This window comes from Janibacter sp. GXQ6167, from assembly GCF_041365945.1.
Classification (GTDB): Bacteria; Actinomycetota; Actinomycetes; order Actinomycetales; family Dermatophilaceae; genus JBGFSK01.
In genome coordinates, this window is sequence record NZ_JBGFSK010000001.1 from 1 (window position 1) to 227,458 (window position 227,458).

At 68.4% G+C, this 227,458-nt stretch carries 208 protein-coding genes, 2 pseudogenes and 1 riboswitch (1 of these 211 cut by a window edge); of the genes and pseudogenes, 120 read left to right on the plus strand and 90 right to left on the minus strand.

The window, feature by feature from the left end; genetic code table 11:
- Positions 1–116 precede the first annotated feature (116 nt).
- The 6 genes from AB8K43_RS00005 to AB8K43_RS00030 form a co-directional block, all read right to left on the minus strand.
- Complete coding sequence (locus tag AB8K43_RS00005) at positions 117–887, minus strand: suppressor of fused domain protein (protein WP_370890115.1); 771 nt, start codon at positions 885–887, stop codon at positions 117–119.
- A gap of 433 nt (positions 888–1,320) precedes the next feature.
- Complete coding sequence (locus AB8K43_RS00010; RefSeq protein ID WP_370890117.1) at positions 1,321–3,153, minus strand: PTS transporter subunit EIIC; 1,833 nt, start codon at positions 3,151–3,153, stop codon at positions 1,321–1,323.
- A gap of 27 nt (positions 3,154–3,180) precedes the next feature.
- Positions 3,181–5,748: a phosphoenolpyruvate--protein phosphotransferase gene (ptsP, locus tag AB8K43_RS00015; RefSeq protein ID WP_370890119.1), complete on the minus strand. Its 2,568-nt coding sequence runs from the start codon at positions 5,746–5,748 to the stop codon at positions 3,181–3,183.
- A 137-nt stretch (positions 5,749–5,885) separates the two neighbouring features.
- Positions 5,886–6,770 carry a polyphosphate kinase 2 gene (gene ppk2, locus AB8K43_RS00020; protein ID WP_370890121.1) on the minus strand — a complete coding sequence of 295 codons (885 nt, stop codon included), beginning with the start codon at positions 6,768–6,770 and terminating at the stop codon, positions 5,886–5,888.
- Positions 6,771–6,898: 128 nt separating this feature from the next.
- On the minus strand, positions 6,899–10,315 hold the full coding sequence (locus tag AB8K43_RS00025; RefSeq protein ID WP_370890123.1) for a hypothetical protein: 3,417 nt from the start codon (positions 10,313–10,315) through the stop codon (positions 6,899–6,901).
- Between the two features lie 88 nt (positions 10,316–10,403).
- Positions 10,404–11,531, minus strand: a complete 1,128-nt coding sequence (locus AB8K43_RS00030) for an NYN domain-containing protein (protein WP_370890125.1) — start codon at positions 11,529–11,531, stop codon at positions 10,404–10,406.
- Positions 11,532–11,656: 125 nt separating this feature from the next.
- Here AB8K43_RS00030 and AB8K43_RS00035 point away from each other — a divergent pair, with 125 nt between their 5' ends.
- The 7 genes from AB8K43_RS00035 to AB8K43_RS00065 all read left to right on the plus strand — a co-directional run bounded on the left by AB8K43_RS00035 (position 11,657) and on the right by AB8K43_RS00065 (position 20,639).
- The gene (locus AB8K43_RS00035; protein WP_370890127.1) at positions 11,657–12,280 is read left to right on the plus strand and encodes a hypothetical protein; all 624 of its coding nucleotides are present in this window, start codon (positions 11,657–11,659) and stop codon (positions 12,278–12,280) included.
- Positions 12,281–12,521: 241 nt separating this feature from the next.
- Positions 12,522–14,888, plus strand: coding sequence for an ATP-binding cassette domain-containing protein (locus AB8K43_RS00040; RefSeq protein ID WP_370890129.1), 2,367 nt, complete (start codon positions 12,522–12,524; stop codon positions 14,886–14,888).
- A gap of 4 nt (positions 14,889–14,892) precedes the next feature.
- Positions 14,893–15,816: an HNH endonuclease gene (locus AB8K43_RS00045; RefSeq protein WP_370890131.1), complete on the plus strand. Its 924-nt coding sequence runs from the start codon at positions 14,893–14,895 to the stop codon at positions 15,814–15,816.
- 175 nt (positions 15,817–15,991) lie between these two features.
- Complete coding sequence (locus tag AB8K43_RS00050) at positions 15,992–16,759, plus strand: Crp/Fnr family transcriptional regulator (protein WP_370890133.1); 768 nt, start codon at positions 15,992–15,994, stop codon at positions 16,757–16,759.
- Positions 16,760–16,898: 139 nt separating this feature from the next.
- Positions 16,899–18,563, plus strand: coding sequence for a hydroxylamine reductase (gene hcp, locus AB8K43_RS00055; RefSeq protein ID WP_370890135.1), 1,665 nt, complete (start codon positions 16,899–16,901; stop codon positions 18,561–18,563).
- Positions 18,563–19,624, plus strand: coding sequence for a 2Fe-2S iron-sulfur cluster binding domain-containing protein (locus tag AB8K43_RS00060; RefSeq protein WP_370890137.1), 1,062 nt, complete (start codon positions 18,563–18,565; stop codon positions 19,622–19,624). Before hcp ends, AB8K43_RS00060 begins: the two co-directional genes overlap by 1 nt.
- A gap of 97 nt (positions 19,625–19,721) precedes the next feature.
- Positions 19,722–20,639: an exodeoxyribonuclease III gene (locus AB8K43_RS00065; protein WP_370890139.1), complete on the plus strand. Its 918-nt coding sequence runs from the start codon at positions 19,722–19,724 to the stop codon at positions 20,637–20,639.
- A gap of 37 nt (positions 20,640–20,676) precedes the next feature.
- Here AB8K43_RS00065 and AB8K43_RS00070 read toward each other — a convergent pair whose 3' ends face one another.
- Positions 20,677–21,384: a M50 family metallopeptidase gene (locus AB8K43_RS00070; RefSeq protein ID WP_370890140.1), complete on the minus strand. Its 708-nt coding sequence runs from the start codon at positions 21,382–21,384 to the stop codon at positions 20,677–20,679.
- 160 nt (positions 21,385–21,544) lie between these two features.
- On the opposite strand from AB8K43_RS00070, the gene AB8K43_RS00075 reads away from it, so the two are divergent.
- A complete protein-coding gene (locus AB8K43_RS00075) occupies positions 21,545–23,488 on the plus strand; it encodes an alpha/beta fold hydrolase (protein ID WP_370890142.1) in 1,944 nt (647 codons plus the stop codon).
- 101 nt (positions 23,489–23,589) lie between these two features.
- Here AB8K43_RS00075 and AB8K43_RS00080 read toward each other — a convergent pair whose 3' ends face one another.
- On the minus strand, positions 23,590–24,567 hold the full coding sequence (locus tag AB8K43_RS00080) for a LuxR C-terminal-related transcriptional regulator (RefSeq protein WP_370890144.1): 978 nt from the start codon (positions 24,565–24,567) through the stop codon (positions 23,590–23,592).
- 75 nt (positions 24,568–24,642) lie between these two features.
- Here AB8K43_RS00080 and AB8K43_RS00085 point away from each other — a divergent pair, with 75 nt between their 5' ends.
- From AB8K43_RS00085 to AB8K43_RS00105, 5 genes are all read left to right on the plus strand, one after another.
- Positions 24,643–25,068: a MarR family winged helix-turn-helix transcriptional regulator gene (locus AB8K43_RS00085; protein WP_370890146.1), complete on the plus strand. Its 426-nt coding sequence runs from the start codon at positions 24,643–24,645 to the stop codon at positions 25,066–25,068.
- A 66-nt stretch (positions 25,069–25,134) separates the two neighbouring features.
- Positions 25,135–25,557, plus strand: a complete 423-nt coding sequence (locus AB8K43_RS00090) for an organic hydroperoxide resistance protein (RefSeq protein WP_370890147.1) — start codon at positions 25,135–25,137, stop codon at positions 25,555–25,557.
- Positions 25,557–26,564, plus strand: a complete 1,008-nt coding sequence (locus AB8K43_RS00095; RefSeq protein WP_370890149.1) for an NADP-dependent oxidoreductase — start codon at positions 25,557–25,559, stop codon at positions 26,562–26,564. Before AB8K43_RS00090 ends, AB8K43_RS00095 begins: the two co-directional genes overlap by 1 nt.
- A 72-nt stretch (positions 26,565–26,636) precedes the next feature.
- The gene (locus AB8K43_RS00100; protein WP_370890151.1) at positions 26,637–27,479 is read left to right on the plus strand and encodes a hypothetical protein; all 843 of its coding nucleotides are present in this window, start codon (positions 26,637–26,639) and stop codon (positions 27,477–27,479) included.
- 158 nt (positions 27,480–27,637) lie between these two features.
- Complete coding sequence (locus tag AB8K43_RS00105) at positions 27,638–29,167, plus strand: DEAD/DEAH box helicase (RefSeq protein WP_370890153.1); 1,530 nt, start codon at positions 27,638–27,640, stop codon at positions 29,165–29,167.
- Here AB8K43_RS00105 and AB8K43_RS00110 read toward each other — a convergent pair.
- Positions 29,132–30,343, minus strand: coding sequence for a cation:proton antiporter (locus AB8K43_RS00110; RefSeq protein WP_370890154.1), 1,212 nt, complete (start codon positions 30,341–30,343; stop codon positions 29,132–29,134). The genes AB8K43_RS00105 and AB8K43_RS00110 overlap by 36 nt on opposite strands.
- 47 nt (positions 30,344–30,390) lie before the next feature.
- Here AB8K43_RS00110 and arsC point away from each other — a divergent pair, with 47 nt between their 5' ends.
- A complete protein-coding gene (arsC, locus tag AB8K43_RS00115; protein ID WP_370890156.1) occupies positions 30,391–30,753 on the plus strand; it encodes an arsenate reductase (glutaredoxin) in 363 nt (120 codons plus the stop codon).
- A gap of 13 nt (positions 30,754–30,766) precedes the next feature.
- A complete protein-coding gene (mgrA, locus tag AB8K43_RS00120; RefSeq protein ID WP_370890158.1) occupies positions 30,767–31,813 on the plus strand; it encodes an L-glyceraldehyde 3-phosphate reductase in 1,047 nt (348 codons plus the stop codon).
- A gap of 34 nt (positions 31,814–31,847) precedes the next feature.
- On the opposite strand, the gene AB8K43_RS00125 is transcribed toward mgrA, so the two are convergent.
- The 3 genes from AB8K43_RS00125 to AB8K43_RS00135 form a co-directional block, all read right to left on the minus strand.
- Complete coding sequence (locus AB8K43_RS00125; RefSeq protein ID WP_370890160.1) at positions 31,848–33,356, minus strand: PQQ-binding-like beta-propeller repeat protein; 1,509 nt, start codon at positions 33,354–33,356, stop codon at positions 31,848–31,850.
- 355 nt (positions 33,357–33,711) lie between these two features.
- The gene (gene ppk2, locus AB8K43_RS00130; protein ID WP_370890162.1) at positions 33,712–34,773 is read right to left on the minus strand and encodes a polyphosphate kinase 2; all 1,062 of its coding nucleotides are present in this window, start codon (positions 34,771–34,773) and stop codon (positions 33,712–33,714) included.
- Between the two features lie 75 nt (positions 34,774–34,848).
- Entirely contained in the window at positions 34,849–36,042 is a 1,194-nt protein-coding gene (locus AB8K43_RS00135; protein WP_370890163.1) for a hypothetical protein, read from the minus strand.
- Between the two features lie 60 nt (positions 36,043–36,102).
- On the opposite strand from AB8K43_RS00135, the gene AB8K43_RS00140 reads away from it, so the two are divergent.
- Positions 36,103–37,179 carry an App1 family protein gene (locus AB8K43_RS00140; RefSeq protein ID WP_370890165.1) on the plus strand — a complete coding sequence of 359 codons (1,077 nt, stop codon included), beginning with the start codon at positions 36,103–36,105 and terminating at the stop codon, positions 37,177–37,179.
- A gap of 20 nt (positions 37,180–37,199) precedes the next feature.
- Here AB8K43_RS00140 and AB8K43_RS00145 read toward each other — a convergent pair whose 3' ends face one another.
- Entirely contained in the window at positions 37,200–37,436 is a 237-nt protein-coding gene (locus AB8K43_RS00145; protein WP_370890167.1) for a hypothetical protein, read from the minus strand.
- Between the two features lie 148 nt (positions 37,437–37,584).
- Here AB8K43_RS00145 and AB8K43_RS00150 point away from each other — a divergent pair, with 148 nt between their 5' ends.
- Entirely contained in the window at positions 37,585–38,445 is an 861-nt protein-coding gene (locus AB8K43_RS00150) for an Fpg/Nei family DNA glycosylase (RefSeq protein WP_370890169.1), read from the plus strand.
- 85 nt (positions 38,446–38,530) lie between these two features.
- On the opposite strand, the gene AB8K43_RS00155 is transcribed toward AB8K43_RS00150, so the two are convergent.
- The 4 genes from AB8K43_RS00155 to AB8K43_RS00170 form a co-directional block, all read right to left on the minus strand.
- Positions 38,531–39,238 (minus strand): DUF4097 family beta strand repeat-containing protein, encoded by a 708-nt coding sequence (locus tag AB8K43_RS00155; RefSeq protein WP_370890171.1) that lies wholly within the window; start codon positions 39,236–39,238, stop codon positions 38,531–38,533.
- The gene (locus tag AB8K43_RS00160) at positions 39,235–39,912 is read right to left on the minus strand and encodes a response regulator (RefSeq protein ID WP_370890173.1); all 678 of its coding nucleotides are present in this window, start codon (positions 39,910–39,912) and stop codon (positions 39,235–39,237) included. The genes AB8K43_RS00155 and AB8K43_RS00160 overlap by 4 nt, the downstream gene beginning before the upstream one ends.
- Complete coding sequence (locus tag AB8K43_RS00165; RefSeq protein ID WP_370890174.1) at positions 39,909–41,204, minus strand: sensor histidine kinase; 1,296 nt, start codon at positions 41,202–41,204, stop codon at positions 39,909–39,911. The genes AB8K43_RS00160 and AB8K43_RS00165 overlap by 4 nt, the downstream gene beginning before the upstream one ends.
- Positions 41,205–41,286: 82 nt before the next feature.
- Positions 41,287–42,105, minus strand: a complete 819-nt coding sequence (locus AB8K43_RS00170; RefSeq protein ID WP_370890175.1) for a fructosamine kinase family protein — start codon at positions 42,103–42,105, stop codon at positions 41,287–41,289.
- A 238-nt stretch (positions 42,106–42,343) separates the two neighbouring features.
- Between AB8K43_RS00170 and AB8K43_RS00175 the strand changes: the two genes are divergently transcribed.
- Positions 42,344–43,564: an ATP-binding protein gene (locus AB8K43_RS00175; protein WP_370890177.1), complete on the plus strand. Its 1,221-nt coding sequence runs from the start codon at positions 42,344–42,346 to the stop codon at positions 43,562–43,564.
- Between the two features lie 121 nt (positions 43,565–43,685).
- On the opposite strand, the gene AB8K43_RS00180 is transcribed toward AB8K43_RS00175, so the two are convergent.
- A complete protein-coding gene (locus AB8K43_RS00180; protein WP_370890179.1) occupies positions 43,686–43,910 on the minus strand; it encodes a hypothetical protein in 225 nt (74 codons plus the stop codon).
- An 87-nt stretch (positions 43,911–43,997) separates the two neighbouring features.
- Between AB8K43_RS00180 and AB8K43_RS00185 the strand changes: the two genes are divergently transcribed.
- The 15 genes and pseudogenes from AB8K43_RS00185 to AB8K43_RS00255 all read left to right on the plus strand — a co-directional run bounded on the left by AB8K43_RS00185 (position 43,998) and on the right by AB8K43_RS00255 (position 63,827).
- Positions 43,998–44,405, plus strand: a complete 408-nt coding sequence (locus AB8K43_RS00185; RefSeq protein ID WP_370890181.1) for a hypothetical protein — start codon at positions 43,998–44,000, stop codon at positions 44,403–44,405.
- Positions 44,406–44,541: 136 nt separating this feature from the next.
- The gene (locus AB8K43_RS00190; RefSeq protein WP_370890183.1) at positions 44,542–46,284 is read left to right on the plus strand and encodes a hypothetical protein; all 1,743 of its coding nucleotides are present in this window, start codon (positions 44,542–44,544) and stop codon (positions 46,282–46,284) included.
- A gap of 48 nt (positions 46,285–46,332) precedes the next feature.
- Positions 46,333–49,095 (plus strand): DEAD/DEAH box helicase family protein, encoded by a 2,763-nt coding sequence (locus AB8K43_RS00195; RefSeq protein ID WP_370890185.1) that lies wholly within the window; start codon positions 46,333–46,335, stop codon positions 49,093–49,095.
- A gap of 155 nt (positions 49,096–49,250) precedes the next feature.
- Positions 49,251–50,360 (plus strand): restriction endonuclease subunit S, encoded by a 1,110-nt coding sequence (locus AB8K43_RS00200; RefSeq protein ID WP_370890186.1) that lies wholly within the window; start codon positions 49,251–49,253, stop codon positions 50,358–50,360.
- Positions 50,357–51,394, plus strand: a complete 1,038-nt coding sequence (locus AB8K43_RS00205; RefSeq protein WP_370890188.1) for a restriction endonuclease — start codon at positions 50,357–50,359, stop codon at positions 51,392–51,394. Before AB8K43_RS00200 ends, AB8K43_RS00205 begins: the two co-directional genes overlap by 4 nt.
- 25 nt (positions 51,395–51,419) lie before the next feature.
- The gene (locus AB8K43_RS00210; protein ID WP_370890190.1) at positions 51,420–52,904 is read left to right on the plus strand and encodes an N-6 DNA methylase; all 1,485 of its coding nucleotides are present in this window, start codon (positions 51,420–51,422) and stop codon (positions 52,902–52,904) included.
- A 162-nt stretch (positions 52,905–53,066) separates the two neighbouring features.
- Positions 53,067–53,276 (plus strand): hypothetical protein, encoded by a 210-nt coding sequence (locus AB8K43_RS00215; RefSeq protein WP_370890192.1) that lies wholly within the window; start codon positions 53,067–53,069, stop codon positions 53,274–53,276.
- A gap of 199 nt (positions 53,277–53,475) precedes the next feature.
- The gene (locus tag AB8K43_RS00220; RefSeq protein WP_370890194.1) at positions 53,476–54,369 is read left to right on the plus strand and encodes a TnsA endonuclease N-terminal domain-containing protein; all 894 of its coding nucleotides are present in this window, start codon (positions 53,476–53,478) and stop codon (positions 54,367–54,369) included.
- Entirely contained in the window at positions 54,351–56,534 is a 2,184-nt protein-coding gene (locus AB8K43_RS00225; protein ID WP_370890196.1) for a hypothetical protein, read from the plus strand. The genes AB8K43_RS00220 and AB8K43_RS00225 overlap by 19 nt, the downstream gene beginning before the upstream one ends.
- A complete protein-coding gene (locus AB8K43_RS00230) occupies positions 56,531–57,541 on the plus strand; it encodes a TniB family NTP-binding protein (protein ID WP_370890197.1) in 1,011 nt (336 codons plus the stop codon). The genes AB8K43_RS00225 and AB8K43_RS00230 overlap by 4 nt, the downstream gene beginning before the upstream one ends.
- Positions 57,538–58,875: a TniQ family protein gene (locus AB8K43_RS00235; RefSeq protein WP_370890199.1), complete on the plus strand. Its 1,338-nt coding sequence runs from the start codon at positions 57,538–57,540 to the stop codon at positions 58,873–58,875. Before AB8K43_RS00230 ends, AB8K43_RS00235 begins: the two co-directional genes overlap by 4 nt.
- Positions 58,872–59,255, plus strand: a pseudogene (locus AB8K43_RS00240) (TniQ family protein); the annotation flags it as partial. The gene AB8K43_RS00235 and the pseudogene AB8K43_RS00240, both read left to right, overlap by 4 nt.
- 258 nt (positions 59,256–59,513) lie before the next feature.
- Entirely contained in the window at positions 59,514–60,353 is an 840-nt protein-coding gene (locus tag AB8K43_RS00245) for a hypothetical protein (protein ID WP_370891228.1), read from the plus strand.
- A 104-nt stretch (positions 60,354–60,457) separates the two neighbouring features.
- Positions 60,458–62,347, plus strand: coding sequence for an ATP-dependent endonuclease (locus tag AB8K43_RS00250; protein WP_370890201.1), 1,890 nt, complete (start codon positions 60,458–60,460; stop codon positions 62,345–62,347).
- Positions 62,340–63,827, plus strand: a complete 1,488-nt coding sequence (locus AB8K43_RS00255; RefSeq protein ID WP_370890203.1) for a UvrD-helicase domain-containing protein — start codon at positions 62,340–62,342, stop codon at positions 63,825–63,827. Before AB8K43_RS00250 ends, AB8K43_RS00255 begins: the two co-directional genes overlap by 8 nt.
- Positions 63,828–64,102: 275 nt before the next feature.
- Here the strand turns inward: AB8K43_RS00255 and AB8K43_RS00260 are convergent, their stop codons facing one another.
- The gene (locus AB8K43_RS00260) at positions 64,103–64,489 is read right to left on the minus strand and encodes a hypothetical protein (protein WP_370890204.1); all 387 of its coding nucleotides are present in this window, start codon (positions 64,487–64,489) and stop codon (positions 64,103–64,105) included.
- Between the two features lie 63 nt (positions 64,490–64,552).
- On the opposite strand from AB8K43_RS00260, the gene AB8K43_RS00265 reads away from it, so the two are divergent.
- The 4 genes from AB8K43_RS00265 to AB8K43_RS00280 all read left to right on the plus strand — a co-directional run bounded on the left by AB8K43_RS00265 (position 64,553) and on the right by AB8K43_RS00280 (position 66,769).
- Positions 64,553–65,155, plus strand: coding sequence for a GNAT family N-acetyltransferase (locus AB8K43_RS00265; protein ID WP_370890206.1), 603 nt, complete (start codon positions 64,553–64,555; stop codon positions 65,153–65,155).
- Positions 65,156–65,218: 63 nt separating this feature from the next.
- On the plus strand, positions 65,219–65,488 hold the full coding sequence (locus tag AB8K43_RS00270) for a hypothetical protein (RefSeq protein WP_370890207.1): 270 nt from the start codon (positions 65,219–65,221) through the stop codon (positions 65,486–65,488).
- 198 nt (positions 65,489–65,686) lie between these two features.
- The gene (locus AB8K43_RS00275) at positions 65,687–66,181 is read left to right on the plus strand and encodes a helix-turn-helix domain-containing protein (protein WP_370890209.1); all 495 of its coding nucleotides are present in this window, start codon (positions 65,687–65,689) and stop codon (positions 66,179–66,181) included.
- A 3-nt stretch (positions 66,182–66,184) separates the two neighbouring features.
- Positions 66,185–66,769: a PIN domain-containing protein gene (locus tag AB8K43_RS00280; protein ID WP_370890211.1), complete on the plus strand. Its 585-nt coding sequence runs from the start codon at positions 66,185–66,187 to the stop codon at positions 66,767–66,769.
- A gap of 85 nt (positions 66,770–66,854) precedes the next feature.
- On the opposite strand, the gene AB8K43_RS00285 is transcribed toward AB8K43_RS00280, so the two are convergent.
- Positions 66,855–67,433 carry a nucleotidyltransferase family protein gene (locus AB8K43_RS00285; protein WP_370890213.1) on the minus strand — a complete coding sequence of 193 codons (579 nt, stop codon included), beginning with the start codon at positions 67,431–67,433 and terminating at the stop codon, positions 66,855–66,857.
- 42 nt (positions 67,434–67,475) lie between these two features.
- Between AB8K43_RS00285 and AB8K43_RS00290 the strand changes: the two genes are divergently transcribed.
- Positions 67,476–67,856, plus strand: coding sequence for a hypothetical protein (locus tag AB8K43_RS00290; protein WP_370890215.1), 381 nt, complete (start codon positions 67,476–67,478; stop codon positions 67,854–67,856).
- A 31-nt stretch (positions 67,857–67,887) separates the two neighbouring features.
- A pseudogene (locus tag AB8K43_RS00295) lies at positions 67,888–68,149 on the plus strand (ATP-binding protein); the annotation flags it as partial.
- Between the two features lie 169 nt (positions 68,150–68,318).
- Here AB8K43_RS00295 and AB8K43_RS00300 read toward each other — a convergent pair.
- Positions 68,319–68,834, minus strand: coding sequence for a MarR family winged helix-turn-helix transcriptional regulator (locus tag AB8K43_RS00300; RefSeq protein WP_370890216.1), 516 nt, complete (start codon positions 68,832–68,834; stop codon positions 68,319–68,321).
- A gap of 41 nt (positions 68,835–68,875) precedes the next feature.
- Between AB8K43_RS00300 and AB8K43_RS00305 the strand changes: the two genes are divergently transcribed.
- The 8 genes from AB8K43_RS00305 to AB8K43_RS00340 all read left to right on the plus strand — a co-directional run bounded on the left by AB8K43_RS00305 (position 68,876) and on the right by AB8K43_RS00340 (position 76,706).
- Positions 68,876–69,745 carry an EamA family transporter gene (locus tag AB8K43_RS00305; protein ID WP_370890217.1) on the plus strand — a complete coding sequence of 290 codons (870 nt, stop codon included), beginning with the start codon at positions 68,876–68,878 and terminating at the stop codon, positions 69,743–69,745.
- A 150-nt stretch (positions 69,746–69,895) separates the two neighbouring features.
- Positions 69,896–70,840: an aldo/keto reductase gene (locus AB8K43_RS00310; RefSeq protein ID WP_370890218.1), complete on the plus strand. Its 945-nt coding sequence runs from the start codon at positions 69,896–69,898 to the stop codon at positions 70,838–70,840.
- A gap of 73 nt (positions 70,841–70,913) precedes the next feature.
- Entirely contained in the window at positions 70,914–72,101 is a 1,188-nt protein-coding gene (locus AB8K43_RS00315) for a hypothetical protein (protein WP_370890219.1), read from the plus strand.
- 80 nt (positions 72,102–72,181) lie between these two features.
- Positions 72,182–73,351: an SIMPL domain-containing protein gene (locus AB8K43_RS00320; protein WP_370890220.1), complete on the plus strand. Its 1,170-nt coding sequence runs from the start codon at positions 72,182–72,184 to the stop codon at positions 73,349–73,351.
- A gap of 33 nt (positions 73,352–73,384) precedes the next feature.
- A complete protein-coding gene (locus AB8K43_RS00325) occupies positions 73,385–73,867 on the plus strand; it encodes an aminoacyl-tRNA deacylase (RefSeq protein WP_370890221.1) in 483 nt (160 codons plus the stop codon).
- 238 nt (positions 73,868–74,105) lie between these two features.
- Positions 74,106–74,948, plus strand: coding sequence for a hypothetical protein (locus AB8K43_RS00330; protein WP_370890223.1), 843 nt, complete (start codon positions 74,106–74,108; stop codon positions 74,946–74,948).
- A gap of 117 nt (positions 74,949–75,065) precedes the next feature.
- A complete protein-coding gene (locus tag AB8K43_RS00335) occupies positions 75,066–75,695 on the plus strand; it encodes a GNAT family N-acetyltransferase (protein WP_370890225.1) in 630 nt (209 codons plus the stop codon).
- Positions 75,696–75,857: 162 nt separating this feature from the next.
- Positions 75,858–76,706 (plus strand): SDR family oxidoreductase, encoded by an 849-nt coding sequence (locus AB8K43_RS00340; protein ID WP_370890227.1) that lies wholly within the window; start codon positions 75,858–75,860, stop codon positions 76,704–76,706.
- Between the two features lie 79 nt (positions 76,707–76,785).
- Here the strand turns inward: AB8K43_RS00340 and AB8K43_RS00345 are convergent, their stop codons facing one another.
- Positions 76,786–77,943, minus strand: coding sequence for an acyl-CoA dehydrogenase family protein (locus tag AB8K43_RS00345; RefSeq protein ID WP_370890229.1), 1,158 nt, complete (start codon positions 77,941–77,943; stop codon positions 76,786–76,788).
- Positions 77,944–78,113: 170 nt separating this feature from the next.
- Here AB8K43_RS00345 and AB8K43_RS00350 point away from each other — a divergent pair, with 170 nt between their 5' ends.
- Positions 78,114–79,214, plus strand: a complete 1,101-nt coding sequence (locus tag AB8K43_RS00350) for an AI-2E family transporter (protein WP_370890231.1) — start codon at positions 78,114–78,116, stop codon at positions 79,212–79,214.
- A gap of 18 nt (positions 79,215–79,232) precedes the next feature.
- Here AB8K43_RS00350 and AB8K43_RS00355 read toward each other — a convergent pair whose 3' ends face one another.
- Both AB8K43_RS00355 and AB8K43_RS00360 read right to left on the minus strand, forming a co-directional pair.
- Positions 79,233–80,645, minus strand: a complete 1,413-nt coding sequence (locus tag AB8K43_RS00355; protein WP_370890233.1) for an aspartate aminotransferase family protein — start codon at positions 80,643–80,645, stop codon at positions 79,233–79,235.
- 172 nt (positions 80,646–80,817) lie between these two features.
- Positions 80,818–81,657: a GyrI-like domain-containing protein gene (locus AB8K43_RS00360; RefSeq protein WP_370890235.1), complete on the minus strand. Its 840-nt coding sequence runs from the start codon at positions 81,655–81,657 to the stop codon at positions 80,818–80,820.
- Positions 81,658–82,084: 427 nt separating this feature from the next.
- Between AB8K43_RS00360 and AB8K43_RS00365 the strand changes: the two genes are divergently transcribed.
- The gene (locus tag AB8K43_RS00365; RefSeq protein WP_370890237.1) at positions 82,085–82,459 is read left to right on the plus strand and encodes a hypothetical protein; all 375 of its coding nucleotides are present in this window, start codon (positions 82,085–82,087) and stop codon (positions 82,457–82,459) included.
- A gap of 787 nt (positions 82,460–83,246) precedes the next feature.
- Here AB8K43_RS00365 and AB8K43_RS00370 read toward each other — a convergent pair.
- Together AB8K43_RS00370 and AB8K43_RS00375 are read right to left on the minus strand one after the other, a co-directional pair.
- Positions 83,247–83,897 carry a hypothetical protein gene (locus AB8K43_RS00370; protein WP_370890239.1) on the minus strand — a complete coding sequence of 217 codons (651 nt, stop codon included), beginning with the start codon at positions 83,895–83,897 and terminating at the stop codon, positions 83,247–83,249.
- A 100-nt stretch (positions 83,898–83,997) separates the two neighbouring features.
- Entirely contained in the window at positions 83,998–84,993 is a 996-nt protein-coding gene (locus AB8K43_RS00375; RefSeq protein ID WP_370890241.1) for a DUF5692 family protein, read from the minus strand.
- A 179-nt stretch (positions 84,994–85,172) separates the two neighbouring features.
- On the opposite strand from AB8K43_RS00375, the gene AB8K43_RS00380 reads away from it, so the two are divergent.
- Positions 85,173–85,730, plus strand: a complete 558-nt coding sequence (locus AB8K43_RS00380; protein WP_370890243.1) for a TetR/AcrR family transcriptional regulator — start codon at positions 85,173–85,175, stop codon at positions 85,728–85,730.
- A 28-nt stretch (positions 85,731–85,758) separates the two neighbouring features.
- Here the strand turns inward: AB8K43_RS00380 and AB8K43_RS00385 are convergent, their stop codons facing one another.
- A complete protein-coding gene (locus AB8K43_RS00385) occupies positions 85,759–86,718 on the minus strand; it encodes an LLM class flavin-dependent oxidoreductase (RefSeq protein WP_370890245.1) in 960 nt (319 codons plus the stop codon).
- A gap of 56 nt (positions 86,719–86,774) precedes the next feature.
- On the opposite strand from AB8K43_RS00385, the gene AB8K43_RS00390 reads away from it, so the two are divergent.
- Positions 86,775–87,680, plus strand: a complete 906-nt coding sequence (locus AB8K43_RS00390; protein ID WP_370890247.1) for a hypothetical protein — start codon at positions 86,775–86,777, stop codon at positions 87,678–87,680.
- A 71-nt stretch (positions 87,681–87,751) separates the two neighbouring features.
- On the plus strand, positions 87,752–88,414 hold the full coding sequence (locus tag AB8K43_RS00395; RefSeq protein WP_370890249.1) for a peptidylprolyl isomerase: 663 nt from the start codon (positions 87,752–87,754) through the stop codon (positions 88,412–88,414).
- Here AB8K43_RS00395 and AB8K43_RS00400 read toward each other — a convergent pair whose 3' ends face one another.
- Both AB8K43_RS00400 and AB8K43_RS00405 read right to left on the minus strand, forming a co-directional pair.
- Positions 88,415–88,738 (minus strand): enoyl-CoA hydratase-related protein, encoded by a 324-nt coding sequence (locus AB8K43_RS00400; protein WP_370891155.1) that lies wholly within the window; start codon positions 88,736–88,738, stop codon positions 88,415–88,417.
- A complete protein-coding gene (locus AB8K43_RS00405; RefSeq protein ID WP_370890250.1) occupies positions 88,698–89,192 on the minus strand; it encodes an enoyl-CoA hydratase-related protein in 495 nt (164 codons plus the stop codon). Before AB8K43_RS00405 ends, AB8K43_RS00400 begins: the two co-directional genes overlap by 41 nt.
- Before the next feature lie 44 nt (positions 89,193–89,236).
- Here AB8K43_RS00405 and AB8K43_RS00410 point away from each other — a divergent pair, with 44 nt between their 5' ends.
- A complete protein-coding gene (locus tag AB8K43_RS00410) occupies positions 89,237–89,599 on the plus strand; it encodes an iron chaperone (protein WP_370890252.1) in 363 nt (120 codons plus the stop codon).
- A gap of 56 nt (positions 89,600–89,655) precedes the next feature.
- Positions 89,656–91,536 carry an alpha-amylase family protein gene (locus tag AB8K43_RS00415; RefSeq protein WP_370890254.1) on the plus strand — a complete coding sequence of 627 codons (1,881 nt, stop codon included), beginning with the start codon at positions 89,656–89,658 and terminating at the stop codon, positions 91,534–91,536.
- A gap of 79 nt (positions 91,537–91,615) precedes the next feature.
- On the opposite strand, the gene AB8K43_RS00420 is transcribed toward AB8K43_RS00415, so the two are convergent.
- The 4 genes from AB8K43_RS00420 to AB8K43_RS00435 all read right to left on the minus strand — a co-directional run bounded on the left by AB8K43_RS00420 (position 91,616) and on the right by AB8K43_RS00435 (position 95,315).
- Positions 91,616–92,245, minus strand: coding sequence for a heme oxygenase (biliverdin-producing) (locus tag AB8K43_RS00420; protein WP_370890256.1), 630 nt, complete (start codon positions 92,243–92,245; stop codon positions 91,616–91,618).
- Positions 92,246–92,314: 69 nt separating this feature from the next.
- A complete protein-coding gene (gene fgd, locus AB8K43_RS00425) occupies positions 92,315–93,367 on the minus strand; it encodes a glucose-6-phosphate dehydrogenase (coenzyme-F420) (RefSeq protein WP_370890258.1) in 1,053 nt (350 codons plus the stop codon).
- Complete coding sequence (locus AB8K43_RS00430) at positions 93,367–94,779, minus strand: NupC/NupG family nucleoside CNT transporter (RefSeq protein ID WP_370890260.1); 1,413 nt, start codon at positions 94,777–94,779, stop codon at positions 93,367–93,369. The genes fgd and AB8K43_RS00430 overlap by 1 nt, the downstream gene beginning before the upstream one ends.
- A gap of 107 nt (positions 94,780–94,886) precedes the next feature.
- The gene (locus tag AB8K43_RS00435; protein WP_370890262.1) at positions 94,887–95,315 is read right to left on the minus strand and encodes a MarR family winged helix-turn-helix transcriptional regulator; all 429 of its coding nucleotides are present in this window, start codon (positions 95,313–95,315) and stop codon (positions 94,887–94,889) included.
- Between the two features lie 174 nt (positions 95,316–95,489).
- On the opposite strand from AB8K43_RS00435, the gene AB8K43_RS00440 reads away from it, so the two are divergent.
- The 3 genes from AB8K43_RS00440 to AB8K43_RS00450 all read left to right on the plus strand — a co-directional run bounded on the left by AB8K43_RS00440 (position 95,490) and on the right by AB8K43_RS00450 (position 98,726).
- Positions 95,490–96,680: an LLM class flavin-dependent oxidoreductase gene (locus AB8K43_RS00440; RefSeq protein ID WP_370890264.1), complete on the plus strand. Its 1,191-nt coding sequence runs from the start codon at positions 95,490–95,492 to the stop codon at positions 96,678–96,680.
- On the plus strand, positions 96,677–97,342 hold the full coding sequence (locus tag AB8K43_RS00445; protein ID WP_370890266.1) for an FMN reductase: 666 nt from the start codon (positions 96,677–96,679) through the stop codon (positions 97,340–97,342). The genes AB8K43_RS00440 and AB8K43_RS00445 overlap by 4 nt, the downstream gene beginning before the upstream one ends.
- Positions 97,343–97,427: 85 nt before the next feature.
- Positions 97,428–98,726: an MFS transporter gene (locus AB8K43_RS00450; RefSeq protein WP_370890268.1), complete on the plus strand. Its 1,299-nt coding sequence runs from the start codon at positions 97,428–97,430 to the stop codon at positions 98,724–98,726.
- 89 nt (positions 98,727–98,815) lie between these two features.
- Here AB8K43_RS00450 and AB8K43_RS00455 read toward each other — a convergent pair whose 3' ends face one another.
- On the minus strand, positions 98,816–99,943 hold the full coding sequence (locus AB8K43_RS00455; RefSeq protein WP_370890270.1) for a C4-dicarboxylate ABC transporter: 1,128 nt from the start codon (positions 99,941–99,943) through the stop codon (positions 98,816–98,818).
- 106 nt (positions 99,944–100,049) lie between these two features.
- Between AB8K43_RS00455 and AB8K43_RS00460 the strand changes: the two genes are divergently transcribed.
- Positions 100,050–100,958, plus strand: a complete 909-nt coding sequence (locus tag AB8K43_RS00460) for a LysR family transcriptional regulator (RefSeq protein ID WP_370890272.1) — start codon at positions 100,050–100,052, stop codon at positions 100,956–100,958.
- Between the two features lie 111 nt (positions 100,959–101,069).
- Here AB8K43_RS00460 and AB8K43_RS00465 read toward each other — a convergent pair whose 3' ends face one another.
- The 3 genes from AB8K43_RS00465 to AB8K43_RS00475 form a co-directional block, all read right to left on the minus strand.
- A complete protein-coding gene (locus AB8K43_RS00465; protein ID WP_370890274.1) occupies positions 101,070–104,021 on the minus strand; it encodes a S8 family serine peptidase in 2,952 nt (983 codons plus the stop codon).
- Between the two features lie 270 nt (positions 104,022–104,291).
- Positions 104,292–104,963: a response regulator gene (locus AB8K43_RS00470; RefSeq protein ID WP_370890276.1), complete on the minus strand. Its 672-nt coding sequence runs from the start codon at positions 104,961–104,963 to the stop codon at positions 104,292–104,294.
- On the minus strand, positions 104,960–106,219 hold the full coding sequence (locus tag AB8K43_RS00475; protein ID WP_370890278.1) for a sensor histidine kinase: 1,260 nt from the start codon (positions 106,217–106,219) through the stop codon (positions 104,960–104,962). Before AB8K43_RS00475 ends, AB8K43_RS00470 begins: the two co-directional genes overlap by 4 nt.
- 139 nt (positions 106,220–106,358) lie before the next feature.
- On the opposite strand from AB8K43_RS00475, the gene AB8K43_RS00480 reads away from it, so the two are divergent.
- Both AB8K43_RS00480 and AB8K43_RS00485 read left to right on the plus strand, forming a co-directional pair.
- The gene (locus tag AB8K43_RS00480; protein ID WP_370890280.1) at positions 106,359–107,036 is read left to right on the plus strand and encodes a DUF4352 domain-containing protein; all 678 of its coding nucleotides are present in this window, start codon (positions 106,359–106,361) and stop codon (positions 107,034–107,036) included.
- Between the two features lie 224 nt (positions 107,037–107,260).
- Positions 107,261–108,019, plus strand: a complete 759-nt coding sequence (locus AB8K43_RS00485) for a DUF4352 domain-containing protein (RefSeq protein ID WP_370890282.1) — start codon at positions 107,261–107,263, stop codon at positions 108,017–108,019.
- A 298-nt stretch (positions 108,020–108,317) separates the two neighbouring features.
- Here the strand turns inward: AB8K43_RS00485 and AB8K43_RS00490 are convergent, their stop codons facing one another.
- Positions 108,318–108,908, minus strand: a complete 591-nt coding sequence (locus tag AB8K43_RS00490) for a LysE/ArgO family amino acid transporter (RefSeq protein ID WP_370890284.1) — start codon at positions 108,906–108,908, stop codon at positions 108,318–108,320.
- A gap of 71 nt (positions 108,909–108,979) precedes the next feature.
- Here AB8K43_RS00490 and AB8K43_RS00495 point away from each other — a divergent pair, with 71 nt between their 5' ends.
- On the plus strand, positions 108,980–109,852 hold the full coding sequence (locus AB8K43_RS00495; RefSeq protein ID WP_370890286.1) for a LysR family transcriptional regulator ArgP: 873 nt from the start codon (positions 108,980–108,982) through the stop codon (positions 109,850–109,852).
- A gap of 111 nt (positions 109,853–109,963) precedes the next feature.
- On the opposite strand, the gene AB8K43_RS00500 is transcribed toward AB8K43_RS00495, so the two are convergent.
- The gene (locus AB8K43_RS00500; protein ID WP_370890288.1) at positions 109,964–111,460 is read right to left on the minus strand and encodes a hypothetical protein; all 1,497 of its coding nucleotides are present in this window, start codon (positions 111,458–111,460) and stop codon (positions 109,964–109,966) included.
- Positions 111,461–111,516: 56 nt separating this feature from the next.
- Between AB8K43_RS00500 and AB8K43_RS00505 the strand changes: the two genes are divergently transcribed.
- The 5 genes from AB8K43_RS00505 to AB8K43_RS00525 are packed head-to-tail and all read left to right on the plus strand — an operon-like array spanning position 111,517 to position 116,724.
- The gene (locus AB8K43_RS00505; RefSeq protein ID WP_370890290.1) at positions 111,517–112,977 is read left to right on the plus strand and encodes a wax ester/triacylglycerol synthase family O-acyltransferase; all 1,461 of its coding nucleotides are present in this window, start codon (positions 111,517–111,519) and stop codon (positions 112,975–112,977) included.
- Positions 112,978–113,013: 36 nt separating this feature from the next.
- Positions 113,014–113,778 carry an esterase/lipase family protein gene (locus tag AB8K43_RS00510; RefSeq protein WP_370890292.1) on the plus strand — a complete coding sequence of 255 codons (765 nt, stop codon included), beginning with the start codon at positions 113,014–113,016 and terminating at the stop codon, positions 113,776–113,778.
- Entirely contained in the window at positions 113,775–114,518 is a 744-nt protein-coding gene (locus AB8K43_RS00515; protein ID WP_370890293.1) for a (Fe-S)-binding protein, read from the plus strand. The genes AB8K43_RS00510 and AB8K43_RS00515 overlap by 4 nt, the downstream gene beginning before the upstream one ends.
- The gene (locus tag AB8K43_RS00520) at positions 114,518–116,092 is read left to right on the plus strand and encodes a lactate utilization protein B (RefSeq protein WP_370890295.1); all 1,575 of its coding nucleotides are present in this window, start codon (positions 114,518–114,520) and stop codon (positions 116,090–116,092) included. Before AB8K43_RS00515 ends, AB8K43_RS00520 begins: the two co-directional genes overlap by 1 nt.
- Positions 116,089–116,724, plus strand: a complete 636-nt coding sequence (locus AB8K43_RS00525) for a lactate utilization protein C (protein ID WP_370890297.1) — start codon at positions 116,089–116,091, stop codon at positions 116,722–116,724. The genes AB8K43_RS00520 and AB8K43_RS00525 overlap by 4 nt, the downstream gene beginning before the upstream one ends.
- A gap of 90 nt (positions 116,725–116,814) precedes the next feature.
- Here the strand turns inward: AB8K43_RS00525 and AB8K43_RS00530 are convergent, their stop codons facing one another.
- Together AB8K43_RS00530 and AB8K43_RS00535 are read right to left on the minus strand one after the other, a co-directional pair.
- The gene (locus AB8K43_RS00530) at positions 116,815–117,246 is read right to left on the minus strand and encodes a hypothetical protein (RefSeq protein WP_370890299.1); all 432 of its coding nucleotides are present in this window, start codon (positions 117,244–117,246) and stop codon (positions 116,815–116,817) included.
- 58 nt (positions 117,247–117,304) lie between these two features.
- The gene (locus AB8K43_RS00535) at positions 117,305–118,432 is read right to left on the minus strand and encodes a metallophosphoesterase (RefSeq protein ID WP_370890301.1); all 1,128 of its coding nucleotides are present in this window, start codon (positions 118,430–118,432) and stop codon (positions 117,305–117,307) included.
- Positions 118,433–118,727: 295 nt separating this feature from the next.
- On the opposite strand from AB8K43_RS00535, the gene ahpC reads away from it, so the two are divergent.
- The 4 genes from ahpC to AB8K43_RS00555 all read left to right on the plus strand — a co-directional run bounded on the left by ahpC (position 118,728) and on the right by AB8K43_RS00555 (position 123,571).
- Positions 118,728–119,291, plus strand: coding sequence for an alkyl hydroperoxide reductase subunit C (ahpC, locus tag AB8K43_RS00540; protein WP_370890303.1), 564 nt, complete (start codon positions 118,728–118,730; stop codon positions 119,289–119,291).
- A gap of 151 nt (positions 119,292–119,442) precedes the next feature.
- Entirely contained in the window at positions 119,443–121,056 is a 1,614-nt protein-coding gene (gene ahpF / locus AB8K43_RS00545) for an alkyl hydroperoxide reductase subunit F (protein WP_370890304.1), read from the plus strand.
- 100 nt (positions 121,057–121,156) lie between these two features.
- Complete coding sequence (locus AB8K43_RS00550) at positions 121,157–121,954, plus strand: alpha/beta fold hydrolase (RefSeq protein WP_370890305.1); 798 nt, start codon at positions 121,157–121,159, stop codon at positions 121,952–121,954.
- A gap of 69 nt (positions 121,955–122,023) precedes the next feature.
- Positions 122,024–123,571: a flavin-containing monooxygenase gene (locus AB8K43_RS00555; RefSeq protein WP_370890306.1), complete on the plus strand. Its 1,548-nt coding sequence runs from the start codon at positions 122,024–122,026 to the stop codon at positions 123,569–123,571.
- Between the two features lie 124 nt (positions 123,572–123,695).
- Here the strand turns inward: AB8K43_RS00555 and AB8K43_RS00560 are convergent, their stop codons facing one another.
- Both AB8K43_RS00560 and AB8K43_RS00565 read right to left on the minus strand, forming a co-directional pair.
- On the minus strand, positions 123,696–124,721 hold the full coding sequence (locus AB8K43_RS00560; protein ID WP_370890307.1) for a 1-aminocyclopropane-1-carboxylate deaminase: 1,026 nt from the start codon (positions 124,719–124,721) through the stop codon (positions 123,696–123,698).
- Positions 124,718–125,398 (minus strand): GntR family transcriptional regulator, encoded by a 681-nt coding sequence (locus tag AB8K43_RS00565; protein WP_370890308.1) that lies wholly within the window; start codon positions 125,396–125,398, stop codon positions 124,718–124,720. Before AB8K43_RS00565 ends, AB8K43_RS00560 begins: the two co-directional genes overlap by 4 nt.
- A 154-nt stretch (positions 125,399–125,552) precedes the next feature.
- Between AB8K43_RS00565 and AB8K43_RS00570 the strand changes: the two genes are divergently transcribed.
- From AB8K43_RS00570 to AB8K43_RS00585, 4 genes are all read left to right on the plus strand, one after another.
- Complete coding sequence (locus AB8K43_RS00570; RefSeq protein ID WP_370890309.1) at positions 125,553–126,401, plus strand: SDR family NAD(P)-dependent oxidoreductase; 849 nt, start codon at positions 125,553–125,555, stop codon at positions 126,399–126,401.
- A 118-nt stretch (positions 126,402–126,519) separates the two neighbouring features.
- On the plus strand, positions 126,520–127,353 hold the full coding sequence (locus tag AB8K43_RS00575) for an aldo/keto reductase (RefSeq protein WP_370890310.1): 834 nt from the start codon (positions 126,520–126,522) through the stop codon (positions 127,351–127,353).
- A 43-nt stretch (positions 127,354–127,396) separates the two neighbouring features.
- Positions 127,397–128,755 carry an aspartate aminotransferase family protein gene (locus tag AB8K43_RS00580; RefSeq protein WP_370890311.1) on the plus strand — a complete coding sequence of 453 codons (1,359 nt, stop codon included), beginning with the start codon at positions 127,397–127,399 and terminating at the stop codon, positions 128,753–128,755.
- A gap of 159 nt (positions 128,756–128,914) precedes the next feature.
- Positions 128,915–129,616 carry a lysoplasmalogenase gene (locus tag AB8K43_RS00585; protein ID WP_370890312.1) on the plus strand — a complete coding sequence of 234 codons (702 nt, stop codon included), beginning with the start codon at positions 128,915–128,917 and terminating at the stop codon, positions 129,614–129,616.
- A gap of 124 nt (positions 129,617–129,740) precedes the next feature.
- Here the strand turns inward: AB8K43_RS00585 and AB8K43_RS00590 are convergent, their stop codons facing one another.
- Positions 129,741–130,130, minus strand: a complete 390-nt coding sequence (locus AB8K43_RS00590; RefSeq protein WP_370890313.1) for a hypothetical protein — start codon at positions 130,128–130,130, stop codon at positions 129,741–129,743.
- 36 nt (positions 130,131–130,166) lie between these two features.
- Between AB8K43_RS00590 and AB8K43_RS00595 the strand changes: the two genes are divergently transcribed.
- Positions 130,167–131,720, plus strand: a complete 1,554-nt coding sequence (locus AB8K43_RS00595) for an acyl-CoA synthetase (protein WP_370891158.1) — start codon at positions 130,167–130,169, stop codon at positions 131,718–131,720.
- A gap of 21 nt (positions 131,721–131,741) precedes the next feature.
- Here AB8K43_RS00595 and AB8K43_RS00600 read toward each other — a convergent pair whose 3' ends face one another.
- Positions 131,742–132,896, minus strand: coding sequence for a hypothetical protein (locus AB8K43_RS00600; protein WP_370890315.1), 1,155 nt, complete (start codon positions 132,894–132,896; stop codon positions 131,742–131,744).
- Positions 132,893–133,597, minus strand: coding sequence for a hypothetical protein (locus AB8K43_RS00605; protein WP_370890317.1), 705 nt, complete (start codon positions 133,595–133,597; stop codon positions 132,893–132,895). The genes AB8K43_RS00600 and AB8K43_RS00605 overlap by 4 nt, the downstream gene beginning before the upstream one ends.
- Positions 133,598–133,788: 191 nt before the next feature.
- Between AB8K43_RS00605 and AB8K43_RS00610 the strand changes: the two genes are divergently transcribed.
- The 5 genes from AB8K43_RS00610 (at position 133,789) to AB8K43_RS00630 (ending at position 137,034) form a co-directional block, all read left to right on the plus strand.
- Positions 133,789–134,073 carry an HGxxPAAW family protein gene (locus AB8K43_RS00610; protein WP_370890319.1) on the plus strand — a complete coding sequence of 95 codons (285 nt, stop codon included), beginning with the start codon at positions 133,789–133,791 and terminating at the stop codon, positions 134,071–134,073.
- Positions 134,067–134,229, plus strand: a riboswitch (cobalamin riboswitch). Its footprint overlaps the gene before it by 7 nt.
- Positions 134,230–134,260: 31 nt before the next feature.
- Complete coding sequence (locus AB8K43_RS00615; protein WP_370890321.1) at positions 134,261–134,956, plus strand: energy-coupling factor ABC transporter permease; 696 nt, start codon at positions 134,261–134,263, stop codon at positions 134,954–134,956.
- Positions 134,949–135,383 (plus strand): energy-coupling factor ABC transporter substrate-binding protein, encoded by a 435-nt coding sequence (locus AB8K43_RS00620; protein WP_370890323.1) that lies wholly within the window; start codon positions 134,949–134,951, stop codon positions 135,381–135,383. The genes AB8K43_RS00615 and AB8K43_RS00620 overlap by 8 nt, the downstream gene beginning before the upstream one ends.
- Complete coding sequence (gene cbiQ / locus AB8K43_RS00625) at positions 135,383–136,186, plus strand: cobalt ECF transporter T component CbiQ (RefSeq protein ID WP_370890325.1); 804 nt, start codon at positions 135,383–135,385, stop codon at positions 136,184–136,186. Before AB8K43_RS00620 ends, cbiQ begins: the two co-directional genes overlap by 1 nt.
- A complete protein-coding gene (locus AB8K43_RS00630; RefSeq protein WP_370890327.1) occupies positions 136,183–137,034 on the plus strand; it encodes an energy-coupling factor ABC transporter ATP-binding protein in 852 nt (283 codons plus the stop codon). Before cbiQ ends, AB8K43_RS00630 begins: the two co-directional genes overlap by 4 nt.
- 9 nt (positions 137,035–137,043) lie before the next feature.
- Here AB8K43_RS00630 and AB8K43_RS00635 read toward each other — a convergent pair whose 3' ends face one another.
- From AB8K43_RS00635 to AB8K43_RS00650, 4 genes are all read right to left on the minus strand, one after another.
- Positions 137,044–137,916, minus strand: a complete 873-nt coding sequence (locus AB8K43_RS00635; protein ID WP_370890329.1) for a polysaccharide deacetylase family protein — start codon at positions 137,914–137,916, stop codon at positions 137,044–137,046.
- Between the two features lie 82 nt (positions 137,917–137,998).
- Entirely contained in the window at positions 137,999–138,793 is a 795-nt protein-coding gene (locus tag AB8K43_RS00640; RefSeq protein WP_370890331.1) for a polysaccharide deacetylase family protein, read from the minus strand.
- 490 nt (positions 138,794–139,283) lie between these two features.
- Positions 139,284–141,410, minus strand: coding sequence for an NAD(+) synthase (locus AB8K43_RS00645; RefSeq protein WP_370890333.1), 2,127 nt, complete (start codon positions 141,408–141,410; stop codon positions 139,284–139,286).
- 25 nt (positions 141,411–141,435) lie between these two features.
- Entirely contained in the window at positions 141,436–142,371 is a 936-nt protein-coding gene (locus AB8K43_RS00650; protein WP_370890335.1) for a LysR family transcriptional regulator, read from the minus strand.
- Positions 142,372–142,456: 85 nt separating this feature from the next.
- Here AB8K43_RS00650 and AB8K43_RS00655 point away from each other — a divergent pair, with 85 nt between their 5' ends.
- The 8 genes from AB8K43_RS00655 (at position 142,457) to AB8K43_RS00690 (ending at position 149,158) form a co-directional block, all read left to right on the plus strand.
- Positions 142,457–142,717, plus strand: coding sequence for a hypothetical protein (locus AB8K43_RS00655; RefSeq protein ID WP_370890337.1), 261 nt, complete (start codon positions 142,457–142,459; stop codon positions 142,715–142,717).
- A gap of 201 nt (positions 142,718–142,918) precedes the next feature.
- On the plus strand, positions 142,919–143,554 hold the full coding sequence (locus AB8K43_RS00660) for a B12-binding domain-containing protein (protein WP_370890339.1): 636 nt from the start codon (positions 142,919–142,921) through the stop codon (positions 143,552–143,554).
- Between the two features lie 8 nt (positions 143,555–143,562).
- Positions 143,563–144,300, plus strand: coding sequence for a CPBP family intramembrane glutamic endopeptidase (locus tag AB8K43_RS00665; protein WP_370890341.1), 738 nt, complete (start codon positions 143,563–143,565; stop codon positions 144,298–144,300).
- A gap of 15 nt (positions 144,301–144,315) precedes the next feature.
- A complete protein-coding gene (locus AB8K43_RS00670) occupies positions 144,316–145,386 on the plus strand; it encodes an NAD(P)H-binding protein (RefSeq protein WP_370890343.1) in 1,071 nt (356 codons plus the stop codon).
- Positions 145,386–145,796: a DUF2177 family protein gene (locus tag AB8K43_RS00675; RefSeq protein ID WP_370890345.1), complete on the plus strand. Its 411-nt coding sequence runs from the start codon at positions 145,386–145,388 to the stop codon at positions 145,794–145,796. Before AB8K43_RS00670 ends, AB8K43_RS00675 begins: the two co-directional genes overlap by 1 nt.
- 28 nt (positions 145,797–145,824) lie before the next feature.
- Positions 145,825–147,126 carry an NAD(P)/FAD-dependent oxidoreductase gene (locus tag AB8K43_RS00680; RefSeq protein ID WP_370890347.1) on the plus strand — a complete coding sequence of 434 codons (1,302 nt, stop codon included), beginning with the start codon at positions 145,825–145,827 and terminating at the stop codon, positions 147,124–147,126.
- Positions 147,123–147,926 (plus strand): DUF1365 domain-containing protein, encoded by an 804-nt coding sequence (locus AB8K43_RS00685; protein WP_370890349.1) that lies wholly within the window; start codon positions 147,123–147,125, stop codon positions 147,924–147,926. The genes AB8K43_RS00680 and AB8K43_RS00685 overlap by 4 nt, the downstream gene beginning before the upstream one ends.
- The gene (locus AB8K43_RS00690; protein ID WP_370890350.1) at positions 147,923–149,158 is read left to right on the plus strand and encodes a class I SAM-dependent methyltransferase; all 1,236 of its coding nucleotides are present in this window, start codon (positions 147,923–147,925) and stop codon (positions 149,156–149,158) included. The genes AB8K43_RS00685 and AB8K43_RS00690 overlap by 4 nt, the downstream gene beginning before the upstream one ends.
- Before the next feature lie 132 nt (positions 149,159–149,290).
- Here the strand turns inward: AB8K43_RS00690 and ppdK are convergent, their stop codons facing one another.
- The 6 genes from ppdK to AB8K43_RS00720 all read right to left on the minus strand — a co-directional run bounded on the left by ppdK (position 149,291) and on the right by AB8K43_RS00720 (position 157,803).
- Entirely contained in the window at positions 149,291–152,020 is a 2,730-nt protein-coding gene (gene ppdK / locus AB8K43_RS00695) for a pyruvate, phosphate dikinase (protein WP_370890352.1), read from the minus strand.
- Positions 152,021–152,177: 157 nt separating this feature from the next.
- Complete coding sequence (locus AB8K43_RS00700; RefSeq protein WP_370890354.1) at positions 152,178–152,690, minus strand: N-acetyltransferase family protein; 513 nt, start codon at positions 152,688–152,690, stop codon at positions 152,178–152,180.
- Between the two features lie 45 nt (positions 152,691–152,735).
- On the minus strand, positions 152,736–155,213 hold the full coding sequence (locus AB8K43_RS00705) for a CHAT domain-containing protein (protein ID WP_370890356.1): 2,478 nt from the start codon (positions 155,211–155,213) through the stop codon (positions 152,736–152,738).
- Between the two features lie 9 nt (positions 155,214–155,222).
- Entirely contained in the window at positions 155,223–155,696 is a 474-nt protein-coding gene (locus AB8K43_RS00710; protein WP_370890358.1) for a hypothetical protein, read from the minus strand.
- Positions 155,693–156,280 (minus strand): RNA polymerase sigma factor, encoded by a 588-nt coding sequence (locus AB8K43_RS00715; RefSeq protein WP_370890360.1) that lies wholly within the window; start codon positions 156,278–156,280, stop codon positions 155,693–155,695. The genes AB8K43_RS00710 and AB8K43_RS00715 overlap by 4 nt, the downstream gene beginning before the upstream one ends.
- Positions 156,277–157,803, minus strand: a complete 1,527-nt coding sequence (locus tag AB8K43_RS00720; protein ID WP_370890362.1) for a S8 family serine peptidase — start codon at positions 157,801–157,803, stop codon at positions 156,277–156,279. Before AB8K43_RS00720 ends, AB8K43_RS00715 begins: the two co-directional genes overlap by 4 nt.
- A gap of 453 nt (positions 157,804–158,256) precedes the next feature.
- Here AB8K43_RS00720 and AB8K43_RS00725 point away from each other — a divergent pair, with 453 nt between their 5' ends.
- The 5 genes from AB8K43_RS00725 to AB8K43_RS00745 all read left to right on the plus strand — a co-directional run bounded on the left by AB8K43_RS00725 (position 158,257) and on the right by AB8K43_RS00745 (position 163,330).
- On the plus strand, positions 158,257–159,912 hold the full coding sequence (locus AB8K43_RS00725) for an AMP-binding protein (RefSeq protein ID WP_370891162.1): 1,656 nt from the start codon (positions 158,257–158,259) through the stop codon (positions 159,910–159,912).
- A 124-nt stretch (positions 159,913–160,036) separates the two neighbouring features.
- Positions 160,037–160,903 carry a diacylglycerol kinase family protein gene (locus tag AB8K43_RS00730; protein ID WP_370890364.1) on the plus strand — a complete coding sequence of 289 codons (867 nt, stop codon included), beginning with the start codon at positions 160,037–160,039 and terminating at the stop codon, positions 160,901–160,903.
- 22 nt (positions 160,904–160,925) lie between these two features.
- Positions 160,926–161,393: an SRPBCC family protein gene (locus tag AB8K43_RS00735; protein ID WP_370890366.1), complete on the plus strand. Its 468-nt coding sequence runs from the start codon at positions 160,926–160,928 to the stop codon at positions 161,391–161,393.
- Between the two features lie 302 nt (positions 161,394–161,695).
- Positions 161,696–162,751 carry a hypothetical protein gene (locus tag AB8K43_RS00740; protein WP_370890368.1) on the plus strand — a complete coding sequence of 352 codons (1,056 nt, stop codon included), beginning with the start codon at positions 161,696–161,698 and terminating at the stop codon, positions 162,749–162,751.
- 54 nt (positions 162,752–162,805) lie between these two features.
- The gene (locus AB8K43_RS00745; protein WP_370890370.1) at positions 162,806–163,330 is read left to right on the plus strand and encodes an ASCH domain-containing protein; all 525 of its coding nucleotides are present in this window, start codon (positions 162,806–162,808) and stop codon (positions 163,328–163,330) included.
- A gap of 42 nt (positions 163,331–163,372) precedes the next feature.
- Here AB8K43_RS00745 and AB8K43_RS00750 read toward each other — a convergent pair whose 3' ends face one another.
- Together AB8K43_RS00750 and AB8K43_RS00755 are read right to left on the minus strand one after the other, a co-directional pair.
- Complete coding sequence (locus tag AB8K43_RS00750) at positions 163,373–163,897, minus strand: ferritin (protein ID WP_370890372.1); 525 nt, start codon at positions 163,895–163,897, stop codon at positions 163,373–163,375.
- Positions 163,898–163,922: 25 nt separating this feature from the next.
- Positions 163,923–164,120, minus strand: a complete 198-nt coding sequence (locus AB8K43_RS00755; RefSeq protein ID WP_370890374.1) for a hypothetical protein — start codon at positions 164,118–164,120, stop codon at positions 163,923–163,925.
- A 142-nt stretch (positions 164,121–164,262) separates the two neighbouring features.
- Between AB8K43_RS00755 and AB8K43_RS00760 the strand changes: the two genes are divergently transcribed.
- On the plus strand, positions 164,263–165,441 hold the full coding sequence (locus AB8K43_RS00760) for a PLP-dependent aspartate aminotransferase family protein (protein WP_370890375.1): 1,179 nt from the start codon (positions 164,263–164,265) through the stop codon (positions 165,439–165,441).
- A 148-nt stretch (positions 165,442–165,589) separates the two neighbouring features.
- The gene (locus AB8K43_RS00765; protein WP_370890377.1) at positions 165,590–166,276 is read left to right on the plus strand and encodes an HAD family hydrolase; all 687 of its coding nucleotides are present in this window, start codon (positions 165,590–165,592) and stop codon (positions 166,274–166,276) included.
- Here AB8K43_RS00765 and AB8K43_RS00770 read toward each other — a convergent pair.
- Positions 166,257–167,480: a sterol desaturase family protein gene (locus AB8K43_RS00770; RefSeq protein ID WP_370890378.1), complete on the minus strand. Its 1,224-nt coding sequence runs from the start codon at positions 167,478–167,480 to the stop codon at positions 166,257–166,259. The genes AB8K43_RS00765 and AB8K43_RS00770 overlap by 20 nt on opposite strands.
- Positions 167,481–167,628: 148 nt before the next feature.
- Between AB8K43_RS00770 and AB8K43_RS00775 the strand changes: the two genes are divergently transcribed.
- The 3 genes from AB8K43_RS00775 to AB8K43_RS00785 all read left to right on the plus strand — a co-directional run bounded on the left by AB8K43_RS00775 (position 167,629) and on the right by AB8K43_RS00785 (position 169,856).
- Positions 167,629–167,886, plus strand: a complete 258-nt coding sequence (locus AB8K43_RS00775; protein ID WP_370890379.1) for a hypothetical protein — start codon at positions 167,629–167,631, stop codon at positions 167,884–167,886.
- Complete coding sequence (locus AB8K43_RS00780) at positions 167,883–169,172, plus strand: hypothetical protein (protein WP_370890380.1); 1,290 nt, start codon at positions 167,883–167,885, stop codon at positions 169,170–169,172. The genes AB8K43_RS00775 and AB8K43_RS00780 overlap by 4 nt, the downstream gene beginning before the upstream one ends.
- 93 nt (positions 169,173–169,265) lie before the next feature.
- Entirely contained in the window at positions 169,266–169,856 is a 591-nt protein-coding gene (locus AB8K43_RS00785; RefSeq protein WP_370890382.1) for a TIGR00730 family Rossman fold protein, read from the plus strand.
- A 130-nt stretch (positions 169,857–169,986) separates the two neighbouring features.
- On the opposite strand, the gene AB8K43_RS00790 is transcribed toward AB8K43_RS00785, so the two are convergent.
- Positions 169,987–170,775, minus strand: coding sequence for an HAD-IIA family hydrolase (locus AB8K43_RS00790; RefSeq protein WP_370890384.1), 789 nt, complete (start codon positions 170,773–170,775; stop codon positions 169,987–169,989).
- A 208-nt stretch (positions 170,776–170,983) separates the two neighbouring features.
- Here AB8K43_RS00790 and AB8K43_RS00795 point away from each other — a divergent pair, with 208 nt between their 5' ends.
- Complete coding sequence (locus tag AB8K43_RS00795; protein WP_370890386.1) at positions 170,984–172,492, plus strand: amino acid permease; 1,509 nt, start codon at positions 170,984–170,986, stop codon at positions 172,490–172,492.
- Between the two features lie 51 nt (positions 172,493–172,543).
- Positions 172,544–173,941, plus strand: coding sequence for a class II fumarate hydratase (gene fumC / locus AB8K43_RS00800; protein ID WP_370890388.1), 1,398 nt, complete (start codon positions 172,544–172,546; stop codon positions 173,939–173,941).
- 67 nt (positions 173,942–174,008) lie between these two features.
- On the opposite strand, the gene AB8K43_RS00805 is transcribed toward fumC, so the two are convergent.
- From AB8K43_RS00805 to AB8K43_RS00815, 3 genes are all read right to left on the minus strand, one after another.
- Positions 174,009–174,449 (minus strand): tetratricopeptide repeat protein, encoded by a 441-nt coding sequence (locus AB8K43_RS00805; RefSeq protein WP_370890390.1) that lies wholly within the window; start codon positions 174,447–174,449, stop codon positions 174,009–174,011.
- Between the two features lie 44 nt (positions 174,450–174,493).
- Positions 174,494–175,057 (minus strand): nucleosidase, encoded by a 564-nt coding sequence (locus AB8K43_RS00810; protein WP_370890392.1) that lies wholly within the window; start codon positions 175,055–175,057, stop codon positions 174,494–174,496.
- Positions 175,058–175,122: 65 nt separating this feature from the next.
- Entirely contained in the window at positions 175,123–176,268 is a 1,146-nt protein-coding gene (locus AB8K43_RS00815; RefSeq protein ID WP_370890394.1) for a CapA family protein, read from the minus strand.
- 111 nt (positions 176,269–176,379) lie between these two features.
- Here AB8K43_RS00815 and AB8K43_RS00820 point away from each other — a divergent pair, with 111 nt between their 5' ends.
- Positions 176,380–177,909 (plus strand): amidohydrolase, encoded by a 1,530-nt coding sequence (locus AB8K43_RS00820; RefSeq protein WP_370890395.1) that lies wholly within the window; start codon positions 176,380–176,382, stop codon positions 177,907–177,909.
- A 296-nt stretch (positions 177,910–178,205) separates the two neighbouring features.
- Here AB8K43_RS00820 and AB8K43_RS00825 read toward each other — a convergent pair whose 3' ends face one another.
- Positions 178,206–179,381: a S1 family peptidase gene (locus AB8K43_RS00825; protein ID WP_370890397.1), complete on the minus strand. Its 1,176-nt coding sequence runs from the start codon at positions 179,379–179,381 to the stop codon at positions 178,206–178,208.
- A 278-nt stretch (positions 179,382–179,659) separates the two neighbouring features.
- On the opposite strand from AB8K43_RS00825, the gene AB8K43_RS00830 reads away from it, so the two are divergent.
- The 4 genes from AB8K43_RS00830 to thpR all read left to right on the plus strand — a co-directional run bounded on the left by AB8K43_RS00830 (position 179,660) and on the right by thpR (position 184,131).
- A complete protein-coding gene (locus tag AB8K43_RS00830; RefSeq protein WP_370890399.1) occupies positions 179,660–181,570 on the plus strand; it encodes a DUF294 nucleotidyltransferase-like domain-containing protein in 1,911 nt (636 codons plus the stop codon).
- The gene (locus tag AB8K43_RS00835; protein WP_370890401.1) at positions 181,567–182,271 is read left to right on the plus strand and encodes an exonuclease domain-containing protein; all 705 of its coding nucleotides are present in this window, start codon (positions 181,567–181,569) and stop codon (positions 182,269–182,271) included. The genes AB8K43_RS00830 and AB8K43_RS00835 overlap by 4 nt, the downstream gene beginning before the upstream one ends.
- A gap of 97 nt (positions 182,272–182,368) precedes the next feature.
- Positions 182,369–183,538, plus strand: a complete 1,170-nt coding sequence (locus AB8K43_RS00840; protein ID WP_370890403.1) for an acyl-CoA dehydrogenase family protein — start codon at positions 182,369–182,371, stop codon at positions 183,536–183,538.
- Positions 183,538–184,131, plus strand: a complete 594-nt coding sequence (thpR, locus tag AB8K43_RS00845) for an RNA 2',3'-cyclic phosphodiesterase (RefSeq protein WP_370890405.1) — start codon at positions 183,538–183,540, stop codon at positions 184,129–184,131. Before AB8K43_RS00840 ends, thpR begins: the two co-directional genes overlap by 1 nt.
- A gap of 28 nt (positions 184,132–184,159) precedes the next feature.
- Here thpR and AB8K43_RS00850 read toward each other — a convergent pair whose 3' ends face one another.
- On the minus strand, positions 184,160–184,744 hold the full coding sequence (locus tag AB8K43_RS00850) for a TetR/AcrR family transcriptional regulator (RefSeq protein ID WP_370890407.1): 585 nt from the start codon (positions 184,742–184,744) through the stop codon (positions 184,160–184,162).
- 40 nt (positions 184,745–184,784) lie between these two features.
- Between AB8K43_RS00850 and AB8K43_RS00855 the strand changes: the two genes are divergently transcribed.
- Positions 184,785–185,561, plus strand: a complete 777-nt coding sequence (locus tag AB8K43_RS00855) for an SDR family oxidoreductase (protein ID WP_370890409.1) — start codon at positions 184,785–184,787, stop codon at positions 185,559–185,561.
- Positions 185,562–185,583: 22 nt separating this feature from the next.
- On the opposite strand, the gene AB8K43_RS00860 is transcribed toward AB8K43_RS00855, so the two are convergent.
- Positions 185,584–186,543, minus strand: coding sequence for a helix-turn-helix transcriptional regulator (locus tag AB8K43_RS00860; protein ID WP_370890411.1), 960 nt, complete (start codon positions 186,541–186,543; stop codon positions 185,584–185,586).
- A gap of 129 nt (positions 186,544–186,672) precedes the next feature.
- Between AB8K43_RS00860 and AB8K43_RS00865 the strand changes: the two genes are divergently transcribed.
- Positions 186,673–187,245: a DinB family protein gene (locus tag AB8K43_RS00865; protein WP_370890413.1), complete on the plus strand. Its 573-nt coding sequence runs from the start codon at positions 186,673–186,675 to the stop codon at positions 187,243–187,245.
- A gap of 725 nt (positions 187,246–187,970) precedes the next feature.
- On the opposite strand, the gene AB8K43_RS00870 is transcribed toward AB8K43_RS00865, so the two are convergent.
- From AB8K43_RS00870 to AB8K43_RS00895, 6 genes are all read right to left on the minus strand, one after another.
- Positions 187,971–189,350: a DUF4232 domain-containing protein gene (locus AB8K43_RS00870; RefSeq protein ID WP_370890415.1), complete on the minus strand. Its 1,380-nt coding sequence runs from the start codon at positions 189,348–189,350 to the stop codon at positions 187,971–187,973.
- A 73-nt stretch (positions 189,351–189,423) separates the two neighbouring features.
- Positions 189,424–191,904 (minus strand): ABC transporter permease, encoded by a 2,481-nt coding sequence (locus tag AB8K43_RS00875; protein WP_370890417.1) that lies wholly within the window; start codon positions 191,902–191,904, stop codon positions 189,424–189,426.
- 6 nt (positions 191,905–191,910) lie between these two features.
- Positions 191,911–192,705, minus strand: coding sequence for an ABC transporter ATP-binding protein (locus AB8K43_RS00880; protein ID WP_370890419.1), 795 nt, complete (start codon positions 192,703–192,705; stop codon positions 191,911–191,913).
- Positions 192,706–192,906: 201 nt separating this feature from the next.
- Positions 192,907–193,626: a response regulator gene (locus tag AB8K43_RS00885; RefSeq protein ID WP_370890421.1), complete on the minus strand. Its 720-nt coding sequence runs from the start codon at positions 193,624–193,626 to the stop codon at positions 192,907–192,909.
- The gene (locus tag AB8K43_RS00890; protein WP_370890423.1) at positions 193,623–194,873 is read right to left on the minus strand and encodes a sensor histidine kinase; all 1,251 of its coding nucleotides are present in this window, start codon (positions 194,871–194,873) and stop codon (positions 193,623–193,625) included. Before AB8K43_RS00890 ends, AB8K43_RS00885 begins: the two co-directional genes overlap by 4 nt.
- Before the next feature lie 11 nt (positions 194,874–194,884).
- Positions 194,885–197,278, minus strand: a complete 2,394-nt coding sequence (locus tag AB8K43_RS00895) for an HAD-IC family P-type ATPase (protein WP_370890424.1) — start codon at positions 197,276–197,278, stop codon at positions 194,885–194,887.
- A gap of 95 nt (positions 197,279–197,373) precedes the next feature.
- Here AB8K43_RS00895 and AB8K43_RS00900 point away from each other — a divergent pair, with 95 nt between their 5' ends.
- Positions 197,374–199,017 (plus strand): FAD-dependent oxidoreductase, encoded by a 1,644-nt coding sequence (locus AB8K43_RS00900; protein WP_370890425.1) that lies wholly within the window; start codon positions 197,374–197,376, stop codon positions 199,015–199,017.
- Positions 199,018–199,064: 47 nt separating this feature from the next.
- On the opposite strand, the gene AB8K43_RS00905 is transcribed toward AB8K43_RS00900, so the two are convergent.
- The 5 genes from AB8K43_RS00905 to AB8K43_RS00925 are packed head-to-tail and all read right to left on the minus strand — an operon-like array spanning position 199,065 to position 202,339.
- A complete protein-coding gene (locus tag AB8K43_RS00905; RefSeq protein WP_370890427.1) occupies positions 199,065–199,277 on the minus strand; it encodes a ferredoxin in 213 nt (70 codons plus the stop codon).
- Positions 199,277–200,422 (minus strand): NADH-ubiquinone oxidoreductase-F iron-sulfur binding region domain-containing protein, encoded by a 1,146-nt coding sequence (locus tag AB8K43_RS00910; RefSeq protein ID WP_370890429.1) that lies wholly within the window; start codon positions 200,420–200,422, stop codon positions 199,277–199,279. The genes AB8K43_RS00905 and AB8K43_RS00910 overlap by 1 nt, the downstream gene beginning before the upstream one ends.
- Positions 200,419–200,982: a ferric reductase-like transmembrane domain-containing protein gene (locus tag AB8K43_RS00915; protein ID WP_370890431.1), complete on the minus strand. Its 564-nt coding sequence runs from the start codon at positions 200,980–200,982 to the stop codon at positions 200,419–200,421. Before AB8K43_RS00915 ends, AB8K43_RS00910 begins: the two co-directional genes overlap by 4 nt.
- Positions 200,979–202,031: an FAD:protein FMN transferase gene (locus AB8K43_RS00920; protein ID WP_370890433.1), complete on the minus strand. Its 1,053-nt coding sequence runs from the start codon at positions 202,029–202,031 to the stop codon at positions 200,979–200,981. Before AB8K43_RS00920 ends, AB8K43_RS00915 begins: the two co-directional genes overlap by 4 nt.
- Entirely contained in the window at positions 202,028–202,339 is a 312-nt protein-coding gene (locus tag AB8K43_RS00925) for a hypothetical protein (protein ID WP_370890435.1), read from the minus strand. The genes AB8K43_RS00920 and AB8K43_RS00925 overlap by 4 nt, the downstream gene beginning before the upstream one ends.
- Positions 202,340–202,645: 306 nt before the next feature.
- On the opposite strand from AB8K43_RS00925, the gene AB8K43_RS00930 reads away from it, so the two are divergent.
- The 5 genes from AB8K43_RS00930 to AB8K43_RS00950 all read left to right on the plus strand — a co-directional run bounded on the left by AB8K43_RS00930 (position 202,646) and on the right by AB8K43_RS00950 (position 207,459).
- Positions 202,646–203,140 carry an ATP-binding protein gene (locus AB8K43_RS00930; RefSeq protein ID WP_370890437.1) on the plus strand — a complete coding sequence of 165 codons (495 nt, stop codon included), beginning with the start codon at positions 202,646–202,648 and terminating at the stop codon, positions 203,138–203,140.
- Positions 203,141–203,237: 97 nt separating this feature from the next.
- The gene (locus tag AB8K43_RS00935) at positions 203,238–204,302 is read left to right on the plus strand and encodes an MBL fold metallo-hydrolase (protein ID WP_370890439.1); all 1,065 of its coding nucleotides are present in this window, start codon (positions 203,238–203,240) and stop codon (positions 204,300–204,302) included.
- A gap of 74 nt (positions 204,303–204,376) precedes the next feature.
- Complete coding sequence (locus tag AB8K43_RS00940; protein WP_370890441.1) at positions 204,377–205,255, plus strand: DUF5926 family protein; 879 nt, start codon at positions 204,377–204,379, stop codon at positions 205,253–205,255.
- Between the two features lie 15 nt (positions 205,256–205,270).
- A complete protein-coding gene (locus AB8K43_RS00945) occupies positions 205,271–205,990 on the plus strand; it encodes a glycosyltransferase family 2 protein (protein WP_370890443.1) in 720 nt (239 codons plus the stop codon).
- Positions 205,987–207,459 (plus strand): glycosyltransferase 87 family protein, encoded by a 1,473-nt coding sequence (locus tag AB8K43_RS00950; RefSeq protein WP_370890444.1) that lies wholly within the window; start codon positions 205,987–205,989, stop codon positions 207,457–207,459. Before AB8K43_RS00945 ends, AB8K43_RS00950 begins: the two co-directional genes overlap by 4 nt.
- Here AB8K43_RS00950 and AB8K43_RS00955 read toward each other — a convergent pair.
- Entirely contained in the window at positions 207,438–209,501 is a 2,064-nt protein-coding gene (locus tag AB8K43_RS00955) for a hypothetical protein (protein WP_370890446.1), read from the minus strand. The two genes, AB8K43_RS00950 and AB8K43_RS00955, sit on opposite strands and share 22 nt — an antisense overlap.
- Before the next feature lie 39 nt (positions 209,502–209,540).
- Here AB8K43_RS00955 and AB8K43_RS00960 point away from each other — a divergent pair, with 39 nt between their 5' ends.
- Positions 209,541–210,809, plus strand: coding sequence for a glycosyltransferase 87 family protein (locus AB8K43_RS00960; RefSeq protein WP_370890448.1), 1,269 nt, complete (start codon positions 209,541–209,543; stop codon positions 210,807–210,809).
- Positions 210,806–211,732, plus strand: a complete 927-nt coding sequence (gene pheA / locus AB8K43_RS00965) for a prephenate dehydratase (protein ID WP_370890450.1) — start codon at positions 210,806–210,808, stop codon at positions 211,730–211,732. Before AB8K43_RS00960 ends, pheA begins: the two co-directional genes overlap by 4 nt.
- 3 nt (positions 211,733–211,735) lie before the next feature.
- On the opposite strand, the gene AB8K43_RS00970 is transcribed toward pheA, so the two are convergent.
- A complete protein-coding gene (locus AB8K43_RS00970; RefSeq protein WP_370890452.1) occupies positions 211,736–212,725 on the minus strand; it encodes an alpha/beta hydrolase in 990 nt (329 codons plus the stop codon).
- A 90-nt stretch (positions 212,726–212,815) separates the two neighbouring features.
- Entirely contained in the window at positions 212,816–213,823 is a 1,008-nt protein-coding gene (locus AB8K43_RS00975) for a 1-acyl-sn-glycerol-3-phosphate acyltransferase (RefSeq protein ID WP_370890454.1), read from the minus strand.
- A gap of 201 nt (positions 213,824–214,024) precedes the next feature.
- Here AB8K43_RS00975 and AB8K43_RS00980 point away from each other — a divergent pair, with 201 nt between their 5' ends.
- On the plus strand, positions 214,025–214,750 hold the full coding sequence (locus AB8K43_RS00980; RefSeq protein WP_370890456.1) for a hypothetical protein: 726 nt from the start codon (positions 214,025–214,027) through the stop codon (positions 214,748–214,750).
- Positions 214,747–215,313 (plus strand): TetR/AcrR family transcriptional regulator, encoded by a 567-nt coding sequence (locus AB8K43_RS00985; RefSeq protein ID WP_370890458.1) that lies wholly within the window; start codon positions 214,747–214,749, stop codon positions 215,311–215,313. Before AB8K43_RS00980 ends, AB8K43_RS00985 begins: the two co-directional genes overlap by 4 nt.
- Positions 215,314–215,366: 53 nt before the next feature.
- Here the strand turns inward: AB8K43_RS00985 and AB8K43_RS00990 are convergent, their stop codons facing one another.
- A complete protein-coding gene (locus AB8K43_RS00990) occupies positions 215,367–216,182 on the minus strand; it encodes a patatin-like phospholipase family protein (protein WP_370890460.1) in 816 nt (271 codons plus the stop codon).
- 93 nt (positions 216,183–216,275) lie between these two features.
- Here AB8K43_RS00990 and AB8K43_RS00995 point away from each other — a divergent pair, with 93 nt between their 5' ends.
- Positions 216,276–216,797: a histidine phosphatase family protein gene (locus AB8K43_RS00995; protein WP_370890462.1), complete on the plus strand. Its 522-nt coding sequence runs from the start codon at positions 216,276–216,278 to the stop codon at positions 216,795–216,797.
- 56 nt (positions 216,798–216,853) lie between these two features.
- On the opposite strand, the gene AB8K43_RS01000 is transcribed toward AB8K43_RS00995, so the two are convergent.
- Positions 216,854–217,795, minus strand: a complete 942-nt coding sequence (locus AB8K43_RS01000; RefSeq protein ID WP_370890464.1) for a transglutaminase N-terminal domain-containing protein — start codon at positions 217,793–217,795, stop codon at positions 216,854–216,856.
- Positions 217,795–220,419, minus strand: a complete 2,625-nt coding sequence (locus AB8K43_RS01005; protein WP_370890466.1) for a circularly permuted type 2 ATP-grasp protein — start codon at positions 220,417–220,419, stop codon at positions 217,795–217,797. Before AB8K43_RS01005 ends, AB8K43_RS01000 begins: the two co-directional genes overlap by 1 nt.
- Positions 220,420–220,610: 191 nt before the next feature.
- Here AB8K43_RS01005 and AB8K43_RS01010 point away from each other — a divergent pair, with 191 nt between their 5' ends.
- Positions 220,611–221,930 (plus strand): esterase/lipase family protein, encoded by a 1,320-nt coding sequence (locus AB8K43_RS01010; protein WP_370890468.1) that lies wholly within the window; start codon positions 220,611–220,613, stop codon positions 221,928–221,930.
- On the opposite strand, the gene AB8K43_RS01015 is transcribed toward AB8K43_RS01010, so the two are convergent.
- From AB8K43_RS01015 to AB8K43_RS01040, 6 genes are read right to left on the minus strand one after another with little or no spacing between them, the layout of a single operon-like run.
- Positions 221,927–222,628, minus strand: coding sequence for a hypothetical protein (locus AB8K43_RS01015; RefSeq protein ID WP_370890470.1), 702 nt, complete (start codon positions 222,626–222,628; stop codon positions 221,927–221,929). The genes AB8K43_RS01010 and AB8K43_RS01015 overlap by 4 nt on opposite strands.
- On the minus strand, positions 222,625–223,317 hold the full coding sequence (locus AB8K43_RS01020) for a hypothetical protein (RefSeq protein ID WP_370890472.1): 693 nt from the start codon (positions 223,315–223,317) through the stop codon (positions 222,625–222,627). The genes AB8K43_RS01015 and AB8K43_RS01020 overlap by 4 nt, the downstream gene beginning before the upstream one ends.
- Entirely contained in the window at positions 223,314–224,036 is a 723-nt protein-coding gene (locus tag AB8K43_RS01025) for a hypothetical protein (protein WP_370890474.1), read from the minus strand. The genes AB8K43_RS01020 and AB8K43_RS01025 overlap by 4 nt, the downstream gene beginning before the upstream one ends.
- Positions 224,033–224,920 (minus strand): phosphatase PAP2 family protein, encoded by an 888-nt coding sequence (locus tag AB8K43_RS01030; RefSeq protein WP_370890476.1) that lies wholly within the window; start codon positions 224,918–224,920, stop codon positions 224,033–224,035. The genes AB8K43_RS01025 and AB8K43_RS01030 overlap by 4 nt, the downstream gene beginning before the upstream one ends.
- 9 nt (positions 224,921–224,929) lie before the next feature.
- Entirely contained in the window at positions 224,930–225,556 is a 627-nt protein-coding gene (locus AB8K43_RS01035; protein ID WP_370890478.1) for a hypothetical protein, read from the minus strand.
- 28 nt (positions 225,557–225,584) lie between these two features.
- Positions 225,585–226,349, minus strand: a complete 765-nt coding sequence (locus AB8K43_RS01040) for a VOC family protein (protein WP_370890480.1) — start codon at positions 226,347–226,349, stop codon at positions 225,585–225,587.
- Positions 226,350–226,399: 50 nt separating this feature from the next.
- Between AB8K43_RS01040 and AB8K43_RS01045 the strand changes: the two genes are divergently transcribed.
- Entirely contained in the window at positions 226,400–226,915 is a 516-nt protein-coding gene (locus tag AB8K43_RS01045; protein ID WP_370890482.1) for a hypothetical protein, read from the plus strand.
- Positions 226,916–226,924: 9 nt separating this feature from the next.
- On the opposite strand, the gene AB8K43_RS01050 is transcribed toward AB8K43_RS01045, so the two are convergent.
- Positions 226,925–227,458, minus strand: partial view of a VOC family protein gene (locus AB8K43_RS01050; protein WP_370890484.1) — the 3' portion only. 120 nt of this gene lie beyond the right edge of the window; only the last 534 of its 654 coding nucleotides appear in the window; its start codon lies beyond the right edge, outside the window — the gene reads right to left on this strand; its stop codon occupies positions 226,925–226,927.

Genomic DNA, 227,458 nt, shown 5'->3' on the forward strand with positions numbered 1-227,458 from the left:
AGAACCTCCGGGTTGGAGTGGGCCTTCGACAAGCCACATCCCATTCGGAGGTTCTCGTTCGTTCAAGCAGGCGCGCTGCTACCAACCTGATGGCCGGGTACAGCTAGTCGGCTCGCTCAGGCGAGTTCGGGCCGGTCGGGATCGACGACCATCGTTAGGTCCTCGTCGATCATCCGGTCGATGAGGAGTGAACCGCCCTCGGGGGTGGAGATCTTGAGCTCCATCTCGGCGTCGGTGAGCGGCAGCACGGCGTAATAGAAGATCGGACCGTCGGGCGTTTGTAGTTCGAAGATGTCCGGGTCCAGCCCGAGCGGTGGCCCGATGAGTGCGCCGGTAAACGGCACCCCGGGGGCGTATGGTTCGGCCGGGTCGCCGTTCGGGATCGAGTGCCCCCAGCTGAGGAAGGTCTCGTAGTCGTGCGGTAGCCGAGCCAGGCCTTTCAGCAGCCGGATCGGCCAGTAGTTGCGCTCGTCGCTGAGCGGTCCCCGATCTGCAGTGTCGGCGGAGTCATCGAGTTCTAGTCCGGCCCAATACGGCGGGAGGGCCAGCATGAGTTCGGCGAACCTGCCGTCTTCGGCCCCCGGCGGCATCGCCATTGGCCGATCGGACATCCCGGAGGTGACGAGGAGATAGACATCCCGGTCTCCCATCGGCGGGAAGACGTACACATCGAGGTGGATCCCGACGCTCGCGATCTCGTGCAGGACCGTCCAGTCGTCGCCGACGAACCGTGCCAGGTGGGCATCGCGCAACTGCACCCGGTCAGCGTCGATGGCGGCGACCTCGTCGTAGGCCCGGATGTCGTCGTGGACGTAGAGCGGATCGCCCCCGGGCGTGGTGGCGCGGTCGTCGTCTGCGTGCTTCTTCCACCGGTCGAAGATCCCCACGGACATCCCCCTTCATCAGCACCGGTCGGGTCGATGCATCGACGGTACCGACCGGGGCAGGTGAAGGGAGGCGAACTGCGGCCGGCTCGTACCTCTCGTCCGGGGCACGTGTCGGCGAGGCGCGTGACCTTGCGCTAACCGACGGTTCGCGGGGCGGGAGGTGTCGGGAAGGGGCGCGACTTTGCACAAACCGACGCTTCGCTGGGCCGGAGATGTCGGGAAGGCGCGTGACCTTGCGCTAACCGACGGTTCGCGGGGCGGGAGATGTCGGGAAGGGGCGCGACCTTGCACTGACGGACACTTCGCCGGGCGAAGGGGGCGTCAGCCGAAGCAGCGCACCCCCCTTCGATGTATCCCGCCGCCTCCAATGACGACGGGATACATCGAACCGGCGGGAAGGGGAAGGGGGCGAGCCTGCCGAAACCCCTTCCGCCTAGAGACGGGCGGCGCTGCCGAGGCGACGCTTCATCGCCTCGGCGTACTGCGGGGCATCGAGGCCAGCGACGAGGTGCCACACACCGGGCGCGACCTCGACCGCCCCCGGCAGCCCCGCGCGCGACAATGCATCGCGGTCGACCTGCTCGCTGTCGCGCACGACGACCTTGACCCGGGTCTCGGCGATGGGCTCGACGGACTCGACATTGTCGTGCCCGCCGATCGCGGCGAACCATTGCTTGGCCTGGTTGTCCTCGGCGTCCCCCACGACCACGACGACGGGCTCGTCCTCGCGGGAGGCCGCCTCGAGCTCTGCCTTGGCCGCCGCCTTCTCCTCGGGGGTGCGGTAGTCGGAGATGATCACGAGGATCATCGCGACGAAGAACGCCCCGGTGATGCCGAGGATGTAGCGGAAGGCCGGGTCGAAGACCGGGATCGTGAGCAGCGAGGTGAAGGCAAATGCCTCGGTCGTGACGCCACCGAGCAGGCCGATGATGAGACCGCCCACGAGACAGCCGACGAGCATGCGCGGGTAGATCCGCTTGAAGCGCAAGTGGATTCCATAGAGCGATGGCTCGGAGATGCCACCGAAGAGCCCCGCGGCGAGCGCGCCGGTCGAGGTCTGGCGCATCGCGACGTCCTTGTCCCGGATCGAAAGCACCAGGACACCGGCGGTCGCGCCGAAGCACGCGAAGTTCCACGCACCCATGGGCCCCTGGATGAAGTCGTACCCGAGCGTTTGGATATTGGCGAGCATCAGCGCGTTGAGCGGCCAGTGCAGACCGAGTGGGACGAGGAAGGGGTAGAGCAGCGGGATGATGATCGCGAAGACGATCGGGTAGCCGTTGTTGAGCCACGACAGGATCGATCCGAGGCCGGTCCCGAGCCAGACACCGAGCGGGCCGATCAGGAAGGCGGTCACCGGGATCATGGTGATCATCGAGAAGAACGGCACGAAGACCATCTGCACGTTCTCGGGGAAGATCCGCAGCAGGCCCTTGTAGACGAGGGCCAGGATCGCGACCATGATCAGCGGCACGAAGACCTGCCCGCCATAGCCGTTGAACTGCATGGGTAACCCGAAGATATGGGCGACGCAGTTCTCGGTCCCGGGCAGTTGAGGGTTCGCCGTACAGACGGTGTCCGAGAACTGCTGGACCTGCCGGTACACCCCGCTGCCGTCCTGGGTCTCGACGTAGGCCTTGGCCCCGAGGCTCATGAACTCCGGCGTCATCACCGCCCCCATCACGGTGGCCCCGACCCAGGGGTCGATATTGAGGGCCTTCGCAGCGTTGTAAGCGACCATGATGGGCAGGAAGTAGAAGACCGCGCGCCACATGGTGTCGATGAAGACCCACCCGGCGGGCTTGTCGGGCGCGCGGAAGTCCTGCACGCCAAGGGCATCCATCACGGCAGCGAAGGCGATGATGAGCGAGGCGCCGAGCAGCACCCCGAGAAGGGGGCGGAAGCTGTTACCGAGGTACTCAAAGAAGGCGTCAAGCCAGGCGACCTTGCCGCGCGCCTTCGCCCGGGCGGCCGCCTTCACATCAGCGTCGGAGCTACCGCCACCGCCGGAGCCCATCGAGGCCATCTCCGGCAGGTTCATGATGTCCTTGTAGACGGTGCCGACCGCGCCGCCGATGATCACCTGGTAGCGATCGCCGGACTGCGGGACGGCACCCATTACCCCCTTCGTTGACTCGATCCGCCCGCTGTCGACGACCGAGGCGTCATTGAGTTCGAAGCGCAGTCGCGTCGCGCAGTGGGTGAGCGAGGAGATGTTCTCCGCTCCACCAACGCCGGCGACGATCTCGGATGCAGTGTCAGACATGAGTCGTCCTCTCGTACTCGCCGGCCGCTAGTCCTCGTCCACCGGGACGAGCGCGCGCACTTCGGTGGGGGTGGCGCACGCGAGTGCTTGCGCCGCAAGGTCTTTGCACTGCTGAAGGGAGTAGCTGCGCACCCGTGCCTTGATCGATGGGATCGCCGGGATCGAGCAGCTGAGCTCATCGACGCCCAGTCCGACGAGGATCGGGACGGCCTGCGGATCGGTCGCTGCACCCCCGCAGACCCCGATCCACTTCCCGCGTTCGTGCAAGACGGTCGCGGCCTGACCGATCAGGGCGAGCACCGCCGGGTTGCACGGGTCGACCTGGGAGGCGAGCTTCGGGTGGCCGCGATCCATCGCGAGGGTGTACGAGGTCAGGTCGTTCGTGCCGACGCTGAAGAAATCGCAGCCCTCTTCGTCGGCGAACTGACGGGCCATGATCGCGACCGACGGGACCTCCATCATGATCCCGAGGGAGACCTCGGCAGTGGAGCCCAGACGGTCGCGCTCCTCGTCCCAGATCGCCTTGGCGCGGCGCCAGTCCTCGATGGTCGCGATCATCGGGAACATCACGTGCATCTTCACGCTGCTCGCCTCGGCGGCCCGCATGATCGCGCGGCACTGAGCGCGCAGGATTTCGCTGCGCTGCAGGCCAACTCGGATCCCGCGGATGCCGAGGAAGGGGTTCTCCTCCGGCGGGAGCGGCAGGTAGGTGAGCGGCTTGTCGCCACCGACATCGAGGGTGCGGATCACGAGCGGTTCGCCGGGGCGGAGCGCGTAGGCGCACTCGGTGTAGACCCGGGCCTGCTCATCCTCGGTGGGTTCGGACAGGCGCTGCAAGAAGACGAACTCACTGCGGAGCAGCCCGACGCCCTCGGCCCCCTTTGTCACCGCCTCGGCGGCGTCATCGACGCCCCCGATGTTGGCGACGACCTGGACCCGATGGCCGTCGGTGGTGATCGCTGGCTCGTCCTTCAGTTCCTCTTCGGCGGCTCGCCGCTCGGCCATGCGCTGCTGGCGAGCGAGGATGTCGTCGATTTCGTCATCGCTGAGGTTGAGCTGCAGCGCCCCCTTCGCCCCGTCGAGGACGACTCGCGTGCCGTCGGGGATCGACAGCGCCCGGCCATCGATCCCGGCGACCGCGGGAAGGTCGAGCGAGCGGGCGATGATCGCGACGTGCGAAGAGGCGCCGCCCGCGCTGGTCGCAAACCCGAGCACCTTCGTCGGGTCGAGTTGCGCTGTGTCCGAGGGGGTGAGGTCCTCGGCGATCAGGATCGTGCCCTCGGGCATCTGCGGCTTCTCGCTGCGCTGGCCGGTGAGTTCCTCGAGCACTCGCTGGCCGACATCTCGCACATCGGTCGCGCGACCGGCGAGCACCTCATCCGGCAGGGCAGCGAGCCGGTCGGCGTAGGTGTTGTAGGCCGCGCGCCAGGCGAAGGGGGCGCTCTTGCCCTTGTCGATCGCGCTCACCGCGAGGTCGAGCAGGTCGGGGTCGCCGACGATCGCCTCGTGCGCGGCGAAGATTTCGGCGCGGGCCGGGTTGTCCTCTTTGGCGAGCCGCTCCTGCAGCGCCGAGAGGTCGAGGACCGCCCGGTCGATCGCGGCGTTGAGCTTGCGTCGCTCGGTGTGGTGGTCCTCGCCGGTCTCGGCGACCTCGATGTCGTCGTGGCGCAGCTGGAGGACGGTCCCGATCGCGAGACCGGGGGACGCCGCGACGCCGAGGAGCAGGTTGGGGTGGCCGCGTCCGGCGTCGTGGATCGCCTCGCGCTCGGCCGCATCCTGATCGCCGGCGGCCCGCAGCGCGGGGGTTTTGGCGTGGTCCTCGCCGCCCGGGGGGACGGGCGGGACATCCTCGCCGAGCCCGTTGTTGACCGCCTGAGCGAGTGCCGCGATCGCCTCTTGGGCGTCGGGGCCGTGCGCGCTGAAGACGATCTTGTCGCCGCGCTGCACCGCGAGGCCCATGATCGACATGATGCTTTTCGCGTTCGCCGAGTCGTCTCCGCGACGCAGGCGGATGTCGGAGGTGAAGGACTTGGCGAGCGCGACCAGGTTGGCCGACGGGCGGGCGTGCAGGCCGGTCGGGTTGGGTACCAGAATCGCGTCAGAGGTGAGGGTACGACCACCGGCAGCGGGGACCCCTTCGTCCTCATCGCGCTCCGCGAGGGTCAACTCGGCGGCGACATCTTCGCCGGCGGTCACCATCCCGGTGTGGGCGGTGAGGCTCGCGAGGACTTCGGAGTTAGTGACCACGACCTGGGTGAGCAGGCTCTTGGCGGCGGCCGCGATCCGATCGAGGTCGAAGCGTACGAGCGGTTGGCCGACCGTGACCTGCTGACCCTCGCGCACGAGCGGCTCGAAGCCCTCGCCCTGCATCTTCACGGTGTCCAGCCCGATATGCATGAGGATCTCGAGGCCCTCGGGGGAGCGGACGGTGACCGCGTGGCCGGACGGCTGGACGTCGACCACTTCGCCATCGACGGGGGAGACGAGGGTGTCGGCCAGCGGGTCGATCGAGATGCCGTCGCCGACGATCTTCTGCGCGAAGACCGGGTCCGGGACGTGTTCGATGGGGACGAGCACTCCCGTCACGGGCGCCACGAGTGAGACGGTAGACGTCGTTGTCTGAGCCACGGGGAGCCTCATCCCTTGAAGTCGACAGGTCGTTAAAGCAACCCTGACCCTAGACCCATGTCGTGGCGCCGGTCACCCCCGCTCCGGCGGCGGCGATCGAGCGGTTAGTCGCCCTCGGTGTAGCGGGCGCGCGTCACGATCTTGGGGTCCGGTGCGTAGACGACCTCGGGGTCCTTGCCCTCGTAATCGAACTGGTTTAAAAAGGCCCGGATCGCGTTGACTCGACCGCGCTTCTTATCGTTGCTCTTGACCACGATCCACGGCGCCCAGCGCTTGTCGGTGAGGGCGAAGGTGGCCTCCTTGGCCTGCGTGTACGCCTCCCAGCGGTCGAGGCTTTCGAGGTCCATCGGCGAGAGCTTCCACTGGCGGACCGGGTCGATCTGGCGCAGCGCGAAGCGGGTCCGCTGCTCGTCCTGGGTCACCGAGAACCAGAGCTTGGTGACCGTCGTGCCGCTCTCGACGAGCATGCGCTCGAAGCGCGGGGCCTGAAGCATGAAGGTGTCGTACTCGGCATCGGTGGCAAAGCCCATGACCCGCTCGACGCCAGCCCGGTTGTACCAACTGCGGTCAAACAGCACGATCTCGCCGGCCGTCGGCAGGTGCTGGACGTAGCGCTGGAAGTACCACTGCCCCTGCTCGGTCGAGCTCGGCTTGTTGAGGGCGACGACGCGGGCGGCACGGGGATTGAGGTGCTCCATGAAGCGCTTGATCGTCCCCCCCTTCCCGGCGGCATCGCGCCCTTCGAAGACGAGGACATGCTTGGCGCCGACATCCTGGGTCCAGTACTGGAACTTCAGCAGCTCGACCTGCAGCTGGTACTTCTCGAGCTCGTAGGTGTCGCGGTCCATCAGCTCGTCGTAGGGGTAACCCTGGCGCCAGGTCTCGACGGCGCTGCCATCGGGGGCGATCAGCACCGGGTCCTCATCCGCCGCCCCCTGGACGGTGTATCCCTCCACGCGAAGACGATCGATGTACTCGCGAAGATTCATGTGCTGGACCATGGGCCTATCTCACCGCACTCGGGTCGGGTATCCAACCCCCACCTCCCGGGACCTCCCTCACTTTGCTTAAGCAGCGCCTCGTTGCTCAGCCTCCAGGGTGAGCAACGAGGACGTGCTTAAGCAAAGTCGGGAAGGGAGGGGGGTGGGGTGAAGGTGGGTTGGCGGCCGAGGGCGCCGATGAGGCGCTCGCGGGTCGCCGGGGACGCGGCCTCATCACGGGCCGCGCGGACCGCATCGAGACGAGCGCGAAGGGCGAGCCGCTCACCCACTCCGCCGTCGCTGTCCTGCTCTAAGAAGTCCTCGAGCCGGGCGATCCCGGTCTCGGCCTGCGCTACCGCCTGAGCCTGCGCGGCGTCGAGCCGCTCGCGGTACCAGTCGCTTGCGAGGACCGACTCGCGGGTGAAGAGGGCGCGGAAGGCCGGGTCGTCGAGGGTCCAGCCCTCGGCCGAAACCCCGTCGGCCATGATCTCGATGAGGGCGCGCACCGGCGGGCAGGCTGAGGCAATCGTCCCGTCCTTGAGGTACGACCGCGCGACCCGCTCGTGGGTTTCGACCATGACGTCGATCGAGTCGATGAAGACCTGCCGGTCCTGGGTCTCGGGCCGCAGGATCGCCTCGGTGAAGATCGCGTTGGGGTGCATGAAGATCCGGCCGAGGAAGATCCGGGTGAAGGACTCGGTGATCCGGTAGCCAAGCCGGCTCGCGGGGACGGTCCGACCGTCGACCTCGAGATCGGTGACGGGCTCGAGGTGCCCCGCCGCGATCAGTCGCTCGGCGGAGCGCTCCTCGTCGCTCATCCGCGCGAAGATCTCGGGGATCAGCAGGCTGACGTCGTGATCGACGCGGACCTGGGGCCCCACATACCCGGCGCCGGAGATCCATCCGTCATAGCCGCTGAGGGCATAGGAGAGGAAGGCCGCGTTGAGGTCGTAGGTCGTCGGAAGGGCGTTGAAGGGGGCCTTGGTCAGGGCTCCTTCGCTGCCCGCGCCCGTCGTCGAGGGCGACTTACCCGTCATCGAGGAGATGAACTCCATCAGCAACTCGGGCAACTCGAGATAGTGCAGTGGGCTGAAGGCGCACAGGGCCGGGACGCCGGGCTCGGGTGGGTTGTTGCGACGTCCGGCCGCGACGATGTCGACGCCCATCGGGACCGCCGCGTCGCCCGCCAGGCCGCGGTGCAGCCGGACGGCGACGAGCGCCTCCGCCGTGCCCTCGGGGTCGGCGAGGTCGGGGCGAACCTGCAGGTAGCGGGGGTTCTTCGACGGTTTGCCATCGACGAGTCGTGGCCGCGCGGAGCAGGCGACGTAGTCGGCGTCGCCAAGCGAGGGATCGCGGGACGCGAAGCGGGTCAGCAGATCCCGCATCGGCGCAGTGAACTGGCTGAGCGCGATCGCGTCATCCGTCATCGCTTGGGCCGCGGCGCGATCGAGCGGTTCGAAGTTCGACAGGAAGGTCCCGGGCTGGGCGATGTCGGCCTCGGCGATCGTGTCGTAGCCGGGCGTGATCGCATCATCGGGGCGCTGGAAGAGCAGGCTCTCGCAGTTCTGGACGTACTTGCGCGATCCGTCCTCGCCATCGGGCACGGTGACCGACGCGGTGATGTCGTCCTCGGTCTGCAGTTTCGCCGCGGGCGCGAAGTCCGGGCGGAGACTAAAGAGGCGGTACGACCCGTCCTCTTCGAAGCCCACCCGCAGCATGTCGACCAGCACGGGTTGTCCGTCCATCCGAAGTCGCGTCCCGTGCCGGCCGTTAACCCGGCTGACCGAGAAGTGGCTGCGCCAGTCCTCGCCCCACTCCGGCTGATACGCCTCCTTGATCACGAAGACGAGTTCCATGACGTGCGGGGGGATCGAGCGGATGAAGGCGTTGTGCTCGTCGCTGAACTCCGACGACGGCGTGAGCAGTTTGATGATGCTGCCCATGCTGCGGTTCGGGCCGAGAAGGGGGCGGTGGTCCTGCCCGTTCCACGACGGCTCGGCGTAGCGCTGCGAGTAGTCGCGAGCGAAGATCGCTTCGACCGCATCAAGGTCGGCGTCGAGGTCGGCAACATGGGCTGTGCCGATCGTGATCGCATCGGCGATCGACTTCGAGATCTCCGACTTCCCGCCCCCGGAGACCGTGGAAGGCTTGTGGCACACCGTGGTTCGCGCAGAGGTCCCGATGATCGTCCACTGCGCAGGATCGTGGCGAACCTGGAGCATCCGGATGCGGAAACCGCTCGTATTGACGTAGGTGGTGTCGCCGCGGAAGGGGGTGGTGCGCGTCTCCCCCTTCGCGTCGGTCCAGGTGATCGAGCGTGAGCCGAGGCTGTAGCGAGCGCGCCCCGGCATCAGGACCAGGTGGGTGAGCGTGGCATGCCGCGTCAGCCCGTCGATCCCGACGATCCACTCATGGGGGTTCGCAGCGACGACCTCTTCGACACTCGGCCCGTCGTCGCCGTACTTGTCGAGGAACTCCTGGCCCTGGTCCCAACTCGGGAAGACCATCGCGCCGCCGGAGTGCTCCTCTTCAGCGCCGCCAAAGAGGTTGGCGGACATGGAGATCTGGGTCTTGACCTCCTTCTTGCAGTACCCGAAGTAGTTGTCTGCGATCACCGTGACGATCACGCCGCGCTCGTCACGGGCGCACACCTTGAAGGCCTGGCCGTCGTTGTACCGCTCGGCCTCATCGCTCCAGCACATCCCATCGCGGACCTGTCGGTCGGTCGCGTCGTCGATGTGGGGGAGGCCGAGATCCTTCTTGGTGAGCCCGGTGAGGTGCGGCGCGAGGATGACGAGTCCGGTGTGCCCGGTCCAGCCGAGCGGGTCGAGCGCGGCGTCGTTTTCGGGGAGGTACGGGTCGCCAGCGTTGCCGAAGATCCCTTCGACGAAGTCGAGGTTCGCGACCATGCTGCCGGGGACGATGAAGCGGGTCTCCATGCGCCGCTCTCGCGTGTGGCCGGGGGCCGGGACGACGACCAGCGGACGGAGCAGCAGGGAGACGAAGCACGACGCGCGCTCGGGTTGCGTTGAGGTGATGGGCAGTTCGAGGGTTTCGGGTGGCGGCGCCAGCGCCTCGGCGAGCAGCCGGGCGAAGACCTCGCGGGGCACCGCCTTCTTATCGTCCGGGATCGGCAGACCCCCTTCGGCGATGTGGAAGACCCCAGCCGTCGTACGCCGATCGTTGCGCGGGTTGTGCAGCACGCCGTTGGCGAGGCGGTAACTCGTGATGAGGTCCGAGGAGTACTCGTCGCTCGTCACGGGAAGGGAGAGGGTGCGGGCGAGCCCGGGGACGTCGAGGGTGAAGGTGCGCCGCGGCAGGCGCGGGGTCACCTCGACGCCGTCAAGGTAGTCCGCGAGGAAGTCCTCGATCCGCTCGTCGACCGGAGGCAGCCGATCGGAGAGGCGCCGGCTGAGTTCGCGCTGCCGGTCGAGAAGGGGGGACACCAGCTCCGCGTCAGCGTGGTCACCACCGGCCACGCGGGGCAGGCCAAGGAGCGCCAGGCGCAGGTTGACGGCGGTGATGAGGGTGTCCGACGAAGTGGTGGCAGTCACCTCTCCGAGTGTGCCCCTCGCGTCTGGAAGGTTGGTTAACAGAAGGTAAGACTTTAGGGATCGGCGCGTTGCGCCGGGCGGCGTTTTGTTACAGCGCGCGGACCCGATCGACGTGGAACCAGAAGCGCTCGCGCACGTCGTGCCGGGCGGCCTCGTCGATGTTGGCGTCACCGCTGCGATTGGCGAGGTCGACGAGCAGCGCGCGATCGAGGTCGCCCGGGACGGCGGGCCGCCGGGCGCGGAGCTCGGCGAGCGCCTCGGGATCGGAGGTCGCACACCAGGACGCGACGACCTGCTTGGCGACCGCGTCGACGAGTTCGGCCGTCACCCCTTCGCCGTGGGGGATCAGGATGTCGATCCCCGTCGACGGGAGGGTTAGCGCCGTCGCGCGCTTACGGGCGAAGGCAGCCGGCGTCGGAAGGGAGGGAACTGCTGGCTTGGGCGCATCCTGCGGGATGGACGGGGCCGGTCGCGGGCCGGGTCGGGCCGTCGCCGGAGTGGGAGCTGCGGGGGTGTTGTCCGCTGACGTGTCGCCGTCGGTATCGCCTCGGGAGGCGTCCGCTGCGGCGGGCGCCGGCGAGGCATCCTCGCTCTCGGTGACCTCGGGACCCCCTTCGACCGCTTCCGCTCCGTCGGCGTCCGCGGGGATGAGGACGTCGGGGATCGCCATCGAGCGCACCGTCTCGTCGATGATCGCCGGGTCGACGAGGAGCAGGCCGTCAGACTCACGCAGGAGGTGCTTCGAGACGCCATGCGGGCGATCGTCGGGACCCGGTACGGCGAGCACGAAGACCTGGACGCCGTGCGCCTGCGCCTCTTCGACCGCCTCGGTGAGGTCGTCGTCCCCGGAGACGAGGTAGACGACATCGGCGACCTGGTGGCGTCCTTGAATGGCGAGGTCGAGACCGATCCGGACGTCGACCCCCTTCTGATCGCCGGAGAAGGAGAGTCGTCCGAGGCGCAACTTCACCCGGTGGAGCAGGCCGATCGACTCCTGTTGGTAGTCCGGCTGCCCCGACGGGCGCGCGCCGGAGTCGTACCAGTTGACGCGCAGCAGCGGCATCCCGCTCGCCTGCTCCACCTGGTCGATCAGGCGCGTAATGAGGTCGGGATAGTCGACTTGGACCCCGCGCCGCAACGAACTCCCGGTGATCCGGGTCGCCGCGGAGGCGAGCAGATAGCCGGCGTCGACATAAACGGCGCAGTAGGACCTCATGGGGTCCACTCTGCCAGCGGTCGAGGGTGCCCATCGGATGTCCGGGTGCGGTCTGGGCGCCGCGTAGGCTCGTGAGCGCCCGCGAAATGCGGGGATCTAGCCAGTCGACCAAGGAGCGAACGAAGATGTCCGAGGACCCAACCCGATCGGGCGGCACGCCCCACGACTCGGGGGTTGAGCCGAAGGGGTCGGCGGTTGAGCCGAAGGGCTCGCCGGGTCAGGTGGAGCCGCGGGAGCCGAGCTTCGGTGCGCGCGCGGCCGAGAGTGGCCGCCGCGCCGTGACGGCCGTCGCCATCGCCGCGGGTCTGATCGCGGCGGTGCTGCTCGGCTGGTTCCTCTTCGGCGAGTGGTGGATCTCCGTCGTGCGGCAGCGGGTCGATGGCAGCGCCTTCTCCGGCTTCGCGTTCGGGCTGACGGTCGGCTTCATCGCCACGGTGCTCGCCGCGATCCTCGTGCGCTTCATCCTCGTACGACGGATGCCGGGTTTCCTGCGGGTCGTCCTCGGCGTCCTGCTCGCCGTCCCGCTCGCGCCGCTCGTCTTCTCCCTTCGGATCGCGATGAACAAAAGCTCCGGCAAGCCCGGTTCGCTCGAGTACCAGATGCTCGTCGATGGCCGGGGCTACCAGAGCGGCGTCTTCTTCGGCACGCTCGTCGCCCTCCTGATCGTGGTGGCCGTTGTGTGGTGGGGCATCAGCCGCCGCAAGGCACGCGCCGAGGACCGCGCCCACGTGAGCGACACCCAGCACTGACCCCCTTCCCGACGGCTGGCCACCGACGAAGTGTCGGTAAGTGCAAGGTCGGGTGCCTGGCGGACGCTTCCGGGTTGGGGAAGTGTCGGTGGGTGCAAGGTCGGGTGCCTGGCGGACAGTTCCGGGTTGGGGAAGTGTCGGTAAGTGCAAGGTCGGAGCGCTCATCGCCGTTTGGGGATCGCCGAGGCGCCGCGCGAGCCATGATGAGGGGGCGCGGCCCCCGATCCGAGGAGTGTGACCCATGCATGTTGCCGATAGCCATGGCGTGATCCGGGTGCGGGGCGCCCGCGTCAATAACCTCAAGGACGTCGATGCCGACATCCCGAAGCGGCGGCTGACGGTCTTCACGGGCGTGTCCGGATCGGGGAAGTCGAGCCTGGTCTTCGGGGCCATCGCGAGCGAGTCGCAGCGACTGATCAACGAGACGTATTCGACCTTCGTGCAGGGGTTCATGCCGAGCCTCGCGCGCCCCGAAGTGGACAGCCTCGAGAACCTCTCGGCGGCGATTGTCGTCGACCAGGAGCGGATGACGGCCAACGCGCGCTCGACCGTCGGCACGGTGACCGATGCGTTCGCGCTGCTCCGGCTGCTCTACTCGCGCCTCTCCACGCCGCACGTCGGGTCGTCGCAGGCCTTCTCCTTCAACATCGCCTCGGCGAGCGGCGCGGGAGCCGTGACCGTGCAGAAGGGGGCCACGCAGAAGGCGGAGCGCCGCACCTTCGAGGTGATCGGCGGGATGTGTCCCGAGTGCGAGGGCAAGGGCAAGGTCTCGACGATCGATATCGACGCGATCGTCGACCGCAGCAAGTCCCTCAACGACGGCGCGATCATGGTGCCCGGCATGCCGACGGGTAGCTGGCAATGGCGCTCGTATGCGGAGTCGGACCGGCTCGACCCCGACAAGGCGCTCGCGGACTACACGCCCGAAGAGTGGGACTGGTTGATGAACCAGGACGCGACGAAGGTGAAGTTCGCCGGGATCAACTACACCTACATCGGGCTCCTCGGCCGAGTGCGGCGCTCCTTCATCGACCGCGAGACCGAGTCCAAGCAGGCGCACGTCAAGGCCTTCGCCGATCGGGTCGCCACCTTCGCTCCGTGCCCGGAGTGCGGGGGAACCCGGCTCAATGAGGCGGCGCGCACGGCGACGGTGGCGGGGACCACCCTGCCGGAATGCTCGGCCATGCAGATCACCGACCTCCTCACGTGGCTAGATCGGGTCGACGACGAGAGCGTGGTCCCCCTTCTGGCGAACCTCCGCGGGATCCTCGCCGCCTTCGTCGAGATCGGCCTGGGTTACCTCTCCCTCGATCGGGAATCGGGGACGCTGTCCGGCGGTGAGGCGCAGCGCGTGAAGATGATCCGCCACCTCGGCTCCGCCCTGACCGACATCACCTACGTCTTCGATGAGCCCACCGTCGGGTTGCATCCGCACGACATCACCCGGATGAACAACCTGCTGCTGCAACTGCGGGACAAGGGCAACACGGTTCTCGTCGTCGAGCACAAGCCCGAGGTGATGGCGATCGCCGACCACCTCGTCGACCTCGGCCCCGACGCGGGGAGCGGTGGCGGCGAGATCACGTACGCCGGTGACCTCGCGGGACTGCGCGCCAGCCACACCACGACGGGCCGCTACCTTGATGCGCGAATTGGCTTGCGGGAGCGGGTGCGTCAGCCGAAGGGGGCGCTCGAGATCCGCGGCGCATCGATCCACAACCTGCGCGACGTCGACGTCGATATCCCGACCGGAGTGCTCACGGTCGTGACGGGCGTCGCCGGGTCGGGGAAGTCCTCCCTGATCCATGGTTCGCTCGGGACGCGCGAGGACGTGCTGATCATCGATCAGGGCGCTATCAAGGGCTCACGCCGCTCGAACCCGGCCACCTACACCGGGCTGCTTGACCCGATTCGCACGGCCTTTGCGAAGGCAAACGGGGTCAAACCGGCGCTCTTTAGTTTCAACTCCGAGGGTGCCTGTCCGGCCTGCGGGGGCCAAGGCGTGATCTATACCGACCTCGCGATGATGGCCGGGGTGAGCACGCCGTGTGAGGAGTGCGGCGGGCGTCGCTTTCGACCGGAGGTGCTCGAGTATCGGTTGCATGGCCGTTCGATCGACGAGGTGTTGGCACTCTCGGTCGCCGATGCTGCGGAGGTCTTCACGAGCGGCAAGCCGAAGCAGATCCTCGCTCGCTTGCTCGACGTCGGACTCGGCTACCTCACGCTCGGGCAGCCCCTCACGACCCTGTCCGGCGGCGAGCGCCAGCGCCTGAAGCTAGCGGCTCAGATGGGTCGCGACGCGGCGACGATCGTGCTCGATGAGCCGACCTCAGGGCTTCACCTCGCCGACACCGAGCGGTTGCTCGCGATGCTGCACGGCCTTGTGGAGCAAGGACATTCGGTCGTCGTCATCGAGCACCATCTCGCCGTGATGGCTCACGCCGACTGGATCATCGACCTCGGACCGGGTGCCGGGCTCGACGGCGGACGCGTCGTCTTCGAGGGCACTCCGCAGGAGATGGTGGAGCACTCAGACACCCTGACCGCCCAGCACCTGCGCGCTTGGACCGCAGAACCTCCCACCGCGGGGGAGGATGTGGAAGCCTAAGCGGGTGACGAAGCTCTGGCGGCTCGATGACGATGCGGAGCTACGCCGAGCCGCCATGGATTGGCTCGCGGCCCGTACGAGCGATGGCCAGGAGACCATCGACCGTCAGACGCTCAGTGATTTCGAGTTCCGAGGTCAACGCATACCGCTCGTGGACCCGCAACGCGGGATCCGCAAACCCGCCCACCTTGAGTCCGCTCTCTCCATTGTCACCACCTATCGACCCGATGGCGCGGCCCGTCCGTACGAGGACGGGCTCCGACCCGATGGGTGTATTACGTACAAGTGGCGTGGTACTGACCCATTCCATCCGGAGAACCGCGCACTGCGACGAGCGATGGAGCTCCATCAACCCTTGATCTGGTTCATGGGTGTCGGTCCGGGGCTCTTCATTCCCGTGTTCCCGGTCTACCTGATGGAGGAGAACGAGAAAGATCACGAGTTCGTCGTGACGGTCGCGGAGACCGGCGAGCTTTCCGTCCCGATCGTCACCGACTCCCCGTACGAGCGAAAGTACCGCCTACAACTCGTGAAGCAACGGGTACATCAACCCGTCTTCGCGGCCACCGTGATGCGGGCTTACGAGACCCGCTGCGCCGTCTGCTCCCTTCGCCACCGCGAGCTGCTCGACGCCGCTCACATCATCGACGACGCGGACCCGGGCGGGGTGGCTTCGGTGCGTAATGGACTAGCGCTGTGCAAGATTCACCACGCTGCCTTCGATCGGCAGATCCTCGGAATCCGACCCGACTACGCGGTTGAGATTCGCTTCGACCTGCTCCACGAGATCGACGGGCCGATGTTGCGCCACGGGCTGCAAGAGCACCACGGGCAACCCCTCATGATGGTGCCCCGCATCAAGCGAGAGCGGCCAGACCCGGAGTTCTTGGATCAGAAGTACCAGAGCTTCCTCGCGGCCACCGCATAACGAAGCCGGCTGAACCCCACGGCCGACTCTGCCATCGCCCGCTGCTGTCGATAGAGGTCAGTGCGGACGGTGAAAAGAACGCCGGACGGAGATGTTTCTGCGACATCCGGACATTTCCCCGACCGGTTGGGGCGAGCACAGGCTGCAGCCCGTGTGGATGGCAGGCTGTGCGGACGTGAGTGATGTCGAACTGATCGCCGAGAGCGATCCGCAGGTCCAAGCGACCGCGCGGGAGTTGGCTCGGTGGGCCCTGTTCTCCTCGGTGCCGCGGCACCTGCTCCGCGAACTCGCGGCGAACGCCGACGTGCTGCGGATCGAGCGCGGCGAAGTGCTCTTCACGCGCGGGACGCCGGCGACCGCGTTCTATGGGCTCGTCCGGGGGCTGATCCAACTCGGGGTCTCCAACGCCGACGGCAACGTCCGGGTTTTGGAGATCATCGGCCCAGGCCAGACCTTCGGCGAGGCCGTGATGTTCCAGCAGGGCGGGTACCCGGTCAACGCGGTCGCGCTCGCGCCGAGCGAACTCGTGCGGATCCCGGCCGCTGCCGTCGACGCGCTCTTGACGAGTGATCCGAGGTTCGCCCGCGCGATGCTCGCCTCGATGTCGATGCGACTGCACGGCCTGGTCCGCGACATCGAGCTCTTCACCCTCACCTCCACCACCCAGCGCGTCGTCGGCTATCTCCTCGGCGAACTCACCGTGGGAGCCGCCCCCACCCCCACGTCCAGCCCGAGCACGACGCCGAAGGGGGCGAAGGGCGCCGCCAGGGTCGACCTCTCGCCCTCGAAGCAGGTCGTCGCCTCGCGGCTCGGGATGACTCCGGAATCCTTCTCACGGGTCATCCGAGACCTAAGCGAGCGCGACCTAATCGCCGTGCGCGGCCGGGTCGTGACGATCCCTGATGAGGCGGCCTTGCTGGCGCACGCGACCCGGCGCACCTAGCGACAAGCCAGGGGTGATTCAGGCCACATTGCCCCCTTCTTGATCGCGGTCAAGGAAGGGCGTCGAGGCCGCGTCTTAGCGTCTGCTCGACCTGGCGATACGCCCTGCCGATTCCCCTGATTGAGGTGCACCACCCACGATGTTTTGTTACCAGTGCGAGCAGACCGACCGCAGCGACAACCTCTTGATCGGGTGCCACACCCTGAAGGGCAACTGCGGCAAGGACGCAAACACCTCCGACCTCCAAGACGTCCTTGTCTACCTCTGCTACGGCATCGGCCAGTACGCGCAGGCGCTGCGCGAGGCCGGCGCCCCCGACACCCGCTTCGTCGATTACGCGGCGGGCGCCCTCTTCACCACCTTGACCAACGTCAACTTCAACCCGACCCGCTTCGTCCAGCTGATCGCCGAGGCCAAGGGCGTGCGGGACGAAGCTCAGGCGGCCTACGAGAGCGCCGTGCGGGCGAAGGGGGAGGAGCCGCAGGTCCTCACCGGCGCGGCTACCTTCGTCCCCGAGACCGGCATGACCGCGCTCGTCGAGCAGGCGAAGGGGGTGCGCGTCGACCACGACATCGAGACCGTCGGCGCCGACATCACCGGGGTGCGCAACTTGAACCTCTATGGCCTGAAGGGCATTTGCGCCTACACCCACCACGCCAATGTCCTGGACTACCGCGATGAAGAGGTCGATGCGGGGATCGAGTCCGCGCTCGCCTTCCTCGGCGACCCGCCGAATGACCTGGACGCCCTCCTCGCTCACGCCCTGCAGCTCGGGCACCTGAACCTCAAGGTGATGGAGTTGCTGGACGCCGCAAACACCGGCACCTTCGGCAGCCCGGTCCCCACTCCGGTTCGGGTGACGCCGGTCGCCGGCAAGTGTGTCCTGGTAAGTGGGCACGACCTCGGCGACCTGCACGCCGTCCTCGAAGCCACCAAGGACACCGGTGTCAAGGTCTACACGCACGGCGAGCTCCTCCCCGCCCACGGCTACCCGGGTCTGCACCAGTACCCGCACCTCGCCGGCAACTACGGTGGCGCCTGGCAGGACCAGCACGCCGACTTCGCGGGTTTCCCCGGTCCGATCGTGATGACGAGCAACTGCCTGATCGAGCCGCAGCCGAGCTACCGGGGGCGGATCTTCACCATGGGGCCGGTCGGCTGGCCCGGGGTGCGGCACTTGCGTCACGACGACCTCGCGATCGTCGTCAAGGCCGCTCAGGCGCTGCCGGGCTTCACCGAGGACGGACCGGACGAGACCATCACGACGGGGTTCGCCCGTGACGCCGTGCTCTCCGTCGCTGGCGAGGTCATCGACGCCGTCAAGGCCGGGGAGATCAACCACTTCCTGCTGATCGGCGGCTGCGACGGCGCCGTCCCGGGCCGCAACTACTACACCGAGATTGCCGACCGCTCCGGCGACGACACGGTGTTGCTCACCCTGGGCTGCAACAAGTACCGCTTCAACGGCAACGACTACGGGACGGTTGCGGGCCTGCCGCGACTGCTCGATGTGGGTCAGTGCAATGACGCCTATAGCGCACTGCGCATCGCGATGGCCCTCGCCGATGCCTTCGAGTGCGGGGTCAACGACCTGCCGCTCTCCCTCTTCGTGTCCTGGTTCGAGCAGAAGGCGGCGGCCGTGCTCCTCACCCTGCTCGCCCTGGACATCAAGGGGATTCGCCTCGGCCCGACGCTGCCCGCCTTCCTTACTCCGGCCGCCGTCCACGTCCTCTCGGACACCTTCGACCTCAAGGGCAACGGCGACCCCGCCCAAGACCTCGCCGACGCGATGGCGGGCCGTTGATGGCGGACGCATCGACGCTCACCCTCACCACCACCGACGGGGTCGTAACGACCGTCAGTTGCCCGCCTGGCCAGACGGTGATCGATGCCGCTGCGGCCGAATCGGTGATCCTGCCGTCCCTGTGCGGTCAGGGCGCGTGCGGGGCCTGTCTCGCGACGGTGACGGAAGGGAGTTACACCTCCCTCCCATCGAGCCCCGACGCGATGGGGCCCATGGCCGGAGAGGGCGCGGCGCTGCTCTGCTGCACCGTCCCGACCGAGGACCTTCGGATCGACCTGCCGTACGACCAGAGCCGGATCGTAAGCAGCGCCCCAGCGAAGCGGACGGCGACCATCACCGCGCTCGAGAGCGTCGGTCACGATGTCGTCTGCCTGGTCCTCGCCCTCGATGCCGACGACACCCACGGCTCGGCAGCGGAGTTCGATCCCGGCCAGTTCGTCCAGTTGCAGGTGCCCGGGCGTGAGGACCTGCGGGCCTACTCGCTCGCCAATGTCGGGAATTGGGACGGGGAGCTGGAGTTCTATATCCACGTCCTGCCGAAGGGGGTCTTCTCCGACTACCTCCGCGACCGGGCGAGCGTCGGAGACACCCTCACGGTGATCGGACCGCAGGGTGCCTTCGGGTTGCGGGAGAACGGACTTCGGCCGCGCTGGTTCATCGGAGGCGGCACCGGTCTCGCGCCGCTGCTGTCGATGATGCGCCGGATGGCCGAGTGGGGAGACCCCCAACCGGTCCGCGCCTACTTCGGGGTGACCACCGAGGACGACCTCTTCGGCATCGATCAGATCGCCGAGGTGTGCGCGATGCTCGCCGAATCGTCGGTGACGATCGCGATCTGGCGCCCCAAGAGCGACCTCGCCAACCTCGCGGTGCCCGACGGAGTGCAGGTGGTGAGCGGCTCGGTCGCCGATGCGATGGCCGAGGAGCTCGCGGGCCTCGGGCAACGCCCGGACATCTACGTGTGCGGCCCGCCCGGGATGGTCCAGGCCCTGGAGTACGTCCTCGCCGAACACGGGGTCGACCCGCAGTTCGTCGTCACCGAACGCTTCACCGAGAACTAACCGCTCGCCCCCTTCGTCATGAACCCGCGAAGGGGGCGAGTTCCCTCCGCGCCGCCGAACTGAAGGCTCGTCGGTCGCGGCGGTTAGCATCGGGGCCGTGCTGCGAGTGGCGACCTTTAATATCAACGGGATTCGAGCGGCGCAGCGCAGAGGCTTCGAGCCCTGGCTCGCTGCGCGCAGGTGCGATGTCGTCGCTCTCCAAGAGGTGCGCTGTCCGATCTCCCAGTTGCCTGCGGGGGTCTTCGGCGACTACCACCTCACCTATGACCCCGGCACTCTTGCCGGGCGCAATGGGGTCGCGGTCCTGACCCGGGAGCGGCCGAGCGCGGTGCGCACCTGGGGCGCCGATGTCCTTCGTCGAGCGCCGGGCGAACGCCACCTCGACCTCGAACCCGCGACGCCGAGCATCCTTGCTCGTGGGCTGCGCGAGTTCGGCGCCGAAGGGCGATACGTGGAAGTCGACCTCGCCGACCAGCCGCTCACCGTGGCCTCGCTGTATCTGCCGAAGGGGGGACTGCCGGCCCACCTGCAGGACCCACGGCGCATGCGGGAGGCGCCCGACGGTGGCCTGAAGTACGAGCGCAAGATGCGCTTCCTCGACGCCTTCGCCCGCCACCTGTCGCGAGCGCGGCGCACGGCCGCAAGCGCCGGCCGGGAGTTCCTGCTGATGGGTGACCTCAACATCGCCCACTCCGAGCAGGACCTGCGCAACTGGCGCGGCAACCGCCAATCCGAAGGGTTCCTCCCCGAGGAGCGGGAGTGGATCGGTGCGCAACTCTCCCCGCGCACGCTGGTCGACGTGGTGCGCGCTCAGCACCCACACGCTGACGGCCCGTACTCGTGGTGGTCCTGGATGGGCCAGGCCTTCGCCAAGGACACGGGCTGGCGGATCGACTATCACTTCGCGACGCCGCGGCTCGCGCGGCGGGCGATCACCGCTGGGACGGACCGTGAGGCCAGCGCGAGCGAGCGGATCAGCGACCACGCGCCGGTCGTCGTCGATTACGACCTCTAGCGGGTGGTGGTCCTTCCCGGCTCTAGAGGAAGGGAGACTAGGCCAGCATCGCGACGAGATCGTCCCCGACGACCCACGTCGCCCAGGCGCAGATCGCTACGAAGCTCAGCACCCACAGCACGCGCGGTAGGGGGGTCAGTTGAGCAAGCACGCCCGGGTCGCTTGTGCGGTCGGGAGAGCCCGCGACCGCTCCGAGATGTCGCCAGGCGCCGATCACGAGGACGACGGCGACACCGACGAGGACACTCGCCTGCAGTTCGGGGCTGCCGCCCCACCACAGGGCCCCGGTCGCGACGATCGCGGCCAGGGTCACGACGATGGTGAGCGCTGAGCGAGCGAAGAAGAGCGCGAGGACCAGGCCGATCAGTAGGGCCGTAAGCACGGGCGCGGCCCAACCGCGTAGTGCCAGCCAGGAGATGACCGCGCCGAGGATGGCCGGCGCGGGGTAACCGGCCCAGGTCGAGGCGATCCGTCCGGGACCGGTCGGTCGGCCCCAGGTGACGGCGTGGCCGGACATGTCTCCGCGCAGGACGAAGCCGGTGAACTTACGCCCCACCGCCACGCCGACGAGCGCGTGTCCGAGTTCGTGCACGAGGGTGATCGCGAGGCGCACGATCGCCCATACCGGCGGCAGCAGGCACGCCGCGAGAGCGCCGCCGACCGCGAGCCACAACCACCATCCAGGTACCGCGACGGTGTCCGGTGCGGGACCCACCCGACTCGCGATCTCGTCCAACCAGTTCACGGTCGCGAAGAGTAAGCCGCCGACCTGTGCGGGTCCTGGCAGGAATCGGACAACGCGAGTTCCCGCCAGGCATTTGGTCTGGCCGCTTGCCCGTCATCAATGGTTGTGTGACGGGCACCACCTCCCCTGCCGACGCCACCCGACAAGGAGCGCATTACCAATGAATCGCCACCCCCGTCGACGGTTACTGACCGTCGTCGCCGCCGCACCGATCGCGGCTCTCGCCCTCGGCACCATCCCCGCCATGGCAGGCCCAGCGGCGCCGGCCGCCACTCCAGCCGCCACTCCAGCCGCCGCTCCTGCGGCCCAGGCGGCCAAGAACAAGACGCCCAATATCCGCCAGCTCGCCGGCGCTCTCGCCCGGCAGAAGTTGACCTGGGAGAAGTGCGACTACAAGGACGCCGGTCTCAACCAGCGCTTCGCCAACATCCCGAATATCAAGTGTGCGACGGTCAAGGTCCCGCGTGACTGGCACGACGCCAAGAACGGCAAGACCTGGGACGTCAAGATCTCCCACGCGACGAACCAGTCGGTGACGAGCGGCCGGTACAAGGGCACGATCTTCGTCAACCCCGGTGGCCCCGGCGGCTCGGGTCTGCCCTGGGCAGCGGCGATGCAGCAGCGCACCCCAGACCTGCGTCCCTACTACAACTACGTCGGCTTCGACCCGCGCGGCGTGGGTCAGAGCAGCGCCCCGAAGTGCACCTTCACGTACGACGCCAACAGCAAGGACCCGTACGCCCGCGACAAGGCGATCGGTAAGACCTGCGCCTCCGACCCGGACGTGCGCACGATCAACACCGAGCAGACGGTCTACGACATGGACCTGATCCGCCACCTGCTGAAGGCCCCGAAGCTCGACTACATCGGGTACTCCTACGGCACCTGGCTCGGCGCCTGGTACGAAAACGTCTTCTCCGCCAACGCGGGCCGCTTCTTGCTCGACTCGGCGACCGATGTCACCAAGCCGACCCTCCAGCGCACCTGGGAACTCCAGCCGAAGGCGCGGGACCGCCAGTTCCAGATGCACCTGATGAACTGGATCGCCCGCAACAACGACACCTACGGCCTCGGCACCGACGCGCAGAAGATCTACGACCGGTACTTCGCGGCGACCAAGGAGATGAGCTCCTTCGTCGTCCTGCTGACGTGGTACTTCAGCGGCGGCCTGCCGGCCTTCCCGGACAACTCGCAGTACCCGGCCGCTGGCTCGGTCGTGAAGTCGCTGATCGAAAGCGGCGAGCGGAGCGGCGCGGCGAAGAAGTCCACTGCGGACAGCACCGCCGACCCGGCCGTCGAGGTCAAGACCGCCCTGAAGAAGGTCAAGAAGGGTCCGAAGCTCTCCAAGGACACGCTCACGTCGATCAACGAGGGCATCTCGCAGATGGACGCGCTGACCTCGATCGAAGAGGAGGACGCGCCGACCGGTAAGGCCGCGGCAATGCGCACCGAGACCTTCGACTCCACCTTCGAGATGATTCGCTGCGGTGATGGTCAGTGGACCCAGCGCACCGGCTTCTGGGAGAACTGGGTCAAGAAGATCGAGCGCACCGCTCCCTTCACCACCCAGCTTGGTGGCGCCACCGTCCCGGTCTGTGCCTTCTGGCAGACCAACAACATGATGCCGGCGGCCGACCAGTCCTTCCCGGACACAATCGTGCTCCAGGGTGAGTTGGACTCGCAGACCGCCTGGGAGACCGGCTTCACCTCGGCGACCAAGCTGCCGAACACGAGCGCGCTCTTCATCGACAACGAGGGCAGCCACGGGCACTTCCCCTACGGCACCGAGTGCGTCGACGCGCCGATCTACAAGTACTTCCTGAACGGCAAGATGCCGAAGAACATCAAGGTCTGCCAGGGCCTGCCGCTTCCGTGGGAGACCACCACCTACGAGACCTGGGGCAAGCTCAACGCCGCCGGTCGCCACGTGCCGGCGAACCCCAGCCCGTGGACCCCGGCTGGCAGCGCCGGTAAGCGTCTCGGCCAGAAGATGGACCTGGCTCCGGCTGACACCGAGACCCAGGAAATGGTCCGCTCGGTGGTCCAGGAGACCTATGGCACCGACGGGGTCAAGCTCCTTGAGCGCGAAGGCGCCCTGGACTGATCCACTGGTCCGACCCGCGAAGGGGGTGTCCCCCGCCCGACCTGCTCCCGGCAGGAAGGGCGAGGGGCACCCCCTTCGTCAGGTCCCCGAGCGAGGGCTCGTCAGGCCAGACCTTCGTGCGCGGCGCGCACCCCGAGGACGAATCGAGACGGCGCATCGAGGCGTTCTTGCATCGCGGCGACCCGGCGGGCGACCGTGCGTTCGCTGACGCCGAGCGCGGCGGCGATCCGGGCGTCGGTCATGCCGGAGGAAAGCATGGCGAGGACCCGGCGATCGACCTCGGAGGTCTTCGGTGTGCTCGCGAGCCCGTCGATCGGCAGCGACTGCGCCCACGTCGTCTCGAAGAGTCGGATCAGCGCATCGAGCAGCGCCGAGCGATAGATGACGACCGCCTCGATCTGATCCACCTCGTCGGGCGTGGTGGCGGGCTGCGGCAGGATCAGCATGGCCCGGTCGTCGTCGGCGATGATCATCCGCATCGGCAGATCGTGGGCGACGCGGGCCTCTTCGCCGAGCTCGATCGATTGGGCGACGATCTGGCGGGTCTGCTCGTCGTGGACATTGGCCGCGAGGTAGATGGTGCGGTACTGCACCCCGCGATCGGCGGTATCGGGTTGCTCGGTCGCGAGGGTTGGGCCGCCCACGGTGAGATAGGGCGGCCGATCGAAGGCGCGGATCAGCGCGCGGCTCGAACCCTGCAGGGCGGCGAAGGTCGAGACCACCTTGGAGAGGCCACTGACGAGTTCGAGGAAGGGGGCGTCTCCGCGGCGATCGGTCACGTCACCGGCGACCTCGGCGGCGTCGAGGATCACCGCGGTTTCGGCGGCGCGCTGGGCCGACCAGGTCGCGACGGCGACTCGAAGGGGGAGGAGGTGACCGGTGCGCGGCGCGAGGAACCCGGTCTCGACGAGTTCGTCGAAGAGCACGGGGTCGATCCGCACGCTCGGGTCATGACGCCGGGCGAGGTAGGCCTCCCGGGCCGCCTCGCTCACGCCCACAGCGGCCAAGACCTGCTGGCAGGCCGCGTCCTTTGCCGTCCCGTCTGCGCCGTCGAAGTCCACCTCGTCATGATGAGGCACCTCACACCCTGGATGGTTCTTTGGCTAGCAGGCAATCTAGTTGCGCACAATCCAATGGCGTGCCATGGTTAAGCCATGGAGTCCCGTCAGCGCCTCGATCAGCAGCTCTGCTTCGCGCTGTACACCGCTGCCCGCACCGCGGCGGCGGCGTACCGCGACGACCTGGCCGAGTTGGGGCTGACGTACACCCAGTACGTCACCCTGCTCGCCCTCTGGGAGCGGGATGGGCAGACGGTCTCCGAACTCGGCGAGGCGCTCCGCCTCGACAGCGGGACCCTCTCGCCCCTGCTCCGGCGTCTCGAAGCCGCTGGCTTCGTGGAGCGGCTGCGCGACCAAGACGACGAGCGACGGGTCAACATCCACCTCACGGATGCTGCTCAAGCGCTCGAGACGCAGGCCTGCGCCCTTCAGGACAAACTCGCCCAACGGGTGCACCTGACCCCGGCCGAAGCCGAGACCTTGCGCAGCCTCGCGCAGCGGTTCAGCGCGACCACCGACTAGGTGTGAAGGGGGATCACCCCCTTCACGCTTGCCCGAAATCCACTGCACAGCAAAGGAAGTCACATCGTGAAGACTCTGTACACCGCCGAAGCCCTCGCCACCGGCGCGGGACGCAATGGCCACGCTCGCACGAGCGACGGACGCCTGGATCTCGACCTCGCGATCCCGACCGCGATGGGCGGTTCGGGCGAGGGCACCAACCCCGAGCAGCTCTTCGCCGCGGGCTACGCCGCGTGCTTCCACTCGGCGCTGCAACTCGTCGCCCGGCAGGCCGGGGCCGACATCTCCGACTCCTCGGTCGGCTCTCGCGTGCACATCGGCCCGAACGACGCCGGCGGCTTCCAGCTCGCCGTCGAGCTCGAGGTGACGATCCCGCACCTCGACGCCGAGCAGGCGCAGGCGCTCGCCGACAAGGCCCACGAGGTCTGCCCCTACTCCAACGCGACGCGCGGCAACATCGACGTCGCCGTCACGGTGTCGGACGACTGATGGCCGCCCCCACCCAGACCCGTCAGATCGCGCTCGCGTCCCGTCCGCAGGGCTGGCCGACCGACGAGAATTTCCGGCTCGAGACCGTCGACCTGCCCGAGCTCGGCGACGGGGAGATCCTCGTGCACAACACCGTCATGTCGGTCGACCCGTACATGCGCGGCCGGATGAATGACGTGAAGTCCTACATCCCTCCCTTCCAGATCGACGCGCCCCTCGACGGTGGCGCCGTCGGTGAAGTGATCGCCTCGAAGTCTTCGGAGATCGCGGTCGGCCAGCGGGTCGTGCACGGTCTCGGCTGGCGGGAGTACGCCGTCTTGCCCGCAGAGCGTGCGAGCGTCATCGACGCCGAGGCCGCCCCCGAGTCCAGCTACCTGAGCGTCCTCGGGATGCCGGGCCTTACCGCCTATGTCGGCCTGACCCGGATCGCGGAGATGAAGGAGGGCGACGTCGTCTTCGTCTCGGGTGCTGCCGGGGCCGTCGGATCGCTCGTCGGCCAGATCGCCAAGGCGCTCGGCGCCTCGCGCGTCATCGGGTCAGCGGGTTCGCAGGAGAAGGTCGACCGGCTCCTCGAGCTGGGCTTCGACGCCGCCTTCAACTACAAGGACGGCCCGGTCCGCGACAGCCTCAAGGCTGCTGCGCCCGACGGGATCGATGTCTACTTCGACAATGTCGGAGGTGACCACCTCGAGGCCGCGATCTCGCGCCTGAACACCTTCGGCCGGGTCGCGATGTGCGGGGCGATCGCCCAGTACAACGCCACCGAGGCCACCCCGGCGCCGCGCAACCTCGCGCTCGCGATCGGGAAGTGCCTCACCCTGCGCGGCTTCGTGGTCGGGCAGTACGCGGATGTCTCGCCCGAGTACCGCGAGCGCGCCGCCGGGTGGCTTGCCGACGGCACGATTCGCTTCGACGAGACCGTCCGCGACGGCCTCGAGAACGCTCCCCAGGCCTTCATCGACCTGCTCGCGGGGGCCAACACGGGCAAGATGCTCGTCCGCTTGTAAGAGCAACCGATCGGGGCCGGCGGGCAGGTACTGCCCGTCGGCCCTGTCGTCCGGAGTCGCTAGCGTTGGCAGGTGACGATTTCCCCCTTCGCCCGGACCCGCGTGGTCGACCGCTTCACCGGACGCATCCTCGGCGTCGGGTCGCGCAGTGGGGTGCGGATCGTCGTCGGGCGGTGGGATGAGTCGCCCCTCGGCGCCTTCGCCGATGTCATGCTGGCCGACGCGTCCGGGACGCGATGGCTGCTCGCGCCCAGTGAAGAGGTCGCCGATTACGTCGCCCAGACCTACCACTTCGACCGGGTGGTGATCGCCCCGATGACCGTGCAGGAAGGGGGCCGCGGCGCATCCTGGCGGGTCCGAGCCGGGGCCCTCGATACCGGTCCCGGCGATGACGGCGCCCTGCTCGGCCAAGCGCTCGCGAGCGGACTGGACGTCCAATTGACGCTCGGGCAGCGCAGCGGTCTCGGTCTCCTTTTGCGCTGCGTCCCAAGGCGTTTGGCCACCTCGCGGCTCATGGCCACGCTCGCCGACCCGATCGCCAGACTGACCCAGCCCGGTGTGCGGACGCGGGGGACGGCCGGCAATGGGCGACGTGAGTACTACGGCGCCACCGACCAACACCTGGTCACCGGGGTCGACGGGACGTGGCAGGGCGCCGACCTCGGCGGGATCGCCCCGGTCGACCCCGCGCCGGATTTCGGCTTCTCAAGCACGCCCCGAGTGCCGAGCTGCGTGTCGGTGACCACGACGGTCACCCGACCGATACGCCCAACGGGCGATGGACGCCGCGACGACAGCCCCGTCTCCCCACCCGCCGCGGCAACGGTGCGACTCGCCCTGGTCGGCGTCGCCACGCTCGGAATCCTCCTCGTGGCACGCCGATTCGTGATGCGGCGCCGGCGACGGGTAGGCTGACCGACGTCGATCCGGGCCGTTCTGCACCGGATCCCCCTGACTTCCCAAGCCGATGCCATCGCGCCGCGACCTGCGAGTCCACCACTCGCCGCTAAGGTCCGCCGAGCAGAACCGACCGCATCGCACCTCTACCGTCTGGAGTTGGCCGCAAGGCCCCCATGTCTGAAACTTTCAGCACGCTCGGCGTGCCCGCGAACTTGACCGATGTCCTTGTCCAGCAAGGCATCTCCATCCCGACACCGATCCAGGCAGCGACCCTGCCCGACTCCCTCGCCGGACGCGATGTCCTTGGCCGAGGCCGGACCGGGTCGGGTAAGACCTACGCCTTCGTCCTACCGGTCGTCGCTCGGCTGGCGGCTAGCGCGAAGGGAGCCAAGCGGCAGTCCCGTCGTCCGCGCGCCCTGATCCTCGCGCCGACCCGCGAGCTCGCGACGCAGATCGACGACAGCCTCGCCCCCTTCGCCAGGGCGGCGGGCCTGACCTCCCGCACGATCTTCGGCGGGGTCGGCCAGAACCCCCAGGTCACCGCCCTGCGCCAGGGCGTCGACATTATCGTCGCCTGCCCCGGCCGGCTTGAGGACCTGATCAACCAGGGCCACGCATACCTCGACCACATCGAGATCACCGTCCTCGACGAGGCCGACCACATGGCCGACCTCGGCTTCCTGCCGGTCGTCAAGCGCCTCCTCGACAAGACCCCGAAGGACGGCCAGCGCCTCCTCTTCTCGGCGACCCTCGACGGGGCGATCAACCAACTCGTCCGCCGCTACCTCACGGACCCGGCCACCCACGAGGCGGACTCGGCCCAGTCGCCGGTCGCCACCATGAGCCACCATGTGCTGCACGTCGGCGACAGCGATCACCTTCCGGTTCTCACCGATCTGGCCGCGGCCCCCGGGCGCACCGTCGTCTTCGCGCGGACCAAGTACCGGGCCAAGAAGTTCGCCCGTCAGCTGAACGCGGCGGGCGTGCCCGCAGTCGAACTGCACGGCAACCTCAGCCAAAACGCGCGGACCCGCACGATGGAGGCCTTCCACAGCGGCGCCGCGCAGACCCTCGTCGCGACCGATATCGCCGCCCGTGGCATCCACGTCGACGACGTCGGCCTCGTCATCCACGCCGACCCGCCCGTCGAGCACAAGGCGTACCTGCACCGCTCGGGTCGCACCGCGCGGGCGGGCAGCTCCGGCACCGTCATCACGCTGATGACCGACCAGCAGGTCGGCGACGTCCGCTCGCTGACCCGCAAGGCCGGGATTCGGCCCACGACCACGCGGGTCCACGCCGAGCACCCCTTGCTCCAGGAGTTGGCGCCGGGTGAGCGCGTCAAGACCGAAGGGCGCGCCGAGCCGCTGGCGAAGGGGGAGTCCGCTTCCTCCTCGTCGGGCGGCGGCCGCGGCGGATCGGGTGGCCGCAATGGCCGTCGCCGCAGTGGTCAGGGCGGTTCGGGACAACGCGGCGGCGGTCGCGGCGCGCAGGCCACTGGCGGGCAGTCTCGCCGTGGGGAGCAGGGCCGTGGTGGTCAGGGCGCTGCTCGTCCGGCGCGCGGTCAGTCGACTTCGACCAGCGACCGCTCCGGTCAGTCGCCCCGAAGCGAAACGGCCGGTCGTCAGCGCACGCGCCGTCGGGCAAGTAGCCCGGCTGGGCGCCCGTTAGCGGGCGCGGGCGGGCAGAAGACGGACCGTTAAGGGGAAGAGGAGCACCGTCACCGCTCCGGCGGCGACCAAGAGCGAGGCGATGTCCTCGGGCATCAGGTCCCGAGCGACCGCCACCTCGGTCACCGCGACGATGATCGGTAAGCCCGTCGCGGCGTAGAGCCCAAGGCGCACCTGATCACCCTTCGTGGTGAGGCCCGACCCGGTGTCGGTGAAGCGTTCTCGCAACCACACCGGGACCCCTCGGGCGAGCAGGATCATCACCACAAAACTCACGAGCAGGAGTGGTTCGGCTCCGACCGCCGCGACATCGATGCCCATCCCTGAGGTCACGAAGAAGACGGGGATAAAGAAGGAGAAGGCGACCGACTCCAGGCGCTCTTCGATGGCGTGGTCCTCGGCCGGGGTCAAGCGGCGCAGGATGATGCCCGCGGCGAAGGCTCCGAGCACGACGTCGAGGTCGAAGACGCTGGCGAGCGCCATCAGGGTAAGCAGCAGTAAGAACACGACACGGAGCGCGGTCTGCGTGGTGCCGCTCGCCCCGTCGTAGAGGACCTGTCGGACCCCCGGGATCCGGCCGATCGTGCGCCGGGGGAGCACGGCGACGACAACCGCGAGGACGGCAAAGATGGCTAGGACACCTGCCGACAGCCAGGCCGTCCGGGTCGAGAGCAGCAGCGCCATCGCGATGACGGGACCGAGTTCGCCGACGGCGCCGTGGGTGAGCACAGCGCTCCCGAGAGGCGTGTCGACCTGCCCGGTGGACTTCAGGATCGGGAGCAGGGTGCCTAGCGCCGTTGAGGTGAGGCAGAGGGCGAGCACCAGCATCACCATCCAGTCGTGCCCAGGGACGAGCACCCAGGCCATCGCCATCGCGACGGCCACGCAGAGGAACCAGGTGAGCCAGGCGTGCTTGCCGGAGCGGCCGCGCAGGGCCTCGGTGTCGATCTCGTAGCCGGCGAGCAGGAAGAGCATGCCGAGCCCGATCTCTCGTACCAGCGAGACGCCGCCCTCCGTCGAGGCCCAGCCGAGGACATGCGGACCGATGAGGCAACCGAGGACGAGCAGGAGCACCACGTCGGGGACGAAGCGCCGAGTCGCGGCCGCGAGAAGGGGGGCCGCCACCGCGGCGAGAGCGATCCAGAAGAGGGAGACGATCGGGTCGCCCCCTTCGCTACCGGAGAGCATGATCGCGGTGGTCGTCGCCATGAGCTAACGCTACGGCGGTGTCGGGGCCGGCCGATACGCTGCCCGCTATGAGCGAGACGATCACCCTGCTGCACAACCCGCGCTGCTCGACCTCCCGGGCCGCCGCCGAGACGCTGTCCGACGAAGGGGTCGAGGCGCGAGTGATGGAGTACCTCAAGACGCCACTCGACGAGGCCGCGCTGCGCGACCTGATCGGCAAGCTCGAGGACGCGCCGACGGACCTGGTGCGCCGGGATGGGTTCTTTAAAGAGCTCGGGCTCACGGATGCCGACGTGGAGACGATCGATCAGGTCGTCGCGGTGCTGGTCGAGCACCCGCGCCTGATGCAGCGCCCGGTCATCGTGCGCGGCGATCGCGCGATCATTGGTCGCCCCAAGGACCGCGTCGCCCCCTTCGTGCGCGGCGAGTGAAGGGAGTCCTGCCATGACCTACCGCGCCGACGAATACCACGCTGCCGCAGACCGATACGACACCTCGATGCAGTACCGCCGGTGTGGTCGCTCCGGCCTCGACCTCCCCGCGATCTCGCTCGGGCTGTGGCACAACTTCGGCGACGACGTGCCCCTCGAGCGGCAGCAGGCGACCCTGCGCCGCGCCTTCGACAGAGGCGTCACCCACTTTGATCTGGCCAACAACTACGGCCCGCCCTATGGCTCGGCGGAGCGTAACTTCGGCACCCTCTTCGCGCGGGACTTCCGTCCCTATCGCGATGAGTTGATCATCTCCAGCAAGGCGGGCTACGACATGTGGCCCGGGCCCTACGGTCAGGGCGGGGGATCGCGGAAGTACCTCATGGCGAGCCTCGACCAGTCGCTCACGCGGATGGGCCTGGACTACGTCGACATCTTCTACAGCCACCGTTTCGACCCCACGACTCCGCTCGAAGAGACCATGGGCGCGCTCGATGCGATCGTGCGCAGCGGCAAGGCGCTCTATGTCGGGATTTCGTCGTACTCGGGTGAGCGCACCCGGGAGGCCGTCGCGATCCTGCGCGAGCTCGGGACGCCCCTGCTCATTCATCAGCCGAGCTACTCGATGCTGAATCGGTGGATCGAGCAGGATCTGCTGTCCGTGCTCGAGGACGAAGGGGTGGGCTGCATCGCCTTCTCCCCGCTCGCGCAGGGGATGCTCACCAGCAAGTACCTCGATGGGATCCCGGCGGATTCGCGTGCCGCGCAAGACAAGTCGCTCGATCCGTCGCTGCTCACCGATGACGCCCTCGCGCACGTGCGCTCGCTCAACGAGATCGCTCAGGGTCGGGGCCAGACGCTCGCGCAGATGGCTCTCGCGTGGGCCCTGCGCGATCAGCGGGTCACCTCGGTCCTTGTCGGCGCGTCGTCGGTCGCGCAACTCGACGACAGCCTGGGTGCGCTCGACCGGCTCGACTTCAGCGACGACGAGCTCGCCGCGATCGATGCGGACGCCGTCGAGGCCGGGATCAACCTCTGGGCGACGTCCTCGCAGGCCTGACCTGCGCACGTCCCTGCACCATCACCGAGTCCGGCTAATCGGCCGGGGCCAAGTGAACGAGGCGCTCGCCGTCCCCCGCGACGAGCCCGGTGCCCCGCTCGGTGCGGGCCGGCGCCGCCCAATCCACGGCGCCCTTCCTGGTCGTGACCCGCGTCCGCCAGGCGAAGCGCCCGCTCGTGAGGTCGGTCGCCGCCACGAGACCGCTCGTGATGGTGATGAGTCGGGAACGATCGCACCAGGCGCCGCCGGAGGGTCGCTCGGTGGTGGTCGCCGCTCGCCACTTCTCCTTGCCGGTCGTCGGGTCGAGCCCGATGAGTCGATAGGTGCCAGCGCCGGGAAGGTCGCCCGGCCCGGGCTCTGTGGTGCTTTCGTTTTGGTTCACGATGACCACGCCCCCGCAGTACGCCGTGAGCTCGGCGCGGTCGCGGGTCCATCGAGGACTGTCGGGGTGCTCGCGGTCGTAAGCGACCACCTTCTGGTCGGTGTTGGGCTCTCCCCAGGGCTTGGAGGTCAGCAGAGGTAGGCCCGCAGAAGTGTCTCGTGGAGTGACGTCCCGCGGGACGCCGGGGAGGAGCCGCCCTTGGTAGAGGATCTGCGTTTCCTCCTCGGAGCGAAGGCCGTAGGTCGGCTGGCCCGCGTACTGCGCGAGGTAGTACCCGGGAGCCGCATCGCGGACCACCTGTCCGTCCTCGACTCTGAAGACGATCGCGTGTCCCCCCTTCGAGGTCGTGCGACTGACGAAGACGTTCTCGCCCAGCCGATCCGCCGACAGCGTCACCAGACCGCTTTCGCTCGGGATGGTGTCGGCGTCGACCTCGGTGCGCCACACCTCTTCGCCGTCCAGATCCACTCGGATGGCGACGAGCCGGCTGGGGATGGTCTTCGCATCCCGCGCGCCCCGGTTGAGTCGCTCCAGGATGATCGCGCCATCGGCAAGCGGGAGCGCGGCCTGATCGGCCGTCCAGTCCTTGGCGTGCTTGCCGCTCGGGAAGGGCCACCTCGGTCTCGTCCAGGAGATGGTCTGGTGGGCGCCATCGGCGACGCTCACGTGGGTGAGGGTGGACGCGTCGTTGGAGTTCGCGAGGCAGACGGTGCGCCCATCGACGATCGGTCCGCAGGCGACCGGAGGCTTGCGCGAAGGGAGTTCCAGGCTCCACTGGAGCGACCCATCGCCGCGGCTCACTCGGGCGAGGCGGGTGCTGGAGGTCCCCATGGACTGGACGAGGAGTTCGTCACCGTTTTGGTTCCACAGGGGGACGAGGGTGCAGTCCTCGTCGGCGCATTCGCTCGCCTCGATGGAGGTCGGGTCGACCGTCCAATCTGGGCGCGGTGCGTCGGGGAGGTCTTCGATGATGCCCACACCGTCGAGCGGCCGGGCAGCCTCCGGGGCCGGGTCTTCGGACGAACCTCGGAGCACCGCCCAGGCGCCGAGGCCGGTCCCGATGACGAGGACCGCGATCACCCCGATCGCGAGGGCCGCGCGACGCTTTGGTCGAGCGGGTCTAGTGCTGGCCGGGGGCGGAAGGGTCAGCGGCTCGCCCACCGGAGAGGGTGTCGGCGGCGGTGGGGGCGGAGGCACTCGTGGTGGTGGCGGGGTCGAGGAGGGGTGGTGAGCGGCATACTCGGCGAGGTTCATCCCGCAGCGCGGACAGTAGGGCCCGACCGGCGAGGGCAGACGCAGCCCGCAATTGGGGCAGGTGGTCATCGCCTCATCCCGCCTGATTCGAGGTAGGCGTCAGCGGCGCTCATGCCCTACTCCTTGTCGTCCCCCAACCAACGGCGACCGGCGCCGTGATCCCCCTTCTCAGGTCACCGTGCGATCGCCCTCCCCACCGTACAAGGAGGCGGTGGGGAGGGCGAGAAGATTGGGGGAGAACGGGTTTGGGGAGCAGTCCCCGTCAGCGGTTCGGGATCTCCCCGTCGTCGAAGATCTCGGCGCCCCGGCCGACGATCTTGTGGTCGACGGTGTCGACTACTTCGGTGTTCTTGCCGGGGTAGTCGAGGACCGAGAGGACGTGGCGCATCGCCTCGAGGCGGGCGCGCTTCTTGTCATTGCTCTTGATGACCGTCCAGGGCGCGTCGGCGGTGTCGGTGTAGAAGAACATCGCCTCCTTCGCCCGGGTGTAGGCGTCCCACTTGTCCAGGCTCGCGAGGTCGGTCGGGCTGAGCTTCCACTGACGCACCGGGTCCTTCGAGCGACGGTGGAAGCGATGCATCTGCTCGTCCCGGCCGACGGAGAACCAGAGCTTGATCAGGATCGTCCCGGAGTTGACAAGCATCCGCTCGAATTCGGGGCAAGAGCGCATGAACTCGAGGTACTGCGGCCCAGTGCAAAAGCCCATGACTCGCTCGACACCCGCGCGGTTGTACCACGAGCGGTCCATGAAGACGATCTCGCCGCCCGCTGGCAGGTGCTCGACGTAGCGCTGGAAGTACCACTGCGACTTCTCGCGCTCGGTCGGCGTCGCGAGCGCCACCGTGCGGGCACCACGGGGGTTGAGGTGCTCGGTGAAGCGCTTGATCGAGCCGCCCTTGCCGGCGGCGTCGCGCCCTTCGAAGATGATGACAACCTTCTGGCCGGTCTCCTTGACCCAGGCCTGCATCTTCAGCAGTTCGACCTGCAGGCGCCGCTTCTCGCGCTCGTACTCCTTGCGCGACATCTTCTTGTCGTAGGGGTAGCCGTGCGTCCACGCCTGGTCATCGCCGAAGTGGGCGGGCAGGCCCATCTCCGCAGCGAGTTCGGGGTCCTCGGCGGCCTCGTCTTCGTAGTCGTCCAACAATTCGCTGATCGTGTCGAAGTCGTTGTGTCCGGTCTCGTGGCCGTCGGCGGGGCTCCCTTCGCCTACCGCCTCCTCGATGGCGGTATCGACCTGCTCCACCGGCTCGACCTGATCGACCTCAGCAGTCGCCTGGGCCGGGGCCTGACCGTCCGCGGTATCGGTGTGCGAGTTGTCGGTCATGTGGTCCTCCCGGATCGGCGGTGATGTGGGCTAAGGCCCAGTATTCCGCGCGGCACGTCCGGCCGGGTAGCCGGGCTATCCGCACTGGTGAAGGAGGCCGGCCTTGGTGAGTTCGGCGAGCGCTTCACCGACGAGTTCGGCGGCGCGCGGGTGCTCGCCGAGGTCGGCGATCGTGGCGGCGACGAGGTCGTCTCGGGTGGCTGCGGTAGCGCACGCGCGCCAGAGGCTCGCGCCGACGCCTCGGACATGGACGGGCACCGGTCCCTGCAAGATCAGGAAGTCACCTTCGTACTCGATGGCGTCCGTCCACGGAGCCCGCTCGTAGCGAGCGGATGGCCCTGCTGGAGAAGGGGTTTCGCCTGCCTCATCGGTCGGCTCACTCCCTTCGCCATCTCCTGAGCGCCAGGTCTGACCGGGTCCGGGCGGATGGTGCGACCACGGGGGAGGAGCCGGCGAGTCGTCGAGATGGCGGCGGACGAGGTCGGCGCAATCGGCGATCTCGGCGTAGACGAGACGGGCCGGGCCGCCGCCGAGGGAGACGACCTCGGCGAGCCGGGCGAGACCGCCGGGCAGGGCCGCGATCGAGGACGTCTCGGGCAGGATCGTGAGGAGATGATCGATGAGGTCGACCGGCTCGATCCACGGCGTGCTCGCCGCCTCGTCCCGGGTCAGGGTGAGCAGACCGTGGACGACCGGGGCTGGTGGGGTCGGACCAAGGCCGTGGTCGTCGGGCGAGACCTCTTCCTTATGGGTGGGGTTCTGGGGATCGACGATCAGTGACGGCGGCTTGGGATAGGGCGCGATCCGCCGGTCCTGCATGATCACGACCGACTCGTCGGTGACATACCCAAGGTCCCGGCCGAGGGCGGCCGAGGCGGTGGACTTGCCGGTGCCGGACGGGGCGACGAGGACGATCGCTCGGTCGCGGTCGTCGGTGAGCGCGGCGGCGTGCAGTTTGAGCGCCTTGCCGGTCAGGCGGCTGATGCTGCGCAGGGTGATCGCCCGCGAGAGGTCGTAGGGCAGGCCGGTGAGGGTTTGGGTCACCACATCGGCCTCGGTCGAGTCCTCGCCCCCGCCGGAGGTCCTCGGCCGGATGCTGACCTCGGTCCCATCGATGACTGGACTGGTCGGCTCGTCGGCGAGGGCGATGGCGCGCGACCACCGCCGGGTCATCGCTGCACGCTCCTTCGGGTCGAGGGCGCTGAGATCGAGGATCCAACGGCAACCCATGGCGAGCAGGGCGACGCGTGCGTCACCGTCCTCACTCATGGGGCAAGCGTAGGTCCTGCCAGCATGCTCGCTCACGGGTACCTCGATTAGGGTGGCGTCATGTCGCGCCCTCACGTCGCCGCCGTTGCTGAGGACGCCTGGAACCGCCAGCGCGCCGCCATGATGCGGCGCCGGGGGTGGGGCACCCGAGTCCTCGCGTACACGGGCTACGGATCGACCGACACGCTGCGGATCCTCGGGCGGGTGCTGATGACCCGCCGTCCCTATCAACCCGCGTCGGCCGGCGCCCATGCGAGTTGGACCGAACTTCGCAACGCCGACCTCGAGCGCCGCGGCTGGCGCTCCTTCTTCACTACTCCCGCGATCAACGAGCCCTTCACCGTCGTGATTGGCGAGCGGGAGATCTCGGCCCGCTCGGACCGGTCGGGGATCATCGATCTCACGATCGCCGACCACGGCCTGGAACCCGGCTGGCACGAGCTCCCGGTCCGCTCGCCGCGTGCCGCCGATGCCACCGCGACGGTCTTCGTCGTCGACCCGGAGCAGACCTTCGGCATCGTGAGCGACATCGACGACACCGTGATCACGACGACCATGCCCCGGCCGATGATCGCCGCGTACAACACCTTCTTCCGCCACGAGGGGACCCGGCACGCGGTGCCCGGGATGGCGACGCTCTACCGGGATCTGATGGAGGAGCACCCCGGTGCCCCGATCGTCTACGTCTCGACGGGTGCGTGGAATGCCGTCCCGCAGCTCACCCGTTTCCTGCGGCGCTCCGGCTATCCGCTCGGCCCCCTTCTGATGACCGATTGGGGTCCGACCAATACGGGGTGGTTCCGCTCTGGGCAGGACCACAAGCGCGCCTGCCTCCACCGCCTGGTGCGCGACCTACCCCAGATCCGGTGGGTGCTGATCGGTGATGACGGGCAGCACGATCCGACGATCTACGGCGAGTTCGCCGAGCAACGGCCCGATCGTGTCCGGGCGATCGGGATCCGGATGCTCTCGGCCGCCGAGCAGATGCTCTCGCACTTCACACCGATCGCCGTCGATGACTTCGAGCAGCACATCGGCGATGAGATGCCGGTCGTCCGGGCCAACGATGGCTACGCGATGCGGCCTCTGTTGAAGGACGCGCTCGCCTCGCGGGACACCGAGCGCCTTCGCCCCTAGGCGGTCTCGTCGGTCCGCTTTTAGCGCGGGTGCGAAGAGGGCGCTGCCTTCGGCTTGAGGAGGCGAAGGAGCAGGCTCACCACGATGACCAAGACACCGATCACGATGACCGCCTGGCCAGCGAGGATGAGGATCCCGGCACCGATGTTGGCACCAACGACATTGGGATCGGAGAGCGCGACCTCTCCGACAATCCAGGCGATCGCGCCGAGGATGAGCAGCACGATGCCAGCAATGAGCCCTCTGCGAGAGGCCATGGGATTCCTTTCGTTCGCTCGAGCTCTGCTCTTACGACGGTAGCGCCGGAGGCGGGCGGCGGTGGGGTCTTTCGGACTCTTCGGTGCTGCGGATAGCGTCAGCCCATGGCCCGAGACCTGCGACCCTCACCTGCCCGGGCGGTCAGGGATGCCTGAGCTCCCTGAGGTCCAAGCGCTCGTGGACTTCCTCGGCGAGCGCGCCGTCGGCCAGGTCATCGCGGATATCGAGCTCGCCTCCATCACCGTGCTGAAGACCTTCGACCCACCACCGGAGGCCCTCGTGGGGGCACCGGTGGACCGGGCGGCACGTTTCGGCAAGTTCCTCGGGCTCGACTGCGACGGCACGTGGTTGATCTGGCACCTCGCCCGGGCGGGCTGGGTGCGGTGGTACGACGAGGTGCCGGAGCGCCCCCTTCGGCCGGGGAAATCACCGATCGCCCTTCGGGTACGCCTCTCCGACGGGGCCGGCTTCGACCTCACCGAGGCGGGCACGAAGAAGAGCCTCGCCGCCTATATCGTCCGGTCCCCGCAGGAGGTGCCGGGGATCGCCGCGCTGGGACCCGATCCGCTCTCGGAGGACTTCGACCGCTCGGCGTTCGGCGAGCTGTTGGCATCGCGGCGGGCCCAGGTGAAGGGGGTGCTGCGCGACCAGTCGGTGATCGCCGGGATCGGTAACGCCTACTCCGACGAGATCCTCCACGTCGCCAAGCTCTCCCCCTTCGCCCTCGCCGCGAATCTCAGCGATGACGAGGTGGACCGGCTCTATGCGGCGATGCGTACGACGCTGGCCTCGGCGGTCGAGGCCGCATCGGGACGCCCCGCGGCGCAGTTGAAGGACGCCAAGCGTGCCGGGATGCGGGTGCATGGTCGCACGGGTGAGGCATGCCCGGTCTGCGGCGACATCGTGCGGGAGGTCTCCTTCGCCGACTCGTCCTTGCAGTACTGCGCGACCTGCCAGACCGGAGGCAAACCACTCGCGGATCGGCGCACGAGCAAGTTCTTGAAGTAGGTCGCGGATCGGGACATCGGACGCGGTTACAACCCAGCCCGTTGGCGTTTAGCCCGTCCCGGCCGGAAGGGGGGATCGCCTTCGGCTAGCGATAGCGGACCTTCGCATCGCCGAGATCGGCGTTCACCCTGATGAGGTGCGCGGACTGGAGGTCGGTCGCGACATTCGGCTGGCTGGCGCTGTCGGTCGCCGAGAGTTCGACCCGGTAGGTCGGGCCCCGGGGCACGGTCACGTCCACCGATCCCACACCGGCCCGCGCGATGATCGCGTCGGGGGGTTCGGCAGCATCGATCGCCACCTCGCCGACATCGGTCGAGGCATCGATCCGGGTGCTCGTCACGTCGGTCAATCGGACCGAACCGACATCGGTGCGCGCCGTGACTGGGTTATCCACCCCGTCGATGCTCACCTCGCCGACATCATTGGCGAGGCTGAGCTGCGCTCCGGGCGGGGCGATGACGGTCCACTTGGTGCGGCAGCGATCGATGATGCTGTTGCTGGTGCGGCAGCCCGAGGTGGCACGCAAGACGCCGTCCTCGGTCTTGACGGCATGCTTGGGGCCGCCGATGCTCCACAACGAGGTCGAGTGCAGGCCATAGGTTTCGCCGTCTCGGGGCGCGCGGACGGTGATGGTCCCGACGGAGTTGTCGAGGACGATCTTGGTGACCGCGCGGTCGATCGGGAAGGTCTGCTCCGTCGTGCGCTCAAACATCCCCCCGGCGAGTCCGAGGGCGGCGAAGAGGACGAGGCCAAGGGTGAGGGCGCCGGAGGCCAGCTTGATCGCGAGCTTCACGACACGCCCCCTTCGTGCTCCAACCATTGCAGGACGGCGAGCACCCGACGGTGGTCGACCTCGGTCGGGGGGAGACCCAGCTTGGCGAAGATCGAGGAGATGTGCTTTTCGACGGCGCCGGCGCTGATGTACAGCTCGGCGCTGATGGCGGCGTTGGTGCGGCCCTGCGCCATGAGCCCGAGGACCTCACGTTCGCGGGGGGTGAGGGCGGCTAGTGGGTCGGCGTGGCTGGCGCGGCTCAGCAAGTGACTCACCACCTCCGGATCGAGCACGGTCCCGCCGGAGAGGACCTGGTGCAGCGCAGCGACGAAGTCCGAGGGGTCGGCGACGCGGTCCTTCAGGAGGTAGCCGAGGCCGCTCGGCCGGGAGGCGACGAGCTCGGTCGCGTAGTGCTCCTCGACGTATTGGCTAAGGACCATCACCGCGGTGTCCGGGTGCTCTTGGCGCACGACGAGGGCGGCCTTGATCCCTTCCGAGGTGAAGGTCGGCGGCATTCGCACATCGACGACGACCAGGTCGGGCTGGTGCGACGCCACGTCGCGCAGGAAGGATTCCGCGTCGCCGCAGGCCGCAGCCACCTCGAACCCGGAGGCCTCGAGGAGCCGGATCAAGCCGTCGCGCAGGAGGACTGAGTCCTCGGCAAGGACGACGGAAGGGGCAGCGCTGGTGGTCATGGGGTGCTCCGTGGGGTGTGCTCGGGCAGCAAGATGGTGACGGTGGTCGGGCCGCCGGGTGGCGAGGTGATCGTGAGGGAGCCGTCGATGGCGGCGACCCGTTGGCGCAGGCCGGTCAGCCCGGTCCCTCGCGAGGGATCGGCGCCGCCAATCCCGTTGTCCTGCACGGTGATCTGTAAGTGGTTGGAGGCGTGGGCACCTCGCTCGACGGCGACCCGGGTGATTGCGACGTGGGCGGCCGTGGCGCGGGAGTGCTTGGCGACATTAGTGAGGGACTCGGAGATGCAGAAGTAGGCGATCGCCTCGATCGTCGAATCCAGTCGGCCGATCGGCGCGATGGCTCGTGTGACGGGGATAGGGCAGCGATCAGCGAGGGCGGCGACGGCCGCATCGAGCCCACGATCGGTCAGGACCGGCGGGATGATGCCGCGCGCGACCTGGCGCATCTCGGTGATCGCCTCCTTCGACGAGGCGTGGGCTTCGTCGATCAGGTCGCGGGCGGTGGCCGTGTCCTTGCGTTCGAGGGCCGAGCGCGCCATCCCGAGGCTCATCGCGATCGCGACGAGGCGCTGCTGCGGACCATCGTGGAGATCCCGCTCGATCCGGCGCCGCTCGGCCTCGACGGAGTCGACCGCCTCCTGGCGCGTGGTGGTGAGCGTGTCCACGCGTTGGCTCAGGCGTGCCATCTCCGCGCGCTCGTCGCGCCCGAGGAGCCAGCGGGCCGCGGCGAGATCGACCGAGGTGATGAGGCGAGCGGTGAAGGGGAGAGTGATCAGCAGGACCACGGCGAGGACCGAGGCGACGGTGACCGCCCACGGGGATCCGATGGGAATCCACCCGAAGAGCTTCCACGGAGTCACATCGGCGACCGCAGGGATGACCGGCCGGACAGTGACGAGGACGGCCTGGGCGATCAGGGTGATGGTGACCCAGCCGATGAAGGTGCCCCACAGGGCGTGCAGCCCGAAGTACGCGGTGGCCCGCCAGCGATAGGCGTCGAGGAAGAGGGTCCGCCACAGCGGCTGCTGGGGGTCACGGACCGGAGCCTCGATCTCGGTGTCGGTGAGCGCGGCGATGCGGGTGCGTTCGGCGTGCCCGAGGCCGCCCGCGATCCACAGGGCCGGGATCAGCAAGACGATCCCGATCCCCATGCCGGGGATCAACATCACGGCGATGAGGACACCCGTCGCGATGAGGATTGCGAGCAGCCCCGTGACCGCGTTGGTCCCGAGCAGCGCGACCTGGCTCCAACCGTGAAGCCAGCGGGCGCCAATCGTGCGGGATCTGCTCATGTCCTCCACGCTATTGATCGTGCGGGCCGGGCGCTGCCGTGCTGCCCCGCGCTTTGCGAAGGGGGATAACCCCCCTTCGCGCCTAGGAGTAGTGCTTGGCGAGTTCCGCGGCCTGCTCGATGTACCCGCCGCCAAAGAGGACCGCGTGGAGCATCACCGGGTGGAGCTGGTGAAGGGGGATGCGCTCCTGCCAGCCGTCGACGAGCGGGGCGGCTTCGTCGTAAGCGGCGATGATGCGGGCGACGTGCGGGCCGCGGAAGAGGATCAGCATCGCTAGGTCGGTTTCGGCGTGGCCACCGTGCGCCGCGGGGTCGATCAGGACGCCACCGTCGCGGGTCCACAGGACGTTGCCGGTCCACAGGTCCCCGTGGATGCGCGCTGGCGGACGGTCGTCGTCGAACTCGCCGCTCGTGAGGCGCTTGGCGACGGCCTCGAAGGGGGCAGCGTCGCTCGCTTCCCACGTGCCTGCCTGCAGGCCGAGGCCGAAGGTGTGCATGATCCGCTGCTCGGCGTAGAACTCGCCCCAGCTCGCGGTCGGGTTGAGCGGCAGGGGAAGTGGGGCGATCGCCGGACCGAGGAAGCCGTGGCTCGTCCACCGCGCGGGCGGCGCTCCGAAGGCATCGGCACCGGCGGCGTGGGTCTGCGCGAGCGCCGCGCCGAACGCGTCGGCCTGGAAGTTGGTCGGCGGCACCGCCGTGAGCTTTTCGAGGTCGAGGTGGGTGGTCTCGACGTCGCGGACGCGTACGACCCGCGCGCCGCCGCCTTTCTCCGGTTCGGTCAGCCAGAGCAGGCCAGCGGCCTCCCAGGTGGTGTAGCCGAAGGGAGCGCCGCCCGCCTCTTTGCGGAAGATGTCGTCAGGGACGTCGGTGCTGTCGCTGGAAGCGGTCGGCTCGTTGCTCACCGGGCCAGGGTTTCACAGCGAGCAGCGGGCCCTGTTGATCCCCTGGCTTCCTACCCTGCCCGGCCATGTGTCGGAAGACCGCCCCTTCCCCGCCTTCGATGTATTCGGCGGTCTGGGGAGACGTCGCAGAACATCGAATCGGCTTCGTGACCAGGTCCCCCTTCGGTATCCGATCGACACGATCGGCTTCGCTAGCGAAATCTCACCGATCGACTAGAAAGCCCGATACGGTCCGATCGTGGACCCGATCACGAACCCGTATGCCCCCGGCGCTGGCCAGCGCCCGCCCGAACTCGCCGGGCGCGATGAGCAGTTGAGGGTCTTCGATGTCGTGCTCAGGCGCGTCGTCGCGGGCCGCCCCGAGCGGTCCTTGGTGCTGACCGGATTACGGGGCGTCGGCAAGACGGTGCTGCTCAACCAACTGCGCTCGGCGGCGGTCCGGGCGCGTTGGGGGACAGGCAAATTGGAGGCTCGACCCGAGCAGACGCTCCGGCGGCCGCTCGCGAGTGCCTTGCACCAGGCGATCCGGGAGCTCAGCCACCCGCAGCGCGCAGACGTCGACCAGGTCCTCGGGATCATCCGGGCGTTCGCGCAGCGCGACGCCGCGCCCGGCACCAAACTGCGCGACCAGTGGAACCCGGGCATCGACGTGCCGGCAGTCTCTGGGCGCGCGGACTCCGGGGACATCGAGATCGATCTAGTCGAACTCTTCACCGATGTGGGAGGGCTCGCGGCCGACGTGGGGAAGGGGGTCGCGGTCTTCATCGACGAGATGCAAGACCTGCGACCCGAGGACGTCTCGGCCCTCTGCGCGGCGTGCCATGAGATCAGCCAGTCGGGGCTGCCCCTGATCGTGGTTGGCGCGGGTTTGCCCCACCTTCCGGCGGTGCTTTCGGCGTCGAAGTCTTACTCCGAGAGGCTCTTTCGCTATCAGCGGATCGACCGCCTCGACCGAGAAGCGGCGGACCTCGCGCTCACGGCGCCAGCCGATGACGAGGGCGCGGGCTACGAGACCGGAGCGCTCGAGGCGATGTACTCCGCGACCGGCGGCTACCCCTACTTCATCCAGGCCTACGGTAAGGCGGTCTGGGACCGCGCGCCGCGCTCGCCGATCACGGCCGACGACGTCGCGGTGGCCTCACCCGAGGCCGAAGGGGAGCTGGCGGTCGGCTTCTTCGGGTCGCGGTTCGAGCGGGCGACACCGGGGGAGCGGGAGTACCTGCGGGCGATGGCGGATGTGGCGTACGAGCAGGCGGCGAAGGGAGACGAGCCGCTCGACGACATCGAATCGGTCGCGACCTCGGACGTCGCGACGTACCTCGGACGCAAGCCGCAGTCCCTCTCTCCGGCGCGCGACTCCCTTCTCAAAAAGGGCCTGATCTATAGCGGCGAACGGGGACGGATCGCGTTCACCGTCCCTCACTTCGGCCGATACCTCCGCGACCACGCTCAGGGCTGAAAGTGTCAGCCGGGAGCGACTTTGGGAAGTACCCACGAGTTCGGGACACGTGGGACAGATCGGCCACCTCCGCTCGCGATTTCGGGACGACTGCGACGCATTCTGGGACTCGCGGCTTGCCCTACATCCCCATCTGGCGGTTGATCGCACTCGCTCCGATCTCGACCGCGAGGTCGCGTCCGGCGCTGCCGAGGTAGGCGGCCGTCTTCCGGAGCCAGCCCTTCCGCTCGGGATCTGTTTCTCGCTCCGCCGCCTCATCGAGGGCGCTGACGAGTCGGTCTGCGATGGAGTCAGGGGTCGGCCATGCTCCGACGGCGCGCCTGGCGTGGCCTGTGGGACGTCCCACGAGACTGATCCCGCCCGAGGCACGACGCTCGAGTTTGGAGATGAAGGGCGGGTCTTCGCTCTCAAGCGCGCGCAACGCGGCTTCCACTTGGTCAGCGCCCAAACCAGATTGCTCAACGATCTCATTCGGGTGCATCACGCGTCCCGTGCGCTCGAATACCTCCACGATCGTAGTGAGCACAGGAAGGTCTCGGCAGGTCCAGGTTTCGTCCATGCCGTTATAAACTCAGACGCCACCGACAAGGCTGGAGACTTGCGGCACGCTGGGCAGGTGATAGACGGTGGTGGTATCGACGAGCGTAACAATCGCCCCGACCTGGCAGCTGCGATCGAAGACCTGCGCTCACTCCTCGGATCCTTCGACGAAGTCGCGCCCGCTGCTATGGACGCGCGCTTCCACATCCATGCCTACAACGAGCTGGACCTTGCTTGCCGCACGATCATCGAGGCATTCGACCGCGAGCGACAGGCATCGGGCGACCATCTGCGTGAGTAGCCGTGGTCGCCGGACGGCGAACGTGATCGGCGTCTACGGTGGTGCCGAAGGACCGCTGTGAACTGTTGCGTCGTGAGATGTCCAGCGGACAGCACAAGTAAGTACGCCCTGGATCGCTCGACAAGAAGAGGAACCGGTGAATTCATCGTCCGACTCGCCCGATCGCCGCGACGCTGCTGACGTTCCAGTGGTGGCGGGCACTGACGGTGAGCTGTCGGAGTTACACCCTGAGGGTGCCGCGGAGACGGTGATCGCGGAGATAGCCCCCGGGGTGGCCGTAGTCTTCGGACCGCGCCCGCTCGACCTTGAACTTGTGGACTTCGGCTTTGTCACGCCAGCTGATCTCGCTCAGTTGTCGAACGCGCTCTCCGTGGTCGGCAATACGGCCACCGTGGCCGGAAACTTGGGGCAGGCGCTGACAAGTCTTCAAGGGGTGTACCGCGTGAACGACGCGACCAGCGCCTTGCTTGCATCTGGAGGGAAACTGGCCGTCAAGGACGGTGCCAATCTCGGGACCGTGCTCACCTCGGAAGGTTTGAAGCAGGCGCGCTTCATACCCGTTACGGGACTGACAGCCGCACAGACTGCCGCCGCGATCGGCCCCGCGGTTGCCACGATCGCGCTTCAGTTGCAGCTGAGTGAGATCACCTCCCTCGTGAAGACAAACGTGGCGCTGACTCGGCAGGTTCATGAAGCCTTTGAGCGCGATCAGCGAGCGGAGCTCGCGGGCCTCTTGATGACGATCGACCGGGCTGTTGCCCGAGCCAAGGAACTCGAGTCCGTCCCACCGTCCCTCTGGGACACCGTTGCCGGCTCTGGGACCGCGCTCTGGAAGCAACACGAGCTCCACCGCGAAAAGGTGCGCAACCACGTCCAGCAACTAGAATCTGGAGACGCACGAGCCACGAGTGACTACTTGCGATTCAACGCGCAGAGCATCGCCTTAGACACGGCGGCCCTCCTGTCGTCCCTGAAGGCCTGGACCGGATTGCAGGCGCTCCACGCAGGGATGGCGCGCACCGCCGGACGTGACGATCCCACCGAACAGCGTTTGGTTGAAGTGATTGCTCGGGACACACGCGCTGAGATCGACTCCTCGATGGTCGAGATCCGATCGCTGACTGACGCACTTACCCTTGAGCTGCGGCTCGTGGCTGAACTCCCCGGCCGTCAAAAGCTCTCGCAGTCACTCCCGCGCGCCCGTTCCGAGGCGAAGGTCGCCAGGACCACGGCAGCGAGTCTGCTGCAGTCGATCAGTCCACTTGCTGAGGCCCTTCATCCGCCACCGCCACCGCTGAAACCCCCGGACGTGCTCTGCATCGAGAACGGGGTGGACTTGGAGCCGTACCTCAGGGTGTTGCGATGGTTCCTGGACGATGACGACGTCATTCGGGCCATGGGGCTGTCCGACCGTGAGCCCGTCGGTCACCTCGTCGCCGAGGCCCTCGGCAAGGCTCGCGAACGGCTGGCCACGGCTCGTGACAAGGCGGTTCCCAGAACCCTTGTCGTAGTCACGGACCGCCGCGTGCTGACTGCTGACTCGGTCGCCTTCCTCGAGGAGGGCTCAGTCGGCCACGATTTGCCCATCGATCACATCCGGTATGTGCGGTGGACCAAGGCCGTCGTCAATGACGACCCATCCTTGGTGGACCTGATCTCCAGAGACACGGACCTGCACCTGAGGTTCCCGGCGGCGGCATCAGCCCAGATCGACGCTCTGGTGTCACTGCTCGCCCAAGCCATGAACTTGCCCGAGCTCGAGCGATGCGCACTCTTGAAAGGCGGGTCCGAGGAAAGGGAACGGGAACGGATCGCGGGCCCCGGTGAGCCAGTGGAGCAGTCCATCGAGGCCGAAGACGGGCCCAACCAAGGCGAGTAGGGCTGGTACCGGGACGCCCACGCTGCTCGACCCTTAGGGTTGCGATCAGTGAATACCGGTAATGGCGACCCGCAGCTGGCGGCCGAGCAGCGCGCACGTGTGCTCATCGACCGTCAGCTTGTCGACGCAGGGTGGTCGGTGCAGGACAAGAAGAGTCTGAACCTGTTCGCCAGCGACGGGGTGGCCTGTCGAGAGGTCGTCATGAAGGCGGGCCACGGCCGCGCTGATTACCTGCTCTACGTCGACAAGAAGGTTGTCGGGGTCATCGAGGCCAAGCCCGAGGGGACCACGCTCTCCGGCGTGGAGTGGCAGTCGGCGATGTACGCCAATGGTCTGCCGGCAGAGGCCCAATTGAGAGCGGTCACTGTCGATGGGCGGTTGCCGTTCGTCTTCGAGGCCAGTGGGTCGGAGACCCACTTCACGAATGGCTACGACCCACACCCGAGATCACGGCGCATTTTCAACTTCCCCAAACCCGCGACTCTGGCCAAGGTCGTGCGCGACGCCGAAGCCGACTCCGACAACCCGACGTGGCGCGGCAAGGTCCGCCATCTCCCTGATCTCGACACGGCGCCGCTGCGTCCTGCCCAGATCACCGCGATCACGGGTGTCGAGCAGAGCCTCGCCGACCAGCACTTCGACCGTTCCCTGGTGCAGATGGCCACAGGTGCCGGCAAGACCTTCACGGCTGTCACGCTCGCCTATCGCCTGCTGAAGTTCGGCGGCTTCCGCCGCATCCTCTTCCTCGTCGACCGCAACAACCTCGCCGAGCAGACGATCGGCGAGTTCCAGAACTACCGGACTCCGGGCGACGGGCGCCGATTCACCGAGATCTACAACGTCGACAAGCTCACCAGCGCCGGCATGCTCGGCTCCTCGAACGTCGTCGTTTCCACAATCCAGCGCGTCTACTCGGTCCTGCGGGGCAACGACGTGACCGAGGGCGATGACCAAGGACTGGACGACTACGTCCCGGATGCGCCCGTCACCGTCACGTATTCCAAGGACCTGCCTCCGGAGGCCTTTGATCTGGTCATCGTCGATGAGGCGCACCGCTCGATCTACGGCGTCTGGCGCGGAGTGCTCGAGTACTTCGATGCCCACGTCATCGGCCTGACCGCCACCCCCGGCAAGCAGACGTTCGCGTTCTTCCGGCAGAACCTCGTCTCCGAATACACCTACCCCCAGTCCGTTGCCGACCGGGTCAACGTCGACTTTGACCTCTATCGGATCCGCACTGAGATTAGCGACCGTGGCTCCACGATCGATGCCGGCACCATCGTGCCCAAGACCGACCGCCGCACCCGCCAGCAGCGACTGGAGGCGATCGAGGAGGACTTGGAGTACACGGAACGGCAGCTCGACCGTGCCGTCACCGCCAGGTCGCAGATCCGCCTCGTTCTGGAGACCTTCCGCGACCGGCTCTTCACCGAGATCTTCCCCGGCCGCTCCACCGTCCCAAAGACTCTGATCTTCGCCAAGGACGACGCCCACGCCGAGGAGATCGTCACCACCGTCCGTGAGGTCTTCGGCAAGGGCAACGACTTCGCCGCCAAGATCACGTATGCCGCGAAGGACCCCAAGGGTCACCTCCAGGCCTTCCGCACGTCCCCCACTCTGCGGGTCGCCGTGACCGTCGACATGATCGCCACCGGCACCGACGTCAAACCGCTCGAATGCGTGCTCTTCATGCGCGATGTCCGCTCGGCGCAGTACTTCGAGCAGATGAAGGGCCGCGGCGCCCGCACCATCGCCCCGGCCGACTTCCAGTCCGTGACGCCCGACGCGAGCGCGAAGACCCGCTTCGTCATCGTGGACGCCGTCGGCGTGACGGAGCACGAGTTCGTCGACCCGCCGCTGAACCGCGACAAGGCGGTGCCACTCAAGAAGCTCCTCGACAAGGCCGCGAACCTCACCATCACCGAGGACGAGACCGCAACCCTCGCCTCACGCCTGGCCAAGCTCGAGCTCGAACTGACGCCGGAGGAGCGCACCGAGCTCGATGAGGTCGCCGGCGGCTCCGTTCGTGACATCGTGCGCGCACTGGTGGATGCCGTGGATCCGGACACCCAGGCTCAGGCGCTCGAAGGGGCCGCGGACCCCGACCGGGCACGCCGGGACCTGCTGGAGCAGGCAGTCACGCCACTCGCCTCCAACCCCGACCTGAGGACCCGGATCCTCGAACTCCGTGCCACCCACGACCGGATCGTCGACGAGGTCAGCGTCGACGTCCTTCTCGACGCTCATGGAGTCGTCGACCCCAACCGGGCCAAGTCGGTCGTCGAGTCGTGGGCTGAATATCTGACCGAGCACCGCGACGAGATCACCGCGATCCAGGTCATCACCGAGGCCAAGGTCCAGCGAATCGCCTTCGCGGACATCCAAGAGCTCGCCGACCGCATCTCCCGGCCGCCACACAACTGGACTCCCGACATCATCTGGACCGCGTACGAAGCCGTCGACGTGGGCAAGGTGAGGCACAGTGACCGGCACACCCTCACCGACTTGGTGTCTCTGCTGCGCTATACCGTCGGCCTCGACAACGAACTCGTCCCTTACGCCACCCGCGTCCAAGAGCGGTATGCCGCGTGGCTGGCTCAGCAGGAACAGTCGGGAACCGCGTTCTCGCCTCTTGAAAGGTGGTGGCTCGACCGCATGGTCGACGTGATCGCATCCAGCGCTGGCATCACCGCCGACGACCTCGACCGCGCCCCCTTCACCGACAAGGGCGGCGTCGACGGCGCCCTCCGCGACCTCGGCGACCGTGCTGAGGCCTACCTTGATCAACTCAACGCGGAGCTCACCGCGTGACTCCATTTCCGCCAGGATGGTCCTCCGGGTCGATAGACACTGTCACGAGCAAACCACTCAAGGTCGATCCCGCGTCGACTGGGCGTGAGCACGTTCGCTACGTCGATATTGGGTTGCTCGAGGGCCCTAGGTCCCATTTGGATGCGGCACCCGAAGTGCTGAGCGCCGCAGCGCCCAGCCGGTGCCGGCAGGTCATTGCTGCGGGCGACACTCTGTATTCAACGGTCCGGCCGTACCTGCGCAAGGTCGCCCTAGTCGCCGACGATCTCGACGGCGAGTTCGCCTCTACCGGTTACGCGGTCCTGCGGCCGACCGAAGCGATTGATCCCGCCTTTCTGTTCTATTTCACCCTCTCGAAGCACTTTGAAGACCAGATCCTGCCCATGCAAAAGGGAGTCAGCTACCCAGCTGTGCTCGACAGGGAAGTCCGGGCACAACGCGTGTGGTTCCCTGAGTTGGAGCAACAGCGGCGGATCGTCGAGATCCTCGAAGACCATCTCTCCCACCTCGACGCTGGCGTGCGGGAGTTGGAGTGTGCAAGGCAGCGCATCGCGGGGATGCGGCTGGCCCTACTACATCAACTCATAGACGGGCCTAAACGCCGACTCGGAGAGGTAAAGAGGGCCGCGGATTACGGGACGTCGGTCAAGTGCAGCTACGACGGAGGCGGAGTTGGAGTCCTACGCATCCCGAACCTAACGGATGGCTCGATCGACCTGGACGACATGAAGTTCGCCATCGATCCCGAGGTTGACCTGACGGGATCCATGGTCGCGGAAGGTGACGTCCTGATCGTGCGGACCAACGGAAGCCGCTCACTGATTGGGCGAAGCGCGGTTGTCGGTGAGGCAACCGATGCAGCGTTCGCGTCCTATCTCATTCGATACAGGGTCAATCGCGACCTGCTAACCCCCGAGTGGCTGCATCTGGCTCTCGAATCGCCAAGCGTAAGAGAGAGAATCGAGCGCCTGGCGGCCTCGAGCGCCGGTCAGCACAACCTGAGCTTGGGCAAGCTCGACTCCCTCGAACTGCCCGTCCCTGACCTAGACACGCAGCAGTCGGCATTCGCTGCCCTGCGGGAAATCGACGACCACCTACAGAGAACTCGGAGCGCTATCCATGTTGCGACAGCCCGGGGTAGCACCTTGCGGAGGGCCCTACTCACCGCAGCGTTCGAGGGGAAGTTGACCGGGCGGCAGGCGGACACTGACCTCATCGAGGAGCGGGCAGGCGTGAATCCAGGCGAGGAAGGCATCGAGCCATGAAGACCATGTGGGGCATCCACAACGACGCCCTCGGCGCTGAGCTTGTCGACGAAGGGTTCATCTCAGTGGGATGGGAGGCGATGCCGGACCTGCGAACCATCGGTGATGACATGACGCGCATGAAGGCCGCCGTGCAGTCCGAGTACCCCTCGGCGAAACCCGGCGCCGTGCCGGTCTGGGCAGGTGTCCTGCGACGCTTCGCGTTCGACATGGCGGAGGGCGACCTGATCGTCGCTCCCTACCGTCCGGACGGCACTCTCAATTTCGGTGTGGTCTCAGGCCCCTACGAGTACGTGGCTGGAGTGCCTCGGCACCCGCATCGCCGCAAGGTGGCGTGGAGCAAGGTCGGCGTGGCCCGGAGCCTCTTTCCGCAGTCTGCGCTCTACGAGATCGGCAGCGCCGTGACCCTCTTCCAAGTCCGCAAACACGATCAGGTCTTCCGCGACTACTTGGCGTCCAGCGACGACGAGTCGTTCGAGACAGAGCTCGATAAGGAGCCGAGTACCTCAACCGACTCGAAACATGAGCAGGCAGCGGCTGACGAACCGAACGCTGACCGGATTGACCAGCACACGCGCGACTTCATCGCCCGCGTGCTGCTCACTGACCTGTCGGATCGTGAGTTCGAGGAGTTCACCGCGGATCTGATGCGTGCGATGGGCTACCAAGCGAGAGTCACCCCGTACTCCCAAGATGGAGGTATTGATGTCATCGCACACAACGACCCGTTGGGCATCGAGCCGCCGATCATCAAAGTTCAGTGCAAGCACACGTCCGGGACGCGCGGTCGGCCAGACGTTCAGCAGTTGATCGGGACCTTGTCTCAGAACGAGGCGGGTCTGTTCGTGACCCTCGGATCGTTCAGTGCGGACGCGGTGGCACTCGAGCGGGAACGCCAGAACCTACGGCTCTTTTCGGGGGCCGACGTCACGAACCTGACTTTGTCTCATTACGACGCCCTCCCTGCGCGTTGGAAGGGCCGCATGCCTCTGCGTCGTGTGCTTGTCGTAGATCGCGACCCGGAAGACGGATGAGCGACTTTGTGGCGGAGGAATGGAAGTGACTAATTCTCGACGGCTGGTCGACAAGCTGTGGTCCTACTGCGATGTCCTGCGGGACGACGGGGTCGGAGTGATCGAGTACACCGAGCAGCTGACCTACCTCCTGTTCCTCAAGATGGCCCACGAGCGGGCCACGCGGAAGTGGAAGCCGCAGCAGATCGTGCCCGAGGAGTACTCGTGGCAGCGACTGCTCGACGCACAAGGTGACCAGCTCGAGTTCGAGTACACGCGCATCCTCAACGGATTGGCTCGCCAACCCGGCGTCATCGGGACGATCTTCCGCAAGGCGCAGAACCGCGTCCAGGACCCGGCGAAGCTCAAGCGCCTCGTCGTCGACCTCATCGACAAGGAGAACTGGTCGCAGTCCGGCACGGACATCAAGGGCGACGCCTACGAGGAGCTGCTCAGCAAGGGCGCTTCAGACAAGGGGTCCGGCGCCGGCCAGTACTTCACGCCGCGTGCGCTCATCCAGGCGATCGTCGACGCCATCCAGCCGACCGTCGACGACACGGTCGTCGACCCTGCCTGCGGCACCGCCGGCTTCCTCCTGGTCGCCAACGAGTTTGCCGAGCAAGGCGCCGAATCGATGACGCCGACTCAACGGGCCAAGCTGCAGAAGGGCTTGGTCAACGGCTATGAGCTCGTCGACGGGACGGCCCGCTTGGCCGCCATGAACCTCCTGCTCCACGGCATCGGCACGGCCGACGGCGACTCACTCATCCAAGTCCGAGACTCACTTATCGCTGACCCGGGCAAGCGATGGTCGGTCGTGCTCTCCAACCCACCCTTTGGCAAGAAGTCGTCGCTCACGATGGTCGGAGCCGATGGCCGGGAGGTGCGCGAAGACCGTGAGATCGAGCGCCAGGACTTCGTCGCCACGACGAGCAACAAGCAGCTGAACTTCGTCCAGCACATCATGACGATCCTCGACACCAATGGCCGCGCCGCCGTGGTCCTACCCGACAACGTCCTCTTCGAGGGTGGCGCCGGCGAGACGATCCGTCGCAAGCTGCTCACCGACTTCGACCTGCACACGATGTTGCGGCTGCCCACGGGCATCTTCTACGCCCAGGGCGTCAAGGCCAACGTGCTCTTCTTCGACAAGAAGGTCGCCCGCCCCGGCCAGCCGTGGACAGAGAAACTGTGGGTCTACGACCTGCGCACGAACAAGCACTTCACCCTCAAGCAGAACCCGCTCCGCCGATCCGACCTCGTCGACTTCGTCGCGGCATACAAGCCTGGCGCGCGTGACCAGCGCGAGGAGGGCGAACGCTGGAAGCCCTTCACCTATGACGAGATCACGGCGCGGGACAAGGCAAACCTCGACATCACTTGGCTCCGCGATGAGTCGCTCGAGGACCTAGACAACCTCCCGTCGCCCGACGTCCTGGCGCGCGAGATCGTCGAGGATCTGTCAGCCGCTCTCGCCGAATTCGAAGCGGTGGCAACGGCTTTGGAGGAGCAACTGAGCCAGTCACCGTGACACTCTTTCCGTAACCGGCGATTACCGGTATGGTCGCGGCACGGCTAGTCACGCCGGATCCAGACTGGGTCGAATGTGACCACGGGCGGACCTGACCAACCCGAACGTGGGGCTACTAACCCTCTGGCCCAGCTTGAACAAGTTGGAGAGCCGGAGGAAGAGATGGTCGACAAGCAGCAGCAGGGTGGGGCCCGTCGCGGGCGTCCACGACTGCGCGCGATACCAACCGACTGTCCAGTCCGCGTCGAGTTGCGCCTTGCACCCGACGTGGCCCGCCGGCTCTTCGCAGCCGCCGCGGATTCCGGGCGCACCGTCAGTGCCGTCGGCGAGTACGCGCTCAGCCAGGCCCTGCCGAGGGAGCGAGCGATGTAGCCGCGCGCTGGGCACGATTCTGGGAGCCCGTCATCCCCCAGACACGACGAAAGCCGGGCGGCAACCCGGCTTCGACGCGAATCGCGGCTCGTGCCGCGCTCAAGTACTCACACGCAACCCTCGAGGGGCTGACTGCTGCCATTGTGGCGATCGAACGCGCCCGCGTCAACGGTGGCTCCTCGACCGAAGGAGCCCCACCGTGACCATCCTCGACTCTGCCGTTCCCCATCGTCTGGGGCGACGGACGAGCTTCATCCCTGCTCTCGAAGGCAAAGCCGCGCCGTGGGCGGACGTCATAGACGTATCCGTGGACGTCGACCGGACCGCGGAGGTGGCCAGAGCCGCCACCGCAACGGTCCTTCTGACCGGAGAGGATCGTCGCTCGACCGTCAGCACCGCAGACGTCGACACCCTCGCCGGCCTGGATCCGGACCGGCTGCTCGCAGTGCGCCGGCCGGTGTCCCACCAAGGCATGAGGAACTACATCTCTCGCGCCGTCGTACCGAGCGAACTCGGCCCGAAGGCCGTGTGGTGCGAGAGCTTCAACGAGCTCAGCCACCTGCGTGACCTGCTGCTCACGAGTCGGCCGACGCAAGTCACCACACAGCCCTGCCGACTCGAATGGGTCCTCTCGTCGGGCGTGCGGAGCCACATCCCCGACTTCATGCTCCGATACTCCGACGGCCACACCCTCTTGGTCGATGTCACCACCTCGAGCAAGGTCGAAGATCCTCGCCTCCTTGCAATCCTGCGAATCACGCGAGCGACGGCCGAGGCAATGGGCTGGACGTACGAGGTGCGCACCGAGTTGCCCGCTCAGCGGGTCCGCAACATCAACTTCATGCACGCGGGGCGCCGAGACGTTCGCCAGGATCGGGTGGCAGCGACCAGGTTCCTCCGATCGGTGTCAGGGCCGGTGGATGTCCAGCGCGCCAGTGAGGTACTCGGTGGGCCTCCGCAGGGCTATGCCCGGCTGTGGGATCTCATAGCGCACGGCTTCGTCCACCTACCGCTCAATGACGAACTGGATACCGACACAAATCTCTCCTTCGCCTCTGTGAAGGGAGGTGAGTCATGGCTGCACAGCACGTGAGCCGGGAGCACCGACACCCGGCACTCGGGGTGGGCCAGGACGTTCCGACACCGAACGGGCCAGCCAAGGTCGTTGGCATCGCCCGAGACGCTGATGGCCGGGTCCTCGTGTGCTTGGACCACGGCGACCACCGGACCCGCATCCCGTGGATGGGTCTGGCCAAGGCTGCGCTGAGCATCCGACCTGCACGAGCGTCAGATGTCCTAGACGAACACCCGTCGCCGATGCTTCAAGAGCTCCCGGAAGATGAGCGGGCGGCCATCATTGTTCGGTACCGCCACCTCCTTCATATCGCCTACGGCTCACCCCGGGGAGACGCCGAGGCAGACCGGCGGGCCGGCATCCTGAACCCGGACTACGACCCCTCGATGACGACGCTTGGGCAGCGTCTGATGACCAAAGTGCGAGAGCTTCGTGCTCAAGGAGAACGCGGGGCAAGCAAGTCCGCGCTTTACCGGCAGCTGCAGCACATTGACGAGGGCCCGGACTTTCTCATCCACGGCAACAAGAAGACGATCTCCCAGCGCCTCGATGACTACGACCCGGCCGTTCTCGAGCTCGTCCGAGCCGAGGTAGAAGCCGAGAAGCATCTCAGTCAGAAGAGCCGACGCAAGCTGCTGGCCAGGACCCGCGCCAAGCTGAGCACGGCGGGGATCGGCGACGAGCTGACTCGGCACCAACTCGAGGTGCTCGTGGGCGAGCTGTCACGCGGACTCGGCCTGCACCATCCGGCCAAGACTCGACGCTCCGAGGCAAGTCGCCCAACCGTAGCCTACGGCGCCCAGCGCGTGAGCCGACCCGGGGAGATCGTACAGGTGGATGCAACCCCCACCACCGTTGCCCTTCTCGGTCCGCTGGGTGTCCTCATCCCCGCGGTGATCCTGAGCGCCATCGACGTATACACCCGCAACTTCGTCGCCCTGCGAGTCTGCGTTGGCGCGGCGACCTCACGGGACGTGTGCGCCCTGATCTCCCAGATGGGGCGGCCGACCATCACCCGCGCCGGCTACCCCTTCGAGCTCGAGATGTGGCACGGCATACCCAAAGTCTTGGCGATCAATGACGACCCAGAGGGCGAGAAGACCACCGTGCACAAGATGCTCGGCCGAAAGCCGGCGGTGCACCCGTGCACCATCGTCTTCGACCACGGCTCCGAGAACGCAAGTGACCACGTGATGAGGTATGCCGCGGAGTGCGGCAGCGACGTCGTCTTCTGTCCGCCTCGGAAGGGTCATGCCAAGGGGGTCGTCGAGGCCGTCCACCGTGTGCTCGGCGGCGTCGAGAGTGCGATGCCGATCCACAAGGGCGCGAACGTGCTCAACCGGCCCAATGACCTGGAGTTGGCCGTGCCAATCCGTCCCCAGGATCTCCAGGACATGCTCTGGGAGTACATCATCGATATCTACTCCCACGAGGAGCACCGAGGCCTGACCGACGCCCATGGCTCCGATCGCCCGCTCAGCCCGGCCATGGTGTGGTCGGACTACGTCACGGCCTACGGCCAGCTCGACGCTCCATCTGACCCATGGGTCTTCCTCAAAGGCCTTGAGCGCCAGACCCGACTGCTCAGCCCCGCTGGCATTCGCTTGAACAAGGTGACATACAACTCCAGCGACCTGCAGGAACTGCGGTCCGTGGTCATGGCCGGGATCGGGACCGCGGCGCGCAAGCTCACGGTCTTCTTCGACCGGCTCGACATCACCCGGATCTATCTCGTCCATCCCGTGGAGCGCAGGTGGATGGTCGTCCCCCGCGCTCTAGATCGACGGGGAAGCGTCGCACCCATGAGTGGACTTGCGCGGCAGCGCATCCTGGCCGAGGGCAGCCGAGACACGAGGCGAACCCTGACCGAATCCGAGCTTCATGAGCGAGAGGCTGAGCTTCTCGCCCGCTGGTTCTCCGGCGTGTTCACCGACCGCCAGGACGCTCGCTACGCCGCTATTGAGGGAGCTCGTCAGCGCACGTTCGCCCACGACCTCGAGCAGGCCAGCGAAGAGGTCCTGGCATTAGCGTTCCCGGAGCCGGAGACCGACCCAGAGGTCGAACTACAGCAGTACCCGGACATGGGCGACGACGACGAGATCGACTACGACGAGGAGATCGAGTTCGACGACGAGCCGCCGGACGTCTTGGCCGAGGACGCCTCTGGGTGGGGGCTGTCATGACCGCGACGACCACCCCCGGACGACTCATGCCCCAGAACATCGACGACTGGGCTGCCCTAGTCACCTCCGACAACCCGCGACCGCAGCCGGTCGAGCTCGTCACCGATGAGCTCCGGCACCAGGTCGATGCCTACAACCAGAGAATCGGGACGATCTCCACGCGAGACACACGGAGCGTCAGAGAAGCGATCGAGCGAGCCCACTTCGAGAACGACCACTCGGCATATGGCAGCGCCACCTGCGTCATCCTCAGCGGTCCGCCGCTGAGCGGCAAGACGCACGCGGCCCTCACGTGCGCGTTCAGCGAGACGCGCGACATCTGGGGCAGGCTCGACCGGGCGCCGGACGATCCGAAGTTCGACCGCAGCATCCCGTGGATCTACGTCGAGGTGCCCAAACAGGCACGCGAGCTCTCCCTGCTCAAGGCGATCTGGACGTTCGTGGGGTTACCGTCGCTTCCCTCCCAAGCAACCGCGTCCGACTACCTGCAGGCGCTCCGCAAACTCGCGCCCGCGATCGGGTTGCGCGGCATCATCATTGACGACAGTCACGGCATCGGCCAGCGGCAGAGCGAACACTCCCGGCTCCTCGCTGACATCCTCAAGAGCATCATCACGGGCCTGCCCGCGACGATCGTCCTCATCGGCACCGGGTTCGACGAGTCAGGTGTCCTCCGGGGCTTGGCGGGCGACCAGGTCCGACTGCGGAGTGCGCGATGGATCGATGTCGGCAAGTGGCCACCCCCGGCCCAGGACTGCGTGGGCGAATGGGAGCTGCTCGGCCGGAGCCTTGGCGAACGACTCGTCCTCCCACGCTCCACCGCCGCGGTGCGGCTCACCACCCGCGGAGCGGTTCGCTTGCTCCACGAGGGAAGCTGCGGACGACCCGGCCTTGCGGTGGAGTGGGCCAAGCGCGCGGCTTCGTACGCCGTGTGGCACGACACGGACCTCGATGTTGCCGCGCTGCAGGGAACCCATGCAGGGCCTCCCTCGGGGCGTGCGTCGTGACCACGCGGCTTCCTCTCCGAATCGAACCCATTCCGGGCGAGTGGTGGCGCAGCTACCTGCTGCGCGTTGCGGACGTCTATGGCATCCATCCCTTCAGCCTGCTGAAGAGGCTGCACGGCACACCGAGTGTGAATCGTCGTCACCTCCGCTGGTGTGGGATCGCCATCTCGGACGCGGCGCTCCGGCGGGCCGGGACAGTCGTCAACCTCGACCCCGCCCAGATCCAGGGGATGCACCTGAGTGCCTACGACGGTTCCGCTCTGGACTTTTGCGACCTCATGTCGGACGTGTTCGACCCGACGGGCGGCCTCCCCCCGGAGCGGCTCCCGATGACGGCGGCCGGGCCGCTCGTGAATGCCGCGTGGGACCGCTATTGCCGACGCTGCCGTGCAGAGAGACCCGGCTACCGGGCTTTGAGTTGGCGGCTGCGTACTCACTTGGTCTGCATCCAGCATCGCCTGATGCTTGACACCGACAACCACGGTCGTCACGAGGCGATCACCGCAACCGCCGACGCCATCGCCGGCCAAGCCGAGGTCCTCTCCCGGCTGACCCCAACTGCGGAGCACGCCGCCTTCTTCGCCGACCTCGACCTGCACCTTGCTTCCCGAATCCCGGACTGGAGGACGACGCTGCAGGGCCGGGAGCGGAAGTCGCCAGAAGCGGTCCTGGCGTCCTTCACCACCGCAGTTCAGATGGCGCTGTCACCGGGCTATCCGGCGTACCAAGGCCTGGCCGAGTGGTCGAGGGCGAAGGCCGCGAGGGCACTGCGGGCGCCCCACAGTCTGCGCTTCGCCGGCAGCATGAGCAGATTCCCCCACCTGCTCCCAACGAACCTATTCACGGCCGGGCTCTCGGATCTGCTCCACCAAGCCGACCTCCCAACGGCCCGAGCCGTCTCGGCCGTCGGTGCCCTCATGAGTGCCACCGGTGTTGACCTGTCGAGAGCCTGCGAGCTGCTGCCCCAGCGCAGGGCAACGACCGCGGTTCGGTTCCTGACCCACCTCATCGTGCTGGAAGGTGAGGGGCGCGCGGAGCGCTTCTGGAGACTGAGCGAGATGGCCGCTGCCGAACTGCTTCGAGAGGATGTCGACTACCGACATCGCGAACAGCTCTGCTACGACGAAGGGGCTTACCTGGCCGCCACCACAGCCGAGCCGTCGGCGTACGTCCGCACCGTGCGAACATGGCTCGTTGACCAATGGGCCTGCACGTACACCTCGAGCAACATTCGACCCAGCGTCCGCGACGGCAGCATCGAACACTTCGACCGCCTGCACGGTCCGGGTATGCGTTCGGCGCTGGAACACCACTTTCGACGGGCTGTCGCGTGACACGACTCCCACTCGCCCTCGAACCGTTGGACGACGAGAGCTGGCCGTCATACCTGACCCGGCGCGCCGCACAGCACGGCACGACCTTGGCCGGGATGGGCAGCCATCTGGGCCTCCGAGACGCCCGCGGCCGATGGCAGGGCCGCTTCGGCATCGCCCTCCCGCCCGAAGACGTCACGCGAGTGGCGCCCATCCTCGGCCTTACCCCACCGCAAGTCGAGCAGATGCAACTCGCCGCCTACGACCAGCTCGCTTTCGACCTGAACGGGCTCGACAACGACCGGGCAATCTCGGGCACTCGCGCAGCCGTCCACTCGGCTTGGGTCTGGCTGGCCGGCTCCACGTTCTGCCCGGAATGCCTGAGCGAGGACGGCGGGGCGTGGCGACTGAGTTGGCGTATCCCTTGGATCACGGCTTGCCTTCGCCACCGGACCAACCTGCGGGGCGCCTGCGCAGAGTGCGGCACCGTCCCCGGGCTAGGCACCGGCCTTCACGGATCCGCACCACGGCGAGTCGCGGCCGCGCCGGATGGCAGACGATGCCCACAGCCCCAGCCTGACGGGCGAGTGTGCGGCGCCGACTTGAGCGGCCAGGCAATGGCACCGGTTGACACAGGGCGTCTTCGACGGGCAGAACGCATGGCCAGTCTCACCACTGGACATCGTGGTCACGTAGCCGGGATCGACAGAACTTCACTGCAATCTCTGCGGGCATGGCAGAGCGCCGTCGGCATCGCGGTGGGCCTTGGCGTTGTTGACGCCGGAGCCTGGGGCCGTACTCATCGCTGGGCCAACCCAACACGCGACCCCAACCTCATCGACAGGTTGCTGAAGACGGTGGAACCGCTGATCACCGCGAACAGCCCGGTGGAAGGCGCAGATGTCCTTGATGTCTGGCTTCGGAACGCCGGCGTTCGATCGCCGCATGCAAACACGTTCGACCGCATCACTCAGCCCTCCGCCGCGCTCCGACCCGTCATCGACGAAGTCCTCAGTCGGCACGGCCGAGCCCACACGTTGATCCAGAGAAGGCTCGTGTCCACCGGCGGACTCCGCATTGATCAGCGCGAGTGGGGAGTCGACGACATCCCGCAGCTCGTCTGGCCATGCACACTTCCCGAGCACCTGCGTCACTCCACCCGGCCCGACCAGCGCATCCTCCGTGCCGTGGTCTCGATGATCCTCGTCCGCGTGTGTACGGACGCCCGGGACTGGGTTGAAGCCGGCTCCGCACTGGGTTTCCAAGCCGACAAGTCGCGGAACTGGACCCGCTACGCCTTCAGCTCGAGATGGGGGATCAAGTACGAGCTACTGGCGGCCTCGCACGCTCTAGAGGCGAAGCTGAAGACGCAGGTCAACCTCCCGTCATTCCATCATCGAAGCCCGGTCAGCGGCTTCGGTTCCGGGGCTCTCAAGGATGCGCAATCCCCCCAGTGCCTCCGTCAAGGAGGTGGCGCTTGGTGCCCCTGCCATCCCTAACCCACTAACCGCCTTTCAGCACCGGAGACATCGTGTGTCTCGGCCAGCCCGAGCGGCGCCGCGGACATAGGGTTCGTGCGGGACCAACTCGGGAGCGAGGACTAATGCGCATTCGGCGGATCGACATCGAGAACTTCCGCGGCATCAAATCCGCGTCGTGGCGTCTGCCTCAGGACCGGCGATTCTTCGCGCTCATCGGACCCGGCGACGCCACCAAGACCACCGTCCTCACCGCCATCGAGCGAGCCCTCCACGACCGGGCAGGAATGAGTGTCCTGGACACGGACTTCTTCGGTGGGATCGTCGACGAACCACTCCGCATCCGGGTGGCCGTCGATGACCTCCCCGACGAGCTCATCGCTATGGACGCCTTCGGTGGGTTCTTAGCCGGCATCGACCAGGACGGCGAGTGGACCCACGACCCGGCGGATGAGTCCGAGCGCTGCATCATCGTCGAGTTCCTCGTGGAGGCTGACCTGGACCCGATCTGGCAGTCTTACAGGCCGCCACTCGAGGGCATGGACGACGAGGACCCGCACCCGATCAGGGCCCGGCACCGGGCCAAGATGGCCGCCTACCGGATCGACGACCGCGTGGATGCCCACCTGCGGTGGTCGCGGACCTCCTCGCTCGGGAAGTTGACCGTGAGCCGCGACGACACGCGCGCCACCTTGACACACGCTGGCCGTAAGGCACGTGAAGCCGCCGCTGAGGCTGTCACGGACTCCCTGAAGGAGCTTGCGCACGAGGTACAGACGCAGGTGCAGGCCATCGGGACCACGCAGTTTGGCGACCTTCGGCCCGGCCTGGACATGTCGTTGACCAACACCCAGGGAAACCTGGCGCTCTTCGACGGCGACATCCCCCTGACCAACTTCGGGCTCGGGACCAGGCGCCTGACTGGGGCTGCGACCCAGCAACTCGCGAACCAAGGAACCACCACCCTGCTCGTCGACGAGGTCGAGCACGGTCTCGAGCCGCATCGGCTCGTCCACCTCCTGCGGCACTTGCGAACCAGCAGCGCGTTCTCCCAGGTCTTCGTGACTACACACTCGCCGACAGCGCTCATGCACCTCGAGCCCGAGGACCTGGTCATGGTGCGCTCCTCCGTCGGCGCCACTGAACTGAAGCCGCTCGACCAACCAGCCGAGCTCCGTCCCCTGCTCAAGGCCTGCCCTGAGGCCTTCCTAGCTCGGCGCATCGTCATCAACGAGGGCAAGACCGAGTATGGGGTCGTCCTCGAGCACCTCGACGAGTGGGACGAGGACAACGAGTCTGGTGCAGTGCCGTCGGCTGCGTTGGGCGTGGTCGCGATCGAAGGGAACGGCGGAACCGGATCCGCGGGCAGTGCAGCCCAGTTCCTCAACATCGGGTATGACGTCGTGTTGTTTATCGACAGCGACGACGAGAGCGCCAACACACTTGCCGACCAGGTCACCGCCGACGGAGGCGCTGTCGTCCGTTGGGAAGGTAGCCACAGCATCGAGACAGCCGTGTGCGCGGAGCTGACCGAGGCAGGGCTGACCGCCTTCATCAAGGCCGCTATCGAAGTCGCAGACGACCCTGACTCCGCGCGCACGGTCTACGCCACGGCGCTCGTGGCCAACGGCGCACCCAACTGTTCAGTGGGAGTCGAAACCCTCGACGTGGGCACTTGGGCCGCTGCCGGGGTCGAGCTCGACCAGGCACGCGACATCGTCGGTAAGAGTGCCAAGGGGAAGAACAAGGACAAGGACAAGGGCTGGTTCAAGCGTGTCGACAAGGGCCGTCGGCTGGGCCGGTTCATCCTCGACTCCACGGAGCTCGACGGTGGAAATGTGAAAACGAGGATCGGCGCGCTCCGCGACGCCATCTACGCCCCCACGGAAACGGTCCTCACGCAGAAGAGCAAAACTGCCGCGGTGGAGCCCGCTGTGACCGACGAAGCGAGCGAAATCGAAGCCGCTTGCCCGCTCAGCGAGGATTCCGCTGGCCAGGAGCACCCAGGTGCCTGACGAACTCCCGGAGGCGCTCCAAGCTGACGTCGCCGGGTTCGTCGCAGCTCTACCAGCCTCGGTCGTACTGCCGGCCGGGACAGGCAAGACCCATCTCCTAGCGGCCACGGCGAGCTCAATCGCAGGCGACGCGGGGCGCGTCCTCGTTCTCACCCATACCAACGCGGGAGTCTTCGCCGTCAACAGCCGCCTGAAGCGCTTCGGTGTCGCCCGACGCGACGTTCACGTCGCTACCATCACCAGCTTCGCGTTTCGTCTCGCCCGCGCCTACCCGGTTCTCGGAGAGCTCATCGCTCCGAAGGTGATGATCCCTGCCGACTCACCCTCCTATGTGCGCGCAGCCACGAAAGTCATTGCCGCCGAGCACATCAAGGCAGTCCTCGCTGCTACTTACACGCACGTCCTTGTCGACGAGTACCAGGACTGCAACGTCGACCAGCACAAACTCGTCCTCGCGCTCCGCGAGGCGGTGGGCCAGATGGGCATTCTCGGCGACCCCCTCCAGGCCATCTTCGGCTTCAGTGACCCGCTCCCCGACTGGGACGACGTCATCGCGGACTTCCCTGAACACGCCAACGTTGACCTGCAGCCACACCGGTGGATCGGACACAATAAGGACCTCGGCGAGTGGCTCCTCGAAGTCCGCGACCGCCTCAAGCCCGGCGCAACCCTCAACCTGACGAACCGCAACTACCCCAACCGCGTCACCTACACCAATATCGCTGGCAACCGCACAGGCCTGACCACCGCCGCCAGGTCACTGCTGAGCGAACCCGCTGACGAGACCGTCCTCATCATCGCCGCGAACGACGGCATCGCCCGCCACCTCGCGGGTGAACTCAAGGGCACCTACACCGTTATGGAGGAGATTGAGGGCAAGTTCATGGCGAAGTGGCTCGACAAACTCGAGCAGACCGAGCCGGCCGACTACGCCTCTTGGCTATTCGAGTTCACCAAGAAGTGCCACTGCGGCCACGGCGCCTTGGAGCCCAAGCCCGTCGGGAAGAGGTACACGGACCGGAAGACTGGCGCGGACCTCCTGACCGCCAAGCGCGAACCCATCCGCATCACCATTGAGGAACTCGACAATCTCGTCACCAGCCCAACCCTGACCACGCTCGCGGCGGCGATGGACGTCATCCCGACCACGAAGGCGCTTCGGCTGCACTCCCACGAAGCCTGGTATGACGTGAAAACGGCGATCCGAGGGGCCATCGCTCACGGCGACGACAAGAACGTCCTTCGCGAGGAGCTAGCGAAGGCTCGCGATGCGGTACGTCACTCCGGACGACGCGAGCGGCGCCACATCATCTCCCGCACCCTGCTCGTCAAAGGCCTTGAGTACGACCACGTCCTCATCGCCGATATCGCCAGGCACTTGCAAGTAAACGACCTGTATGTCGCTCTGACCAGAGCCCGGAAATCCATACACATCCTTGGCGCTGTAGACACCATCACCCTGGTTGAATCGCCGAGGTAGAGACCTCGGCCACTCATCATTCTGAGCGAAAAGGCGGCTTCGCCGGGGAAAGCGTGTGCCGACGCCCACGAACGGGCTCGATGTGACGGCATGTCTCAAAATCCTCCGGCGGAGCTCGTCTCAGATTCGCCACCGCCGTACGCGCGCGTCTCAGAATCGGTCGGCGCTGACAGAAAGCGGGACGGGGGTGTGTCCGGCACGTGTGAATCCGAGACTTGGCCGGGGATTCTGAGCCCTGTCGAGACTACGGAAGGTCGGTGCAGACGATTCTGAGACTAGGCATCCTCCTGACGGTCAGGAACTCGGGCGAGCAGACGGCGCGTCCGGGGTGCCGCGACCTCGGGCCGTAGGGCCATGGATCTGCCACCGTGGAATCGAAGGAGTTGCTCTTTGTGCTCCTGCGGGCTCAGGCCGTCGGCCGATGGCTCTTCGGGCAGGCGTAGGTAGTCGGAGTCCTGCAGGCCGCCGTAGCGTTCGAGCTCCCACGCGACGTGCGTTTGCATCCGGGTGGGATCGTCCAACGGGACGACGGGTTCGAGGCAACCGATGTTCCACTCGAGCGTCAGCCAGAGGGCTGCGAGGCGTTGCCGCGTGCGGGTGTAGCCGGCCACTTCCTCCCCGAAGAAGGACCTCGCATTGTTGCGGAACTGCTGCGCAGACACTTCGAGGGCGCACGCCTCGACAACACACACTCCCGGGTTGCGGGCGTTCAGGCGTTCTGCTCGATGAGGCGGCCGGAGGAGCGCGCCGCCGCCAACGAGAGCATGATGGGCAACATGGCGGGGGCGAACTTCGAGCGGTGGAGATTCCGGCGAGTGACCCGACAGGATTTCCCGCTCCTGGGGTCTTGGCTACGCCAACCGCAGGTGCACCGTTGGTGGCAGCAGGACTCCGAGCCGGCAGCCTTGGAGGAGTTCTTCGGGCCATCCGTCGACGGACTCGAACCCAACGAGGACTGGCTGGGCCTGGAGGAAGGCCGACCCGTGGCCCTGATCCAACGATCCCGAGTCGCCGCCTACACCGAGAACATCCAGGAGTTCTCCCTGCTCGGCGAAGTCCCCGATGACGCCATCACGATCGACTATCTGTTAGGAGAGCGGAGGGGCCAGGGTCTAGGACCGAGCATGCTGGCAGCATTCGTCGACCGGTGCTGGACGGACGACCCAGCCACCCCGGCCATCATGGTCACCGTCGTAGCAGCCAACCGTCCCTCCTGGAGAGCACTCCAGCACATCGGCTTCCGCATAGTCGGGCAAGGCAACGTCCCACCAGAGAACCCGGACGATGACCCCCTGCACTACCTGCTTCGCCTCGACCGACCCACATGATGTGGGTCGGGATACGACATCTGAAGCATCCCGGGTCTGCCCCATATGCCCTTCCTGCGGCTGGTGGATCGCTGGCTTGTCATCAACCCAGGAAGCATCGGGATGCCGTACGGCCGCCCCCGCGGAAGTTGGGCACTGCTCGACAACGGCAACGTGTCACTGCGTCACACCCCCATTGACCTCGAAGCCGCAGTGGCCGCCGTCGTGAAGGGATCGAGCTACCCCGACCGTCAAGCTTGGGCTGACGAATACGTCCGCGCCGCTCACAGCGATGCCGCCGCGATCGCCGCCGTCACACCGAAGGAAGTCCGCCCAACCAGAGCAGAGCTCTAAGCCCGGGACCTGCCGGTCTCAAAATTCCCGATCGGTACGAGTCTCAAAGTCTCCTGCCACGGCTCATGAAGTCTCAGAATCACTCGCCTCGGACAGGGTGGTCGCCTGTCGCCACTGATCCCGCGCTCGCATGGAGGGGTCCTTCCTGGCGGGCCCTCTTTCCGCGTTCGTTTTGTTCGTTTTGGATATAGTCATTCCATGACGCGCACATCTGCCACGGTCGACTCTCGGACATATATGCCCGACCAGGGGCACGAGGCCGAGATCGTCGACTTCGTAGCGGCTCTCGAACGGACTGGAGGGCAGGCCCTCGAACGTCGCCCGGCGATCGTGTCTGCCGATGGAACCCAGCACGAGATACCGGAAGCCATGGTGGAGGTGCTGCGCCAAGTAGCCACCGCCCTCAGCGCTGGCATGGGTGTGAACATCGCGCCCCTTAACGCGATGCTGACAACCCAAGAGGCTGCGGATTTCCTCGGAGTCTCACGACCGACGCTGGTGCGCATCTTGGAGCGTGGCGAGATCCCCATGGAGAAGCCTGCGCGTCACCGATATGTGCGTTTGAGCGACCTACTCGCATATCAGCGACGGTCCAGGGCGGAGCGGCTACATGCGCTCGAGGAAATGGTCGAGGCGAGTGAAGAGGTTGGGCTGTACGAAGCCACCGACGGGCTCCCGCCGACGTTGCGCTAACCGATGTCGTTCCCAGTCTTCATCGACACTTGTGCTCTCTACCCAGCCGCCCTCGCAGATTTGCTCCTGAGGATCGCAGAGCGCGGCGCGTACCGACTGCACTGGTCAGCCGATGTCCTCGAGGAGCTAGAGCGCAATCTCGCGAAGATCGAGTCCGTAGGACGGGATGGAGCGCGACGGCGCGTAGGTGCGATGATTCGGGCATTCCCCGAAGCTGAGGTCACCGGTTACGAGCTCCTGATTGGAGCGATGGCCTGTGATCCCAAAGATCGCCACGTGTTGGCCGCAGCGGTGCACTCCGATTGTCAAGTCATCGTGACGTTCAACGTGCGCGACTTCCCCGACGCCAGCCTCGAGCCTCACCACCTCAGCGTGATAACGCCGGACGACTTTCTCCTGGACCAATTAGACCTGTACCCGAGTGCCGTCCTTTCGGCACTTCGAGAACAGGCGGGAGACTTGCGCCGGCCACGTCTTACCCCACTCGGACTCCTCGCATCGCTGGAGAGATCCGGGACACCACGCTTCGCCGCCGAGGTACGCAGGAAGGCCAATATCTCCCAGTGGTCAAGGGGCCACGATGAGTGACGCACTGGTGTTAAGAGACCGCAGGTAACTAATCGCCCGTCCAACCTCATCGGCACGAGCGTCCTCGCGGCGCGACGTGACGCCGTCACGGCCACGGATCGCTGGTGAGTGAAGGCCAGCGGGCACGGTAAGTCGCCACCTTCGCGTCGTATACCTCGCGCGGCGCGGTGCTTGCTTTTGGCCGGAGGTGCAGGGCGAAGAGGTCAGCAAGACCGTGCGGAGCATAGAGGCGCAACCCCCACGCATCGCGAGTGATACCGACGCAGCATGCGACGGCAGCGAAGTTGTCGATGGCATCGGTCGCGCAGGTGAATGGCTCGACCGGCACGCCGAAGGCCTCTTCGTACCAGTGGTGGACGCGTGCCTGATCACAGACCTCGATCGCCGCGGTCTGATCCGCCAGCACGTCGCGAACCTTGCTGGCGACTCGCGTCTCAGCGGACGCGCTGCAGTTCGCCCCATCGAAATAGAAGATGTCGTAGTCCTTGATGCCGTAGCCGGGGGGCCGACCGGTCAGTGCGTTCCAGACGTTCTGGAAGACCGCGCCGCCCGTGAGCCACATGTCCGGGAGTCCGAGCGAGGGGACCCGCTCGAGGATCGCCGCGCACACCGGATCCGCGAGGACCGCCGCGGTGACCATCGCCTCTTCGTCCTGATGTCGCACGCGTGCACGGTAGCCTGGGCCTCCGACCCTGGCGGGCGCCCGATGATCTGGGATCTGCCAACCGGCACCATCGACCTTGCGGCGGGTCTACCGTGGCGGGACGACGCCGAAGGGGTCTCGCTGCGGTCGTCGCGCGTCGCGCATCGCGCGGCGTGGTCATGGTGCCCGTCGGCCTCATCGCGGGACGCACCAGCGGCCAGCCTGCGATCCAAAGTGGCGATCGACTGCACCGCCGACCACTGTGTCGTCGGTGGCCGCAGCGCGGGGGAGGTGGTCGTCTGGCGGGTGATGCTTCGGGACGGGCGCCTGGACCGAGTTGACACGCCCCGGACCGTCGCCACCACGGCCGATCTGGACCGTCCGATGGTCGCCGTCTCAGCCGCGTCGCCGCAGGATGCCGTCGCGGTCGCCGAGAGCAGTTAACCTCACCGACTTCGCCGCTCTCGGGCGTGGTGCCGCGACTTGGGCAGGGTCACGCTTCGAGCGGGCAACGCCGGGGGAGCGGGAGTACCTCCGGGCGATGGCCGATGTGGCGTACGAGCAGGCGGAGAAGGGGGGATGAGCCGCTCGACGACATCGAATCCGTCGCGACCTCGGACGTCGCGACGTACCTCGGACGCAAGCCGCAGTCCCTATCACCGGCGCGTGACTCCCTTCTCAAGAAGGGCCTGACTTATAGCGGCGAGCGGGGCCGGTATCTGCGCGACCACGCCTAGGCGGCCCCTCACCCCATCTGTCGCTTGATCGCGGTCGCTCCGATCTCGGCAGCGAGGTCCCGACCCGCGTTGCCGTTCGCGGGCGGCGCGGGGTCGCTTAGCACCTGTAACAAGTCTGGCGACAAGGCTGCAAGCCCGAGCTCAACCAACAGTAAGCAGGACCGGCGGTTTAGGTACTCGAAGGTCCCTCGTGATGGCTCAACCACCGCCGCAGGATCTCTTCCAGGTGAGCTCGATCCCGCTCCGGAACCTGATCGAGGAGTCGTCGTTCGTTGGCCATGTGCTCTCCGAACGCAGCATCGATGACGCGTCGACCGTCACTCGTGAGTTCCACGTGAGTCGCGCGCCCATCGCCTGAGGAAGGGCGGGTTCGTTGGACCAGGCCTGCCGCTTCCAGTCGATCCAGGCGCTTGCTGATGCCTCCGCTGGTGACCATGGTCGAACGTGACAGCTCAGCAGGCCGAAGCGCGTATGGCTCGCCCGAGCGGCGCAGCGTGGCCAAGATGTCGAAGTCGATCTCGGCAAGGCCGTGCTTCGCGTAAACCTGCTCCAACTCGCGAGTCAGCGCGTTGGCGAGCCGATGCAATCGCCCGATGACCCCCTGAGGCGTCACGTCAACATCGGGACGCTCGCGACGCCACTGCGACTGAATCCGATCGACGTGGTCCGCGGGTAGATCGGTCATGACGGCATCATATCGCTTCCATGGAAGGTATAGTTACTTCCATGGAAGCGAAATCTCGAGGGCTGGTTACTGCGACGGGCGCGATCGCACCTGTGGTGTGGGGTACCACCTACGTGGTCACGACAGAGCTGCTTCCTTCCGGTCACCCGATGACCGCGGCGGCCGTGAGAGCGATTCCTGCCGGATTGCTGCTCATCGCTGTCACGTGCGCCTGGCCGAAAGCCTGGGGGAGACTGCTCGTGTTGTCGGCCCTGAACATCGGAGCGTTCTTCCCCCTGCTGTTTGTCGCCGCCTATCGCCTGCCCGGCGGTCTGGCTGCTGTCGTTGGGGCGGCGCAGCCGTTCGTTGTGGCCGTTGCAGCCCTTCTCCTGTTCCAGCAGCGAACCCCTTGGCAACAGCTGGCATGGGCGACTCTCGCCGTCGCGGGCGTCGCCACTGCGATCCTCACTGGCACGGTTACCCTTGACACGATCGGCATCCTCGCTGCGACAGCGGGCACGGTGGCCATGGCCCTCGGCATCACACTGACCCGCGCATGGGGTAGCACCGGCGGACTCAGCGGCCTGGCCTCCACCGGTTGGCAACTGCTCCTCGGCGGCTTGATGATTGTTCCCCTCATTCCCGTGCTCGATCACGGCCCGTTCACCCTGACCGGCCATGCGGTCGTGGGTTACGCCTGGCTCAGCCTCATCGGTGCCGCTCTCGCCTACGCCCTCTGGTTCAATGCCGCCCGCCAACTACCGGCGACCTCGACCTCCCTGCTCGCGGTCCTCTCGCCGGTCACAGCAGCCGCACTGGGGTGGGCGATCCTTCAGCAGAACTTCACTCCGATCCAGATCATCGGGTTCACCGTCGCATTGATCGCCTCGATACTTGGTCAGCGCAGACGACCATCGCGAAAAGAGCATTGAGGGTCGACGTTGACGTCGCCGCTGACGCCGCTGTTGTCGGTCCTCGAGCTCCCGCGGGGGTGCGTGCCTGAACGCCGCTTCTGGCTGACACTTAGGTGATGATCGCGATTGATGGCTGGCCGATTCGACGACGGAAGGGGTGAGCCTTCGATGACCGACGCCGCAGCGCCCATCGTGTTGGGGACGATGCACTTCGGTACCCGCACCGCCCGCGAGGATGCGTTCAAGATCCTCGATGCGTACGTCGACCACGGGGGTTCGTGGATCGACACCGCTAACGCTTACGCCTTTTGGAGTTCAGAAACGGGCTTCGGCGGGCAGAGCGAGGAAGTCATCGGAGAGTGGATCACTGCGCGTCGCAATCGAGGCGACGTGCGGTTGAGTTCCAAGGTGGGGGTAGAGCCCCTCGTCCCCGGCGGCTACCCCGATCACGTCGAAGGGTTGGGCTTCGACGCCGTGCAGGCGGCCATGCACGCAAGCCTTCGCCGCCTCAAGGTCGAGCACCTCGACATGTACTGGGCCCACAAGGAAGATCGAACTCAGAGCATCGCGGCGGTCACCGAGACGTTCGGCGGGCTGGTCACCGAAGGGCTCACCGCCCGGATCGGGCTCTCGAACCATCCCGCCTGGTACCTCGCCGCAGCCAACGCCCACGCCGCACATGGGGGATCGCCAGGCTTCAGCGCCACGCAGTTACGTGAGTCCTACCTCCACCCGCGACCCGATCTCCCCGTGGACGGGCAGGACCACCCCAACGGGATGATGACCCCGGAGACCAAGGACTATGCCGCCTACGCGGGCGTCGACCTGTGGGCCTACACCCCCTTGCTGACCGGCGCGTACGAGCACCCCGACCGCGCTCTCCCTTCGGCCTACGACCACCCGGGCACCACGGCGCGGCGAGCTGCGCTGGTGAAGGTCGCGGCCGAGTTGGGCGTCAAACCCAGCCAACTCGTCATCGCCTGGCTCCTCGCGCAGACGCCCCGCGTCATCCCGATCATCGGGGTTAGTAGCCCCGCTCAGATCATCGAAGCGCTCCAGGCCAGCCACCTCGAGGTCCCGCAGGACCTGATGCGCGATCTGAACATCGGCTAGCGCGCCCGGTTGGCCGCGCGGCGACTAGCCCAAGACGGCCTCGGCGGGCCTCACGCAGGTCTACGGTGACGAGATGACGCCGAAGGGGGTCTCGCTGCGGTCGTCGCGCGCCGCGCGGCGTGGTCGCATCACCGCGGGCGTCGTCATCGTGCTCGCCGGCCTCATCGCGGGATGCACCAGCGGCCAGCCCGCGACTCAAACCTGGGAGGAACTCGACGCCGCCGGTCCCGGGACGATCGTCACGCTCACGGGCACCTCGGGCGGCCTGCTCATCGGACGCCACGACCCGAACGCGGTGCCGCGCTCGATCCTGCAGGAGCGGCGCGGCGACGGCCAGGTCCGGTTGATCCCCCTTCGCAGCGGCAAGGACGCCTACGCGCGGGAGGCAGAGCTCCTCTCGGTGAGTGCGAACGGAGACGACGTCGTCGCGCTCGGCGGCTTCCGGGCGGGGGCTCACGGCAACGTCCGGTGGACGGTCTGGCGCGGGACAATGCGCGCCCTCGTCGAGCAGCCGCAGACCTTCGAGACCTTCGGCGGGATCGATGCCGGGATGGTGAAGGGCGCGGCGTCGTCGAGCGCCGGTCCGGTCCTCGTCGGGACGTGGCTGAACCCGACCGCGAAGGGGTATGACCTCACCACGTGGGAGCCGAAGGGCGCTCGGTGGGTCCAGCCGCGATCGGGCGCGGTGAGTGCGGCCACCGCGAAAGACCTCCCCTCTCCGGGAGCCGTCTCGGCCGCGGGCGGAAGATTTGAAGTGGCGGGCTGGGTGACACGGCTGACTGCCCCGCTGCGAGACGAGCCGGTGGTGTGGAGCGCCACCGATCCGGCCGGACCATGGCATGAGGTGCCGCTGCCCGTACCCGACGACGAACCCATCGTGCGGGCGTCGGCGATCGACTGCACGTCCGACTACTGCATCGTCGGTGGCCGCAGCGCGGGGCAAGTCGTCGTCTGGCGGCTCACGCTCCACGCCGGGCGCCCGGACCGCATCGACCCGCCCCAGACCTTCGCCACCACGGCCGACCTGGACCGTCCGATGGTCGCCGTCGCCGCCGCATCGCCGCACGATATCGTCGCCTTCGCCGAAGGGGGCACGACGCGCACCATCGTGCTCGGCGACGATTCCGCCCCCTTCGAGCATCAGGGTGAACTCGTCGCGCTCGCGACCGACGGTTCCGGACGGGTGATGCTCGCGACCCATGAGGGCTCGATGAATCACCTCCGAGCACTCACGCCGCGGACCACCGGGCCCGAGAACTGAACCCCGGAGCGTAGGACCTGGCCCGCCCCTCACCCCGAGGCCACCGCTAGCGCCCGTCACCGTCCATACGCGATGATCTCGTGTCCGTGAGGGATTACCGGTTAGCGGTCCGGCATCGGCATTCGTGGCGCTCGGTCGTGTGGGCCGGTGCGGTCTTCATTCCGTGGATCATGGTGATCGTCATGCCGGTGCGAAATGCCGACGACGCCGAGGTCTTTTACATGGCGGCGCCCGCCCTCCTCGCGTTCGCGTTCGGACTCGCTGGCTCGCACATGGGTTCGGTGCTCGATGACTGGCGCAAATCCGGTCGCGCCCACACCCCGTGGATTCAGTTGCTGCTCTCGCTGGGGTTGACGGGGGTCGCCGTAGCGCTGCATTTCACCTTGCTGGATCGCTTCCAGAGCATCCCCCGCGATGTCCTGCGCGAGCACTCCCTTCCCGACCTCACCTTCAACGCCTGGTCGTGGTTCGTCTTCCTCGGCGCGTGGCTCGCGCCGGTCCTGATCGCGCTGGTCTCTCCAGAACTCATGCGCGACCCGCACCGCGCGACCGAGCCGACAGATCACCCACCTCGAAGGGGTCGGGTCGCCCCCGGGCACGACTACCCTTCCGGCATGCGCATCACGGTTCAGGGCACGCACGAGAAAGCCCTGCCCGCCGAGCGGGGCACCATCCACGTGACCGTCAGCCACGAGGCGGATACCGCCGACGAGGCCATGGCGACCACGCAGGCGCTCGCGGCGGACCTCACCTCCGAGTTGGATCGCTTGAGCGGGAGCGGGGAGGTCAGCGAGTTCTCGGTCGGCGCGTTCGGCACCCGCTCTTGGCGCCCGACGAATGACCAGGGCGAGCTGCTCCCCCTTCGCCATCGCGCACAGGTGGGCGCACGGGCCACCTTCGGCGATTTCACCGCCCTTGGCCGCGCCGCGACGGGATGGGCAGCAACCGACGGGGTGGAGGTGGACCACATCGCGTGGGAACTCTCCGACGCGACCCGCGCTCGCCAGGAGGTCGAGGGGGTCGCCGCTGCGATCGAGCGAGCCACCACACGAGCCCAGGCGATGGCCGATGCCCTCGGGCGCGGGCCGGTCACCTGCGTGGAGGTCGCGGACCCCGGGCTGCTCGATGGGACCGGTGGCGGGCCCACCGCGATGTATGCGCGCAGCGCTTGGGACTCGGGGGAGGGCTTGGATCTACGGCCGGAGGAGATCACCGTCGAGGTGACGGTGCAGGCGGTCTTCGAGGCCTAAGCGACCTCAACCGATGACGAAGGGGGAGTGCGCGTGAGTGAGTCCGAAGCACGCGCCGAGAATGCGTTGCGCGAGAGCGGGATTGAGTACTCAATCACGCGGCACGGACCGGTCCGGTCCCTCGGCGAGGCGGCGGCAGCGCGCGGGGTGCGCCCCGCGGACATCGTCAAGACGCTGGTGGTGCGGCGCGGGGAGGGTGACTTCCTCTTCGTCCTCGTGCCCGGGGATCGAGAGATCGACTGGCCCCTGCTGCGTGCCCACCTCGGCGTGAGCCGACTCTCCATGCCGGACGCGGCCACTGCCCTGGCGGTGACCGGTTACGAGCGGGGCACCATTACCCCCTTCGGATCGACCACCGCCTGGCCGGTCGTCGCCGATGCTGACCTCCTCGAGCCGCCCGATCGCGTGGTCTCGATGGGAGCCGGGGGCCACGGCGTGGCCGCCACGGTCAACGCGCGCGCCGCCCTCGCGGCGCTCGGCGCCGACGTAGCTCGCGTCACGGCACCGCTCACCTAACGGCCCCACATCGACGACCTCAGAGCGATGGTGAAACCCGTCACGATCGCCCTTGTCGATTCGTCCCTGCCGTCAGTTGATGCTTAGGCTCGATGATTTGTGCGTTCGCCCGGTGACGGAGTGCTGAACGCTTCGACAGATCAGATGTGAGGACGTAGCAGTAATGGGGGACTCGGCTCAATTAGCCGACACGGGCCGCGGTGCAGACGGTCAGGCGGGTGGCACTGGACCGGTGCTCGTGAGCCGACGGAGCGTCGGGCACCTCGCGTGGGCGGCTCCGGTGCTCGCAGTGGGGGTAGCGGCGCCCGCGATGGCCGCCTCGCCGGGGCCGCGCTGTGGCACCACGGCGGCTCCGTGGCAGTACGTGGAGTACGGGCCGCGCTACGGCTTGGAGGCGGGCGGGACACCGACCGACCTCGCGCGGGCTGTCGAGGGGAACTCCTCAGGAACCCTCTTCGACGGCACGGCGTACGCGAGCAGCTATACCCGAATCCAGTCGACCGTCGGAGAACTGCGGTACCGGACGAATGGGGTCAACAACCCCGGCAACTACGCCCCAATGCTCGAATCGGTCGGTTCGAACTACTGGGACGGCGAACCGGAGGGCACCCTCGGCAGAGACTGGCTGGTCTACGGCCAAAACGCGGTCAGCAACGACCGCCGGCAGGCTCCCTTCGCCAGCTACTTCACCTTCATTGCGCCGACCACGATGTACAACGTCACGCTCTGGGTCGCCGACATCGACGCACAGACGGACACCTACCAGGATCAGATCTGGGTCGGTGACGGCGCGCCGAGGCCGCAAGTGACTAGGTATAACGACCCGACAGGCGCCCACCCGGGCAACACGGTCATCTCGGGGACGGGCACGCAGTCGGACCCCTGGCTGGCGGCCCCGAACATCTCGCTCGGGACCGATAGTTCACGATCCCTTTTGCGCCTGGATTGGGCGCAGTTGAACGCGGGTCAGGCGATCGCGTTGCGGTACTCGTCGAACCTCTTTGGGGTCAACACCAAGGGGCGGTGGCAGTTCGTCTACTTCAGCCCGATTCGCTACACCACGACCCCCTGCACGCCCTAGCGCCACCGCCATGGCCCCTCGCGGCGGGTTACCGGGTCCGAAGGGGGTCGGGAAGTGGTCGCGACGCACCTAGGCTGACGCCATGGCTCATGTCTCGATCTGCTGGGGTGCCGACCAGTGACCACCACACCCGGCGGCCGTCCTCTGGTCGGTGCGAACCTGCGGCTGGATCCCTTGCAGGACAGCGATGCCGAGGGGCTCTACCCCTGTTTCGCTGACCCTCGCGCCTACGCATCTGGCTTCGTGATGCACGCCCCGCCGCGCGATGTTGACGAGATGCGCGCACTCCTTCTGGCGTCTTATCTGCCGGCGAAGAGCCCCGGGCATACCCCCTTCGCCGTGCGCCTGGCGGCCGATAGCCCGCTTGGTGCCGCCGGGACGGTCGTGGGCACCAGCGCGATACACGATGTATCCGTTGCGAACGAGTCGGCACATATCGGGTCGACCTTCTACGGCCCGAAGTGGTGGGGGACCGTAGTCAATGCCGAGGCGAAGCGTCTCCTGCTCTCGCACCTTTTCGACGACTGCGGCTTCGGCCGCGTGAAGCTCCAGACCGATGCGTTGAATCTCCGCTCGCAGCAAGCGATCGAGCGGCTCGGGGCCGTGCGCGAAGGGGTGCTGCGTCGCCACAAGCGTCGAGCTGACGGGAGCTTCCGTGACACCGTGGTCTTCTCGATCCTGGCCGAGGAGTGGCCCGAGGTGAGCGTCGCGCTGGACGCCCGGATCGCGGATCAGAGGCCCCGCTAGGAGGAAGGGGGGCACGTCCCCTTCATCCAGCCGTCCGGATACCGAGTCCCCCTCGGTGTGCCGCGCTCGCCGTGATCACTGGCTACCTGGCGAGGACCTCGGCAGACTGGATCAGACCAACACCAGCGCCAACGACGGCGCGAGAAGGGGGCTGACGCAGCCATGGCTCGGACCTACCTAATCACCGGAGCAGGCTCGGGGATCGGCAAGAGGACGACGGAACTCCTCCGGGAGCAAGGCCACACGGTGGTAGGCGTCGACCTTCGCGGTGCAGAGGTCGAGGCCGACCTCAGCACCAGGCAGGGGCGCGAACGCGGGGCGCGGGAGGCGCTCGATGCGACCGGTGCGCGGGTCGACGCGGTGATCGCCTGCGCCGGATTGTCCGCGCCATCGCCGACCACGGTGGCGGTCAACTACTTCGGCGTGGTCGACTTCCTCGAGGCGATCCGCCCGGTCCTCGCGTCCGCGGAGGCACCCCGCGCGGTCGCCGTCTCGTCGATGGCGACGTTGCACCCCAACTCGTCGGAGCTCGTCGAGGCCATGCTCGCGGGCGACGAGCAGCGGGCGCTCACGATCGCCGATGGGCTCGCAGGTGACCCGCAGACCGCGAACCAGATCTATGGCTCATCGAAGCGGGCCCTGTCCCGCTGGATTCGCCGCGAGTCGATTACCGACATGTGGGCGGGCGCCGGGATCCCGCTCAATGCGGTCGCTCCGGGTGTCGTCATCACCCCGATGACCGAGGAACTGCGCGCGAGCGGCGATGGGATGGCGCTCGTCGACGCGAGCGTGCCGATGCCGCTCAACTACCACCAGAGCGCGGACTCGGTCGCGAATCTGCTCATCTGGCTGGCGTCTGAGGCCAACACCAGCACCTGCGGTCAGACGATCTACTGCGATGGTGGCGCCGAGGCCGTGTTGCGCGGCGAGGACGCGTGGGCCTGGGCCGACGAGCGGGTCCTCGCCTACTACATGGAGCACGTCGCGCCGCTGATGCAGCGCGATTCCTGAGCGGGGCATGAGACGCGCGAAGGGGGAAGGGCGCGCGCCCTTCCCCCTTCGCCTGTCGCTGAGGGGCGGAGTTTTCTTTTTAGAGCCCCATGTCCTTGCTGATGATCGACTTCATGACCTCAGAGGTGCCGCCGTAGATCCGGTTGACCCGGTTGTCGGCGTAGAGGCGCGCGATCGGGTACTCGTTCATGAAGCCGTAGCCGCCGTGGAGCTGCAGGCAGCGGTCGATGACGTCCGCGGCGACCTCGGTGCAAAAGAGCTTGGCGGAGGCCGCCTCGGCGGGAGTCAGCTCGCCCGCGTCGAGCGCCTCGATGCCGCGGTCGACGACGGCCTGCGCCGCATCCACCTTCGCCTTGCAGGCCGCGAGCTCGAACTTGGTGTTCTGGAAGGCCGCGACCGGCTGCCCGAAGACGACCCGCTGCTGGACATACTCCTTGGTGAAGTTGATCGCCGCGGCGGCCTGCGCGTACGCGCCGAGCGCGATGCCGAGACGCTCCTGCGGCAGGTTGTGGCCGAGGTAGTAAAAGCCCTTCCCCTCTTCGCCGAGCAGGTCCTCGACCGGGACGCGCACGTCGGTGAAGGACAACTCGGCGGTGTCGGAGGTCTTCAGGCCAAGCTTGTCGAGCTTGCGGCCCACGGCGTACCCGTCGGACTTGGTGTCGACGACCAGAAGGGAGATGCCAAGGCGCCGGTTTTCCTCGCTGGGCGGAGCGGTCCGCGCGCAGACGATCACCTTGTCGGCGTGGACACCGCCGGTGATGAAGGTCTTGGCACCGTTGAGGATGTAGTGCGTGCCGTCCTCGGAGAGCTTCGCGCTGGTCTTCATCCCCGCGAGGTCAGAACCCGTGCCGGGCTCGGTCATCGCGAGCGCCCACATCTCTTCACCGGTCACGAACTTCGGCAGGTAGCGCTGCTTCTGCTCCTCGGTCGCGAGCATCTTGATGTAGGGGAGGCAGAGCAGGACGTGGACGCCGGACCCGCCGAGGAGGACACCCGCGCGGGCGGTTTCCTCGGCGAGGATCGCCTCGTACTTGAAGGTGTCGAGGCCTGCGCCGCCGTACTCCTCCGGGACCTCGATGCCGAAGACGCCGAGCTCGCCCAGCTTGGCGTAGAAGTCGCGCGGCACGAGGCCGTCGTTGTACCACTGCTCGTAATGCGGGACGACCTCGGCCTTTAGGAAGTCGCGCAGCGTGGAGCGGAACGACTCGTGATCCTCATCGAAAACGGTGCGTTTCATGGTCCGCACCCTACGTGCCAGGCCAATCCGCCGCACCGGATCGCCGCGTCGCACAGGGGTTTTCGGGTGTGGCTCCGGTCACAGGAGAAGGGGGCCCGGCTCGTCGGGGATCGGCGGCGCGCGGCGAGACCTGATGGCGGAGCACCCCCTTCGGGTGGATCATGGGGCGCATGACGACCGAGCGAGGCTGGGGCACCGGGCCGATGATTCTGGTGGTCGGGGCGGCGGCCGTGCTCGTCCTCGCGGGGATGCGCGAGGTGCAGGCGCTGATCGGGCCGGTCTTCCTCGCCCTCACGCTCGTCCTCACCGCACGCCCGCTGTCGGGCTGGCTTCAGGGCAAGGGGCTGCCGCGGTGGGCGGCCACGGTCCTCACCTTGCTCGTCCTCTACGCGATCCTCGTCGCGATGCTCGTGGTCATCGGGATGTCCGCGCTGCAACTCGCGAACCGCCTCCCGCAGTACTCGTCGGCCTTCTCGTCGCTGATCAACGACGGCCTGCGCCATCTCGATCAGTGGGGGGTGAAGGCGCCGGACCTGCGCGAAGCGATCGCCGGGCTCGACATGGGGGCGGTGATCGGGTTCGCCCAATCGGTGGTCTCGGGGTTGGCCTCGGGCACGACGCTCGTCCTCTTCGTCCTGCTCGCGGTGGCCTTCCTCACGATGGACACCGCCTCGCTTTCCCATCGCACGGCGGCCCTGCGTCGGGCGCGCCCGCACCTCACCGCGGCGCTCGCAGACTTCGGATGGCGGGTCCGCACCTACTGGCTGTACTCAGCGATCTTCGGCGTGATCCTCGCGGTCGGTGACTTCATCGCGCTCACGATCATCGGCGTGCCCTTGGCTCTCAGCTGGGCCCTGCTCGCCTTCATCTGTAACTTCGTCCCGAACGTCGGGTTTGTCCTCGCCCTGATCCCCCCGACCCTGATGGCGCTGCTCGATCAGGGGCCGGGCGCCGCGATCGCGGTGATGGTGTCGTACATGCTGATCAGCTTTGTCGTCCAGACGCTGATGCTGCCGCGCTTCATGGGCGACGCGGTCGGCCTCAACACCACGACCACCTTCATGTCCCTCGTCTTTTGGACCCTTATCGTCGGGGCGCTGGGCGCGTTGCTCGCGATCCCGATGACGCTGTTCTTCAAGGCCGTGCTCATTGACTCGACCCCCAACCTGCGCTGGCTCTCCGTCTTCTTGAGCGGCGAGAAGGAAGCCGTCGATCTTGTGACGTCGGATCCAGACGACCTGGGTCAGCCCGAGCCCGCGGGCTCGGGCTGACCCAGGTGACGCGACGCGTCAGGCGCGCAGTGCCTGCGCGAGCTGCCGGAAGTCATCGACGAGGAGCGCCATGTCCTCATCGGTGTGCGCGAGCGACACGAGCCACTGCTCGTCGAGCCCGGGCGGGGTGAGGATGTTGCGGTTCACGCCCCAGAGCCAGGACAGTTCGGCGAGCCCGAAGTTTGTCGCCTTGTAGTCGCGGTAGTTGCGCACCGGGGTGGTCGACCAGGTGACGCACCCCTTCACCCCGAGGCCCACGGTCTGGGCGGGCAGTTCGTACTCGGCGATGATCGCGTCCATCGCCTCCATGGCGCGGTCGTTGATCGCTTCGGCGCCGTCGAGTGCCTCCTGGGTGCAGATCTCGTCGACCGCCTTCGCCGCCGCCATGACGAGCGGGTTGCCGTTGTAGGTGCCGAAGTGGGCCATCCGCCCGTCGACGACGACCTCCATGACCTCGCGCTTGCCGCCAAACGCCGCGAGCGGCAGTCCGCCGCCGATGCTCTTGGCGAGCGTGATGAGGTCGGGCTGGACGCCGAGGCGCTGCGCGGCGCCCGCGTACCCGGCGGTGAGGCCGGTCTTGACCTCGTCAAAGATCAGCACGACGCCATGCTCGTCGCAGGCCTTGCGGACACCGGCGAGGTAGCCCTCGTCCGGGACCACGATCGAGAGGTTTTCGATGACGGGCTCGACGACCAAGGCGGCGATCTCACTGCCGTGCTCCTGCAGGACCCGCTCGAGTTGGCCGAGGTCGTTGTAGGCGACGACATAGACGGTGCCGGCTTCGACGTCGAAGGGGACCTGCGGGGTCGGGTTGTCCGCCGGGCCGATGTCCTCGAGGTCGGGCTTGACCGACACCTGGAGGCCGTCGTACCCGCCGTGGTAGCCCCCTTCGATCTTCACGATCGCCTTGCGGCCGGTGTAGGCGCGTGCCGAGCGGATGGCGTACATGAGCGACTCGGTGCCGGAGTTGGTGAAGCGCAGCATGTCGAGGCCGAAGCGTCGCTTGAAGCGCTCGCTGACCTCGGTGGCCTGAGGCGACGGCGTGACGAAGAGGGTGCCGGTGTCGTTCAGTGCCTCGGTGACGTGTTCGACCACGACCGGGTTGAGGTGGCCGACGAGCATCGCGCCGAAGCCCATCGACAGGTCGAGCAGCTTGTTGCCGTCGACATCGGTCAGCCACGCACCGCGCGCCGACTCGATCGAGATGGGGTAGGGGTCCCAGTGCTGGAAGGAACTCGTGACGCCAAGGGGCAGGGTCTCCGCGGCCCGCTTGTTGTGCTCACCGGAACCGCTCGACCAGGTCGTGAAACGCTCCCACTCCTTAGCGAGGAGGTCCTGCACGCGGTCCGGGTCGACGGGGCGCGAACTGGCCGGCAAGTGGCGCCAGGTCCCCGGGTCGTTCGCGGGCCAAGTGCTCGTCGAGTCAGTCATGTGGTCGCCTCCTGCGGGGCCAAGGCGGGCCCGTTGCGCGTCATTGCTGTTGCTCTGCCCATCCTGGCCTATCGCTGTGGTCGTCGTCACCTCGATGGGGGCATGGTGAAGGGGGCCCGCCCGTCCCGCGATCGACGGGCGAGGCAGACCCCCTTCGTGATGGTGGCGTGGGTCAGACCGGCACGCAGACCTCGGTCACATACTCGTCGGGGTTCTGGGTGCGGCCGGGGCCGACGAGGTAGCGGTTGAACATCGGGCCGCTTGGGGTGAGGGCTCGCTCCGAGATGTACGCGGCGAGTGCGTCGCAGGTGGCGGGGATGCCGTCGAACGAGCCGTGCAGCGTCGCCACGGCCACGTGCTGTTCCGGCTGGTCTTCGGCGACGAGCGGTTGGGCGACCTCGGCGTCTGCGGCGATCGGCATCCAGACCGCCACATCGACGTCGGCCTCCTGGTATCCGTCGTCGTAGAAGGTGGCACCGCACGGCGCCGGTCCGAAGACGATGCCTTGGCGCCTGGTTTCGGCCATGAGCTGCTCCCAGGCGATCCCCTCGGACCAGTAGTTGGGGATGGTGAGGCGCAGGGCGGCGACACGCTGCGCGGGCAGGGTCGTGGTGGTGATGGTGGTCATGAGCTGTCCTTCCGAAATGCTCGAAACGAGATGGTCGAGATCGGCGATGCGGCGCTTGGTTTGCGCGGCATCGGTGAGGAGCTGATCGCGCTGCACGCCGAGTGCCCGACCCAAGGCATCGGGGTCGTGGCGAAGGGGGAGCAGGGCGGCGATGGCTGAGACCGAAAAGCCCACATCGCGCAACTGTCGGATCAGCACGGCGTCCGGGAGCTGACTCGCGTCGTACTGCCGATATCCAGTGGCGTCGTCTGTCGCAGCGGGCACGAGGACGCCGTGGGTGTCGTAGTAGCGCAGCATCCGGACCGAGAGCCGGCTGAGCGTCGAGAAGGCTCCGATACGAAGCAGTTGGTGGTCGGCCATGAGGACGACTCTGGTGCCTGACACGGTGTCAGGGTCAACCCCCTTCGGCAGGCCAGGTTCGGAGGTGGGGTGCGGAGGGTGCTGCCGTGGGCGCGTTCTGCAGGCCAGGTCCGGGGGTGGGGTGCGGAGGGTGCGAGCGTGGGCGCCTTCGGGCCAGGCTCAGGTAGGGGGTGCTGTGGGTGCGGGTCTGGGCACCCTTTGCAGGCCGGGTTCGGGGGTGGGGTGCGGAGGGTGCTTTGCTGTGCACCCCTTGCAGGCCAGGCTCAGGAAGGGGGTGCGGTGGGTGCGAGCGTGGGCACCCTTTGCAGGCCAGGCTCAGGAAGGGGGTGCGGAGGGGGTCCCCAGGTGGGTCTCAGACGCGCTGCATAAGGTGGAGGGACCGGGCCGAGATGGCCTGGAGTCGGTGCCGACGAAGAGGTGCCGACCACCCGTCGACCTCGAGGAGCACCAGGTGAGCGAGTCCCCCCAGACCCAGGCGAGCGGCGAGAGCTTCAGCGTCGATCGGATCACTCTCGGCGGCGGCGTGACCCAGTCGGATCTGCCGATGATGGAGCACACGTTGGCGCAGGCCCTCAAGCGGTTGGGGCGAGTGCGCGGCAATGTCGAGGCCGAGGTCAGCATCAAGGACCGCGATTCGGCGGACCCCAAGACCACGTTTGAGGTTTGGATCCACGGCCTCCCGCGCCTGGTCTCGACCTCGGCCGAGCCCGAGCCGCGCGACGCCTTCCATGAGGTGGGCGAGCACATGGTGCGCCAGCTCAACGAAATGAGCGAGCGACGCGAGCCGAAGAACAATCGTCAGCGCCGCGACACCATCCGCGGCTGACCGACGAGCAGCGCTATGTGACGCCGTCGCAGGTTGGAGGCGACCAACACCCTCAGGTGCAGAAGGTCAGGCCGGTGATCGACATGAACTGCGGTGCGAGCCCCTGGCCGGAGAAGTACGTCATGGACATAGTCGTGAAGGCACTCGTGCTTCGCAGAATGAAGGAAAAGGGGTCTTCGCATGTCTCGGTGACCGCAGTACCGGGCACGACGGTCCCGCTGTTGATGACGAGGACCAACTCCCCCCCACGGTGAAGTTCACGTCGTCTCGATAGGACCCGCCGCCTTCTGTCTTGTTCGCCAGCGTCATCCGGACTTCAGTGATCGGCGTGTTTACGGTGAAGGTGATCGTCTGGCTAGGCCTAACACCTCCGCTCCCTTCTTGATACAGCACGATTCCCCGCGGCAGGTCTTGGAGATCCGGAGCGCCAGTCGAAACGCCGAAACGGAAGTTGTTGCCCAGGGGCCTCCCCGCGGTGCGTGTGCTGCTCATCGTGAGCGACATCGCACCGGTGGCGGCGCCGCCCACTGGGGTCAGCGCGAAGGTGCCCGCGGCGCTCGTGCCGTTCGGGGGAAAGGTGAGGCGGAAGCATCCCTTCGGTGACGCCGCGAAGGCTGGTGCCGCGACGCCGACGGCGAGAACGGGGGTGGCCCAGGCCATGCCCTTAGCGACCTGTCGCCGCGTGATGGCACCGGGGCCGGACTGAGCAGACATCACAAAGACTGTACCGGCGATGCCCGAAGCGGCCCACAGTCGAGCCAACGCCGTGGGGAGCAGCCGCCGCGCATCAGAGGATGTTGACCGCCCGGGCGACCACGAGCCCGATGATCACCATCGACAGCAGACCCTGGAAGCCCATGAGCACCTTCGCACCCGAGCGCAGGGGCAGAGTGTCGGTCGGCGAAAACGCGGTCTGATTAGTGATGGACAGGTACAGGTAATCGACGAAGCCTGGGCGCCACGTCGGATAGTCGCTCACCGTGTCCTGGGCGAACATCCAGCCGCGGCCTTCGGCCGGACGCCCACTGGCGATCCGGGCTGCCGGACCACCGCTATCAAACTCCCAGTACCAGAGCGCGAAGACCGCGATATTGGACAGCCACACCGCGAGGCCCGCGCTGATCAGCATCGATCCACTGACCGGGCGGATGCCGTGGCCGAGGAGATGCCAGACGAGGAGCGCGGCCGACGACGCGTTGGCCACCGATAGAACCGCCGTCAGCGCGATCGTTAAGGGACGAAGGTGGGCAGCCTCTTTCGGGTGCCGAGCCGGGCCGGTCACCGCGAGGATCGCGAGGACTACTCCGGCGATGATCGAGACGATCCAGTTGGGCCCGAGTGTGAGGCCATCGGGTAACGCGAGGTAGAGCAAGACGACGACCAGCGCAGCTAACAGAGCAGGCCAGGAGGGTTCGCGCGGTGCAGGCGAAGAGGACACGAAGAGCATTCTCTCCGACGGAGCCGAATCGAAAGGGGGACCAGCCGCGCGGCTGATCCCCCTTCGTCAGGGTGCGTTGCCCAAGCTGAGGGGTGACGCCTTAGCGGTGGGCGAGGCTTCCCGTGAGCGATGAAGCGTCGTCCGGGGCCGGGAGTTCGCCGAGCCCAAGAGCCGGGCCGTTGGCGGCGGCGACCTCTTCGTAGGCGGGCAGGCCCCGGTAGATCTCCTCACGCAACGGGTTCAGTTTGTGCGTGCGGATCCGGTAGACGTGGTAGACGAGCACGGCCACGTTGATGGCGAGCGCGAGCGCCGAGACGGTGAAGAGGGCGGCCGGGTTGCGCGAGGTCTGCACCGCGAAGGCCGAGGTAGAGACGAAGGCGGGAACGCTCATCGTGAACATCATCCAAAAGGCGAGGGTCTGGGCGCGGGCCTGCATCCAGGTGCCCTTGGTGATGAAGAAGGTCGGGATCGTGCAGCTGATCAGCAGGGCGGCGCCGGCGTAGAAACTGTGGTCACCGACGCAGTTGTAGACGTACGCGAAGTTCCACACGTCGTAGGCGATGATCCACGGCCAGATCATGTCGGGCCAGATCATGTCCTGCTTGCTGTTCTTGGAGAGGCGAATGCCCATCCAGCCAGAGATCGTAACGATGTTGATCAGGCCGGCGGCGGCGTTCATCGCGTTCCACGGACCGGAGAGCATGTAAACGCCATCGACGATGCCATCGGCGTTCATCAGCCAGACCTGGAGGTCGCGGGCGACGGCCTCAAGGATGTTGATCGCGAGGATCGCGGGCGGGAACATCAGGACCCACTTATTCGCGCTCGCGCCCTTGATGAAGCGCAGCGCGAGGAAGCCGAGGCACCCGGCGAGCGCGGAGTAGACCTTCACCCAGTGGAACCAGGTGCCGGTCGAGGATCCCGCGCCGGCCGTCGTGGGCCAGACGAAGATCGTCAGGGCAATGGGCAGCACCGCGAAGAGGCCAAGCGCGACCCACTTGTTCAGCCGGGCCAACTCGTTCGCGCCGACGAGGGCTGCGAGGACGAGGAACCACATCGCGTACGAGTACCAGGGGGCGGCTTCGTAGAGAAACACGCGCTTTCACCTTCCGTGTCAGGACCGTTTCCGGGTGTCGAGTCGGAGGTCGTGACGAAGGCGGCCGGCGGCTCAGGCACGAAGCGGACATCTGTGTCCGCTTTGCTCCTCACGCTACACCCGAGGGCTTTTGAGCGTCCAGTCAGGAAGGGGGCGCTGCCGGTTCGTACGATGGCGGGGTGAACCAGCGCTCGGACGCCCGTCGCAATCGCGCGACGATCCTCGCGGCGGCCGAAGAAGTCTTCGCCGCTGAGTCCCCCCACGCGCCCTTGCAGCGCGTCGCCGATACCGCTGGCGTGGGGCGCGGGACGCTCTACCGCCATTTCGCGGACCGGACGGCGCTCGCAGCCGCCATGTACGAGGCCCGCCTCGAGCGCTACGACGCCTATGCCCGTGAGCACGAAGAGGACCCCGAGGTCCTCCTGGATGTGTTGCGCCTCGTCGCCTCGGACCAGATGGCGGTGCCGGGGCTCTTTCGGATCGTGAATGCGGCCGGGGGCACGGAGTCGGACACGCCCCATGTCACCGCGCTCTGGGAGCGCACCGTCGAGATCTTCACGCGCCCCCTTCGCGCGTCGATCGCCGCTGGCGTGATCCGCGAGGACGTCGAGCTGACCGACCTCTTCCTCGCGATCTCAATGCTCTACGGCGTCGCGAACTCGCCGCGCACCTACCCCCACGACGAGCGGGTCGTCGAGCGTTCTCTCGCGCTGCTTCGCCGGGGGATGGGCGCGTAGTTACCGGCGCCCCCGAGTGGGGCGGGATCTAGTCGGTCGGGAGCAACTCGAGAGAGCGGACCCGCTCGTCGGTGGTGCGCCCCTGGAAGGCGACGATGAGTTCGTCGGCCCCCGTCTGCGCGGCGAAATCGTCGAGCCAGGCGCGCGCCTCTTCGCCGGTGCCCGCTGCGGTCTTCGACGCCATCCGCAGCACCGGCGCCGCATGTGGCGAGGCGAGGATCTCGTCGATCTGAGCATCGTCGGCGCGAGCAACGCCCGGGATGAAGTGGCGCACCCGCGAGCGGAGCACGTCGTGCTGGATCTCGGCGGCTTCCTCGGTCGTCGGTGCGACGATCACGTTCGCGGCGACGATGGCGTAGGGCCGCTCGAGTTGCTCCGAGGGTTGGAAACGCTCGCGGTAGATCGCGAGCGCCGCCTCGAGCGCGTCCGGCGCGAAGTGGGACGCGAAGGAGTACGGCAGGCCGAAGGCGGCGGCGACCTGTGCACCGTAGGTCGAGGATCCGAGGATGTAGAGCGGGACGGGCGTGTGCGGGTAGGACTGCACGCCCTCGACGATCGAGTCACCCGCGAGGTAGGCCTGGAGTTCTCGCACATCATCGGGGAAGCGGTCCGAGGCGCGCGGGTCCCGGCGCAGGGCCCGGAAGATCCGTTGATCACCACCGGGAGCGCGCCCGAGACCGAGGTCGATCCGGTCGGGATAGAGGGTGCCGAGCGTGCCGAACTGCTCGGCGATCACGAGCGGGGAGTGGTTCGGCAGCATGATCCCGCCAGCTCCTACCCGGATGGTGGAGGTCGCCGACGCGACGTGCGCGATCAGCACGCTCGTCGCGCTCGAGGCGATGCTGCGCATCCCGTGATGCTCGGCGTACCAGACGCGCTCGTAGCCCCGCTCCTCGGCCGCCCGGGCCAGCCGCACACTCCCCGCAAAACTCTCGGCCGCGGTCTCGTGGCGATTGATCAGGGCAAGGTCGAGGACAGAAAAGCGCATGTGAGGGGCAACTCCCGTTGCGCCCCAAACCTTCCCACCCGTGGTTGAGTTGTTCCGTGCAGTCGACGAAGGGGGCGCGCCTCGCCCCGCTCCTGGTGGCCCTCGCCTCGGTCTCCCTCCTCGCCTCCTGCGGAGGAAGCAGCGGCGAAGCGGAGCCGCAGCCCACTCCCGAAGCGGTCTCCACCACGACGGTGACGCCCTCACCGAGCACCCCGAGCACGCCGGGCTCTTCGGCGCCGTCGTCGTCGAAGACGACCTCAGCGACGAAGATCAGCGAACCCAAGGACTCGCTGAAGGGAGATACGCGCAACGCGATCGCGTATGCCCCCCTTCGCCATCCATCCGAGGTCACGGTCGTCGGGTCGGTCCCGAGCAGCCGCGCCTGGTCGACATCGAAGGTCCTCATCGTCTGCGCCTTCATCGACACCGTCGCTGGTGGTGACCCCGGCCAACTGACCGCCGACCAGCGCGCGCTCATCACCCGAGCCCTCACGGCCTCCGACATGAATGCGCTCATCACGCTGCGATCGGCGATCCCCGGGGGCGCACAGCAGCCCATCACCGCGATCCTGCGCTCGATCGGTGACACGACGACCCAAGTCCCGGCCGCGAAGGAGGGGGTCATGCAGTGGGGCATTCGCGAGCAGGTGCGCTTCATGGCAGCCCTCGCCAATGGCCAGGTCGTCTCGCCCGCGACCAGCCGGTATGTCGTCAAAACGATGCACCCGATCCCGCAGCACCGCTGGGGACTCGGGACCATTGGGGCAAGCGCCTTTAAGGGCGGTTGGCTGACCCCGGACACCGAGACCCGGCAGATGGGGATCGTCGACGGCTACGCGGTCGCGATCATCACCGCCGGCGATGGGCCTGCTGTCCTCCAAAGCGATGGGGACTCCGCCCACGTCCAGCAGATGGATCGCCTCGCCAAGGCCCTAGAGGCGCGACTCCGCGCCGAGCCCTAAGCGCCGAAGATCGCTGCGCTCGGCGCGGCGGGTGAAGGGGGAGCCGCTCCGCCTTCGTAGACTGCGGCGCCATGACCTCTCGCTTGCTCGCGACGGCCGCCGTCGCCGCGCTCCTCCTCACCGGAGCGGCGTGTAGTTCGAACGACACGATGACGCCGGGCGGAAACGCCGAATCGGCCACCACGCAGGGCTGTCCGCCAGCCGACGGGGCCAAGGAACGGGTCACGAGCTTCACCGAGGCACCCCCGATGTGCATCGATCCGGCGAAGACCTATACCGCCACGATGACGACCGATGCTGGCGAGGTGACGATCGACCTCGACGCGAAGAAGGCCCCGACGACGGTCAACAACTTCGTCTATCTCGCGCGGTACAAGTTCTATGACGGCGTCACCTTCCACCGCGTGATCCCCGGCTTCATGATTCAAGGCGGCGACCCGGAGGGCACCGGCGCTGGTGGACCGGGTTACACGATCACCGATGAGTTGCCCGAGGAGGGTGCGTACCAGGAGGGCTCCCTCGCCATGGCGAACACCGGAGCGCCAAACTCGGGCGGGAGTCAGTTCTTCATCGTGACCGGGCCGGCTGGCGTCAACCTCCCCGCGCAATACACCCTCTTTGGGCAGGTCACGGGCGGGATGGACGTGGTCAAGGCGATCGAGGCGGACGGGTCCGACGGCGGCGCGCCAACGACGGTCCACACGATCAAGAGCGTGACGATCGCCGAGAAGTAGTCACCGGCCGCGGAAGGTCGGGGTGCGCTTGTCGAGGAAAGCGGCCAGGCCCTCAGCGAGGTCCTCACTCGCGATGAGCCGCTGTTGGGCCGGCTCCTCAAGGGCCAACGCGGCCTCTAAATCGATGGTCGCGGCATTGATCGCCGAGGTGGTGTCGGCCCAGGCGAGAGGTGGGCCGGCCGCGAGGTGCTCAAGGATCGCTGCGGCGCGGGCATCGAATTCCGCGTCGGCGACGCACTCGCTGACAAGGCCCCAGCTGGCGGCCTCTGGGCCACGGAGTTGCTCACCGGTGAGGGCGAGACGAAGCGCCCGAGCGCGGCCGATGTTGGCCGCGACGAGTGCGGTAGCCCCCGGCGTCGGGCATCAACCCGATGGCTCCGAATGCGAGGACGAAGCGGGAGGATTCGCCGGCGAGGACGTAGTCACACGCCAAAGCCATCGACACCCCAGCTCCGGCGGCGACGCCCGGGACCAGGGCGACCGTCGGGGTGCTCGTGGCGATGATGGCGCGGGATACCGCGCCGACTCCAAGGGCTGTCTCGACGGGAATCTGCGCGACGCCGTCGCTGGAGCGAGTGAGGTCCGCGCCCGCGCAGAAGGCTCGCCCTTCGCCCCGTAGCGCGATGACCCGCACCTCGGCGTCGGCGTCGCACGCCTCGATCGCCGCGACGAGCGCCCGCAGCATCGGTGGGTCCACGGCGTTCAGCCGCTCGGGCGCGTCGAAGGTGATCCGACCGATCGCGCCATCGCGTTCGATCCGGACGTGCTCGCTGGTCATGCGGTACTCCTTCGCGAAGGGGATCTGGTGGCTAGCATCGCAGGATGATCCCCGCGCCCGAGCAGCCGGTCACCGATTACGTCGCTGACCTGCCCGAACCTCGTCGCGGGCGGGTCGAGGCGATCTATGCGACCGCGAGGCGCCTCGCACCCGAGGCGGTCGAGGGGATGAAGTACGCCATGCCCGCCCTGGTCGTTGGCGGCAAGGGCTATGTGGCGGTGATGTCGACCAAGAAACACATCGGCCTCTACCCCTTCTCCAGTGGAGTCGTCGGTGAGTTCGCCGATGACCTGGCGGCGCTCGGGATCGCGACGACGAAGGGGGCGATCCAGATCCCGGACGAGGTCCCCCTTCCGAGCGAGCTGCTCGAGCAAATCCTGGCCGCGCGCTTGCGACAGATCCCGTAAGGGGCGCGTCCGAGCGGCGCTTGCCGGGACGACGGCTGCGCGGGAAGGATGAGCGTATGTACGAGGCCATCGCTGCCCTCATCCGCGCGGACCTGCTGAGCGCGTACCGGCTGGATCCGGCCTTCCTGCGACGCTTCGACGCGCACTTCCCCCGGCTGGCCCGGGAGTTCCTTACCGTGTACGGCGACCGGGTCGACGCCCTGCTCCAATTGCGCTCTCTCGCAGGCGATCTGGTGGTCGCCTGGGAGGAGCGTCCGGATGAGTTGCACCTCCTCGACAACGAGCGCGAGCACGACACCACTTGGTACGCGAGCGAGCAAATGGTCGGCGCGATGGCCTATGTCGACCGGTGGGCAGGCGATCTCGATGGGGTGCGCGCGCAAATCCCCTACCTGCGCGACCTCGGGATCAGCTACCTCCACCTCATGCCGCTTTTCGCGGTGCCTGACGGGGATCACGACGGCGGGTATGCGATCTCGTCCTATCGCGATGTCCGCCCGGACCTTGGGACGACCGAGGACCTCGCGGAACTTGCGAGGGATCTGCGCGCGGCCGGGATCAGTCTCTGCCTCGATCTCGTCTTCAACCACACGGCCCACGACCACCCGTGGGCGCTGCAGGCCGCCGACGGCGTGGCCCCCTTCGATCAGTACTACTGGATCTTCCCCGACCGCACGATGCCGGATGCCTACGAGCGCACCGTTCGCGAGATCTTCCCCGACGATCACCCGGGTTCCTTCGTCCCGCTCGGCGATGGCCGGTGGGCGTGGGCGACCTTCCACCGCTACCAATGGGACCTGCGGTACGCGAATCCGGAGGTCTTCCGGGCGATGGCCCGCGAGATGCTCTCGATTGCTGCGCTCGGGGTCGAGGTGCTGCGGATGGATGCGGTCGCCTTCATTTGGAAGGAACTAGGGACGCCGAGCGAGTCGCTCCCGCAGGTCCACCACCTGCTCCGGGCCTTCAACGCGATATGTCGGATCGTCGCGCCGGCGGTGGTCTTTAAGTCCGAGGCGATCGTCCACCCCGACGAGGTCGCGACATATATCGATACCGACGAGTGCCAGTTGTCGTACAACCCCCTCCAGATGGCCCTGGTCTGGGAAGGGCTCGCGACCACCAAACCCCTTCTCCTGCAACAGGCTCTGACGCGACGACACGCACTTCCGCCGGGCACCCAGTGGGTCAACTACGTCCGCAGCCACGACGACATCGGCTGGACCTTCGCCGACGAGGACGCCGCCGAACTCGGAATTGACGGCCACGACCACCGGCGTTTCCTCAACGCCTGGTACACCGGGCGGCACGAGGGGTCGTGGGCTCGCGGAGTCCCCTTCCAGGAGAACCCGCGGACCGGTGATGCCCGGATCAGCGGCACCACGGCCGATCTGCTCGGACTGGTCCAGGGCGACCCCTTCGCCGTCGACCGGATCACCCTCGCCTACGGGATCGCCATGCTGACCGGCGGTATCCCGCTGCTCTACCTCGGGGACGAAGTGGGGCAACTGGGCGATCCCGACGATCCGCTGGTGGCGCGAGACACACGGTGGGTCCATCGGCCGCCGCGGCCGGAGGAGCGGTACGCGCAGGCCGGGGATCCGAGCGCCGACGCCGGGCGGGTGTACGCCGCACTTCGCGACCTGATCGCGCTGCGCCGCGCGTGGCCGGACCTCGCCGGCAACGCGCTCACCCCCTTCGATCCCCGCAATGAGCACGTCCTTGGCTTCACCCGAGGGCACCTGCTGGTGCTCGCGAACTTCTCACCGTGGCCGCAGCACATCGCCGCCGAGGTGATGTCCGGCCAGCCGAAGGTGGCAACCGATGCGAGAGAAGGGGGGACCCGTTACCTCCGCGATGGTGTCGAGCTCACCCCCTACGAGTTGCTCGTCCTCGATGTCACCGGCGCTGGCTGGCGGTCGGGGTCCGTCGACGAGTAGATAGGACGACGCCGATCGCGAGAACGGCGACACTCGTCACGGCGGCCGCGGCGGAGGTCGGCGCCTCCGAACCCCGTCCTTAGGCGAGCGCGGCGAAGAGAGCCGAGTTGGCGCGGAAGGCCGCGACGGCCTCGTCGAGGACCTCGGCCCGCTCCCCTTCGCTCAACTCGATGGCATCGAGCGCGGCGCGGTAGCCATCCTTGTACGGCTTGACCCGGCCGATCGCCTCGAAGTCGTAGAAGCTAAGTCCGTCGGTCACCCCGTAGTGGCGCGTGATGAGGGTTGGGATCACCTGGCCGCCTGAGAGATCCCCGAGGTAGCGGGTGTAGTGATGGGCGAGCAGTCGGTGCGGCGCGTCGGCGCACGCCTGGATCCGTTCGATGTACGCGCGGGTCGCGGGGAGGGCGTCGGCGCGCTCGCGCCACCCGGGAGAAAGGTGATCGAGATCGGCCTCTAGCGCGGCGAGCCGCGCGAGCCGAGGGTCGTGCACCGCGGTGATCGCGTGGTGGTCGACGGTGGCTTCGATCGAGCGCTCGAGGGCGTCGTAGATGTGCCAGAGCTGCTCGGTCAGGGCGATGAAGTTGGCGGAGGACCCCCGACCGGCGAGCAGGTCACCCATGAAGGGGGAGTGCTCGGCCTCGTCGTGGACGGCGGCGGTGGATTCCTTCAGCGCGCGGGACAGGGGCAGGACATCGGTGGCGACGGTCATGCGAGCAGATTAGGTGAGCCTTACCAAACCGCCCATCCATCGAACGATTGATTCCGTTGTGAGCCCAGGTCACCCGAGGCGGCGTGGCTGCAGGTCCCGCAGGCCCGGGAGGACGTCGTCGCGGAACTGATCCAGCGCGCGTGCCTGGTCATGTCCGGGCGCGTGGATCACGAGGTGGTTGAGGCCAAGGTCCGTGTACTCGCGGATAGCCTCGACCACCTCATCGGGCGAAGAGGAGACGATCCAGCGCCGGGCAACCTGCTCGATCGGCAGGGCGTCGGCCGCAGCTTCCATCTCCGCGGCTGATCCGAGCGAGTGCTTGTCCTCCGCGGAGAGCGACAGGGGTGCCCAAAAGCGGGTCGCCTCGAGCGCGACCTGCGGGTCCCGGTCATAGGAGAGCTTGATCTCGATCATCCGCTCGCCCCCGTCGGGGTCACGCTCGGCCTTGTGGGCCCCCTCGACCACGGCGGGCAGTAGCTTCTCGGCGTAGAGCTCACGACCCTTGCCGGAGGTGCAGATCATCCCGTCGCCCATCCGCCCGGCGTAGCGCGCGACGACGGGGCCGCCGGCGGCCACCCACACCGGGACCGGTTCATCGGGGACGTCGAAGAGGCGCAAACCCTCCGCGCGGTAGTAGTCGCCGGCGAAGGTGACCTCATCGCCCTTCCAGAGCTCCCTCATCAACCGCACCGCTTCACGCAGCCGCGCGAAGCGCTCGCGGAACTCGGGCCATTCGCCCTGCGCCAGGGCCCCGACGGCGGTCTCGTTGAGGGCCTCACCCGTGCCGACGCCGAGGACGGTGCGGCCCGGGGCGAGCAGCGCCATGGTCGCGAAGGTCTGTGCGAGCACGGCCGGGTTGTAGCGGAAGCTCGGCGTGAGGACGGAGGTGCCGAGCGTGATCCGCTCGGTGCGCGCCGCCACCCAGGGGAGCCAGGCCAGCGCGCTCGGTGCGTGTCCACCCGTCACCCGCCAGGGCTGCGCGTGATCGGAGACAAAGACTGAGTCCAGACCGACCTCTTCGGCGTGGACCGCGATCGCGGCAAGGTCTCGAGGGGCGAACTGCTCGGCCGAGGCCTTCCACCCGACCCGAAGGGGGCGTGCGCTGACGTCCGGTCCGGTCATCAGCCGCCGCCGAGCATGATGCCGGCGATCGCGGCGCTCATGAGGTTGGCGAGGGTGGCGGCCGCGATGGCCTTCATCCCAAGGGTGGCGATATCGCCGCGGCGCTTCGGGGCGAGACCACCGAGGCCGCCGAGGAGGATGCCGAGCGAGCCCAGGTTGGCGAAGCCGGTGAGCCCGAAGGTGATGATCGCCTGAGTCCGGGGGCTAAAGCTCGCCGCCTCCGGACCGAAGTTGCTAAAGGCCACGAACTCGTTGACGACGATCTTCTGGCCGATGTAGGAGCCGGCCTCGACGGCCTCATTGAGCGGCACGCCGATCATCACCATGACCGGGCTGAAGACATAGCCAAGGATCTGCTCGAAGGTGATGTCGGGCTGGCCGAACCAGCCGCCGACGCCTCCGATGATCAGGTTGAGCAGCGCGATCAAGGAGATGAAGGCGAGAAGCATGGCGCCGATATTGATGGCCAGCTTGGCGCCATCGGCGGCACCGGAGGCCGCGGCATCGATGACATTGCGGTGCCGGACCTCGCCGAGGACGTCATCGTCATCAGACTCGGCCGTGAGGGCCTCCAACTCCCCGGTGTCATCGGGAAGGGGCTGGTCCTTGCCGTGATCGTGACGGTCTCCGCGGCCATGGATTTCATAACCCTGACCGACGGGCGCCGCCATCCCGTGCGTCGCGACCGCGGTACGGGCCTCGGGTCGGCCGGTGCGGGAGGTCAACTCATCGATGCCCGCCTGTTGTGCCGCGACCACCTCGGGGTCCTCCGGCATGATGATTTTGGCCATCAGTAGGGCGCCCGGAGCGGCCATGAAGGCCGCCGCGATGAGGTAGTCGAGCCGCGCGCCGAGCAGGGAGTAGCCGACGAGGACCGAGCCCGCCACGGTCGACAGGCCCCCGACCATTACCGCGAAGAGCCCGGACTGGGATAGCCGAGTGATGTAGGGGCGGATGATGAGCGGGGCCTCGGTCTGGCCAAGGAAGACATTGGCCGCGGCATTGGTCGACTCGGCTTTACCCGTGCCGAGCAGTCGCTGCAGGCCGCCGCCGAAGAACTGGACGAACTTCTGCAAGAAGCCGAGGTGATAGAGCACAGCGGTCAGCGAGGCGAAGAAGACGATGACCGGGAGGACCTGGAGGGCGAAGATGAGCCCCTCTTCGGGGATCAGCGGCCCGAAGAGGAAGCCGATCCCGGCCTTGGCCGAATCGATGATCGCCTGGAAGCCGTTAGACACCCACGAGAGGGCGTCGCGACCCCAGGGGACGAAGAGGACGAGCGCCCCGAAGCCGACTTGAAGGGCGAGGGCGGGGCCGACGGTTCGCAGCCGAATCGCCTTGCGATTGCTCGAAAGAGCGAAGGCGATGAGCAGCAGGCCGCACATCCCGCCGAGTCCCCAAAGCACGTGCATGACCGGTACCTCCACGTCGCCGTTGTCGCCTGGCGCACACCCTGCCAGACGAAACCCTCGCTCGCACAGGGCCGCGGCCAAGATGGGGCGCGGTCGAAGGGGGCTCGCTAGTTCTGCAGGCGGGCGAAGACGCGCCCGATCACGTCCACTTCATCGTCGTTGACGTGGGACTGGAAGAGTTCGTCGACGTCGCGACCGTGGGTGACCCGGGCGCGGTCGAGGGCGTCCGCGCCGGCGTCGGTGAGGCGCAAATATTGCCCCCTTCCGTCCTCGGGCACGTCCTGGCGTTCGACCCAGCCGCGGCCAGCGAGGACCTTGGACTGGTAGGTCAGCCGACTCGCGGAGTAGATCATCGCCTGGGCGAGTTCGCCGAGCCGGAGCCGGCGGTTCGGGGCTTCCGAGAGGGTGAGGAGCACGTTGAAGTCACTGAGGCTGAGGCCCGCCTCCCGGCGTAAGCGCTCGTCGAGTTCGGTCTGAAGGCGAATGCTCGCCTCGATGTAGGTGCGCCAGGCGCCGATCCGGGCTGCGGTCGTCATGTCCGTTCTTCGCTGGTGTCGGGGTCTACGTGCGCCCTATCTTGCCTGAGACTGAGCAGGTGACGGGAGGGGGAAGCGTCCCCGCCTCGAGGTGGAATAGCAGGGATGACCCCTTCGTTAGGGTAATTGAAATCTTAACGATGAGAGTCCGAAGGGACTCGGAAGGCGGCCATCATGCAGTTCGGGATCTTCTCCGTCGGGGACGTCACGACCGACCCGACCAACGGGCACACCCCCACCGAGCACGAGCGCATCGAGGCGATGACCGCGGTCGCGCTGAAGGCCGAAGAGGTGGGCCTCGACGTCTTCGCGACGGGAGAACACCACAACCCGCCCTTCGTCCCGTCCTCGCCGACGACCCACCTTGGGTACCTTGCGGCGAAGACCGAGCGAATCACCCTGTCCACCTCGACGACGCTGATCACCACCAATGACCCGGTGAAGATCGCCGAGGACTATGCCTTCTTGCAGCACCTCTCCGGGGGCCGGATGGACCTCATGATGGGGCGCGGCAACACCGGCCCGGTCTACCCGTGGTTTGGCAAGGACATCCGCCAAGGGATCCCGATGGCCGTGGAGAACTACCACCTCCTGCGCCGGCTCTGGCGGGAGAAGGTCGTCGATTGGGAGGGGCAGTTCCGCACTCCCCTTCGCGGCTTCACCTCCACGCCCGCGCCACTGGATGGCGTGGCCCCCTTCGTCTGGCATGGATCGATCCGTAGCCCCGAGATCGCCGAGCAGGCGGCCTTCTACGGCGATGGGTTCTTCCACAACCACATCTTCTGGAACAAGGAGCACACCGCGCAGATGGTGGCCCTGTACCGGCGGCGCTTCGAGCACTATGGGCATGGGTCGGCTGACCAGGCCATCGTCGGGCTCGGCGGCCAGATCTACATGGCCGAGACCGAGGCCGAGGCCAAGCGGCGCTTCCGTCCGTACTTCGACAACGCTCCGGTCTATGGGCACGGTCCGTCGCTCGAGTTCTTCACCCGGGACACCCCGCTCACGGTGGGCACGCCCGAGCAGGTGATCGAGCGGACGCTCGGCTTCGCCGACTACGTCGGGGACTACCAGCGTCAACTCTTCCTCGTCGACCACGCGGGCCTGCCGCTGGACCAGGTCCTCGAGCAGATCGAGATCCTCGGGACCGAGGTCGTGCCGGTGCTGCGCCGCGAGTTTGACGCGCGTCGCCCCGCTCACGTCCCGAGCGACCCGCCCACCCACACCAGCCTCGTCGCGGCTGGTCCCGACTCGCCGCACCGCGCGGTGGTTCCCCCCACTGCGGCCGCGGTGACCGAAGCTGCCGCTCAGGCCGCCGAAGCCGCCGAGTCCGCTGACGACACCGAAAAGGAGACCGTCGCATGAGCCGTCGTCTCGTCGTGATCACTGCTGGGCTCTCCCAGCCCTCAAGCACCCGCCTGCTCGCCGACCAACTCACCGACTCCGTCCGGGCCCGCGTCGGGGCCCGCGGAGAAGGGGTGGAGGTCACCGTGATCGAGTTGCGCGAACTCGCCGTCGACCTCGCCACGATGATGACCAGCGGCGGGATGCCGAGTGAGCGGATTCGCGCGGCGCGCGAACTCGTCTCCTCCGCCGACGGGATCATCGCGGTGACCCCCGTCTTCGCCGGGAGTTACAGCGGGATCTTCAAGATGTTCGTCGACTCCCTCGACACCGATTCCCTCAACGGGATGCCGATCGTGATCGCCGCTACGGCGGGGACACCGCGGCACTCGATGATGCTCGACTACGCCATGCGTCCGCTCTTCGGGCACCTGCGTGCGGTGGTCGTGCCGACCGGGGTCTTCGCGGCCACCGAGGACTTCGGTGGGGGCGAAGGGGGCGACGCGCTCACCCAGCGCATCGGCCGCGCCGCCGACGAGCTCGCCGCGCTCATGGTCGTCGACCACGCGGGCGTCGCGGGCTTTGGCGCCGACCCCGTCGCTACGCGTCGTCAACGGACATCGGGTAACACCATCGGAGCGGTGACCCCCTTCGCTGACCTGTTGAAGGGGCACGCCGGCTAACCCTCACCGCGCCCTTCTCATTGGCCGGGTGAGCGCTCGGGAAACCGGGCGCCCACCCGGCCAATGGCCGCCTATAGTCCCCTCCATGCCCACTGACGCGCTTTCGCTGCGGTCAGCCCATCGGGCGTTCTATTTGCTCCAAGTCACCCGGTGGTTCCCGAGCGGGCTGGTCGCGGGGATCTTCGTGCTCTGGGCGCTGCAGGTTGGTCTTAGCCTTGGGCAGGCGCTCACCACGATCGCGGCGATCGGGGTCACCGTCGCGCTACTCGAACTGCCGACGAGCGGTTTCACCGATGTCTTCGGTCGCCGGCCGGTATACCTCGCGGCCGCCTTCGTCCATATGTGTGCGGCCTTCGCGTACCTGCTGGCCCAAAACGTCACCGGCTTTATGGTCGCCGCGATCTTGATGGGCATCTTCCGGGCGCTGGATTCAGGACCGCTCGAGGCGTGGTTTGTCGACGCGGTCAAGGCGAGGGATCCGGCCGCCGATGTCGACCAACAGCTCTCTCGTGCGGGGGTCCTCGTCGGGAGCTCGATGGCGATTGGGGCGCTCGTGAGCGGTGGGCTGGTGCTCTGGCACCCGATCGCGAGCCGCCCGGCGCTGGAACTGCCGGTTGCTGTCTTCGCGGTGCTCAGCATCGTCCACTTCGTCGCGATCTGGATCGTCATGCGAGAAGTGCCGCACTTGCACGTCGATGCCGAGATCCCCGAACTCGTGGAGGCGGTCGAAGGGGGTGCCGCGCTGTCGACCCGGCAACGCCTGTGGGCTTCGGTACGCGCGACGCCGACCGTGGTGAGGACCGGGCTCGGGCTGGTCGCCCGCTCGGCCGTGCTGCGCGGGTTGATGGTGGCCGAGATCTTCTGGTCGATCGGGATGATCGTGCAGGAGAGCCTGGTCCCGGTGCGCCTCGCGGAGATCACCGGCAGCCTCGCTCGCTCCGGCGAACTGATGGGGCCGACGACCGCCGCGGGGTGGGGAGCATTCGCCGCCGGCTCAGCCCTCGTTGGGTGGCTCAGCCCGCGGCTGGGCCTGGCGAACACCGCCATCATCGGTCGGATCGCGCATGGCTGCGCAGCGATCGCCGCCGGGCTCGTGGCCGGGCCGGCCGCCCTGATCGGGGTCTTCGTCCTCGGGTACGGCGCCCATGGCTTCGGACCCGCGCACATGGCCTTGATCCATCGCGAGGCCCCATCGAGCTACCGGGCCACGATCTTGTCGGTGAACGGGCTGGTGGGGTTCGCGGCCTTCGCGGTGGGTACCGCTGCGCTCGGATGGCTCGCGGAGGCGACCTCGACCACGACCGCGATGGTCACGGCGGGCGCCGTCTCGCTCATCGGAGTCTGGGGCTACCTCGCAGCCCGGCGCGCCGAAGGGGGGCGCTGACCCCCTTCGCCCGACGGGTGGCCGATCGCCGTCCCCAGAAACTCCCGAATTCTCGTGGAGTTCCACGGGAATCTCGGAACATCCGGGGATTAGGCGGTGCGGGCGCAGGCGACCGCGCGGACACTCGCGACCGCGCACAGGGTCCAGGTGCCGACCAAGGTCACGGTGAAGGCGATGCTCGCGGCGGGCAGAAGGGGGTGCCCGCTCGCCTGGCCGAGCAGGTGCGTCCCGAGCGCGAGCGTTCCGATGGGGAAGGTGAGCGCCCACCACCCCGGCGTGAAGGGCATGTGCCGGACGAAGCCGCGGATCGTGACGAAGAGCGCACACGCGATGAGCGGGATGCCGACCGCGAGCATCCCCCAGCCGTAAGCCATCGCGGCCGAGTGCACCCGAGCGGCTACATCCGGCGGGAGCACGCCCTGGGCTTGAGTCGCCATCGCTTGGGCGGCAGCGGTCGACTGGCCGACGATCCCGAGCGGGATCCAGGTCGAGGCCGAGGCGGCGAGGGGGACCGGCGCCGTGCGCCAGTGGTAGTGATAGCCGATCCCGAAGACGATCAGTCCCAGGATGAGCGCCAAGGCGAAACAGGCCGCGCAGGCGATGAGGAGTGCGGCGCGGATGGTCGGATCGTCCTGGTGGGCCACGAGGGCCGTACCGGTGGTGGCCGAGACCATCGGCGCGACCACAGGGAGCCCCCAGATCAGCGACGGCTCACCGGCGACCCCCTTACGCAACGCGATCGCGAAACCGATCGAGGTGACCAACCCGAGCCCGGTGCCGACGAGCCAGGTCACCTCGTCGACGGCCAGCGCGAAGGGGGCGAAGCGCGGCACGAGGTCCGGGAGGACCGTCAGGGTCGCCGAGCCGGCAGCGAGGATGCCCATCGACACCGTCCCCCAGGTCGCCGCCACCGCGGGGTTGGTGATCGTCGAACGCAGCGCACCCGGCACCGTGCGGACCCGGTGCGCGAAGGATGCGCTGAGCCCGAGCAGCAGGACCCAGGCGAGCACCAAGACGACGGGGGCGAGCGCCCCGACTCCCGGGAGGTCAGCGGCGTGGAGGTGCAGCAGGGTCGCGAGGATCGAGGTGCCCATGACCGCTGAGAACCACTGCGGCCCGGCCGGTGGAAGGGGGAGCGCCGTCGGACGCGGCGCCGGCGAGGCGGGGTGCGGGGCAGCGGATTGCGCTGCGCTCCGTGGGGGGAGGGTCGTGGTCACGCTTGTTACGGTCCCGCGAGGTGTGGCCGGTCGGGAAGAGGGTTTGTCGTGGTGTCGCCACAAACGTTGGTTGTGGCCTGACACTCGCGGCCCTAGTCTCGGAGGCATGGCAGAACCATCCGAGTTGAGCCGCGTCCCGGACCTCGCGGCCCTCAACGCGTTGGTGGTCGTTGCCCAGACCGGCTCGATGGGTGCGGCAGCCGTCCGGCTCGGGATCAGCCAGCAGGCGGTCAGCGCACGGGTCCGCTCGGCCGAGCAGATCATCGGGGTCCGGGTCTTCGCTCGCTCGACACAGGGCGCGAGCCCGACCGCGGCAGGCCGCAGCATCCTCACTTGGGCTCAGGACGTGGTGGTCGCGGCGTCGGCGCTTGGCGCGGGCGTGCGCGATCTGCGCGAGGCCGAAACCGTGGCGCTGAAGGTCGCGGCGAGCAACACGATCTCGGAGGTTTTGCTCCCGCGCTGGGCCGCGCGCTTTCGGGCCGGGCACGGCAGCGCCCGTCTCCAGGTCCTGCCCGGCAACTCCGAGGAGGCGATCGCTCACCTCGACGCCGGGGAGGTCGATCTGGCCTTCGTCGAGGGGCCGAGCGTCCCCCGGCGGTTGGCGAGCCGGGTAGTCGCCCGCGACGAGTTGGTCTTGGTGGTGGCGCCGGACCACCCGTGGGCGCGGCGGCGCGCCCCGATCAGCCGTGAGGAACTCGCCGAGACCCCCCTTCTGCTTCGTGAACCCGGATCGGGGACGCGCACGACCCTCGAGCGCGCCCTACCCGAGCTCGCTGCTCCCGCGTCCGAGCTCGGCTCAACGGCGGCCGTGCGCGACGCGGTCTTGATCGAGGGACACCCGAGCGTGCTGTCGTCGCTTGCGGTTCACCGCGATCTCGAGGCGGGGCGCCTGGTGCGGGTGCGGGTCGAGGGTTTGGAGTTGCCACGGGCACTGCGCGCGCTCTGGCCGCGAGAGCGCGCGCCGCGTGGGCTCGCCGCCGACCTGCTGCGAACGGCGCTGCGCGCCCCGGGCTGAGGCGCCCTTCTCGGCAGTGGCAAGGCTCCCTTCACGGGCCAACAAGAAGCCCTGCGCCCAACCCCCTTCGCGGGGGATTGGGCGCAGGGCCTTTTGTTGCTGCCGAGGTGGTCAGTTCTTGGCTTCGACCACCGTCGTCCCGATCCGACCCTTGCCGTCGCGGTGGACGAGGAGCCCATACGCGGTGGTCCCGCTCGGGACGTCACTCCACGAGAACTTGATCGTCCCCGTGGTGCCGGAGGTCGCGCTCGTGGGAGCGCTCGTCACCCGGAGCGAACCGTAGTTCGGACGCGAGCTGATGGCCCACGTGTGGAGCTTGTAGTCCACCGGGTTCGGACCGACAGACCAGCCGTGGACATAGACCTTGTAGGTCCCAGACGCGGGCGCGTCCAGCACGATCGACTCATCGGATCCGCCGGAGGCCGAGGTGGCCACCTGCTTGCCGGACGAGTCGTACATGTAGAGGTCCAGGTCGGTCGACGGTGCCGAGATCTCCGAGTCCTTCAGGTCGAGGCGGAAGCTCGCCACATCGGTCAACGTGACCTCGTGGACGGTGATCCCATCGCCGACATTCTTCGGGTCGAAGGTGGTGTTCTTCGCCTGCTCGACCGTGCCGTCGATGGGCTTGTCGTTGGCAAGACCATGAGCATCGACGCTGTACGGACCGGTGTACCCGAAGGTGACATCGAACGAGCTCGACCCGTACGGACCCTTGACGCTCACCTGCTCCGGAGCGCCGATCGCGGTGGCCTGCACGGCGATGGGGCTACGCACCTTGTAGCCCTGGCCGCGCCAGGTGAGGGCGCCGTAGGACCACTGACCCGGAGTCGCGGTCGTGGTGGTGAAGGTGATCTTGAAGGTCTTGCTCTGGCCCGGACGAAGGTCGACCCGGCTCGGGGAGACCTTGGTCTTGAACCCGGTCGGGCTCTGGACCACAGCCGAGGCGCGCAGGCGCTTCGTCGACACGTTGGTGACCGTGCGCTCGATGGTGCGAACGCCGGGGACTTCACTCACGCCGATCGACGGCAGGTTGAGCTGAGCCGCCTCGGTCGAGTACCCGTCGGCCTGCAGGTCCTCGCAGGACTTCGCTGCCACGACACCGGGGATGCTGCCGCAGAGGAAGGCGAGGTAGTCCGCGGTCGAGGCCTCGTAGGCCAGGCCCGGGTCGAACATCGAGCCCTTCTGCTGCGGACGGCCGGGGTTGACGTGACCGGCACCCATGTCGAAGGGGTCAGCGCGGCGCTTCCCGTCTTCCTTGAAGACATCCTGGCGAGCGGTCGTCATCACCGCGGACTTCGCGGCCGACGCCGAGAGGTCCGGGCGCGCCTGCTTCAGCAGGGCGAACAGGCCGGCGACGTGCGGGCTCGACATCGAGGTCCCGGAGATCGACTGGAAGAGCTGACCCGGTCGGCCGGAACCCGGCGTCGGGGTGTTGCCCGCGAGGATGTTGACACCGGGAGCGGTGACGTCCGGGCGGATGATGTCGGCAACGCCGGGGGAGCCCACCGGGCCGCGCGAGGAGAAGTCGGCCATGACCGATGCCTTCTGGCGGGCCTTCTGCCCCGCCGAGAGGGACGCCGTCGCCTTGTCACCGGCACTGGTGATGTAGGCCCGGATCTCCTGGCCCTGCGAGCGACGCACGTGGCTCGCCGGCAGGTAGTGGCTGTCGGTGATGAGCGCCTGGACATCGTCGTTGTTGACGAGGATGACGCCGGCGCCCCCTTCGTCCTTAACGACGCGGGACTTATCGACCCGAGCGGTGTCGCCACGGTCGCAGACGACGATCTCGCCCTTCAGCGCCGGAGTGAAGCCGACATCGGGCAGACACTTCGGGTTGCCCCGAGCCGCGCCGTCGATGAGCTTGGTCGACTTCAGGCCCTCGGTGATCGAGGTGCCGATGAAGGTCTTACCGTTCCCGAGGGTGATCTTATTTTCGAAGGTGCGCGGCGTGGTGCTCGCACCAACCGAGGTGACCCACGGGAGGAACGCCGGAGAGCCGGTCGTCGTCGGCCGCGGACCGGCGTTACCGTTCGAGGTCGCCACCCAGACACCGGCGTCCGAGGCGCGCAGGAAGGCGATGCCGTCCAGCCCGAGGCGCGGGGTCGAGGAGCCCACCGAGTAGTTGATGACATCGACGCCGTCGGCGACGGCCTGGTCGATTGCGGCGCCGAGGTCGGAGCCGTAACCGCCCTTATCGCCGAGCGCGGAGTAGGCGATGATCCCGGCCTGCGGGGCGATGCCGCTCACCCGGCCGCGGTCGATCCCGAAGATGGAGGCCTTGACGTTGCGGTTCCCGGCCGCGGTGCTCGCGGTGTGGGTGCCGTGGCCGTCGTAGTCGCGCGCCGAGTTGTAGACCTCGGGGCCCTCATTGGCCTTGTAGAGGGTGCGCATGTCCCGAGCGCCGATCAGCTTGTTCTGGCACTTGAAGGGCTTGTCGGCGGGGTTGTGCGCGGTGTCGCCGAACTCGCAGGGCACCTTAGCGGCAGGACCGGTCGGGCGAGCAAGACCACCCGGGTCCCTAAACGAGGGGTGCTCGGGCCAGATGCCGGTGTCGATGACGCCGACGATGACGCCCTTACCGGTCAGGCCGCGGCCCCAGGCCTCGGAGCGCTTGGTGAGCCCGAGGAACTCGGGGGAGACATCGGTTTGGACCTGGCGCAGCTCGTCCTCTTCGACGTAGGCGACGCCCTTGGACTTGCTGACCTTCTCGGCCTCCGCGGGAGTCATCATCGCCGCGAAGCCGTTCGCCGCGATCGCGACCTGGTTGACCGGCTTGGCCGAGACGCCTGCTTCCTTGAGGGCGGCCTGCTGGTCGGACTTCAGGTGGCTCACGTAGGCCTTGACCTTCGCGTCCTTGGCGTTGATCTTCTCGCCGTCGTCGGGCTTGGTGGCCGCCAGCCGCTTCGTCCCGCCGGTGTAACTCAGGGCGGGCTCGGCTTCCATGATGACGACGTAGGGCTTGCGTTTTTGTGCATCCGGGGCGGCAGTCGCCGACACCGATGTGGCCATCATCCCCAGGGCGAGGGCCCCGGTTGAGATGCAGGCAACGAGTCTTCTGGACATGCAGGGATCTCCTTGTCGTTGCACGCGAAGGGGGACAGGGATCCTTCGCGTCGGGGGCCAACCTCACCTTCGAGGAACGTAAGACCCTCGCCGGGAACTCTGACACAGAATCGTTCGTTTGGGCCCGGTCGAAGGCCAATTTTTTTGGCGGGTTCACGACCTCGCGGGGGCGATCTGCAAGGCCGTTCGATCTCCCGGCGCGATGCGGTCTGCCCCCGGTGAAGGGGGCCGGGCGGGGCGGGTGAGGCGCGTTTGACCTGGTGAAGGGGGTCAGGCGAGCAGGCCGGCTCGCTCGGCGATTACCGCCACCTGGGAGCGGTTGTTGGCGAGGAGCTTGCCTTGGGCGGCGGCCAGATGGGTCTTGACGGTCGCTTCCCCAATATGGAGGGCTCGTGCGATCTCGCTATTGGTCATCCCTTCACCCACGCGCATCACCACGGCGCGCTCGCGTTCGGTGAGCGCGGCGACCAGCTGACGAGCCCTCGCCTGAGCCGGGCTGTAGCCGGAGCGGATGTGCTCGGCGAGTTGACGCGAGGTCTTTGGGGAGAAGGCGCCGTCGCCGGCCGCGACCGAGCGGATCGACTCGGCGATCCGCTTGGGCGAGGTCTTTAAAAGGAACCCGTCGGCTCCCGATTGCAGGGCGCGGACCGCGACTTCGTCGGTATCGAAGGTGGTGAGGACCAAGACCTGGGGCGATCGCGGGAGGGCCTTGATCCTCTTCGTCGCCTCGATCCCGCTCATGCCGCCCATCCGCAGGTCCATGAGCACGACGTCGGGGGAGCGGGCGATGCACTTGTCGATCGCCTCCTCGCCCGAGGTCGCCTCGTCGATGACCTCGATGTCGGGCGCCGGCTCGAGGAGCAGGCGTAGACCCTGGAGCACCATCGGGTCGTCATCGCAGAGCAGCACTCGGATCGGCCCAGCGTCAGGCGTGCCGGTCATCCGCGCCACCGCCATGGGAGGTGGACCGCCACCCGCAGGACCTCCCCTTCGGTCAAGACCCGGATCTCGCCGCCGACTTGTTCGGCGCGCTCGCGCATGCCGGTCATTCCTCGTCCGGGCGCGAAGGGAGCTGCCCCTGGTGGGAAGTAGTTCGCCGACTCGAGCAAGACCCCTTCGTGGGGATAGGCCCGCACGACGAGCCGCACTCCCTGGGCCGGGGCGTGGCGGCGAGCGTTGGTGAGCATCTCCTGAACGATCCGGTACGCGGTGCGGCTCGTCAGTTGGTCGAGGCGCTCCACGTCATTCATGGTGACCGTCGCGATGAGGTTCATCCCGTGCCCGACGGTGTCGTCGACGAGGGCGCCCACCTCGATGAGTTCAGGGATCGCTTCGGTGACATCGGCCCCGCCGGTCCGCAGGACTCCGATCAACGAGTGCAGGTCGTCGGCGGTCTGCTCGGCAGCCTCTCGGACGGCGGCCGCGGATGTGCCGAGGCGGGTATCGGGAGCGTTGGCCTCGAGGGCGGCGGCGTGCAAGGTGACGACCGAGAGCCGGTGCCCGATGACGTCATGGACCTCACGGGCGATCCGCTCACGCTCCGTCCGGACGGCAAGCTCATCGCCGAGTCGGGCAGCGACCGCGCGGTGTTGATCGGCCTCACCCTGGCTCTGCGCCAACAACCGTCGGACATAGCCGGACCCGAGGAAGATGCCACTGATCCCGAGGCCGATGAGGAGCGGGACCCACCAAGCGATCGGGGGCTGGACCGCATTGGCCGCCACCGGGTCGACGGTGTCGGTGACCCACATTCGCCACAGCGACTCGTGGGCGGTACGACCTTGAAGATCGCGCCAGGTGGCCACGACGGTCGTCACGGTCACGAGCGCGGCGACCGGGGCAGCAACGCGAATCTGGCTGCGCCGCATGGCGTGCATCCCGGCCACCAGGACGGGCAGTGGATCGAGGGACAGGGCGATCACGAGGACCGCTCCGATGATCGCGATCGGCACCGGGTAGGACTCGCGCACGATCAGCGACATCAACAGGGCCAGGCCGATCAGGGCGCTCAGGGTGCCGGCGTTATCGAGGGTTCCGGTTCCGTCGGTCCCGCTGCGTCGTGAGTAGGCGGTCATGACCGCGAGCGCCAACGTGCAGATGCCGAGAAACCACCACCCGAGCAGCGCCGCGATCGAGACGACGCGGCGCATCCAGAGCGGATGCGGCGTCGCGGCGCCGGGCGCGGGGATGGCGGTCATGAGGCTGAGCCTAGAGAAGGTCACCGACATCGCCTCCCCCATCCGGGGGAGGCACCTCGGGCTCTTTGAGGGAGGTGAGCGGACCTCCCTTCGCGATCACCTAGGAGGCACCTGCACCCCCTTCCTCCAAGGAGACGCCATGACCCAGCCCACCAACCCCCCGCCCGGTGACCAGCAGCCCGGTGACCCGCAGTGGCAGCCCACCTACGCCGCTCCGCCGCCCGCGCAGAAGAGCTGGTTCGCTCGTAACAAGTTGCTGAGCTTCCTGCTCGGTGTCGGCCTCATCATGCTGCTGTGCTGCGGCGGCCTCGCCATGACGATGGTTGGCGGGTCCGACTCAGGGAGCAACACCGATTCCTCATCGGCTGGCAAGGACGGCTCCGGCGACTCGGAGGCCGGCGCTCCGAAGGCGGGCTCGCCCGCGATCGGCGACGCGGTGCGCGACGGGAAGTTTGAGTTCGTGGTCAAGAGCGTCAAGACCGGAGTGGATTCGGTCGGCAACGACATCCTCGGCGAGAAGGCCCAGGGACAGTTCGTCCTGGTCAATCTCGAGGTGACGAACATCGGCGACGAGGCTCAGTACTTCGCCGACTCGGACCAGAAGCTCGTCGACGACAAGGGCCGCAGCTTCGCCTCGAACAGCACCGCCGGCATCTCGATCGAGGGCAACGAGGACGTGTGGCTGAGCGAGATCAACCCCGGCAACACCAAGAAGGGGACGATCGTCTTCGACATGCCGAAGGGCGCCAAGGCCACCAAGATCGAACTGCACGACTCGGCCTTCTCCGACGGCGCCGAGGTCTCGCTCACGAAGTAGACCCGGGGGGATACGTCCTTCGGACCGGTATCGCTCGACCGGTTCCGAAGGGCGTGCTCTCGCCGTGACGCGGGTGCCCCCTTGCGCGACTCCGTGGGTCACGGTGACGAGGCTGAACCGTGCCTAAATCGTTGCGCGCCAAGCAGTTTCAATTTCAAGGAGTGGCTAGCCTCGACTGGTTGCCTCCACGGCATGACGTGTCCGATTTTTCGCAAGGAGTAGGTGTGACCCAACCCCCGCCCCAGTACCCGCCAGACCCGCAGTGGCAGCAGCGCGCTCAGTACCCGCAGCCGCCGCAGCAGTGGCAGGCCCCGGGCTACCCGCCGCCGAAGAAGAACTGGTTCGCCGCCAATCCGGTCCTTGCGGTCCTGCTTGGCGCCGTGCTCATCATCTTTATGTGCTGCGCGGGCGGCATCGGGCTCGGGATGGGGGCGTCGGATTCCGCCACGACCGACCAGGTGGCCTCCGACGAGTCGGACGCGACCTCGACGACAACGTCCTCCGCCAAGAAGGCAGCGAGCGCAACGAAGACCGCGGACAAGACCGCGGCGAAGAAGACTCAGGCCGCCAAGCCGAAGGCTGCCGGTCCCGCGCTCGGCGACACGGTCCGAGATGGCAAGTTCGAGTTCGTCGTCACCGAGGTGAAGTCGGGCGTCGACTCCGTCGGCGGGACCTACCTCAACGAGCAGGCGCAGGGTCAGTTCGTCCTCATCAGCATCTCGGTGACCAATGTCGGCGACGAATCCCAGACCCTGTACGACGGCGCGCAGAAGCTCACCGATGACAAGGGCCGCACCTTCGAGTCCAACAGCTACGCGGCGATCGTCATGGAGGACAACGACGTCTGGATGACCAAAATCAACCCGGGCAATACGGTCACCGGGACCTTGGTCTATGACATGCCGAAGGGCGCCAAGCCGGTCACGATCGACCTCCATGACTCGATGTTCTCCGGCGGCGTCGAGGTCTCGCTGAGGAAGTAGCCCCGCTCACCCTTCGAGGCGCGCGCGTCTACGGAAACTCCCGTTTTCCCGCGGAACTCCACGAGAAAACGGGAGTTTCTATACCCCCTCCTTTCGCAAATGCCCGGGCATTTGCGAAGGGAGGGGGTATAGAAACTCCCGTTTTCCCGCGGAACTCCACGAGAAAACGGGAGTTTCTATACCCCCTCCTTTCGCAAATGCCCGGGCATTTGCGCAAGGAGGCAAGGGAGGAAGGGGGAGCGCAGACGGACGGGGCGAAGGGGGTGTAGCGAGGGAACTGCGGAGGGGGTAAAAGGGGTCAGCCGAGGAGCAGGCGGGCGGCGATGGCGAGCATGATCACGCCGATGGCCGCGTCGAGAACCCGCCACGTCGAGGGCCTCCCGAGCGGACCGGCGAGGCGGCGCGCGCCGTAGCCCAATCCGACAAACCACAGCAGGCTCGCCGCCATTGCGCCGTCGGCGAAGACCCACCGCTGCGGTCCGTGCTGGTTCGCGAGGTTCCCGAGCATCAGCACGGTGTCGAGGTAGACGTGCGGGTTCAGCCAGGTGAGCGCGAGGGTCGTCAGGGCGACCGACGCATGTGAGCGCGGCGCCGCCTGGGTGAGTGCCTCGGGGCGCCAGGCCGAGATGAAGGATCGGATGGCGAACCACACCAGGTAGGCCGCCCCTGCCCACGTCAGCACGGTCAGGATGCCGGGGTGCGCGCTCACGAGCGCCCCAATCCCTGCGGTTCCCGCCGCGATGAGGACGGCATCGGAGATCGCGCAGATGGCGACGACGACGCCGACGTGCTCGCGGCGCACGCCCTGGCGCAGGACGTAGGCGTTCTGCGCGCCGATGGCGACGATGAGGGAGAGGCCGGTGAGCAGGCCGACGGCGAAGGGGGTCACGGAAGGGACGTTAGGAGCGACCCCCTTCATCAGATCAGCGAAAGATTCTCACCTATCATTAGAATTGCTTCATGCAGCTCGACCAGTTGAAGGCGCTCGCCGCGATCGTCGACCACGGGACCTTCGAGGCCGCGGCGGCGTCTCTGCATGTCACCCCGTCGGCGATCAGTCAGCGCATCCGCGCCCTCGAGGACGGTCTCGGCCAGATCATCTTGCGCCGAACCACGCCGGCGACGCCCACGGAGGCCGGCGCGATTCTCCTGCGGACGGCCCGCGCCTTCGCCCTTCTCGAAAGCCAGGCCCGCGAGTCGCTCGGCCTCGATGGGGCTGGGCGGTATCCCCTCAAGGTGGCGGTCAACGCCGATTCCCTCGCGACCTGGTTTGCCCCAGTCCTCGCCGAGGCAGCGACCTGGGATGAGACCACGCTCCATCTGGAGGTCGAGGATCAGGATCACTCGCTCGACCTCTTATCGCGCGGGGAGGTCGTCGCGACGATCACGGGTCACGGCCGTCCTGTCGCCGGTTGCCGAGTCGAGCTGCTCGGTGCCATGCGGTACCTCCCGGCGGCAGCACCGCACCTGCGTGATGCCTGGCGTCGCGGTCGCGGGGTCGATTGGGCCCGGATGCCGATGGTCCGCTTCAACGGCAAGGACGATCTCCAGGACGCCTACCTGCGCAGTCGCGGCATCACCCAGGCGCCGCCCGCCGGACAGATTCCCTCGTCCCAAGCCTTCGTCGAGGCGATCCGGGTCGGTCTTGGATGGGGCTTGGTGCCCGAGGGCCAGTTGGGTTCTCTCCTCACTCGCGGCGAGTTGGTCCGCCTCAGCCGCGATCACGTCGACGTGCCCCTCTACTGGCATGTCCTTCGCTTGGACTCGCCCCGTCTGCACCGCCTGACCGCCGCGGTCCACAGGGCGGCGCGCCCCCTTCGCCGCACGTCATAGCGCCGGGCTTGCCGGCCGGGGGCCCGCGAGTCCCCGGAAGTTCCCGAAATCTCGTGGAACTCCGCGAGATCTTGGGAGTTTCCGGGGAGAAGCGCCAGCCGCCGGCAAGGGTTAGCGGCTGCGGCTGAGGCGATCGCGAAGGCTGCCCGGGAGCCCGGTGAGAGCGGCGATCCCGAGCACGGTCTTCGGGTCGTAACCGGCGCGCCACAACCCACCGTGCGCAGCCTGGTCGCTAAAGAGTCCCTCCGGGTGCGAGCGCGAAGGGGGCGGAGCCGACAGGTCGCGCACGAGCAGCGCCGCCATCAGCGCCCGCGTCGTCTCGGCGGGGAAGACCTCGACCCCGAAGCGGTCAGCGCCTCGGTACGCGGCGGCGAGCACCGGGTTTTTGGTCACCGAGCGCGTCCACGTCGCGGGCGCGACATTGAAGGACACGGTGCGCCCGGCGGCTTGGGCGGCGAGCCCGCTCCAGCGCTGCAGGCGCTTGGCGATGGCGTAGCTCGGACCCTGTTGCGGCACCAGGATGTCCGCAATTCCTCCGGCTCCGCTGGCTGCCTGGCGATACGCCGGGGCGTACAGCTTGGAGCGGCTGAGCGACCGCAGCGGCCGCTGCCCCCAGCGGATCATCCCGGAGCGCCGGGCGTAGGACTCGCGTGCCGCAGCGACGACCTCTGGCGGGACGACGAAGGCATCGGTCGGCGTCGCGAGCCACGCCGTGGCGAGGCCATCGACACCGCGCTCGGCTCCGAGCTGCTCGATCAACGCATCGGTCGCCGCCGACACCTGCACGTGGGCGCCGGCATCGGCATACGCGTGCATCCCGAGGACGAGCGGGGCGTCGCCCCCTTCGCGCCGGAGCCACTGCAGGACGGGGCCGAGTTGGTGCACTACATCGGCGCCGGCATCCCCGTCGCGGCTGATCGGGAAGGCGAGCCGACCAGCCCCCTTCGTCGCGAGCCCCCGCTTGTAGCGCCAGGCTCGCGAGCGCGGCAGGTCGATCGCGAGGACGTCAACGCCCCACGACAGCAGAGCCTCCAACGGCCCCATCTCTGCGCCGGCGCCGATCAGCGCGACCCGACGACCGGGCAGCGCGAGCCATTCGGGGTGGTCGATGACCTCGCCGACGGCCGTCGCGAAGGACGGCTCAACCGTCCCGCACTCCACCCATGCGTCGAGTTGCGCCAGCAAAGCTTCCCCCGAGAGGCCCGAACCTCGGTACGGCACAACGAGTTCGGTGATCGGGCGCTCCGTCCCTTGGACCGACTCGGTGGCGAAGGGAGGCTCCTCACCCGGGCGGTCAATGGCCGCCTCGGCGAGCGGTGTCTCGGCCCCATCGGCATCGACGAGGACCATCCGGCGACGCAGCGAAGCAAGGCCTTCGTCAGCGATCTCGTCGGCTGTCGCTGGGGAGAGGGCGGAGGCTTCGGTCACCGCGACAACATGGTCGACGTAATGGGTTCGCCACCCGTCGGCGCTGCGGATCCGCTCGGCGAGTTCCGGGTCGATCCCTGCGACGGAGTCGGCGAGCACTCCCCGCGAGGTCGGTGTGGACCCCCGCCGGCCTGCGCGAAGGGGGAAGTGGACGCCGGGTTCGTCGCTCGGGTCTGCCATAAGAGCCCATAGTGTCGCCTAGATCACAACGCAGTCCACCTGTCACAGTTGGCCTTATGGCGCGTTCCAGCTTCTTAAGCCCTCTCGATGCGGCCTTCGTCTACGGCGAGACCCGTTCGATGATGTTCCACGTCGGCGCGCTGCTCGTTTTCGAACCACCGAAGGGGGCCGGCCCCACCTTCGTCGCGGATCTCTACGAGGACATGCGCGCCAGCGCCGACCTGCCGGCGCCCTGGAACCGGCGGCTGCGCTACTCGGCCCTCCCGTACAGCCCGGTCCATCAGTGGGTGACGACCGAGGTTGACCTCGACTACCACCTGAGGCGCTCCGCCCTGCCGTCACCCGGCGGCGAACGTGAGCTCGGCATCCTCGTCTCACGCCTGCACGGCCACCCGCTCGACTTCAGCCGTCCACCGTGGGAGTGGCATCTGATCGAGGGGCTCGACCACGGTCGCTTTGCGCTCTACACGAAGATGCACCACGCCCTCGCCGACGGCTACACGGGCATGCAGATGCTGCAGCACGCCCTCTCGACGGACGCTGAGGACCGCACCAACCCCTTCTTCTTCGGGCCGGGACGTCGGCAGGGGCGGGAGAAGGGGGATGCCGCCGAGGTCCTCCACATGGCGACCTCCCCGGTGGCGCCGGTCGTCCACGCCGCGACCGGAGCGGCGAAGTTCTTGAGCCACGGCGCCCTCTCCGGCGTCTCGGCGAGCGCGGCGTGGCTGCGCACCCAGGTCCCCGGGTTGCGCAGCGACCGCGAGGTCGTGACCTCGCACGAGGCACCGCGCGCGATCATCAACCGGCGGATCGGACGCAATCGCCGGTTTGCGACTCAGGCCCTCGACCTCGAGACCCTCAAGGAGGTCGGGCACGCCCACGGAGCCACCGTCAACGATGTCCTGCTGTCGGTGATCGGCGGAGGTCTGAGGCGGTATCTCAGCGACCTCGATGAGTTGCCGGAGGACCCGCTGATCGCCTTCGTCCCGGTCAACATTCGCGCCGATGGTGACGCCGGCGGAGGTAACGCGGTCGGCGCCGTCCTCACCTCGACGGGTAGTGACGAGGAGGACCCGATCGAGCGCCTCCACGAGGTGACCCGTTCGACGAGGGCGGCGAAGGGACGCCTCGCAGGCATGGGCCGGGACGCGATCATGGCGTATAGCGGCATGGTCCTCGCCCCGATGGGACTCCAAGCGGTCGGTGCGCTCGCCGGGATCGGCGGCCCCCTTCCGCTCGCGCTCAACCTGTGCGTTTCCAACGTGCCCGGTCCGCAGCACCCGCTCTATCTGCGCGGCGCCGAACTCGTCGTCTCCTATCCCGCGTCCATCCCGGCGCATGGGATGGGCCTCAACATCACCGTCCACAGCTACAACGGCACCCTCGGGGTTGGCTTCATTGCCTGCCGCGACACCGTGCCTCACCTGCAGCGATTGGCTGTGGCGGTAGGGGATTCGTTGGAGGAGTTGGTCGCTGCGACGGCCGCGCAGGGGGGTAGCATCGCCGACGCCCGCTAGGGCGCACCGGCGATGGTCGGGACTCAAGGAGGAGTCATGACGGCAGAGGTGGATATCCGGGCGGCGCGCCGCCCGACGTGGCGGATGCTCGGCGCTGAGTGGCGCACGGTCGGCGAAGGGGTTCAGGCCTTCATCGGCAGGGATGAGTACCGCTCCTGGCCGAAGGGGGATGGCCACCCTGTCCTCGTGATCCCCGGCTTCCTCGCTGGGCCGGCCTCGACACGCTACCTCCGCGGATTACTGCGGTATTTGGGGTACCGCACCTATGACTGGGGGCTCGGCGTCAACCTCGGTGTGCGCGAGGGACTGCAGGAGACTCTCGAGCATCGATTGGTCGATCTCGCGGTGAAGCGCGGACGCTCGGTCAGCATCATCGGCTGGAGCGCCGGCGGGATCTACGCGCGCGAGATCGCCCGCGCTCACCCCGAGGTGGTCCGGCAGGTCATCACGATGGGCTCGCCGATCCGCGGTGACCACGAGCAGACGCGGGCGTGGCGCCTCTACCGCCGGATGAATGCCGGCACGCTCACCGACGACCTGATGAGCGAGGCCGCTCGGGCCGCTCGCGCCGAACCCCTGAGCGTCCCGACGACCTGCATCTACTCGCGCAGCGACGGCATCGTCGCCTGGCAGCTCTGCACCAGCGAGGCCGCGCCGCAGACCGAAAATGTCGAGGTCCACTCCTCGCACCTGGGCTACGGACACCAGCGCGAAACACTCTGGGTCGTCGCAGATCGCCTCGCACAGCCCGAAGGCGAGTGGTCCCCCTTCGTCGCTCCCGATCGGTCGGGTCGACGATGAAGATCGCGCTGTTTGTCACTTGCCTCGGCGATGTCCTCTTCCCGGATGTCGGTCGCGCGACGGTGACGGTCCTCGAGCGTCTCGGGCACGAGGTGGTCTTCCCGACCGGACAGACCTGTTGCGGGCAGATGCACACCAACACCGGCTACCCGAGCGACGCGCTGCCGGTGGTGCGCGCCTACGTCGACACCTTCGAGGAGGCGCTCGCCGACGGCGCCGAAGCCATCGTCGCGCCCTCGGGTTCCTGCGCCGGCTCGGTCCATCACCAGCACGCGATGCTCGCCCGGCGAGCCGGTGACGAGGAGCTCGCGGTGCGGGCCGAGGCAGTGGCGGCGCGGACCTACGAGCTCTCCCAGTTGCTCGTCGAGGTCCTCGGCGTCACCAATGTCGGTGCCCACTACCCGCACCGGGTGACCTACCACCCGACCTGCCACTCGATGCGGATGCTGGGTGTCGGCGATGCCCCCGTGCGACTGCTCCGTGAAGTGGGTGGGCTCGACCTGGTCGAGTTGCCCGCCGCGACCTCGTGCTGCGGCTTCGGGGGGACCTTCGCGATGAAGAATGCCGACACCTCGACGGCGATGCTCACCGACAAGATGACCTCGGTCCTCTCGACCGGCGCCGAGGTGGTGACGGCGGGCGATGCCTCGTGCCTGATGCACATCGGCGGAGGGCTGCACCGACTCCGCAGTGGGGTGCGCGCCGTGCACCTCGCCGAGATCCTGGCCTCGGAGGCGTGATGCGCGTTCACCTCGGGATGCCCGGCCGGAAGGGGGCAGCGCTGCCCCCTTCGTCTGCTGACACCCGCCCGCCACCCGCCGACCGCACCGTCGGCCACCTCACCGGCACTGCCCCCTTCCCCGAGGCCGCCCGCGATCGGCTCGCCGACTCGACGCTGCGCCGCAACCTCGGGCATGCGACCTCGGCGATCCGCACCAAGCGGGCCGAGGTCGTCGCCGAGCTGCCGGATTGGCAGGCGCTGCGTGATGCGGGTTCGGCGATTAAGGCCGATGTGATGGCCCGGCTGCCCGAGTTGCTCGTCCAACTCGAGGAGTCAGTGACGGCCCGCGGCGGTCAGGTCCATTGGGCGCGCGATGCCGCCGAGGCCAACGCGATCGTGCTCGACCTGGTCCGCGCGACCGGCACCGACGAGGTCGTGAAGATCAAGTCGATGGCGACCCAAGAGCTGGGCCTGAACGAGGCGCTGGAGTCGGCGGGGATCTCCGCGCTCGAGACCGATCTCGCCGAACTCATCGTCCAGCTCGGTGGCGACGCCCCCAGCCACATCCTCGTCCCGGCGATTCACCGCGGGCGCGCCGAGATCCGAGAGATCTTTGAGCGCGAGATGCCCGGCGCTGGGTCGCTTACGGACGAACCCGCGGTGCTCGCCGACGCGGCGCGGCGCCACCTGCGCGAAGCCTTCTTGCGCGCGCGGGTCGCGATCAGCGGGGCGAACTTCGCGATTGCCGACACCGGCACCCTCGGGGTCGTCGAGTCCGAGGGCAACGGGCGGATGTGCCTCACCCTGCCGCAGACACTGATCACGGTCATGGGGATCGAGAAGGTCCTGCCGACATGGAGCGATCTCGAGGTCTTCCTGCAACTGCTGCCGCGCTCCTCGACCGGCGAGCGGATGAATCCCTACACCTCGACCTGGACGGGGGTCACTCCCGGAGACGGGCCGCAGGAGTTCCACCTGGTTCTCGTCGATAACGGCCGGACGCACGCGCTCGCGGACCCGGCGGGACGCACTGCGCTGCACTGCATTCGGTGCTCGGCATGCCTGAACGTCTGCCCCGTCTACGAACGCACCGGCGGGCACGCGTACGGGTCGGTCTATCCCGGTCCGATCGGCGCGATCTTGACGCCCCTGCTCACGGGGGTGACGGGGGAGGACGACGCAAACGACTCCCTTCCCTTCGCCTCGTCCCTGTGTGGCGCCTGCTACGAGGTGTGTCCGGTGAAGATCGACATCCCCTCGATCCTCGTCGAGTTGCGCGCGCAGCATGTCGAAGCGCACGCCGCTCGCCACCGACTGCCGAGCGCCGAGGCGATCAGCATGGCGGCGATGTCGTGGGTGATGAGCGACGCGGACCGGTTCGCCAAGGCTGGTAAGGCTTCGCGCCTCGGGCGATTTGGCCTGCGCGACGGACGCCCTGTCGTCCCCCTTCCACCGCCGGTTAATGGGTGGGTCGCCTCGCGGGATGTGCCGGACCTGCCGCAGGAGACCTTCCGCGAATGGTGGGCCCGGACGAAGGGGGATCCGTCGTCAAGGGTCGAGATGCCGGTCCCTGAAGGTGGAGGCCAGCCGTGAGCGCCCGCGACGACGTCCTCGCGCGGATCCGGCTCGCCCTACGCGATGAGCCCGAGCAGGTGACGGTCCCTCGGGAGTACCGCACGGTCGGCGACCTCGCGCCCGGGTCGAGCGAGGCGCTCGAGATGCTGGTCGACCGGCTCGAGGACTACCGCGCGACCGTCATCCGCGCGGACGGGCCCGACGATGACGCGATCGGGGTTGCCATCGCCGGGGCCTTGGGCGGGCTCGACCTCGCCGAAGGTGCGACGGTGTTGCGCGCTCCGGGAGTGCCGCAGGAGTGGGCGGGTTCGGCCGAGGCCGACGACGGAACCCGTGGCCCGCGGGATCTTGACGCAGTGGCGGCCGTGGTCACCGGTTCGGTGGTCGCGATCGCCGAGACCGGCACGATCGTGCTCGATGGCTCGCCGCTCAGCGGGCGTCGGGCGCTGACGTTGGTGCCAGATGTCCACGTGTGTGTGGTGCGAGCGGGCGATGTCGTCCAGAGCGTCCCCGAAGGATTGGGCCGGCTTGACCCCCTTCGCCCGCTGACGTTCATCTCGGGACCGTCGGCGACCAGCGATATCGAACTGATCCGCGTCGAAGGCGTCCACGGCCCACGCACCCTGATCGTCATCCTCACTCCACCCTGACCCCTCACCTTCCCGACTTTGCTTAAGCAGGTCCTCGTTGCCGACCCTGGAGGGTGAGCATCGAGGACGTGCTTAAGCAAAGGCAGCAGGTTAGGGGGCGGGAGGCGCGCCTGCGCGGTGCGTCGTGATCCGGCGGAGGAGCACGAGCGTCGCTCCCACTGCGGTCAGTGCGAGTGCCGTCGGGATGAGGACAAAGAAGGGCGAGCCGATCGCTCTGCCGCGGGCGAGCTCTCCGATGGCGAACTCGAAGGGCAACCAGGCGACGGCTCCGGTGCCGACGATGGCGGCGGCGACGAGCATTGCGTCCGATACCCGCACCCGGTGGCCGACCCGGGTGGCCCACCACCAAATGGCCGCCGTCCACGCGACGAGCCAGAGCGCCCCGAAGGTCGCTGACATCGCGAACTCAACGGCCCGCTCCGTCTGCAGGCCGCCCGCGCGAATCGTCGGGTGCGCCACGGCGACGCCCAGAGTGGCGGCGATCGCGGTCGCACTCGCCCAACGCATATCGACTCGCGCCACAGCTTCGGCTCCCTTCAATCTTCGTCGGCTTCAATCCTGCTTAAGCAAAGGCAGCAGGTTAGGGGGCGGGGTGCAGGGTGAGAAGGGGGATCTCGGGGTCGGCACCCACGCGGCTCGGCGGACCCCAGGTCCCGGCGCCGGACGAGACGTAGATCGGGACATCTCCGACGACGCCGGCTCCGGAGACGAGCGGTTCGTTGAGCGCGACGAGGTACTTAAACGGCCACACCTGACCGCCATGCGTGTGCCCCGAGAGCTGCAGGTCGATGCCCCGATCCTGCGCATCGAGCACCTGGCTCGGCTGGTGCGCGAGGAGCACCGTGAAGTCCCCGGGGTCGATCCCCTCGAGGGCCTTGTCATAGTCCGGCGTGAAGGGGTCGATGCCGCGCTTGTCGTGAACCCCGGCGAGGTGGAGCGTGGTCTGGCCGACGCGAATCGACGCGTTCTGATTGGCGAGGACGGTGATCCCGAGGTCCTCCCACCGGTCCAGCCACCCGGGGATCGTGCCCGTATACATCTCGTGGTTCCCCGTGACGGCATAGACGCCAAGCGGCGCGGTGAAATCGCCGAAGGGGGCGATCAGGTCACCGAAGTCATCCACCGACCCATCGACAAGGTCGCCGGAGAAGACGACGAGGTCCGGCTCGGCGGCGTTGACTCGGTCGACGACCTTCCGGGCCAGCCCGGCGTCGCGGATGGGGCCTATGTGGGTGTCGGTGATGAGCGCGATCGTGAGCCCATCGAGGTCCGAAGGGAGATTCCGCACCGGCTGGTCGACGGCGACCACCTCGGGGTTCATCGCGCGCAGGACCCCGCCGCCGGTGATCGCGACGGCGAGGACGAGCACAGCTGGGACACCGATCCGGTGTAAGCGCAGGCGGTCGGCCTCGTCCCGGCGCAGCAGGCGCAGGATCCCGGCGCACAGGGCAAGGAGCAGGAGGCCGATCAGGGTGTACCAAAAGACGCCCATCGAAAACCCGCCGAACCACGACACGGGTCGCGCGGCGTCTGGTCCGAGGACCCGCGAAGCAACGCCGAAGCTGAAAATCATCACGGCCATCCAGGCCACGATCGCGACCGTGGCGATCACCCGGGTGCGTCGGGATCGCCAGCGCGGCGCGCGGACCAGTCGCCGGTAGAGGAGCAGGCCGATCACGGCGAGCAGCACGAGGGGGATCAGGATCACGTCCCGCAGTGTGCCCGCCCTTCCTGGACAGATGCAGGGAGTCCAGCCGGTGGCCAGGCACTCGCTTCGCGCCCGACGTGTCCAGCCCGTTCGCCCCCGGCGAACACCCCTCGCGTAGCGGTGATCGCCCCGCCAGAGTGAACATCGGACCAACACGCCACTCTCGATTGGACGGGCCGCACCGCCTTCGATAATCTGGAGTCGTTCCAAAAAAGAAGGGCGCGGCTCCGCCCCCTTCGCACCCCGTGGATCACTGTCGACCACACCCGATGCGTGTCAGGAGGACACAACACCTATGTCGCTGATCAACACCCAGATCAAGCCGTTTAAGGCCACCGGTTTCGTCAAGGGCGAGTTCAAGGACTTCTCCGAGGCTGACCTCGCTGGCAAGTGGGCGATCTTCTTCTTCTACCCCGCCGACTTCACCTTCGTCTGCCCGACGGAGCTCGGCGACCTCGCTGACCACTACGAGGACCTGCGCGCCATGGGCGTCGAGGTCTTCGGTGTCTCGACCGACACCCACTTCACCCACAAGGCGTGGCACGAGACCTCCGAGACGATCGGCAAGATCACCTACCCGATGCTCGGCGACCCGACCGGGACCATCTCGCGCAACTTCGAGATCCTGCGTGAGGACGAGGGCCTGGCGAACCGCGGCACCTTCCTGGTGGACCCGGACGGCGTCATCCAGTTCCTCGAGGTGACCGCCGAGGGCATCGGCCGCAACGCTGCCGAGCTCGTCCGCAAGGTCAAGGCCGCGCAGTACGTGCGCAAGAACCCGGGCCAGGTCTGCCCGGCCAAGTGGGAAGAGGGCGAAGAGACCCTGACCCCGGGCCTGGACCTCGTCGGCAAGATCTGATCCACCCCCTTTTCGCGGCTCGCCCGGGCGGACTCTGATCGGAGTTCGCCCGGGCCAGTCGTGAGCCACGTGGGCCCGCCCGGCCCGCCGTGACCCCCTTCGCCCTCGCACCCCGTCCGCGCCTCGCGACACCAAAGGAAGTAGCCCCGACATGGCACTCGATGCCGCCCTCGCCGCCCAACTGAAGACCCTCCTGACGAACCTGAAGGAGCCCGTCGAGCTGATCGCCGCCTACGACGAGCGGCCGAAGTCATCGGACCTGCGCGAGCTGCTCACCGAGATCGCGTCGATGCACGACCTCGTGACCACCCGCGAGGCCGATGGCGACGAGATCGGCACCCGCCGACCGGCCTTCACCATCCAGCGCGTCGGAGCGCCCGAGGTCGCCGTGACCTTCGCCGGACTGCCCCTCGGTCATGAGTTCTCCTCCCTGGTCCTTGCCCTCCTGCAGGTCGGCGGCCACCCGGTGAAGGAGGACGAGGGCACCCTGGCCGCGGCGCGCGCCGTGACCGGCACCCACCACTTCGAGACCTACATGTCGCTCACCTGCCAGAACTGCCCCACCGTGGTGCAGGCGCTCAACGCGCTGGCGGTGCTGAACCCCAACGTCACCCACACCGTGATCGAGGGCTCCCTCTTCCAGGAAGAGGTCGACGCGCGCGCCATCATGGCGGTGCCGACGATCTACCTCGACGGCGAAGACTTCGGCTCCGGCCGGATGGAGCTCTCCGAGATCCTCGCCAAGCTCGATGACGTCACCGGTGGCTCCGGTGCGCAGGCGGCCGTCGCTGCCCTCACCGAGCGCGAGCCCTACGACGTCCTGGTCCTCGGTGGCGGCCCCGCCGGTGCCTCGGCCGCGATCTACGCCGCCCGCAAGGGGATTCGCACCGGCCTCGTCGCCGAGCGCTTCGGTGGCCAGGTCAACGACACAATGTCGATCGAGAACCTCGTCTCGGTCCCGCACACCGACGGCCCGACCCTCGCGGCGGACCTCGAGCGGCACGTCCACGACTACGACATCGACCTGATCAAGGGCCAGGCCGCGAGCGGGCTCACCCCCGCCGGCGACGACGGTCTGATCACCATCGACCTCGCCTCCGGCGCGACCCTGCGCGCCCGCAGCGTCATCCTCGCGACCGGGGCGCGGTGGCGGACCATGGGTGTGCCCGGCGAAGAGGAGTACCGCAACAAGGGCGTCACCTTCTGCCCGCACTGCGACGGCCCCCTCTTCAAGGGCAAGCGCGTCGCGGTCATCGGCGGCGGCAACTCCGGTGTCGAGGCCGCGATCGACCTCGCCGGGGTTGTCGGCCACGTGACCGTCGTGGAGTTCCTCGACGAGATGCGCGCCGATGAGGTGCTGCAGCGCAAGCTCCGCAGCCTGCCGAACGTCGCGATCGAGTTGGGGCGCAAGACCACTCAGGTCATCGGCGATGGCACCGTGACGGGCTTGATCCACGAGCCTCGTGACGGTGGCGACCAGGTGACGACCGACCTCGAAGGGGTCTTCGTCCAGATCGGCCTCCTCCCCAACACCGACTGGCTGCGTGCCTCTGACGTCGAGCTCTCCGACCGCGGCGAGATCGTCATCGACGAGCGCGGCGCGACCAACATCCCGGGCGTCTTCGCTGCCGGCGATGTCACCACGACGCCGTACAAGCAGATCGTCGTGGCGCTCGGCGCGGGTTCGACGGCGGCGCTGTCGGCCTTCGACCACCTGATCCGCACCTCGGCCCCCGCCGAGGAGCAGGATGTCGCGCTCGTCTGATCGGCGCTCACGCTGACCGAAGGGGGATCGCCGCTGGCGGTCCCCCTTCGTCATACGATCCCCACCTGCTGGCCCTGAAGACGGACTAACCTCGATGAGTATGAAGAGCTCGATCGAGGCCACCCACCTTGCGGGAGAACGGGATCCGGTCGTCCTGATCCATGGCATCGGCCACCGCCGCGAGGCTTGGGGGACCCTGCCGACTCTGCTCAATGAGCGCGGCTACGACGTGTGGGTCGTCGATCTGCCGGGACACGGGCTGTCCCCGGCGCCGGTCCCGCCGGACACCTACTCGATGCGCAGCCTCGCCGAGCAACTCGAGCGCTTCTTCGAGGCCCACGATCTCGATCGGCCGCACGTCATCGGCAACTCCCTCGGTGGCCAGATCGTCCTCGAGCTCGCCCACCTGGGCAACGTGCGCACGGCCTTCGCACTCGCGCCGGCGGGGTTCGCGCCGCCGAGCCACCTCCCGGCGGTCGGGGCGAACCTGCTCTTGATGAAGGCCGGTTCGTACCTCCCGGAGTCGGTGCACCGCCGGATCTCCACGCAGGACAAGTTGCGCGCGGTCGCCCTTCGTGCGCTCTACGTCCACCCCGAGCGCGTGAGCGCCGACGATGCCCTGGGCGATGCGCTGAACCTGCGGGCGAGCGAGGCCTTCTGGCCGCTCTTTCGGCGGGGGACGATGCTGCGCTTCACCGCCGATCTGGCGGTGCCGACGACGATCGGGTGGGGCGACTCCGACAAGTTGCTGCCGCCCTCGCAGGCCAAGGTCGCCCAGCAGCGCCTCCCCGACGCCCGCCACGAGCTGCTTCTCGGGTGTGGTCACTGCCCGCAGATCGATGAGCCAGACCTGGTGCTTCAGCTCGCGGAGGAGACCTTCGCTCAAGCCCGTGAGTGACTACCAGCGAGTAATTTAGTGCGCCTCTACCCCTTCCCTTGGAGGGGTTGAAGGGGGCACAGTGGCGCCGTGAGTTCCACGAGCGCGACCGCCAGCACCCGGCATGACCTTGCCGATTTGCCCCAGCACACCGACGTGTTGATCGTCGGAGCGGGGATTTCCGGGATCGCGGCGGCGTACCGGATCACCGAGCTGAGCCCCACCATCGACTACCGGATCATCGAGGCGCGAGAGGGCAGCGGCGGCACCTGGGATCTCTTCCGCTACCCCGGCGTGCGCAGTGACTCCGACATGTACTCGCTCTCCTTCCCCTTCGCGCCGTGGACCGGTGAGACCACGATCACCGAAGGGGGCAAGGTCTTGGACTACCTGCGCGAGACTGCCGCCGCCCACGGGCTCGATGAGCGAATCCACTACGGCGCCAGGCTGATTGAGATGCGCTGGTCAACCCCTGACCTGCGTTGGACGCTGACTCTGCAGAGCCCGGATGGGTCCACGCGGGAGGTCACGGCGGGTTATGTCCACCTGGCGAGCGGGTACTACCGCTACGACCGCGGGTACGAGCCCACCTTCCCCGGCTCCGAGGATTTCGCGGGCCAGATCGTCCACCCGCAACTGTGGCCCGAGGACCTGGACTACCAAGGCAAGCGGGTCGTGATCATCGGCTCGGGGGCGACTGCGGTCACGCTCGGTCCGGCGATGACCGACCGTGCTGCTCACGTCACGATCCTCCAGCGCACGCCGACCTATATCTACTCGATGCCCGGACGTGATCCGATCGCGCGCCTGGCGGGCGCGGTCTTGAGCCCCGAGCGCACCGCCGCCCTCGCCCGGTCGGCGAGCATCCGCTCCCAGGCGCTGCTCTATAAACTCTCGCGGACTCGGCCAGAGCTCGCCAAGCGCTTCATCATGAGCGGGATGAAGCGGCAGTTGCCGCGCGAGACGATCGAAGAGCACTTCACCCCGCCGTATGGCGTGTGGGACCAGCGCCTCTGCGCGGTGCCGGACGGCGACCTCTTCGCGGCAATCCGGCGGGGACGGTTGGAGATGGTGACGGCGCGGATCCGGCGGTTCGTCGCCGACGGGATCGAACTCACCGACGGCACCCTCGTCCCGGCTGATCTCATCGTCACGGCGACCGGTCTCTCCCTTCAGATCGCTGGCGGTGCGCAGATGGTGGTCGACGGGGAGCCGGTCGATCTTGCGTCGACCTTCGCCTACCGCGGGATCATGCTCTCCGGGGTCCCCAACGCGTCGATGACGGTGGGCTACACCAACGCCGCCTGGACCCTGCGCGCCGACCTGGTGGCGCAATTCGTCGCGAGGGTGCTGCGCCGCCTTGGAGACCGGGGCGCCCACGCGGCCGTCGCGGTCGCTCCAGAAGGGATGGCGGCGCACCCGATCCTCGACATCGCCGCCGGGTACGTCCAGCGCTCGGTCGCCGAGTTGCCGAAGGCGGGCGATCGCGAGCCGTGGCTGATCACCCAGGACTACGCGAGCGAGAAGCGCACCTTCGCCGAGGCCGATCTCGATGGCGAGTTGCTCTTCGTGAGCGAGCGTGATCGCCGGGCGCGGCTGCCGAAGGGGGCGCCGGCGGGGGCTCTCCCTTCGGCATAGGTGACCGGGCGTCTCGGGAAACTCCGAGAATCCCGCGGAACTCCAGGGGATTTTGGGCGTTTCCGGGGACGCAGGGCACCTCGGGTGGAGTAAGGGAGTTTCCGGTGGCCTGTACGTGGTGCGGCTACGCGGGGTCCCAGAGCCGGTGATAGGCGTTGATCGCCTGCTGCCCGCCGAGGTGGGCGTAGAGCACCGTCGAGTCCGCCGGGATGTCGTGACTCTTCACGAGGTCGATCAGGCCGGCGAGCGACTTCCCTTCGTACACCGGGTCGGTGATCATTGCCTCGAGCTGCGCACCGAGGGCCATCGCTTCCATCGTCGAGTCGACCGGGATGCCGTAGAGGTCGCCCGCCCAGCCGGGAAGGACCTGGATTTCGTCGTCGCGTAGGTCGCGCCCGAGCTCGATGAGGTCGGCGGTGTGGCGGGCGATCCGCGCGACCTGATCGGTGGTCTTCTCCAGGGTCGCGGACGCATCGATCCCGATGACCCGGCGCTTGATGCCGGTGAGGTCTTCGAGCGCCGCGAACCCAGCGATCATCCCGGCGTGGGTCGAGCCCGTGACCGTGCAGACAATGATCGTGTCGAAGAGGACGCCGTGCTGCTTCTCCTGTTCGGCGACCTCGAAGGCCCAGTTCGCGAAGCCCAGCCCACCGAGCGGGTGTTCGCTGGCGCCCGCGGGGATCGGGTATGGCGTGCCGCCGGCCTCTTCGACCTCGCGCAGCGCGTCGGTCCAGGAGTCGCGGATCCCGATGTCGAATCCGGCCGGGTCGAGGCGGCTGTCCGCGCCCATCATCCGCGAGAGCAGGATGTTGCCGACCTTGTCGTTCATCGGGTCATCCCAGGGGACCCAGTTCTCTTGCACGAGACGGCATTTCAGACCGAGGTGGGCGGCGACCGCAGCGACCTGACGGGTGTGGTTGGACTGGTAGCCGCCGATCGAGACGAGGGTGTCAGCACCCGAGGCGAGGACGTCCGGGACGATGTATTCGAGCTTGCGGATCTTGTTGCCGCCGTAGGCAAGTCCGCTACTCACGTCCTCACGTTTGGCCCAGACCTGCGCGCCGCCGAGGTGGTCGCTCAGCCGCTTCAAGTGGTGAATCGGACTGGGGCCGAAGGTGAGCGGGTGTCGGGGGAAGGAGTCGAGCTTCATCGGTCGGGCCTTTCGGTCGAGGTGGTCGCGTCGGGTAGGAGGGCGCGAAGGGAGTGCCAGGTCCGGTCGCTCGTGGCGAGGGCACCCTCGCGGTCGCCGCTTTCGCAGAGGGCGACGAGGTCGGCGTGCAAGGTGACGGATTCGAGCGCCGCCTCGGTGGAGAAGCGCAGCCGCTCCAGGCGCCGGACCACCGGCCCGAATTGCTCGAGCACGGTGGCGGCTGCGGCGTTGCCGCTGACCCGCACCGGGACGGCATGGAAGTCGTCATCGGCGGCGAGCGCAGCCGCCGGATCGCCATCGGCGAGGGCCTGCGCGAAGCGCTCATTAGCCGCGCGCATCTCGGCGAGGTCGGCCGGGGTGAGGTGACCGATGGCGGCCTCGACACACAGGTGATGCATCGAGGCCACGACGGCCTGGGCATCGGCGACCTCGGTGGTGTCGATGGCGGCGACCGTGGTCGAGCGCCCGGGTGCGGTCTTGACCAGCCCGGCCTCACCGAGGTGAAGGAGTGCCTCGCGCACCGGGGTCCGAGAGACACCGAGCCAGGTCGCGACCTCGATATCGCGCAGTTGCTCACCGGGCGCCAGGGTGCCGTCGACGATGGCCTCGCGCAGCCGGACGAGGACGTCATCGCGCAGCAGCCGGCGCGGAGGGTAGGGCGATGTCGGGACCGGCATGCAATATATTGCACCGCGCATCAGGGGCCGCGTCAATGGCCGATCGAGCCACCGGCGTGAGCGTCGCCACGCGAGCGCGAAGGGGGCGGCCCTGCCGGACTATCGTCGCGAGAGGGACACCGACGTCCCGACATCGCCTCGAAAGGTCCCTCCAATGAGCCTGCCCGACATCGAGTTTGACCAATCTTTTGCCCTCGTCACCGGCGCCGGCGGAGGCATGGGTGAGCACATCGCGAAGGGGCTCGCCCGACGTGGCGCCGACCTCGGGCTGGTCGACATCAATGAGGAGGGCCTGACCCGCGTGGTCTCCGAGATCGAAGCGCAGACCGAGGCCGCGGTGACCCCCTTCGTCCTCGATCTCGCCGATCGTGAGGCGGTTGGCTCGTGGCTGGATGGTCTGCCCGAGAGCCACCCCGGGATCAACCTCCTGATCAATAACGCTGGCGTGGCCCTCGGCGGGCGCTTCACCGAAGTGGAGGCCGCCGACTTCGACTGGCTGCTGGAGATCAACCTCCTGGCCCCGATCCGGATCACCCGCGCGTTGCTCCCCCTGCTGGAGCGCAATGGCAACGCGCAGGTCGTGAACCTCTCCAGCCTCTTCGGGCTCGTCGGCCCTGCCGGGCAGACGGCCTACTCGACGGCGAAGTTCGGGCTGCGCGGGTTCAGCGAATCGTTGCGCAATGAACTCGAGATGGATGGCGTCCCGGTCGGGGTCACTTGCGTCCACCCCGGCGGGATCAAGACCAACATCGCCAAGAGCGCGCGCATCTCCGGGGCGACGGACCCGCAGGAGGTCGCGAAGTTCCAAAACGCCTTCGACAAGATGCTGAAGTACCCGGCCGACAAGGCCGCCGAGCAGATCATCGAGGCCGCCCGCAAGCGCCAGGCCCGCCTGCTCATCGGCACCGACGCGCAGGGCCTCGACGTCCTCGCGCGGGTTCTGCCCGGCGCCTACGGCGGCGTGATGAAGCGGGCGATGGAGCTCGCAGCCCGCTTCTCCTGAGCGCACGGGTCTCCCCCCTCCCGGTCGATGTATCCAGTGGTCGCCGGTGGCGGCGGGATACCTCGACTCAGGAGGGAAGGGGGTGACGCGCGCCCCCTTCGCCTGCTTGGGTTGACCCATGAGCATCGCAGCGACGCGCCTTGGACCCGACGGCATTGCCGTGCCCGCTATCGGTTTTGGGACCTATCCACTGCGCGGCGATGATGGCGTGACGGCCATCGCGTCGGCGCTGGAGGTGGGCTATCGCTTCCTCGACACGGCCGTCAACTACCGCAACGAGCGCGAGGTGGCCGAGGCCATCCGGGCGAGCGGGGTGCCGCGCGAGGAGGTCTTCATCCAGACCAAGATCCCCGGCCGCGACCACCGCAGTTCGCGGCGGAGCCTCGAAGCCAGCCTGACGATCATGGGCCTGGATTACCTCGACAGCGTGCTCATCCACTGGCCGAACCCGAGCCAGGACGCGTATGTCACCGCGTGGGAGGGGCTCATCGACGCGCGTGAGGCGGGGCTCGTGCGCACCATCGGAGTCAGCAACTTCGCGGCCCACCACCTCGACGCGATCACGGAGGCGACCGAGGTGACCCCCGCGTGGAACCAGATCGAGATCCATCCGCTCTTCCCTCAGGCCGAGCAGCTCGCCGACAACGCCGAGCGTGGGATCACCACCCAGGCCTGGAGTCCGCTCGGCAAGACGAGCGCCCCCTTCGATGAGCCCGCGGTCGCCGATGCCGCTGCGACCCATGACGTGAGCCCGGCTCAGGTGATCTTGCGCTGGCATCTCCAGCGCGGCGTGATCCCCCTTCCGAAGTCAACGAGTGCGGAGCGGCAGCGGTCCAATCTTGATGTCTTCGGGTTCGAGTTGAGCGCCGATGAGGTCGCCGCGATCACGGCGCTCGGTCGCGCTGATGGGCGCCTCTTCGACGGCGACCCGGACACGCACGAGGAGATGTAGCACTCAGCGTCCGCCGCGACCGGGGCGCGCTAGCCTGCGCAGCATGAGCGAGTCGATGCTGCCGGCGCTGACCGGTGAAGAGGTCCATGCCCTCGATCGGGCCCACGTCTTCCACTCGTGGTCCGCGCAGGGGGCGATCGATCCCCTTCCGATCGCCAGCGCGAAGGGGGTGCGCTTCACCGATGTCGATGGCAACGAGTACCTCGACTTCTCCAGCCAGCTCGTCAACGTCAACATCGGCTACCAGCACCCGAAGCTGATCGCGGCGATCCAGGAGCAGGCTGGCCGGATGGCTACTCTCGCACCGGGTTTCGCCTACGACATGCGCTCGGAGGCGGCACGCATGCTCGCCGAGCGTGCCCCCGGAGACCTCAACTCCGTCTTCTTCACCAACGGCGGCGCCGAGGCCAACGAAAACGCGATCCGGATGGCCCGCCTACATACCGGTCGCCACAAGATCCTCTCGGCCTATCGCAGCTACCACGGCGCCACCGCCGGGGCGATCGCGCTCACTGGCGACCCGCGACGCTGGGCCAGCGAGCCCGGCATGCCCGGCATCGTGCGCTACTGGGGCCCGTACCTCTACCGCAGCGCCTTCCATGCCACCACCGAGGCCGAGGAGTGCGAGCGGGCGCTGGCGCACCTGCGTGATGTGATCACCGTCGAAGGGCCCGGCACGATCGCCGCGATCATCCTCGAGACGATCGTCGGGACCAATGGCATCTTGATGCCTCCAGACGGCTACCTTGCCGGCGTGCGAGCGCTCTGCGACGAGTTCGGCATCATGATGATCGCCGACGAGGTCATGGCCGGATTTGCCCGGGCCGGCGAGTGGTTCGCGGTCGACAAGTGGGGCGTAGTGCCGGATCTCATCTCCTTCGCGAAGGGGGTCAACTCCGGCTACGTCCCGCTCGGCGGGGTGATCGTCTCGCAGGCGATCCGTGACACCTTCGAGGACCGTCCCTACCCTGGCGGGCTCACCTACCAGGGGCATCCGCTCGCCTGCGCCTCCGCAGTCGCGTCGATGCGGATCTTCGAAGAGGAAGGCGTCGTCGAGCACGCTCGCCGTTTGGGCGAGGAGGTCATCGGACCGGAGCTCGCCGCGCTCGCCGAGCGCCACCCGAGCGTCGGCGAGGTCCGCGGCACGGGTGTCTTCTGGGCGCTTGAACTCGTCAAGGACCGCCAGACCCGAGAGCCCCTCGTCCCCTTCAACGCCTCCGGCGATGCCGCGGCCCCCATGCTCGAGTTTGCGGGAGCCTGCAAGAAGGCGGGCCTGTGGCCCTTCGTGCACTTCAACCGCACTCACGTCGTGCCACCCTGCGTGATCAGCCCCGAGGAGGTCCGCGAGGGCATCGCGATCCTGGACGAGGCGCTCTCGGTCGCCGACACCCACACCGTCTAGCCGCCGAGACCCCCCTTCGCGCCGCACCCGCTCGTGGAAGTGCGGTCTCCCGCAACACGTCCAACGCGCCAACCGAGGCGGCGAACAGGTGACAGGAAACTCCCAGGTTTCCCCGATGGATCTCCCCATCGGGGAGGGGGTGATCGCTAGGGTCCTGGCATGCTTCCCCTCGCCGTCTACCTCCTGGTGGCGATCGGGCATCTCGCCGCGCAACTGATCGCGCCGGGTGGGGTTGCGGCCGGGGTGACCCAAGTGCTGCTCATGCCGGCGCTCGCCATGGTCCTGCTCGCCAGCACGCCGCTGCCCCGCTCTCGCCTGGTCCGGCTCACGCTCCTCGCGCTTGCCTTCTCCTGGCTCGGCGACAGCCTGCCGCGGGTGCTGGATGGCGACGCAGGGTTCGCCGTGATGCTGGGCTGCTTCCTCGTCGCGCAACTCGCCTACGCCGCCGCCTTCTGGCCGTGGCGGGAGGACTCGATCCTGCGCCGACCGGTCCTTATCGTCCCGTATCTCGCGGCGGCGGCCTTCCTCGTCGCGTGGTGCTGGAGCGGCGCCGGAGCCCTGGCGCCCGCGGTCGTCGTCTACGCGCTCGCGATCGTGACGATGGCCGTCCTGGCGACGGGAATCGACGCCGTGGCGGGGGCAGGAGCCGTCCTCTTCCTCATCTCGGACGCGCTCATCGCCCTTCGTGCCTTCGCCGGATTTGAGATCCCGCCGAGCGGGTTCTGGGTGATGCTCACCTACGCGCTCGGCCAGTTCCTCATCGTGGCGGCCGTCGCCCACCGAGACCGCGCCGACGATGAGCAGTGGGAGGAGCCCGAGCCGGAGCCGGTCCATGCCCGGCGCCTGCGCGCGGTGGATTGACCCGACCCGGGACGGCTCGCTCGGGCACCTAACGCCCCGGATGAAGCCAGGTGGCGCGGCAATTGCAGCGTCCGCCCGCGCTTTCCGGTGCACAGCGGGGCCGACGGCGGTCGGCGAAGGGGGATCAGCTGCGGTGGGGGAGTTGCTCCCACTCGATCCGGATGTCGGGGTCGATCGCCACGAGTTCGTTGTAGAGCTCTTCGGCGTACCAGTGGATCGAGTCGAAGGCGTCCTGACCCCCGGAGATGATGAGCAGCACCAACGGCGATTCGGCGCGTGCGGCGCCCCCGACGACCTGGAAGTAGCCGCCCCCTTCAAACCAGCCGAGTTCGAGGTCACCGGCGACCTTGACCGTGCCCCAGTGTTTGGTTTCGAGCCACTCGGCCACGGCCTCGACGCTCTCGCGGGGATGGTCGCTCACGACACTGACTCGCAAGGTCACGGTCGCGTCCTCGGACCACGCGGGATCATGTCCCCACCCGTAGTCGAGCTGGTAGCGCTGAGGGGTACTCATGCGCCCATCATGCCGTGAGAGCCTGGCGAGGTGAGCATGCCGGCCGAATACACCATGGCGAGGTACTGCGTGGGTGACCCCGCAGCCCGCCGGCCGGATCACCTCGCTCTCATCGTCGTCCACGACGCGCACGCCGACCCGGCCGACCCCGCCGCGGTCGACCAGTGGACCTACCGCGAGGTCGACGCCGCCGTCCGCTCGATCGCTCGCGGCCTCACGGCGCCAACGACCGAAGGGGGTCTCGGCCTGCACCGGGGCGATCGCGTCATGCTGCGGATGGGCAACCGCGCCCGCTTCCCGCTCACCTTCTTTGGAGCGATCGCCGCGGGTCTGGTCGCCGTCCCCACCTCGGCGCAGCTGACCGAAGAGGAGGCGGCCTGGATCCTCGCCGACAGTGAAGCCGCGGCGATCGCGCTCGACCCCGATCTTTCGGTCGCGGTCCCCGAGGGCATCGCGATCCTCACCCCCGAACTCATCGCGACCTGGATCGCCGCCGGTGCGCACGACGAGAGGCAGCGAGCCCCCTTCGCCGACCTCCACCCCGACGACCCGGCCTTCATCACCTACACCTCCGGCACCACCGGTCGGCCGAAGGGAGTCGTCCACGCCCAGCGCAGCGCCTGGGGGCGGCGCCCGATGTACGACGGGTGGTACGGGCTCACCGAAGACGACGTGATGCTGCACGCCGGGGCGCTCAACTGGACCTACACCCTCGGCGTCGGGCTCACCGATCCGTGGGCGGTCGGCGCGACCGCCCTCGTCTACGACGGCCCCCGCGAACCGCTGGTGTGGCCGCACCTCATCGCTGCCCACCGCGCGACCCTCTTCGCGGCCGTCCCCGGGGTGTATCGCCATCTCGTGCGCCATGGTGATCCCTCGACGTGGGACCTCACGTCGTTGCGTCACGGCCTCGTCGCCGGCGAAGCCCTGCCGGGATCGGTCCGAGCGGCCTGGGAGAAGGCCACGAACCGGCCGCTCTATGAGGCACTCGGCATGAGCGAAATCTCCACCTTCGTCTCGAGCGGACCGACGACCCCCGTGCGCCCCGGGAGCCCGGGTCGCGCTCAACCGGGCCGGCGGATCGCGGTCCTCTCGCAGGACGACGGCACGCCCGTACCCATTGGGGAGGCGGGGCGCCTCGCGGTCCACCGCAGCGACCCCGGGCTCATGCTCGGGTACTGGCGGCGCCCCGAGGAGACTGCCGACGCGATGCGCGATGACTGGTTTGTCACCGCCGACCTCGTAAGCCTCGACGACGACGGCTATCTCACCTATCACGGGCGCTGCGATGACGTGATGAACGCGATGGGCTATCGCGTCTCACCAGTCGAGGTCGAAGAGTGCCTCGCCCACCACCCCGAGGTCGCCGAGGTGGCCGTGACCGCCGTGCCGAAGGGGGAGGGCGTCGCCATCATCACCGCGTGGGTCGTCCCAGCTGCGTCGGCGAAGGTCGGCGACGCCTTCGGGCAGCGGCTCATCGACTATGCCCATCGGCACCTCGCGGCCTACAAATGCCCTCGGGAGGTCGTCGTGGTGGAGTCGCTCCCGCGAACCGGCAACGGCAAATTGCGCCGCGCCGATTTACGGTGACCGCTCGCGACTCGCGGTCTCTTAGGGGGCCAAGGTGGCGACGACGATCGTGTCCGGGGCGTCCGACGGCCCGGTGAGCAGGTTCAGTCGATCCTCATCGCGTTGGATGCCGGTCAAGGTGTCGACGGGAAGGGGGGCGCTGACCTTCCCGAGGAGTTGGTAGCCCTTCTCGGTCGAGGCGATCACGGTCCCCGACCCCGCCGAGATCAGTTGGTACACGGAGGGCGCGGTGAGGAGGGAGCGGCCACGCTCCGGGTCGTTGATCGGGGCCGCCATCACCTTCGCTGAACTAGCCGACTCCGAGTCGCGGACGTAGGCGACGTCGGAGCCGGTCGGTACCGCCATCTGGGAGTGCCGCGGCAACGCCGTCCTGGTGACGGCTCCTCCCTTCAGCGCGACCCTGATGGTCTCGGCGCGATTCGGGTCGTCAGGGGTGACCCACACCGCTTCGCCCTCCACGGTCAGGCGGCCGGTCGGCAGTTTGCTCGCGATCGTCCGGGGCTTCGCGCCCGGCGACCAGAGCTGAAGGCGGGCCTCATCGGCAGCGGGGTCGGTGACCTCGAGCCAGGCGACGCCGGTCCCCGTCGCGACCGGCTGGGGGATGGCAAAGGGGCTGCCGGGCTGAGCGGCAGCGGCGATCTGGTCACCGGAGGCATCGGCGGCGGTCTCGGCGCGCAGTTGCCAGGTCCAACATTGGTCGGGGGAGTCGCCGGCGCACTCGGTGTCGGGCCGCGGCTCGATCTCGAGGCGCACCAGATGGTCGCTCTCTCCAGCGGTGACAAACACGCCCAGGTCGCTGATCGCCCCCGGCTTCGTGGTCTCGCGCAGCGTGACCGCGCCAGAGGCAAAGTCCAAGACGGCGTATTGCGTGTGCTGATCCGGATCGAGAGTCCCCCCTTCGCGAAGGGAGGGGATATCGAGTCCGAAGAAGGCGTGACGGCTCGAGCTGTGGACCCCGTTGGGGTTGGGGTGCACATCCTTCGGGAGCCGCCAGACCTGCAGGGCCGAAAGACCGTCGGGGAGGTCCACGGTCGCCGAAGTCGCCTGGGCGGCCGTGGGAGTGCTGGCCGAAGGGGACGAGGTCGGGGCAGACGCGTCGTCGGCGGTGCAGCCGACGACGGCAAGGGCCGCCGCCGCAATGGCGGCGGCGGCCCGAAGCCTCGAAGGCAGCGTCACCAGATGACGTAACCGGCGGTGCTAGCGCGCCAGAGCGTGCCGCCGGGCACCTTGCGGTAGGACTTCCCGACGCGGGCGTCATAGACGCTGATGCGGGTGCCGCTCGCGCGGTTCTGGTACGAGTACGCGGTGAGGGGCATGTTGCCGTAAATGCTCCGCCCGCGGTACCACGGGGTGCGCTCGAAGCGGGTGATGAGGATCGGGGTGCTCTTGTACCGGGTTATGCCGGTGAGGGCGTAGTACCGGTACTGCTGCCAGGTCTGCGCGGAACTCCAGATGTAGTGGTTCTTCTTCTGGTAGTAGTTCAGCGTCGGCGCGATGTTCTTGATCGGCGTGCCGCTGCTGCTGATCTTCATCCGCTGTCCGATTCGCCACTGCGACGGGAGGGTGTTGGGCCGCCAAACGGACAGGGCCATCCGTCCGGCGGCTGGGGAACTATCGATCCGGTAGCGGCTCTTCTGGGTGATGACCCTCAGCTGGCGGTACGCCGGGAAGCCACCGTAGGCGGAGGCGAAGGACTGGGCGCCGAGCGGCTTCTTGTCCGGTCCCAGGTTGGTCGACGCGAGCCCCTTGGGCGCGGCAACCTCGGCCGTGGGGCGGTTGGACGATCCGCTGGATGGGCCGTTGTCGGCAGCGGCGATTGGTGCCATGGCGACGCCGAGCACGACGCTCGTCGCGACGGCGATGGTGGTCTTCTTCACGTGCGGTCTCCCCTGGAAAATGAGTGTGGCGAGAGGGGTCTGATGGCTCCTCCGTTGCCGACATTAGGGCCTCGTGGATGCGGCCGACAGTCCCTAATTGTGTGGACTCCCTCGACCGGCATCAGCACCCCCTTGTCGAAGGGGGGATCTGGCGGGTGCACCGGGGCGCGGACCCATGGGAAGATGGCCCCATGAGCAAGGAAAAGCCTCACCTTCCGACCGGCCCGCACTCGTCGATGGACCTCGGTGACGGGCACAGCATCGCGACCTGGGTTGCTGTCGTGATCGCCCTGATTGGCTTCGCCCTCGGCACGTGGGCGGTCGTCATTCAGGCCTGGCCGCTGCTCTTTGTCTCGATGGGCATCCTGGTGGTCGCTCTCATCGCCGGACGCCTGCTCTCGTTGGCTGGCTTCGGTGAGTACTCGCGTGGCTCGATCGACGCCCCCGCGGACAAGGACTCCATCGGGGTCAAGTAAGCCGCGCCCGTGGTTTACTGACGGCACCAACCATCCCTGGGGCGAGGAAGTCGGTGAGAGTCCGACGCGGTCGCGCCACTGTGACCTCCGGTTGGCCCCCCTTTAAGACACGGGCCGCGGAGCAGCCAGAGACTCACCTGGGGACGGATCCACCGAGCGGGACGCGTCATCCCGGTTAGGACCTCACATGCATATCGCCGAGGGGTTTCTCCCTCCGATTCAAGCGGCCGCCTGGACCGCTGTTGCCGCCCCCTTCGTGATCCACGGCGCTCGAGCCGTCGTCCGCGAGGTACGTGAGCACCCCGAGAATCGCTTACTGCTCGGCGCAGCCGGAGCCTTCACCTTCGTGCTTTCCGCTTTGAAGATGCCCTCGGTCACCGGCTCCAGTAGCCACCCGACCGGTATCGGCGCGGGCGCGATCCTCTTCAAGCCGCCGATCATGGCCTTCGTCGGCATGGTCGTCCTGCTCTTCCAAGCGCTCTTGCTCGCGCACGGCGGGCTCACCACGCTTGGCGCCAACGTCTTTTCGATGGCGGTTGTTGGGCCGTGGGTGGCTTACGGGGCGTGGGTGCTCTGTCGGCGCCTCGGCGCTCCGATGGAGGTCGGGGTCTTCGCCGCGATGGCGCTCGCGGACCTTTCCACCTACTGCGTCACCTCCCTCCAGCTCGCGATCGCCTTCCCCGACCCGGCCTCCGGTCTCCTCGGTGCTCTCGCGAAGTTCGCCTCGATCTTCGCGATCACTCAGATCCCACTGGCCCTCGCCGAAGGGGTCCTCGGTGTCCTGCTCTTCCGCACCCTGCGCAAGGTGGCCCGACCCGAGTTGACCCGCCTCGGCGTGCTGCCGAAGGGCGCGACGACCTCGAAGGCGGCCCAGCATGCCTAACGCCGATATCACCCCCACCTCGGGCAGCACGAGCCGCGGACGGTGGATCACCCTCGGCCTGCTGGTCGCCCTGACTCTGCTGATCGCGGTCCCGCTTTGGTTGGATGCTCAGCGCGCTGGCGGCGATGAAGAACGCTTCGGCGGGACCGACGCGATCGCGACGGAGACGATCGAGGCCGATCACCCCGACTACGAGCCCTGGTTCGAGCCGATCTTCGCCCCATCAGGAGGCGAGATCGAGTCGGGACTGTTCGCCGCGCAGGCTGCGATCGGTGCGGCGGTGTGTGGCTACGCCGTCGCCGCGCTGCGTGGACGCCGGCGCCTTGAGCGCGAGGTCGACGCCGAAGTGAACCGGCGCCTCGCCGAACTCGGTGTCGACCCGGCGGCCTCCACGGCGTCGGCAGTGGAGGGCGAGCGGCAGGCCTGATGCACGCGTACGCCATCGACGACGCCGCCTGGGCAAGCCCCTGGCGGCGTCGCGCCGTGCGCGACAAAGCCCTGCTGAGTGTCGGTCTCGTCCTCACCGCCCTACTAGTCCCGGCTTTCCCCGGCACCGTGCTCGTCGTCGTCGCCGTGCTCGCCCTGACCCACACAGCGGGAGTGCCCTTGCGGCTCCTGATGAGGATGATGCGAGCGCCGGTGATCTTCCTCGGGATCGGTGCGCTCACCATCGCCGTCTCGCTCGGCGGCGACGGGGTCATGCCGTGGACGTGGGGACCCTTCGGGGTCAGTCCGCAGACCCTAGCCCGCGCAGGAGAGGTCTTCGGCCACGGAATCGCCGGCACGATGGCGCTGCTGCTCCTCGCGACGACGACGCCGATGGTCGACCTCGTCGCGGCCGGGCGCCGGGCGCGGATCCCGGACGCCCTGCTCGATATCGCCTCGCTCACCTACCGGCTCCTCTTCGTCCTCGCCGAGTCCATGGCGGCGATTCGAGAGGCGCAGGTGAGTCGCCTGGGATACGTGTCGTGGCGCGCGTCGTGGCGCAGCAGCGGCATGCTCGCGGCGGCGGTCCTCACCCGCGCCTGGGAGCGCGCCCGCCGGCTCAACGATGGGCTGGCCGGGCGGGGATACGAGATCGCCATGCGCACGTTAGCCCCACCAACGCGCCGCTCGACCCCCTTCGTCCTCGCGGGGCTTGCCCTGATCGCGACGATCGCCGCGGTGAGTTACGGCTGGGCGGCCTTCGCCGAGGCGCGGGGCCTCGACCTGGCGGGGTGGACGCGATGAACCACCACGTCCCCGAACCGCGCACCGCCATCGCGCTCGCCGCTCAGGGCGTCGTGCTCGGGTACGACGATCACCCGGTGCTGAAGGGGGCGAGCCTCACGATCCCCCGGGGGCGTCGGGTGGCCGTCCTCGGCGCTAACGGCAGCGGCAAAACGACGCTGCTGCGGGCGCTTTCTGGTGCGCACCCCCCGGACGAGGGTCGGGTCCTCGTCGACGGCCAGCCGCTGCACCACACGCGAGCCGGGCTGCGCGAGCATCGCCAGCGGGTCCAACTCGTGACGCAGGATCCTGATGATCAACTCTTTAGCGCCGACGTCACGCAGGACATCTCCTTCGGCCCGATGAATCTCGGCCTGACCGAACCGGAGGTCAAAGAGCGCGTCGACGAGGCCATTGCGCTGCTCGCGATCGAGCACCTCGCTGATCGACCGGTCCATCGCCTCTCTCACGGGGAGGCGAAGAGGGTGGCGCTCGCCGGGGCGGTCGCGATGAGACCCGCGGTCGTGCTCCTCGACGAGCCGACGGCGGGCCTGGACCCCGCGGGGGTCTCGGAGATGCTGGCGGCGATGGCGCGCCTCGAGGAGTGGGGTTCGACCGTCTGCCTTTCGACCCACGAGGTCGATCACGCCCTCGCGTGGGCCGATGAGGCAGCGGTCGTTGTCGATGGACTGGTCCGGCAGGGACCTGCGGACGAGGTGCTCGGTGAAGCGGACTTGCTCGCCACCGCACGGCTCACGATGCCGTGGCCGCTCGCCCTCCTGAAGCGCCTCATCGCCGCAGGTCGCCTGCCTGAGGGGACGACCGCGCGCACCCTCGACGAGGTGAGCTCTGTTCTAAGCGGCGACTGACTGGAGCGCTCAGCGATTGGTGTAGACCCGGCCAGGTCTGGTCGTGCCGAAGAGCTCGCTCACGGTGACGAGGGTGTAGCCGCGGCGTTGGAGCTCGGTGGCGATCCGGGGGGCCGCCTTCACGGTCGGGGCGTGGATGTCGTGCATGAGGATGATCGACCCGGGCCGCGCGCCCTTCACGGCCCGGCTCACCGTGATCGGAGTGCTTCGAGACTGCCAGTCGAGGGTGTCGACATCCCACATGATGACCGAGAGTCCGTGACGTGCCGCGATCTGGTCGGTCCGTGCATCCCGATCACCGTAGGGAGGTCGCATGGTTCGCACCGACGGTCCCACCAGCGCCCGCAGGGCCCGGGTGTTGGCGCCGATTTCGCGCTCGGCCACCGATGGAGCGATCTTCGTCAGCTCCGGGTGCGTCATCGTGTGGGCGCCGATCTCCATGCCGGGGATGGCCGCGATCGCTTTGACCGCACGCGGGTCCTCGCTCACCATCCGGCCGACCATGTAGAAGGTGGCCTTCGCACCGCGGGCGTGGAGCTGGCGGGCGAGACCTACCGAATACGGCCCGGGGCCGTCGTCGAAGGTCAGTGCCACGCACTTGGCCTTGCGGCAGTCGGTCGGCGGGGGCGGGGGCGTGGGCTGTGGTCGGTTGGCCTTCGCGAGCCCGCCGGGAAGAGTCGCCTTTGACGCGATCGGGCGCCACAGGTCGCGCACTGGCCGCGGTTTAGTCGGGGTCGCCTTGCCTCCGGGGGCATCGGCGGCGGTGACCGGCGCCTTGGCGACGGCCGGGACGTGGGGGCTGGCCTCGGCCGCGCTAGACGTGGCGGTCACCACGGCGAGCGCGAGGGTCACCGCGAGCGCGGTGGCATGGCTTAGACGCACAGCCAATCCTCTTCAATCACCATGGGAGACAACACAACCGGACCACGTCGGGCCCTACCCTGCGTAAGCGTAGCCGGTTCGGTCAGCGGCTGTAGTACGCCCGGCCCGGCCGGGTCGAGCCCAAGAGTTCGCTCACCGTGACGAGGTGGAATCCGCGTCGCTGGAGCGCGTTCACGATGCCCGGTACCGCGCGCACGGTCGACGGGTGGATGTCGTGCATGAGGATGATCGAACCCGCACGAGCACCACTGAGCGCACGCTGGGTGGTGATCGCGGTGCTCCGGTTCCGCCAGTCCTCGGTGTCGACATTCCACAGGACCTCGGCGAGGCGCGCTTGCTTGGCGATGTGGTCGACGCGCGCGTTGCGAGCTCCGTATGGCGGGCGGACGAGGCGGACCGGGCGACCGCTCAGTCGCGTCAGTTGTTGCCGGTTGGTGACCATTTCGGCGCGGATCGCGGAGTCAGAGAGACCGGTCAACTGGCGGTGGGTCATCGTGTGGGCACCGATCTCCATCCCGCGCGTCCGCGCGACCTTCCGCACGGTCTGCGGACGGGCCTTGGCGCTCGAGCCGAGCATGAAGAAGGTGGCGTGAGCCCCCTTCGCGTGCAAGGCCTTCACGACCCGCTCGGTCCCGGGCCCAGGACCGTCGTCGAAGGTCAGCGCGATGCACTTGACCCGAGCGCAGTTCACCCGCTTCGTGCCCGGCCGCGGCTTCGGGCGCGCTGCGGCCGGTTGACGGTGCTGCACGCTCGGAGCCGCCGAGATGGCGGGAGTAGTCGTAGGCGCCGGTCCGGCCTGAGCAACGCCCGGGGCGGCGCCAGCAAGAGCGGCGCAGAGCGCGGCAATGGCGATGGCAGTGGGGGTGATTCGGCGCATGGCAGGACTCATTTCCGGGCAGGCGTCAGCGACGCGTGGGGTGATCGGAGGGGACCGGGCGCTCGCGCGTCGCCGGTCACCTTCTATGACGCCGCGGCCTCGAATCCGGTTGGTGCCCAGGTGAGTTCTCCGGCTCGGAGAAGACGAGGAGAGCTTCATTGCTTGGCGTGACGGTGATATTTGCGCCTCGCACGCGGGCCATGGAGGCAAGTCTGTTTCCTCCGACGCCGAGCTGCTCGAGTTCGAGGTCGTCATGGACGTCCAGCCGTGCTCCTAATCCACTTCGGGTGGAGGGTTCGACCGGTCATAGCCGTCACGAATCTCCAGCTGAGGGCGCGGCACCGCGAAAAGTCTCCACGCCAGGGCTCAGCCGCGAAACGGGATGGCACAGCCCTGGCCGCCGACAGGGGTGCGGCTCGCCCGTCCATCCGCGCTGCTGGAGCAAGGCCGCGATATCACCCCGTCATGACCGCCATGCAGGGCGGGGCGCTCAGCTCGTCGGGACGTTGTCCTCGATGTCAGCGAGCCAGCGCGTACCCACCGCGTCGGATGGCATCCGCCAGTCACCGCGCGGCGAGAGGGTGCCGCCGGAGAGGACCTTCGGGCCATTGGGCAGGGCCGAACGCTTGAACTGATTGGCGAAGAAGCGTCGGACGAAGACCTCCAGCCAGTGGCGAATCGCGGGGAGGTCATACTCCGGGCGGGAATCCTGCGGGAAGCCGGGCGGCCACTCGCCCTGCTCGGCGTGGGCCCAAGCGTGCTCGGCGAGGAAGGCGATCGTCGCCGGCCGGGTCCCGCGCCGCAGGACGTGGTGCAAGGTGAAGTCGTGCAGGGCGTAGGGCCCGATCGTCCCCTCGGTCGATTGCGGCTTCTCGTCCCCCGTCGTCGGGACGAGTTCCGGGGTGATCTCCGTATCGAGGATCGAGGCGAGGACATCACCGGTCGCGCTGTCGTACTGCCCGGAGGAGATGACCCAGCGGATGAGGTGCTGCATCAAGGTCTTGGGAACTCCGGTGTTGACCGCGTAGTGACTCATCTGGTCACCGACACCGTAGGTGCACCACCCGAGTGCCAACTCCGAGAGATCGCCCGTGCCGAGGACCAGACCCCCGCGCTGATTCGCGATGCGGAAGAGGTAGTCGGTGCGCAGACCCGCCTGCACATTTTCGAAGGTGACGTCGTAGACCGAGCGGTCGTGGTCCGCGTCGGGGTCGAGGCCGAAGGGGTGGCCCATGTCTTTGAGCATCTGCAGCGCCGCCGGACGGATGTCGATCTCCTCGAAGGTCACCCCGAGTCGCTGCGAGAGCTCGGTGGCGTTGGACTTCGTGTGGGCGCTCGTCGCGAAGCCCGGCATGGTGATCGCGATGATGTCGGTGCGAGGGCGCTCCAGTCGGTCCATCGCCTTGGCCGCGACGAGCAGGGCTTGGGTGGAGTCCAGGCCACCCGAAACGCCGATCACGATCTTCGGGGACCAGGTGTCGGTCGCGATGGCACGCAGCCGCTGCTCCAGCCCACTGACCTGGATGTTGTAGGCCTCGTAGCAATCCTGGGCGAGGCGCTCGGGGTCATCCGGGACGAAGGGGAAGCGATCCACTTGCCGCATCAGCCCGAGATCGCCGGTCGGGGCATCGAGGACGAAACCCTCGACCCGGAACCCGCGGACCTGCTCATCGTGCGCCCGGCGACAGTCATCGAAGGTGCCCTGGCGCAGGCGCTCCTGGATGAGTCCGCCGAGGTCGACGTCGGCGATCGAGGACCGTGGGCCGGCGGGGAAGCGCTCCGATTCCGCGAGGAGGGTGCCCGTCTCGTAGATCATGGTCTGTCCATCCCAGGACAGGTCGGTGCTCGACTCCCCTTCGCCCGCAGCGGCATAGACATACGCGGCGAGGCAGGTCGTGGACTGCGCCCGGCAGAGCAGGTGGCGCTTGTCCGCCTTCGCCACCGTGATGGGACTCCCCGAGAGGTTGACGAGGACGGTTGCTCCGGCGAGCGCAGCCTGCGAACTCGGCGGGATCGGGACCCAGAGGTCCTCGCAGACCTCGACGTGGATCCGCAGATCGGGGAGGTCCTCGGCGGCGAAGATCAGGTCCGGCCCGAAGGGGACGAGGTCGCCAGCGAGGGATCCGGCGCTCGGGCCGAAGGTGAAGTCGTTGGGCTCGCGGTCACCACTGCGCTGGTCATCGCCCGGTGCGAAGTGGCGCCGCTCGTAGAACTCGCGGTACGTCGGCACGTAGGACTTGGGGGAGATCCCAAGCACGACGCCGCGATGGATCACGACCGCGCAGTTAAAGAGCCGGTTGCCGTGCCGGAGAGGGGCGCCGACCACCACGACGGGCAGCAGGTCCGCAGTCTCGTCCGCGAGCGCCCCGATGGCGCCTTCGACGTCACGGAGCAGGACGTCTTGCAGGAAGAGGTCATCGATCGCGTAACCGGAGAGGCTGAGCTCCGGGAAGACCGCGAGCGCCACCCCCTTCGCGTCGAGCTCGCGGACCATCGTCGCGATGGCGCTGGCATTGGCGAAGGGGTCGACCTGCTGGACCGGCAGGGTGCACGCCGCGATGCGGGCGAAGCCGTGACGGTAGAGGTTCGCAAAGTCCGCTCGCGCCTGGTCGCTCATGGCGCCGAGCCTAGCCCCGCGATGCTCAGGTGAGACGGTCGGCGCGAGCGGGACGGGGCCGCCGGCTGCGCCCGCTCGACGCGGCGACCTCGGTCAGGATCTGCACCGCGCGGCGGGCCGCCGGGTTGGCCTGCCCGGTGGGGGAGGTCAGCACGACAATGTCGCGCACGGGACTGGGCTCGGTGAGGTGGACTCGACGAACCGAGCGGGCGATACCGCGGCTCGCGAGGTCGGTCACGACGGTGATGCCCACGCCCGCTGCCACGAAGGCGATCGCGGAGTAGTGATCCTGCGCCTCGATCGCGAAACGCGGCGTGAAGCCGGCCGCCCGGCAGGCCCGTAACAAAATCGAGTGGGTGACCCCGGCGGCGATGTCATTGCTGATCCAGGTCTCGTCGGCGAGTTCGGCCATCGCGACGCGGCGGCGCCGGGCGAGCGAGTGGTCGACCGGGAGGAGTGCGACGAAGGGGTCAGTGACGAGCGGTGTGACGTGGTGCCCAGGGCGAATCGAGGAGGCCGGGTCATCGGGGACGATGTCGATGTCGACCGGTGGGCCATCGCCCGGGGCGAAGGCCTCGGTGAGGACGAGTTGCAAGGTGAGGTCTGGCATCTCGGTGAGCAACTGCCGGGCGAGGCGCGGCATCCACGCCGATCCGGCCGAGGAGAAGTAGCCGATCGAGAGCGATCCCTTGGTCCCGTCGCGCAACTCATCGACCACCGAGTCCACCCGGCGCACCTCCGCGAGCAGCCCTTCGCTCTCGCGAGCGAGCGTGTGAGCGGCCGCCGTCGGCTCGATTCCGCGTCCGCGGCGCTCAAAGAGGGTGAGGCCCGTCTCCTTTTGCAGTGCAGACATGTGTTGACTGACGGCAGAAGATGTCATGCCGAGATGGCTCGCGGCGGCACTCATTGAGCCAGATGCCATGACAGACAGGAAGATTCGCAGCCTGGAGGGGTCGATCACCCCTCCAGAATACCTAAGCAGCGCTTAAAGGTCATTAAGAAAAAGCAACTTGTCCTTTAGGAACGCGGCGAGGACGATTAATCACATGAACTGGTACAGCGCCTGGATGAACACCGTGATTGACCGCCGCATTTGGACCGCCCGCCACACCGGTGCCGGCTACGACGCCGACATGAAGCGGATGGCCGCCGAACTGAACGTCATGGGCCAAGACGACAAGGCGTCCCGCCTTCGTCGGGCCCGTAAGACCATCGTCTCCCCCGCCCGCAAGGAGTCGCTCGCGAAGTACCCGAGCCACCAGGTCTCGATGGCCGACCGCCACCACGCCAACCTCTCCAGCCGCTGACGACCACCCTTCGCCCTTCGGGCTAAGACCTGGGTCATCCAGCCAGGCTGCGTCGCACCATCTCTCAGGGACGAAACGCGAGTTCACGCGTTTCGTCCCTGACGCGTATCCGGGGGTGTGACCGAGCGCACCACCATTTCTCCAGCGCGCCACCCCCCTGGGGGTACTCCATCGACCGGCGGAGGGCTAGCGTCGGGCGATGTGACCCCTCAGGCGGTAGTTGACCCTGCGCGGGCGATCCTTGATGCCGCCGGTCGGCTCGATCAGGTGGCCCTACGCTCCTCCCTCGACGCCGCGGTGGACCAGTTCGGGGTCACCGCCGCTGTGACCGAGGTGATGATCCCCGCCCTGCACCGCATCGGTGAGGACTGGGCGAGTGGGCGACTGGGGGTCATGCACGAGCATCTGCTCTCCCGAGCGATCGCGACCGAACTCGATCGGCGCTCGAGCTACGAGCCGACCGCTAGCGCCCGGACCGCGCTGCTGGCGTGCCCTCCACGAGAACTGCACGATCTGCCTCTCCTCATGGCGTCCCTGCTCCTCCAGGAGCGAGGCTGGTCTACGGTCGTGCTTGGCGCGAGTACCCCGTGGCCCGCGATCGGGAGTGCGCTGCGCACGGTCAGGCCCGATGTGTGCATCCTCGCCGCGACCAGGCCGACGGCCTTCGCCGCCAATCTGACGGCGGTCGGCCAACTCGCTCGCCGCGCCCCGGTCTACCTCGGTGGTCCCGCCTCGACGCGGGTCGAACAGACCGTAGAGGACGTCCATGTCCTGCCGCTCGACCTCGCCGACGCCGTGACCTATCTCGACACCGTCGCCCTTCCCGCGCACGGTTAAGGTCGAGTATGGATAGTGGGTCTCCCCGGCGCGGGCCGATCGCCGAACTCAAAGCCTTCGGGCACGCCGCGCTGATCAACCCGGTCCCACGTGATCACTCCGAGCCGGACTCCGCCTTCCGCCGACGCCGGATCGTCGCCGGGATCACGCTGGTGCTCGGCGCTGCCGTCCTCGCCTTCTCCCTTCGCCTGCAGCCGGGCGACCCTCGCTTCTACGTCTCGACGGTGATCTTGGCGGTCGTCTGGGGTGGCGGAGCCTTCGCCTCGGGTCGGCTCCACCTTGGCCATGCGCACACCCGGGAAGGGGGGACCGACCGGCCGTACGTCCAAGCCTTCATCCTGGGCTTCGCCCTGCTTGGCCTCTTCCTCCTCGGGGCGTTCGTCGTCGCGAAGGTTCCCGCATTGAGGGGGCCGGTCGACGGGCTGCTCGACCACGCGCGGTTTGGCTCGTTGCCCTTCGTCATCGCGATCACGGCGATCAACGGGATCGCCGAGGAGCTGTACTTCCGCGGCGCTCTTTATGCGGCGGTCGGTCGCAAACACGCCGTGGCCATCACGACCATCGCCTACACCCTCGCGACCTTCGCGACCGGCAACCCGATGCTGGCGTTTGCCGCCGCCCTGCTCGGGCTGCTCGTTGGTCTCCAACGCCGCGTCACCGGCGGCATCCTCGGCCCGATCATCACGCACCTCGTGTGGTCGCTCGGGATGCTCCTCCTCCTGCCCCCGCTATTCAACCTCCTCTAAGAAGCGAGTCGATCGATGGCACCATCAGGCCCTACCGCCTCGAATCCTGGCCGAGCGCTGGTCACCGGCGTCACTGGATATATCGGATCGCGGCTCGTCCCGGTCCTGCTCGACGCGGGCTGGGAAGTCTCGGTTCTCACCCGCTCGGCGAGCCGCGTCGCGAAGGCTCCCTGGCGCGACCAGGTGGATGTGATCGAGGCCGACGCGACGGATACGGCGTCCCTCGCTCGCGCGATGGACGGCGTCGATGTCGCGTACTACCTCCTCCACTCGATGGATGGGAAGGGCGATTACCGCCGCCGGGACCGCCAGATGGCCTACGGGTTCGCCGATGCGGCGACCGAGGCAGGCGTGCGGCGAATTGTCTACCTCGGCGGCGTGCGTCCGCCGGGAGATCTCAACGACATGAGTGAGCACCTCGCCTCCCGGGCGGAGGTCGGGGAAATCTTCCTCGCGAGCGAAGTGCCCGCGGCCGTCGTGCAGGCGGCAGTGATCCTCGGGACGGGGTCGGCATCCTTCGAGATGCTCCGGCATCTCACGACGCGCCTGCCGGCGATGATCACGCCGAAGTGGCTCAACAACACGATTCAGCCCATCGCCGTTGACGATGTCCTCGCCGCCCTGACGGCCGCCGCCGACCTGCCGCCCGAGCACAACCGGACCTTCGATATCGGAGGGCCTGACGTCCTCACCTATGGCGACCTCATGCAGGCCTACGCGAAGACCGCTGGCTTGCGACCTCGGGTCATCGTCACCGCACCCGTCCTCACGCCGCGCCTCGCGAGCCTGTGGGTTGGGCTGGTCACCCCGGTCCCGACCGGCGTCGCGCAGCCGCTCGTCGGCTCCCTGATCCATAACGCCGTCTGCTCGGAAGACGACCTCGCCACCCTGCGGCCGGAACTGGCTGGCCGGCTTGGTGTCCGCGACGCCATCCGGCTCGCCCTTCGCGACCCGGCTGGCCTCGATGGTGAGGGGGCTAATGGCGGGCTCCCCGCGAGCGTGAGTTGGCCGACGGATCCGGACTGGGCAGGGCCACAGAGTTGGCTCCACCAGGTCCTTGGCGCCAGCGGACGAAGGGGGCAGTGATGATCGCCTGGATCGGACAGGGCGTGGTCGCGGCGGTGGTCTTTGGGGTGCTCGACTGGCTGTGGCTAGGCAAGATCGGCCGCCCGCTCTATGACAAGCACCTCGGGTCGATGCTGGCGGACAAGCCGAACATGACGGCGGCACTCCTCTTCTATGTCATCTTCATCGCCGGCCTCGTCCACTTCGTCATCCACCCCGCCGTCGCCGATGGGGGCGTCCCGAAAGCGCTGTTGCAGGGGGCGATCTTTGGCCTGGTCACCTACGCGACCTGGACCCTGACGAACCTCGCGGTCCTCGAGGGCTTCCCGTCCGCGCTGGTGCCGATCGATCTGGCCTGGGGCGTCGTGATCAGTGCCAGCACGGCGGCGGCGACGGTTGCCGTGGCGCGGGTGGTCCCCCTTCTCCAGTGACCGACCGCGACGCGACACAATGACGGGCATGGCAGATACCCCGAGCAGACGCACCGCGGTCATCGGGTCGGGGGTTTCGGGGCTGACCAGCGCGTACCTGCTGAGAAGCCGTGATCGGGTGACGCTCTACGAGGCCGACTCGCGCCTCGGCGGGCACGCCCACACCCATGCGCTGACGAGCGTCGATGGTGAGCCGCTCGGGATCGATTCCGGCTTCATCGTGCACAACGAGCGCACCTACCCAAACCTGCTGCGCCTCTTCGCCGAGCTCGACATCCCGCGCCAGCCGACGGTGATGTCGATGAGCATCAGCGTGGCCGATGAAGGCCTTGAGTACGCCGGGGGCTCGGGCGCGGGGGGCATCTTCGCGCAGCGCCGCAACCTCCTGCGCCCGAGGTTCGTGCGGATGCTCACCCAGGTCAAGCGCTTCCACCGCCTGGCCGAGCGCTTCCTCGCTACGAGCGATGACAGCGACCTGACGATGTACGGCGATTGGCTTGCCGCGCATGGGTTCTCTGACGACTTCGTCCGCTGGTACGCGATGCCGCTGGTCGCCTGCGTCTGGTCCTCGGGTTCGCAAACCTCGATGCGATACCCGGCGCGCAGCCTCTTCACCTTCCTCGAACGGCACGGCATGTTGACCGTCACCGGATCGCCCCAGTGGTACACGGTCTCCGGCGGATCGCAGACCTACGTCCGGGCGGTGGAGGCGGCACTGATCCGCGCCGGGGCAACGATCAAGGTTGGAGCGGCGGTCACCGGCGTCGCGCGCCCAGTGAGTGGCGGGGTGGTGATCACCGATGAGTCCGGGAGTCAGGAGTCGTTTGATCGGGTCGTCATCGCGACCCATGGGGACCAGGCCCTGCGGATGCTGGAGGACCCGAGCCCGGTCGAGCGCGAGGTGCTCGGCGGCTTCCACTACTCGATCAACCACGCGGTCCTTCACACCGACGACTCCCTGCTGCCTCGGAGCGAGCGGGCGCGGGCGAGTTGGAACTACCGCGTCCCGGGCCGCGACGTAGATGCTCCTCCGGTCGTCACCTACTGGATGAACCAGCTCCACGACCTGCCGAAGGAGGAGCGTCCCTACCTCGTCACCCTCAACGGCGGCGACCTCATCGATCCCTCGAAGGTCATCGCCGAGATGGATTACACGCACCCCATCTACGACGGTCCGGCGCTGCGGGCGCAGCGGCGCCTGGGGGAGTTGACGTCGTCAACGACGGCGTACGCGGGGGCGCACCACGGATGGGGCTTCCACGAGGACGGCTGCCGCTCGGGGGTCGAGGCGGCCGCGGCCTTCGGCGCGGGCTGGGGCGTCGATCCGTGACCGCGACCGCGCTGCGGGTGACTCCGCCTGAGGTCCCCGCGCTCGTCGTCGGGAAGGTGAGCCACGCGCGGCGGGCTCCGGTGGAGCACCGCTTCGTCTATCGCCACCACGCCTGGCTCGTCGACCTGCCCGATCGCGACGAGAGGGAGCCTGCGGAGCGAGCCCTCGGGTCCTGGACGGGGCCGAGCGCGCTGCTGCGCCGCGGAGTGCGCTTCGACCCGGCGGACCACCTGGATGCCGGACGTCTCGGGGGCGGGATCCGGGGCGATCTGGGGCGCTATCTCGCGCGGCGTGGCATCGAGCTGCACGCGAGCGACCGCGTGCTGATGCTCGCCCAACCCCGATCCGCGGGCTACGTCTTCAACCCCTTAAGCGTCTACTGGGTGATCACGACCGACAGCGTCGTGCGCGCCATCGTCGCCGAAGTCCACAACACCTACGGTGAGCGCCACGCCTACCTGCTTGATCCCGACGCGGAAGGGCGCAGCGAGACCGATAAGGCCTTCTACGTTTCCCCCTTCAACGATGTCGAAGGGCGCTACCGGATCCGCACGACCCTGCGTCCCGACCGGGTCGCGGTGAGCATCGCGCTCGAGACCGACGACGGCCCCCTCTTCTCCGCCTCGGTAAGCGGGCGACCTGCAAGACTCACCCCAGCCCGGCTCGCGAGAGTCCGGCTCACTCAACCCGGCGGGTCCTACCGCACTCAGGCCTTGATCCGCGCGCACGGGATCTGGCTGTGGCTGCGGCGCCTGCCGGTGCGAGTCCGCCCTAGCCATGACGAGGAGTCCGTCCGGTGACCACGATCAGCCAGCCCATCTGCCTGCGGCGACCGTCGCTGGAGAAGTGGTGCCTGCGGCGGTACCTCGCCCAGGCGATCGTCGGTCGGGTCCTCGCGCGGGTCCCGGTGCGCGTCGTGCTGCCCGGCGGTCGGGCGATGGGCAGCGATGACCCGCGACTGCCGGAGATTGAGATCGTCGACGAGATCGCGGCCTTCGAGCGCCTCGCCCATCACCCGAAGATCGGGCTCGGCGAGGCCTACATGGCCGGGGAGTGGCGCGCCGCCCCAGGTACCGATCTCGTCGAGGTGCTGCAACCCTTCGCCGAACGCATGACCTCGGCGATCCCGCCGAGCCTGCTGCGGATGCGCGGGGTCGTCGACCGGGCGATCCCCCGTGGCCACCGCAACACGCTCGCGGGCTCACGGCGCAATATCGAGGCGCACTATGACCTCAGCAATGACCTCTTCGAAGCCTTCCTCGACCCGAGCCTGATGTACTCCAGCGCCCTCTTCGACGACACGACGCCGTGGGCGGAGCAGTCGCTCGAAGAGGCGCAGTATCGCAAGGTCGGGCGGGTGCTCGACCTCGCGCGAGTGGGCGAAGGGAGTCGCGTCCTGGAGATCGGCACCGGGTGGGGGGCCCTCGCGATCGAGGCCGCCCGCCGTGGGGCGCAGGTCACGACACTCACGCTCTCCCGGGAGCAGGCCGCGCTCGCGCAGGAGCGGATCGACGCGGCCGGCCTCACCGACCGGATCGACGTGCGGATCGAGGACTACCGCGAATCCACCGGTCAGTACGACGCGGTGGTCTCGGTCGAGATGATCGAGGCGGTCGGTGAGGAGTATTGGCCGGCCTACTTCGCGACCATCGACGAGCGCCTCGCGCCGGGTGGGGTCGCGGTGATCCAGGCGATCCTGATGGCGCACGAGCGCTACCTCGCGACCCGGCGCTCCTATGGGTGGATTCAAAAGCACATCTTCCCGGGCGGACTGATCCCGTCCGAGCAGGCGATCGAGGAAGTCTGCGCCGAGCACACCTCCCTTCGCCTCACCGACTCGGCCACCTTCGGGCAGCACTACGCGCACACCCTGCGGCGCTGGCGGCAACGGTTCGACGAGCAGTGGCCGCAGATCGCCGGGCATGGCTTCGATGAGGAGTTCCGGCGGAAGTGGGAGTTCTACCTCGCGTACTGCGAGGCCGGTTTCGCCGCGGGTTACCTCGACGTCGCCCACCTCACCCTGACGCGTTAACTGTCGGTGGGCGCGGTTATATCCGCGGCGCTTGGCGATAACCGGTGCGCTAGTTGACGCGGGCCGCATAAGAAGGGGGTCTCCCGTCGCGTGGTGCGAGCGGGAGACCCCCTTCTTAAGAGGCGGCGCTGATCAGGCGCTGGCGCCCGGGCCGGACTTGCCCTCCATCACCGCGGCGCGTCCTGCCTCCAGCCGCGCGACCGGGACGCGGAAGGGGGAGCAGGAGACGTAGTCCAGGGCGTGGTCGTGGAAGAAGTGGATCGACTCGGGGTCGCCACCGTGCTCACCACAGACACCGGTCTTGAGCTCGGGCTTGACCGAGCGACCGCGCTGGACGCCCGCGTCGACGAGCGAGCCAACACCGAACTGGTCGAGCGTCTCGAAGGGGGAGATCGTGAGGACTCCGTTGTTGTAGTAATCGGTGAAGAATTCGGTCTCCACGTCATCGCGGCTAAAGCCCCACGTGGTCTGGGTGAGGTCGTTGGTGCCAAAGGAGAAGAAGTCCGCCGACCGCACGATCCGGTGAGCAGTCATCGCGGCGCGAGGGAGCTCGATCATGCACCCGATCGGCAGGTCGAGGGTGACGCCCGCGTCCTTCCCGACCTCCGCGAGGATCGCCTCGGCCTCTTCGCGGACGAGTTCCAACTCCCGGACCGAACCGACGAGCGGGACCATGATCTCCGGCTGCGGGTCCAGGCCCTTGCCGCGCAGTTCGACGACGGCCTCGGCAATCGCGCGGATCTGCAGCGCGAAGAGGCCGGGGAACTTCAGGCCGAGACGCACGCCGCGCAGGCCCAGCATCGGGTTCTGCTCGTGGGTCGCGCGCACGGCCTCGAGGACCTCGCGATCCCGGTCGACCTCAGGGCCGGACTCGCCCCGCTCCTCGGCCAGCGCCACCTTGACCGACAGGTCGGTGATGTTCGGGAGGAACTCGTGCAGCGGCGGGTCGATCAGCCGGATCGTCGTGGGCAGACCGTCCATCACGGTCAGCAACTCGACGAAGTCGGCGCGCTGCAGCGGGAGCAACTCGTCGAAGGCGGCCTGCCGGTCCGCGTCGTCCTTGGCGAGGATGACCCGCTCGATGAAGACGCGGCGCTCACCGAGGAACTGGTGCTCGGTACGGCAGAGGCCAATGCCCTCGGCGCCACGGGCGCGGGCGCGCTGGGCGTCTTCACCGGTGTCGGCGTTGGTGCGCACCCGCAGGCGGCGGCGGTTGTCGGCGTGGGTCAGCAGCCGGTCGACGGCCTCAACGAGCTCGCGGACCTCTTCGTCCTGGCCGACCTGCTCCATCGCGGCGTCCATGCCCTCGGCGATGTAGGTCATCACCGGGGAGTCGACGACCGAGACATCGCCGAGGAAGACCTCGCCGGTCTTGCCGTCGATCGCGATGACGTCACCGGCGTTGATGACCCGCTCGCCGACGCGGATCTCCTGCTTCGGGACATCGACGGCGAGTTCGTCGGCGCCGACGACCGCGCACATGCCCATGCCGCGGGCGACGACGGCGGCGTGGGAGGTCTTGCCACCGCGCGCGGTGAGGACACCGGCGGCAACGACCATGCCCGGCAGGTCCTCGGGAGAGGTCTCCCGGCGCACCAGGATCACATCGGCGCCAGCCTCGGTCCGCGCGATTGCCGTGGCGTTATCGAAGACGACCTCGCCGACGGCGGCACCCGGGGAGGCGCCCATCCCGACCGCGAGGAGGTCGCGCTCGGCGTCCTTGTCGAACTGGGGGAAGAGGAGTTGGTTCAGCTGGTCCCCGGTCACCCGCTCGAGGGCCTCGTCCATCGTGATCAGTTGCTCATCGACGAGCTGGGTCGCGACGCGGAAGGCGGCGGCAGCGGTGCGCTTGCCGACGCGGGTCTGCAGCATCCAAAGGTGCCCGCGCTCGATCGTGAACTCGATATCGCAGAGGTCCCGGTAGTGGGTCTCGAGGCGACGCATCGCCTGGCGCAGTTGACGGTACGACGTCGGGTCGAGCCGCTCGAGGTCGGCGAGGGCGAGGGTGTTGCGGATCCCGGCGACGACATCTTCGCCCTGCGCGTTCGGCAGGTAGTCGCCGTAAACGCCCGAGTGACCGCTCGCGGGGTCACGGGTGAAGCAGACGCCGGTGCCAGAGCCCTCGCCGAGGTTGCCGAAGACCATCGCCTGGACGTTGACGGCGGTGCCGAGGTCGTCCGGGATGCGCTCGCGGCGACGGTAGATCCGGGCCCGCTCGGTGTTCCAGGACTTAAAGACGGCCTCGATGGCCTGGTCGAGCTGTTCGCGCGGGTCTTGGGGGAAGGGGGCGCCGGACTCGCGCTCGACGATCTGCTTGTACTCCTCGACGATGCGCTGCAGGTCGAGGACGCCGAGGTCGATATCGCTTTGCGCTCCGACGAGTTCCTTGCGGGCGTCGAGCGCGTCGGAGAAGAGGTCGGAGTCGATGTCGAGCACCGTCTTGCCGAACATCTGGATCAGGCGGCGGTAAGAGTCCCACGCGAAGCGCTCGTCGCCGGAGAAGCGGGTGAGGGCCTGGACCGTCTGGTCGTTGAGGCCGACATTCAAGACGGTCTCCATCATGCCCGGCATGGAGAACTTCGCCCCCGAGCGCACCGAGAGGAGCAGCGGCTCGTCCTTGCTGCCGACCCGGCGACCGATCTGGTCCTCGACGCCGCGTAGGCAACGGGTCACTTGGACGCGCACCTGGGCGGGGACCTCACCGGTCTTTAGGTACTCGCGGCAGGCATCGGTCGAAATGGTGAAACCGGGCGGGACTGGCAGCCCCATGTTGACCATCTCGGCGAGGTTGGCCCCCTTCCCGCCAAGCAGATCCTTCTGGTCGCGGTTTCCCTCGCTGAACATGTAGACGTACTGCGTCATGCCGGCAGGCACCTTTCCTCGGCGTCATCGCCCGTGTGACCGCGGGTCGCGCCGCGGCCTCGCGGGTGCGCAGGCAGGTGTGCGCACTGGCTCTTATCTTGCCACTGCGTCGTCGGCCGTTACCCGGCGGTTCGGGAGGGCGGAAGGGGGGCTGATCTCAGCGGGATGTGCCGAGCGCCGTGAGGGCTTCGCCGCTCAGCCGCTGGGTGGTCCACTCATCCATCGGGACGGCGCCGATCGAGCGGTAGAAGGCGAGCGAGGGCTCGTTCCAGTTGAGGACCGTCCAGTCGAGGCGCGGATAGCCCCGCTCGACGCAGATCGAGGCGAGCGTCGCGAGCAGGTCTTTGCCGATACCGCTCCCTCGGTGCGCCGGGTCGACGTAGAGGTCTTCGAGCCACACGCCGTTGCGCCCGGTCCAGGTGGAGAAGGTGAGGAACCACAGGGCGATCCCAAGCAGGCGACCGTCGCCCCCTTCGGCCGGCTCCGCGACGTGGGTCCAGGCGGTGGGATGGCCATCGGTGGGGAAGAGGACGCGGTGCAGGTCCTCTTCGCTCGCTTCGACGGCATCCGGCTCGCGCTCGTAGGTCGCCAGTTCGCGGATGAGGCGCAGGATCTCGGGGACATCGCGCGGCTCGGCCGGGCGGATCACGAAGGAACTCACGCGGGTCATCATGACTCATCCGAAGGGCGCGCCCGGATCCGCCACCGCGGGAGGTCAGGGGAGCCAGGTATCTCCGAAGAGGATGAAGCCGCGCATCTGCGGATGATCGCGATGCATGGCGGAGAGCGCGGAGGCGGCATCGACCCCGCTGGCGAGAGCCCGGTGATAACCGATCATCGCCTCGGAGGCGGTGGCGTCGTCCACCGGGGTCACCGATGCGAGCACGCTGCGCACCCCGAGATGGTGCAGCGCAGCGGTGAGGCCGAGCGCCTCATCCCCGGGCCGTACCCGGGAGCGTCCGACATCGCAACACGACAAGACGACATGCTCCGAGCCCAGGACCGACGGGAGTTCGTGAGCGAAGGTCGGCCCATCGGCGAGGCGCAGCGAGGCAAACATCGGATTCTGCTCCTCATGCGTGCCATGGGCCGCGAGGTGGACGAGGCGGGCCTCGTGAAGGGCGTGCGCCAGGTGCTCCCCCGTGGCGTGCCCGGCAGGCTGAGGTGTCCCCCAGACATCGGCCACCGCGGCACACTCGGCCGAGGCGCCGAGCGGTCCGGGTCCGGAGAGGGTGACGACGGACTGCGGCGGTGGATCATCGTGAGGCGCCCCGACAGCCCACCGCGTCGCCGATGCGATCACGGCGAACGGACGGGCCGCGAGGCTCGGGAGGCACCCCCACGGCAGCGAGGCGAGGGTCGGGGTTGGTTCGATGAGGACCAGGTGATCTGCGGGAAGGTCCGGGATAAGCACGGCGAGGGCATCGGCGTCGTCACGCACAGCTGCGATGACCCGGTCGGACAGTCCAGGAACGTGGTGGGTCAAGGCCGCGGCCCGGGCGTCGCCGATGAGTTGCTCGGCGAGCTCGCGCCACTCGTCCGTGGGGCCGAGGGTCGCCAGATCGATCGAGTTCGGCGTCACCGTGAGCCGGTGGAGGTCGCCATCGGTGTCGACAAACGAGACGAGGGCGGCGCGGCGCATCGCCAGGTGTCCCCTCGCGGCGGCCAGGTCGAGGGGGCTCGTCAGGGGGGCTGTGCTGGGGTCTGACTCGCGCTCGAGGACATCGGACCACCGCAGGGTTTCGATCCGTTCGCGCAGCGCGGCGATCTCGCGACGGTGCGCGGACGTGTCATCGCCGGGGCCGACGGTGAGCGCGCGCCGGAGGTGGCTGATCAACCGAGCCGTCCGCGGGCTGGGCCCCTCCCCCTGGCCCTGGGACGAAAAGGACCGGGCCCGCCACCGTTGCGTCGCAGCGAAGAAGGCGATCGGGTCGTTGTCTCGGCGCGCTGCCGCGAGATCGAGCCTGGCCGCGCGCCGGGCATGGATGGCAAGGGCGGCCCGAGTCTCCAGCCCAGTGACCGCGCCCTGTCGGACAGCGAGCAGGTTCGAGGCCCGCTGAGCGACCTCCCGACTGGCCTCACGCTCACCCCCGGCCTGCGCGACCAGCATCTCCAGATGGCAGCGGGCCAACACCTCGGCCGTGCCGTGAGGCGGGCGCGCCAGGAGATCGGCGAGGTCGGCCCGGGCCTGCTCGAGGTCGCCCGCGGCGACCTGCGCTTCGATCCGGACGGCGAGGAGGTCGCTGAACCAGGGTCGGGTCGGTTCCCAGGAGCGCTTGAGCCGATCCGTGAGGTCGAGGGCCGGGGCCAGGTCTCCGGTCAGCACGTCGATCCACGCCCGGGAAAGCAAGGCGCGTTCGGTCGAGTCGCGGGCGGCCCGGCCCGCTAACGATTCAATCGCCCGGTCGGCCCAAGAGCGAGCGCGCGGGTAGTCCTCACGCACGAGGGCGCACCGCGCGAGGTCGGCGAGGACATCGGCGTGGACGATCGGCTGGCCGTCATGCTCGGCGCGGTGGAGGGCCTGCTCCAAGAGTCGGGCCGCCCGCTCGATCAGGCCGGCATCGACCAACACGAGCGCTCGATCGAGGTCCGCGCGGGCCCGCGAGACGGCGGTCGGGAGGGCGGCCGCTTCGTCCATGAGCCGCAGTGCGAGGGGGAGGTCATCGGCGACATAGGCGACGCACCCCAGGTTGTGCCGTGCCTTGAATTCCTGAGCGATCGACCCGCTGTCGACCGCCAGGGTGAGCGCGTGGGTGAGGTCCGCCCGGGCCGCCTCCACGTGATGAAGGGAGAGGTGCGCCAGTCCGCGGTTGAGCAGCGCCGAACAGTGCTGGCGTGGGGTGAGGAGGTGTTGAGCCTCTTCCAGCCCGGCTAGCGCATGGAGAGCAGCCGGCCAATCCGCGGTGTGGGTGTGGATCGCCGAGGCCTGGATCGCCGTGAGTGCCAACACGGTGTCGGACCCCGAACTCTGCGCCAACGCTCGCGCTCGGCCCAACTCAGCGAGCGCCTCCTGCGGACCCGTCAGCATGAGCAGGCTGAGCGCGCGCGTGGTCCGAGCCCGCGCTTGCAGGACCGGGTCGGCGGTGCTCTCGATGGCTTGTCGAAGGAGGTCGTCGGCTCGCCCGTACTGCCCGATGGAGTTGAGGTGGACCCCTTCGTGAAGGAGCGCCTCGAGCGCATCGCGTGCGTCCATCAGCGGTGCTCAGATCTCAATGACCGGGCTGATCACCGGCCGCTGGCCGCCCTCCTCCGAGCGGAAGATCAGATGGACCAGACCTCGTTCGACCCGGTCGAAGGTAAACCGCCCGTGGGAGTCGACGGCGACCTCCTGACGGCGCGAGCGCTCGCGCAGTTCGACGATGTCGGTCCCGGTCGACCAGCCGCGGATGCGGGCGATCCCAGGCTCCAACTCATCGATCTCGATCATCGCGGTGACGTCCTCGGCCGTGAAGGTCAAGGTCGTCACGCGCTCGTACTCCGTCGAGCGGATCGCGAGGTCAGGGGCGTCAGCGAGGTGAGCGAGCTCGGCATCGAGGGCCTGAAGGGTGACCGCGATCCGGCACCGCTCGGCGAGGTCAGGGGGTACCGGGTCGGCGAGCAGGATGTCGCCGCGTAGGGCATCGAGGATCCGTTGATCCTCGGCGTCGAGGGGTTGCTGGGCCTCATTGGGACTCATGCGGACTCACCCCACGTCGGGTCGGCGGCGAGGCTGCTTCGCAGTTTGGCGAGGCAACGGCCGCGGGTTGGTCCGATACTGCCGACCGGCATATCGAGCGCTGCGGCGATCGAGCGATAGTCGGGGCGGTCGGCGAGCGCCACGAGGCGGAGAAGCTCCTGGCATCGGTGCGACAACTGGGCCAGGTGACGTAAGACCACGGAGTCCGTCTCCGCCGCGACCACCGTGTCGAGCGGGCTCGGCGCCGGATCGATGGGATCGAGAAGGTCCTCGGGCTGGAGTCGGGTGGGGGCATCGCGGCGCGCGCCGTGGCGGGCACGCCACGCACTGCGGCGCGTGCTGACGAGGAGCCACTGCAGGACCGCGGTGGGTTCGTGAATTGTGTCCGCGCGTTGCCAGAGGCTCACCCACGTGCCCTGGACGATGTCCTCGGCGGTGGCGTGGTCGACACCCTGGCACCGGGCGGTGTGCCAGAGCAGTGGCGTCGCGGCCTCGATGAGCGTGGCGAACGCGGCGTCATCGCCCTCGAGATAGGCCGTAAAGGCATCCGCGAGCCGAGCGGCGAGACCGGTAGCAGTGCTCATGGCTGCACCTCCAGACATCGCGCGAGGGCCGCGCGGCCCCGCTCGATCCGGGCCCCGGCGTTCCCCCCTTCGCCTAGCGTCCGGGCGATTTCGCCGGCGAGGACGGGAGCCGCGAAGGACGTCCCAGTCCAGGTGCCGAACCCACTCGAGAAGAGGTCGGGATCGACGCTGCCGCGGGTCGGCAGGCCCGTCGGGGTGTGTTCCTCCGACGGCCTGCCAGCCGCGTCGAGGGTGACCGGCAGGGTGCTCACCACGCGGGTCCCCGGCCGGTAGGTCGTCACCCAATCACCGGTGTTGGAGTAGGTCGAGACGGTGCCAGGCCCAGGATTGCGAGCACCGACCGCGACGAGCGGCGCACCGGAGGTGAGCTGGCCCCCGAGGGCGGCGGGATAGAAGGGGGTCGCCGTTGCGCTGTTCCCTGCCGCCGCCACGACCGTGACTCCCGCATCGGTCAGCGTCCGGAGCGCCCGGATGAGGGCGTTTTCGTCATCGAAGCTGCCCGGGGTCTCGTGGTAGTAGCCCCACGAGAGGACCACAACATCGATCGGTCGGGCGGTGCCGGTCTTGAGCGCGTGGAGGTGTCGCAACGTGAGGGCCTCGAGCGCGGCGAGCAACTCGGACTCGGCCGCTGCGCCGTCCCCCGGCATGGCGGCGATCGGGAGGAGGGTCGCCTCGGGGCAGACCTGACGCACTAGCCCGGCGATGAAGGTCCCGTGGCCGGCGACCCGATCGAGTCGGCCGACGAGCGGGTCCGTCGTCACCCCGCGGTCCTCGGGGTCGGTGGCGGGGTCTGGTGATGGCCAAATCGGCAAGCCGTCGATCTGCGGGGTGCGCTCGACTCCGTGCTCAAACCAGGGGTGCCGGCCGAGCCCGGTGTCGACGATCGCGACCACGGGGCCATCATCTGGCGGTGGTGGCGGGACCGGGCCGAGCCAGGTCGCGGGGCCGCGGCTCGCCGACGAACCCCAGGGGCCCGAGGCTCCGTCGCCGCTCGTGACGCCATCGCCGTAGCCGACTCCGTCGCCGTAGCCCACGCCGTCCCCGTACCCGACACCATCTCCGTACCCAGCGGAGACGACGACGTGATCGAGTTGTACCTGCGCCGCGACGGCACGGTCGGTCGAGCGGAGGTGTTGCAGGACGTCCCAGGCGTCCAGGGCAGGCGTGACGGATGCCGCCGACCTCCGCAGGCGCACGCGGGTGTGGGTCGCGCGCTCGTGATGCTTGCCGAGGTCGCCGCGCCGGGCGATCGGAGCGGACCGGTCCTCACCGACATCGAGGGTGTAACCCAAACGCTCGGCCAGAGACGCGAGGCGGCTCACCCCCTTCGAGGCTCCGCGGGCTGGCGATCCCGCCAACAGCAGGGTGTCGCCGACGTACAAGGTCGGCGCGAGCGGAAGGTCGTCGGCGAGGCTGGACGCGCTCGCCGGGTCGAGCTGGCGCACTCGGAGTCGGCCGACGGCGGTCGTCGGGACGGCAAGGCGCGGCGTGGGCCGCAATCCGGGGCTCGGGGTGGAACTCATCGGCGCTCCTGGCTGTGCGACGAGCACCTCGCGTCAGGAAGGGGGGACCCATCGTGGCGGCGGCGCTCGTCCTAAGGGTAGTGAGGGGTGAGGCGGTATGGGGAGGAGTCGGGTCGCGCCAGGCGTGATACGTCCGCGCCGCTTCGACCTCCTGGTGCCCCGGGACGGTGACGAAAAAAATTTGCCCGCGGCAGGTATCAGCCGGTGGGAGACCGGACTCTTCCCGGACGTCACCAGCGCATCGGATCCGACAGGGATGGTGCGGATACGGCCCGTTGGGGATCGGGCGTCCCCACGTGATGTGGGCGATGGGCGCTGGTGACTTCGCCCCAGTTCTGGTCCGGTGGAGGGGCCCGGACCAGAACTGGGAGGCGGGATGGGCCTGGCATCAATGGCGAGCGCGTGGCCATAATCGCCGGTGGGGCCCGGCAACGGCGTCGGGCCCGGATCGGGATGGACCAGGAGCGCGACGTGACGACCCTCGACCCCAAGCTGAGCCACACCGCCGGTGAGACGACGGTCCCGTTGATCGAGCAGACCATCGGGGACAACCTCGACGCGGCAGCCGCAGCCTTCCCCGATCGGGACGCGCTCGTGGATGTGAGCGCGGGGCGGCGCTGGACCTACGCGCAGTTCCAGCGCGATGTCGACGCGTTGGCCCGTGGCCTGATGGCGGTCGGGATCGAGGTCGGTGACCGGGTCGGGATCTGGGCGCCGAACGGACCCGAGTGGGTGCTCCTGCAATACGCCACCGCGAAGGTCGGCGCGATCCTCGTCAACATCAACCCCGCCTACCGCACGCACGAGGTCGAATACGTCCTGAAGCAGTCCGGGGTCCGCATGGTGGTCGTTGCCGCCGAGCACAAGGGCAGCAAGTACCCGGCCATGGTCGAGCAGGTGCGCGACGAACTACCGGATCTGACGTCGGTCGTGGTGATCGGCGAATCCTCCTGGGATGACCTCGTCGGGAAGGGGGATGCGGTCTCCCCTTCGGCCCTTGCCGAGCGTGCCGCTGGCCTCAGCCCGGACGACGCGATCAACATCCAATACACATCGGGCACGACGGGCTTCCCGAAGGGGGCGACCCTCTCGCACCGCAACATCCTCAACAACGGCTTCTTCGTCGGCGAAGGGTGCGGTTATACCGAGCAGGACCGGGTCTGTATCCCCGTGCCCTTCTATCACTGCTTCGGAATGGTGATGGGCAATCTGGCCGCGACGTCCCACGGCGCCTGCATCGTGATCCCGGCGCCCTCCTTCGACCCCGCGGCCACCCTGCGAGCGGTCCGCGAAGAGCAGTGCACCTCGCTCTATGGCGTGCCGACGATGTTCATCGCGCAGTGGTCGCTCATCGAGAGCGGCGAGGCCGACATCGAGGATCTTGCGACGGTCCGCACCGGGATCATGGCCGGGTCCCCGTGCCCCGCCGAGCTCATGCGCAAGATCATCGACGCGGGCATTAGCGATATGACCATTTGCTATGGCATGACCGAGACCTCGCCGGTCTCGACGCAGACCTTGCCGGGCGACCCCTTCGAAGCGAAGGTCGGGACCGTCGGCCGCGTCGGTCCGCACCTCCAGATCCGCGTCGTGGACCCGGTGAGCGGCACGCCGATGGACCGGGGAGCGTCCGGCGAGTTCCAGACCAAGGGCTACTCCGTCATGCTCGGCTACTGGCAGGACGACGAACGAACCGCCGAGGCCATCGAGGATGGCTGGATGCGCACCGGCGACCTCGCGGTCATGGACGAAGAGGGGTATGTCCAGATCACCGGGCGGATCAAGGACATGGTGATCCGCGGTGGCGAGAACATCTACCCGCGTGAGATTGAGGAGTTCCTCTACACCCACCCGGACATCCTCGATGCCCAGGTGATCGGGGTCCCCGACCCGCGCTACGGGGAGGAACTGATGGCGTGGCTGCGGATGAAGCCCGGCGCCACTCCGCTCACCGCCGAGTCCCTCCGTGAGTTCTGCACCGGCCAACTCGCCCACTACAAGATCCCGCGCTATGTCCACATCGTCGAGGACTTCCCGATGACGGTGACCGGCAAGGTGCGCAAGGTCGAGATGCGCCAGCAGGCCCGCGAGCTCCTCGGTCTTAGCTGACCTCCTCCTATCGCCTCGTTCTCGCCGGGCGCTACGATCTCGAATCCGAGTGGTCGGTGCGCCGGGAGTCGCGAGCCGATCCTCTCGCCCCCCGTGATCGCACCCCTTCGGAAAAAAAGGACCGATGCGCCGCGCCATCCTCGTCGTCAACCCGGTCGCCGGTGGCGGCCGGGCGATGCGGGAACGCGCGTCGGTCGTGGAGGCGCTCGGCGGGGCCGGATGGTCCGTCGAAGAGGTCATCGCCCAATCTCCGGAGCACGCCACCTCGATCGCAGCAGGCGCGGGGCTGGGCGATGTCGTCGTCTCGCTCGGAGGTGACGGGCTGCTCGGGCTCGTCGTGAAGGGGGCCGTGCGCTCCGGTTGCGCGGTGGCTCCCTTACCCGCTGGGCGCGGCAACGACTTCGCCCGTTTCGTCGGGATCACCGCCGATGCCGCCACCGCAGCCGCGGGGCTCGCGAGCGCCGCGGAGCGGGTCGTCGATGTCGGCTGGGTGGGCGAGACCCCCTTCCTCGGCGTGGTCACCATCGGCTACGACAGTCTCGCCAACACCCTGGCCAACGAGGCGAGCTTCATGCGCGGATCGCTCGTCTACGTCGTCGGGGGCGTGCGGGCCCTGATGAAGACCCGCCCGACGCCGATCACTCTCACGGTCGATGGCGAGGACCACGAGCTCAGCGCTTGGAACGTCGCCATCGGTAACTCCGGCCGCTACGGCGGCGGACTCCACGCCGCGCCGGACGCACGCCTCGACGACGGGTTGCTCGACGTGGTCGTTGCTGACGGGGCGATGTCCCGCACGCGATTTGTCGGCTATCTCGTGCGCCTCTTAGCCGGTCGCCACCTTGGCTACCGAGGGGTGCGCACGTGGCAAGCGCAGGCAGTGCGGGTGTCGAGCACCGAGCGGCTCGTGGTTTTTGCCGACGGCGACCCGGTTGGCACCCTGCCCGTTGACCTCACGGTGAGCCGGGCCGCATTGCGAATCCTGGCCTGACCAGCCGCTACCGTCAGGGAGCATGAGCGACGTCAACCCCCTGATCGAAGACCACATCGAGATCGCGGCCAGCCCCGAGCGGGTCTGGAGCATCGTGAGTGACCCCCGTGTGATGGGCGGGCTCTCCCCCCAGGTGGTGCGCACCCTGATCAAGGGTGAGGACCCGATCGGCCTCGGGACACGGACGGTCAACATCAACCGTCGTGGCTTCCTGGTCTGGCCAACGCGCGGGAAGGTGATCCGCTTCGAGCCCAATCATGAGTACGCCTACCGAATTAAGGACAACAAGGCGATCTGGGCCTTCGTCCTCGAGCCAACCGCCACCGGCACCCGGCTCACGCACCGCCGCGAGGCCTCTGACGGCCTCACCGATGTCTCTATTCGCCTGCAGGACAAGGTTCTTGGCGGCACGGCTCCCTTCGAGGCCGAACTCCTCGACGGGATCGGCACCACCTTGCGGCGGGTCAAGGAGTTGGCCGAACGGCAGTAACGATCTGGGTACTTCTCCCCATCGCCACAACCATTGGCGCCCCCCTAACGTCTAAGTCGTGAAGGGCGGTCCCGGCAGGGGATGGCAAGGGGCCGGCCTTCACCCGGGCGCCGCGATCCGGGAGGGAGCACCGAGCGGTTGTCCGGGTCGTGGCCCCGGGGCGCGACGCGTGGGGCGGGACTTGCAGGGGGAGTCCCGCCCCACTGCTCGCATCCTGGGAAAAACCACGACGGGGAGTGCTCCCCACCACGAGGGCGGCGAAACCTCTGGGAGCGGGCGTGGGGATATGTCACGATGACGCCATGACGACTCCCGGTGACAACAACGGTGGCCAGCAGAACCCGCCTCCCCCCTTCGGAGACGGTCAGCCGCACGGTCAGCAGCCGCCGCCGCCCGCCGAGGCTCCGACGGAGCACCTTCCGCCCGGCGCGGATGAGGAGACGACCCGCCGCCTGCCGGCGAACGAGCAGGATCAGGGTGCGTCCTACGGCGGTTATGGCCAGCAGCCGGGATACGACCAGACCCAGCAGTACGGCCAGCAGGGGTACGGCCAACAGCCGGGATATGACCAGACCCAGCAGTACGGGCAGCAGGGGTATGGCCAGCAGCCCGGCTACGACCAGGGGCAGCAGTATGGCCAGCAGGGGTATGGCCAGCAGCCGGGATATGACCAGACCCAGCAGTACGGGCAGCAGGGGTATGGCCAGCAGCCCGGCTATGACCAGGGGCAGCAGTACGGCCAGCAGGCCTACGGCCAACAGCCGGCGCCATACGACCAGCAGCCTCCCAAGAAGAAGACCGGACTGATCATCGGGTTGATCGCGGGTGCGGTCGCACTGCTTCTCGTGCTCGGGATCGGCGCCCTGTTTGCCTTCGGCGGCAACAACGACGACGAGCCGACGGCGAGCGACACCACCACTTCGCAGCCCACGACGACCCAGCCGAGCACGACCGAGCCCACGACCTCGGAACCGACCACCACGGAGCCGACGACCGAGCCGACGACGGATTCCACCCCCACGACGGGCTCCGGTACGGCGCTCCCGGACTCCTTCGACGGTTGGACCAAGGTGGACTTCGGCGGGACCTCCGAGCCGGGTGCCTCGGATGTGGCGGCCTACCGCAAGGGCTCTCAGGTCGCGAGCGTCGTCACGATGACGGGCCTGCTCGCTGACCCCAACAACTTCGAGAGCGTCTGGTCCGACACCGAAACGGTCGATGGATACCGCTGCGGGACCACCGGGTCGATGCCTCAGTGCGTCTCCACCAAGGACGGCACGCTCTACCTCGTGAGCGCGGCTCAGGGCTCGAAGCAGGACGCCGCGGCCTTCATGGGGGCGCTGCTCAACGCGGTGTGATGTTCTGCTGACGTTGAGCCTGCGGGGTCGTCCCGCTGTGCGACCATCGGGTCCATGAGCGAGCAAACGGGCGCGACCCCGCAGGCGAACGACGAAGAACTCGACGCCTTCTGGGAGTTGGCTCGCCGGCACATCGAGGCCGGGAGCGTCACGGCCTACACGGGGGAGACGCCGCTGGAGCGGCTTCGACCGCCAGCCTGGGCCTTCGGGGCGACCCCGGCGCAGGCGGATCAACTCCTCGCCCTTGTCCTCGCCGGGACCAAGACCGCGACGGCCGGTGCCTACTGGGACTACGAAGCGTCCGACGAGCCGCTGCCGGAGGTCGGGACCCTCGGGATCGTCCTCGACGGAGCGGCGCATCCGCGGGCTCTCGTCGTCACCACCGAGGTCAGCGTGACCCCCTTCGACGAGGTCGATGAGATGCACGCCTTCTTAGAAGGTGAAGGGGATCGGACGCTGCGCTACTGGCGCGACGTGCACGAGAGCTTCTTCCGGGCCTACCCCGAACACGACCGGGGGTTTGCGCCGGATATGCCGGTGGTGCTGGAGCGCTTCGACCTGCTCTACGCCGGAGAATGAGGAAGGGGGAGCCGCGCTGGCTCCCCCTTCATCATCGGTCGATCAGGCGTCGGCGACCGGAGGGGCGGTCGGGTCGGCGCCACCGGCACCCTGCTCTCGCTCGACATAGGACTCGATGTCATCGAGGTCGTCACGATTGCGCTCGACGATCGCGAGGAGATCCTGCATGGTCGAGACCTCTTCGACCTGCTCCTTGATGAACCACTGCATGAACTGCTCGGCGGCGAAGTCGACCTCTTCGCGGGCGATCCGGGCCAGGGTGTGGATTTGCTCGGTGACCTCACGCTCTTGCGCCACCGCGAGTTCGATCGGCGCGACGACATCGGCGAAGGTGGAGATCGGCGCCGGCGTCTGCGGGATCTCTACGGCCGCGTCGGTGTCCAGCAGGTAGCGGATCATCATCATCGCGTGGTCGCGCTCCTCGCGCGCCTGCTGGTAGAAGAAGGACGCCATCTGCGGCATCGTGAGGGAGTCGTAGTAGATCGCGACCGCGAGGTACTGCTGGTGCGCGGCGAACTCGTTCCCGATCTGGGTGTTGAGTTGGGCGACGAATCGGGTATCGGTCATGGGCTCAAGTCTCGCAGGTTGACGCTCAGGCGGCCTTCGGCAGCGAGCGCCGGTGCTTCTTCTTGACGTCCTTGACCTTGACGAGCTTGCGCTTAAAAACGGTGTACTCCGGCGGCATTTTGCCGTCGGCGAGCAGCCGGATCGGGCACGATGAGCACCGCTTCTTCTTTGCGCAACAGGTGGCCTTGACCTTGGTCTTGCCGACCTTCACCTTCTTCCCCACGGACCGCACTGTACTCAGACTTAGGCTTACCTCACCACTTGAGTTCCGCTCTGCGGTCCGGAGAGGCCCACGTGGAGTGGTCCGCGGCGGCCGATCCTGGGCGCCATGCGCCGGACCCCCTTCGTGGTCCATGATGTGAGCCATGACACATTCCGACACCACGGCCGTCCACGGCGGGCGCGAGGATCTCGCGGCCCTGGGCGTGCACGTCCCCCCGATCGACCTGTCCACGACCTACCCCGTGAGCGATCTCGACTCCGGTGGCGCGTCGTATGAGCAGATGGCGACGGGCGGGCGGCCCGAGGAGGGCGCGAGCCTCATCTACCAGCGGCTCTGGAACCCCAATGTCGACCGCTTCGAGCGCGCCCTCGCCGATCTCGAAGGGGCCGATGAGGCGGTGGCGTTTGCGTCCGGGATGGCCGCGCTCACCGCGACCTTGATCGCCTGTGTATCGGCGAAGACGCCGCATGTCGTCGCGGTCCGACCGATTTACGGCGGCTCGGATCACCTGCTCGCGACCGGTCTGCTCGGGACCCGTGTCACCTGGACGAGCGCGGACGAGGTAGCCGAGGCGCTGGAGTCCGATACCGGTCTGGTCTTGATCGAAACCCCCGCGAACCCCTCCCTCGACCTCGTCGACATCGCCGCCGTCGTCGAGCAGGTCCATGCCCGCAGCCTCGACCTCGGGCGGGAGGTGCCGGTCATGGTCGACAACACCTTCGCGACGCCGGTGTTGCAGCAACCGGTCCAGCTCGGGGCGACGCTCTCCATGCACTCCGCGACCAAGTACCTCGGCGGGCATGGGGATCTGATCGGCGGGGTGGTCGCGACGACCTCGGAGTGGGCGACGCGGTTGCGTTCGGTGCGCGCCCTCACCGGCGCGCTGCTCCACCCCCTCGCGGCCTACCAACTGCACCGCGGCTTGCAGACTCTGCCGATCCGGGTGCGTGCCCAGCAGGCGACTGCCGAGCGGATCGCGGCGTGGCTAGCCGAGCACGACCTGGTCGAGCGGGTCACTTACCCCGGGCTCGAGGGTGACTCCCCGCTCATCGGCAAGCAGATGCTCGGGGGCGGGGCGATGGTGGCGTTCGCGCCGAAGGGCGGATACGCGGCGGCCGCGGAGGTCGTGCGCCGGTGCCAGTTGATCACCCACGCGGTCTCGCTCGGCGGCGTCGACACCCTGATCCAGCATCCGGCCTCGCTCACCCACCGGCCGGTCGAAGCCGAAGCCAAGCCGGGCGATGACCTGCTACGTCTCTCGGTCGGGCTAGAAGCCCTCGAGGACCTCCTCGACGACCTGGACCAAGCCCTCCGCGGCTAACCCACGCGACACCCCCTTCCCGCCCCGACCCCCTTCCTGCCCTGAGCCCCCCTTCCCCGCCCGACTTTGCTTAAGCACGTCCTTGATGCTCACCCTCGAGGCTGAGCATCAAGGACGTGCTTAAGCAAAGGCAGGAAGAATGGGGAGGGTGAATGCTGACTCTTCGACGCTGGGTTCTTTGCAAGGGCGGGTCTTTGACGCCGTCATCTTCGATAACGACGGCACGCTCATCGACTCGACGGGACCGGTCGAGCGGTCCTGGACCCAGTGGGCTCACGAGCACGAGGTCGACCTCGGGGACCTCCACCGGCTCCACGGCAAGCCGGCCGCCGCGATCGTGCGGATGCTGCTCCCGGGCGACGATGTTGACGAGGCCCTGGCCCGAGTGGACGAGCTCGAGGTCGCCGATGTCGACGGTGTCGCCGCGCTGCCGGGATCGCTCGACGCGCTCGCGGCCTTGGCGGGCCCACCGCAGCGCTACGCGATCGCGACCTCGGCGACCGGTCCGCTCGCCGATGCCCGTCTCGGGGCGGCCGGGATCGCCCATCCCGACGTGCTCGTGACCGTCGACGACGTCGAGCACGGCAAGCCCGCGCCGGACCCCTTCCTCCTCGCCGCGTCGAGGCTTGGCGTCGATCCGACGCGCTGCCTCGTCGTCGAGGACGCGGTCGCCGGCATCACCGGTGCCCGCGCCGCGGGTTGCGCGACCCTCGGCGTCACGACGACGACCGACGTCGAGCACCTCATCGCCGCGCAGGCGGACGCCGTCGTGCGCGACCTCGCCGAGGTGGTCTTTACCGTCGGGGACGCCGGGATCACGATCGCCCGGCGTTAATCCCTTCCGCCGGATCGGCGACCTGGCCGCTCGCGAGCAGTTCTTCGCGGCGCCGATAGGCCCAGCCGGGCCCGCGCAGCACGAACCCGAAACGGTCCCGCCAGGTCTGCGAGTTCGCGATGTCGCGAGCCATGTCCCGCCACTCATGGGTTGCGATCGTGCCCACATTGAAGGTGTCGATATTGCGGGTGAGTCCATAGACGACGCGCTCGCGCTCCGGCTCGAAGGTGCCGAAGAGCTTGTCCCAAATGATGAGGATCGAGCCGTGGTTGATATCGAGGTACTGGCGTTGCGAGCCGTGATGAGCGCGGTGGTGTGACGGGGTGTTGAGGATGCGCTCGAGCGGACCGATGGAGCGGATCGCCTCGGTGTGGATCCAAAACTGATAGATCAGATTGAGCGCCCGCGCGTCTTCGATGAGGCGCGGGCGCACCCCGACCAGCGCGAGGAGGCCGTACGGCACCGCCATCGTGAAGCCCTCGGCGACGGGTTGGCGCAGCGCCGTCGACAGGTTGTAGCGCTCGCTCGAGTGGTGCACGACGTGCACGGCCCACAACCAGCGGCTCTCGTGCGAGAGGCGATGGTTCCAGTAGTAGATGGCGTCCCACCCGAGGATCGCGATGGCGAGCGCGGCCTTGCCGCTGCCGAGGTCGAAGGGGGACCAGCGGGCGAGGCGGGTCGCGCTCGTCTGGGTGGTCCACAAGGTCGCGGCGGCAAGGGCTGCGCTTCCGACTGCGGCCACGGCGGTGCGGCCGGAGAGCTGACCAAGGGCGTCGATTCGCGACCGGACGAGGACCGGCTGCGCCGATGAGCTCCCGGTGAGGGCGCCGGGTTGCTCGTCGTCGTCGTCGCTCTGCGGGTCGTTCGGCAGCGTCCCCGCGTCGAGGAGCCCGCCGTTCGCTCGGCGCCGTTGCCACACGTCGGCAGCGGTCGTCGCCACTGCGGCGATGACACCCGCCGTGACCAGGGCCTTGCCCCATCGGCCCGAAACCGGAGTGATCTTGCGCAGCAGTGGCGTCGTGACAAGCGGGACCACCAGGCTGCCCACCCCCATCGCGAGGCTCGCGATGGTGTCATGGAGCTCATAGTCCCCGGCACGTTCCTCGCCTTCGGCGACGGGGTTGCGTCGTTGCCACGCATACTCGGCCGCCATCGCCCCGACGAATCCGGGGATGGCAAGCACCGTCAGGTCCGGCCGAGCCATCGACTTCTCCTCTTCCTGATCGCGCGCCCGTCGAGGACGCGTTCACAACCTACCGGGCAGTACGCCGGTACCGGAGGACATCCGGTCGCCTCAAGCGAGCACCCCCAGGGATCTGGTCGACCGTCGACGGCGTGCGAGGATCGCGCTCATGACTGATGGCCCGAACCACGAGCCCGCACCCGACGGGCCGCCGCTCACCTCGCTCGCCGGGCCACTGCTCGCGGGAGCCGCGATCGGGATCATGCCGACGGGCCTTGCCTATCTCGCGGGCGTGGGGGCCGAGATCGCGACCGCAATCTATGTCGTCACGACCATCCCAGCATCGGCAGCGATCGCGCTCGCCCGCTTCGGGGCCGGTCGCTCGCGGTCAGCGCAGGAGACGCTGCGCGAGGGAGAATCGTCGTGACGATCCGTCGCCTCTGCATCTTCACCGGTTCCACTCGGGGCGCCGATCCTGCCCTGGTCGAATCGGCGGAGGGAATCGGTCGCGGCCTGGGGTGGGGAGCACGGTCCTTGGTGCTCACACTCGCTTTCACCACAGCGTTAGGCGCATGCGGGATGTCGGGTGACGCCAAAGCGAAAAACCCCCTAGCTGACAACTCTGTGATGCCCAGGGATGCAACGCTGGGCGATGCGCAATTCGCCTTTTTTGTTGGGCCACAGTTCGACGAGATGGTGAGCAACCTGGGTCAGGAGAGATGGCCGCCGGGGTACGTCGTGCTCGTTGACGCCGATGGCTCACACCGACCGATCCGCACGGCACGTATGGACATGATGCGCCCGGCATGGGCGGGCGCGGGGCTGGCCTTCGGCGACGAGAAGGCCGATGTCGTCGTAGCGCGCCACAAAGCGTCGGTTCGCCCAAGCCCGAAGGATCCGGCACAGAACATGATGTTCGCGATGCCAGATGGTCGGTTCATTGGCGTCTACCGTGCCGCCCCGGAGGGCAGTGATGTGCTGTCGTCCAATCGAATCGTCGAATCCGGCGAGGGGGCGCGCGGTCCCTACGAGCTGCCGTTGAACGCCTTTACCGGTGCCCGATGTGGCAAGCGCATCTTCGGCCTGGTTGAGGAGGGTGCCGCCGATGCCGACGAGGGTGCAACTGAGCGACTCGTCCTGATGTATCCCGGGCAGGAAGGCACGTCCCCCCGAGAGATTGGGTCTCGGCGGGTGGCGTCGGGGGGCACCTCAGGGTTCGAGGTGGAGTGTCCGGATTCGGTGATGACCTACCTGTCGCGGCAGCCAACGGCGGACGGCCGGGGCAAGCCCGTGATCGTGTCCTGGGATGTTGACTCGGGGGCGGTGACGGAGAAGCCGCTGCAGTCGACCTCCGGCGAAGCGCTCGGGTTCGACCTTGCGCCGAGTTCGAGCTGGCGCAAGGGGAGGTTGGAATGGGTGCACCAGGACGGATGGGTGTACCGCACTGATCCGGAGACCGGGCGGAGCGAGCGCGCCTTCGATACCGGATTGCCGGAGGACGAGTCCCAGGAATCGTGGGCGATGTTCACGTTCTCGGATCGATACCTCCACATCTTGCGCGCGGCGTCCTACAACACCGGGCACTTGGAGTACCGCCGCTTAAATCGTGCAGACGGAAAGCCGGTTCAAACCATCGAGACCAAAGTCCCGAGCGGCAGCGTCAACGTGGCCGACCTGAATCTGTCCGCGTTGGTGGTCCCACCCGACCGTTAAATGACCGGTCAGGTTCGCCGCGAGTGGTGAGCGCGTCTTGGTTAGGGACATTCGCCGACCGATCCCGCCGCGGTACGTGCGAGGATCACGGCCATGATCCGCCGCTTGTGTGTCTTTACTGGCTCCACCCGGGGCGCCGATCCTGCCCTGGTCGAATCGGCGGAGGAGATCGGTCGCGACCTTGCGCGACGGGGGATTGGCCTGGTCTACGGAGCTGGCGGTGCAGGCCTCATGGGCGCGGTGGCCGAGGGCGCGATGAGCGAAGGGGGTGAGGTGATCGGCGTCATACCGCGCTTCATGGTGACGCGCGAGTGGGGGCGCGATGACCTCACCGAGGTGCACGTGGTGCAGACGATGCACCAGCGCAAGGCGATGATGGCGGACCTATCCGATGCCTTCCTCGCCCTACCGGGCGGGCTCGGCACGCTCGAGGAGATCTTCGAGGTGTGGACCTGGCGCCAGATTGGGCTAATGGACAAGCCGCTCGGTTTCCTCGACCTGCCGACGCAGACCGGGGAGGGTTTTTGGCAGCCGCTGCTGACCGCCCTTCGAGGGCTCGTCGACGCAGGGTTCGTCAGTCAGGCAAGCCTCGACGCGATCGTCGTAGCGCCGACCCTGGACGAGGCCCTCACGCGATTCGCCGAACGCGGCACGAGCCCGGCCCTGCTGCGGCCCGGCAGCTGACCTGGGAAAAAGATGGTGATCCGAAGGGTGCTGCAGCGCTTACGCGCGGTGCTGGCTCAGCCGATCGAGGCCCGACGCGAGGCTCGGCATGCTCAGGGTGCGTGGGTCGGCACCCTTGGCACCCCAGGCGCTACTCGCTGAGTTCAGCGACGAGCGGGACGACGTCAGCGATCGAGTCGACGACACGCGTCGGCCGATACGGGAAGGTCTCGATCTGGTCCGGCCGGGTCGACCCCGACTGCACGAGGATCGTGCGCAAGCCTGCTTCAAGCCCGGAGATGATGTCGGTGTCCATCCGATCGCCAATCATCACGGTGGTCTCGGAGTGCGCCTCGAGTCGGTTGAGGGCGCTGCGCATCATCAGCGGGTTGGGTTTGCCGACGTAATACGGCTGGCGCCCGGTCGCCGTCGAAATCAGCGCGGCGACGCTGCCGGTGGCCGGGAGCGTGCCTTGCGCGGACGGCCCGGACGGATCGGGGTTGGTCGCGATGAAGCGGGCTCCCCCTTCGATCAAGCGGATCGCCTTGGTAATCGCCTCGAAGGAGTAGGTGCGAGTTTCGCCGAGCACGACGTAGTCGGGGCTGCGATCGGTCATCACGTAGTTCGCGTCGTGCAACGCGGTCGTGAGGCCCGCTTCGCCGACGACGTAGGCGGTCCCGCCGGGGCGTTGCTCGGTGAGGAAATCGGCGGTCGCGAGCGCAGAGGTGAAGATCGCCCCTTCGGGCACATCGATCCCACTGATCAACAAGCGGGCGCGCAGGTCGCGCGGGGTGAAGATCGAGTTGTTCGTGAGGACGAGGAAGCGTCGACCGGACTCCTTCAGTGCCTCGATGAAATCGGCGGCGCCCTCGATCGGGTCCTCCTCGTGGACGAGCACTCCATCCATGTCGGTTAGCCAGGTCGTGATCGGTCGCGTCATGGGGGCCATTGTCCCCGCCGAAGGGGGTGAACGGCGAGCCGCGCCCGGGACCCCTCGGGGGCCATCGCCGTCGACACTGGGGAGCGCGCTGAAGCCGCCCAGAAAACTCGTGCGGCTCGGCATCTATACGCCGGGGTTTGCACGGTTCTAGAGTTCGGCTGGGCCCACGAGCGTTTCTCGCAAGGCCCGGGAGGGTGAGGAGCGCCAGATGAATCTGTTTCGGACAAAGTCGATCGAGCAGACGATCTTGGAAGGGGATGAGCCGGAGTATCAGCTGAAGAAGAAGCTGACCGCGCTCGACCTCACCGTTTTCGGTGTCGGCGTCGTGATCGGTGCCGGCATCTTTACCGTTGCCGGTCGCGCCGCGCACGAGCTCGCCGGTCCGGCGATCATCGTGTCCTTCATCGTCGCCGCGCTCTGCTGTGGTCTCGCGGCCCTGTGCTACGCCGAGTTCGCCTCATCGATCCCGGTCAGCGGATCGGCGTACACCTTCTCCTACGCCTCCCTCGGGGAGATCATCGCCTGGATCATCGGCTGGGACCTGCTGCTCGAGCTCATGCTCGGTGCCTCGGTCGTCGCCCAGGGATGGTCGGCGTACCTGGGCGTCTTCCTCGGGCAACTCGGCATCACGATCCCTGAGGGCATCGCGTACGGGTCGAGTTTTGACCTGCCCGCCTTCGTGCTCGTCGCGCTGCTGACCCTGCTCGTCAGCGTCGGCATCAAGGAGTCAATGCGGGTCAACATGGCGCTGGTCGCGCTCAAGGTCTTCATCGTCGTCTTCGTCATCATCGCGGGACTGTCCTACGTGAAGACCTCGAACTACACCCCCTTCATCCCCGACGCGGTTCCGGCCGAGGCGAAGGGGGCGTGGAAGGCGCCGCTCATCGAGACGATCTTTGGCCTCAGCCCGACCGCCTTCGGCGTGACCGGGATCTTCGCCGGCGCCAGCCTGGTCTTCTTCGCCTACATCGGCTTCGACGTGGTCGCGACCACGGCCGAAGAGGCGAAGAACCCCGGCCGGGACCTGCCCCGCGGCATCATCGGCTCGCTCATCATCTGCACGATCCTTTACTGCGCGGTCGCGCTCGTGATGACCGGCATGGTCCGCTACGACCAACTCTCCTCGGAAGCATCGCTCGCGAAGGTCTTCACCGACGTCGGCAGGCCCGGATACGCGACGTTGATCTCGGCCGGTGCGGTCGCAGGTCTCACAACCGTGGTGATGACCCTGCTCATCGGGGCGAGCCGTGTCATCTTCGCGATGTCGCGGGACTGGCTGCTGCCGCCCTCCTTCGGCAAGGTCAACCACAAGACCGGCACGCCCGTGCGCATCACCGTCGCGATCGGCACGCTGATCGCCTTCGTCGCCGCGTTCACGCCCGTCGGGGAACTTGAGTACATGATCAACATCGGGACCCTGAGCGCCTTCTTCCTGGTCTCGATCGCCGTGCCCGTGCTGCGCAAGCGTCGTCCCGACTTCCCGCGCGCCTTCACGGTCCCGCTGAGCCCGTGGCTGCCGATCCTCTCGGCCCTCATCTGCGGCTACCTCATGCTGACCCTGCCGCTCGAGACCTGGGTGCGTTTCCTGATCTGGCTGGTCATCGGCTTCGGCATCTACTTCGCCTACGGCTACCACCGCTCGCGCCTCGCGCGAGACCCCGACTACGGGGAGCGAGTCATCGCCGAGGCGCGGGCCAAGTCCGCGCAGGAGGAGTAAAGGCGGTTCCACTCGGATCGCCGCTCAGGCGGTGCGGGTAGCGTCGTGGTCATGGCGACGACACGGACCGAGACCGACAGCATGGGCCAGATCGAGGTGCCCTCCGACCGGTACTGGGGTGCCCAGACCGAGCGGAGCCTAGAGAACTTCGACATCGGCCGCGACACCTTCGTGTGGGGACGGTCGATGATCCGTGCCCTCGGGCTGCTGAAGAAGGCGGCCGCGCAGGCGAACGCCGAACTCGACCAACTCCCTTCGGAGACAGCCGAACTCATCACCCGAGCCGCCGACGAAGTGATCGCCGGCGAGCTCGATGACCACTTCCCGCTGGTCGTCTTCCAGACTGGGTCGGGCACGCAGTCGAACATGAACGCCAACGAGGTGATCGCCAACCGCGCGATCGATCTCGCGGGCGGCACGCTCGGCAGCAAATCACCGGTCCACCCCAATGACCACGTCAACCGCGGGCAGTCGAGCAATGACACCTTCCCGACGGCCATGCACATCGCGGTCGCGCTTGACCTCGTCGAGCGTCTCGACCCGCAGGTCACCCGGCTGCGCGAGGTCCTCGCCGAGAAGGCCGAGGCTTACGCCGATGTCGTGATGGTCGGGCGGACCCATTTGCAGGACGCGACTCCGGTGCTCCTTGGTCAGGTCATCGGCGGGTGGGTCGCCCAAATCGATGCCGCGCTCGCGGGTGTCCATCACGCGGCGAAGGGGGTGCACGAGCTCGCGATCGGGGGCACCGCCGTCGGGACGGGCCTGAACGCTCACCCCGACTTCGGGGCGCGGGTCGCCGAGCATCTCGCCGAGGCGACGGGGTCCCCCTTCGTCCAAGCGCCGGACCTCTTCGCGGCGCTCTCGGCGCATGATGCGTTGGTGCAGGTCAGCGCGGCGCTGCGCACCCTCGGCGGCGCGCTGATGAAGATCGCCAACGATGTCCGTTGGTACGCCTCGGGGCCGCGCAACGGCATCGGCGAGCTCCGGATCCCGGAAAACGAGCCGGGCAGTTCGATCATGCCGGGGAAGGTGAACCCGACCCAGGCCGAGGCGCTCACGATGGTCGCCACCCGCGTCTTTGGCAATGACGCGACGGTCGCCTTCGCGGGCAGCCAGGGCAACTTCCAGCTCAACGTCTACAAGCCGGTCATGGCGCACGCGGTGCTCGAATCGATCCGGCTGCTCGCCGACGGGTGCCGCTCCTTCACCGAGCACTGCGCGGTCGGGATCGAGCCCGAGACCGAGCGGATCGAGGCCAATCTCGCGAGCAATCTGATGCTCGTCACCGCGCTCAACCGGCACATCGGCTACGACAAGGCGGCGGCGATCGCCAAGCGGGCCCACAAGGAGGGCACGAGCCTGCGCGATGCAGCCGTGGCCGAAGGTGTCGACGGCGGTGACTTCGACGCCTGGGTGGTCCCGAAGGACATGACCCACCCGAGCGCTTAAAGGGAAGGGCGGTAACGCGCCCAAGGGAGGGGGAGCGCGTTACCGCCCTTCGTCTCAGCGGGGAGAGCTAGATGCCCTCGTCGCTGACGTCGGCGCGGGGGGATTCGTCGACGTCGTACCCGCCGAGCAGCTGCGCCAGGCGAAGAGGCCCTCGGGCCTCCTCGGCACGCCCGGCGCGCTGGAGGGAACGGCCCAGCAGCAGGTGCGCGTAGGCATCCTGCGGTGATTCGGCGATCACATCGCGGGCCGCGCGCTCGGCGCGTCCCAACTGGGCCGTGTGGAAGTAGGCACGAGCAAGAAGCAGGCGCGCATCGCTTAGGCCATGGCCAACCGGGTCGGCGTGGGTCGAGGTCTCGTCCGGCTGGTCCGAGGTCAGGCCGGCACGAGCCGCCGCGACATCGGTGAGGAGCTCTTCGAGCTCCCGGGCGGCCTGCGCGTACTGACCGTCCTCGAAGTAGCTGCGGGCGAGGTCGTACCGCTCGTAACCGTGGACATTCGTGGGGGTCATGTCCTCAGTAACGCGATACCTCCCCGGGTTTGTTCCGCGGGGGTTCAGTCGCCGTCGGCGAGCAGCGCGCCTACCCATTCGCCCAGAGCACGCGCGCTCCCATCGACCGCAGCGTTCCAGTCGTGGGCGGTGTCATCGGCGTTGTCGGAGACGTGCTTGATCAGCCGTACCGGGACGCCAAAGGCCCGGCAGGCGTACGCCACCGCGTAGCCCTCCATGTCGACCAGGTGCGACTCACGGGCGAGGCGCTCGCGCACCAGCGGATCGGTGACGAAGAGGTCGCCGCTTGCCAACGTCGTGGGAAGGGAGGAATCGAGGACGAGGCGCTCCTGCGGGTTATAGCCAAGGGCGCGGATCGAGGGCGCATTGATGTCGTGGTTGATCACGGTGCCGATCTCGTGCAGGCCGGTCACGCCCTCGCGGAGCGCGCCAGCGGTGCCGATGTTGATCACGGTGAGGTCGGTGCGGTCGCCGTATTCAGCGAGTGCTCGAGTGACGGCGACCGCCGCAGAGGTCTTGCCGATCCCGGTGATGAGCAGGGGCAGCGTCGGCGGGAGGTAGGCGGCCTCGACCTCCAAGGCGGCGACGGCGAGATAGCGGCGGCTCATGAAGCGACAGTCAACCAGGCCCCCCTTCGTCTCCGACGCGACGGCGAGAACGTGGGGGGAGGGGATCAGGATTCGTCGGGGGTGTCCCGGGCGGGAGTGCAGGCGCGGGCCTGCTCCCAGATCGCGTGCAATCGGTCCTGGTTGGCTTGGTCCGGGATGCGTGGCACGCCGTCTGCGTTGATCAGCATCGGGGTCCAGGTGGCCTTGCGGACCAGGGGCGAGCCCGAGCGGGGTTCGCGCTCGGCAGGCACCTTCAGGCTCAGGGTGAGGACACCGGTGCGCGACGAGGGTTCGTCCGCTCGATAGAAGACAAAATTGCCGAGCCCGTAGGCGACATAGGCGTCACCGACCCAACCGGCGCCGTTGACCCGGTGGGTATGACCCCCCGCGATGACATCGGCGCCCGCTGCCTCGAGCTCTCGCGACAGGGTGATCGAGGCCTCGTCCGGGCAGTCGTTGGGCTCGATGCCCCAGTGCAGGTAAACGACCACCACATCGTGGGTAGCGGCCGCCTTGCGGGTCTCGGCGACGATGCGCGTGGAGTCCAAGGCATTCGCCACACCGGGTTTGCCTGGTCCCGCGGAGTGATCCGTCAGTGTCTCCTCAAGCACCTGGTCGCCGTTCAGCACCGCGACCTTGACCCCCTTCACCGTGAGCGACGCAGGTGCGAAGGCCTCGTCGGCGTCCTCGCCGATCCCGATGATCGGCACGGGGGAGCGCTTCTTCGCCGCCATCGTGTCGGCGAACCCATCCAGCCCGAAGTCGACGGCGTGGTTGTTGGCCATCGCGATCACGTCGACGCCGGCGCGCTCCAGGATCGGCAGGACCCGCTCGGGAGCTCGGAAGGTGAAGGTCTTCCCCGGCAGCGGCGTCCCGCCTTCGGTGATCGCGGTCTCGAGGTTGACGACCGCGAGGTCGGCCTTGCCGAGGGTCGCATTGAGCTCGCGCAGGCTGTCGGGCCGGTCGACGAGCGGGCGGACGAAACCCTCAAAATGGACATCGCCCCCGAAGGCCATCGTGATCCTGCGCGGCGCCCTGGTGCTGGTCGGCGACGGTGTCGTCGAAGGGGACGCCGAGGCCTGACCCGGGTCTTCAGTGGTGGTCTGTTCTGGTGCGGTTTCGCTCCCTTCGCCCGTCGGGGCCGCCCCGGCGCAGGCCGTCATGGCCAGGGCAACACCAATCAGCAGCGGGACGGCGAATCGGCGCGACATAGGTGACACCGTAGGCGACCGTCGCCCGACGGGCTGTCCACAGATCCGTCCGCGGCTCGTCGAAACGGCTCGGGTGCGAGAAGGGGGCGAACTGTCTCGTAGGGTGCCGCCATGGCGGAGCGGACCCTCGTGACCGGCGCGCGGCTGGTATCTCTCGGCGGCGCGCCCTGGGGCGTCCCTCCCGGGCAAGAGCCGGCGCTTGACGTGCGGATCGAGCGCGGTGTGATCACCGAGGTCGGTCCGCGCCTGACCCGCCATGGTGAAGAGGTGATCGATGCCGGTGGTCGGCCGGTCATCCCCGGTCTGTGGGATGCGCACGTCCACCTCGGGCAGTGGGCCGCTGCTGGAGCGCGCTGGGATCTCGCCGGGACCGAGAGCCCGGAGGCCGTCACGGCCCTCCTCGCCGATCGGCTGCATCTGGCGACTGGGCAGATGTCGCCGCAGACCCCCGTGCTGGAGGGCTTCGGCTATCGCACCGCGAACTGGCATCGGCAACCGAGTACCGCCGAGCTCGACGCGGTCGTCGGCGACCGACCCGTGGTCTTGATCAGCGGGGACTGCCACACCGGGTGGTTGTCCTCGGCGGCCTACCGCCTCCTTGGTGAGGAGCCGCGGGCCGGCGCGGTCGATGAAGACGAGTGGTTCGATCTCTACTTCAAGATCGAGCAGTTGCCGATCCCGCCGGAGCGACTTCGGGAGCGCTACGCGCGGGTGATCGAGGGTGCGGCGGCGCTCGGCGTCGTCGGCATCGTCGACCTCGAGTTCGCCGACGGGTGGATGGACTGGCCCGATCGGTTTGCCGACGGTCTCGACGCGCTCCGGGTCCGGACGGCCACCTATCCGCCCGGCCTGAACGCGGTGATCGCCGCGGGCCTACGGACCGGTCAGCCCCTCCACCCCAGCGGGCTTCTCGAGATGGGGCCGCTCAAGGTGATTTCCGATGGCTCGCTCAACACGCGAACCGCCTACTGCTGCACCCCCTTCGTCACCGACGATCACCTGGAGCACCCGCGCGGCAAGCTCAACGTGGATCTAGCCGAGCTCACCGCGCTGATCGGCCGGGCCCACGAGCACGGCCTCGAGTCCGCCGTTCACGCGATCGGCGATGCCGCCCTCGCGGGAGCCCTCGACGCCTTCGAGGCGACCGGCGCGCGGGGGAGCATCGAGCACGCCCAGCTCGTCGATTTCGCCGATCTGCCGCGGATGGCCCGCCTCGGCGTGCGCGCGAGCGTCCAACCCGCGCATCTCCTCGACGACCGGGATACCGCCGAATCCATCTGGCCCGACCGGCTCGATCGGTGCTTCGCGTACGCCTCGATGCGGCGCTCGGGCGTCGAGCTGCGCTTGGGCTCCGATGCTCCCGTCGCGCCGCTCGACCCCTGGCTTGCCATGGACGCCGCGGTCCGGCGCACACCGCTCGGACACGGCCCCTGGTCTCCGCACGAGGCCCTGACGCCAGGGCAGGCGCTCGCCGCCTCCACCGATGGTGTCGTCGCGATCGAACCCGGCGGCCGGGCCGATCTCGTGCTGCTTGACGATCACCCCCTTCTTGCTGCCGACCCTGGGGCAGGGGGGCCAGGGCTTGCCGGAGTCCGAGTTGCGGCGACGATCCGCGCGGGCGAGGTCACGTACGGCGGGTAGGGCCCGGGACGCAAAGGGAAGGGGGTCTGCGCCGAGGTGACCGGCGCAGACCCCCCTCCCTTAGCCAGGCCCGTACCGCGCCACCCCTCGTCGTCATGTCTGTGCCGAGGTGACCGGCGCAGACCCCCCTCCCTTAGCCAGGCCCGTACCGCGCCACCCCTCGTCGTCATGTCTGTGCCGAGGTGACCGGCGCAGACCCCCCTTCCTTAGCCAGGCCCGTACCGCGCCACCCATCGTCGTCATGTCTGCGCCGAGGTGACCGGCGCAGACCCCCCTTCCTTACTGATGGCGCGGAATTAGCGCATCGTGTTGAGCGTGACGCCGTAGTAGTTCGCGGCGTCGACGACCGGCTGGTAGAAGGAGTACGAGCCGGCGGCGTAACCACGGTTGAAGCCGCAGCGCACGCCGACGGGCCCACCAGAGGTCATGCCCTGGGCGAGGTTGCCGGCGCCGAGGTACGCGCCACCGGAGTCACCGCCCTGGCTGCAGACGCTGGCCTCGGCGAGACCCGAGACCACGGTGCCGTCGTAGTTGACGGTGCGGTTGTAGGCCTTGATCTGACCGCAGGTCCAGCCCGTGGTGTTCCCGGCCTTGCAGATGTCCGTGCCGATGGCACCCTTGCTCAAACCGCGGACCGGGTACATCCCGGAGTGGCCGCGGCTGTCGACCTGGGGGATGCCGCGGTTGCCGGCGGAAATGGTCATCAGGCCCATGTCGACGCTCGACGAGCCGGTCCGGAAGCGGCTGTGCGTGCCCTGCCCAAGCAGCTGACCCGCGGCGTTAAAGACCCGCGGGAGGCTCTCGACGCAGTGACCAGCCGTCAGCAACACGGCCCGGCCGTTGCGGTCGGTGCCCGTGTAGCCCAGGGAGCAGTTGCCGCCCGAGCTAAGCCGCATGATCTGGCCCGGGACGACGTCGGCGTGCGTCTCGAGCTTGTCGCCGACCGTCACCGTAACGCCTTCCATGGCCTTCAGCGAGGACACCAGAGCGCTCGGGGCGTCCTTGCTCACGCGGACATCGACGGTGCCCTTCGGCAGGTTCGGGCCGACGGTGAGGATGTGCTTCGAGCGTGCTCCGGCGGCCTTCAGGACCTTCTTGGCGCGCGCGTCGAGGGTGCTCTGGCCGGCGGCCCGCGACGGGGTGAGGCCCGCGGCCCGGACCTTCTTGCTCGCCGCGGCGTCCTTGACGACCACGACGAGCTTGGTGTCGTCGAAGTACGCACCATCGGTCGAGATCCCTTGGCGCTCAAGGCGATCCAGGGCGGCCTGACGGTCGCGCTTGGTGTCGACGTACTCCTTGGCCTCCTTCTTGCTGATGTTCTCCCGCTTCATGATGTAGTCGGTGACGGGGTCCTGCGTGGCGACCTTTTCGGTCGGGTCGGGGTCAGGGTTGGCGTGTGCGGTACTCGCCGAGAGCGTGGTGATACCGAGCGCGATCGCGCCACCAACGGCGAGGGGGATGCGTACCTTCATGCCGAACTTCTCCTCCACTTGGGTGAACCGAAAAAACGGTGGGAGAGACGCTAGCCAGGCCGGAGGGGGTAACGGGGCTTTACCGCCTCGTTATTATTTTGTTTTCTGATCGTGATGGTCAGAATCGTCGCGCTGCGCTAGTCGAAGGGGGCGAAGTGCACCTCCCGCGATGACTGGGCGGCGCGGGCGTGACCGGTGGTCGAGCGCACGGTGACGGTGACCGACGCGGGGTCGATCGGACCTTCCCACACGATCGGCCGCTACGCCAGGGTGGATCCATGAGCGACGACCGCGGCAATGGCGCCGACATCGAGCTGACCGAGGTCCGAGATTTCCTCGCCGAGCACCAGCCCTTCGACGCCCTTCCCGAGCGCGACCTGCGGCGGCTCGCGGCGGCGATGACCGCGCGCTATCACCGGAGAGGGACCGCGCTCATGGCGGTGGGCCAGGACAACCACGACCTGATCGTGGTGCGCTCCGGGGCGATCGAGATCCGCGACGCCGACGGGGGTCTCATCGGCCGAGGCGCGGAGGGAGAGACCGTCGGAACCACCACCCTCGTCGGCGGGAACCCATCGCGGTTCTCGGTCACCGCGATCGAAGACACCTTGGCGCTCCACCTCCCCGCGGCTCACTTCCACGAGTTATCCGGTGCGCACGCCGACTTCGCCGACTTTTTCGACGAGCAGCGTGCCGATCGGATCGGGGCCGCCGCGCGCTCGACGGCTACCACCGACCATGGGGACGCGATCTTGAAGACGAGCGCCAGCGACCTGGCGCGCCGCGCTCCCATCACGGTCACCGCCGAGGTGTCCATCGCCGAGGCTGCGCGGGTGATGACCGGGCACGGCGTGTCCTCGCTCCTTGTCGTCGACGGCTCTGAACACGATCCGATCCCCGGCGTGCTCCGGGGGATCGTTACCGACCGCGATCTGCGCGGGCGGGTGCTCGCCGCGGGGGTCGACCCCGATGCTCCGGTCGCCACGGTGATGACCGTCGATCCGGTGACTGCGCCCGTCGATGCGCTCGCCTTCGAGGTGCTGCTCGCGATGGTCGAACGCAATATCCACCACCTCCCGCTCGTCGACGCCGATGGCGCCCCCGTCGGGGTCGTGACGACGACCGACCTGATGCGCCTGGAGCGGGCCAGTGCCGTCCACCTCGTCGGGGATATCGCCAAGCAACACGACGTCGGCGGGGTCGCGGCCGTGGCGCGCCGCATCCCGGCACTCGTCGAGCATCTCGTGGCTCAAGACGCCTCGGCCGGGGACATCACGAGGATCGTGACGGCCGTCGGGGATGCCGTCGAACGCAGGATCATCGACCTCGGGATCGCTTCGCTCGGGCCAGCGCCGGCCCCCTTCTGCTGGATGGTCCTCGGCTCCAAGGCTCGCTATGAGCAGGCTCTTGGCAGCGACCAGGACCACGCGCTGATCCTCTCCGATGACCTGCCCGAGGGCGCCGATCAGTACTTCGCGGCGCTCGCCGACTTCGTCGTCGAGGGGTTGGTGGAGGCCGGGTACGTCCGCTGCCCTGGTGATGTGATGGCGACCAATCCTCGCTGGCGCCAGGGCATCACGGCCTGGCAGCGCGAGTTCACCCGGTGGGTCACCGAGCCGACCTCCGATGCCGTGCTCACCGCGTCGATCTTCTTCGACTCCCGGGCCCTGCGGGGCGACCATTCGCTCCACACCCAGCTCGCCGATCACGTCATGTCTCTCACCCCGAACGGCAAACGCTTCCTCGCTCATCTCGCCAAGGAAGCGGTGGCGAACGAACCACCGCTCGGCTTCTTCCGCGGCTTCGTCCTCGCTAAGGAGGGCGACCACAAGGACACCTTGGACCTCAAACGGGGCGGCATCGGCGCGATCGTCGAGCTGGCGCGGGTCCATGCGCTCGCGAAGGGGTTGGCGCCGGTGAATACCGAAGCCCGCCTGCTGGCCGCGGCCGCGGCGGGGTCGATGAGCCAAAAGAGCGCCGACAACCTGATCGACGCCCTCGAGTTCATCGCCCACGTCCGGCTGGTGCACCAGGCGCGGCAGGTGCGGGCCGGCGCGAGTCCGGATAACCACATCGGTCCGGGCGAACTCACCGCCTTCGAGCGGGGCGCGCTGCGCGATGCCTTCCAGATCGTGCGGTCCGCGCAGCAGGCGCTGACCCAGCTCTTCCCGCTGAGCGTGGTCTCGTGATCCTCTCCCGCTTCCGATCGCCGCAGCGGCGACGGGAGAAGGCCGCCCGGTCCGCTCCGGCCGGGCCGCTTCGTGACTACCTGGCGACCCCCTTCCCCGAGCCGCACACCCCGCTCACCGAGCTCCCGTTGCTCGCGATCGATGTCGAGACGACCGGGCTCGATGCCGCGACCGATCACGTCCTGAGCGTCGGTTTCGTCCCGGTCGATGGGCTGGCGATCCGCCTGGGCGAGGCGCGGCGCGTGGTGATCAGCGCCGGGGTTGACGTGGGGCAGAGCGCCATCTTCCATGGCCTCACCGACGACGCGATCGCCGAGGGCGTGGCGCCGCAAGAGGCCCTGGAGGTGACCTTGAAGGCCCTGGCCGGGCGGGTGCTGCTCGCGCACCACGCCGAGATCGAGACCAGTTTCCTCGCTGCTGCGTGCCGTCGCGTCTACGGCGTTGAGATGGTCGCGAGCCCGGTCGACACCCTGGCCCTGCAGCACCGGATCGTCACCTCGGGGATCGGCGCGGTCGAGGAGCCCACGCCCGGCTCGCTGCGGCTCTGGGCGGCACGAGAGCGGTTCGGGCTGCCGCACTATCGGGCGCACGAAGCGCTCGTCGACGCGCTCGCGTGCGCCGAGCTCTACCTGGCCCAGGCCGCCGAGCTCGAGGCGATGCGCGGCGCCCCCTTAACCCTCGCCGACGTCAGCGCCCGCTAACCCCCTTCGTCCTCACTTTGCTTAAGCACGTCCTTGATGCTCATCCTGGAGGGTGAGCATCGAGGCGTTGCTTAAGCAAAGGCGGGACACTGGGGGGATGAGCCCGGTGCACCCCTTCGCCCTGATTGACCTCGATCACCTCCTCGACGATGAGGAGCGTGCCATCCGCTCGACGGTGCAACAGATCGTCACCGACCACGTCCGACCGCACCTCGCGCAGTGGTTCGAAGCGGGGACGTTGCCGGTGCGCGAGCTGGCCCGCGAGTTCGGGGCGAACGGTCTGCTTGGGATGCACCTGCAGGGCTACGGCTGCGCTGGGACCTCCGCGACCGCGTACGGACTCGCGTGCTTGGAAGTGGAAGCCGCCGACTCCGGGCTGCGTTCGCTTGTCTCGGTCCAAGGTTCGCTCGCGATGTACGCGATCCACCGGTGGGGATCGGAGGAGCAGCGCGAGCAGTGGCTGCCCGGGATGGCGGCCGGCGAGCTCATCGGGTGCTTCGGCCTCACCGAACCGGACTTCGGCTCCGACCCCGGTGGGATGCGCACGCGGGCCCGCCGTGATGGCGACGACTGGATCCTCGACGGCACCAAGATGTGGATCACCAACGCCCCGCTTGCCGATGTCGCCGTGATCTGGGCGCGGGCCGAAGAGGGAATCCGGGGCTTTGTCGTCCCGACCGATACCCCGGGCTTCACCGCCAACGAGGTGACGGGCAAGCTCTCCCTTCGCGCGTCCGCGACCGGCGAGATCGTCTTAGACGGCGTGCGCCTGCCGTCCTCGGCGATGCTCCCCGAAGCGCTCGGGCTCTCCGGTCCGCTCTCGTGCCTCAACGAGGCCCGCTTCGGCATCATCTTCGGCGCGGTCGGCGCCGCGCGCGACAGCATCGAGGTGACGCTCGACTACGTCGAGAACCGCCAGATCTTCGGCAAGCCGCTCGCCGCCTACCAAATCAGCCAGGTCAAGCTGGCCGACATGGTCGTCGAACTCGACAAGGCGATGCTTCTCGCCCTTCATCTGGGGAGGCTGAAGGACGCCGGGCGGTTGCGACCCGAGCAGGTCTCGGTCGGCAAGTTGAACTCCTGCCGTGAGGCGATCGCCATCGCCCGCGAATGCCGAACCCTCCTCGGCGCCAACGGCGTCACGCTCGAGTACTCCCCGATGCGCCACGCCAACAACCTCGAGTCGGTCCTCACCTACGAGGGCACCTCCGAGGTCCACCAACTGATCATCGGCCAGAGCCTGACGGGGCACTCGGCCTTTCGCTGATGGGACGCCGGAAGGGGGATCGCGCTCGCCTCTTCGTCGCGATCGATCTGCCCGACGAGGTGCGCGAAGACCTCGGTGAGTTCCTCGATCCGCGTCGGGAAGCGGCGCCCTTCCCCTTCATCGCCTCTGAGCAGTGGCATCTGACGCTCGCCTTCATGGCCGCCGTCGATGAGGTCGCGCAGGATGCCTTAGAGGATGGGCTGGCGTCGGTGGCGCGGCGGCACGCCCCCTTCATCGCGCAGCTTGGAGGGGCCGGCTCCTTCCCCGATCCGACCCGCGCCCGGGTGCTGTGGTTGGCAATGGCGCGCGGCGACGATCAGGTGCGCCGGCTCGGAGCTGCGGTCCGGACGACGGCGGTCCACGCAGGTGCCGAGGTCGACGGGCGTGAACTCATCCCTCATCTGAGCCTCGCGCGGCTCCGGCGTCCGATCGAGGCGACCCGATGGCTCCGCGTCCTCGACACCTGGACAAGCGCGGCCTTCGAGGTCGGCTCCTTCGTCCTGATCCAATCGCACCTCGGCGCCGGTGCGCGCTCACGCCCGCGGTACGACGAGGTCGCCCGCTACCCCCTTCAGCGGCCCTCGGCGGGGTGAGCCGACCGAACTGCTCGCTCGATCGGCGTTACTGCTGGTGAAGGGCGTCGAGGGCGCGCGTGCAGTGACCGACGAGATCGTCGAGATCGGGCCTGGACGACGCCGCCGACCAGCTGAGCGCCCGGGCCTCGACGTAAGCCCACCAGGCGGTGGTGATGTCGCGATCGAGATCTGGCCGGGCGGCTAAGACGCGGTCGGTGAGGGTCTGCCAGATCGCCGCGTGGACGTCAGCCGACTCGGCATCGACGCCGCCGAATCCGCGGATGAATCCGAGGTACGCGTCGCGGCGACGCTCGACCTGCGCGATGAACCCGGTCACCATCTGGGCGATCTGTGTCCTGGGCTCGGCGTCGGGGTCGGGCTCGGTGTTGTGGAGCAGGCGCTCCCCGGCGGCCTCGACGAGCGCGCTGAAATAGGCGCGCTTGCTCGGGAAGTAGTGGAAGAGCAGCCCGCGCGAGATGCCCGCCTCGGCGGCGATTTCGTCCAGGGCGATCGCGTGGGCGGGCTTGCGGGTCAGGGCCGCGAGCCCCAGGCCGATCAGTTGACGCCGACGGTCCTCACGGCTGAGTCGCTCGCGTGGAGCGGGGCGACGGGAGGGCGAGGGGACGGGCACACTATTGATCGTTGCTCAATAAGGCCGTACCGTCAACATCATGACTGAAGGTACCGCCACCAAGGGCGCGATCATCATCACCGGCGCGAGTTCCGGCCTCGGTGAAGAGATGGCCCGCCAGTTCGCCGCGCTCGGTTACGACCTCGGCCTCGCGGCCCGCCGCACGCAGCGCATCGATGGGCTCGCCGACGAGATCCACGCTGCCCACCCCACCTGCCGGATCGAGACTGCTGCGCTCGATGTCACCGATGACGACGCGGTCTTTGCGGTCTTCGCCGATTTTGCCCAGCGCTTCGGCACGATCGAGCGGGTCATCGTCAACGCCGGGCTGGGGAAGGGGGCCCCGATCGGTGTCGGCAGCCACCACGCCAACCGCGAGACCGCCCAGACAAACTTCCTCGGCGCGCTCGCCCAGGCCGAGGCGGCGATGGAGATCTTCCGGCGCCAAAAGCGCGGTCACCTCGTGATGATCTCCTCGATGTCGGCGCTGCGCGGGATGCCGAAGACCATGACCGTCTACGCCGCGACGAAGGCGGGGGTTGCCTCGCTGGCGGAGGGCATTCGCTCGGAGATGCTCGGTAAGCCGGACCTGAAGATCGATGTCTCGGTGATCTACCCGGGTTACATCCGCTCGGAGATGAACGAGAAGGTCTCGCAGAAGACAAAGTTCATGGTCGATACCGAGACCGGCGTGCGGGCGATGGTGGCGGCGATCGAGGCCCGCAAGGTCAAGGCCTATGTCCCGGCGAAGCCGTGGGTCGCGATCGCGGGTGCGATGAAGGTGCTCCCTCTCTCGATGGTCCGCAAGCTCACCTGAGGTTCTTCTCCCGCCGCAGACCTCACGAGCGGGCGAAGTGGGTGAACTGCTGGCCCATCGCGGCGAGCGCTTCGCGCACTTCGGGCGGGTCGATGATTGTCAGATCGGCGTCGAGATCACGCGCGATCCACGCCAGGTGCCACGCGAGGTGATGGGCGTCGTCGGCGCCTGCGATCAGTTGGGCCTGCCTGTCACCGAGCGCGGTGACCTCGCCGATCGTTGCGGGGACGCGCTGGCGCAGCGCCTCGGCGCTCGCCGTGTAATGCGCCGTCGCCACCACCCCATACCCGCCGCGACTCATGGCTTGGCGCACCTGGGCGACCGGGTCCGGGGTGGGACGCGCTGCGAAGGTGAGGGTCGAGGCACGCGCCGCGGCCATCCGGTCCACTCGGAAGGTGCGCCAATCACTGCGCCCCAGATCCCAGGCGAAGAGGTACCACCGCCGACCGGTCGTCACCAGCCGATAGGGCTCGCAGTCACGTACCGATCGCTGTGCGTCACGTGCCTCGTAGTCAAAACGCAGGCGCACGCCATCACGGATGGCGCGGGCCGCAGTGAGGAGCGTGCCGTGGTCCAGGGCCGTCCCGGGCTGGGGGAGGGTGGCGGTCGCAAGGTCGAGCGCGCGGACCTCCGCCGCCAACCGAACCGGGAGCACCTGATCGAGTTTGGTGAGGGCGCGAAGAGCCGACTCGCCGACCGCTTCATCACTGGCCGCGGCGATCCGAAGGGCGATCGCGGCGGCCACGGCCTCATCGTCATCAAGGACCAAGGGGGGCAGGCGTCTCCCCCTCCCGAGCCGGTAGCCGCCGCCGGGACCATGCGCAGCGTGGACCGGGTAGCCAAGGTCTCGCAGGCGATCGATATCGCGGCGGACGGTTCGCGCGGTGACGTCGAGCCGCTCGGCAAGATCCGGTCCGGTCCAGACCGATCGCGCCTCGAGCAGGCTCAATAGCCGCAGGATGCGGTGGGTCGTCTCGGCCATGAGGCTCCCTTCGGTGGCTCTTCCAGGATCGCAGCTAGATGCGGACAGAAATAGTCCTCTTCTCCCGCGAGGGTGGCGATTGAAGGGGGCAGCCCGCCCCGATCCTCACCCCAGCAAAGGAAGTGGCCGATGTACCTGCCCGCGATTCACGACGAGAACCAGACCTACGCCGGCTATATCGCGCAGCAATTGGAGGCGCTGCGCGCGAGCGCCCTTGGTCTCACCGACGAACAGGCGCGCTCGACCCCGTGCCGCAGCGCCTTGTCGATTGGGGGGATCCTCAAGCACGTCACCCATGTCCTCGCCGGTGAGGTGCCAGAGGCCGCCGATCCGGGAGCGCCGATCGACCCGGTCGACGCCTTCTACGCCAGCTTCGTCATGCGGCCGGATGAGTCGCTCACCGAGGTGCTCGCTCGGTTCGACGCCATGACCGCGGCGGTCGCCGACCGGTTCTCCGGCGATGTTGACCCGGACGAAGAGGTCGTCCAACCGCCCGCTCCCTGGTACGGGATCACCGAGGAGTCCACGGTGCGGCGCCGCTATCAACTCATGCATATCGTCGAGGAGTTGTCCCGGCACGCTGGCCACGCCGACATCATCCGCGAGCAGATCGACGGCGCGCTCGCGCCCGCTCTCGTCGCCACCGTACTCGGCCTGCCGGCGAACCCCTTCGTCACGCCGTGGACACCGAGCGCCACCTGACCTGAATTAACGCCGCGTGCGCTTGGCTGGACTCATGGGCATCGACTCCCGGGAGCATTCGAGGCGTCGACCGACCGGTCCGGGAACCCGTGGGCCTGAGCGCGGCCGACCCGCTCCAGAGGGCCGACGCCAACCCCGGCGGACACTTTTGTCTCGACAAGGACCTGCCCGTCGACGGTCCGTGGAGCAGTTGACCGGGAGGATAGCCGCGTGAACCTCTTCTTCGGATACCTCGCCGTCGTCATCCCGCTCATCACGATGGCGGTAGCGGCGCTGTGGCCACCCCGCTGGTGGCAGGTAGCACTCCTGGTGAGTGGGCCGGTGCTCACTGGCCTTGCAGTGCTCGAGGTCGCCGGTCTCCAATACCTCGGCTGGATCGCGGACTTCGGGATCCCGTACGCGTACCTCATCGTCCTACCCCTCATCCCCTGGCGGCGGACCTGGGCGCGGGGTGGCCATACCGCTCACCGTCATCGCCGTCGTCGGTGTTCTCGTCGGGCTGGCCAGGTTCGAGGTGTCCGTCGTCTTCTACCTCGCCATGCCGTTTGTGGCGGCGGTCGGGGGACTGGTCCTTTGCGAGGTGTCCCGACGAGACCGGCGGCGAGCCACCAGTCACCCAGAGCCCGTCGCCTAGGGGCCCGTCACGGTCAGGTTACAGCGCCGTTTCGCGGTGGTTGGGTCCTGATCCCTGGGGTCTGGCTCTTAGAGTGCGCGATCTCGGGAGGTCAGCGGGCCGAACTGCGCTCCTTGTTGGCGGGCGCTTCGATCCACGGACTCATCCGCAGCGACGTCGTCGGGTCGATATCGAAGAAGCCGCCGCTCAAATCGATCGGGACGGACTCGTCGAGCAGGTCCAAGGCAGCGCGTTGCGATGGGGCGGCGCCGACCCCCGTACCGCGCCAGCCGAGTTCCACGGAGGCGGAGTCACCCGGCCCGATGGTGATCCGTCGCTCGGAGACCGGTGTCCCCGAGGCGTCGGTCACGACGGCTTCGGTCTTCGCGATCACGCTCACTCCGTCATCAGTAACGACGAGCCGCGGACGGTCCCGAAGCCAACAGTCGCGCTCGGTCGCGTTCTGGACGGTCACGGCCACGGCGCGCCACCCGGTAGCGGCGTCCCAGCCGTGCGCGATGGCGCGAAGGTCGGCCGCCCGGCACGCAGCGACCACCTCGGGGCCAGAGCGCTCGCCGACTCGGGAATCGGATGCGGTGGTCCTCGGCTCCCCTTCCCCGGTAGACGTCGCCCCGGTCGGGGGGTCACTCGGGGCGATGAGGGCCATGCGTTCGGGATTGGCAGGGCCCGGGCCATAGGGGTCGAGGATGTCGTGGACGACATCGCGGGCCTGGTACCGCTCGACCGCGGTGACGCTGACGAGCCCGTAACTGAGGCCAGCGATCCCGACCAGGGCGCCGAGGGAGAGCGCCACCGGAACCGTGCGGCGGTCGCAGCGTTCGCTCCACACTCTGCCCCACAGGGCCGCAGTGACCGCCGCGGCGACGACGAAGACGACGGTCGCAAGGTAGGCGCCGGCGATGCTCGTCCGGTCGGTGCGGGCGAGGACATAGGGGACGATCGCGACCGTCGCGACGGCGACCGTCGCGATCACGGTGGCGCGTACGGCGATGAGGCGTTGTCCGGTCCCCGGGGTCGCTCGATCCTCGATCCACCCCAACGCGACGATCAGAGCCACCCACCAGGCGGCGAGTCCCGCGACGAAGGCCGGACCACCGAAAGCCCGCGCGACGATGAGGAGGGGGATCGCGAGAGAGACCCCAGCGGCGGTGGTGCCCATCACGGCGATCAGATAGCCACGAAGCGGCCGAGGTGATGCGCCTGGGCGCCGCGGCCCCTTCGGACGGCGCACCACGTACCAGAGGACGGAGCCGATCAGCAGGGCGAGAAGGGCGGACATCGCCCACCACATGAGCGTGAGTCGCTCGCGCATCTCGCCCGGCTCGCAGACGTTGGCGAGTCGAGCGGGACAGGAGTCTCCAACGGCGGGCCACCACCGGGAGGCCAGCAGACCGACCGCTCCCATCGCCGCGATGGTGGCGACGATCTGAGCGCGCGGACCCCAAGTGGCCAGAGGGGTCCGCGCGCTCACAAGAGGACACGATGGCGGCTCGACCTGAAGATCACCTGCACATCGCGTGCGAAGGGGGTTAGCGCTCGCCCCCTTAATCCGCGGCGAGCGCCTGGGCCGGAGCGACCCGGGTGGCCCGTCGCGCCGGCAACACCGAGGCGAGAACCGCCGCCGTGATCGCGACGAGGGCCACCCCGCCGATGATCGTCCACGGGATCGTGAGCTGGGTATCGAGGGCCGATCCCAAGGCGGAGCGGGTGCCGGCCCAGCCATACGCGACGCCAAGCGCGCTTCCGACGACCACCCCGACGGCGGCGAGGACGGCCGCTTCAATGGCGAGCATGCCGCGCAGCTGACCGCGGGTCGTCCCGAGGGCCCGCAGCAGGGCGGACTCTTGGGTACGTTCGATCACCGACAGCGAGAGGGTGTTAGCGATCCCCACGAGTGCGATCAGGACCGAGATCCCGAGCAGCCCGAGGACCACGTAGAGCACGATGTCGAGGGCTTCGGTCAGCTGGGCCCGCTCCGATGCCGATCCGCCGATGGTGATCGAGGGGACATCGGCCGTCGCGGTGGAGATCCGGTCGAGCACCGCCTGACCGTCGGCCCCGTCGGCCAGGCGAATAATCACCCCGCGCGTGTCGGGCTGCGGCGTCATGGCCCTGAGGTCGGACTCGGTGACCGAGAGCGGGTAGCCAAGGGCGTCGGAGATCGACACCTTCACCGTGCGCGCGCCCGTCGGTCCCTGCAGCGCGAGGGTGTCGCCGTTGGTGACCCCCGCCTCCGCGGCAGCCTCGGAGGAGACGAGCGCGACACCGTCACGAAGGCTGCTCACCAGCGCCGGGTTGCGCAGCGCGGAGCGGGCGTCAGCGCCGATCCCGACGACCACCTGACCCCCTTCGCCGTCGACCTTCACCTCGGCTCCGGGAATGGGGGCGAGGACACCGACGCCATCCACGTCACGCAATTGCTGCACGGTCCGCTCACTCAGCGGGCCAGCGGTGCTCGCGATCGAGGCGTCGATCGAGAGGTGCTGGTCGAGCGCCGCATCGACCGACGACTGAGCCGAGCGCGCGGCGACCGCGGTCATGGTGACGAGGGTGATCCCGACGAGCAGGGCCGAGGCGGTCGCGGCGGCTCGACGCGGGTTGGCGACCGCATTGCCGAGGGCGAGGCGCCCCGGGGTGCCGAAGAGGCGCGCCGGGACGATGCCGACGACCCGAGCGACCGCGGGGACGAGGATCGTGCCGATCAGCATGACGCCGAGGAAGGACAACAGGCCTCCAGCCATGCCGATGACCAGCCCGCTTCCTTGCATGCCGAGCACGAGCGCGCCTCCACCGATCGCGATGAGGGCGGCTCCGGCGAGCAGTTTCATCCGACCGGCGGTCCGGGAGTCCCGCCCGGGGGCGGGGCGCAGGGCGGCGAGGGGGGCGACCGCTGACGCACGCCGGACCGGTCGCAGCGCCGCGAGGATCACGACCACGATGCCAACGACGAGCGGGATCAGGATGTCCCGCGGCGTGACCGAGAAGACCATCTCGCCGATCGCACTGCCGAGGAAACCGCTCGACACGCGGGTGAGGACCCAACCGAGCCCAACCCCGGCGAGGGTTCCGAGTGCGGTGAAGACCGCCCCGGTGAGCAGGGCCTCCAGCAGGGCCGATCGAGTCACCTGGCTCTTCGTCGCGCCGACGGCTCGGAGCAGGGCGGTCTCGCGGGTGCGGCGGGCAAGCAGGATGGAGAAGGTGTTGGCGATGACGATGGCCGCGACGAAGAGGGCGATCGCCGCGAACCCGCTCAGCACCCCCGTGAGCGCAGAGGTTCCGCGCGCGAGGTCGTCGATCTCGGCGTCGGCCTGCGCGGTCCCAGTCCGCACCGTCGCCCCCTTCGGCAAGGTGTCGCTGAGGGCGGTCCGGACGGCAGCGGTCACCGTCTCGGCGTCGCTGCCGGGTGTGGCGGTGATGGCCAACTGAGTCCAGCCGGTCAGATCGGTGAGCTTGGTGACCGCTGACGGGGTGGCGAAGAGGGTAGCGCTGCCCGCGTAGCGGGAGTCGTCGCTCGTGTCGATCAAGCCGACGACGCGCAACGACGCGGAGTTGGTCTGCCCGTCGCTGCCATATGCCGTCACCGGCAGGTCCGTCCCGAGGCGGATCCGGTTGGCCGTCGCCCAGGTGGTGGGGATGGCGATTTCGTCGGTCGCCGCGGGCAGACGCCCTTCGGCCGCCGTCGACGCCGCGCCCAGGATCGGCGCCGTGGTGAGGGTCGCGAACTCCTCGCCGCGACGGGTGGCGATCATCGCGGTGCCAGCGCGGGTGGCCTCCACCTGGTCCACACCGGTCGTCCCACGCGCGGCGGCGAGGGAGGTCGCCGGCAGATGGTCACCCAGGCTGGGGCGCACGACGGTGGCGAAAGGGGCGTACTGGCCGGCGACCTGCTGGCGGAGGGTATCGGTCAGGCTCGAACCGAGCGTGAGGGTTGCGGCGACGAAGGCGACACCGAGGATGATCGCGAGGCCCGGTGCGATCAGTCGGCGCGCCTGGGTGCGAAGCGAAGCGAAGGTGAGCTGCAGCATCGGTGCTCAGGCCCCCAAGCGCTTCGTCGCGTCGAGGACCGAGTCCTCGGTCGGGTTGCGCAGTTCGTCGGTGATCCGGCCGTCGGCGAGGAGCACCACCCGGTCGGCATAGGACGCCGCGCGCGGATCGTGGGTCACCATCACGATCGTCTGGCCGAGCTCGTGCACGCTGCGGCGCAAGAAGGTCAGCAGTTCGGTCGAGGTGCGCGAGTCCAAGGCGCCGGTCGGTTCGTCGGCGAAGAGGACATCCGGGTGCGTCATCAGCGCGCGCGCCATCGCCACGCGCTGCTGCTGGCCGCCGGAGAGCTCGCTCGGGCGATGACCCAGGCGGTCGGCGATCCCGAGGATGTCGGTCAGTTGGGTGAACCACGCCCGGTCGGTGCGCTTCCCGGCGAGGGAGAGGGGGAGCAGGATGTTTTGCTCGGCGGTGAGGGTCGGCAGGAGGTTAAACGACTGGAAGACGAAGCCGATCCGCTCGCGGCGCAGGATCGTCAGCTGCTTGTCGGTGAGGCGGGTGGTCTCGGTCTCGCCGAGGAAGACTTGGCCGCTCGTCGCGTCCTCGAGCCCGGCGAGGAGGTGCATGAGGGTGGACTTCCCCGAACCGCTCGGGCCCATGATCGCGGTGAGTTCCCCGGCAGCGAGGTCGAGGGTGACGTGGTCCAAGGCGGTGACGGCGGACTCTCCGCGGCCAAAGACCTTGGTGAGGTCCACCGCGCGCGCCGCGGGCGGTGGCGGGGTGGGTGGGGTGTCGAGCAGAGCTGAGGTCGTGGCGTCGATCGCTTGAGCGGCAGTGAAGTTCATGCCATCAACGATGCGCCGAGACCCCCTTCGGCCACATCGGCCTACGGTCGGGACCTGCGGCGGCGGCCCGTACGACCAGGGTCGTACGAGCGGCCGCGGGCCACCGACCATCGGGTGATGACAGCTTGCGTCATGCCATCGGTCCGAGCGATGCGGACGAGATTCGCCTGGGGGTGGTTCGGGCCGGGATGTGGCCCAGGTTCAGCCGCGCTCTACCTGGACGAGCCCCGTCTCGTACGCCAACAGCACCATCTGGACGCGATCGCGCAGGTCGAGCTTGTGCAAGATGCGTCCGATGTGAGTCTTGACGGTGGCCTCGGCGAGATAGAACTCCGAGGAGATTTCGGCGTTCGTGAGGCCCCGAGCGACCGCCGTCAGGATCTCCACCTCGCGCGGGGTGAGAGCGGCCAGCCGGGGATGATCCGCGCCCGTGGTCACCGAGGGAGTTTCGCTGCTCTCCGCGGTCTCGGGGAGGTGCTCGGCGAAGCGTTCGACGAGGCGTCGGGTCGTACTGGGGGCGATGACCGAGTCGCCGCGGTGGACTGCCCGGATCGCCGCGAGCAACTCGGCCGGTCCCGCGTCTTTGAGGAGGAACCCGGAGGCGCCGGCGCGCAGCGCGGCATACGCGTACTCGTCGAGGTCGAAGGTCGTGAGGACCACGACGCGCGGTGTACCCCCTTCGGCGAGCCGTCCAGCCGCCGCGCGCTCGCCGATCGCTTGCGTCGCGCGCACCCCGTCCATGCGCGGCATCCGGATATCCATCAGCACGACATCGGCGGCCGTCGTCTCCAGCACCTCGAGCGCTTGCTGCCCATCGCTGGCCTCCCCGACGACACTCATGTCCTCTTGGGCGTCGATCACCATCGTGAAGCCCGCGCGGACCAGTTCCTGGTCATCGACGAGCACGATTCGGGTCGTCATGTCTGGCTCCTTGAGCGAAGGGGGAGAAGGGCGTGCACGCGCCAGCCGCCGTGGACCTCGTCGGGACCGGCGCTGACCTCGCCGCCGACGCTTTGAGCCCGCTCGCGCATCCCGATGAGGCCATGACCGTCGCCATCATCGGTGGTGGCACCGCGCCCGGTGTCGGTGACGCGGACATCGAGATCCGCAGGCCCCCGCGTCACGACGACGGCCGCGCTGGCATAGGGGCCGGCGTGCTTAATCACATTGGTGAGCGACTCTTGGACGATCCGGTAGGCGGCGAGGCCGGTCTCGCGGGGGACTTCGGTGAGGTCATCGGGCATCGTCAGCGTGATGTCGCGCCCAGAGTCGTGAAGGCGTTCGACGAGGGCCGGTAGGTCGGAGAGCGCCTCGGTCGGAGCGTAGATCGGCGTGAGGGCACCGTCACCACCCTCCGCCTGCCCCGTTTCGCGCAGGACGCCCACCAGGCGTCGGGTCTCGGCGAGGGCTTCGCGAGCGGTGCTTCCGATGGTCGTAAGCGCCTGCGCCGCCTGCTCGCGTTTCCAGGTGCCTGCGTGCTCCGCGGCGTAGGCGGCGCCATCGGCCTGAACAACGACGACCGAGAGGGAGTGCGCGACGACATCGTGCATCTCGCGGGCGATGCGGGTGCGTTCATCGGCGGCAGCGATCCGTGCCCGCTGGTCTCGGTCGCGCCGCAGGGCCGCGTTTTGCTCCGCGAGGCCATCGATCAACTGGGCCCGCCGCCGGGCGAGTTCGCCGCCGAGCCAGGCGATGAGGTTGACGCCCGAGAGGAGGAAGGCCGCGACGACGATCGAGGGGATGAAGATCTCGCCATCGGGCGCCATTGACCACCGCACGGAGGCGATCAGCCCGGATGCGGCCGAGACGGCCAGCGATGCCCACCGCCAGCCGACTGGCTGGATATACCGGGCGGCGGCGTAGGCAGCGAAGGGCGCAGCAAGGTTCGCCGGGATCACGCTGTCGTAGATCGCGACCTGGGCGAGGCAAGCGGCGGTGAAGACCACGAAGGCAAGGACCGGGTGAGAGCGGCGCCACCACTGCGAGAGCACCTGCACCTGGGCCAAGGCGATCAAGGCAACGGCGGCGATCCCGGTCGTGCTGGTCCCGCCGATGATCGTGGTCGCCCCTCCGAAGAACCACAGGCCGAAGGTCACCGCGGCGTCGACCAGTCGGGGGTGCCGGGCGAACCAAGAAGGCCGCGGCAGATCGGCGTGCCGGGAGTCCACGGGCCAAGAGCCTAGGCCGAGGGCACGCCCTCTGGATCCCGCAACGGCTCGAAGGCCTCCGGTAACCACCGGCGCCAGATGATCTCGCAGAGGACGATCCCCAGGCCGGCGATCCCCGCCGCGACGCCAAGAGCGATCGGGCTTTTCACATCGAGGCTGAAAAAGCGCGCCAGCGGGGGCACGGTGAACATCACGACATAGGCGGCGGCGCTCGCGCCGATCAGGGCGTGCTTCCACGCCGTATCGGGGCGGGTGACCCGCAGGAGCACCCAGAGAGCGATCACGATCACCACGATGAGCACGGCGGTCGAGATCTGCTCGGGGGTGCTCGACGCGTCGTGCCGGTACAGCAGCCGGTAGGTAAGGAAGGCCGCCAGCCCGATCACCACGCCCCCGGGCGCGGACCGCTGGATCACCCGGCGGGTGAAGCCGCTGCGGGCGCGCTCCTGATTTGGGGCGAGCGAGAGGATGAAGGCAGGGATCCCGATCGTGAACCAGGCGGTGATTGTCACGTGGATCGGGACGAAGGGGAAGGGCATCGCGAACAGGCCGACGAGCAGTGCCAAGACGACCGAGTAGGTCGTCTTGGTGAGGAAGAGCGTGGCAACCCGCTCGATATTGCCGATCACTCGTCGCCCCTCGGCTACCGCGGCGGGAAGGGAGGAAAAGCGGTTGTCGAGCAGCACGATTTGCGCGGCCGAGCGGCTAGCGTCCGAACCCGAACCCATCGCGACGCCGATGTCAGCGTCCTTCAAGGCGAGCACATCATTGACCCCGTCCCCGGTCATCGCGACAATGCGGCCGCTGCGCTGAAGGGCATCGACCATCTCGCGCTTTTGTTGCGGGGTGACCCGCCCGTACACCGCGTGCCGATCGAGGATCGCGGCGAGCTCGTCCGGGTCGTCTGGGAGGGACCGGGCGTCGATCGCCTGATCGGGCCCGCCTGCCACCCCGACCGATGCGGCGACCGCGCCGACGGACGCCGCGTTATCGCCGGAGATCACCCGCACATCCACCCCTTCGCGGGTGAAGTAGGCGATCGTCTCGCTCGCGTCCGGGCGCAGCCGCTGGCGCAGGACGACCAGTCCGATCGGGTGGATCGCGGCGAGCACATCGGGATCGTCCACTCCCTGATCCGTCTCGGCCACCATCAGTACGCGCAGGCCCTGAGCCCCGATCTCTTGGGCGGTGAGCCGCAAGGGATCCTTCGCTTCGGCCAGGACGTCCGGCGCGCCGAGGAGGATGCTGCCGTGCTCGGCGAACGTGGCCCCGGACCATTTCGTCGCCGACGAGAAGGGGGCCGTCGCGCTCACCTCCCAGCGGTGTTCGGGCGGCCCCACGAGATCGGCGATGGCTTGGTTGGTGTCATTGGGGTGCGGGTCGGTCGCGAGCAGTTGTGCGAGCCGGTCGCGGATCGCCCCCTCGTCGGGGCCACCCGGGGCGCTCTTGACCTCGGTGGCGGTCATTCCCCCTTCGGTCAAGGTGCCGGTCTTATCGACGCAGACCGTATCGACTCGCGCGAGGGTCTCGATCGCGGGAAGCTCTTGGACGAGGCACTGCCGCTTGCCAAGGCGGATCACCCCGACCGCGAACGCCACCGAGGTCATCAGGACCAGGCCCTCGGGGATCATCGGGACGAGCGCGGCGACCATGCCGAGGAGGGCGTCGCGGCCGGACGCGCGAACCTCGCGGAGTTGGATCCAGATCGTCATGATCCCGACCGGGATGATGATCCAGGTGACGTACTTCAAGATCGTGTCGATCCCGCGCCGGAGCTCGGAGTCGACGAGGGTGAAGCGGCTCGCCTCGGCGGTCAACTGGGCGGCGTAGGCGTCCGCCCCGACCTTGGTCGCGCGGTAGACCCCGGACCCGACCGTGACGTGGCTGCCGGAGAGCACCTGCTCGCCCACCGTCTTCGCGACGGGGTCGGCTTCGCCGGTGAGGAGAGACTCGTCGAGGACGAGATGGTTCTGCTCGACGACCTCGCCATCGACCACGATCTGATCGCCGGACCCGACCTCGATGAGGTCTCCGAGGACGATCTGGTCTTGCGCGATCTGGGTAGAGCGTCCATCGCGGCGCACGGTCGGGTGGGCGGCGCCGATGACGCTCAGCCGGTCGAGCGTGCGTTTGGCTCGTACTTCCTGCACGATCCCGACCACGCTGTTGGCGATGATCAGCAGCGCGAAGAGGCCCTGTTTCAGTTGCCCGGTGATCAGGACCAGGCCGAAGAGGACGGCGAGGATCGCGTTGATCCGGGTGAAGACGTTGTCCCGCACAATCTGCGAGACCGTGCGCCCGGCGGGAGGGGGCTGGGTGTTGGTCTGACCGGCCGCGGTCCGTTCGGCGACCTCGGCACTGGTGAGGCCGCCTGCCGGTGTTACCGGAGCCGCGCGATTGGTCACCCTCGGCAGTCTAGGAGCCGTCGGACCGGTCGACCGGCGCGGAGCGTTCGTATGGCGATTCGTCTAGTGATACCCCTGGGGGTATTCTTGTCGGCATGAACGAGTACTCGCGTGAGGTCGTGATCGTCGGTGGGGTGGCCGGTGGGATGTCTGCCGCGACCCGGCTACGGCGACTCGATGAAAACGCCCGGATCACCGTGATCGAACGCAGCGGCCATGTGTCCTTCGCCAACTGTGGGTTGCCGTACCACGTCGGCGGTGTCATCGCCGAGCGCGAGGACCTACTGCTGCAGACTCCGACGTCTCTCGCCGCGCGATTCGGCATCGATGTCCTGGTCCGGCACGACGTTACCGACATCGACCGGGACCATCAGGTCGTCGTCGTACGCGACCTCGACTCCGGCGCGCAACGCTCCCTTCGCTATGACGCGCTAGTCCTCAGCCCAGGTGCCACCCCGGTGCGCCCCCCGATCCCTGGGGTGGAGCGCGCCCTCAGCCTGCGCGATGTCGAAGACATGGACGCGATGATCGCGGCGGCGGGGGGAGCGACGACCGCGACGGTCATCGGCGGCGGGTTCATTGGCGTTGAACTCGCGGAGAACCTCACCCACGCCGGCCTGGCCGTGACCCTGGTCGAGGCCACCACCCAGGTCATGGCGCCCCTTGACCCCGAAATGGTCGCGCCGGTCCACGATCGGTTGCGCGACAAGGGGGTTGCGCTGCACCTCGCGAGCACCGTTACCGCGATCGGGCCGAAGGACGTGTCGATTGACACTGAGTCCGGGAGCGAGCTCGTCGGTGCCGACCTGGTGATCCTCGCCATCGGCGTGCGTCCCGAAACCGCGCTCGCCGAGCGCGCTGGCCTCGAGGTCGGGGAGCGCGGCGGCATCGTGGTCGATGACGCCATGCGGACCAGCGATCCGGCGATCTATGCCGTCGGGGATGCCGTCCAAAAGGCCGACGCCGTGAGCGGCGAGCAGACCCTGGTGCCGCTCGCCGGACCGGCGAACTGGCAGGGTCGACATGTCGCTGATGTGATCGCCGGGCGCGAGGTCCCGAAGCGGCCGGTCCTCGGCACCGCGATCGTCGGGGTCTTCGGGCTGCAAGTGGCGGCAACCGGCTGGTCCGAGAAGAGGTTGCGCGCTGCCGGCCGCGCCTACCGCGCGATCCACACCCACCCGGTGAGCCATGCGGGGTACTACCCCGGGGCGCAGCCGATGGCGCTGAAGCTCCTTGTCGACCCAGAGTCCGACGCCATCCTCGGTGCCCAGGGCGTCGGCGAAGAGGGCATCGATAAGCGCATCGACGTGATCGCGACCGCCATGGCCGGAGGCCTCACCGCGAGCGAACTGGCCGACCTTGAACTGTCCTACGCACCGCAATTCGGCTCGGCGAAGGACCCGGTCAATCTCCTCGGGTACGTGGCGGCCAATCTCGCCGACGGTGATGTCGAGACGATCCAGTGGCATGAGCTCGACGAGGCGCGGCGCGCGGGCGCCCAGGTGCTCGATGTCCGCTCCGTGAGCGAGCACGCCGGCGACGCGATTGACGGGTCGGTCAATATCCCGCTCGACGATCTGCGTGAGCGGATCGCCGAGGTCCCGTCGGGACCGCTCATCGTCCACTGCGCGGTCGGTCTGCGCGGTTACCTCGCCGCGCGCATCCTCGCCCAGCACGGCCGCTCGGCGCGGAACCTCGACGGCGGTCTGAAGACCTACCGCGCCGGAACCGCCCGCTAAACCCGCAGCCGTCCCCCGCGGTCACCCGCCGGGACGAGTCCGGCAGGTCAGGTCCAGGTGAGGGCGCGCGCGGGGCAGAGGCGGATCGCCGCTTGGCCCTCGGGCCCGAGCGCCTCAGCCGAGCGGCGGTGCAGGATCGGGTAACCCCATTCGTCGAGGGTGACCTGATCCGGGAGCAGGTGTGCGCAAACTCCGTGGCCGGTGCAACGCGTCGGGTCGATGGTCAAGGTGAGCGAGCGTCGGGTCGGGTGATGGGCCATCATCGGTCTCCTCTGCGGCGGGGCGGACGATAGGAGCAGACCCCTCGAAGGTGGTCGCTGACGTGTTCGGAATGGACCGCTAGCGCCGAACTGACGTGGCCCGACACCCCATCAGGGAATCGGCACGCGCCGCGCCCTGGGAGCCACCCCAACCGGCGCCCGAGGCGCTGCGCGAGACCGCGGTCGACCTTCCGGCGGGCCAGGGCGGAGACATCGGCGGCGACAGCCGGCACGCCGAATAGGCACGGCCCGCACTGTCCGGCGCTCTCGCCAGCCGCGTAACCGACCCATTCATCGAGCACCTCGAGCGGGCAGCGGTGTGGGTCGATCGCCCACAGAATGCCGGCGCCCGTGCGAATCCCGAAGGGGGCGAGCGCGCGGCTGCTCCACGGCAGGTTGCGCTCCGCGCTCGTCCACGGCATCCATCGCCCCCCGAGGCCGTTGAGTGCCAGCGAGGACACCCCGGGCCAAGTGCCGCCAGCCGTCTCCAAAAGGGAGGCGAGGCGGGCGCCGGACTCCGTTTCGAGGACGAGCGGGTGCCCCCTTCCGACGGCGCCGCCGACGGTCACGAGGCGCGGACCGGGCTCCTCGGGGGTGCCGAAGGAGCGGTACCAGCGCACCCCCTTCGTCGCGATTTGGTAGGCGCGCCAGACGGTTTCGGCATTGAGGACCAGGGTCGCGGGGACCTTCGATCCGTCCGCTCGCCGCGCACCCGAGGTGATCGGTGCCGTGCGAGACAACGGTCGGGCGAGCCCACCCGAGGCGAGGGACAGCAGGGCCGACTCTTCGGATGAGACGTACCGGTGCGGGACCTCGAGGACGCGAACGCCCGCGGTGGTCAGTCGTCGGGCGGTCTCGCTGCCGCGATGGGCGGCGAAGCGAACCCGTGGGGAGATTAGGGCAGCGCCGGCGACTAGTTCCTCCAGGTGATGAGCGACGACCCAGGCATCCTTGGCCGCGCCCAGTTCCCCGTCGCAGGCGTTGACGATCAACGGGGCGCGAGTGTGGGCCGCCGCGCGGAGCTTGGTCGCGGTCGAGAAGGCGGCGCCACCTCGACCGGTGAGCCCGGCGTCGTCGAGAAGGTCCGCGAGAGCGTCCCCGGCAGGGAGATAGCCCGGCGACCGGTGGGGGATCGTTGCGGTCATGTCCACTCCTCGCGGGCGATCTGACGGGGGAGGCGGGTTTGAGCCGGTGTCGCCGATAACCGCCAGACGATGGCGGCGACCCCGGCCGCGCCGCACAACACGGTCACTCCGCGGAGCAGGGGCTGGTCGGCGGTACCGAGGAACCAGCCGTGGGCGAGCGCGATCGGCCACAAGGCATAAGCCGCCAGGTGCACGGTCCGCCAGGCGCGTTCGGGGAGGCGGTGCCGGAGCAGCGAGGTCACCACCAGCGCGACGATCAGGTCGACCGCGATCGTGCCGAGCCCCACGAAGAGCGGCTCATAGCCTGAGGTGAAGGGGACGATGGCCGCGATCCAGTCGATGTCGACGTAGGTCTCAGCGATCGCGGTCGCGACGTGTGCGCCGAGGAAGGCGACCAACCCGAGCGCGAGACTGCGGTGCAAGCCAGTGATCACCGCCGAGGAGAGGGCGGCCGGTCGCCGGCGTCCGGACATCACCATCCCGAGGACCAAGACGACGGTCAGCAAGACCATGCTCACGGTGCCGGTCGCGCGCGAGACGTACCAAAGGATCTCGTTCATCGCCGGGGCTCCGATCGGGGTGCGAAGGGGGTCGCGCCGGCCTCATCGGTCGGCCAGCCGGAGGTCGTGATCACCCGTCCGTCGTGGTGCTGGAGGCGTGCCGGCAGGCCCCGCTCGCTCAACCATGCGGGAGCAGCCGAGCCGAGGATGATCGCAGCGGTGGAGGCGGTGTTGGCGAGGAGCGCTGATCGCGCCGAGACGGTCACCATCTCCCACACCGCGTCTGCGCTGCGCCCGGTCCGTGGGTCGATGATGTGGTGCGCTTCGCCCCCTTCGATGGCCCAGCGGCGCACCGCGGTCGAACTCGTCGCGAACCCCTGACCGGTCCCGAGCACCGTGGCCCGCCGACGTCCGGAGCCATCCACGACCGCGATGACCCAGCCGCCGTGGGGGAGTTCGCCGCTGCTCGCGAGGTCGCCTCCGAGATCGACGAGGAATCCTCCGCCCAGGCGATCGGCCAAGGTGCTCGCGATCCGATCGGCCGCGTAGGCCTTGGCGGTCGCGCCGAGGTCGATCAAGGTCCCCGCCGGCATCGTGAGGGAGTTGTCGAGCAGGTCGAGATCGCGCCAGGTCGCGTGAGCGGTGAGCACGGGCATCGTCCGCGCCGGACCGATCCAAGCGATCGGGTCACTTCCGAGACTCACCGCGGGGGCGGCCGCTGAGGTGCTTCGGGCTGGGTAGGAGGTCCGCGACCGGACGACATCGATGTCGTCGGTATACCCGGCCTCGAGCAGCGCCTGCCCGATCGTTGGGTTGACGAGCCCGCCGGTGAGTTCGGCTGCGGTCAGCGCCGCGCGGAGGTACTCGGCCAGAAGGGGGGAGAGCGTGGTGGTTCCTGGCCCTCCGGGAGCGGGTGGGGACACCTCTGCGAGCCGGCTGACCTCGCTGTCGGTGCGGAAGCGGGAGGCCGCGAGATCCAGTGCGGCGAGTTCGGCGCGGGTCAGGGCGACCGCGGCGTCGAGGGCTTCGGGATCGGTGGCAACGACACGGCATCGGGTGCCGATCGCGCGGAACTCGCGCCAGGTCGGGCGTTCGGTGAGCAGGGTCATGACGCTCGGGTCGTTCCCTGCGCGCTCGAGGACCCCGAACCGGACTGGACAGAGGGCGCGGTGCCCCAGTCATTGCTGCCCGCGGAATCGTCCGAGAACTTTTCGGAGGATTCGGACTCCGAATCGGACTCTTCTCCGGTCACGGTGCCGCCGGTGCCGGTCGTCGCCTCCGAGGTGGTGCTGGAACTCGCCGCACCTGTGGACTGGTGGTCGGCCAGGTAAACCGCGACTCCTGCGGCAGTCACCGTGGCCGCGCTGATCGCGCTCGCCGTCCAGACGGTGATCGCTCGGCTCGCTCGTGTGCTCATGTCCGCCACCTTCGTCTGCGTGACTGTGCGTTACCTATGACGCTGGTGTGGGTTCCTTCTCAGTCGAGCAGGCCGCGAGGGGGAAGGGGTGGACTCGTCACGGATGGAACATGTCCGCCCATGTCGCCGGCACCCCGGCGGTCGTCCGGCAAGAGGTCCCGATGCCAAAAAAGGTTCCCGGCGAGTAAGGAGTACCCCTTTTCGGGTAGTCGCGGGCCCACAATTGCCAGACAATTGCCGCCGATGTGTCTTGGCGTCCTTCACAAGAGGCCGTCGGGACGTGACGCCCCGAGACGACGGAGCCCCATGAGTTTGACCAACGACGATCTGCGCACCTCCGCCGACGAGCCCTCCGAGGCAGTGGATGCCTTCGGTCTCGAGCCTGGAAGCGGCTCGAGCCGCACCATTCGCGCACCCTGGCACACCTCGTCTGTCCCCCTGCTTCGTGATGCGGTAAGCGACGACCTCCGCGCTCGGGGGGTCAAGAGGGAGGTCATCGACGAGGCCGAACTCGTGGTCTCCGAACTGGTCACCAACTCCCTGCGCCATGCGACCCCGCTCACCGGCGACGTGGTACGCGTGCACTGGAAGGCCCGCGGCGATTGCGTCGAGGTCGAGGTGACCGATGGCGGCGGTGCCACCGAACCACGCCCGGTCCCGGAAGCGGCCTGGCGCACCTCCGGACGCGGGCTGCGGATCGTGCGCAGACTCGCTCACGAGTGGGGCGTCAACCGCCGTGACCGCCAAGTGACGGTGTGGGCTGCCCTCGGTGGCCCGTCCCGCAGGCGCGTCGGCGGCTGACGCGATCGGGCGTTCGATCGGCCGCGGGGGAACAATCCCTTCCGCTGGTGTCGTTAGTGCTGGCACGACCGACCGGCAAGCGGATGGAGCACCTGGCATGACCCCCTTCCCCACGCCCGGAATCTCCTGGAGCGACCACTCCGGCTCCCCGCAGTTCCGCGCAGGCCGCTTCCGCAACGCGCGAGAACAGCAGCCGGTCGCACGGACCGAGTCGGGGCTGAAGCTCGGCTGGGATTTCCTCTTCAACAAGCCGGCGACCACCACGCCCGATGGGCCGTTGCCGCTTCACCGGCTCACCCGCGCCGAGCTGGACGCGACCCCCGCGCCGAGCCTTTATCGCCTCGGGCATTCGAGCGTCCTGATCCGGCTTCGTAGCGGGTGGTGGCTCACCGATCCGGTCTTTTCGTTACGGGCCTCACCGGTCCAGTTCGCAGGACCAAAGCGCTTCCATCCGGTGCCGATCACCGCGGCCGAGTTGCCCCCGTTGGCGGGCATTGTCCTCTCCCACGATCACTACGACCATCTCGACAAGGCGACGATCACCGAGTTGGCGCCGAAGACCGGTGTCTTCCTGACGCCGCTCGGGGTCGGTGACCGGCTGATCGACTGGGGCGTCCCGCGCGCGCAGGTGCGACAGCTGGACTGGTGGGAAGAAGCCGAGGTCGATGGGGTGCGGCTCATTGCGACGCCGGCGCAGCACTTCTCCGGCCGCACGCTGAGCGATAGCAATCGCACACTCTGGGCCTCCTGGGTCATCGACGAGGGCGACCTGCGCCTCTTCTTCAGCGGCGACACCGGGTACCACGACGGCTTCGCCGAGATCGGGCGGCGCCTCGGCCCCTTCGATCTGACGATGATGGAAACCGGCGCGTACAGCGATAACTGGCCCTTCGTCCACATGCACCCACGAGAGACCGTCCAAGCCCATCTCGACCTCGGCGGACGCTGGTTACTCCCCATCCATAACGGCACCTTCGACCTCGCGATGCATCCGTGGGATGACCCCTTCGAGCAGGTGCTCGCGTACGCCGCGCCGCACGACATCGAGGTGACCACTCCGGTCTTCGGCGATCGGCTGGATCTCACGGCTCCGCATCCCGGCGAACGATGGTGGCGCACCGTCGGCACCTCGACTGCCGAGACCGCGGGCGACCGGCGCTAAGACCGCGGGACCCTCAAACGGGCGATCGCGCGTCGATAGCGGTCCGCGCGGCCCTCTCGCCTACGCTGACCGCCATGGGTAAGGCATCTCGACGTAAGAAGGACGCGCGCGCGCCCAAGGTCGCTCCCGCTCCGTATGTGGCTCGCCCCTTCGAGGGTCTGCCGAGCGAGACGGATTGGGTCGCGGCCCACGAGATCCTGCCCGCCGCGACCGCCGAACTCACCCTGGCCGCAGACCGCGTGCCGGAAGGGGGTCCGGCCACGGTCACGCTCGCGACCGTGTTGCCGATGGCCTGGGCGGCCCTGCGCCGCGACACCGGTGAGGTCCTGATCGCCTGCCAGTCGGGGACCACGAGCGGTGACGCGAGCCGCGATCTCGCTCAGGCAATGCTCGCTGCCTTGGACGCCGAGCCGGGCCATCCGATCCCCACCGTCCCGCCAGCAACCCGGGACACCCCTCGCCTTCAGGACCTCCTCGACACCGACGCCCCCTTCGAGTTGACGGTCCACGAGGGCTTTGACTTCTGGGTGGGCGAGCAGGACCTCGATGGTGAGGCCCGTGAGTCGCTCGAGCGGGCCAACGAGTCGACGATCCCGACGGTGCGCCTCGACGGCCTCACCTCCGCCTTCTGGGCGCAGATCGGCGAGCGCACCTATATCCGCACGGTGCTCGCCGAGGATGAGGACGACGCCACCAACGCGCTCGCGCGCCTCCTCGCCGCTGGCGAGTCCACCATTGGTGACGACACCCGGCTCCTCGGCGCCTTCCGCGCGGGCGGCCTGCTCGTCCCGGTCTGGGAGGTCCCTGCCGGGAGTGAACCCGAGAGCCATGTCGCTCCGCTCACCGAGCTGCTCGCCCGGTACGAGACCGCGCTCGCCGCGACCGAACCGCTGAGCGCCGACGAACGACGCGCACGCTCGGGTCTGCTGTCGCGCCAAGTCACCCTGCGCTGAGTGGGAAGGGGGGACGTGGAACTGCCGAAGGGCGATCCGCCGTGCGTCGCTGCGATCATCCCGGCGAAGGATGAGGCCGACCGGGTCGCCGCGACGATCGCCGCGGTCGCATCGCTACCCCACGTGGACCTCGTCATCGTGGTCGACGACGGCTCGAGCGATGACACGCCGCGCGTAGCCGCCGCTGCAGGAGCGATCGTGGTGCGCCACGCGACGAACCAGGGCAAGTCGACCGCCCTCGCGACCGGGGTCGCGCGACTCGTCGAGGAGGAGCGCCAGCGCGGTCTGCTCCCCCACCTGCTCCTCTTCGTCGACGCTGACCTCCAGGGGACCGCGGCCAATCTCGAGCCGCTGATCGACGTCGTGCGTGCGGGGCGCGCCGACCTCGCCGTCGCAAACATCCCCCGGCACTCGTCCTCCCACGGCGCCGGTCGCGTCGTGCGCCTCGCTCGCGGCCAGATCATGGCGATGACCGGATGCGAAATCGCCCAGCCGCTGAACGGCATGCGCTGCCTGACCCGCGCCGCTTTCGAGGCGGCGACCCCGCTCGCGCCGGGCTGGGGTGTCGAGGCCGCCATGCTCGTCGACGTCCTGCGAGCGGGCCTGCGGGTGCGCGAAGTCCCGGTGCGTTTCGAGCACCGGGCGAGTGGCGCGAACTGGTCTGGGCGGATGCACCGCGCCCGGCAGCTGCGCGATGTCTCCCGCGCGATGGCCGAGCGGCGCTTCCGGTCGTGAGGCGCGACCCGGTCCGCGTGGGGCTGCTGAGCGCTGCCTTCGCGTGCCTGGTCCTCGTCGGGATCGCCGGACCCTCGGTCGCCTTACCGCCTCTGCCCGGCGACGGGTTCGCCCCGCCTCACCTGCCCTGGACCGTCCACCCCTGGCTCATCATCGCGCTCCAGGTCGCCGGATATGTGCTCGGAGCAGCCGGGCTATGGCGCGGCTACCGCTACCCCTCGGCTCTGGGCTTGCGGGCCTGGCATCTCGCGGTCATCGCGATCGTCCTGCTGATGACCGCCCCCTTCGGCACCGCGGATCACACCAACTACGCCGCCTACGGCCGGATCCTCGCCCTGGGCGGCGATCCGTGGGCGGGCTCGCCGCTGGCGTATGGCCCCGACCCCGTGATCGCCGCGATCCAGCCGCCCTGGCAGGACACCGCGAACCTCTATGGCCCGATCGCGACGGCGCTCATGGGACTGGGTGGTCTGATCGGCGGCGACGACACCCGCCAGATCGTCTGGGTCTGGCAGGCGATCGTCGTCGCGGCCTGGCTCGGTGTGCGTGAACTCCTCCGCCGGGTCGCCGACACCGAGTCAGTCGACCTCTGGTGGACGACCAACATCCTCGTCCTCGGCGCGGGTGTCCTCGGGGCCCACGTCGACACGATCGCGGTCCTGGCGATCGCCGCTGCCCTCGTCGCGGCCGCCCGGCATCGTCCTCTGCTCGCCGGTCTCGCCGTCGGGGCGGCCGCGAGCACCAAAGTGACCTCCGGAGTCATCGGAGTGGCCCTGATCATCGGGTGGTTCGTCGTCCGACGGGCGAAGGGGGAGACACCGCCAGACCTACCCTCGGCCGGCCGGTGGATCGGTTCGCTCGTCGGCGGCGCGGCGCTCGTCGCCATCCCCGCGCACCTCTGGGCCGGGCGCTATGTTTTCGACCGCCTCATCGAGGCGAGCGGCGGGGTCTCTTATGCCACCCCGTGGCGGGCGCTCTATACCGGACTGGGCTTCGTCATGGACGAGTCGGTGGCCCGAACCATCGCCTCGAGGGGGTCGGCGGTGGTCTGCGTGCTGCTCGCCTGGTGGTTGTGGAAGCTCACCGAGCCGCTCCTTGACCAGGCCTCGTTGCTCGCCCAGTCGGCGCGCGCCCTCTTCGTCCTCTTCGTCGCCTACGCCCTCGGCTCTGCCTACGTCCTGCCTTGGTATGAGCTCCCCCAGTGGGCGGCGCTCGCGGTGATCGCGGCCGTCGCAGCGCGCGACGGGGGGCACCTCTGGCGGGTGCTGATCGCGGTCCTCATCGCGCGCGGGTTGGTCTTAGCGCTCGCCTACGTCCCGGGCCGGGTGACGCTCCCGCACGATGTCGAAGTGGTGACCTTGGGTTTTCGCATGGTGGCCTCGCCGCTCGTGACCGTCGTCGCGTGGGTAGTGATCGGCGTCCTCTTCGCCCGAGCGCGCCGCGAGCGTCAGGAGTCGGTGACCGCCTGATCGGTGGTGGGCGAAGCGGACGGCGTGCGGCGCTCGACCTCGTGGCCGGCGACGATCGCGATGACCGCCGGGATCAGGACCATCGCAGCGGCCGGTGGGATGGCGGTGCCCGAGTCGTTGAGCGCGAAGCCAAGGACGAGCGCCACCATCGTCGCGATGAGCCCAGGGCGCAGCGTGGGATAGGCGGCCCAGACTCGATCCGGCGATGCGTCATCCCCCTTCGGCGCCCGCGCGAGATACCAGATCGCCGCGACCAGCCCTACTGGGACGAGCAGCGTGATGGGTTCGGGCCCGAAGAGCATCGCGAGGTTGGCGTCGAGTTTGCGCCAGATCACGCCCCCGGCTTCGCCCGAGAGGAGGTCCCCGAAGAAGCGGCCGAGGTGGGTCTGGCTCTCCTCGGGTCGGAGGTGGTCCAGTCCCGCGACGATCAGGAAGGCCGCCGCCCCAGCGAGGCCGAGCAGCGCGGCCCGTAGCCAGGTGACCCGGATGCCGCCGACGGCGAGGACGAGATACCCGACGGCCGGCACGAGGGCGAGCGCCGACCCGCCGTCCGCACCGAGCTGCGGCGCGCCCGCGATGATCACCCCGAGGCCCCCGATCACGGCGGCGATGATCATCGGCCGACGTCGGTGGTGGCGCGCGGCGTGGGTCAGCAGGATCAGGACGAGGAAGAGGGAGACGGCAAAGATCGCGAAGGGGACGTTGCCGAACCCGCGGAAGCGGCCACCGTCGAGCGAGTGCAGGCCGAGGGTGCTCATGAAGATCCGGTCATCCCAGGGCTCGCTCGAGCCGTAGCGGATCAGCGGGGAGGTGAGGGCGAGGAGGGTGAGCGCGGCGACGATCGCGGGCCGTAGGACCCACCACTGCGTGCCGGTGAGCCGCGCGAAACCCATCGCCGCCAGGGCCATCAGCAGCGTCCAACCGGCGAGCCCGAGCGCGAGATGCCCGTGTTCCCACCACGGGAAACTCGTCACCCAGTAGAGCCCGAGCGGGATCGCGGAGACGAAGAGCGTGACATTGCGGATGGTGTGCAGGAGTCGCACTCGGCGGGTCGGGTCACGGCGCGAGCGCAGCCAGAGGACCACGCCGAGCGCGACCAGAGCGACCATGAGCGCGCCGTAGGTGACGAAGAAGGGGAGCATCACCGCCTCCCCGGCGCGCAACTCGCCATCACCATCGACCAAGACCTGGCGACGATCGGCGAAGGAGCCTGACGCGGTCTTGGTCGTCAGCTCTCGACCGATGACCTCGGCCGGGCGATCGCGGCCGGCGTGGGCCAGGGCGGTCGCCGTCACATCGCTCGTCTGGGCGAGGCCCACGCGACCCGTCGACCCGGAGGCCAGCCAGCCCGCCCGGAAGCCCTCGCCGCGAACCATCACCGCCCGCAACCCGGGCTCCGCGCCGTCATCGGAGAGGCCAGCAACGATGACGATCGCGTCCTGCGGCACGTCCTTAAGCGCGGCCTCGACTCGCTCGTCGACCGCGCTCAGTTGCTCGGTCCGAGCCGGAACCGCAGCGGCCCGCCCGGTGAGGGACTGCGGATCGATGACCGCCCCGCCGTCGATGACGGTGATCGGCTCCTGACCCGATTCCGTCGTGAGGAGCCACCCCCGGGGGTCGGTCGACGTGACCGAGTCGAGAGTCAATCGGTCTGGAGCGCATCGCGGTTCGAGGCGAGGGTCGCCTTGTTGGTCCGGGCTCTGCGGACGAGGAAGGGCGCTGCGTACCCCGGTCCCGAGGGTGAGCCAGCCATCGGCCGGGCAGGTCCGCAAGTGCGCGGCCCGCGTGACGAGTGCTCCGATCGCGCTCTGCTCGGCGAGCCGCCAAAGCGCCGGCGTCCCGTCCGTGGTGATGTCCTCCCACGCCAACCCGGGCACGCCGATCACGACCACGGGTCGGGGGGTGATCGGCGCGGCCTCGGCGCGGGCAGGCCCGGCGCCGAAGGCGAGCGTGAGCACGGCGAGCAGGGCGATGACCAGTGAGCGGCCCGGGCGACCAAGGGTGCGAGTCCCCCTTCGTCCCCCTTCGCCACGGCTGCGCACCCGCTCAGGTTACCGGCGCCGATGACGCACAATGGAGCGGTGACCCGACCCGACGCGAAGCACTGGCTGATCGCCGTCGTCGTCCTCGCCGCCGGGTTGGCGAGCCCGATCTTCACCTTCTTGATCGACGCGCCGCCGGATCAGTGGCAGGTCGATGTGCAGGTCTATCGCGAAGCCGGGATCTCGGTGCTTCAGGGCCGACCGATCTACGAGCAGATGACCGAGCCGCCGCAACTCCTCCCCTTCACCTACCCACCGCTCGCGGCGCTGCTCTTCGTCCCGCTCGCGCTCGTCCCCTTCTGGCTGGCGGCGCTGGGGTGGAATGTCGCCCAGGTGCTCGCGAACATCGGGATCGTCGTCATCGCCTGGCATCTGTTGATCCGGCGGGTCGGTCCGTGGTGGCCGGTCGTCGCAGCGGCGATCGTCGGGGCCTTCATGCTCACCCAGCCGGTCGCCGACGGGATTCGCTTCGCGCAGATCAACGCCTTCCTCGTGCTCGCCTGCCTGGTCGACCTGAAGCGGCCCCGGATGCGCATCCTGCGCTCGCTGCCGCCGGGCGTGCTGGTCGGGCTCGCCATGGCGATCAAGCTGACGCCGGGCGTCTTCGTCATCCACTACCTGGTCTGTCGCCGATGGCGTGAGGCCGCGACCGCGATCGGGACCGCGGCCTTCGCCTCGATCATGGCCTGGCTCGTGCTGCCGACGGCATCCTTCGCGTTCTGGGGTGGGGCGTTGCAAGACCCCAACCGCCTTGGACCGAACGACGGCTCCGCCAACCAGGCCTTCCGCGCCCTGCTCTTGCGCCGTGGCCTCGACGGCACCGAACTGCTCATCGCGTGGGCGCCGTATCTGCTGGTCATCGGCGGTATCGGGTTCTGGCTCGCGCGTCGTGCCTACCAGCGTGGGGATTGGCTGAGCGAGGTCGCGATGGTGGGGCTGCTCGGGTTCCTCCTATCGCCGGTCTCGTGGATGCACCACCTGCACTGGATCATGGTGATCGTCCCGGCGATCCTCGGGCCGACCCTCGCCCGGTCCTGGCGGCAGGTCCTCGCGGACGGGAGTTGGCGACGCTGGCTCGCGGCGCTCGTCGTCTGGGGCTGGTTCACCATCTCGATCCCCTTCAGCGGCGTGCTGTGGTTGCGCTACAACCGTGAGCCGCGCGAGATCGGCCACCTCCTGATCGAGGGCAATGTCCTTGGGAGCCTCATCGTCTTCGTGCTCCTCGGGTGGGCGATCCTTCGGCCAGTGCGGCCAGATGGTGAGCCACCGGGGCACCACCCGGCGGCTCGGGAGAAGATCGCCGCATGACGCGTTACGGCTACCTCGGTCCCGCGGGGACCTTCACCCAGATGGCCCTCGACGCTTGGCGCCCTTCGGCTGGCCAACCCACCGAGGCCTTTGGGTCGGTCGACGCCGCTCTCGCCGCCTTGCGGGGGCGCGATATCGACGCTGCGGTCGTCCCGATCGAGAATTCCGTCGAAGGGGGCGTGAGCGCGACCCTCGATGCGCTCGCCACCGGCGACCCGCTGATCGTGACCGGCGAGGTCCTCATCCCCATCACCTTCGTCCTCGCGACGCGCCCGGGAGTCTCGCTGGGAGATATCCGCGCGATCGGATCGCACTCACATGCCTGGGCTCAGGTCCGGGCGTGGGCCGGGGCGACCGTGCCCTCGGCGACCTACGTCGCGACCCTGTCGACGGCAGCGGCGGCAGCCGACCTCGCCGCCGGGGCGGCGGTCTACGAAGCGGCAGTGTGTGCCCCGGCCGCCGCCGAACTCCACGGCCTCGAGGTCCTCGCGAGCGATATCGGGGACCGGTCCGGGGCCGTGACCCGGTTCGTCGTCGTCTCTCGGCCCGAGTGGCTCCCTACCCCGACCGGTCGCGACAAGACGACCGTCGTGCTCTACCAGCGCTCCGACCGTGCCGGGGGGCTGCTCGAACTCCTCGAGCAGTTCTCCGCCCGCGGGATCAACATGACCCGGCTCGAGTCGCGTCCGACCAAGGAGTCGATGGGCTCGTACTGCTTCTCGATCGACTTCGAAGGGCATGTGCGCGATGAGCGGGTCGGCGAGGCGCTGATGAGCCTGAAGCGGGTCTGCGCCGAGGTGCGCTTCCTCGGGTCGTATCCCGCGGCGAACGGTCAGGCCGCGACGATCGACCCGCTCGCGACCGATGCCAGCTTCGCCGACGCGCGCTCCTGGCTGAGCGAGTTGCGCCACCTCGGCGACTGATCGCTAGCGCCGCGCTGGCTCGGTGAGCGCCAGGTGCGTGCTGGCGAAGGCGGTGATCTCGGCGAGGGCCTGCTCGGACTCCGGGAGCCTGCGATCGCTCATGAAGGAGTGCCAGAGCCCCTCCCAGATCCGCAGCTCGACGTCGGTCCCGGCGTCGTGCATCCGCCACCAGATGCGGACGACATCGGAGAGGAAGAGGTCGCGGGTGCCGGTGGTGAGCATGACGGGCGGCAGACCCCCTTCCCAGGTGGCGTGGACCGGCGAGGCCAGCGGGTCGGTCGGTGACGCGGCCCCGAGATACGCGCGGGCGAAGATGTCCTGCTGGCCCTTCCAGCGGATGTAGGCGTCGCGCCCTTCGTTCGCGCGGTAACTGTCACCGCTGCCGGTGAGATCCCCCCACGGGGTGCAGGCGAGGACCGCCGCGGGAAGGGGGGTCGCGTGAGGTTCGGCGAGTAGACGCTGGAGGACGCCGAGGGCGAGGTTGCCACCGGCGGAGACCCCGGCGAGCAGGACGCGCGGGCCGCGCTCGGCGACCAGGGCGCGGTACGCCGCGACGCACTCATCGATCGCGACGGGGAAGCGGGCTTCGGGCGAGAGGGTGTACTCGATGGAGGCGACCTCCACGCCGAGCGCGCCAGCGAGCTGCATCGCCGTCGAATCCCGCGCCGTCCCCCAGCAGAAGCTGCCGCCGTGGATGTAGAAAACCCACGGCTCACCCCCTTCGGCCGAGCCCTGCCAGTCGAAGCGTTGGGAGCGGATCAGGAGGTAGGGGGTGCCGCCAGCGACGCGGTCCTCGGTCGTCACAGCGAGTTCGCGCTGGGTGAGGGCGAGGGCCCGGTCACGGTCGGCGCGTCCCCGCCCGCGGTTCCATTTCGTGAGCCACGGGGTCATCGGCCACCGGTGCCGCTTGTTCATCGCCTGGCTCGCGGCGACGCCCGCTTCGGGGCTCACGGTCGGGGGCAACTCGGCGCGACGAGACCGGCGAAGAGGCATACCCCGACCCTACGACCGACCTGACTTTGCTTAAGCAGCGCCTAGGTGCTCACCCTCGAGCATGAGCATCGAGGACGTGCTTAAGCAAAGTTAAGAAGGGTCGGGGTGCGTGGCGCGGAGGTGGGTGGTGACCCAGGAGTTGATTTCACCCCAGCGCTCGTCGAGCCAGGCGTCGATCTCGTCCGGATCGGTCGGGATGTCTTCGCGGCGGAAGGTCCGCCCGCGCACGAGGAGGCGATTGCTCGTGAAGGGGATGGCGCGCCAGATGTCGAAGGGGGACGCGAGGAGTTCGAGCCCGGTGTGGGCGACGACGAGGACATCGGCATCGGGCTGGGCAGCGAGGATCGAGCGCACCCCGCGAGGGCGCGGCGGCAGGACGTACTCGCGCTCGACGGCCTGGGCTGCCCGTTCGGTCTCGCCCCGCTCGGTCAGCCGCGCGACCTCATCGGCGTGCCGCTTCGGGGTCCAGTTCTTGCCCTCGGGGAAGATCAGCAGCGCGTCCTTGGTGTTGAGCGATGCAGCGAGGTCGGTCACCCCCTTCGTCCGGTCATCACCGGCGCCGGAGCGGGAGGGGACGAAGTAGGCCTCGAGACGTTCGAGGAGTTTGGCAACGCCGGGATCCCAGAGGAGTTTGGCCGCGAGGACGACGCGGGGGATGCGGCGAGCCTCAGAGGTGAGGAGCCAGGCGAGGGCCAGCGAGTCAGCGGGCCCGGCGTGCCGAGCGAGGACGACAAGCGGGCGATCCGGGCGCCCGTAATCGATCTCGCCGTCGATATCGACGTGGAAGCCGATCCACCGGCGCGCCGAGCGCATGACGTTGTCGAGGGTGTCGACGAGGAGCTGCTCGTGGTCCTCGATCGAGTGCGCCCGGCCCCGAAGGCGCAAGGCCCAGCACTGGACGACGAGGCCTACGTCCTCCCACAAGAACACCACCGCGAGGATCAAGACCCGCCCGACGCGGAAGTGCCGATCGAGCGGCCAGATCAGCACCGCGATGGGCGCGAGGAGGACGGCGACGGCGGTGGCGAAGACCGCGAAGACCGGGTAGATGGCTTGGAGGATCAGGCGCAGCCAGCGCGGTGGCGCGGGGATCTGCATCCGTCCCCCTTCCTTCGCCCTCGGCCGAGCGGCGGCTCGCTTCGTGGCCCACGTGACCTGCTGCGAGTCACCCTATCGCTCGACTGACCTCCCGTGAGCGGGCGCCGGAGCGAGGCGGACAAACCGGTGTGGGAGAAGGGGGCGTGGCTTGGATCAGCCCTCTGGCTAACAGCGTTAGCCTAACTGTGTTAGCTTCGCCGCATGACGAACTCACTGTCAGCGCCCCCACGCGATCACTCCTCGTCGCGCCACCGGTCGTCGGTAACCGGTGCTCCCCCCTTCGCGAGCGACGCACGACCCGTACCCAGCACGCCGGATCGGCTCGTCGCCACCGTGGCTGCGATCTGCTTCGTGCTCTATCCGGCCCTGCGTCCCGCCTCCTCGGAAACCGGGCTGGAGGGCGCCGCCGCGTTTGCGGCGTGGCAGTGGACGGCCTCCCATCTGCTCGGAGTTCTCGCCTTTGTGGCCCTGGCGGCCCTCACACTGAGGCAGTCCGCGGCGAGCGCGTCTCGGCTCGCCGCGTGGGCCGCGGGCGTGATCACGCTCGGGGTGGCCGCGATCCTGCCCTACTACGGTGCAGAGACCTTCGCGCTCGCCGCGATTGGGGCCAACGCGCTCGAGACGGGCGATCCCGCGGTGATGACGCTGGCCGAGGAGGTGCGAGGCGGCGGGCCCGCCCTCGCCACCTTCGGCGCAGGCCTGATGGCGCTGGCCGCAGGGGGCATCCTCTGGGCGCTGCGCTCTCGGCGGAGCGACCCGCCCTTCGCGCAGCTCGGTGCGCTCTTCATGGCGCTCGGCCTCGTCACCTATTTGCCGCAGTACTACCTGCCCGGGGGTGCTCGGATCGCGCATGGCGCCCTCCTCGCGGTGGGACTCCTCTGGTGGGCCTGGTCGCGCCGCCCAGCCAGCGAGCGGGTGGTCGCGTGAGCGCCACCGGCGACCAAGCCCCCGACCCCCTCGCCCAACGCACCCCGCGCGCCCGAGAGATCATCGCCGCGGCTCGGCGGTTGCTCGCCAGCGAAGGGTGGGAGGCGACGACGATGCGCACCCTCGCGGCCGACCTCGGCATCCGAGCTCCCTCGTTGTATCACCACGTGGCGAGCCGCGACGCCCTTCGGGTGGCCCTGTGCGAAGTGGCCTTGGCCGAGATGGGAACGGCGCTGCGCCAACCCCTTCCCGGGGAGGGCCCGAACGACGACCCGGTTGCGGTCCTGCTGCGGCGCTACCGCGAACGGGCCCTGCGTGAGCCGGAGCTTTACCGGCTGACGACGGCCGGGCGTCTGCCGCGAGCGGAGATCCTGGCGGGGTTGGAGGACTGGTCGGGAGAGCCCTTCCTGACGGTCACCGGCGACCCGTACCGGGCCCAGGCGCTGTGGGCCGGCGCCCATGGCCTCGTCATCTTGGAGATCGACGGGCGCCTCCCCACGGCCGAGGCACCGCGACCCACCTGGGAGGCGCTGGGGCGGGCCTTTGCTCGAGCCGAGCGTTGAGGGGCGCGGGTTCAAAAATGCCCGGACCGGGTGAGAACTAGCGAGCGGGCCGGTTACTGGCTGGCGAGGTAGTCCAGGCTCGCCTCGTAGCCCTGCGCAATCCGCCGCGCGACCTTGTCGCTCGAGCCATACCCGCGCGTCACGATCGCCGGAGAGTTCTTCGCTCCCGACGGCAGGACATGCAGGTCGATCCGGTCCGGCACGGTCGCGATCTCCTCGACATAGCGATGGCGCCGGGCGATCTCGAAGGCCACCATCCCGACTTCGAAGGGGGACCGCGGCGGCCTGAGTGCTTGCTCGACCCGCCCGACCTGCAGGACATAGATCTCGGTCGCGCCGAGATCGATCGCGCGGCCCACCGGGATCGAGTGGACGAGGCCCCCGTCGTAGTAATGGGCGCCGTCGATGTCGATGGCAGGGAACAGCCCCGGTACTGCGCAGCTCGCGGCGACAGCGGGACCCAGCGGACCCTCTTCGAACCAGTGAGAGGCGGCGCTTTCGACATGAGCGGCAACACATTGGAAGGGGGTTCTCAGGTCCTCGATCCGTTCGACCTCGAGGTGCTCCTCCAGCAGCCGGGGCAGGGTCACCGCCGACATGAGGTGGGTGCGGTACTTGGCAAACCGAACCGCCTGGCGCACCGGAGAGTCGGTAAAAGCACCCGAGCGGGTGACCTCGGTCCACAGCGCCTCGAGGGACTCGACCGCATGGACCGTGGGGTCGGCCGCGACGAAGGCGCCGTTGATCGATCCGATGCTGGTCCCGAGGACAAGGTCGGGGGTGATCCCCCCTTCGAGCAGGGCCTTGAGCATCCCCACCTGGGTCGCTCCCAGCACGCCCCCGCCGCCGAGAACGAAGGCCGTGGTCATGGTTCCCCAGCGTAGGCCCCTGACGGGCGCCGCGATGCGCGGTAGGTTCGGTGGGGATCGAGTCCCGCTCAGCAACTGGGGAAGGGGGCGGCCGTGGCCCGCAGGTTGGTGCTCATCCGACACGCGAAGTCGGATTGGAGCGAGCCGGTGTCGGACCGGGAGCGCCCGGTCAGTTCGCGCGGTCGCCGCCAGGCGCCGGCGATCGGGACCTGGCTACGTGCCCAGGACATGGTGCCCGAACTCGCCTTGGTGTCCCCGGCGCGAAGGGCCAGTGAGACGTGGGATCTCGTGGCCTCCGGGATCGGCGATGCCGTCAGCCGGGATGGGGCGCCGCCGGTCGTGCAACGGGCGGTCGAGGCATACACCTTCGATGGTGACGATCTGATGCGGCTGATCCACACGGTGCCGATCGAGCGCGAGATCGTCGCACTCGTCGGGCACAACCCCGCGATCGAAGAGCTTCTCGAGATGCTGACCGGCGCCGATCAGCCGATGCCGACCTCGTCGCTCGCGGTGATCGATCCGGGGACAATCCCCTGGTCCGAACTCACCGCCGGGGCCCGCCTGGTGACCGCGGGACGACCGAGCGACGGCCCCCTTCGCGCCCTTGCTTAAGCAGCGCCTCGATGCTCATCCTCGAGGGTGAGCATCAAGGACGTGCTTAAGCAAAGTCAGGAAGGGGAGGGGGTGGGGTGGCGGATGACGTCGACGCCGACGTCGAGCGTGGACCCGGAGCCTTCGGTGAAGATCACGCCGCGAAGGGGGGACACGTCGCGGAAGTCGCGCCCCCACCCGGTCACGATGTAGCGCGAATCGGCGAAGTGGTCGTTGGTGGGATCGAGATCCACCCAGGTCCCGTCCGGGGCCATCGCCGAGACCCATGCGTGTGACGCATCGGAGCCCTCGAGTTTGACCTGCCCGGGAGGCGGCGTCGTCTCGATATAGCCCGAGACATACCGCGCGGGAATCCCCACCGCGCGCAGGCACCCGGCTGCGAGGTGAGCGAAGTCCTGGCACACCCCTTCGCGCTGGGCGAGCAACTCGGGCAGGGTGGTGCGCACGCTCGTCGTGCCCTTGGCGTAGCGGAAATCGCGATAGATCCGCTCGTAGAGGTGGACCAGGGCCTCCCCGAAGGGGCGGTCGGGGCCGAGGATCTCGCGCGCGTATTCAGCGACCTGGCCGTCCAGCGTGACCAGTGGGCTCGGCAGCAGGTACTGAGCGGCCTCCGCGAGGTCGATGCCGGGCCCATGCTCGGCGATGGTGGCGGCAGCCGCCCCGAGGGTATGGGCGTTCAGCGCGTCGAGATCGGCTGCCGGCCAACGGATGTCGACCAGGCTGCGCTTGGTCACTTCGAGGGTCGTGTGCGGAGTGCGGACCTGGAAGTAGTGGCTGTGATTGCCGAACTGGTCCACGTGTTCGCTCAGCACGTGCGGCTCCGGCGTGATCGTGAGCGTGTGCTCGACCACCCGCTGGAAGGGGGTCTCGCGGGGGCTGAGCAGTCCGCGAGCGAAGGAGTCCGTGACGTACTCCTCGTAGGTGTACGTCGTGCGGTGGCGCACCTCGTAGCGGCGCGACGTGTGGTGGTCCGGTGGCGCGCTCCGGTCGCCTGCCATCACGCCACCCCATCCGTCCAGTCGATCGCCGTGACCGTGCGCGAGGCGCCCTTGCCCGCGAAGTAGCGCGCGGCGACTCGACCATGGAGATCGCGCAACCGACGATCGAGATCATCGAGTTCGGCGGCGAGCGGCGCCCGGTCGGGGACGACGAGGACCTCAAGGTCGGCGCCGCGGGCCCGGTCGGCCAGCGCGCGAGCCTCGGCGATCAAGGGATCACCGTCATCAGCGATCACGGTGAGGGCATCGGCGAGGTGGGCGATCGCCGACGCGACCGATCGCGGGTTGGTGGCATCGCGCAGCAGGAGGTCCACCGCGGCCTGGGCCGGAACGATCGGTCCGAGTCCGGCCGCGAGCCGGCGCCGGTAGGTGATGATCGATTCGGCAGCGCCGAGGGCGGCCTCATGGGTCGTCGCCTCGACGAGGGCGCTGTGGGGTTCGGCAAGCAGGGTGCGGATCAGTCGCACGCCCTGCTGGGCCCGCTCCATCCGGCGCCCAGCGTCGGTAAACGCCCAGGCCGGGTCCCGCACCGTCGATTCGGTCCCGATCCCAGCGAGGGCCAGCAGGGCCTCCAGCGCTTGCATGAGCAGCTCCTGAAGGTCGTCATCCGGCCCGGCCTCGGTGAGGGTCCGTTCAAGGCGCGAGAGGACGAGCCAGATATCGGCGGAGATCTGCTCGCGAACCGCTTGCGCCGCAGCGGTCGCCCGCCGAGCGCTACACGCGACGCCCCCGGCGAGGCGCGGGTCGAGGACGAGTTCGCGCAGGTGGGCAAGCGGATCGGCGAGCCGATCTTCGCCCCCTTCACCGGTGAAGCCGGGGCGCACCCGGGTGACCTCGGTGACGGCTGTTAGCACCGCCACCATTGCGGAGTGGCCGGGAGTGCGGGGCCGCGCGGCGTGGTCAGCGGCGAGATTGTCGGCGACCCGCAAGAGGCGGGCGGCGGCTTCGGCACGCTCGGCATAGCGACCGAGCCAGTAGAGGTCGGACGCGACGCGGGGCGCCGGTGCCGAGGCGGGGGAGGTCCCACCCATCGGAGGAAGGGGGAGGGCGCTGCCCTCGTCGTGTCCGCCCGTGGCGGATGGCGCCGGTGTCCCGAGCACCCACACGTCCTTGCTGGGGGCGCCGGCGAGACTGCTGATCTCGGGAGCATCCGTCGTGGGGGAGACGCGGGCGAGGCCGCCGGGCAGCACGGCATAGTCGTCGCCATCGGCGACGGCGAAGGTCCGGAGGACCACATTGCGCGGGTCGAGCCCGTCATCGGTGACGACCGGGGCGCTCGACATCGCGAGCGGGTCCTGCGCGCACCACAGCCAGGGCTCGGCGCTGATCCGAGCGGCGAGGTCCTCCCGCTCATCGCTCGTGAGCTCCCAGCCGAAACACGGGCCGCGCGCGCCGCCCAGATCGGACGAACGCTCGCGGGCGATGGGTTTAATCACGAGGCCCGCGAGGTGGGTGAGGATGTGGCTCCGGTGGGTCGGATCTCCCGCCCACCACGTGTGCGGCGAGCGAAGCAGCAGGTCTTCGCCGAGCAGGTGGCGGCAGACCGACGGCAGGTACGGGATCAGGGCCGGGTTCTCGATGACCCCGGACGTCAGCGGGTTGACGATCGAGATCCGGCCAAGCCGCGCCGACTCGACCAGACCCGGCAGGCCGAGCCGGGACTCGGGGCGCAACTCCAGTTGGTCGCACCAACTGGCATCGACCCGCCGGACGATGACATCGACGGGGGTTAGGCCCCCGGTGGTCCGCAACCAGATTCGACCATCGCGGCTCGTGAGGTCCTCGGAGGTGACGAGCGGCAACCCGAGCAGGGCGGATTGGAAGGCCTCATCGAAGGCGGTTTCGCTGAGGGCCCCTGGGGAGAGGATCACGGCGTGTGGGGTGTCCTCGCCGGGAGGGGCGACCCGATGGAGGGCGCGGGTGACGGTGTCGAAGAAGCCGCGGAGCCGGGCCAGCGGGCTCTCGCGGTAGAGCTGCGGCAGGACCCGCGCGACGATCCGGCGATTCGCCATCGCGTAGCCGGCCCCGCTTGGCGCTTCGGCGCGATCGGCGATCACCCGCCAGGTGCCCTCCCCGTCGCGCGCGAGGTCGGTGGCGGGCAGGACCAACTGGCGCGGGCCGGGCAGGGTGATGCCCGACGTCTGCGGCAACCACCCGGCGTGGCCGAAGACCGCCGCTCCAGGCACGACCCCGCTGCGGATCAGCTCCTGCGGCCCGGTGAGGTCGGTGAGGATCGCATCGAGGAGCACCGCCCGCTGCCGCAGCCCCCTCTCCAGGGCAAGCCACTGCGCACCGTCGATGACGATGGGAAGGGGGTCTAGCTGCCAGGGGCGCGCCCTGACCCCGTCGGCGAAGGGGGTAACGCTGGCGTTGGCCATCTCGGCGCCCGGTGACTCGGGGCCGTAGGTGATGCCGTCGTCGGCGACGAAGCGGGCCGTCTCGTCGCGGCGCGCTCTCAGCCCGGTGAGACCGAGGCCCGCGATCCGTTCGGCGAGTTCCGTCGCGGGTTCTCGGATGCCATCCAAGGTCACCGTCTCGTCGATCCCCTCACGGCGCCTCGCGATGCGCTCGCGGTAGTCGTCAAGGATCGAAGGGGAGGGGGATCGCCCTTCGGTCACCGTCATGCGCCGCAGCGTACGTGAGCGCGCTCGCGGGCCGTGCCCTGGTTCGCCGCTCAACCGAGCGCGCGAGGTGTCGATTCCGGGTCAGCCGCAACGCAATTCGCGGGGAGAGGTGAGCCACATCGCGGGTGAGGGGCCCGCGAATCGTCGTTAGCCTGCGATGAGAAGGAGCACAACGCACGAGGAGGTGCGCGATGGATGTCGCTGAGCGCGTCGATGCTGCCCGCTTGACGGGGTCGGCGCTCGCGGGGGTGAGCGGCGTCGTCCGCGATGCGCACGGGAGCATCGCGACGCAGGTCTTTAGCCAGGTCCGCAAGTACGTCGGCCCCGCGGTGACACCGGTCGAGTTCACCCACGATGCGATCGCGCACGGGGTGTACGCGACGACCGGGCTGGTGCTTCGCGGGGCGGGGATCCTCGCCGGGCGGTTCGTCGAGTCGCGGGCTGCGGGTCCTGGGCATGCCGCTCAGGTGCTGGCCGGAGTCGACAACCCGGGGGCGCCGATCCCGATGGCGGGGCCGACCCGGAACCTGCGGATCGAGGGTCTTCGGGCGGTCGTGCAGGGTTTCCACGGCGACAAGATGGTGGCGAGCGGATCGGCCCTGGCGTACCCGATGACGCTACGGCGCTCGGGCAGCGACGTCCCGATCACGGCCCGGGGTCTGGCGAGCGCGTATCCGGACGCGAGTGGCCAACTGGTGGTCTTCGTCCACGGTTTTGTCGGGACCGAACAGGTGTGGAAGCGGCGCGCCGACCGGGACCCGCTCGGTCGGCGCCTGTCCTACGGGAGGCGCCTGGAAGCCGACGGCGAGTTCTCGGCGCTCTGGGTCCGCTACAACACCGGGCAGCGAGTCTCCCGCAATGGACGCGACCTTCGGGATCTGTTGCGCCGCGTCCATGCCCGGTGGCCCGTCCCGGTGCGTCGGATCGTGCTCGTCGGCCATTCGATGGGTGGCCTCGTCTGTCACTCGGCCCTCGCGCAGGCCGACCTGGACGAGCCGTGGACCGAGGTCACGACCGACACCGTCACCCTGGGGACGCCTCACCACGGGACGCCGCTCGAGCGAGCGGCGAATACCGCCGCGGCCGAACTCGGGTCGCACGAACTCACCCGGTGGATCGCGGACATCATCCGCTATCGCAGCGACGGGATCCGCGATATGCGCCACGGCAACCTGGTCCCCGAGGACTGGCTGGATCACGACCCAGAGGACCCGCTCGACCGGCGAACTCATGCGCGGCCCCATGAGCATGTGCGGCATCTCGCGGTGGTCGCCACCGTGCCGCGCGATCCCGATGGGCTGCTCGCTGGGGTGCTCGGCGATCTCGTCGTGGGTCGCGATAGCGCTCGGGGGTGGTCGGCCGATCCAGCGGAAGGGGCGGTCGGCGCGTCGCGCACGGTCGTCCTCGGCGGGATGAACCATCTCGATCTGCTGAACCACCACCGGGTCTACGCGCTCATGCGCCCGATCCTGCTGGGCTCCGACGAGGCTCCTGCGGCGGCCCGGGCCTAATCCCCCGATCGCTCCAGGCTGGCCACAGTGGCCTCGACGGCCCGGTCGACGACGCCGGGTACCGGGGTCGACGAGGGAGGGACGAAGTAGCTCACGGTGATGAGGTTATGTCCCTGTCGGACTCGGACCTCGTCGACGATCGTCCCTTCGCTGGTCGGCGGCACGTCCTTGGTGAGTGTCATCCGGGTGCCGAAGGACTGCTCGCCCCGTCCGGGCGTGCCGATCAGTTCGGTCGACCAGGTCGAGGTCGTCCGGTGCGCGGTGTTGGAGAAGGTCGCGCACTTGCCGAGCGCGTTCCCAGCGTCGTCGAAGGGGGTCTTCGGGACCACCTCGTCGTGACTCGACACCGTGAGTGTGAGGGTGCCGCGGCCCTCGCCGGAGTATTCACGGCCGACGAAGGCCACCCGATGGTCCCGGGTGAAAGCGCTCATCGTGGGTCCGCCGAAGGTCAGTTTGAGGCAGTCCGCGGGATAGGTGGAGCGATCGGCATCGACATCCGGGACCCCGTCGGTTTCGCTGTCGAAGCGCTGGTCGATATCGGCGAGGCCCGGTAACGCAGCGGCCGCCTCCTGCGGGCTGAGTTCGCGCCCGGCGGAGGGCGTCGACTCCGCATCGCCTGGCGCTTTCGCAGTGCACCCGAGCAGCGCCACGGAGGTTGCCGCCGCGGCTGCGAGGCCCAGGATCGCTATGCGGGTCATCGTGGGAGCCCCGCGAGAGTCTGTTCGGCAGCCCGATCGACGAGCCCCGGAATCGCCCGTGAGTTCCGCCCCACCGAGTAGACGATCGAGATCAGGGTGTGCCCTTTGCGGATTTGCACGATATCCACGATCTGCCCTGTGAGCATCGGTGGTGCGTCCTCGGCGAGGGTCATCCGGGCCGCGAACATCTGGTCGCCTCGCGAACTCAATCCCAAGGCGCTCATGGACCACTTCGTGGCCTCGTCATCGTAGGTCTGGGTGAAGGTCGGGCATTTGGCGACGGCCGCACCGGCCGCGTCGAACGGAGCAGTCGGGACGGGCCGGTCGTAACTCTTCACCCTGATCACGAGGTAGCCAGCGCGCTCCGCCGCGTAGTCGCGTTCCGCCTTCGTCGCCTGATGATCTCGGTCCAGGGCCTTCATCGCTTCACCACCGAACAACACGTCGGCACAGCTGGCGGGGTAGGTCGAGCCCTCGGGGTCGCCCTCGTCAGTTGGTTGGAGCACGAGCTGATCTGAGAGGTCGTGGGGCTCGGGAAGGGCGGCCGTCGCCTCCTCGAGCGTCAACTCCCGACCCGCCGGGTCAGTGGGCGGCGGGGGTGCAGCGTCGGTGCAGGAAGCGAGCGAAGCGGCAAGGACGACCCCAGCGGCGAGTGCTCTGGCCACTGATCCGCGGCCCATCAGGATCATGAGTCGGCTCTCTGGAGGCCGTTCAGGACCTGGATCACGGCACGTTCGGCGAGATCCGGGATGCGCTCAGAGGCTGGCCCCACCGCGTAATTGACCAGGATCAGCGTGTGCCCCTTGCCCGCCCGGACGAGGTCAACCTCACTCGCCTCACCTCCGGGGTCGACATCGGCGCCCCCGACAAGCCGTACGGAGAAGGAGCGGTCGCCGAGTGGGTCGGTCCCAAGGAGCTTGGTCTCCCACGTGCTGGTCCGGTTGGGGTCGATCTTGGTAAAAGACGTGCATTCCGCCACCGCCGTCCCCGCCCGATCGAACCACTCAGCAGGCACTGGTTGATCGAAGCTGCGGACCGTGAGCCCCATCATTCCGCCACGGGAGCCGGAGTAATCGCGGCGGGCCAACCCGACCGTGTGGGCATCGATGAAGGCGCGCTCATCGGCGCCGGCAAAGAACAGATCGGCGCACGGCGCCGGTTCGGTGCGACCGGCCGGCGGGGACTCGTGCGTTGGCTCGGTGCTCAGCAGATCCGACAGTTCGGTGGGCTCGGGCAAGGCCGCCGTGAGCTCGTCATTGGAGTAGGTGCGATCCGTCGACGGCGCCGTCGACGATGATGGCCCGCTGGGCTCGGATGCGCCCTGGCAGGCGGCGAGGGCGAGGGCCACGATCGCGCTCGCAGCGGCCCCGGCGATGCGCCGCCGGAAGGGGGAGTGCGGGCGGGTCACGGTGCCTCCCTTCCGGCGGGGGTAGGCGAGACTGAAGGGTCGCCGCCGACCTCTTCACGCCGACGAATCGTCACCCAAACGCGGTGGCCAGTGATGACCGTCGCCACCCAGGCGAGCCCGAGGAGCCAGCCCGCCATCACATCGGTCAACCAGTGGTGCCCGAGGTAGACCCGGCTCAGGCCCATCGCGATCGCGAGCATGCCAGCGAGGACGATCACGAGCATCCGGGCGCGCCGGCTGCTCAGCCCGACGACGAGGAGGTACGCCCCGATCCCGAGGACAACGGTCGCGTTCAGGGTGTGACCCGACGGGAAGGACGCCGACGATTCGAAGGGGGGCACAGCGAGAGATTCCGGCGGCCGCGCGCGGCCGGTGAGCTCCTTCCCGGTCACGGTGGTGAGCACCGAACCGGCGGTCGCGATCAGCATCAGCCAGATCGGCGTGGGGCGGCGCCACAGCCAGACGGCGACGAGGGTCAACCCGACCGCGATCACCGGCATGATGACTTTGCCGCCGAGGTCGGTGAAGGTCGTCGCCCACTGCTCGCTCGACGGGGTTCGAAGCGCGACCGAGGTCTCGAGGACGGGTTGATCGAGCCGGGCCAGGTCGCCCCCTTCGGTCACGTTCTCATAGACCTCCGCGGCCGCGGCGTTCAGGGCAAGGACGATCCCACCACCGAGGAGCACGGTGATCACGAGGGCGAGGTGCGCCGCCGACCAATGGGTGATCCGGGCGATCAGGCCCGCGAGATCGATCAACCGATCGACGGCCCAGCGGCCCGCGCGAGTCCGCCAAACGGCGAGATCTCGCGCACCGACGTGGTCAGCGGAGGCCAGGTCCGGGGGTGCTTCGGGACCGACCGTTCGCTGCCGATCGTGGGACATCGCCATCTCTTAGGGGGTGAGGTCGAAGGTGTGGGCGGCACCATTGTCATCGAGGATCACGACGGCCCCAAGAGGTGTCGACTGCTCGGGCAGGTCGACGCCGACGAGCCCGGTGGCGCTGCTGTGGGCGGCGATGGGGTCGGCGAAGTAGCCCTCGCCGTGGAAGATGGGGATGGGGTCCTCCCGGGGAAGGGGGCTCGTGCCGCCCTCGGCCAGCAGCCGGAAACGGTCCGCGGGGACGAGCGCCGAGTCACCCCCGAGGTTGGTGACGGTGAGTTCGACGTCGGCGGTGTAGACGGTGCGCTCGCCGTCCTGGCTGGTCAGCACCTTCGGCACCCCGGCGCGCACGGAGGTGATGGAGTACTCGAGATCGCCGATCCGCTGCGGCGTCGCCGGACCGCGGTAGATGTGCAGTGGCTCGGTCGAGGACGGGAAGTCGCTGGGTGTCCCAACGGTTGACGGGTCGCTGGGCGTCGCCCGGGACTGGTTGATGATGATCGCCGCGGTCACCCCAGTCAGGGCGAGCAGGATGAGGCCGATGACGGCCACCAGGGCGATGATCACGGCGACCGGTCCGAAACGTCGGTCGCGGCGGACCCCCTCAGCGGGCTGTAGGGGCGGCGGATTCTGGGTCACGCGCTGACCGTCGACATGTGAAGGGGTCCTACGCATACTCGGCGAGGCGGAATGAGGCGCCCTGGTCGTCGCGGCACACCGCCGCCCGCCCCACCATCGTGTCGATCGGCTCACCAATCACTGTCCCGCCGAGCTCGCTGACCCGAGCCCGGGACGCGTCAAGGTCAGACACCGCGAAGTACACCACACAATGCGATGGGTCGTGAGGTCCGAGGAGATCGGCAGCATCGAGGATGCCGACCGCGGCGTCATGGCCCGCCCCGTGGGTGGCATAGCGGGGACGATGCGTCCCGTCTTCGTGCAGCACAACCGGCCAGTCGAAGGCTTGGTCGTAGAAGGTCATCGCGGCATCGAAGGCGCGGGTCCACAACTCCCCCCAGGCGAGCGATCCGGGAGTGCCGATCCCCTCGGTGCCCTCGAAGGTGCCTGGTTCCCACAGACCGACGTAGGCACCCGCTGGCCCGATCACCCCGGCCAAGCGTCCGAGGTCACCGCTGACGGTGGCGGGGACGACAACCTCGGCCCCGGCGTTTTCCGCAGCGAGCAGGGACTGCTCCAGGTTGGTCGTGCGCAGGTAGACGGTCCACACATCGGCCATCGGCTCATCGTCGGGCACCTTCTCCAAGATGCCCGCGACCGCTCCGGCAGCGGTCGAACACTCGAGATATCGGGGGTCGATCTGCCCCCGAGCGGTCGACCACCCAAGGAGTGAGGAGTAGAACCGTCCGGCACGCTCCAAGTCCGTCGTGAGCAACTCCACCCATGCGGGTGCTCCGGTCCGAGTTTGCGCCATGACCACGAGCGTAAGGGGGATTGCCCACGAGCGGCAGGCAGACTGGCCCCATGACCGTCTCGTTATCCCCGACCGGATCCCCCCGGCGCGCCCTCGCGCCACTCGCCCTGGCGGCTGCGCTCCTCGTCGGCGCCTGCTCGAGCGCCGAGACGACGGCGGACGCGACCTCTTCCCCGAGCGCTCCAAGCGCCCCCACGTCCAGCGAGCCGCCGCTGCGCACGCTCACCTCCGGTGGCGAGCCGGCCGCGCTAGTCCGCCGCTATGCCGCTGCGGCGTCGAAGGGGGACTACGCGACGATCTGCGAGCTCATCACGCCGACCTACAAGAAGGTCGTCGAGGACCTCAGCGGTTCCGACTGCCCCGCAGCGATGAAGGCGGAGCAGCAAGGGCCCGCAGGTTTCGACTTCGCCGCGAAGGACCTCCAGATCGGCGAGACGGTGATGTCCGCGGACGGGACGATCGCGCGGGTCAAGACGACCTACCAGGGCCAGCCCGAGGAGGTCCCCCTCGTCAAGAGCGACGGTCAGTGGTACATCGACTTCGGCGGAGAGCACTCCGTCGAGTAAGCGCTGGAGTTAGTCGCGGGGCTGCCAGGTGCACAGGCACACCTCGTTGCCGTCGGCGTCGGCGAGGACCCACCAACTCGGGGCGAAATCGTCGGTCACGAGACGCCCGCCAGCGGCGAGGGCCGCGGCCATCCGCTCCTCGACCTGATCGTGCGGGAGATAGAGGTCGAGGTGGATCCGCCCGCGGCCGGGTCGGGCTTCGCTCGGCTGGAACCACACCACGGGCGAGTGACCCACTCGAGGCAGCAGGGTGTCGTCCTCGTCGGGATCCTGGTCGTACCCGAGGACGGCGGACCAGAAGGGGGCGAGCCGCGCCATGTCGTCGGTGTCGAGGGCGATCGTGATCTCCTGCGGCGCGCTCGGCTCGCTGGCCACATCGAGCTCGGCGGCAATCTGGTCGATCCGACGGGCCAGAGCGAGGTCGCGCTCGGTGATCCCACGGACGTCATGGCTGCGTAGCGCGATATCGACGTGCCCGTAGCGCAGGTCGAGATCGGGGTGATGGTGTGCCTCTTCGGCCGCGGCGGCGATCGCGGTCACGAC

What these genes read in the sequence shown, in the direction of transcription:
- AB8K43_RS00405 (WP_370890250.1), bottom strand. Translation starts at nt 89,192, where the DNA reads ATGACCAGCGAGCACGTCCGGATCGAACGCGATGGCGCGATCGGTCGG.
- AB8K43_RS01045 (WP_370890482.1), top strand. Translation starts at nt 226,400, where the DNA reads ATGACCGTCTCGTTATCCCCGACCGGATCCCCCCGGCGCGCCCTCGCG.
- AB8K43_RS00820 (WP_370890395.1), top strand. Translation starts at nt 176,380, where the DNA reads ATGGCGGAGCGGACCCTCGTGACCGGCGCGCGGCTGGTATCTCTCGGC.
- AB8K43_RS00160 (WP_370890173.1), bottom strand. Translation starts at nt 39,912, where the DNA reads ATGACCACCAGCGCTGCCCCTTCCGTCGTCCTTGCCGAGGACTCAGTC.
- AB8K43_RS00340 (WP_370890227.1), top strand. Translation starts at nt 75,858, where the DNA reads ATGGCTCGGACCTACCTAATCACCGGAGCAGGCTCGGGGATCGGCAAG.
- AB8K43_RS00570 (WP_370890309.1), top strand. Translation starts at nt 125,553, where the DNA reads ATGAGCCTGCCCGACATCGAGTTTGACCAATCTTTTGCCCTCGTCACC.
- AB8K43_RS00035 (WP_370890127.1), top strand. Translation starts at nt 11,657, where the DNA reads ATGTCCGAGGACCCAACCCGATCGGGCGGCACGCCCCACGACTCGGGG.
- AB8K43_RS00795 (WP_370890386.1), top strand. Translation starts at nt 170,984, where the DNA reads ATGAATCTGTTTCGGACAAAGTCGATCGAGCAGACGATCTTGGAAGGG.
- AB8K43_RS00730 (WP_370890364.1), top strand. Translation starts at nt 160,037, where the DNA reads ATGCGCCGCGCCATCCTCGTCGTCAACCCGGTCGCCGGTGGCGGCCGG.
- AB8K43_RS00585 (WP_370890312.1), top strand. Translation starts at nt 128,915, where the DNA reads ATGCTTCCCCTCGCCGTCTACCTCCTGGTGGCGATCGGGCATCTCGCC.
- AB8K43_RS00290 (WP_370890215.1), top strand. Translation starts at nt 67,476, where the DNA reads ATGATCTGGGATCTGCCAACCGGCACCATCGACCTTGCGGCGGGTCTA.
- AB8K43_RS00515 (WP_370890293.1), top strand. Translation starts at nt 113,775, where the DNA reads ATGAAGATCGCGCTGTTTGTCACTTGCCTCGGCGATGTCCTCTTCCCG.
- AB8K43_RS01040 (WP_370890480.1), bottom strand. Translation starts at nt 226,349, where the DNA reads ATGGCGCAAACTCGGACCGGAGCACCCGCATGGGTGGAGTTGCTCACG.
- AB8K43_RS00275 (WP_370890209.1), top strand. Translation starts at nt 65,687, where the DNA reads ATGACGCGCACATCTGCCACGGTCGACTCTCGGACATATATGCCCGAC.
- AB8K43_RS00040 (WP_370890129.1), top strand. Translation starts at nt 12,522, where the DNA reads ATGCATGTTGCCGATAGCCATGGCGTGATCCGGGTGCGGGGCGCCCGC.
- AB8K43_RS00880 (WP_370890419.1), bottom strand. Translation starts at nt 192,705, where the DNA reads ATGAACTTCACTGCCGCTCAAGCGATCGACGCCACGACCTCAGCTCTG.
- AB8K43_RS00855 (WP_370890409.1), top strand. Translation starts at nt 184,785, where the DNA reads ATGACTGAAGGTACCGCCACCAAGGGCGCGATCATCATCACCGGCGCG.
- AB8K43_RS00460 (WP_370890272.1), top strand. Translation starts at nt 100,050, where the DNA reads ATGGCAGAACCATCCGAGTTGAGCCGCGTCCCGGACCTCGCGGCCCTC.
- AB8K43_RS00480 (WP_370890280.1), top strand. Translation starts at nt 106,359, where the DNA reads ATGACCCAGCCCACCAACCCCCCGCCCGGTGACCAGCAGCCCGGTGAC.
- AB8K43_RS00395 (WP_370890249.1), top strand. Translation starts at nt 87,752, where the DNA reads ATGACCTCTCGCTTGCTCGCGACGGCCGCCGTCGCCGCGCTCCTCCTC.
- AB8K43_RS01015 (WP_370890470.1), bottom strand. Translation starts at nt 222,628, where the DNA reads ATGACCCGCATAGCGATCCTGGGCCTCGCAGCCGCGGCGGCAACCTCC.
- AB8K43_RS00415 (WP_370890254.1), top strand. Translation starts at nt 89,656, where the DNA reads ATGTACGAGGCCATCGCTGCCCTCATCCGCGCGGACCTGCTGAGCGCG.
- AB8K43_RS00610 (WP_370890319.1), top strand. Translation starts at nt 133,789, where the DNA reads ATGAGCAAGGAAAAGCCTCACCTTCCGACCGGCCCGCACTCGTCGATG.
- hcp (WP_370890135.1), top strand. Translation starts at nt 16,899, where the DNA reads ATGTTTTGTTACCAGTGCGAGCAGACCGACCGCAGCGACAACCTCTTG.
- AB8K43_RS00250 (WP_370890201.1), top strand. Translation starts at nt 60,458, where the DNA reads ATGCGCATTCGGCGGATCGACATCGAGAACTTCCGCGGCATCAAATCC.
- AB8K43_RS00740 (WP_370890368.1), top strand. Translation starts at nt 161,696, where the DNA reads ATGACGACTCCCGGTGACAACAACGGTGGCCAGCAGAACCCGCCTCCC.
- AB8K43_RS00825 (WP_370890397.1), bottom strand. Translation starts at nt 179,381, where the DNA reads ATGAAGGTACGCATCCCCCTCGCCGTTGGTGGCGCGATCGCGCTCGGT.
- AB8K43_RS00145 (WP_370890167.1), bottom strand. Translation starts at nt 37,436, where the DNA reads ATGGCCTCTCGCAGAGGGCTCATTGCTGGCATCGTGCTGCTCATCCTC.
- AB8K43_RS00930 (WP_370890437.1), top strand. Translation starts at nt 202,646, where the DNA reads ATGAGTTTGACCAACGACGATCTGCGCACCTCCGCCGACGAGCCCTCC.
- AB8K43_RS00230 (WP_370890197.1), top strand. Translation starts at nt 56,531, where the DNA reads ATGACCGCGACGACCACCCCCGGACGACTCATGCCCCAGAACATCGAC.
- AB8K43_RS00445 (WP_370890266.1), top strand. Translation starts at nt 96,677, where the DNA reads ATGAGCCGTCGTCTCGTCGTGATCACTGCTGGGCTCTCCCAGCCCTCA.
- AB8K43_RS00030 (WP_370890125.1), bottom strand. Translation starts at nt 11,531, where the DNA reads ATGAGGTCCTACTGCGCCGTTTATGTCGACGCCGGCTATCTGCTCGCC.
- AB8K43_RS00575 (WP_370890310.1), top strand. Translation starts at nt 126,520, where the DNA reads ATGAGCATCGCAGCGACGCGCCTTGGACCCGACGGCATTGCCGTGCCC.
- AB8K43_RS00805 (WP_370890390.1), bottom strand. Translation starts at nt 174,449, where the DNA reads ATGACCCCCACGAATGTCCACGGTTACGAGCGGTACGACCTCGCCCGC.
- AB8K43_RS00095 (WP_370890149.1), top strand. Translation starts at nt 25,557, where the DNA reads ATGGCCGCCCCCACCCAGACCCGTCAGATCGCGCTCGCGTCCCGTCCG.
- pheA (WP_370890450.1), top strand. Translation starts at nt 210,806, where the DNA reads ATGACGCGTTACGGCTACCTCGGTCCCGCGGGGACCTTCACCCAGATG.
- ppdK (WP_370890352.1), bottom strand. Translation starts at nt 152,020, where the DNA reads ATGACGCAGTACGTCTACATGTTCAGCGAGGGAAACCGCGACCAGAAG.
- mgrA (WP_370890158.1), top strand. Translation starts at nt 30,767, where the DNA reads ATGACCTACCGCGCCGACGAATACCACGCTGCCGCAGACCGATACGAC.
- AB8K43_RS00205 (WP_370890188.1), top strand. Translation starts at nt 50,357, where the DNA reads ATGAAGACCATGTGGGGCATCCACAACGACGCCCTCGGCGCTGAGCTT.
- AB8K43_RS00215 (WP_370890192.1), top strand. Translation starts at nt 53,067, where the DNA reads ATGGTCGACAAGCAGCAGCAGGGTGGGGCCCGTCGCGGGCGTCCACGA.
- AB8K43_RS00640 (WP_370890331.1), bottom strand. Translation starts at nt 138,793, where the DNA reads ATGCGCCGAATCACCCCCACTGCCATCGCCATTGCCGCGCTCTGCGCC.
- AB8K43_RS00550 (WP_370890305.1), top strand. Translation starts at nt 121,157, where the DNA reads ATGAAGAGCTCGATCGAGGCCACCCACCTTGCGGGAGAACGGGATCCG.
- AB8K43_RS00435 (WP_370890262.1), bottom strand. Translation starts at nt 95,315, where the DNA reads ATGACGACCGCAGCCCGGATCGGCGCCTGGCGCACCTACATCGAGGCG.
- AB8K43_RS00520 (WP_370890295.1), top strand. Translation starts at nt 114,518, where the DNA reads ATGCGCGTTCACCTCGGGATGCCCGGCCGGAAGGGGGCAGCGCTGCCC.
- AB8K43_RS00225 (WP_370890196.1), top strand. Translation starts at nt 54,351, where the DNA reads ATGGCTGCACAGCACGTGAGCCGGGAGCACCGACACCCGGCACTCGGG.
- AB8K43_RS00990 (WP_370890460.1), bottom strand. Translation starts at nt 216,182, where the DNA reads ATGACCACGGCCTTCGTTCTCGGCGGCGGGGGCGTGCTGGGAGCGACC.
- AB8K43_RS00925 (WP_370890435.1), bottom strand. Translation starts at nt 202,339, where the DNA reads ATGAGCACACGAGCGAGCCGAGCGATCACCGTCTGGACGGCGAGCGCG.
- AB8K43_RS00940 (WP_370890441.1), top strand. Translation starts at nt 204,377, where the DNA reads ATGGGTAAGGCATCTCGACGTAAGAAGGACGCGCGCGCGCCCAAGGTC.
- AB8K43_RS00305 (WP_370890217.1), top strand. Translation starts at nt 68,876, where the DNA reads ATGGAAGCGAAATCTCGAGGGCTGGTTACTGCGACGGGCGCGATCGCA.
- AB8K43_RS00310 (WP_370890218.1), top strand. Translation starts at nt 69,896, where the DNA reads ATGACCGACGCCGCAGCGCCCATCGTGTTGGGGACGATGCACTTCGGT.
- AB8K43_RS00590 (WP_370890313.1), bottom strand. Translation starts at nt 130,130, where the DNA reads ATGAGTACCCCTCAGCGCTACCAGCTCGACTACGGGTGGGGACATGAT.
- AB8K43_RS00630 (WP_370890327.1), top strand. Translation starts at nt 136,183, where the DNA reads ATGAACCACCACGTCCCCGAACCGCGCACCGCCATCGCGCTCGCCGCT.
- AB8K43_RS00470 (WP_370890276.1), bottom strand. Translation starts at nt 104,963, where the DNA reads ATGACCGGCACGCCTGACGCTGGGCCGATCCGAGTGCTGCTCTGCGAT.
- AB8K43_RS00615 (WP_370890321.1), top strand. Translation starts at nt 134,261, where the DNA reads ATGCATATCGCCGAGGGGTTTCTCCCTCCGATTCAAGCGGCCGCCTGG.
- AB8K43_RS00770 (WP_370890378.1), bottom strand. Translation starts at nt 167,480, where the DNA reads ATGGCTCGGCCGGACCTGACGGTGCTTGCCATCCCCGGATTCGTCGGG.
- AB8K43_RS00665 (WP_370890341.1), top strand. Translation starts at nt 143,563, where the DNA reads ATGGATAGTGGGTCTCCCCGGCGCGGGCCGATCGCCGAACTCAAAGCC.
- ahpF (WP_370890304.1), top strand. Translation starts at nt 119,443, where the DNA reads ATGGCACTCGATGCCGCCCTCGCCGCCCAACTGAAGACCCTCCTGACG.
- AB8K43_RS00700 (WP_370890354.1), bottom strand. Translation starts at nt 152,690, where the DNA reads ATGACCCGCGTGAGTTCCTTCGTGATCCGCCCGGCCGAGCCGCGCGAT.
- AB8K43_RS00265 (WP_370890206.1), top strand. Translation starts at nt 64,553, where the DNA reads ATGAGGCGGCCGGAGGAGCGCGCCGCCGCCAACGAGAGCATGATGGGC.
- AB8K43_RS00900 (WP_370890425.1), top strand. Translation starts at nt 197,374, where the DNA reads ATGAACGAGTACTCGCGTGAGGTCGTGATCGTCGGTGGGGTGGCCGGT.
- AB8K43_RS00760 (WP_370890375.1), top strand. Translation starts at nt 164,263, where the DNA reads ATGACACATTCCGACACCACGGCCGTCCACGGCGGGCGCGAGGATCTC.
- AB8K43_RS00645 (WP_370890333.1), bottom strand. Translation starts at nt 141,410, where the DNA reads ATGAGCGACCAGGCGCGAGCGGACTTTGCGAACCTCTACCGTCACGGC.
- AB8K43_RS00430 (WP_370890260.1), bottom strand. Translation starts at nt 94,779, where the DNA reads ATGCACGTGCTTTGGGGACTCGGCGGGATGTGCGGCCTGCTGCTCATC.
- AB8K43_RS00975 (WP_370890454.1), bottom strand. Translation starts at nt 213,823, where the DNA reads ATGCAGATCCCCGCGCCACCGCGCTGGCTGCGCCTGATCCTCCAAGCC.
- AB8K43_RS01005 (WP_370890466.1), bottom strand. Translation starts at nt 220,419, where the DNA reads ATGACGGTGACCGAAGGGCGATCCCCCTCCCCTTCGATCCTTGACGAC.
- AB8K43_RS00350 (WP_370890231.1), top strand. Translation starts at nt 78,114, where the DNA reads ATGACGACCGAGCGAGGCTGGGGCACCGGGCCGATGATTCTGGTGGTC.
- AB8K43_RS00410 (WP_370890252.1), top strand. Translation starts at nt 89,237, where the DNA reads ATGATCCCCGCGCCCGAGCAGCCGGTCACCGATTACGTCGCTGACCTG.
- AB8K43_RS00465 (WP_370890274.1), bottom strand. Translation starts at nt 104,021, where the DNA reads ATGTCCAGAAGACTCGTTGCCTGCATCTCAACCGGGGCCCTCGCCCTG.
- ppk2 (WP_370890121.1), bottom strand. Translation starts at nt 6,770, where the DNA reads ATGAATCTTCGCGAGTACATCGATCGTCTTCGCGTGGAGGGATACACC.
- AB8K43_RS01030 (WP_370890476.1), bottom strand. Translation starts at nt 224,920, where the DNA reads ATGTCCCACGATCGGCAGCGAACGGTCGGTCCCGAAGCACCCCCGGAC.
- AB8K43_RS00815 (WP_370890394.1), bottom strand. Translation starts at nt 176,268, where the DNA reads ATGTCGCGCCGATTCGCCGTCCCGCTGCTGATTGGTGTTGCCCTGGCC.
- AB8K43_RS00620 (WP_370890323.1), top strand. Translation starts at nt 134,949, where the DNA reads ATGCCTAACGCCGATATCACCCCCACCTCGGGCAGCACGAGCCGCGGA.
- AB8K43_RS00135 (WP_370890163.1), bottom strand. Translation starts at nt 36,042, where the DNA reads ATGAGTGAGGACGGTGACGCACGCGTCGCCCTGCTCGCCATGGGTTGC.
- AB8K43_RS00165 (WP_370890174.1), bottom strand. Translation starts at nt 41,204, where the DNA reads ATGAGCAGATCCCGCACGATTGGCGCCCGCTGGCTTCACGGTTGGAGC.
- AB8K43_RS00920 (WP_370890433.1), bottom strand. Translation starts at nt 202,031, where the DNA reads ATGACCCTGCTCACCGAACGCCCGACCTGGCGCGAGTTCCGCGCGATC.
- AB8K43_RS00860 (WP_370890411.1), bottom strand. Translation starts at nt 186,543, where the DNA reads ATGGCCGAGACGACCCACCGCATCCTGCGGCTATTGAGCCTGCTCGAG.
- AB8K43_RS01000 (WP_370890464.1), bottom strand. Translation starts at nt 217,795, where the DNA reads ATGGCAGGCGACCGGAGCGCGCCACCGGACCACCACACGTCGCGCCGC.
- AB8K43_RS00440 (WP_370890264.1), top strand. Translation starts at nt 95,490, where the DNA reads ATGCAGTTCGGGATCTTCTCCGTCGGGGACGTCACGACCGACCCGACC.
- AB8K43_RS01020 (WP_370890472.1), bottom strand. Translation starts at nt 223,317, where the DNA reads ATGATCCTGATGGGCCGCGGATCAGTGGCCAGAGCACTCGCCGCTGGG.
- AB8K43_RS00280 (WP_370890211.1), top strand. Translation starts at nt 66,185, where the DNA reads ATGTCGTTCCCAGTCTTCATCGACACTTGTGCTCTCTACCCAGCCGCC.
- AB8K43_RS00840 (WP_370890403.1), top strand. Translation starts at nt 182,369, where the DNA reads ATGAGCCCGGTGCACCCCTTCGCCCTGATTGACCTCGATCACCTCCTC.
- AB8K43_RS00865 (WP_370890413.1), top strand. Translation starts at nt 186,673, where the DNA reads ATGTACCTGCCCGCGATTCACGACGAGAACCAGACCTACGCCGGCTAT.
- AB8K43_RS00150 (WP_370890169.1), top strand. Translation starts at nt 37,585, where the DNA reads ATGCCTGAGCTCCCTGAGGTCCAAGCGCTCGTGGACTTCCTCGGCGAG.
- AB8K43_RS00580 (WP_370890311.1), top strand. Translation starts at nt 127,397, where the DNA reads ATGAGCGAGTCGATGCTGCCGGCGCTGACCGGTGAAGAGGTCCATGCC.
- AB8K43_RS00075 (WP_370890142.1), top strand. Translation starts at nt 21,545, where the DNA reads ATGAATCGCCACCCCCGTCGACGGTTACTGACCGTCGTCGCCGCCGCA.
- AB8K43_RS00300 (WP_370890216.1), bottom strand. Translation starts at nt 68,834, where the DNA reads ATGACCGATCTACCCGCGGACCACGTCGATCGGATTCAGTCGCAGTGG.
- AB8K43_RS01010 (WP_370890468.1), top strand. Translation starts at nt 220,611, where the DNA reads ATGGATGTCGCTGAGCGCGTCGATGCTGCCCGCTTGACGGGGTCGGCG.
- AB8K43_RS00715 (WP_370890360.1), bottom strand. Translation starts at nt 156,280, where the DNA reads ATGAGCACTGCTACCGGTCTCGCCGCTCGGCTCGCGGATGCCTTTACG.
- AB8K43_RS00085 (WP_370890146.1), top strand. Translation starts at nt 24,643, where the DNA reads ATGGAGTCCCGTCAGCGCCTCGATCAGCAGCTCTGCTTCGCGCTGTAC.
- AB8K43_RS00935 (WP_370890439.1), top strand. Translation starts at nt 203,238, where the DNA reads ATGACCCCCTTCCCCACGCCCGGAATCTCCTGGAGCGACCACTCCGGC.
- fgd (WP_370890258.1), bottom strand. Translation starts at nt 93,367, where the DNA reads ATGACCGGACCGGACGTCAGCGCACGCCCCCTTCGGGTCGGGTGGAAG.
- AB8K43_RS00060 (WP_370890137.1), top strand. Translation starts at nt 18,563, where the DNA reads ATGGCGGACGCATCGACGCTCACCCTCACCACCACCGACGGGGTCGTA.
- AB8K43_RS00735 (WP_370890366.1), top strand. Translation starts at nt 160,926, where the DNA reads ATGAGCGACGTCAACCCCCTGATCGAAGACCACATCGAGATCGCGGCC.
- AB8K43_RS00595 (WP_370891158.1), top strand. Translation starts at nt 130,167, where the DNA reads ATGCCGGCCGAATACACCATGGCGAGGTACTGCGTGGGTGACCCCGCA.
- AB8K43_RS00775 (WP_370890379.1), top strand. Translation starts at nt 167,629, where the DNA reads ATGACTGATGGCCCGAACCACGAGCCCGCACCCGACGGGCCGCCGCTC.
- AB8K43_RS00705 (WP_370890356.1), bottom strand. Translation starts at nt 155,213, where the DNA reads ATGGACGCACGCGATGCGCTCGAGGCGCTCCTTCACGAAGGGGTCCAC.
- AB8K43_RS00810 (WP_370890392.1), bottom strand. Translation starts at nt 175,057, where the DNA reads ATGAGCCGCCGCTATCTCGCCGTCGCCGCCTTGGAGGTCGAGGCCGCC.
- cbiQ (WP_370890325.1), top strand. Translation starts at nt 135,383, where the DNA reads ATGCACGCGTACGCCATCGACGACGCCGCCTGGGCAAGCCCCTGGCGG.
- AB8K43_RS00450 (WP_370890268.1), top strand. Translation starts at nt 97,428, where the DNA reads ATGCCCACTGACGCGCTTTCGCTGCGGTCAGCCCATCGGGCGTTCTAT.
- AB8K43_RS00505 (WP_370890290.1), top strand. Translation starts at nt 111,517, where the DNA reads ATGGCGCGTTCCAGCTTCTTAAGCCCTCTCGATGCGGCCTTCGTCTAC.
- AB8K43_RS00355 (WP_370890233.1), bottom strand. Translation starts at nt 80,645, where the DNA reads ATGACTGACTCGACGAGCACTTGGCCCGCGAACGACCCGGGGACCTGG.
- AB8K43_RS00105 (WP_370890153.1), top strand. Translation starts at nt 27,638, where the DNA reads ATGTCTGAAACTTTCAGCACGCTCGGCGTGCCCGCGAACTTGACCGAT.
- AB8K43_RS00245 (WP_370891228.1), top strand. Translation starts at nt 59,514, where the DNA reads ATGGCCAGTCTCACCACTGGACATCGTGGTCACGTAGCCGGGATCGAC.
- AB8K43_RS00670 (WP_370890343.1), top strand. Translation starts at nt 144,316, where the DNA reads ATGGCACCATCAGGCCCTACCGCCTCGAATCCTGGCCGAGCGCTGGTC.
- AB8K43_RS00345 (WP_370890229.1), bottom strand. Translation starts at nt 77,943, where the DNA reads ATGAAACGCACCGTTTTCGATGAGGATCACGAGTCGTTCCGCTCCACG.
- ahpC (WP_370890303.1), top strand. Translation starts at nt 118,728, where the DNA reads ATGTCGCTGATCAACACCCAGATCAAGCCGTTTAAGGCCACCGGTTTC.
- AB8K43_RS00710 (WP_370890358.1), bottom strand. Translation starts at nt 155,696, where the DNA reads ATGAGTCCCAATGAGGCCCAGCAACCCCTCGACGCCGAGGATCAACGG.
- AB8K43_RS00010 (WP_370890117.1), bottom strand. Translation starts at nt 3,153, where the DNA reads ATGTCTGACACTGCATCCGAGATCGTCGCCGGCGTTGGTGGAGCGGAG.
- AB8K43_RS00140 (WP_370890165.1), top strand. Translation starts at nt 36,103, where the DNA reads ATGTCGCGCCCTCACGTCGCCGCCGTTGCTGAGGACGCCTGGAACCGC.
- AB8K43_RS00495 (WP_370890286.1), top strand. Translation starts at nt 108,980, where the DNA reads ATGCAGCTCGACCAGTTGAAGGCGCTCGCCGCGATCGTCGACCACGGG.
- AB8K43_RS00385 (WP_370890245.1), bottom strand. Translation starts at nt 86,718, where the DNA reads ATGCGCTTTTCTGTCCTCGACCTTGCCCTGATCAATCGCCACGAGACC.
- AB8K43_RS00970 (WP_370890452.1), bottom strand. Translation starts at nt 212,725, where the DNA reads ATGCCTCTTCGCCGGTCTCGTCGCGCCGAGTTGCCCCCGACCGTGAGC.
- AB8K43_RS00110 (WP_370890154.1), bottom strand. Translation starts at nt 30,343, where the DNA reads ATGGCGACGACCACCGCGATCATGCTCTCCGGTAGCGAAGGGGGCGAC.
- AB8K43_RS00720 (WP_370890362.1), bottom strand. Translation starts at nt 157,803, where the DNA reads ATGAGTTCCACCCCGAGCCCCGGATTGCGGCCCACGCCGCGCCTTGCC.
- AB8K43_RS00475 (WP_370890278.1), bottom strand. Translation starts at nt 106,219, where the DNA reads ATGACCGCCATCCCCGCGCCCGGCGCCGCGACGCCGCATCCGCTCTGG.
- AB8K43_RS00565 (WP_370890308.1), bottom strand. Translation starts at nt 125,398, where the DNA reads ATGCCGGTCCCGACATCGCCCTACCCTCCGCGCCGGCTGCTGCGCGAT.
- AB8K43_RS00790 (WP_370890384.1), bottom strand. Translation starts at nt 170,775, where the DNA reads ATGACGCGACCGATCACGACCTGGCTAACCGACATGGATGGAGTGCTC.
- AB8K43_RS00655 (WP_370890337.1), top strand. Translation starts at nt 142,457, where the DNA reads ATGAACTGGTACAGCGCCTGGATGAACACCGTGATTGACCGCCGCATT.
- AB8K43_RS00315 (WP_370890219.1), top strand. Translation starts at nt 70,914, where the DNA reads ATGACGCCGAAGGGGGTCTCGCTGCGGTCGTCGCGCGCCGCGCGGCGT.
- AB8K43_RS00875 (WP_370890417.1), bottom strand. Translation starts at nt 191,904, where the DNA reads ATGCTGCAGCTCACCTTCGCTTCGCTTCGCACCCAGGCGCGCCGACTG.
- AB8K43_RS00725 (WP_370891162.1), top strand. Translation starts at nt 158,257, where the DNA reads ATGGACCAGGAGCGCGACGTGACGACCCTCGACCCCAAGCTGAGCCAC.
- AB8K43_RS00980 (WP_370890456.1), top strand. Translation starts at nt 214,025, where the DNA reads ATGACGAACTCACTGTCAGCGCCCCCACGCGATCACTCCTCGTCGCGC.
- AB8K43_RS00500 (WP_370890288.1), bottom strand. Translation starts at nt 111,460, where the DNA reads ATGGCAGACCCGAGCGACGAACCCGGCGTCCACTTCCCCCTTCGCGCA.
- arsC (WP_370890156.1), top strand. Translation starts at nt 30,391, where the DNA reads ATGAGCGAGACGATCACCCTGCTGCACAACCCGCGCTGCTCGACCTCC.
- AB8K43_RS00885 (WP_370890421.1), bottom strand. Translation starts at nt 193,626, where the DNA reads ATGACGACCCGAATCGTGCTCGTCGATGACCAGGAACTGGTCCGCGCG.
- AB8K43_RS00915 (WP_370890431.1), bottom strand. Translation starts at nt 200,982, where the DNA reads ATGAACGAGATCCTTTGGTACGTCTCGCGCGCGACCGGCACCGTGAGC.
- AB8K43_RS00745 (WP_370890370.1), top strand. Translation starts at nt 162,806, where the DNA reads ATGAGCGAGCAAACGGGCGCGACCCCGCAGGCGAACGACGAAGAACTC.
- AB8K43_RS00680 (WP_370890347.1), top strand. Translation starts at nt 145,825, where the DNA reads ATGGCAGATACCCCGAGCAGACGCACCGCGGTCATCGGGTCGGGGGTT.
- AB8K43_RS00675 (WP_370890345.1), top strand. Translation starts at nt 145,386, where the DNA reads ATGATCGCCTGGATCGGACAGGGCGTGGTCGCGGCGGTGGTCTTTGGG.
- ppk2 (WP_370890162.1), bottom strand. Translation starts at nt 34,773, where the DNA reads ATGACCGACAACTCGCACACCGATACCGCGGACGGTCAGGCCCCGGCC.
- AB8K43_RS00420 (WP_370890256.1), bottom strand. Translation starts at nt 92,245, where the DNA reads ATGACCGTCGCCACCGATGTCCTGCCCCTGTCCCGCGCGCTGAAGGAA.
- thpR (WP_370890405.1), top strand. Translation starts at nt 183,538, where the DNA reads ATGGGACGCCGGAAGGGGGATCGCGCTCGCCTCTTCGTCGCGATCGAT.
- AB8K43_RS00905 (WP_370890427.1), bottom strand. Translation starts at nt 199,277, where the DNA reads ATGGCCCATCACCCGACCCGACGCTCGCTCACCTTGACCATCGACCCG.
- AB8K43_RS00510 (WP_370890292.1), top strand. Translation starts at nt 113,014, where the DNA reads ATGACGGCAGAGGTGGATATCCGGGCGGCGCGCCGCCCGACGTGGCGG.
- AB8K43_RS00785 (WP_370890382.1), top strand. Translation starts at nt 169,266, where the DNA reads ATGATCCGCCGCTTGTGTGTCTTTACTGGCTCCACCCGGGGCGCCGAT.
- AB8K43_RS00830 (WP_370890399.1), top strand. Translation starts at nt 179,660, where the DNA reads ATGAGCGACGACCGCGGCAATGGCGCCGACATCGAGCTGACCGAGGTC.
- AB8K43_RS00560 (WP_370890307.1), bottom strand. Translation starts at nt 124,721, where the DNA reads ATGAAGCTCGACTCCTTCCCCCGACACCCGCTCACCTTCGGCCCCAGT.
- AB8K43_RS00750 (WP_370890372.1), bottom strand. Translation starts at nt 163,897, where the DNA reads ATGACCGATACCCGATTCGTCGCCCAACTCAACACCCAGATCGGGAAC.
- fumC (WP_370890388.1), top strand. Translation starts at nt 172,544, where the DNA reads ATGGCGACGACACGGACCGAGACCGACAGCATGGGCCAGATCGAGGTG.
- AB8K43_RS00910 (WP_370890429.1), bottom strand. Translation starts at nt 200,422, where the DNA reads ATGACCGCAACGATCCCCCACCGGTCGCCGGGCTATCTCCCTGCCGGG.